The organism is Micromonospora sp. NPDC049139 (assembly GCF_055586845.1).
On the sequence record NZ_JBVJHK010000015.1, the window covers coordinates 1 to 207630 of the forward strand.

The 207630-nt window shown below is 72.5% G+C and carries 167 protein-coding genes and 2 pseudogenes; 59 read left to right on the top strand and 110 right to left on the bottom strand.

Going from position 1 to position 207630, the window contains the following annotated elements; genetic code table 11:
• From ACZ6Q9_RS23040 to rfbA, 8 genes and pseudogenes are all read right to left on the bottom strand, one after another.
• A partial coding sequence (locus ACZ6Q9_RS23040; protein WP_396829605.1) for a Clp protease N-terminal domain-containing protein occupies nucleotides 1-1541 on the bottom strand: 1541 nt, incomplete at its 3' end.
• A gap of 89 nt (nucleotides 1542-1630) precedes the next feature.
• On the bottom strand, nucleotides 1631-2833 hold the full coding sequence (locus ACZ6Q9_RS23045; protein ID WP_350687465.1) for a DUF6004 family protein: 1203 nt from the start codon (nucleotides 2831-2833) through the stop codon (nucleotides 1631-1633).
• A 366-nt stretch (nucleotides 2834-3199) separates the two neighbouring features.
• The gene (locus tag ACZ6Q9_RS23050) at nucleotides 3200-4549 is read right to left on the bottom strand and encodes a metallopeptidase TldD-related protein (protein WP_396829606.1); all 1350 of its coding nucleotides are present in this window, start codon (nucleotides 4547-4549) and stop codon (nucleotides 3200-3202) included.
• 23 nt (nucleotides 4550-4572) lie between these two features.
• Nucleotides 4573-6129: a TldD/PmbA family protein gene (locus tag ACZ6Q9_RS23055; RefSeq protein ID WP_396829529.1), complete on the bottom strand. Its 1557-nt coding sequence runs from the start codon at nucleotides 6127-6129 to the stop codon at nucleotides 4573-4575.
• Entirely contained in the window at nucleotides 6093-7361 is a 1269-nt protein-coding gene (locus tag ACZ6Q9_RS23060) for an aminotransferase class V-fold PLP-dependent enzyme (protein WP_393270371.1), read from the bottom strand. The genes ACZ6Q9_RS23055 and ACZ6Q9_RS23060 overlap by 37 nt, the downstream gene beginning before the upstream one ends.
• Nucleotides 7358-8176: a crotonobetainyl-CoA--carnitine CoA-transferase gene (locus tag ACZ6Q9_RS23065; RefSeq protein WP_393270369.1), complete on the bottom strand. Its 819-nt coding sequence runs from the start codon at nucleotides 8174-8176 to the stop codon at nucleotides 7358-7360. Before ACZ6Q9_RS23065 ends, ACZ6Q9_RS23060 begins: the two co-directional genes overlap by 4 nt.
• 83 nt (nucleotides 8177-8259) lie before the next feature.
• Nucleotides 8260-9111 (bottom strand): annotated as a pseudogene (locus tag ACZ6Q9_RS23070) (class I SAM-dependent methyltransferase); the annotation flags it as partial.
• 109 nt (nucleotides 9112-9220) lie between these two features.
• On the bottom strand, nucleotides 9221-10114 hold the full coding sequence (rfbA, locus tag ACZ6Q9_RS23075; protein WP_350712403.1) for a glucose-1-phosphate thymidylyltransferase RfbA: 894 nt from the start codon (nucleotides 10112-10114) through the stop codon (nucleotides 9221-9223).
• Nucleotides 10115-10219: 105 nt separating this feature from the next.
• Here rfbA and ACZ6Q9_RS23080 point away from each other — a divergent pair, with 105 nt between their 5' ends.
• Nucleotides 10220-10945 carry a DUF899 family protein gene (locus ACZ6Q9_RS23080; protein ID WP_396829530.1) on the top strand — a complete coding sequence of 242 codons (726 nt, stop codon included), beginning with the start codon at nucleotides 10220-10222 and terminating at the stop codon, nucleotides 10943-10945.
• A 127-nt stretch (nucleotides 10946-11072) separates the two neighbouring features.
• Here ACZ6Q9_RS23080 and ACZ6Q9_RS23085 read toward each other — a convergent pair whose 3' ends face one another.
• From ACZ6Q9_RS23085 to ACZ6Q9_RS23115, 7 genes are read right to left on the bottom strand one after another with little or no spacing between them, the layout of a single operon-like run.
• Entirely contained in the window at nucleotides 11073-11732 is a 660-nt protein-coding gene (locus ACZ6Q9_RS23085; RefSeq protein WP_396829531.1) for a hypothetical protein, read from the bottom strand.
• 56 nt (nucleotides 11733-11788) lie between these two features.
• On the bottom strand, nucleotides 11789-12925 hold the full coding sequence (locus tag ACZ6Q9_RS23090) for a trans-sulfuration enzyme family protein (RefSeq protein WP_396829532.1): 1137 nt from the start codon (nucleotides 12923-12925) through the stop codon (nucleotides 11789-11791).
• Between the two features lie 5 nt (nucleotides 12926-12930).
• The gene (locus ACZ6Q9_RS23095; protein WP_357463048.1) at nucleotides 12931-13371 is read right to left on the bottom strand and encodes an acyl-CoA thioesterase; all 441 of its coding nucleotides are present in this window, start codon (nucleotides 13369-13371) and stop codon (nucleotides 12931-12933) included.
• Nucleotides 13372-13373: 2 nt separating this feature from the next.
• Nucleotides 13374-19247, bottom strand: coding sequence for a type I polyketide synthase (locus ACZ6Q9_RS23100; RefSeq protein WP_396829607.1), 5874 nt, complete (start codon nucleotides 19245-19247; stop codon nucleotides 13374-13376).
• Nucleotides 19130-20092 carry an enediyne biosynthesis protein gene (locus tag ACZ6Q9_RS23105; RefSeq protein WP_393270359.1) on the bottom strand — a complete coding sequence of 321 codons (963 nt, stop codon included), beginning with the start codon at nucleotides 20090-20092 and terminating at the stop codon, nucleotides 19130-19132. Before ACZ6Q9_RS23105 ends, ACZ6Q9_RS23100 begins: the two co-directional genes overlap by 118 nt.
• Nucleotides 20089-22062, bottom strand: coding sequence for a CRTAC1 family protein (locus ACZ6Q9_RS23110; RefSeq protein WP_393456644.1), 1974 nt, complete (start codon nucleotides 22060-22062; stop codon nucleotides 20089-20091). Before ACZ6Q9_RS23110 ends, ACZ6Q9_RS23105 begins: the two co-directional genes overlap by 4 nt.
• A gap of 3 nt (nucleotides 22063-22065) precedes the next feature.
• Nucleotides 22066-23034, bottom strand: a complete 969-nt coding sequence (locus ACZ6Q9_RS23115) for a DUF1702 family protein (RefSeq protein ID WP_393270353.1) — start codon at nucleotides 23032-23034, stop codon at nucleotides 22066-22068.
• Nucleotides 23035-23334: 300 nt separating this feature from the next.
• Here ACZ6Q9_RS23115 and ACZ6Q9_RS23120 point away from each other — a divergent pair, with 300 nt between their 5' ends.
• The 3 genes from ACZ6Q9_RS23120 (at nucleotide 23335) to ACZ6Q9_RS23130 (ending at nucleotide 26611) form a co-directional block, all read left to right on the top strand.
• Nucleotides 23335-24177 (top strand): helix-turn-helix domain-containing protein, encoded by an 843-nt coding sequence (locus tag ACZ6Q9_RS23120; protein WP_393457049.1) that lies wholly within the window; start codon nucleotides 23335-23337, stop codon nucleotides 24175-24177.
• Between the two features lie 118 nt (nucleotides 24178-24295).
• Nucleotides 24296-25615: a nucleotide sugar dehydrogenase gene (locus ACZ6Q9_RS23125; protein ID WP_393457052.1), complete on the top strand. Its 1320-nt coding sequence runs from the start codon at nucleotides 24296-24298 to the stop codon at nucleotides 25613-25615.
• A 6-nt stretch (nucleotides 25616-25621) separates the two neighbouring features.
• Nucleotides 25622-26611: an NAD-dependent epimerase/dehydratase family protein gene (locus tag ACZ6Q9_RS23130; RefSeq protein WP_393270348.1), complete on the top strand. Its 990-nt coding sequence runs from the start codon at nucleotides 25622-25624 to the stop codon at nucleotides 26609-26611.
• Nucleotides 26612-26859: 248 nt separating this feature from the next.
• Here ACZ6Q9_RS23130 and ACZ6Q9_RS23135 read toward each other — a convergent pair whose 3' ends face one another.
• Nucleotides 26860-27597 carry a class I SAM-dependent methyltransferase gene (locus ACZ6Q9_RS23135; protein WP_396829533.1) on the bottom strand — a complete coding sequence of 246 codons (738 nt, stop codon included), beginning with the start codon at nucleotides 27595-27597 and terminating at the stop codon, nucleotides 26860-26862.
• A gap of 108 nt (nucleotides 27598-27705) precedes the next feature.
• On the opposite strand from ACZ6Q9_RS23135, the gene ACZ6Q9_RS23140 reads away from it, so the two are divergent.
• Nucleotides 27706-28098 (top strand): ArsR/SmtB family transcription factor, encoded by a 393-nt coding sequence (locus ACZ6Q9_RS23140; RefSeq protein WP_350712414.1) that lies wholly within the window; start codon nucleotides 27706-27708, stop codon nucleotides 28096-28098.
• Between the two features lie 146 nt (nucleotides 28099-28244).
• Here the strand turns inward: ACZ6Q9_RS23140 and ACZ6Q9_RS23145 are convergent, their stop codons facing one another.
• Nucleotides 28245-29432 carry a glycosyltransferase gene (locus ACZ6Q9_RS23145; protein ID WP_393456650.1) on the bottom strand — a complete coding sequence of 396 codons (1188 nt, stop codon included), beginning with the start codon at nucleotides 29430-29432 and terminating at the stop codon, nucleotides 28245-28247.
• Nucleotides 29433-29637: 205 nt separating this feature from the next.
• Here ACZ6Q9_RS23145 and ACZ6Q9_RS23150 point away from each other — a divergent pair, with 205 nt between their 5' ends.
• From ACZ6Q9_RS23150 to ACZ6Q9_RS23160, 3 genes are all read left to right on the top strand, one after another.
• Nucleotides 29638-30411 carry a class I SAM-dependent methyltransferase gene (locus ACZ6Q9_RS23150; RefSeq protein ID WP_393456653.1) on the top strand — a complete coding sequence of 258 codons (774 nt, stop codon included), beginning with the start codon at nucleotides 29638-29640 and terminating at the stop codon, nucleotides 30409-30411.
• Between the two features lie 178 nt (nucleotides 30412-30589).
• Nucleotides 30590-31135, top strand: coding sequence for an SRPBCC family protein (locus ACZ6Q9_RS23155; RefSeq protein WP_350712417.1), 546 nt, complete (start codon nucleotides 30590-30592; stop codon nucleotides 31133-31135).
• Between the two features lie 8 nt (nucleotides 31136-31143).
• Nucleotides 31144-31692, top strand: a complete 549-nt coding sequence (locus ACZ6Q9_RS23160; protein WP_357699560.1) for an SRPBCC family protein — start codon at nucleotides 31144-31146, stop codon at nucleotides 31690-31692.
• A gap of 241 nt (nucleotides 31693-31933) precedes the next feature.
• Here ACZ6Q9_RS23160 and ACZ6Q9_RS23165 read toward each other — a convergent pair whose 3' ends face one another.
• The 4 genes from ACZ6Q9_RS23165 to ACZ6Q9_RS23180 all read right to left on the bottom strand — a co-directional run bounded on the left by ACZ6Q9_RS23165 (nucleotide 31934) and on the right by ACZ6Q9_RS23180 (nucleotide 36604).
• Entirely contained in the window at nucleotides 31934-32776 is an 843-nt protein-coding gene (locus tag ACZ6Q9_RS23165; RefSeq protein WP_393456659.1) for an ABC transporter permease, read from the bottom strand.
• Complete coding sequence (locus tag ACZ6Q9_RS23170; protein ID WP_350710726.1) at nucleotides 32773-33759, bottom strand: ATP-binding cassette domain-containing protein; 987 nt, start codon at nucleotides 33757-33759, stop codon at nucleotides 32773-32775. Before ACZ6Q9_RS23170 ends, ACZ6Q9_RS23165 begins: the two co-directional genes overlap by 4 nt.
• A 116-nt stretch (nucleotides 33760-33875) precedes the next feature.
• Nucleotides 33876-35582, bottom strand: coding sequence for an ABC transporter substrate-binding protein (locus ACZ6Q9_RS23175; protein WP_393456663.1), 1707 nt, complete (start codon nucleotides 35580-35582; stop codon nucleotides 33876-33878).
• 23 nt (nucleotides 35583-35605) lie between these two features.
• On the bottom strand, nucleotides 35606-36604 hold the full coding sequence (locus ACZ6Q9_RS23180) for a methyltransferase (RefSeq protein ID WP_393456666.1): 999 nt from the start codon (nucleotides 36602-36604) through the stop codon (nucleotides 35606-35608).
• Nucleotides 36605-36802: 198 nt separating this feature from the next.
• Here ACZ6Q9_RS23180 and ACZ6Q9_RS23185 point away from each other — a divergent pair, with 198 nt between their 5' ends.
• The 3 genes from ACZ6Q9_RS23185 to ACZ6Q9_RS23195 are packed head-to-tail and all read left to right on the top strand — an operon-like array spanning nucleotide 36803 to nucleotide 41059.
• The gene (locus tag ACZ6Q9_RS23185) at nucleotides 36803-38131 is read left to right on the top strand and encodes an aminotransferase class V-fold PLP-dependent enzyme (RefSeq protein WP_466021427.1); all 1329 of its coding nucleotides are present in this window, start codon (nucleotides 36803-36805) and stop codon (nucleotides 38129-38131) included.
• Nucleotide 38132: 1 nt separating this feature from the next.
• A complete protein-coding gene (locus ACZ6Q9_RS23190; RefSeq protein ID WP_393456669.1) occupies nucleotides 38133-39815 on the top strand; it encodes an ABC transporter substrate-binding protein in 1683 nt (560 codons plus the stop codon).
• Between the two features lie 53 nt (nucleotides 39816-39868).
• Entirely contained in the window at nucleotides 39869-41059 is a 1191-nt protein-coding gene (locus ACZ6Q9_RS23195; protein ID WP_393457055.1) for a DUF885 domain-containing protein, read from the top strand.
• Nucleotides 41060-41133: 74 nt separating this feature from the next.
• On the opposite strand, the gene ACZ6Q9_RS23200 is transcribed toward ACZ6Q9_RS23195, so the two are convergent.
• Nucleotides 41134-42327, bottom strand: a complete 1194-nt coding sequence (locus ACZ6Q9_RS23200) for a macrolide family glycosyltransferase (protein WP_396829534.1) — start codon at nucleotides 42325-42327, stop codon at nucleotides 41134-41136.
• 50 nt (nucleotides 42328-42377) lie between these two features.
• Entirely contained in the window at nucleotides 42378-43370 is a 993-nt protein-coding gene (locus tag ACZ6Q9_RS23205) for an aldo/keto reductase (RefSeq protein WP_393456675.1), read from the bottom strand.
• Nucleotides 43371-43567: 197 nt separating this feature from the next.
• Between ACZ6Q9_RS23205 and ACZ6Q9_RS23210 the strand changes: the two genes are divergently transcribed.
• The 11 genes from ACZ6Q9_RS23210 to ACZ6Q9_RS23260 all read left to right on the top strand — a co-directional run bounded on the left by ACZ6Q9_RS23210 (nucleotide 43568) and on the right by ACZ6Q9_RS23260 (nucleotide 58625).
• Entirely contained in the window at nucleotides 43568-44698 is a 1131-nt protein-coding gene (locus tag ACZ6Q9_RS23210; protein ID WP_396829535.1) for a DegT/DnrJ/EryC1/StrS family aminotransferase, read from the top strand.
• Between the two features lie 34 nt (nucleotides 44699-44732).
• A complete protein-coding gene (locus ACZ6Q9_RS23215) occupies nucleotides 44733-45869 on the top strand; it encodes a nucleotide disphospho-sugar-binding domain-containing protein (protein ID WP_393456680.1) in 1137 nt (378 codons plus the stop codon).
• A gap of 72 nt (nucleotides 45870-45941) precedes the next feature.
• Nucleotides 45942-47150, top strand: coding sequence for a cytochrome P450 (locus ACZ6Q9_RS23220; RefSeq protein WP_396829536.1), 1209 nt, complete (start codon nucleotides 45942-45944; stop codon nucleotides 47148-47150).
• Nucleotides 47151-47191: 41 nt separating this feature from the next.
• A complete protein-coding gene (locus ACZ6Q9_RS23225; protein ID WP_393456686.1) occupies nucleotides 47192-48454 on the top strand; it encodes an NAD(P)/FAD-dependent oxidoreductase in 1263 nt (420 codons plus the stop codon).
• 49 nt (nucleotides 48455-48503) lie between these two features.
• On the top strand, nucleotides 48504-49538 hold the full coding sequence (locus ACZ6Q9_RS23230) for a ketoacyl-ACP synthase III family protein (RefSeq protein WP_363709261.1): 1035 nt from the start codon (nucleotides 48504-48506) through the stop codon (nucleotides 49536-49538).
• 43 nt (nucleotides 49539-49581) lie between these two features.
• Complete coding sequence (locus ACZ6Q9_RS23235; RefSeq protein WP_396829537.1) at nucleotides 49582-53400, top strand: type I polyketide synthase; 3819 nt, start codon at nucleotides 49582-49584, stop codon at nucleotides 53398-53400.
• 31 nt (nucleotides 53401-53431) lie between these two features.
• On the top strand, nucleotides 53432-54502 hold the full coding sequence (locus ACZ6Q9_RS23240; protein ID WP_396829538.1) for a methyltransferase: 1071 nt from the start codon (nucleotides 53432-53434) through the stop codon (nucleotides 54500-54502).
• A 115-nt stretch (nucleotides 54503-54617) separates the two neighbouring features.
• Nucleotides 54618-55508: a formylglycine-generating enzyme family protein gene (locus ACZ6Q9_RS23245; protein WP_396829608.1), complete on the top strand. Its 891-nt coding sequence runs from the start codon at nucleotides 54618-54620 to the stop codon at nucleotides 55506-55508.
• Nucleotides 55509-55510: 2 nt separating this feature from the next.
• Nucleotides 55511-55777: a MoaD/ThiS family protein gene (locus ACZ6Q9_RS23250; protein WP_357458789.1), complete on the top strand. Its 267-nt coding sequence runs from the start codon at nucleotides 55511-55513 to the stop codon at nucleotides 55775-55777.
• 80 nt (nucleotides 55778-55857) lie between these two features.
• Nucleotides 55858-57288, top strand: a complete 1431-nt coding sequence (locus ACZ6Q9_RS23255) for an NDP-hexose 2,3-dehydratase family protein (RefSeq protein ID WP_396829539.1) — start codon at nucleotides 55858-55860, stop codon at nucleotides 57286-57288.
• Nucleotides 57285-58625: a cytochrome P450 gene (locus ACZ6Q9_RS23260; RefSeq protein WP_396829540.1), complete on the top strand. Its 1341-nt coding sequence runs from the start codon at nucleotides 57285-57287 to the stop codon at nucleotides 58623-58625. The genes ACZ6Q9_RS23255 and ACZ6Q9_RS23260 overlap by 4 nt, the downstream gene beginning before the upstream one ends.
• Before the next feature lie 40 nt (nucleotides 58626-58665).
• Here ACZ6Q9_RS23260 and ACZ6Q9_RS23265 read toward each other — a convergent pair whose 3' ends face one another.
• The 9 genes from ACZ6Q9_RS23265 to ACZ6Q9_RS23305 all read right to left on the bottom strand — a co-directional run bounded on the left by ACZ6Q9_RS23265 (nucleotide 58666) and on the right by ACZ6Q9_RS23305 (nucleotide 68130).
• The gene (locus ACZ6Q9_RS23265; protein ID WP_393270285.1) at nucleotides 58666-59238 is read right to left on the bottom strand and encodes an SRPBCC family protein; all 573 of its coding nucleotides are present in this window, start codon (nucleotides 59236-59238) and stop codon (nucleotides 58666-58668) included.
• 151 nt (nucleotides 59239-59389) lie between these two features.
• Entirely contained in the window at nucleotides 59390-60883 is a 1494-nt protein-coding gene (locus tag ACZ6Q9_RS23270; protein ID WP_393456701.1) for an RNA-guided endonuclease InsQ/TnpB family protein, read from the bottom strand.
• Between the two features lie 72 nt (nucleotides 60884-60955).
• The gene (locus ACZ6Q9_RS23275; protein WP_393456704.1) at nucleotides 60956-61516 is read right to left on the bottom strand and encodes a copper resistance CopC family protein; all 561 of its coding nucleotides are present in this window, start codon (nucleotides 61514-61516) and stop codon (nucleotides 60956-60958) included.
• A 10-nt stretch (nucleotides 61517-61526) separates the two neighbouring features.
• Nucleotides 61527-62120: a hypothetical protein gene (locus ACZ6Q9_RS23280; protein WP_393456707.1), complete on the bottom strand. Its 594-nt coding sequence runs from the start codon at nucleotides 62118-62120 to the stop codon at nucleotides 61527-61529.
• A 347-nt stretch (nucleotides 62121-62467) separates the two neighbouring features.
• The gene (locus tag ACZ6Q9_RS23285; protein ID WP_350710685.1) at nucleotides 62468-63970 is read right to left on the bottom strand and encodes a B12-binding domain-containing radical SAM protein; all 1503 of its coding nucleotides are present in this window, start codon (nucleotides 63968-63970) and stop codon (nucleotides 62468-62470) included.
• 84 nt (nucleotides 63971-64054) lie between these two features.
• A complete protein-coding gene (locus tag ACZ6Q9_RS23290) occupies nucleotides 64055-65260 on the bottom strand; it encodes a macrolide family glycosyltransferase (protein WP_396829541.1) in 1206 nt (401 codons plus the stop codon).
• A gap of 182 nt (nucleotides 65261-65442) precedes the next feature.
• Complete coding sequence (locus ACZ6Q9_RS23295) at nucleotides 65443-66309, bottom strand: class II fructose-bisphosphate aldolase (RefSeq protein ID WP_396829542.1); 867 nt, start codon at nucleotides 66307-66309, stop codon at nucleotides 65443-65445.
• Nucleotides 66287-67234, bottom strand: coding sequence for a 1-phosphofructokinase family hexose kinase (locus ACZ6Q9_RS23300; protein ID WP_396829543.1), 948 nt, complete (start codon nucleotides 67232-67234; stop codon nucleotides 66287-66289). The genes ACZ6Q9_RS23295 and ACZ6Q9_RS23300 overlap by 23 nt, the downstream gene beginning before the upstream one ends.
• The gene (locus ACZ6Q9_RS23305; protein ID WP_396829544.1) at nucleotides 67231-68130 is read right to left on the bottom strand and encodes an SIS domain-containing protein; all 900 of its coding nucleotides are present in this window, start codon (nucleotides 68128-68130) and stop codon (nucleotides 67231-67233) included. The genes ACZ6Q9_RS23300 and ACZ6Q9_RS23305 overlap by 4 nt, the downstream gene beginning before the upstream one ends.
• Nucleotides 68131-68284: 154 nt before the next feature.
• On the opposite strand from ACZ6Q9_RS23305, the gene ACZ6Q9_RS23310 reads away from it, so the two are divergent.
• Entirely contained in the window at nucleotides 68285-69070 is a 786-nt protein-coding gene (locus ACZ6Q9_RS23310; protein WP_396829545.1) for a DeoR/GlpR family DNA-binding transcription regulator, read from the top strand.
• Nucleotides 69071-69104: 34 nt separating this feature from the next.
• Here the strand turns inward: ACZ6Q9_RS23310 and ACZ6Q9_RS23315 are convergent, their stop codons facing one another.
• A complete protein-coding gene (locus ACZ6Q9_RS23315) occupies nucleotides 69105-70097 on the bottom strand; it encodes a helix-turn-helix domain-containing protein (RefSeq protein WP_396829546.1) in 993 nt (330 codons plus the stop codon).
• A gap of 65 nt (nucleotides 70098-70162) precedes the next feature.
• Between ACZ6Q9_RS23315 and ACZ6Q9_RS23320 the strand changes: the two genes are divergently transcribed.
• Nucleotides 70163-71380, top strand: coding sequence for an MFS transporter (locus ACZ6Q9_RS23320; RefSeq protein WP_396829547.1), 1218 nt, complete (start codon nucleotides 70163-70165; stop codon nucleotides 71378-71380).
• Nucleotides 71381-71505: 125 nt separating this feature from the next.
• Nucleotides 71506-73176: a golvesin C-terminal-like domain-containing protein gene (locus ACZ6Q9_RS23325; protein WP_396829548.1), complete on the top strand. Its 1671-nt coding sequence runs from the start codon at nucleotides 71506-71508 to the stop codon at nucleotides 73174-73176.
• Nucleotides 73177-73311: 135 nt separating this feature from the next.
• On the opposite strand, the gene ACZ6Q9_RS23330 is transcribed toward ACZ6Q9_RS23325, so the two are convergent.
• The 4 genes from ACZ6Q9_RS23330 to ACZ6Q9_RS23345 form a co-directional block, all read right to left on the bottom strand.
• Nucleotides 73312-74205 carry a carbohydrate ABC transporter permease gene (locus tag ACZ6Q9_RS23330; protein WP_393263380.1) on the bottom strand — a complete coding sequence of 298 codons (894 nt, stop codon included), beginning with the start codon at nucleotides 74203-74205 and terminating at the stop codon, nucleotides 73312-73314.
• Nucleotides 74202-75329, bottom strand: coding sequence for a carbohydrate ABC transporter permease (locus tag ACZ6Q9_RS23335; RefSeq protein ID WP_393456729.1), 1128 nt, complete (start codon nucleotides 75327-75329; stop codon nucleotides 74202-74204). Before ACZ6Q9_RS23335 ends, ACZ6Q9_RS23330 begins: the two co-directional genes overlap by 4 nt.
• A gap of 67 nt (nucleotides 75330-75396) precedes the next feature.
• Nucleotides 75397-76647 carry a sugar ABC transporter substrate-binding protein gene (locus tag ACZ6Q9_RS23340; RefSeq protein WP_396829549.1) on the bottom strand — a complete coding sequence of 417 codons (1251 nt, stop codon included), beginning with the start codon at nucleotides 76645-76647 and terminating at the stop codon, nucleotides 75397-75399.
• Between the two features lie 26 nt (nucleotides 76648-76673).
• Complete coding sequence (locus ACZ6Q9_RS23345) at nucleotides 76674-77654, bottom strand: LacI family DNA-binding transcriptional regulator (RefSeq protein WP_393263385.1); 981 nt, start codon at nucleotides 77652-77654, stop codon at nucleotides 76674-76676.
• A 157-nt stretch (nucleotides 77655-77811) separates the two neighbouring features.
• On the opposite strand from ACZ6Q9_RS23345, the gene ACZ6Q9_RS23350 reads away from it, so the two are divergent.
• Nucleotides 77812-79929 (top strand): amylo-alpha-1,6-glucosidase, encoded by a 2118-nt coding sequence (locus tag ACZ6Q9_RS23350; protein ID WP_396829550.1) that lies wholly within the window; start codon nucleotides 77812-77814, stop codon nucleotides 79927-79929.
• A 599-nt stretch (nucleotides 79930-80528) separates the two neighbouring features.
• Here ACZ6Q9_RS23350 and ACZ6Q9_RS23355 read toward each other — a convergent pair.
• On the bottom strand, nucleotides 80529-81284 hold the full coding sequence (locus tag ACZ6Q9_RS23355) for a class I SAM-dependent DNA methyltransferase (protein ID WP_393263388.1): 756 nt from the start codon (nucleotides 81282-81284) through the stop codon (nucleotides 80529-80531).
• A gap of 542 nt (nucleotides 81285-81826) precedes the next feature.
• Between ACZ6Q9_RS23355 and ACZ6Q9_RS23360 the strand changes: the two genes are divergently transcribed.
• A complete protein-coding gene (locus ACZ6Q9_RS23360; protein WP_393456735.1) occupies nucleotides 81827-83221 on the top strand; it encodes a serine hydrolase domain-containing protein in 1395 nt (464 codons plus the stop codon).
• A 100-nt stretch (nucleotides 83222-83321) separates the two neighbouring features.
• Here the strand turns inward: ACZ6Q9_RS23360 and ACZ6Q9_RS23365 are convergent, their stop codons facing one another.
• The 5 genes from ACZ6Q9_RS23365 to ACZ6Q9_RS23385 all read right to left on the bottom strand — a co-directional run bounded on the left by ACZ6Q9_RS23365 (nucleotide 83322) and on the right by ACZ6Q9_RS23385 (nucleotide 89482).
• Nucleotides 83322-83777, bottom strand: a complete 456-nt coding sequence (locus tag ACZ6Q9_RS23365) for a hypothetical protein (protein ID WP_393456738.1) — start codon at nucleotides 83775-83777, stop codon at nucleotides 83322-83324.
• 305 nt (nucleotides 83778-84082) lie between these two features.
• A complete protein-coding gene (locus ACZ6Q9_RS23370) occupies nucleotides 84083-84721 on the bottom strand; it encodes a hypothetical protein (RefSeq protein ID WP_396829551.1) in 639 nt (212 codons plus the stop codon).
• A complete protein-coding gene (locus tag ACZ6Q9_RS23375; protein WP_393263395.1) occupies nucleotides 84718-87120 on the bottom strand; it encodes an FHA domain-containing protein in 2403 nt (800 codons plus the stop codon). Before ACZ6Q9_RS23375 ends, ACZ6Q9_RS23370 begins: the two co-directional genes overlap by 4 nt.
• Entirely contained in the window at nucleotides 87117-89120 is a 2004-nt protein-coding gene (locus tag ACZ6Q9_RS23380; RefSeq protein WP_396829552.1) for a serine/threonine protein kinase, read from the bottom strand. The genes ACZ6Q9_RS23375 and ACZ6Q9_RS23380 overlap by 4 nt, the downstream gene beginning before the upstream one ends.
• Nucleotides 89117-89482: a hypothetical protein gene (locus tag ACZ6Q9_RS23385; protein WP_396829553.1), complete on the bottom strand. Its 366-nt coding sequence runs from the start codon at nucleotides 89480-89482 to the stop codon at nucleotides 89117-89119. Before ACZ6Q9_RS23385 ends, ACZ6Q9_RS23380 begins: the two co-directional genes overlap by 4 nt.
• Nucleotides 89483-89602: 120 nt before the next feature.
• Here ACZ6Q9_RS23385 and ACZ6Q9_RS23390 point away from each other — a divergent pair, with 120 nt between their 5' ends.
• Nucleotides 89603-89950: a hypothetical protein gene (locus ACZ6Q9_RS23390; protein ID WP_393263401.1), complete on the top strand. Its 348-nt coding sequence runs from the start codon at nucleotides 89603-89605 to the stop codon at nucleotides 89948-89950.
• Nucleotides 89951-90112: 162 nt separating this feature from the next.
• Here the strand turns inward: ACZ6Q9_RS23390 and ACZ6Q9_RS23395 are convergent, their stop codons facing one another.
• Both ACZ6Q9_RS23395 and ACZ6Q9_RS23400 read right to left on the bottom strand, forming a co-directional pair.
• Entirely contained in the window at nucleotides 90113-91000 is an 888-nt protein-coding gene (locus ACZ6Q9_RS23395; protein ID WP_396829554.1) for a tetratricopeptide repeat protein, read from the bottom strand.
• A 32-nt stretch (nucleotides 91001-91032) separates the two neighbouring features.
• Entirely contained in the window at nucleotides 91033-91518 is a 486-nt protein-coding gene (locus tag ACZ6Q9_RS23400; protein WP_396829555.1) for a hypothetical protein, read from the bottom strand.
• A gap of 139 nt (nucleotides 91519-91657) precedes the next feature.
• Between ACZ6Q9_RS23400 and ACZ6Q9_RS23405 the strand changes: the two genes are divergently transcribed.
• Entirely contained in the window at nucleotides 91658-92452 is a 795-nt protein-coding gene (locus tag ACZ6Q9_RS23405) for a DUF2785 domain-containing protein (protein ID WP_396829556.1), read from the top strand.
• Nucleotides 92453-92696: 244 nt separating this feature from the next.
• Here ACZ6Q9_RS23405 and ACZ6Q9_RS23410 read toward each other — a convergent pair whose 3' ends face one another.
• From ACZ6Q9_RS23410 to ACZ6Q9_RS23460, 11 genes are all read right to left on the bottom strand, one after another.
• Nucleotides 92697-93641 (bottom strand): hypothetical protein, encoded by a 945-nt coding sequence (locus tag ACZ6Q9_RS23410; protein ID WP_396829557.1) that lies wholly within the window; start codon nucleotides 93639-93641, stop codon nucleotides 92697-92699.
• Nucleotides 93642-93670: 29 nt separating this feature from the next.
• Entirely contained in the window at nucleotides 93671-94474 is an 804-nt protein-coding gene (locus ACZ6Q9_RS23415; RefSeq protein WP_396829558.1) for a sugar phosphate isomerase/epimerase family protein, read from the bottom strand.
• A complete protein-coding gene (locus ACZ6Q9_RS23420) occupies nucleotides 94471-95622 on the bottom strand; it encodes a DUF993 family protein (protein WP_393263414.1) in 1152 nt (383 codons plus the stop codon). The genes ACZ6Q9_RS23415 and ACZ6Q9_RS23420 overlap by 4 nt, the downstream gene beginning before the upstream one ends.
• Nucleotides 95619-96773: a Gfo/Idh/MocA family protein gene (locus tag ACZ6Q9_RS23425; protein ID WP_393263416.1), complete on the bottom strand. Its 1155-nt coding sequence runs from the start codon at nucleotides 96771-96773 to the stop codon at nucleotides 95619-95621. Before ACZ6Q9_RS23425 ends, ACZ6Q9_RS23420 begins: the two co-directional genes overlap by 4 nt.
• Before the next feature lie 108 nt (nucleotides 96774-96881).
• Entirely contained in the window at nucleotides 96882-98969 is a 2088-nt protein-coding gene (locus ACZ6Q9_RS23430; RefSeq protein WP_396829559.1) for a PQQ-dependent sugar dehydrogenase, read from the bottom strand.
• Nucleotides 98970-99006: 37 nt separating this feature from the next.
• The gene (locus ACZ6Q9_RS23435; protein ID WP_393456768.1) at nucleotides 99007-99963 is read right to left on the bottom strand and encodes a LamG-like jellyroll fold domain-containing protein; all 957 of its coding nucleotides are present in this window, start codon (nucleotides 99961-99963) and stop codon (nucleotides 99007-99009) included.
• 103 nt (nucleotides 99964-100066) lie between these two features.
• On the bottom strand, nucleotides 100067-100816 hold the full coding sequence (locus ACZ6Q9_RS23440) for an ABC transporter ATP-binding protein (protein ID WP_350682651.1): 750 nt from the start codon (nucleotides 100814-100816) through the stop codon (nucleotides 100067-100069).
• The gene (locus ACZ6Q9_RS23445) at nucleotides 100806-101546 is read right to left on the bottom strand and encodes an ABC transporter ATP-binding protein (protein WP_396829560.1); all 741 of its coding nucleotides are present in this window, start codon (nucleotides 101544-101546) and stop codon (nucleotides 100806-100808) included. Before ACZ6Q9_RS23445 ends, ACZ6Q9_RS23440 begins: the two co-directional genes overlap by 11 nt.
• 156 nt (nucleotides 101547-101702) lie before the next feature.
• Nucleotides 101703-102866: a branched-chain amino acid ABC transporter permease gene (locus ACZ6Q9_RS23450; protein ID WP_396829561.1), complete on the bottom strand. Its 1164-nt coding sequence runs from the start codon at nucleotides 102864-102866 to the stop codon at nucleotides 101703-101705.
• A complete protein-coding gene (locus ACZ6Q9_RS23455) occupies nucleotides 102850-103737 on the bottom strand; it encodes a branched-chain amino acid ABC transporter permease (RefSeq protein WP_396829562.1) in 888 nt (295 codons plus the stop codon). The genes ACZ6Q9_RS23450 and ACZ6Q9_RS23455 overlap by 17 nt, the downstream gene beginning before the upstream one ends.
• A gap of 6 nt (nucleotides 103738-103743) precedes the next feature.
• Complete coding sequence (locus ACZ6Q9_RS23460; protein ID WP_393456780.1) at nucleotides 103744-104970, bottom strand: amino acid ABC transporter substrate-binding protein; 1227 nt, start codon at nucleotides 104968-104970, stop codon at nucleotides 103744-103746.
• A gap of 116 nt (nucleotides 104971-105086) precedes the next feature.
• Between ACZ6Q9_RS23460 and ACZ6Q9_RS23465 the strand changes: the two genes are divergently transcribed.
• From ACZ6Q9_RS23465 to ACZ6Q9_RS23490, 6 genes are all read left to right on the top strand, one after another.
• Nucleotides 105087-106193, top strand: coding sequence for a LacI family DNA-binding transcriptional regulator (locus ACZ6Q9_RS23465; RefSeq protein ID WP_393263430.1), 1107 nt, complete (start codon nucleotides 105087-105089; stop codon nucleotides 106191-106193).
• A gap of 46 nt (nucleotides 106194-106239) precedes the next feature.
• Nucleotides 106240-106743, top strand: a complete 504-nt coding sequence (locus ACZ6Q9_RS23470; RefSeq protein ID WP_393263432.1) for an O-acetyl-ADP-ribose deacetylase — start codon at nucleotides 106240-106242, stop codon at nucleotides 106741-106743.
• Between the two features lie 123 nt (nucleotides 106744-106866).
• Entirely contained in the window at nucleotides 106867-107433 is a 567-nt protein-coding gene (locus ACZ6Q9_RS23475) for an RNA polymerase sigma factor (RefSeq protein WP_393263434.1), read from the top strand.
• Nucleotides 107430-108512: a hypothetical protein gene (locus ACZ6Q9_RS23480; RefSeq protein WP_393263436.1), complete on the top strand. Its 1083-nt coding sequence runs from the start codon at nucleotides 107430-107432 to the stop codon at nucleotides 108510-108512. The genes ACZ6Q9_RS23475 and ACZ6Q9_RS23480 overlap by 4 nt, the downstream gene beginning before the upstream one ends.
• Nucleotides 108513-108718: 206 nt before the next feature.
• On the top strand, nucleotides 108719-108922 hold the full coding sequence (locus tag ACZ6Q9_RS23485) for a hypothetical protein (protein WP_393456786.1): 204 nt from the start codon (nucleotides 108719-108721) through the stop codon (nucleotides 108920-108922).
• Nucleotides 108919-109209, top strand: coding sequence for a sulfurtransferase TusA family protein (locus ACZ6Q9_RS23490; RefSeq protein ID WP_393263439.1), 291 nt, complete (start codon nucleotides 108919-108921; stop codon nucleotides 109207-109209). Before ACZ6Q9_RS23485 ends, ACZ6Q9_RS23490 begins: the two co-directional genes overlap by 4 nt.
• Before the next feature lie 126 nt (nucleotides 109210-109335).
• Here the strand turns inward: ACZ6Q9_RS23490 and ACZ6Q9_RS23495 are convergent, their stop codons facing one another.
• Both ACZ6Q9_RS23495 and ACZ6Q9_RS23500 read right to left on the bottom strand, forming a co-directional pair.
• On the bottom strand, nucleotides 109336-111675 hold the full coding sequence (locus ACZ6Q9_RS23495; RefSeq protein ID WP_396829563.1) for a heavy metal translocating P-type ATPase: 2340 nt from the start codon (nucleotides 111673-111675) through the stop codon (nucleotides 109336-109338).
• Nucleotides 111676-111950: 275 nt separating this feature from the next.
• Nucleotides 111951-112976 carry an acetylxylan esterase gene (locus ACZ6Q9_RS23500; protein WP_396829564.1) on the bottom strand — a complete coding sequence of 342 codons (1026 nt, stop codon included), beginning with the start codon at nucleotides 112974-112976 and terminating at the stop codon, nucleotides 111951-111953.
• A 391-nt stretch (nucleotides 112977-113367) separates the two neighbouring features.
• Here ACZ6Q9_RS23500 and ACZ6Q9_RS23505 point away from each other — a divergent pair, with 391 nt between their 5' ends.
• A complete protein-coding gene (locus ACZ6Q9_RS23505) occupies nucleotides 113368-115317 on the top strand; it encodes a hypothetical protein (protein ID WP_396829565.1) in 1950 nt (649 codons plus the stop codon).
• 472 nt (nucleotides 115318-115789) lie between these two features.
• Here ACZ6Q9_RS23505 and ACZ6Q9_RS23510 read toward each other — a convergent pair whose 3' ends face one another.
• From ACZ6Q9_RS23510 to ACZ6Q9_RS23525, 4 genes are all read right to left on the bottom strand, one after another.
• Complete coding sequence (locus ACZ6Q9_RS23510) at nucleotides 115790-116935, bottom strand: RNA polymerase sigma factor (protein ID WP_393263447.1); 1146 nt, start codon at nucleotides 116933-116935, stop codon at nucleotides 115790-115792.
• Nucleotides 116936-116939: 4 nt separating this feature from the next.
• Nucleotides 116940-117347: a YciI family protein gene (locus ACZ6Q9_RS23515; protein ID WP_350710608.1), complete on the bottom strand. Its 408-nt coding sequence runs from the start codon at nucleotides 117345-117347 to the stop codon at nucleotides 116940-116942.
• A gap of 63 nt (nucleotides 117348-117410) precedes the next feature.
• A complete protein-coding gene (locus tag ACZ6Q9_RS23520) occupies nucleotides 117411-117542 on the bottom strand; it encodes a hypothetical protein (protein ID WP_396829566.1) in 132 nt (43 codons plus the stop codon).
• A 22-nt stretch (nucleotides 117543-117564) separates the two neighbouring features.
• A complete protein-coding gene (locus tag ACZ6Q9_RS23525) occupies nucleotides 117565-117987 on the bottom strand; it encodes a VOC family protein (RefSeq protein WP_396829567.1) in 423 nt (140 codons plus the stop codon).
• Nucleotides 117988-118072: 85 nt separating this feature from the next.
• Here ACZ6Q9_RS23525 and ACZ6Q9_RS23530 point away from each other — a divergent pair, with 85 nt between their 5' ends.
• Both ACZ6Q9_RS23530 and ACZ6Q9_RS23535 read left to right on the top strand, forming a co-directional pair.
• Nucleotides 118073-119110 carry a hypothetical protein gene (locus ACZ6Q9_RS23530; protein ID WP_396829568.1) on the top strand — a complete coding sequence of 346 codons (1038 nt, stop codon included), beginning with the start codon at nucleotides 118073-118075 and terminating at the stop codon, nucleotides 119108-119110.
• Between the two features lie 464 nt (nucleotides 119111-119574).
• The gene (locus ACZ6Q9_RS23535; protein WP_396829569.1) at nucleotides 119575-120732 is read left to right on the top strand and encodes a serine hydrolase domain-containing protein; all 1158 of its coding nucleotides are present in this window, start codon (nucleotides 119575-119577) and stop codon (nucleotides 120730-120732) included.
• A 60-nt stretch (nucleotides 120733-120792) separates the two neighbouring features.
• On the opposite strand, the gene ACZ6Q9_RS23540 is transcribed toward ACZ6Q9_RS23535, so the two are convergent.
• The 11 genes from ACZ6Q9_RS23540 to ACZ6Q9_RS23590 form a co-directional block, all read right to left on the bottom strand.
• Nucleotides 120793-121260 carry a nucleoside deaminase gene (locus tag ACZ6Q9_RS23540; protein ID WP_396829570.1) on the bottom strand — a complete coding sequence of 156 codons (468 nt, stop codon included), beginning with the start codon at nucleotides 121258-121260 and terminating at the stop codon, nucleotides 120793-120795.
• Nucleotides 121261-121541: 281 nt separating this feature from the next.
• A complete protein-coding gene (locus tag ACZ6Q9_RS23545; protein ID WP_396829571.1) occupies nucleotides 121542-122030 on the bottom strand; it encodes a hypothetical protein in 489 nt (162 codons plus the stop codon).
• 4 nt (nucleotides 122031-122034) lie between these two features.
• Nucleotides 122035-122388 carry a hypothetical protein gene (locus ACZ6Q9_RS23550; RefSeq protein WP_396829572.1) on the bottom strand — a complete coding sequence of 118 codons (354 nt, stop codon included), beginning with the start codon at nucleotides 122386-122388 and terminating at the stop codon, nucleotides 122035-122037.
• 108 nt (nucleotides 122389-122496) lie between these two features.
• The gene (locus tag ACZ6Q9_RS23555) at nucleotides 122497-125346 is read right to left on the bottom strand and encodes a beta-N-acetylglucosaminidase domain-containing protein (RefSeq protein ID WP_396829573.1); all 2850 of its coding nucleotides are present in this window, start codon (nucleotides 125344-125346) and stop codon (nucleotides 122497-122499) included.
• 187 nt (nucleotides 125347-125533) lie between these two features.
• Nucleotides 125534-128743 (bottom strand): LamG-like jellyroll fold domain-containing protein, encoded by a 3210-nt coding sequence (locus tag ACZ6Q9_RS23560; protein WP_396829574.1) that lies wholly within the window; start codon nucleotides 128741-128743, stop codon nucleotides 125534-125536.
• A 662-nt stretch (nucleotides 128744-129405) separates the two neighbouring features.
• Nucleotides 129406-130155, bottom strand: a complete 750-nt coding sequence (locus ACZ6Q9_RS23565) for a sugar isomerase domain-containing protein (RefSeq protein WP_396829575.1) — start codon at nucleotides 130153-130155, stop codon at nucleotides 129406-129408.
• Nucleotides 130148-131302 carry a hypothetical protein gene (locus ACZ6Q9_RS23570; protein WP_393263475.1) on the bottom strand — a complete coding sequence of 385 codons (1155 nt, stop codon included), beginning with the start codon at nucleotides 131300-131302 and terminating at the stop codon, nucleotides 130148-130150. Before ACZ6Q9_RS23570 ends, ACZ6Q9_RS23565 begins: the two co-directional genes overlap by 8 nt.
• Before the next feature lie 86 nt (nucleotides 131303-131388).
• A complete protein-coding gene (locus tag ACZ6Q9_RS23575; RefSeq protein ID WP_393456834.1) occupies nucleotides 131389-132324 on the bottom strand; it encodes an N-acetylglucosamine kinase in 936 nt (311 codons plus the stop codon).
• Nucleotides 132321-133220 (bottom strand): carbohydrate ABC transporter permease, encoded by a 900-nt coding sequence (locus ACZ6Q9_RS23580; RefSeq protein ID WP_393263479.1) that lies wholly within the window; start codon nucleotides 133218-133220, stop codon nucleotides 132321-132323. The genes ACZ6Q9_RS23575 and ACZ6Q9_RS23580 overlap by 4 nt, the downstream gene beginning before the upstream one ends.
• Entirely contained in the window at nucleotides 133221-134171 is a 951-nt protein-coding gene (locus ACZ6Q9_RS23585) for a carbohydrate ABC transporter permease (RefSeq protein ID WP_393263481.1), read from the bottom strand. It lies immediately after the preceding gene.
• On the bottom strand, nucleotides 134150-135424 hold the full coding sequence (locus ACZ6Q9_RS23590; RefSeq protein ID WP_393263483.1) for an ABC transporter substrate-binding protein: 1275 nt from the start codon (nucleotides 135422-135424) through the stop codon (nucleotides 134150-134152). The genes ACZ6Q9_RS23585 and ACZ6Q9_RS23590 overlap by 22 nt, the downstream gene beginning before the upstream one ends.
• A 158-nt stretch (nucleotides 135425-135582) precedes the next feature.
• Between ACZ6Q9_RS23590 and ACZ6Q9_RS23595 the strand changes: the two genes are divergently transcribed.
• The gene (locus ACZ6Q9_RS23595) at nucleotides 135583-136356 is read left to right on the top strand and encodes a GntR family transcriptional regulator (RefSeq protein ID WP_396829576.1); all 774 of its coding nucleotides are present in this window, start codon (nucleotides 135583-135585) and stop codon (nucleotides 136354-136356) included.
• 20 nt (nucleotides 136357-136376) lie between these two features.
• Here the strand turns inward: ACZ6Q9_RS23595 and ACZ6Q9_RS23600 are convergent, their stop codons facing one another.
• The gene (locus tag ACZ6Q9_RS23600) at nucleotides 136377-139700 is read right to left on the bottom strand and encodes a beta-N-acetylglucosaminidase domain-containing protein (protein ID WP_396829609.1); all 3324 of its coding nucleotides are present in this window, start codon (nucleotides 139698-139700) and stop codon (nucleotides 136377-136379) included.
• Nucleotides 139701-140066: 366 nt separating this feature from the next.
• Here ACZ6Q9_RS23600 and ACZ6Q9_RS23605 point away from each other — a divergent pair, with 366 nt between their 5' ends.
• Nucleotides 140067-140210: a hypothetical protein gene (locus ACZ6Q9_RS23605; RefSeq protein WP_393456840.1), complete on the top strand. Its 144-nt coding sequence runs from the start codon at nucleotides 140067-140069 to the stop codon at nucleotides 140208-140210.
• Between the two features lie 276 nt (nucleotides 140211-140486).
• On the opposite strand, the gene ACZ6Q9_RS23610 is transcribed toward ACZ6Q9_RS23605, so the two are convergent.
• The 3 genes from ACZ6Q9_RS23610 to ACZ6Q9_RS23620 form a co-directional block, all read right to left on the bottom strand.
• Nucleotides 140487-141194, bottom strand: a complete 708-nt coding sequence (locus tag ACZ6Q9_RS23610; RefSeq protein ID WP_396829577.1) for a hypothetical protein — start codon at nucleotides 141192-141194, stop codon at nucleotides 140487-140489.
• 243 nt (nucleotides 141195-141437) lie between these two features.
• Complete coding sequence (locus ACZ6Q9_RS23615) at nucleotides 141438-141887, bottom strand: hemerythrin domain-containing protein (protein WP_396829578.1); 450 nt, start codon at nucleotides 141885-141887, stop codon at nucleotides 141438-141440.
• A gap of 133 nt (nucleotides 141888-142020) precedes the next feature.
• Complete coding sequence (locus ACZ6Q9_RS23620; protein ID WP_393263491.1) at nucleotides 142021-142827, bottom strand: DUF2249 domain-containing protein; 807 nt, start codon at nucleotides 142825-142827, stop codon at nucleotides 142021-142023.
• Between the two features lie 177 nt (nucleotides 142828-143004).
• On the opposite strand from ACZ6Q9_RS23620, the gene ACZ6Q9_RS23625 reads away from it, so the two are divergent.
• From ACZ6Q9_RS23625 to ACZ6Q9_RS23635, 3 genes are all read left to right on the top strand, one after another.
• Complete coding sequence (locus ACZ6Q9_RS23625; protein ID WP_393456852.1) at nucleotides 143005-144132, top strand: hypothetical protein; 1128 nt, start codon at nucleotides 143005-143007, stop codon at nucleotides 144130-144132.
• 68 nt (nucleotides 144133-144200) lie between these two features.
• A complete protein-coding gene (locus ACZ6Q9_RS23630; protein ID WP_396829579.1) occupies nucleotides 144201-145358 on the top strand; it encodes a hypothetical protein in 1158 nt (385 codons plus the stop codon).
• Nucleotides 145359-145360: 2 nt separating this feature from the next.
• The gene (locus ACZ6Q9_RS23635; RefSeq protein WP_396829580.1) at nucleotides 145361-146728 is read left to right on the top strand and encodes a multicopper oxidase domain-containing protein; all 1368 of its coding nucleotides are present in this window, start codon (nucleotides 145361-145363) and stop codon (nucleotides 146726-146728) included.
• 629 nt (nucleotides 146729-147357) lie between these two features.
• On the opposite strand, the gene ACZ6Q9_RS23640 is transcribed toward ACZ6Q9_RS23635, so the two are convergent.
• From ACZ6Q9_RS23640 to ACZ6Q9_RS23655, 4 genes are read right to left on the bottom strand one after another with little or no spacing between them, the layout of a single operon-like run.
• Nucleotides 147358-148602, bottom strand: a complete 1245-nt coding sequence (locus tag ACZ6Q9_RS23640) for an MFS transporter (protein ID WP_393263504.1) — start codon at nucleotides 148600-148602, stop codon at nucleotides 147358-147360.
• Nucleotides 148599-148820: a hypothetical protein gene (locus tag ACZ6Q9_RS23645; protein WP_393263506.1), complete on the bottom strand. Its 222-nt coding sequence runs from the start codon at nucleotides 148818-148820 to the stop codon at nucleotides 148599-148601. Before ACZ6Q9_RS23645 ends, ACZ6Q9_RS23640 begins: the two co-directional genes overlap by 4 nt.
• Entirely contained in the window at nucleotides 148817-149056 is a 240-nt protein-coding gene (locus ACZ6Q9_RS23650; protein ID WP_396829581.1) for a DUF6457 domain-containing protein, read from the bottom strand. Before ACZ6Q9_RS23650 ends, ACZ6Q9_RS23645 begins: the two co-directional genes overlap by 4 nt.
• Before the next feature lie 17 nt (nucleotides 149057-149073).
• A complete protein-coding gene (locus ACZ6Q9_RS23655) occupies nucleotides 149074-149319 on the bottom strand; it encodes a MoaD/ThiS family protein (protein ID WP_396829582.1) in 246 nt (81 codons plus the stop codon).
• Between the two features lie 512 nt (nucleotides 149320-149831).
• On the opposite strand from ACZ6Q9_RS23655, the gene ACZ6Q9_RS23660 reads away from it, so the two are divergent.
• The 8 genes and pseudogenes from ACZ6Q9_RS23660 to ACZ6Q9_RS23695 all read left to right on the top strand — a co-directional run bounded on the left by ACZ6Q9_RS23660 (nucleotide 149832) and on the right by ACZ6Q9_RS23695 (nucleotide 160759).
• Nucleotides 149832-150986, top strand: coding sequence for a TIGR04053 family radical SAM/SPASM domain-containing protein (locus ACZ6Q9_RS23660; RefSeq protein ID WP_396829583.1), 1155 nt, complete (start codon nucleotides 149832-149834; stop codon nucleotides 150984-150986).
• 151 nt (nucleotides 150987-151137) lie between these two features.
• Nucleotides 151138-151833 (top strand): annotated as a pseudogene (locus tag ACZ6Q9_RS23665) (helix-turn-helix transcriptional regulator); the annotation flags it as partial.
• A 551-nt stretch (nucleotides 151834-152384) separates the two neighbouring features.
• Nucleotides 152385-156086, top strand: a complete 3702-nt coding sequence (locus ACZ6Q9_RS23670; protein WP_396829584.1) for a nitrate reductase subunit alpha — start codon at nucleotides 152385-152387, stop codon at nucleotides 156084-156086.
• A complete protein-coding gene (narH, locus tag ACZ6Q9_RS23675; RefSeq protein WP_393456873.1) occupies nucleotides 156086-157717 on the top strand; it encodes a nitrate reductase subunit beta in 1632 nt (543 codons plus the stop codon). The genes ACZ6Q9_RS23670 and narH overlap by 1 nt, the downstream gene beginning before the upstream one ends.
• Complete coding sequence (gene narJ, locus ACZ6Q9_RS23680) at nucleotides 157714-158409, top strand: nitrate reductase molybdenum cofactor assembly chaperone (protein ID WP_393263514.1); 696 nt, start codon at nucleotides 157714-157716, stop codon at nucleotides 158407-158409. The genes narH and narJ overlap by 4 nt, the downstream gene beginning before the upstream one ends.
• Complete coding sequence (gene narI, locus ACZ6Q9_RS23685) at nucleotides 158406-159155, top strand: respiratory nitrate reductase subunit gamma (protein ID WP_393456876.1); 750 nt, start codon at nucleotides 158406-158408, stop codon at nucleotides 159153-159155. The genes narJ and narI overlap by 4 nt, the downstream gene beginning before the upstream one ends.
• Before the next feature lie 77 nt (nucleotides 159156-159232).
• Nucleotides 159233-159580, top strand: a complete 348-nt coding sequence (locus ACZ6Q9_RS23690) for a carboxymuconolactone decarboxylase family protein (RefSeq protein WP_393263518.1) — start codon at nucleotides 159233-159235, stop codon at nucleotides 159578-159580.
• A 225-nt stretch (nucleotides 159581-159805) separates the two neighbouring features.
• A complete protein-coding gene (locus tag ACZ6Q9_RS23695) occupies nucleotides 159806-160759 on the top strand; it encodes a hypothetical protein (RefSeq protein WP_396829585.1) in 954 nt (317 codons plus the stop codon).
• A gap of 268 nt (nucleotides 160760-161027) precedes the next feature.
• Here the strand turns inward: ACZ6Q9_RS23695 and ACZ6Q9_RS23700 are convergent, their stop codons facing one another.
• Nucleotides 161028-161294: a helix-turn-helix domain-containing protein gene (locus ACZ6Q9_RS23700; RefSeq protein WP_393263524.1), complete on the bottom strand. Its 267-nt coding sequence runs from the start codon at nucleotides 161292-161294 to the stop codon at nucleotides 161028-161030.
• 89 nt (nucleotides 161295-161383) lie between these two features.
• Here ACZ6Q9_RS23700 and map point away from each other — a divergent pair, with 89 nt between their 5' ends.
• Nucleotides 161384-162202: a type I methionyl aminopeptidase gene (map, locus tag ACZ6Q9_RS23705; protein ID WP_396829586.1), complete on the top strand. Its 819-nt coding sequence runs from the start codon at nucleotides 161384-161386 to the stop codon at nucleotides 162200-162202.
• A 311-nt stretch (nucleotides 162203-162513) separates the two neighbouring features.
• Nucleotides 162514-164778 (top strand): NACHT domain-containing protein, encoded by a 2265-nt coding sequence (locus tag ACZ6Q9_RS23710; RefSeq protein ID WP_396829587.1) that lies wholly within the window; start codon nucleotides 162514-162516, stop codon nucleotides 164776-164778.
• Nucleotides 164779-164922: 144 nt separating this feature from the next.
• Here the strand turns inward: ACZ6Q9_RS23710 and ACZ6Q9_RS23715 are convergent, their stop codons facing one another.
• From ACZ6Q9_RS23715 to ACZ6Q9_RS23725, 3 genes are all read right to left on the bottom strand, one after another.
• Nucleotides 164923-166467, bottom strand: coding sequence for a hypothetical protein (locus tag ACZ6Q9_RS23715; RefSeq protein WP_396829588.1), 1545 nt, complete (start codon nucleotides 166465-166467; stop codon nucleotides 164923-164925).
• A gap of 327 nt (nucleotides 166468-166794) precedes the next feature.
• The gene (locus ACZ6Q9_RS23720; protein WP_396829589.1) at nucleotides 166795-167175 is read right to left on the bottom strand and encodes a VOC family protein; all 381 of its coding nucleotides are present in this window, start codon (nucleotides 167173-167175) and stop codon (nucleotides 166795-166797) included.
• A gap of 330 nt (nucleotides 167176-167505) precedes the next feature.
• Nucleotides 167506-167865 (bottom strand): ArsR/SmtB family transcription factor, encoded by a 360-nt coding sequence (locus ACZ6Q9_RS23725; protein ID WP_396829590.1) that lies wholly within the window; start codon nucleotides 167863-167865, stop codon nucleotides 167506-167508.
• Between the two features lie 66 nt (nucleotides 167866-167931).
• Between ACZ6Q9_RS23725 and ACZ6Q9_RS23730 the strand changes: the two genes are divergently transcribed.
• A complete protein-coding gene (locus ACZ6Q9_RS23730) occupies nucleotides 167932-169038 on the top strand; it encodes a cation diffusion facilitator family transporter (protein ID WP_396829591.1) in 1107 nt (368 codons plus the stop codon).
• 230 nt (nucleotides 169039-169268) lie between these two features.
• On the opposite strand, the gene ACZ6Q9_RS23735 is transcribed toward ACZ6Q9_RS23730, so the two are convergent.
• From ACZ6Q9_RS23735 to ACZ6Q9_RS23780, 10 genes are all read right to left on the bottom strand, one after another.
• Nucleotides 169269-170792, bottom strand: coding sequence for an aldehyde dehydrogenase (NADP(+)) (locus tag ACZ6Q9_RS23735; protein ID WP_393263535.1), 1524 nt, complete (start codon nucleotides 170790-170792; stop codon nucleotides 169269-169271).
• Nucleotides 170785-172263, bottom strand: coding sequence for an NAD(P)/FAD-dependent oxidoreductase (locus tag ACZ6Q9_RS23740; protein ID WP_396829592.1), 1479 nt, complete (start codon nucleotides 172261-172263; stop codon nucleotides 170785-170787). Before ACZ6Q9_RS23740 ends, ACZ6Q9_RS23735 begins: the two co-directional genes overlap by 8 nt.
• On the bottom strand, nucleotides 172256-172555 hold the full coding sequence (locus ACZ6Q9_RS23745) for a (2Fe-2S)-binding protein (protein ID WP_393456891.1): 300 nt from the start codon (nucleotides 172553-172555) through the stop codon (nucleotides 172256-172258). The genes ACZ6Q9_RS23740 and ACZ6Q9_RS23745 overlap by 8 nt, the downstream gene beginning before the upstream one ends.
• A complete protein-coding gene (locus ACZ6Q9_RS23750) occupies nucleotides 172552-173709 on the bottom strand; it encodes an NAD(P)/FAD-dependent oxidoreductase (protein ID WP_393456894.1) in 1158 nt (385 codons plus the stop codon). Before ACZ6Q9_RS23750 ends, ACZ6Q9_RS23745 begins: the two co-directional genes overlap by 4 nt.
• A 90-nt stretch (nucleotides 173710-173799) precedes the next feature.
• Nucleotides 173800-174483 carry a GntR family transcriptional regulator gene (locus tag ACZ6Q9_RS23755; RefSeq protein ID WP_393263542.1) on the bottom strand — a complete coding sequence of 228 codons (684 nt, stop codon included), beginning with the start codon at nucleotides 174481-174483 and terminating at the stop codon, nucleotides 173800-173802.
• A complete protein-coding gene (locus tag ACZ6Q9_RS23760) occupies nucleotides 174480-175481 on the bottom strand; it encodes a proline racemase family protein (RefSeq protein ID WP_396829593.1) in 1002 nt (333 codons plus the stop codon). The genes ACZ6Q9_RS23755 and ACZ6Q9_RS23760 overlap by 4 nt, the downstream gene beginning before the upstream one ends.
• Nucleotides 175478-176383: a dihydrodipicolinate synthase family protein gene (locus tag ACZ6Q9_RS23765; RefSeq protein ID WP_393263546.1), complete on the bottom strand. Its 906-nt coding sequence runs from the start codon at nucleotides 176381-176383 to the stop codon at nucleotides 175478-175480. The genes ACZ6Q9_RS23760 and ACZ6Q9_RS23765 overlap by 4 nt, the downstream gene beginning before the upstream one ends.
• Before the next feature lie 51 nt (nucleotides 176384-176434).
• On the bottom strand, nucleotides 176435-177757 hold the full coding sequence (locus ACZ6Q9_RS23770; protein ID WP_393263548.1) for an aminopeptidase P family protein: 1323 nt from the start codon (nucleotides 177755-177757) through the stop codon (nucleotides 176435-176437).
• Nucleotides 177750-179099, bottom strand: coding sequence for an alpha/beta fold hydrolase (locus ACZ6Q9_RS23775; protein ID WP_396829594.1), 1350 nt, complete (start codon nucleotides 179097-179099; stop codon nucleotides 177750-177752). The genes ACZ6Q9_RS23770 and ACZ6Q9_RS23775 overlap by 8 nt, the downstream gene beginning before the upstream one ends.
• A 229-nt stretch (nucleotides 179100-179328) precedes the next feature.
• Complete coding sequence (locus tag ACZ6Q9_RS23780) at nucleotides 179329-179955, bottom strand: helix-turn-helix transcriptional regulator (RefSeq protein ID WP_393263552.1); 627 nt, start codon at nucleotides 179953-179955, stop codon at nucleotides 179329-179331.
• A gap of 447 nt (nucleotides 179956-180402) precedes the next feature.
• On the opposite strand from ACZ6Q9_RS23780, the gene ACZ6Q9_RS23785 reads away from it, so the two are divergent.
• Nucleotides 180403-183981 carry a BTAD domain-containing putative transcriptional regulator gene (locus tag ACZ6Q9_RS23785; RefSeq protein ID WP_396829595.1) on the top strand — a complete coding sequence of 1193 codons (3579 nt, stop codon included), beginning with the start codon at nucleotides 180403-180405 and terminating at the stop codon, nucleotides 183979-183981.
• Nucleotides 183982-184116: 135 nt separating this feature from the next.
• Here the strand turns inward: ACZ6Q9_RS23785 and ACZ6Q9_RS23790 are convergent, their stop codons facing one another.
• The 13 genes from ACZ6Q9_RS23790 to ACZ6Q9_RS23850 form a co-directional block, all read right to left on the bottom strand.
• Complete coding sequence (locus ACZ6Q9_RS23790) at nucleotides 184117-184866, bottom strand: hypothetical protein (RefSeq protein WP_396829596.1); 750 nt, start codon at nucleotides 184864-184866, stop codon at nucleotides 184117-184119.
• Between the two features lie 13 nt (nucleotides 184867-184879).
• Nucleotides 184880-186292: a hypothetical protein gene (locus ACZ6Q9_RS23795; RefSeq protein ID WP_396829597.1), complete on the bottom strand. Its 1413-nt coding sequence runs from the start codon at nucleotides 186290-186292 to the stop codon at nucleotides 184880-184882.
• Nucleotides 186293-186383: 91 nt separating this feature from the next.
• Complete coding sequence (locus tag ACZ6Q9_RS23800; protein ID WP_393456918.1) at nucleotides 186384-187466, bottom strand: zinc ribbon domain-containing protein; 1083 nt, start codon at nucleotides 187464-187466, stop codon at nucleotides 186384-186386.
• 949 nt (nucleotides 187467-188415) lie between these two features.
• Nucleotides 188416-188964 (bottom strand): phage tail protein, encoded by a 549-nt coding sequence (locus tag ACZ6Q9_RS23805; RefSeq protein ID WP_393456921.1) that lies wholly within the window; start codon nucleotides 188962-188964, stop codon nucleotides 188416-188418.
• The gene (locus ACZ6Q9_RS23810) at nucleotides 188964-190904 is read right to left on the bottom strand and encodes a putative baseplate assembly protein (RefSeq protein ID WP_393456924.1); all 1941 of its coding nucleotides are present in this window, start codon (nucleotides 190902-190904) and stop codon (nucleotides 188964-188966) included. Before ACZ6Q9_RS23810 ends, ACZ6Q9_RS23805 begins: the two co-directional genes overlap by 1 nt.
• Complete coding sequence (locus ACZ6Q9_RS23815; RefSeq protein ID WP_396829598.1) at nucleotides 190904-191332, bottom strand: GPW/gp25 family protein; 429 nt, start codon at nucleotides 191330-191332, stop codon at nucleotides 190904-190906. Before ACZ6Q9_RS23815 ends, ACZ6Q9_RS23810 begins: the two co-directional genes overlap by 1 nt.
• Before the next feature lie 8 nt (nucleotides 191333-191340).
• Complete coding sequence (locus ACZ6Q9_RS23820) at nucleotides 191341-193269, bottom strand: phage baseplate assembly protein V (RefSeq protein ID WP_396829599.1); 1929 nt, start codon at nucleotides 193267-193269, stop codon at nucleotides 191341-191343.
• On the bottom strand, nucleotides 193266-194414 hold the full coding sequence (locus ACZ6Q9_RS23825) for a phage tail protein (RefSeq protein ID WP_396829600.1): 1149 nt from the start codon (nucleotides 194412-194414) through the stop codon (nucleotides 193266-193268). The genes ACZ6Q9_RS23820 and ACZ6Q9_RS23825 overlap by 4 nt, the downstream gene beginning before the upstream one ends.
• A gap of 43 nt (nucleotides 194415-194457) precedes the next feature.
• On the bottom strand, nucleotides 194458-194943 hold the full coding sequence (locus ACZ6Q9_RS23830) for a phage tail protein (protein ID WP_393263570.1): 486 nt from the start codon (nucleotides 194941-194943) through the stop codon (nucleotides 194458-194460).
• 102 nt (nucleotides 194944-195045) lie between these two features.
• The gene (locus ACZ6Q9_RS23835; protein ID WP_396829601.1) at nucleotides 195046-198021 is read right to left on the bottom strand and encodes an eCIS core domain-containing protein; all 2976 of its coding nucleotides are present in this window, start codon (nucleotides 198019-198021) and stop codon (nucleotides 195046-195048) included.
• 51 nt (nucleotides 198022-198072) lie between these two features.
• On the bottom strand, nucleotides 198073-198489 hold the full coding sequence (locus ACZ6Q9_RS23840; protein ID WP_393456939.1) for a hypothetical protein: 417 nt from the start codon (nucleotides 198487-198489) through the stop codon (nucleotides 198073-198075).
• A complete protein-coding gene (locus ACZ6Q9_RS23845; protein WP_393263576.1) occupies nucleotides 198476-198958 on the bottom strand; it encodes a phage tail protein in 483 nt (160 codons plus the stop codon). Before ACZ6Q9_RS23845 ends, ACZ6Q9_RS23840 begins: the two co-directional genes overlap by 14 nt.
• 33 nt (nucleotides 198959-198991) lie before the next feature.
• Nucleotides 198992-200554 (bottom strand): phage tail sheath family protein, encoded by a 1563-nt coding sequence (locus tag ACZ6Q9_RS23850; protein ID WP_396829602.1) that lies wholly within the window; start codon nucleotides 200552-200554, stop codon nucleotides 198992-198994.
• A gap of 177 nt (nucleotides 200555-200731) precedes the next feature.
• On the opposite strand from ACZ6Q9_RS23850, the gene ACZ6Q9_RS23855 reads away from it, so the two are divergent.
• The 4 genes from ACZ6Q9_RS23855 to ACZ6Q9_RS23870 all read left to right on the top strand — a co-directional run bounded on the left by ACZ6Q9_RS23855 (nucleotide 200732) and on the right by ACZ6Q9_RS23870 (nucleotide 203961).
• Nucleotides 200732-201340, top strand: coding sequence for a Pvc16 family protein (locus tag ACZ6Q9_RS23855; protein WP_393263580.1), 609 nt, complete (start codon nucleotides 200732-200734; stop codon nucleotides 201338-201340).
• A gap of 150 nt (nucleotides 201341-201490) precedes the next feature.
• Nucleotides 201491-202840, top strand: a complete 1350-nt coding sequence (locus ACZ6Q9_RS23860) for a COG1470 family protein (RefSeq protein WP_393263582.1) — start codon at nucleotides 201491-201493, stop codon at nucleotides 202838-202840.
• Nucleotides 202837-203523, top strand: a complete 687-nt coding sequence (locus tag ACZ6Q9_RS23865) for a helix-turn-helix transcriptional regulator (RefSeq protein ID WP_396829603.1) — start codon at nucleotides 202837-202839, stop codon at nucleotides 203521-203523. The genes ACZ6Q9_RS23860 and ACZ6Q9_RS23865 overlap by 4 nt, the downstream gene beginning before the upstream one ends.
• 45 nt (nucleotides 203524-203568) lie before the next feature.
• Nucleotides 203569-203961, top strand: a complete 393-nt coding sequence (locus tag ACZ6Q9_RS23870; RefSeq protein ID WP_393263585.1) for a PAAR domain-containing protein — start codon at nucleotides 203569-203571, stop codon at nucleotides 203959-203961.
• Nucleotides 203962-203973: 12 nt separating this feature from the next.
• On the opposite strand, the gene ACZ6Q9_RS23875 is transcribed toward ACZ6Q9_RS23870, so the two are convergent.
• Both ACZ6Q9_RS23875 and ACZ6Q9_RS23880 read right to left on the bottom strand, forming a co-directional pair.
• Nucleotides 203974-205677, bottom strand: coding sequence for a choice-of-anchor D domain-containing protein (locus ACZ6Q9_RS23875; RefSeq protein WP_396829604.1), 1704 nt, complete (start codon nucleotides 205675-205677; stop codon nucleotides 203974-203976).
• Between the two features lie 150 nt (nucleotides 205678-205827).
• Nucleotides 205828-207078: a hypothetical protein gene (locus ACZ6Q9_RS23880; protein ID WP_393456954.1), complete on the bottom strand. Its 1251-nt coding sequence runs from the start codon at nucleotides 207076-207078 to the stop codon at nucleotides 205828-205830.
• Nucleotides 207079-207630 lie beyond the last annotated feature (552 nt).

Genomic DNA, 207630 nt, shown 5'->3' on the forward strand with positions numbered 1-207630 from the left:
CGCTTGTGCAGCTCGTCCTCCATGCGCAGCAGACGCGAGGTCTCCTCCTCGGTCAGCTTGTACACCGGGATACCGGTCCAGTTACCGAGCACCTCAGCGATCTGCTCGTCGTCAACCTCACTGACGACGTCCAGGTCACCGGCCTTCCACTCCTTCTCCCGCTGCGCCTTCTGACCCAGCAGCTGCTTCTCCTTGTCCCGCAGCTGCGCGGCCCGCTCGAAGTCCTGCGCGTCGATCGCGGACTCCTTGTCCCGACGCACCTGCGCGATGCGCTCGTCGAAGTCCCGCAGGTCCGGCGGCGCGGTCATCCGACGGATCCGCATCCGCGCACCAGCCTCGTCGATCAGGTCGATCGCCTTGTCCGGCAGGAACCGATCGGAGATGTACCGGTCGGCCAGGGTGGCGGCAGCCACCAGCGCGGCGTCCGTGATCGAGACACGGTGGTGCGCCTCGTACCGGTCCCGCAGCCCCTTGAGGATCTCGATGGTGTGCGCCAGCGAGGGCTCACCCACCTGGATCGGCTGGAAGCGGCGCTCGAGCGCGGCGTCCTTCTCCAGGTGCTTGCGGTACTCATCGAGGGTCGTGGCGCCGATGGTCTGCAGCTCGCCGCGGGCCAGCATCGGCTTGAGGATGCTCGCGGCGTCGATCGCGCCTTCGGCGGCACCCGCACCCACCAGGGTGTGGATCTCGTCGATGAACAGGATGATGTCACCCCGGGTGCGGATCTCCTTGAGGACCTTCTTCAGGCGCTCCTCGAAATCACCCCGATAGCGGGAACCGGCGACCAGGGCACCGAGGTCGAGGGTGTAGAGCTGCTTGTCCTTCAGCGTCTCCGGCACCTCACCCTTGATGATCTTCTGGGACAGCCCCTCCACCACAGCCGTCTTACCGACGCCGGGCTCACCGATCAGGACCGGGTTGTTCTTCGTCCGGCGGGACAGCACCTGCATGACCCGCTCGATTTCCTTCTCGCGCCCGATGACCGGGTCGAGCTTGCCCTCGCGGGCGGCCTGGGTCAGGTTCCGGCCGAACTGGTCCAGCACCAGGCTGGTCGACGGCGCGGCCTCACCCGGCGCCGTACCCGCCGCAGCCGGCTCCTTACCCTGATAGCCGGAGAGCAGCTGGATCACCTGCTGACGGACCCGGTTCAGATCCGCGCCCAGCTTCACCAGGACCTGAGCGGCGACGCCCTCACCCTCACGGATCAGACCCAGCAGGATGTGCTCCGTGCCGATGTAGTTGTGCCCGAGCTGCAACGCCTCACGCAGCGACAGCTCCAACACCTTCTTGGCCCGCGGCGTGAACGGAATATGCCCGCTCGGCGCCTGCTGACCCTGACCAATGATCTCCTCAACCTGCTGCCGCACGCCCTCCAGAGAGATACCGAGGCTCTCCAGGGCCTTTGCCGCGACACCCTCACCCTCATGGATCAGGCCCAGCAGGATGTGCTCCGTACCGATGTAGTTGTGGTTGAGCATCCGGGCCTCTTCCTGGGCCAGGACGACAACCCGTCGCGCTCGGTCGGTGAACCGCTCGAACATGTCTGCCACCCCTGGAGAGTGACGCCGTCCCGGGTGACAGGAGGCCACCCGGGACGACGTCTTTCGGGACTACCAACGGCGGTTGGTCGTCACGCGCTGACGTAGGCTTCCGAGCCCACCAGCGCGTCACCCAGCTTCATCGACACACCGGTCAGGCGCGCCCGGGACTCGCCGTCCTTCGTCCGCAGCGCGGCGTCGGCGTGCTCGGCGGTCAGCAGCGTGCCGGTCGGCTCGATGTCCTTGAGCTGGCCGCTCAGGTGCACCGGGGCCGCCGCGTAGAGCGTGGCAGACGGGGTCACCAGCTCGAAGTGAGCGTCGAAGTGCAGCTCACCCGGGTAGCGCAGCCGGCTCAAGCTCTCCTCGTTGCCGTCGCCGAGCTGGCCGCCCGAGACGGTGAAGAAGCTGGCCCGCAGCATGACCTTGCCGCCGAGAGCCGGGCTGTTGCCCACCAGCGCCACGCGGGCGAGCTGGGCCAGCACCCCGGAGCCCTGGTCGTGCTTCTCCGGCCCGAAGAGGAGGATCTCGGCGCCCGCGGCGAGCGGGTAGTCGCCGGCGAGCTCGATCTCCTCGGTGCGGCCGTTGACCTCGACCTTGATCTTCGCCTCGGTCGAGGCCTGGATGATGATCGACGGGTCGACCAGCATCGAGACGCACGGGCCGATGCTCGACGCGAAGAAGGCGCTCGGCGTGTTGCCGACGGCCTCGTTCTCGTCGTTCGACGGGTACCACGCGGCCGGGAGGTTGGTGCCCCGGACCACGTTGTGCGCCGGCATGACCTCACCCTGGTCGCCGTACGGGCGGCCGAGGAACGGCGAGGTGAGCGGGGTCTTGTACGGCGGAAGGCCGTCCACGATCCCCTTGACGTCGATGACACCCCGGTGGGCCAGCCGCATGGTGCTGGTCTCCAGGATGCCGAACCGCCGGATGTAGAACTCCGCGGGGAAGTTCTTGCCGGGCACGATCTGCTTGATGTGACCGGTGTTCGGCAGGTACGGGTTCGACAGGATCTGGATCCGGTCGTTCAGCGTGTAGCTGAACCCCTTGATGCCGACCTCGGGGGCGCTGATGAGCTCCAGGTTGAAGCTCGCCGTGCCGTCCTCGTCGACGGTGTGCTTGAACCCCGGCATCGGCCACTTGTTCATCTGCACGAAGCCCGACAGGTTGATCGTCTCCCGACGGCCGCCGTAGTAGTCGTCACCGAAGACGACCGTCGCCGCAGCCAGGATGTGCGGCCGCAGCGGCTTCGGCTCGATGTTGAGCGACTCGTAGGTCTCTCTCGCCGTGTCAGTCACGGCTCCACCTCCCTGTTTGCCCCGGATGCCCTGACGCCCTCTGTGACGCTCTGCTCAACCCGGGAGGACCACTGACCCGAACGCTATTGTTTTCTAAAGTGACTGTCAACGGGGCCGCAGTGATCGTTTGCGAAATAATGTCCGGTTTCACTGATGGTTCAAGGGGATCATCCAACGGGGAGGGTTGAATCCTCGTAAGCACATATCCCACCGACGCTATTTGTTCGTATACCGCTTCGGCACACGGTCGGAGCGCCCCCACAGGCTCGGGTAGGGCCGCGCCTCGTCCGCGACGGGCCGCCGGCGCCAAGTAGGGGCGTGCCGGCGGGCAGCCAATGTCAGCGGCGCGCCGGTCGGATCCGGCGGTCAGACCGCGTGGGTCGCCGCGGTGAGCCGGAAGTCCTGGACGCGCAGCATCGGCATGGCCGTACGTGCCACCGCGTCGCCCCAGTCGCGGGCCCGGGTCGGCACGGTCCGGCCCACCTCGGTGACCCGGGCCGCCATCGCCAGGGGGCTGTCATTGAAGCGGAAGTTGTTGACCGCCCCGACGACCTCGCCGTCGCGCACCAGGTAGACGCCGTCCCGGGTCAGCCCGGTGAGGGCCATGGTGGCGAGGTCCACCTCACGGATGTACCAGAGGCTCGTCACCAGCAGGCCACGCCGGGTCGTCGCGATCAGGTCGGCGGCCGACACACCACCCGGCCCCTCCAGGATGAGGTTGTCCACCGCGGGCGTGAGCGGCATGCCCAACTCGTCCGCGCTGTCGCGGGTGTGCACCAGCGACCGCAGCCGACCCTGGTCCCACCAGCGGGTCGCGCCCAGCGGAAGGCCGTTGTCGAACACCGACCTCGTCGGCGTCGACGCGGGCGCCACCAGGAACGGGGCGCAGCGCAGCCCGTCGGCCGCCGGGTCGCTGCGCAGGGTCAGCGGCACGCCGGCGAGTTGCTCCCCGATCCGGGTCCGGCCCCCCGGTCCGCTGTAGACCGTCCGCCCCTGCGCCGCCGCCCGGGCTCCCGCCGTGGTGTAGGCGTAGTTCATCAGGTCGGCGACGGCGGTCGGCGGCAGCAGGCACTCGTAGCGGCCGGGCGGCACCTCGAACCGCCGCCGGCCCCAGTGCAGGCGCCGGTCCAGCTCGTCCTGCAGCGCGGCCACCGAGACGTCGCCGAAGTCGGTGGTCACGGCGTTCGTCCAGACCGGGAAGCCGTCCCGGTCACGCGCGGTCAGCTCCAGGTGCCCGGCGGGCTCGTCGTGGCGCAGCCGCACACCCGTGGAGGTGCCGAGGAATGTGCTGCGCATCCGGTGCTCGGCGTACCCGTGCAGCACCCGGCCGCCGCGCCGCGCCCGGCCGAACCCGGCGGCCAACTGGTCGACCAGCCCGGTCAACACCGTCGGCGGCGCCGCCGGGACCGGGTCCTCCCAGTGCGGCGACCCGGTACCGGAGGCCGGCAGGGGCCGCGCGTCCGGCGCCGGCGGCGCCTGGCGGGCGGCCGCCCGCGCCGCCTCGACCAGCGCGACCACCTCGGCCCGGTCGGCCGGCCCGCACAGCGACACCGCACCCACCCGGCCGCCTGCGACGGCCACCACCGACACCCGGCGTTCGTCGCCGCTCCCGTTGCCGGTCAGCGCGTTGTCCGCCCACCGCAGGTGCACGTCGGCGCCCTGTTCCACGATCGCCACGCAGTCGTCGCCGCCCGCCGCGCCGAGGGCGATCTCCACCGTCTCCTGCGGGCTCGGGGTCCTCACGCGGGCGCCTCCGTCCGGGTGTTGGTCACGCGTACGCCTCGGAACAGCGCCGAGGGGCACCCGTGCCCGGCGGCGGCGAGTTGCAGCGGCTGCGCCTTGCCGCACTGCCCCGCACCGGACAGCAGCCAGGTCTGCGGGCCGCCCACCGCCTCCAGCGACCGCCAGAACTCCAGCGTCGTCCCCGTGTACGCGGCGTCCCGCACCTGGCCGGCCAGGCGGCCGTCCCGGATCCGGTAGAAGCGCTGCCCGGTGAACTGGAAGTTCACCCGTGCCATGTCGATCGAGAAGCTGTTGTCGCCGACGACGTACAGCCCGTCCCGCACCCGGCCGATCAACTCGCGGGTGTCCGGCCCGTCCGGCGCGGGGCGGAGCGAGACGTTCGGCATCCGCTGCACGGGCAGGTGCCGGTACGACTCGGCGTACGCGCAGCCGGTGGAGCGGTCCAGCCCGGCGGCGCCGGCGGTCTGCCGATCGTGCTGCGTGCCGACCAGCACGCCGTCGCGGACGAGCGGCCACGACCGGGCGGCCACGCCGTCGTCGTCGTAGCCGATCGTGGCGAGCCCGTGCGGGGTGGTGCGGTCGGCGACCACGTTCATCGCCGGCGAGCCGTAGCGGAGCGACCCGATGTCGTCGGGGGTGACGAACGAGGTGCCGGCGAAGGCCGCCTCCCGGCCGAGGATCCGGTCCAGCTCGGTGGCGTGCCCGACGGTCTCGTGGATCGTCAGCCAGAGGTTGGTCGGGTCGATGACGAGGTCGTACTCCCCCGGCTCGACCGACGGGGCGGCGAGCTTCTCGGCCAGCAGCCCCGGCAGGCGGGCCAGCTCGCCCGCCCAGTCCCAGCCGGTCCCGGTCAGGTACTCCCAGCCGCGGGCGGCCGGCGGCCCGAGGGTGCGCATGGTCTCGAAGGTGCCGTTGTCCGCGTCGATCCGGAACCCGACCACCATCGGGTGCAGCCACGTCCGCCGCTGCCGGATGCGCCGGCCCTCGCTGTCGTGGTACACGGTGGACTCGCGGAACACCTGCAGGTACGCCTCCGCCAGGTCGGCGCCGCCGTCGCGCAGGATCGCGCACCAGCGGGCCAGCAGGGCGGTGCGCTCGGCGGCGGGCACCGCGAAGGGGTCCACCTCGCACGGCGACTCCCACACCGCCGGCCCGTGGACCGGCTCGGGCGCCAGCCGGGGCGGTGCGCCGCGCAGCGGGCGCAGCATCCGGGCCAGCTCGCAGGCCCGGGCGGCCAGCTCGGTGACCCCCGGCGGGGAGAGGTCCACCCCCGAGGCGAAACCCCAGGTGCCGTCCACGAGGACCCGCACGCCGACCCCGGTCTCGACGCTCTCCTGGGTGCCCTCCGGCTGCGCGTCGCGGACCCGCTCGCGCAGCGCCCGCACCCGCCGCAGCCGCACGTCGGCGTACGAGGCGCCTAGCCGGCGGGCCCGTTCCAGCGCGGCCAGGGCCAGCTCCCCGGCCGGCAGCGTGTCGAATCCCGGTTCCGTGGCGACGGCCGGGGCGGGCCCGGCGGTCACCGGAACCGGATGTCGGGGTACTGGGTGGTCCACTCCCCCGCCCGCACGGTACGCAGCGCCTCGGCGACCCGGTCGACCTCGCCGCGGGTGCTGTAGACCGCGAAGGAGAGCCGCACCGTGCCGAGCAGCCCCAGGTCGTCGAGGAACGCGCTGGCGCAGTGCACGCCGGACCGCACGGCGATGCCGTGCGCGTCGAGGTGCCCGCCCACGTCGTACGGGTGCAGGCCGTCCACGGCGATGGAGACGATGCCGGCCGGGTCCGCGGCCGGGTCGCCGACGACCCGCACCCGGTCGACGTCGCGCAGGACGTCGACGGCGTACCGGACCAGGTCCGCGTCGTGTGCCCGCACCGCGTCCCGGTCGAGCCCGTCCAGCCAGGTCAACGCGGTGGCGAGACCGACCGCGGCGCCGATGTCCGGGGTGCCGGCCTCCAGCCGCGCCGGAACCGGCACGTAGGACACTGGGGCGTCGTGCGAGACCCCCTTGACCGTCCCACCGCCCACCTGGTAGGGCGGCAGGTCGGCGAGCAGTTCCCGCCGGCCGTAGAGCACCCCGGAGCCCATCGGGGCGTACACCTTGTGGCCGGAGAAGCAGTAGAAGTCAGCGCCGATCTCCCGCACGTCGACCGGCAGGTGCGCGACCGCCTGCGCGCCGTCGACGACCACGGGCACGCCCCGGTCGTGCGCCACCCGGACCAGCTCCCGCACGGGGTTGACGGTGCCGAGCACGTTGGAGACGTGGCTAACCGCGACGAGGCGGGTCCGCCGGCCCAGGACGGCGGCCAGATCCTCCGACCGGACCGGCCCGCCGGCCGGCGACGGCACGACCCGCAGCCTCGCCCCGCTCCGTTCGCAGAGCCGGCGCCACGGCAGCAGGTTGGAGTTGTGCTCCATGCCGGTGACCACGATGTCGTCGCCGGCGCCGACGATCCGCTGGGCGAAGGTGTCGGCGAGCAGGTTCACCGCGTCCGTCGTGCCCCGGGTGAAGACGATCTCGTCGGCGTGGGCGGCGTTCACGAACCGCCGGACCACCTCCCGGGCGTCCTCGTAACGGCCGGTGGCCTGGCGGCTGAGCTCGTAGAAGCCGCGCCCGACGTTGCTGTTCGCCGTGGTGTAGAAGTCGACCACCGCGTCGAGGACCGACCGGGGCTTCTGCGTCGTCGCGGCGTTGTCGAGGTAGGCCAGCGGCGGGCCGTGCCCGGCCACGTCGAGGAACGGGAACTCGGCCCGCACCGCGGACAGGGGACGGGCAGCCGTGTCGGTCATCGTGCTTCCTCCGTGAAGCTTGCGGTGAAGCGGTCGAGGAAACCCGGCGGGCAGGGGAAGAGCTTCTGCTCCGGGTAGGGCCGCTCGGACGGGGGGATCCACCCCGGCTCGCCGCGCCGGGGCCACCGCCCGGCCCGGTCCGCCAGGTGCGGGCCGTGGAAGAACCAGCAGATCTGGCTGACCTGCTCGGTGAAGACGACGGGATGCACCTCGGGCGAGTACATCGCCATGTGCCCGTACGCGGCCAGGAACTCGCCCGCCACCCCCATCGAGGCGCCGAGCATGACGTGACCGAAGACGTCGTGCACGGCCCGGAAGATGTCGTTGTGCAGCAGCGGTACGCCGCCGACCGTGACACCCGACGGGGCGCAGAGCGGATGGTCCGGCGCGGGCCCGTCGGGGCCGTGGCCGTCCCGGGTCAGGTAGACGTGCAGCACGCCGGTGCGGGCGAGGCGGTCGACCAGGTCCGCCGCGCCCCGGTACGGCTGCCCGGGGCCCCGCCACGGCTCGACGCGGATCCCCGCCCCGGCCAGCAGGGCGAAGTGGCGCAGGTTCTCCTCCGTGAACCGGCGGTAGCGGGCCGCCAGGTCCGGCCCGAGGTCCCGCCGGGGCGCCCGGTCGAAGTGCCGGGCCACCGTGCGGCAGAACTCCGGGTCGACGCGCACCCGGGTGCCGGGCAACCCACCCAGGTCCCGGCGCGGCAGCTCACCGCGGGCGGCGGCGTCGTCGACGTACGACTGGGCCAGCGCGAGCAGGCCGGGGTGGCCGGCCGACGGACGGGCCGGGCGGGGCGCGCTCGGGCAGGCCGCGGTCATCCGGCCCTCCCCGGCCCGGCCCCCGGCGGGCCGGATCCGGCCGCCTCGGCCCGGCCGGCGTCGGCCGACGCGCCGGCGGGACGGCGCGCGCGCAGGCAGAGCGCCGAGCCGGGCAGGGTGAGCACGCCGTCCGCGTCGGCGAAGGCGGCGGCGGCCTCGGCGAGCCGCTCCCAGCCCGCCCGCTCCGCGTCGGCGCCGAGCTGCCGCCGCACCGTGGCGAGCACACCGGGCGGAGTCACGTCGCGGGTGTACGCGAGGTACTCGTCGACGGACGCGAAGCGCATCGCGATCCCGACGGACTCGGTGCCGACGTCCGTGAAGCCCGCGGCGAGCAGGTCGGCGCGGGTGCGTTCGGCGTCGGACATGCTGAACGGGCCGGGACGGCCCGGCGGGGGGACCGGCAGGCCCGCGGCCAGCGTCCGGAAGCCCAGCGAGGTCATCGGGTTCGCCTCCGGCGGCCCCCAGACGGCGGCGGCCAGCACGCCGCCGGGAGCCAGGAGGCGGTGCAGGCCCGCGAGGGTGCGCTGCCGGTCCACCGCGAACATCAGCCCCCACCGGCTGAGCACCGCGTCGAAGGAGTGCGCCGGCAGGTCGAGGGCCTCCACGTCGGACTCGGCGAACTCGATCGGGTGGTTGAGGCCGGCGGCGCAGCGGCGGGCCCGGTCGACCATCTCCGGTGCGAGGTCGATGCCGAGCACCCGGCCGGTGGGGGCGACCAGCCGGCCGGCGCTGACCGACGGCTCGCCGGTGCCGCAGCCGACGTCGAGCACCCGGTGGCCGGGGCGGAGCCCGGCGGCGCGCAGCAGCCAGTCGGTCACCGGCGCCGCGGCCCGCTCGTAGCGGTCCTGCCAGAAGTCCCACCCGGCGCTGACCGCGTTCCAGGTGTCACGTTGCTCGGCCTTGAAGGCCACGGAGTCGAACCGGACGGCGGTCATGTCGCTCTCCTCGCAGGCGGACTCGGCCTCAGCTCACTATATGATTGACAAGTTGGTCGGGCAACGGCGCGCGCTTGCCATCACCTGCCCGCCGCCGACCCCCGGGCCCTCACCGGACGGCGGCCGGGCGCGCCGGACGCTCGCCGTCGAGCAGTTGCAGCAGGTAGTCGCCGTACCCGCTGGCACGCAGCGGCACCGCCAGGCGGCGCATCGCCGCGTCGTCGAGCAGCCCGGCCCGCCAGGCCGCCTCCTCGACGCAGCCGACCTTGACGCCGTGCCGTTCCTCGATCACCCGCACGTACTCGGCCGCCTTCATCAGGTCGCCGAACCGGCCGGTGTCCAGCCACGCGGTGCGTCGCCCGAGCAGCCGCACCTCCAGCCGGCCCTGGCGCAGGTACTCCCGGTTGACGTCGGTGATCTCCAACTCGCCCCGGGCGCTCGGCGTCAGCTCCGCGGCGATGGCGACGACGTCCGCGCCGTACACGTAGAGACCGGGCACGGCGTACCGGGACGGCGGGACCAAGGGCTTCTCCACGATGTCGCGCACCGCGCCGCACTCGTCGAGGTCGAGCACCCCGTACGGCCGCGGGTCCGCCACCGGGAGCCCGAACACCAGCCCACCGTCCACCCCGGTCAGCTCGGCGAGCTGCCGGTCCAGCTCGGCGGAGTGGATGATGTTGTCGCCGAGGACGAGCATGGCCGGGCCGCCGGCGAGGAAGTCCGCGGCGAGCAGGAGCGCGTGCGCGATGCCGTCCGGGCGCTCCTGCACGGCGTACCGCAGGTCGAGCCCCCACTGGCCGCCGTCGCCGAGCAGGCGCCGGAACAGCGGCTGCTCGTCGGGGCGCGTGATGATGAGGATCTCCCGCACACCGGCCGTCACGAGGGTGCTCAGCGGATAGAAGATCATTGGCTTGTCGTAGACCGGCATCAGTTGCTTGGAGACCGCCCGGGTCACCGGCCACATCCGCGAGCCGGTGCCACCAGCGAGCAAAACACCACGCATTTTTAAAGCGTAGCGCATGGCGCCTGCGCGTGGTGAAAACATCACGTCGGGTGCCGGGCGGGGTAGCCTGCCCGGGGTGACCCGACCGTCGCGGAGGGAGCGGCAATGACCGACGTCGACCAGGAGACCGCGCTGCCGAGCTGGCCCGTCGGCGCCGACGGCGCGTACGTGGCCGCGCGGCGGGCACTCGCGTCGGCCGAGCAGGACCTGCGCGACCAGCTCGAACGCGTGGCCGCGGCGCGGCGGCGGCTGCCGCCCGGCCCGTTGCTGGCGGACTACCGGCTCGCCGAGGGGCCGGCCGACCTGGCCCGGCCAGGGCCGGCCCGAAGCGTCCGGCTGCGCGACCTGTTCGAAGAGCACGAGACCCTCTTCGTCTACCACCTGATGTTCGCGCCGGACGCCGCCGAGGCCTGTCCGATGTGCTCGCTGTGGGTGGACGGCTTCCACGGGGTGCTTCCGCACCTGCGCCGGCACACCGCCGTGGCGGTGGTGGCGAAGGCGCCGCTGCCCCGGCTGCGGGCCTGGGCCCGGCGGCGGGGCTGGACCGGCCTGCGGATCCTGTCCAGCCACGGCACGTCCTTCAACGCGGACCTGCGCGCGGAGCACCCGGACGGCACGCAACGACCGATGGTCAGCGTGCTGCGCGCCGAGGGCAACCGGGTGCGGCACCTCTACTCCGCCCCCGCGAGCTTCCCCGACGGCGGCGAACGCGGCATCGACCTGCTCAGCCCGGTCTGGAACGTCCTCGACCTGCTGCCCCAGGGCCGCGGCGACTGGTACGCCGGCAACGACTACGTCCCCGGCCCGGCGACGTCCCCCGCACCGGCCTGACGGTCCGCCCTCGGACCGGCCCGGCGGCCTCCCCGGGCCGGCACGATCGCGCGTCCGGCCCGGCGGCTGGCCCGGGCCGGCACGACACCGTTCCGGCCCCGCCCGGCGGCGGATGCTCGCCGCCGGGTCACGACCCGGTGGCGAGCAGGTCGGGCAGCCGCACCGCCGCCAGCCGGCGGCCGGCGAAGTCGGCGTACCAGAGCAGCGCGCCGTCCCAGGTCAGGCCGACCGGACGGCCGGCCACCTGTGCCTGTCCGCGCAGCGTGCCGTGCCGGGCGTCGACCGCCCGCAGCATCGCCCCCTCGAAATCGGCGTAGACCACGAGGTCACCGGCCACCGTCAGCCCGGACGGCACGCCGGGCACCGGGAACTCACGCTGGACGGTCATCGTGGCGACGTCGCGGAGCTGCACCACCGACGGCCCGCGCAGCCCCATCCACATCGCCACGCCGGTGGTCTCCACCCCGCAGAGCCGGCCGCTGGGCGGGGCCACCTCCTTCTCGCCGAGTGCCTCGCCGGTGAGCGGGTCGATCAGCAGGATCCGCTTCGGACGGCCGCCGACCTGGCAGAGCGCGCCGCCGCCCACGGTGAGGTCGGCCCGCGCCCGGGGGCAGGACAGGGTCCGCACGACGGCGCCGGTGTCCGGGGCGAGGGCGTAGATCTCGCCGGCCTCCTGGTCCGAGTGCCAGAAGAACTCGCCGTCGAAGGTCAGGCCGCACAGGTAGCGCCCGGGCGCGGGCAGCGACCGGACGACCGGCAACGTCGTGTCGATCTCGCGGATGGCCATGGACGGCCCCTTTCGTGGCAGGCGGGTGGACGGCGGGACGCGGGCGGACGGCCGGCTCAGGGCCCGCCCGCCAGCGCCCGGGACAGGTCCTCGGCGAGGTCGTGCGGATCCTCGATGCCGACCGACAGGCGGATCAGCGAGTCGCCGATGCCCCGCCGCGCGCGGGCCTCGGCCGACAGCGGACGGTGCGTCATCAGGGCCGGGCACTCCACGAGGGAGTGCACGCCCCCGAGGCTGACACCGCAGGTGAAGAGCGTGAACCGGTCCAGCAGTCGCTCGGCGGGGCCGCCGAGGTAGTCGAAGGAGACGATCGCGCCGGGCGCGCTCATCTGGGCCTTGACGACCGCGTGCTGCGGGTGCTCGGGCAGCCCCGGATAGTGGACGGCGCCGACCGCGGGGCTCGCCCGCAGCCGCTCCACCAGGACGCGCGCGGTGGCGACCTGCCGGTGCACCCGCAGCGACAGGGTGTGCAACCCCCGGCGGACCAGGAAGCAGTCCAGCGCCCCCGGCACGTTCCCGGCCGTCGTCCGGTACGCCCGGACCGCGGCGTGCAGGTCCGCGTCGCGGTAGACGAGGGCGCCGCCCAGCACGTCCGCGTGGCCGGCGATGGACTTGGTGGTGCTGTACAGCGAGACGTCGGCGCCGAGCGCCAGCGGCTGCTGGAGCACCGGGCTGGCGAAGGTGTTGTCGACCACCACGCGGGCCCCCCGCTCGTGCGCCCGCCGGCTGACCTCGGCGACGTCCACCACGGTGAGCAGCGGGTTGGTCGGCGTCTCGATCCAGACCAGGGCGAGGTCCGGCTCCGCCAGGGCCGCCGTGATCCCCTCCGGGGTGGTCAGGTCGGCGTACCGCACCCGCACGCCCTGCCGCGCGGCCAGGTCGAACAGGCCGTCGGTGCCGGCGTACACGTCGTCGGTACTCACCACGCACTGCCCGGGCCGCACCAGCGACAGCAGGGTCGCGGCAGCGGCCTGGCCGGAGGAGAAGACGGTGGCGAACGGGGCCCGTTCCAGCCCGGCGAGGCACTCCTCCAGCTCCTCCCGGGTGGGGTTCTCGCCCCGGCCGTAGAAGTAGCGGGGCTCGTCCTGCGCCCGGCGCTCGTAGGTGGTGGAGACGTGGATCGGGGGGACGACGTCCCCGGTGCCCGCCGGCGGCCGGCGGCCGCCGTGCACCAGTCGGGTGTCGAAGCGCATGCCGCTCACCCCTGCCCCACCGTGGCCGCCCGGAACGGGGCGAACGCCCGGACCAGCCCGGCCGGCACCCGGACCGGCTCGGTGCGCCCGTTCGGCCCGCGCATGCACGCGATCCGCTGGCGCCCCCGGGCGACCAGCAGGTCGTCGCCGCCGAGCCGCAGGTAGTCGAAGCCCAGCTCCATCTGGGTCTGGCTGAGCTCGACCAGCCGCATCCGGACCGCGAGGCGGTCGAACGGCGCCAGTTCGGCGAAGAACTCGCACTCGGCCTTGAGGGTGAACAGTTTCAGGTCGGCGCGCAGCTCGTCGAGGATCTCCGGCGCGTGCTCGTGCAGGAACATCTCCCGGCACCGACCCTGCCAGCGCAGGTAGTTCACGTAGTACACGTTGCCGACGAGGTTCGTCTCCTCGAAGCCGACGACGTGCCGGTACTCGTAGTAGCGCGGCATGCTCACCGCCCCGCCCCGCCGAGCACGGCGACCACGGTCGGCGCCGATGCTCCCGCCACCGCGACGACCCGGGTGGCGATCCGGACGTCGCCGGCGTCCAGCACCACCCAGCCGTCGGGGAGCGCCCCGGGCAGCAGGGTGAGCCGGCCCTCGGGGCGGCCGGCCTTCTGCAGGCACTCCTCCGCGCACCAGACCCGGGTGGCGGCCACGTCCGGCGGGTCGCCGACCTCCGCGACGAGCAGCGCCGCCACGGCGCCGTGCCGACCCACCAGGTCGTGCCGCACGTCCGCCGGGCGGGCGGCCACCGGCTCGGCGTCGCAGGCGAGCGTCCCGTCCCCGGCGACGGCGAGGTCGAGCGGCGCCGAGTGCGCCACGGAGACGGTGTACGGCAGGTCGACCTCCGGCCGTCCGTCAGGCCGGTGCCGCACCACCACGGGCTGGCCCAGCGCGCGGGAGAGCAGCGCGCCGGAGTCGCGGGGCCCGCCGCCGGGCGCGGCGGCGACGGCAATGTCGCCGGGAAACACCTCGGCGAGCCGTCGTTGCAGCAGCGGCCCCAGCAGCACGGGCGGCCAGGACCCGCGTGGCGCGTGCGGACGCACGGCGCGCAGCCGCAGGCCCATCCAGTGCTCGATCACCGCGCCGGTGGCGTCCCGGACGACGACGTCGTACACGTAGGCGGTGCCGTGCTGCTCGCGTTCCCGCGCGGTCATCGTCACGGCCTCGGTGGCCGACAGCTTGGGGCCCGCCGACCAGATCCGGTCGATGCCCTCCGGCAGCAGCGTCGCGTCCGGCACGCACACCTGGATCCCGTGCATGAACGCGTCCCGGGCGCCCGGGTCGCCGAGCACCAGCCGGCCCGGCAGGAAGGCGCTGAACCAGGAGGCGGCGTCGCTGGTGACGACCTCGGCCTCGGCGACGCGCGCCGCGACCTGCCGGTAGCCCTTGATCCGGCGGAACCGACCGGCCTGGAACAACACGTCGCCGTAGAGGTCGCGGGCCGGGTCGAGCGGTACGGCCGGCAGCTCCACCGGCGCCGGCGCCGCGGTGTACGCCGGGTAGGTCTCGTCCGGCGCGAACCGGAGCCGGGCGCGGAAGTGGTCGGCCGCGAAACCGGTCGCCGCGCTGCGCAGGACGACGTCGATGACCTGCTCCGACCGGACCAGCGCGGCGATGCGTACGGTCGTGCCGGTGTCCGGGTCGACGACCACCGGGCGGTCGAACCGGACCTCCTCGATCACGGGCACCCCCGGGTGCCGGGCCAGGGCGGTGGCCACCTGGGCCATGGCCTCCAACCCGAGCACCGCCGGGAACAGCAGGTCGCCGTCGAGCCGGTGGTCCTCGAGGTACGGATCCGTGGTGCGGGCCAGGTCGACCTCGCAGACCAGCTCGATGCAGTCGTAGCGCACCAGCGGCCGTTCGGTGAAGCGCAGCAGCGGCAGCTCCGAGCGGTGGTAGCGGAGGGTCTCCACGCCGCCGGTGCGCCCGGTGACCACCACCACCGGAGGCAGCGTGTCGTCGGCGACCACCTCGCGCAGGACCCGCAGGCCGTCGTCGGGGCTGATCGGGGTGACGCCGGAGCCGCTCAACGACTCGACCACCGACAGCCGCTCCCCCATGCCGACCCCGGACCACACCGACCACTCCAGGCAGACGGCGCGGCACCCCGGCCGCGTCGCGGCCACCTCCCGGGTCAGCTCGGCCAGCGCCTCGTTCGCCGCGGCGTAGTGCGCCTCGCCGTGCAGTCCGGCCCGCCCGATGATGCTGCCGAACGTGACCAGCAGGCGCAGGTGTGCGGGGTCGACCGCGGCGAGGACCGCCCGCAGGCCGTCGACCTTGGCGGCGAACACGCCCCGCAGGGCCGCCTCGTCCAGGTCGACGAGCGCGGCCGGGGTGTTCTGCCCGGCGCCGTGCAGCACGGCGGTCACCGGGCCCCAGTCGGCGGTCACCGCGGCGACCGCGGCGGCCACCGCGTCGGCGTCGGTGACGTCGACACGCAGGTAGCGCAGGTCGGACGCGGCGTCCGCGAGCCGCATCAGATTGCCGGCCAGGGCCTCGTCGGCGGCGGGGTCGGACCGGCCGAGGACGGCCAACCGGGCGCCGCTCTCCCGGGCCAGCATCAACGCGGACTCGGCGGTGATGCCTTTGCCGCCGCCGGTCACCAGCAGCACGTCCGCCGGACCCAGCGGCAGCGCGTCCGGCTCGGCGCCGGACGCGGGCAGCGGGCGCAGCACGGGCACCCGGCGGCCGCCGCCCGGGTCGTACACCACCTCGGTGAAGTCCTCCGTGGCGGCCACGTCGGCGACCACCCGGTCGACCGCGGCCGGTTCGAGGGGGGTGGTCACGACAGTGGTCCGCAGCCGGTCGCCCTCCAGCCGGGCGGTCTTGGCCACCGCCCCCGCCCGCGCCGCCGGCTGCACCACCACGAGCCGCCCGCCGGGCGGTCGGCGCAGCGCCGCCTGGGCCCCGCGCACCGCGACGGCCAGGTGCTCCTCGTCGGGTTCGTCCGGCAGGCAGACCAGCACGCCGTCGCCGACGCCGCCCGCCTCCAGAGCCCGGCGCAACGCGTCCGCGAGCGGGTGGTCGGGGTCGGCGAACACCTGCCAGCGACCGCACGGCTCCGTCGGGTCCGTCACCGGCAGCGGCTCGTCGACCAGGTCGACGACGAAGGTACGCACCCACGGCGCGACGCCGGCGACGAGGTCCGCGCGCTCGTGCGGGGCCTCGCGCTCCCGGGCCTCCAGCGCCTCGGCCATCTCCCGGACGGTGGCGGTGGCGAAGTTGGTCGGTATCGCCACCGCGGAGAGCCCCATCGCGCGGGCGGCCTCGTTGACGAGCTGGCCGACGGTGATCGAGCTCATGTGCAGGTCGTCGAGGAACCGGCTGTCGTCCCGGAGCACCTCCACCGGTAGCTCGGCGCGCTGCGCCACGAGGTGCCGCACCAGCTCCAGCGCGCCGGTGGCGGCCGGCAGCGGGGTTTCGTCGGCCCGGGCCGGAGCCGGGACCGGTTCGACCGCGGCCGGCGCCGGCCCGGCCAGCTCGGGTGCCGCCTCGCACGGGCTCGCGAAGAAGGTGCGGGCGCGGTGCGGGTCGAACGGTCGGGTCAGCCGGTCCTCGAACAGGGCCGGGTACGCGGTCGGGCCGCCGAGCACGTACACCGCGCCGACTGCGGCGAGCAGGCCGGACAGCGACTCGGCGTCGGTGTCGACCGCCAGCGCCGGCACGTCCGGCGCCTGCTCGCGGGCCAGCCCGGTGAGCACCTTGCCGGGGCCGACCTCGAGGAACAGGTCGACCTCGGCGGCGGCGCGTGCCAGCGCGGCGGCGAAGCGCACCGGAGCCTCGATCTGCCGGTGCAGGTGCTGCGGCAGGTCGGTGTCCGACGGGAGGACGGCGCCGGTCACCGTCGAGGCCACCCGGCGCAGCAGCGGCCCGAACCGGCGGGACCGCAGGCACTCGGCGAAGGCGGTGGCCGCCGGTGTCATCAGCGGCGAGTGGAAGGCGTGCGGGACGGGCAGCCGGGTGCAGCTCACCCCCGCCGTCGCGGCCCGCCGGGCCACCTCGGCCACGACGGCGTCGCCGCCGGCGACGACCGTCTGCCGGGGCCCGTTGTAGCCCGCGATCACCGCGCTGGTGCCGGCCAGCAGGGCGACGGTCTCCTCCGGCCCGGCGGTGACGCCCAGCATCGCCCCCGGCGCGGCGTGCCTGGCCATGGCCTCGCCCCGGAGCGTGACGAGTTCCCGCAGCTCGTCCTCGTCGAGGCAGCCCGCCCAGTGCAGCGTGGTGAGCTCGCCGAGGCTGTGGCCGACGACGACGGTCGCGTCGATGTCGAGCGCGGCGAGGGCGCGCAGCCCGGCCAGCGAGCCCGTGACGATCCGGGGTTGGGCGAACGCGGTCGACCCGGCCGCCTCGTCCCTGGGCGGTTCCCCGGCCGCGCGGTAGACGTCGTCCACCTCGGTGAACCGCCGGCGCAGCGCCCCGCCGCCCCAGCCCCGGCCGGAGCCCTGGCCGGGGAACAGGAAGCCGACCCGGACCGGCCGGGTGACCCGGCCGGCGAAGACGCCCCGCGCCGGGTCGACCAGCGTCCCGGCGCCCCCGGGCGCCAGGGCCCGGGCCGCCAGTCCGAGGCCGTGGTCGGCCTCCTCCGGGGACCGGGCCACGACCGCCGCCCGGTACGCGCGGCCGCGCTGGCCCCGGTGCAGGGTCGTGGCGAGGTCGCCCAACTCGGCGAAGGCCAGCCCGGCCACGACCATCCGCAGGTCGTCCAGCCGGTCGTGCAGCTCGTCGCGGGTGTCCGCGTCGACCAGGAGCAGCTCGGCGTCCTGCACGGACCGGGCGAGCTGCTGCGTCCGCCGGTCCAGGGACCGGCGGCGGGGGCGGGTGGGGCCGTCGACGACGAGGTGGGTGTTGATGCCGCCGAAGCCCATCGCGCTGACGCCGGCCCGCTGCGCGGCGCCGGCCGGCCACGGCTCGGCCCGCCGTACGGCGCGCAGCGCGGGCCGGTCCGCGGTGAGTTCCGGGTGCGGCTCGACGCACCCGACGGTCGGCGGGACGACCTGGTGGTGCACGGCCAGCACGGCCTTGATCAGGCCGGCCACCCCGGCCGCGGCCTTGGTGTGACCGATCATCCCCTTGATGGATCCGATCGCGGCGGCGTCGGCGTCCGGATCGGCCGCCCGGCGTTCCTCGCTCAGGGCCCGCAGCTCGGTGCCGTCGCCGACGGCCGTGCCGGTGCCGTGCCCCTCGAACAGCGGCACGGTGTCCACCCCGAAACCGGCCCGCTGGTACGCGCGCCGCAGGGCCAGCCGGTAGCCGGCCGCCTCCGGCCGGGTGATGCCGCCCCGGCCGTCCGAGGAGACGCCCCACCCGGCCACCGAGGCGTAGATGCGCCGGCCCTGCGCGAGCGCGTCCCGCTCCCGCATGAGCACCACCATGCCGCAGCCCTCGCCCGGCCAGAACCCGTTGGACCGGCGGTCGTAGACGCGCATCTCGTCGCCGGCGAGCGCGCCGGTCTTGGCGAAGCCGACCATCTCGAAGGGGTCGATGGAGAGGTCCACGCCGCCGGCCACCGCCACGTCGACGTCGAGGTCGGTCAGGCTGCGGCAGGCCGTGACCACCGACAGCAGCGAGGAGGCGCAGGCCCCGTCCACCGTGTACCCGCCGCCGTGCAGGTCGAAGTGGTTGCAGATCCGCCCGGCGATGGTGTTGGACAGGCCACCCGCGAGGCTGTCCTCGGTGATCTCGGCGAACGGCGCCTTGTAGGAGCGCTCCAGGTCGGCGAGGAAGGCCGCCACCCGGTCGTCGTCCCAGCCCTGCTCGCCGAGGGCGGCGCCCACCACGCGCCGGACGTACGGCCAGCGCAGGCGCATCATGCCGGCCCGGGTGAACTCGCCGGTGAGGGTGTTGCCGACGACCACCGCCGTCCGCTCCCGCGGCAGCCCGTCGCCCTCGGGGTACCCGGCGTCGGCGAGTGCCTGCGCGGCCATGTCGAGGGCCAGCCAGTGGGTGAGGTCGGTGGACCGGTACGTGCTCCCGCTGACCTTGAACCCGACCCGGTCGAACTCGTAGCCCTCGATGACGGCCGCGTTGCCGGCGTAGTAGCGGTCGGGGGCGGCCGGGTCCGGGGACCAGTAGTCGGCGGCCCGCATCCGCTCGTCGGGCAGGCGGCGGAACGCGCGCCGCCCGGCGAGGGCGTTCTCCCACAGCTGCCCGGGGCCGGCGGCGTCCGGGAAGCGGCAGGCCAGGCCGACGACGGCGATCCTGCTCATGCCCGCACCATCTCGCGGGCCACGGGTGGCACTGTGCCGTCGACGGCCCCCGGGGCGGCGGGCGTCGTGCCCCTGCCGTCGCGGGCGGCGACGCGCACCGCGTGCAGCGACCAGAGGAAGCCGCCCCGGATCAGGCAGACGATGGCGGTGGCGAAGAAGAGGCCGTAGACGATGGACGCGCCGGTGAGGACGCCGTACACCAGGGCCACCCCGCCGCCGAAGGCGAACTGGGACAGCGGCCGCGACGGGGTCGTTCCCGGGTCGGTGATCATGTAGTTGGTGAACAGGACGAACGCCACCCCGGTCATGGTGGCCAGCGCCGACGGGATGGAGGTGTCCAGCACGAGCCCCCGCACCACCGACTGGAGCACGAAGACGCCCAGCCAGCCGGCGATCAGCCACATCCGGCCGGTGAGCTTCGCGTTGAGCATGGTGCCGAAGACGACGATGACCGCGGGGACGATCCAGTCCGCGGGGCCCTCCAGGTATTCGGTGAACTGGTACGGCGGGGAGATCGAGATCCACGGGAAGAGCAGCAGCACCACGGCGATGCCGAAGTTGGACGGGTTCATGAAGTGCCGCAGCCGGCCGTTGACCGGCACCCGCAGCAGCCACTTCCCGCTGATCGCCACGGCCACCGCGAAGATCATCACCGGCAGGCGGTCGTTGACGTACAGCAGCATGTTCACCGCGAGGGCGGTGATGTGCGCGGGGTAGAGGAACTCGACCAGGCCGCGCAGGCCGTTGCCGCGGAACCGGGGCGGGCGCTGCTCGGCCCGCGCGCCGATGATCTCCAGCCCGAGCTCGACGGTGTAGCCGGTGGCGAGCGCGATCAGCGGCCACGCCCAGGCCTGCTCGAAGCCGAGGACGGTGTAGCCGGCGATGTTGAGGATGGTGATGGAGATGGCGAACCTGCGCAGCGCGGTGATCCGCGGGTCCTTCGCCGGCTTCTGCGTCATCGCGAGACCTCCCGAGCCTGCGAACCGAGGGTGAGGGTGTGTCGACCGGCGGTGAGCGACAGCTCCTGCTCGTGCGGGACGCCGGACCGATCCCGCCAGGTGAGGTGGACCGACACCGGGCCGGTCACGTCGCCGAGACCGAGCGACACCTCGTTGCTGCGCCGGCCCGAGTGGCCGCTGCCGCCGTCGACCCGGTCGATGAGCACCCGGCCGTCCGGCGTGGTCACCCGGACCTGCGCGCCGACGACCGGCGACCCCGCCCCGGCGAGGGGGCCGGCGGCCGGCGCCTGCTCGTGCAGCAGCCGCAGGGTGAGGAAGGACCCGGTGTCCGGGCTGTCGTTGCGGTAGAAGACCGGCGCGTCCCACTGCCGGGCGACGGCGAAGTCGAGCCGGCCGTCGCCGTCGGCGTCGCCGGTCGCGATGCCCCGGCTGGGCACCCGGTCGGCCAGGCCCAGTTCATGGCTGAGGTCCTCGTAGCGGCCGTCGGCGCCCCGGACGTGGAAGGCCAGGTGCTGGCCCCCGGCGATGTCGTCGCCCTGCTCGACCCTGGGCCACCAGCGGGGGTTGGACAGCAGGTCGTCGTTGGCGGTGGCCGCCTCCTGCAACTGCGCCCAGCGGTTGACCTCGCCCTTGACGAAGCCGGCGGTCTGCACGATCGCCGGTTCGCCGCGGTTGGTGAAGTCGCCGAACTTGACGTCCCAGCTCCACCCGCTCCAGGCCAGGCCCAGCTCGGCGCTCCGGTCGTGCCACGGTGCCTCGCCGGCCCGCAACGCGGCGCGCAGCGCACCGGTGTCGGCGGCGGTGTTGACGAACGCGAAGTTGCTCTCCTGGATGCCGAACGAGGTGGTGATGTTGCCGACGTACAGGTCGAACATGCCGTCGCCGTCGATGTCACCGAAGTCCACGCCCATGCCCTTGAACGAGTCGTGGCCGAGCCGCTTGGACTTGGGGGTCAGGCCCGGCAGCCCGGGGCTCTCGACCAGCGCGAAGTCGATCCGCCCCCGCTCCGACCGGTTGTGCAGCAGCCGGTCCGGCCCGAAGTCGTTGGCCACGTACAGCTCGGGCAGCTGGTCGCCGTCGAGGTCGTTGGCGGCGACGGCCAGGGTCCAGCCCCGGGAGACCTTGGTGTCGAAGACGTCCGGGACCTCGGCGAAGGAGACGCTCGGCGTGGCGCCGGCGGTGGCGCCGGTCCACCGGAACACGTGGTCCTCGCCGCCGTTGAGGCCGTTGGACATGGACCGGTTCATCGCCACCCCGCCGTGCACGGTGTCGTCGAGGACGGCGCTGTCGGGGAAGTAGTTGCCGATGTAGACGTCGAGCTGCCCGTCGCCGTCGAAGTCGGCCAGCGTGGCGGCGTTCGTGTTCCACTTCGGCCCGTCGTACCGGCTCCCGCCGGTCGCCGCGCCCGGCACCAGCTCGACCGGGTGGTAGGCGTCCCGGGACAGCCCGGTCGCGTCGGCCCGGGCGAGGAAGACCACCGGGGTCCGGCCCCACCAGTACACGAGCAGGTCGGTGCGGCCGTCGGCGTTGAGGTCGCCGGGCAGGCAGCCCATCGGGGCGATGTACGGGTTCGTCGGCAACGGCGCCGGGTCCAGCACGAACGGCTGGTAACGCTCGGCGCCGGCGGTCGGGGCCGGGGTCACCACGACGCGGTCGACGCGCGGGTCGGTGACGCACATGTCGTTGGCCAGCCCGTCGCCGTCCAGGTCGTTCATCGCGACGCCGGCGCCGACGGAGGAGATCCACGCCGCCAGGTGCTGGTACGCGCCGTTGACCCGGCGGATCGACTGCTGCGGCAGCCCGCCCGGCATCGGCAGCGACATCGGCGTGAACCGGTACGGCTGTGCCATGGCGCGCCGCTCGTCGGCGTTCGCCTCCGGCTGCCGGACCAGCACGTACATGCCGGTGAGCAGCACCAGCGCGACCAGTCCGGCGATCTGCCGGCGGAACATAGTGATGATTGCCGACAAGGGTCAGCACCTCCCCAGCGTCACGAACTGCTTGGCGATCCGCTGCCGCCACACCAGGTAGGCCGGCTCCGGCCCGTCCCGGTCGAGGTCGGCCAGCGCGGCCTGGGTGACCGCCGCCGCCTCGGCCGGTGGCGCGCCGCAGAAGACGTCGGTGGCGACCGCGGTGTGCGCGGTGGTCAGTCCGGCGCGCTCCCGGGCCTCCGCCGCGAAGGCGCTGCCCTGGGCCATCGCCGGGGCGTACGCGCCGCTGCGCTCACGCAGCCGCCGCAGGTCCTCGGGCGGTGCCCCGCCGGCGTACGTGGCGGCCAGCGCCACCCCGCTGTACAGGTCCTCGTGCCGGTCCGGCGGGAACCCGTCGACCGTGTCGGCGATCCGGTCGGTATCGCCGCCCTCGACGAACCACAGCGCCCGGCCGATGCCCTGGTCCACGACGCGCCCGGTCCACCGCCCGATCGGGTCGCCGGGCCAGGGCAGCACCTCGTCGCGCCGGTGCGACCGCACGTACCGCCGGGTGTGGAAGTACGCCTGGTGGAATCCGTAGCCGTCCAGGGCGAGCCAGCCCAGCAGCCGGTCGGCGGGTTGGATGGCGTGCCGACGCCAGCGGGGCAGGCGGGCCATCGCCCAGCCCACCCCGACATGGACCATGTAGACGTGCCGGGCGGCCGGCCCGGCCAGGAACCGGGCGACCCGGCGGCCACCGGTCAGCCCGTCCAGGACGGCGAGGCCCATCGCCGCGCCCTCGTACGCGAACCCGCGCAGCTCCGGCTCGACGGTCTCCAGCGCCACGGCCGCCTCGTCCGGGCCGCGGGCGCCGACGGCGTGCCCGTAGCCGGTGAGGAAGTGGGCGCCGACCGACTCCAGCCGCTCACGGGTCGGCTCGTCCCGGGCGCGGAAGCCGCGGGTCGCGAAGGTGGTCTGGGCCATCCCCGGCGTCAGGACGTATTGACGAATGGTTCGCCAATTGGCGGGCATGGCGCACTCCTCCCGCAGGTGGGACGCGGTTGAATCAGACGACGGTTGACGAAATGGTTCGTCGAAATCCAGCTCCGACGGGAGCCGGCGGATCGCCGTACCGCTACGGACCCATGTTTCACGGCGTTCATCGGATCCACTTCTCCCAACTTGCTCGGCTGACCCGCCAAAGGCTCCCCAGCCGGTTGCCGAGGCGTTCAAGAAATCGTCAAGGAGGACTACGCAGACTCCTCTGCGGTGCCCGATCCACTGCCACAGGGAGCTGATGTGAAATCGACGTCTGGCGTTGCCCGGAGCACGATGGAGCAGTCCCGGGAGGCGGCTGCGGCGCGGGCGATCGACTACATGCGCCGGCATCTGTCGGAGCCGCTGCAGCTGGCCGACCTGGCCCGGGTGGTTCCCTTCAGTCCGTTCCACTTCCACCGGCTGTTCCGTGACGTGACCACGATGACCCCGGCCCGCTTCCTCGCCGCGCTGCGGATGGCGGAGGCCCGCCGGATGCTGCTGCACTCCGGCCTGACGGTGACCGCGATCAGCGGCCACGTCGGCTACACGAGCGCGGGGACGTTCACCACCCAGTTCTCCCGGCTGGTCGGCACGTCGCCGGGGCACTTCCGGCAGATGTCCCGGCTGCTGGCCGGCCGGCCCTGCCACGTCCTGGCGGGCTGGCTGCGCAACGCCGTCACGGAGGTCACCCGGCCCCGGATGGTGCTGCACGTGCCCGACAGCGAGCCGGGCGACCTGGTGCTGGTCGGCCTGCGGGCCGACGGGGAGGCCGCGGACGCGTCGACCGCCTGGGCGGTGGCGCCCGACGGCGCGCAGGTCCCGGTGGTGGCGCGCCCGGGCACGTACCAGGCCCGGGTCGTGCTGGTCCGGGGCGACAGCACGCTGACCCGGGCCCTGGTGGACGAGGAGCCCACCAGCCACCTGGTCGGCACCGCCGAGCTGGTGCTGCCCCAGGACGGCTGCGCGGCCACCCCGGTCGCCACCGCGCCGCCGCGGCCGACCGACCCGCCGGCGCTGGCCATCGGCCCGGTGTGCCGGCTCGTCGAGACGTTCACGCGGCTGTCCGGCCCGGTGGGCCGGTCGGGCCCGGCCTGGCCGGCCGGCCGCACCGCGCTGGCCGCGGCGGCCATCGCGTGACCCGGCGGCACGGGCACGCACGCGTTTCGGCGACAGGACCACGAGGTCGTGACCAGGAAGGCGGTGCCGGGCCATCATGCCGTTCCTTCCCGACCCGGGCGGACCGTCCCCGCTGAGGGTGGTCATCGCCGGTGCCGGCTACGTCGGCACCTGTCTCGCCGTCACCCTCGCCGGCCGCGGCGCCGAAGTGGTCGCCGTCGACAGCGACCCGGGCACCGTCGCGGACCTGCGGGCCGGCCGCTGCCGGCTGCCCGAACCCGGCCTGGCCGGCGCCGTCCGGGACCTCGCCGCCACCGGGCGACTGACGGCCAGCACGTCGTACGACCCGGTCGGCGCGGCGGACGTGGTGGTCGTGACTGTCGGCACGCCGACCGACGCCGGCCACGAGATGGTCACCGACCAGCTCGTGGCGGCGTGCGAGCAGATCGCCCAGCGGCTGCGCGCCGGGCAACTGGTGATCCTCAAGTCGACGGTCTCCCCCGGCACCACCCGGACCCTCGTCGCGCCCCTGCTGGAGAGCGGCGGGCTGGTGCACGAGCGCGACTTCGGGCTGGCCTTCTGCCCGGAGCGACTCGCCGAGGGGGTGGCGCTGGCGCAGGTGCGGACGCTGCCGGTGGTGGTGGGCGGGTGCGGCCCGCGCAGCGCCGCCGCGGCCGAACGGTTCTGGCGGTCCGCGCTCGGCGTGGACGTCCGGCAGGTGCCGTCGGCCGAGGCCGCCGAGGTGGTCAAGCTCGCGACCAACTGGTGGATCGACGCGAACGTGGCGATCGCCAACGAGCTCGCCCGGTACTGCGCGGTGCTGGGGGTGGACGTCCTCGACGTCATCGGCGCGGCGAACACCCTGCCCAAGGGCAGCAGCATGGTGAACCTGCTGCTGCCGGGGGTGGGTGTCGGCGGCTCCTGCCTGACGAAGGACCCGTGGATGGCGTGGCGGGACGGGCGGGACCGGGGCGTGCCCCTGCGCACGGTCGAGACCGCGCGCGCGGTCAACGACGACATGCCCCGGCACACCGCCGCCGTCATCGCCGACGAGTTGGTCAAGCTGGGGCGGGACCGGTCCGACACGACGATCGCCGTGCTCGGTGCGGCGTTCAAGAACGACACCGGGGACGTCCGCAACACTCCGGTGCGCGGGGTCGTGGCGGCGCTGCGCGACAGCGGCTTCCGGGTCCGGATCTTCGACCCGCTGGCCGACCCCGCCGAGATCGTCGCCCGGTTCGGCACCGCACCGGCGGCGAGCCTGGACGAGGCGGTGAGCGGGGCGGGCTGCCTGGCCTTCCTCGCCGGGCACCGCCAGTTCCACGAGCTCGACTTCGGCGCCCTGGCCGAGCGGGTGGACGAGCCCTGCCTGGTCTTCGACGGCCGCATGCACCTCTCGCCGGCGCGCATCCGCGAGCTGCACCGGTTCGGCTTCGCCTACCGCGGCATTGGAAGGTGAGGAACAGTGCCCAGATCCCTGGTCACCGGCGGCTTCGGCTTCGTCGGCAGTCACGTCGTCGAACGGCTGGTCCGCCGGGGTGACGAGGTCGTCGTCTTCGACCTCGCCGACCCGCCGCCCGACCTGGAGCACCCGCCGGGCGCGATCCGGCACGTTCGCGGCGACGTCCGGGACGCCGACGGGCTGGCGGCTGCCGCCACCGGGGCGGAGGAGGTCTACCACCTCGCGGCGGTCGTCGGCGTCGACCGGTACCTGAGCCGGCCGCTGGACGTGGTCGAGATCAACGTGGACGGCACCCGCAACGCGCTGCGCGCCGCGCTGCGCGCCGGCGCCCGGGTCGTGGTGTCCAGCACGAGCGAGGTGTACGGGCGCAATCCGCGGGTGCCGTGGCGGGAGGACGACGACCGGGTGCTCGGCAGCACGGCGACGGACCGGTGGTCGTACTCGACGAGCAAGGCGGCGGCCGAGCACCTGGCGTTCGCGTTCCACCGGCAGGAGGGCCTGCCGGTGACGGTCCTGCGGTACTTCAACGTCTACGGCCCGCGCCAGCGCCCGGCCTACGTCCTGAGCCGCACCGTCGCCCGCCTGCTGCGGGGCGTTCCGCCCGTGGTGTACGACGACGGCCGCCAGACGCGGTGCTTCACCTGGATCGACGAGGCGGCCGAGGCGACCCTGCTGGCCGCCGCCCACCCGCGCGCCGTCGGCGAGTGTTTCAACATCGGCAGCAGCGTGGAGACCACCGTCGCCGAGGCGATCCGGCTGGCCGGCACGGTGGCCGGGGTGCCGGTGGCGGCCCAGACCGCGGACACCGGAGCCGGGCTCGGCTCCCGCTACCAGGACATCCCCCGCCGCGTGCCGGACTGCGGCAAGGCCGCCGCGCTGCTGGACTGGCGGGCCCGCGTACCGCTGGTGACCGGCCTGCGCCGGACCGTCGAGTGGGCCCGCCGCAACCCGTGGTGGACCGCCCAGGCCGACGACGGACTGGTCGTCAGGTAGGTCGGGCCGGTGCGTCGACCCGCGCCGATCCGGCCAGGCACGAAAAGGGAACCGGGACACATTCCGACGAATCCGTGAACGGTTCACGAGATCGCCGACGACCGTCCGGTTCCAGCATTTTCCGACAAAATGACAGATAGATCGTTGTGAACGGCAGACTGCCCCGGCCGCGATGCCGCAGCTAGCGTCCTGCCTGCTATATGGAGCCCGGAAAGATCGACTGTCGTCGAGCCGCTCGACCGGGGTGGTCAGCCCTTTGACGGGGTGCCGGATCCGCCGGTGCGCGTCGCCACGAATAGGCCCCGGCCGGTCAACCAGCCCTCGACGTACGTGGACTCGCAGCCGGCCGCCGCGAACGCCGAGTCGTACTCCTCGCGGGTGAACATGGTGAGCAGGCCGACCTGGCTGAACTCCCGGATCCCGGCGGCGTCGCCGACGAGCCAGCGCTCCTCCATCCGCGTCACCCGCCCCTGCCGGGTGGACCGCGACACCCGCGCCACCGTGCGGCCCTCCTCGCGCACCAGGTCGCCGCCGACGTACCCGTCGATGAACCGCTCCGGGAACCACCACGGCTCGAGCACCAGCACGCCGGCCGGCGCCAGGTGGGCCGACATCGCCGCCACGGCGGCCCGCATCTCGGCCACCGTGCCGAGGAAGTTGACCGCGGTGAACAGGCAGGTCACCGCGTCGAACGTGACGCCGAGGTCGAACGCCCGCATGTCCCCGGCGTGCAGGCGCACCCCGGGCAGCCGGTGTCGGGCCAGCGCCAGCATCGCCGGGGCCAGTTCGAGCCCCTCCACGTGGGGAAAGCGGGCGGCGAGGGTCTCGAGGTGCGCACCCGTGCCGCAGCCGACGTCGAGCAGCCGGACGGCGTCGGGGCGGGCGGCCAGGATCCGGTCGGCCACGTCCGTCGCCTCGTCGTGCCAGCTCTTGCCGCGGCCGCGGTAGGCGGCCTCGTACACCTCGGCGTGCTCCGGTCCGAACATCTCTCCCCCTCGCGGCATGGCCGCCCGTCCGTCGGCGCCCCGGCGGTACCGGGGCCCGACCGGCCGAACCGGCGGCTTCTATAACCCCGGTCTGATATTGTCGTACCCGTGCACGCGTTCGACATCCTGGGCGATCCCGTCCGCCGGCGCATCATCGAGCTGCTGGCGGACGGTGAACTGTCGGCCGGCGAGGTCGGTGCGGTCGTGCAGCGCGAGTTCGGCATCTCCCAGCCCGGCGTCTCCCAGCACCTGCGCGTGCTGCGGGAGAACGGCTTCGCCACCGTCCGCCCACAGGGCACCCGACGGCTCTACGCGGTCGACCCCGCCCCCCTGCAGGAACTCGACCGGTGGCTGGAGCGCTACCGGCGCTTCTGGAACCAGCGCCTCGACGCCCTGGGCACCGAGATCGCGCGCGGTCGCGCCCGCCAGGGCGAGGGCCGCACCGGCGGGTCCGAGGGGCGCCGGCCGCGCCCCCGGGCGTCCGCCGACGGCCAGGACTAGGTGGTACGGGCAGTCGCCGACGGCCACGACCAGGCGCCACGGGCAACCACGGACAGCCGCGACCAGGCGTCACGGGCAGTCAGCCCCGCCCGGTGGACGGGCGCCGGCGGGGCCGACACGGGCCGGCCCCGGCGGCGTACCGCCGGTCAGCCCGCGCTGCGGGAGGCGAAGTCCGGCAGCAGTCGGACGACCTCGTCGGGGCCCGGCATGGCGGCGATCTCGGCCGCCACGGCCCGCGCCCCGGTCCGGTAGCTCTCGTCGGTCAGCAGGCGCTTCGCGGCGCCCGCCACCGAGTCGGGGCTGATGTTGTCGGGCAGGAGATGGTCGCCGGCGCCGGCCTGCGCCACCGCCTGCGCGTTGGCGAAGGAGTCCCCCGCCCACGGGAAGGACAGCTGCGGCACGCCGACGCCCAGGGCGCCGAGGGTCGTGCCGCTGCCGCCGTGGTGCACCACCAGGTCGACGTGGGGCAGCAGGGCCGCCTGCGGGACCCATGCCTCCAGCCGCACGTTGGCCGGCACCTCGCCCAGCCCGCTGACGTCGAGGGACGGGCCGCTGGCGACCAGGACGTCGGCGTCGAGGCCGGCGAGCCCGTCGATCGCCGCCCGCAGCACCTCGACGGTGCCGCCGCTGGACGTGCCCAGCGTCAGGTAGACCAGCGGGCGGGCGGTGCCGCGCGAGGACACCCAGGCCGGGAGGTCGCCCTGCTCGGCGAAGGGCACCGGGCGCAGCTCGTGGCGCCGCGGGCGGGCCCGGAACTCCGGCTCCTGCAGCGACGGCGGGAAGATGTCGATGAAGGGGTTGCCGAAGCCGTCGATGCGCCCAGGCGGCAGGTCGAGGCCGAGCCGCTGGGCCAGCCCCCGCACCTCCTCCTCGATGGACCGGGTCAGGTCGTCCGGCGTGTCCCGGCCGACCCCGTGGCAGATGGTCGGGATGCCGGCCTTGAGGGCGGCCAGCCCGGCGCCGTAGTTGCTGATCTCCTGCACCACGAGGTCGGGCCGCAGCCGCTCGATCACCGGCTGGAGCTCGTCGAGGACGCGCTGTGGGATGACCCGCCCGAACACGATCTGCGGCAGCTCGCTGAGCTGCTCGGGGGTCAGCCCCTCGGGGCTGTCGGTGTCGAAGCGGATCCGCAGCGCCGCCAGGAACCCGTCGAAGACCGGCATCCCGGTCGCGACCGGCTCGAAGCCCAGCTTCCGCAGGGTGCCCGCGAAGCCCTCGCCGGTGGCGAAGGTGACCTCGTGGCCCGCCGCACGGGCGGCCGTGGCCAGCGGCAGCAGGGGGTAGGTGTGGCCGTGGGTTCCGAGACTGGCGAACAGCACACGCACGGTGATCACTTGCCTTTCCAGGAGTTGGCAGGGCGACCCGTCTACTTGATTCATATCTAGCACACCGGCAAGTCGATCTACAGTGGCTCATCTTGCGCAAGTCCCACGCGCGGGCAACGACCTGAGGATCACGGCCGGTGCGACCGTATTGTGCCGACCCTACCCCTCCACTACGCTTGAAACTATCAAGTGATCTACGCAATGGAGGCTGCGGATGGACAGCGGCGACGGTCAGGACCTGCGTGCGTTCGTGCACGACTCACCGGAGGAGACGGAGACCACCCAGCGCCTGACGAAGCTCTTGACCAACTCCCCCATCCCGACGGAGGAACTGGTCAACAACCTCCCCCTGTTCCTGCGCCGCCACCAGATGACCGACCTGCTCTCCATGGACGCGCTCTACCGTGAGGTCCTCGACATCCCGGGCGTGATCATGGAGTTCGGCGTCCGGTTCGGCCGTCACCTCGCCACCTTCGCCGCCCTGCGCGGTGTCTACGAGCCCTACAACCCGCTGCGGCGCATCGTCGGCTTCGACACCTTCACCGGCTTCCCCGACGTCAACGACGTCGACCGCGTCGGCCCGACGGCGTACGAGGGCCGCTTCGCCGTACCCGGGGGCTATCCGGCGTACCTGAAAGAGGTGCTGGACGCGCACGAGTGCAGCGACTTCTTCGGGCACGTGACGCAGCGCAGCGTGCTCGTCGAGGGGGACGTCCGGGAGACGGTGCCGCGCTACCTCGCGGAGAACCCGCAGACCGTCATCGCGCTGGCGTACTTCGACCTCGACCTCTACGAGCCGACGAAGGCCGTGCTGGAGGCGATCCGGCCCTACCTCACCAAGGGCAGCATCGTCGCCTTCGACGAGCTCGACAATCCGAAGTGGCCCGGCGAGAACATCGCGATGCGGGAGGTGCTCGGGCTGGACCACGCCCCGCTGCGCCTGCTGCCGGGCCGCCCGGCGCCGGCGTACCTGCGGTGGGGCGACTGACCGGCGGCACCTGCCGCGGGGCCCGGGACGGCGACACCCGGCGGGAACCGCGGCGCTCGCGCGCGATTGACCGGACTACGTATAAACTATAACTTACGTTCGTGCCGACTTATGGAGGAGGATGGGCGGACCCCGTCTGACCCGCCCATCCGCCGCGCAGCGACAGTGAGGACGAGACATGACTCAGGAGAAGACCGCACCGGCCGCGAAGAGCACGACCACCAAGAGCACCGCCGCGAAGAAGCCGAAGCCCCCGAACTACGACCCGTTCGTCCGGCACAGCGTCACTGTCAAGGCCGACCGCAAGACCGCCTTCACGGTGTTCCTCGAAGGCTTCCCCGAGTGGTGGCCGAACAACTTCCGCACCACGAAGGTCGGGGCCCCACTGGGCGTCGACAAGAAGGGCGGTCGCTGGTATGAGATCGACGAGCAGGGCGAGGAGCACACCTTCGGCCTGATCCGGAAGGTCGACTCGCCGGACACGCTGGTCATCGGCTGGCGGCTCAACGGCTTCGGCCGGATCGACCCGGACAACGCGAGCGAGTTCACCGTGACCTTCGTGGCCGACGGCCAGAAAAAGACCCGGGTGGACGTCGAGCACACCCACTTCGACCGGATGGGCACCAAGCACGCCAAGCGGGTCCGCAACGGCATGGACAAGGGCTGGCCGACGATCCTCCAGTCGTTCCAGAACAAGATCGACGAAGAAGGGGCGAAGAAGTGAACGGCCCGGTGGCATCAGGTCAGGCGACGGAGCGGGCCCTCGGCCGGCGCACCATCCCGGCCGGCGAAGCCCGCAGCATCATCATCCGGCAGCGGTACGACGCGCCCGTCGACGAGGTCTGGAGCGCCTGCACCGACCCGAACCGCATCAACCGCTGGTTCATCGAGCCCAAGGGCGACCTCCGCGAGGGCGGCAACTTCGCCCTGCAGGGCAACGCCAGCGGCGACATCCTGCGCTGCGAGCCGCCGCGGCGGCTCACCATCAGCTGGGTGTACGAGGGCAAGCCGGACAGCGAGGTGGAGCTGCGACTCAGCGAGGAGGGCGACGGCACCCTGCTGGAGCTCGAGCACGCGACGACCTCGGAGCAGATGCTCGTGGAGGTCGGCATCGGCTGGGAGATGGCCCTCGACTTCCTCGGCATGTTCGTCCGGGGCGACCTGCCGGGCGGCCCGGTCCCGGAGGACGCGGCCGAGGAGTTCGAGCCGAGCCCCGAGATGATGCGGATCTCGCAGGAGCGCGGCGAGGCCTGGGCCGCGCTGGTCCACTCCGGTTCGTAGCCGGGGCGACGGCTGCTCGACCGACCACGACGCGGCCCCGGACGGACTCACGTCCGTCCGGGGCCGTCGTCCGTTCGCCGGCCGTGACGACGGCTCCCCGGACCGCACCGCCCCCACGCCGGGAGGATGCGCGCCCCGTCGGCCGGTAGGCACGTCAGCAGGACAGCACCGGGGTGCGCCGCGACGGCCCCGGGCGCCTGCCGGGGGAGGCAGGGGGCACCGGGGCCGTCGGTAAGGGGTGTCAGCGCTGCTTGCGGCTGTAGAGCCAGATCGTGGGCGGGGCGAGCAGCACGATGAGCACGGCACAGGTCAGCAGGCCGGCACCCATCTCCCCCGAGGTCACCGTGCCGTGCATCAGCCCGCGGGTGGCGGTCGCGGCATGGGTGACCGGGTTCAGCTTGACCACCGCCTCCAGCCAGCCCGGCATCGTCTGCGACGGCGCCAGGATGTTGCTGCCGAAGAGCAGCACGAACTGCAGGAGGTTGACCACGCCGGCGGCGGCGGTCGGCTGCGGGATCAGCACCGCGAACAGCATCCACAGCCAGGCGACGCTGAACGTGAACAGTTGCAGGTAGAGCAGGGCGAGCACCACCCCGGACAGGCCGCCGTCCGGCCGGAAGCCGAGCAGCAGGCCCAGCGACAGCGGCACGATCGAGGTCAGGGCGTACCGGACGGCGTCGCCGGTCATCGCCCCGACCAGCACCGCGGGCTGCCAGATGGGCGTGCTGCGGACCCGGTCGAACATGCCGGTGGCGATGTCCCGGTTGAGCGTCAGGGCGCTCATCATGCTCGACGACACCAGCGAGAGGACGATCACGCCGGGGAGGAAGAACTGCAGGTACTCCCGGGGCGAGCCGGCGATCGCGCCGCCGAGCAGGTAGGTGAAGACCAGCGTCAGGATGATCGGGAAGACCACCGCCGTGCCCAGGTGGTCCTGCACGTACCGGAGCTTGATCAGGTTTCGCCAGGCGAAGGTGCGGACGGCGAACAGCGGGCCGGGGCGGGGCGGCCGTTCCGTGCCAGCCACCGACCGGCTGAAGATCTCGGCCGGCAGCGGCCGCGCCTCGGTGCTGGGTGTCGTCATGCCCGTACCTCTGCTTCCTCTTCTTCGCTGGCGTCGAGCGTCGAGTGGCCGGTGAGGGCGAGGAACACCGTGTCGAGCGAGGGCTGGCCGAGCGTGAAGTCGTCGACGTGGATGCCGGCCCGCGCCAGCTCGCCCAGGGCCAGCGCCGCCCGGTCGGGGTCGGTCACCCGCACCGACAGCCGCGCCGGATCCGAGTCGAGGTCGGCGGCGGCGCCGACGGCCCGGGCGAGCAGGGTGCCCGCGTCGGCCCGGCGCTCGGGGTCGCGCAGCCGGACGTCGAGCACGCCGGCGGCGCGGCTCGCCTTCAGCTCCGGCGGGGTGCCCTGCGCCACGATGCGGCCGTGGTCGATGAGCGTCAGCTCGTCGGCGAGGTGGTCCGCCTCGTCGAGGTACTGCGTGGTCAGCAGGACGGTGCCCCCGTCCCGGACCAGTGCCCGGATCATCTCCCAGACCTCGCTGCGGCTGCGCGGGTCGAGGCCGGTGGTCGGCTCGTCGAGGAACAGCAGCTCGGGGGTGACCACCATGCTCGCGGCCACGTCGATGCGCCGCCGCTGCCCGCCGGAGAAGGTCTTCACCAGTCGGCTGCCGACCTCGGCGAGGTCGAACGCCTCCATCAGCTGCTCCGCCCGGGCGACCGCGGACGCGTGCCGGAGACCCTGCAGGCGGCCGGCGAGGATCAGATTCTGCATGCCGGTCATGTCCTCGTCGAGGGACATGGTCTGGCCGGTGAGGCCGATGCGGCGCCGGACCTCGGCGGCCTCGCGGACCACGTCGTGCCCGAGCACGGACGCGGTGCCGGAGGTGGGTCGCATCAGCGTGGCGAGCATCTTGATGGCCGTCGTCTTGCCGGCCCCGTTCGGGCCCAGCACCCCGTGGATCGTCCCGGCCCGCACCGCCAGGTCCAGTCCGTCGACCGCGCGCGTCTGGCCGAAGACCTTCACCAGCTCACGGGTCTCGATGGCCAAGGCCGGATTGGTTGTCATGCTCACTCCTGTCGCGTCACAGGCGAACTCGGGCAGCTGGATCACGAGATTCCGTCGGGGTCAAACTACAAGAACCGCTTATATCAGTCAAGGCTGCTATTAGCCGTGGGCCGAATTCAGTCGGGCGGGTCCAGCCAGAGGTTCGCCGCGTCGTACCAGCGGTCCACGTGCGGCAGCGGGATCGCCCCTCGCACCCGGGAGCTGGTCAGGTGCTCGATGGTCGGCTCGCAGGCCAGGATCGGCACGATCGCCACGTCCTGGAGCACCTGCCGGTCGACCCGGTGCCACAGCTCCTCCGCCTCGGCCTCCGTCCGGGCGGACAGCGCGCGGTCGATCAGGTCGTCGACGACCGGGTTGTGGTATCCGCCGTAGTTGGCCGTGCCGACGCCGGTGTTGGACTGGAACATGGGCTGGACGTACGACCGCCCGTTGTTGCCGAACCAGTCCGGCATCCAGGCGGCCGGGGTGATGTCCCACTCCCCCGCCGCCGCGCGGGCCGGGTCCTGGAGGATGCGGTAGTACTCGTCGGTCTGGTCGATCTCCACCAGCCGGACGTCGACGCCGCCCGCGCCCAGGTCCTCGGCGATCGCCTTGGCCACCTGGCCGTGCACCGCGTCGATCCGGTAGATCATGGTGAGCCGCAGCCCGTCGGGGTACCCGGCCTCGGCGAGCAACTCCCGGCAGCGGGCCCGGTCGCCCCGGTCCCCCGGCGTCGGGTACGGGTCGTACTCGCGGTGGCCGAAGTTGCCCGGCGGGATGGCCGTGTGCGCGGGGCGGGTCACCGTGCCGATGTTCATGTCGTCGAAGAACCGGACCAGCCGCGCCTTGTCCACGGCGTACGCGATCGCCAGCCGGACGCCCCGCCTGCGCAGCGCCCCCCGCTCGTGGGGGCTGTGCAGGTTGAACGCCAGGTAGGGGTTCAGCGCCCAGCCGAGGTTCCGGTCGGCCTCGGTACGCCGGCGGGGCCTGCCCACGGCGGCGCCCCAGGAGAGGTCGGCCGCCCCACTCTCGATCTCGGCGCGGACCCGCTCGTCGCTCACCCTCGCCATCCGGACCTCGATCCGGTCCACGTGGCGGCGGCGGATCGGATCGGCGTCGGCCCGCCAGGCGGGGTTGTGGTCCATGGTCAGGTGGCTGCCCCGGGCATAGCTGGTGATGCGGTACGGCCCGTTCGAGCGGACCAGCCGCGCGAAGTCCGGACCGTCCGGAACGAGGTCGTCGAACTCCCGCGGGGCGGCGGAGGCGAACGGCATCGCCAGCAGGTTGAGCATGTCGTTGGCGGGGCGCAGCAGCTCGATCACCAGGGTCCGCTCGTCCTTGGCCCACAGGCCGCGGATCTCGTGGCTGTTCTGGTAGTCGGCCAGCTCGGCGGCGGTGGGCGTACGACCGGCGAAGCGGGCGCGGTAGCCCTCGGCGAACTCCGCCATGCCGGCGATGGTGCTCGTGTAGTAGGCGATGGCGCCGGCCCCGGCGACCGGGTTGGCCATCCGCTTGAAGCCGCGCACGAAGTCCCCGGCGGTCACCGGGCGCGGCGGCGTGGTGTCCCACCGGACCCCGTCGCGCAGGCGGATCGTGCACGTGCGGCCGTCCTCGCTGAGCCCGCCGTTGTCCACCGTGGGCAGTTCGGCGGCCACGTCGGGCACCGGCACGAGCGCGGCGGCGTCCTCGGTGGTCGGGTAGCTGAACAGCTGCCGGGCGAAGAGCCGGATGACCTGGTGGGAGAAGGCGTAGTAGGCGGCGGCGGGGTCCAGGTGGTCGAGGCCACCGGGCCCGTAGTAGCGCAGCGTGCCGCCGTGGCGAGGCTGCTGGTCGTGGTCCGGCACGGGTCTGCTGCCCCTTCCCCGGGTCAGGCCGGCACGCCGACCGCGACGGACATCACCGACGAGGTGCCGACGACCCGGTCCAGGCGCAGCCCGGCCGCGGTGAACAGCGGCTCCAGCTCGGCGGCGGTGCGTTCCTGGCCGGTGCGCGCGGCGAGCATCATGAAGTCCATCTCCTTGCTCTGGTGCGCCTCGTTGCCCTCGGGGACGACCGCGTCGATCACGAGCACCCGGCCGTGCGCGGGCATGACCCGGCGGCAGTTGGTCAGGATCCGGACGCTGTCCTCGTCGCCCCAGTTGTGCAGGATGCGCTTGAGCACGTGCACGTCGGCGTGGGGCACCTCGCTGAGGAAGTCGCCCTCGACCACCTTCCAGCGCCCCGCCACGTCCGGGGCGTCCAGCCGGTGCCGGGCGACCACATCCGCGCGGTCCAGCAGCACGCCCTGCAGGCCGGGGTGCTCGCGCAGGACGGTGAGCAGGAAGCCGCCCCGGCCGCCGCCGACGTCCGCCACGGTGCCGGTGGCGGGGAAGTCGCCGGCGCGGGCGAGGATGAGGTGTTCCGCCGCGCTGACCGTCTCCATGCCCTCGTAGTAGAGCGCCTCGACCTCGGCGTCGCCGTCGAAGTAGGCGTCCAGCGAGCTGCCGAAGATGTCGGCGAAGGCGGGGCGTTCCGGCCCCAGCGCGCTCGCCACCCGGTGGCTCATCGTCCAGAACATCGTGTCGGTGAACATGAGGATGCCGGCCCGCGCGGGCACCGGCGAGTCCGATCGCAGCGCCGCGCCCTTGTCGGTGAGCGCGAACCGGCCGTCGGACTCGCGGACCACGTCGCGGACCGCCAGCAGACGCAGCACCCGCCGGAGCGCGTCCGCGTCGGTGCCCGTCGCGGCGGCCAGCTCGGCGGGCGTACGGGGCCCGTCGACCAGGTGGTCGGCGACGCCGATGGTGGCGGCGGCCCGCAGGGCTGCCGCGTAGGTGTAGCCCATCGCCTCCTCGTAGAGGGCCAGCGCCGACTGCAACCTGTCCATGTCCCCTCCGGCCCGTGATGGCGGACTCTGCCGCTGCACTGTGTCGAATGCTATACCTGAGTCAAGTGCCTGTCAGGTGCAGTGGGGGCCAGGAGCGCAACTTGCGCGATAGTCCTGACCATGTCCACTTGAGAAAGTGATTGCAGTTCCCGGCCCGGAACGCCGCCGAGCTCCGGGCCCGCCGTCGGCTACGAAGGGATCACCGTGAGCCGTACCGTGGAGTCCCCTGGCCCGGCCACCGTGTCGGCGTCACCGGCGCAGAGTCCGCTGCGCACCGCGTCCTGGGCCCGCATCCGCGAGCTGTTCGCCCTGGACCCGACGACCGTGCACCTCAACACGGGGACGGTCGGCGCGATGCCGTACGAGGTGCTGGACACCGTGGACCGGGTGACCCGGCAGTGGACCGGCGGCCTGCTCGACGTCTACCGCCCGGCGATGTTCACCGAGTACCGGGACGCCATCGCCAGGACGTTCGGCGTGGACGGGGACGAGATCGTGATCTGCCACAACGCCACCGAGGGGGTCGCCCGGGTCATCCACGGCCTCGACCTGCGCGAGGGCGACGAGGTGGTGACGACCACGCACGAGTGCTACTCCGTGCTGTCCAACTTCAACCTGCTGCGCAACCGGTTCGGGGTGGTGCTCAGGACCGTCACCCCGCCGTCCGGCCACGAGGTGCGCGCGGAGGAGATCGTCGAGCTGGTCGAGGCCGCGATCACGCCCCGGACGAAGGTGCTCTCGTTCGCCGCGATCACCCTGTTCACCGGGACGATGTTCCCGATCCGGCAGCTGTGCGAGCTGGCCCACCGGCACGGGCTGACCACCGTCATCGACGGCGCGCTGATCCCCGGCATGCTCGACATCGACCTGCGCGCGACCGGGGCGGACTTCATCACCTGCTCCGGGTCGAAGTTCCAGTGCGGCCCGCTGGGCACCGGCCTAATCTACGTCCGCAACAAGGTCGTCCCCGAGCACAACCCGCTGCCGCTGCCCACGTTCTGGCCGCTCATCTCGACCTGGTACCCGATGATGGGCAGCCCACCGCCGCGGACCAGCACCGCCGTGGAGAGCTACAACATGGGCGACTTCCTGCAGAGCGCCGGCAGCGCCAACCTGGCGCGGGGCGCCGCCCTGGCCCGGGCCTTCGAGCTGTGGGACGACATTGGCCGCGACCGCATCGAGGCGTACATCATGGACCTCGCCGAGTACGCCCGCGGCCGGCTCATCGACGCCTTCGGCGCCGAGGCGATGTACTCCCCCGGCGCCGACCCGCGGCTGCGCTCGCCGCTGCTCGCGTTCAACCCGTTCCGGCGGCCCGAGGACGCCTGGAACATCAAGAAGTTCATCGGCTTCGTCAAGCGCCTGGAGACCGAGCACCGGATCTGGACCCGCTGGACGGAGTTCGACGTGCCCGGCTCACCGCACCAGCACTACGCGGCGCGCATCACCACCCACCTGTTCAACAACCGGGAAGAGATCGACCACACCGTACGGACGATGGTCCGCCTCGCCGAGGAGATGTCCTAAAGTGACGCAGGCGCGCAGTGCACCGACGACGAACGACACCCGGCGGTGGGGCACCCTGCGGCTGCTCGGGCCGGCCGCCGTCCACCAGGCGGACCCGGCGGCCGCCTGGTCGCCGGCCGAGCGCCAGTTGCTGCGGCTGTGCACCCGGCAGCTGATCAGCTACCGCCCGGAGCCCGACCCGGGCGACTGGCGTGCCCTCGCGCCGGTCGCCGACCTGGCCGCCGACGTCCCGTCGACCTACAACGCCGGCCTCGGCGCCAGCCACCGCAGCTACGTGGTGCACCTGCGCCCCGGGGTGCTCTGGGACACGCCGACCCCCCGCCCGGTAACCGCGCACGACGTCGTACGCGGCTTCAAGCGGCTGGCCAACCCGCTCACCCGGCACCCCGCGCTGGCGTACTTCCGGGGCACCCTGCGGGGCATGGACCGGTACTGCGACGAGTACGCCGCGGCGGTCGCCGGCCGTCCGCTCACCGCCGCGCTGCTCGCCGGCTTCCAGGACGCCCACGACATCCCCGGGGTCTTCGCCGTCGACGACGAGACGGTGGTCTTCGAGCTGGACCGCCCGGCGCTGGACTTCGTCGACATGCTGGCGCTGAGCGGTGCCTCCCCGGCGCCGGCGGAGTACGACGCCCACCTGCCGGGCAGCGTCGACCTGCACGAGCACCTGGTCGCCAACGGCCCGTACCGCGTCGCGTCGTGGCGCCCGGGGGGCACGATCCGGCTGGAGCCGAACCCGGCGTGGCGCGCGGAGACGGATCCGATCCGCCGGCAGCGGTTCGACGCCGTCGAGTTCCGCGTCGCCACGGGCGGGCCACGCGAACTGACCGACCGGCTCGCCGCCGACGACGCCGACCTGCCGTGGGGCGTGCCGAGCGGCCCGGTGCCCGGTCACCGGCTCGACCCCTGCCTGGTGTTCAACCTGCGCGACCCCGCCAACCCGGCCGTCGCCGACGTCGCGGTGCGCCGGGTCGTCGCCGGGGCGGTCGACCGGGCGGCGCTGGTGCGCATCGCCCGGGCCGCCGACCCGTGGTCCGAGGTCCGCGCCGCGCACACCGTCGTGCCCCCCGGCAACGACGGACACCGGCAGCCCGACCCGCTCGCCGACCCGACCCCCGACGCCGACGCGGACCCGCGCGAGCGGCTCGCCGCCGCGGGGCACCCGGACGGGCTCACCCTGACCGCGGTGCATCCCGACACGGCCGAGGACCTGGCGCTGGCCCGCTCGTGGGCGGCCGACCTCGGCGCCGCCGGCATCGACGTACGCCTGGTCGCGCTCGACGACGCCAACCACCGGGCCCTGCTCGCCGGCACGGGCGACGCGCCCGCCCTCCGGTGGGACCTGGCGGTGGCCGTGTTCACCGCGCCGTGGGCCTACGGCAACGCCCGGGTGTTCCTGCAACCGTTGGTCGGCGAGGGGCCCGGCAATCCCGGCGGCTACCGCGACGCCCGGGTCGACGGGCTGGTCGAGCGCGCGCTGGACGCCGCCGACCCGCGCGAGGCGGTCGCGCGGTGGCAGGAGGTGGAACGGCTGCTGCTCGCCGACGCCGCGGTCGTGCCCCTGCTGTTCCGGCGGGCCACGGACGCCGCGCCGCGTGGGCCCCGGGTGCGGCGCGCGACCGCCCTGCCGGCGCTCGCCGGCCTGCCCGACCTCGCCGACGTGCGGCTCGGGGTGGACCGGTGACCGGTGCCGCCGCCGACGCGGTGGTCGCCGACTACCTCGCGCTCGGGCTGCGGATGGGCCGGCTCGTCGAGGGCTACGTCGACTGCTGGTTCGGTGACCCGGCTCTCGCCGAGCGGGTCGCCGCGGAGCCGGCGCCGGTCCCGGCGGAGCTGGCCGGGCAGGCCCGCGACCTGCTGCGCCGCCTGGGCGACGCGGACCTCGACGCGGAGCGGCGGCGGTTCCTCGCCGCGCAACTGACCGCGGTGGATTGCGCGGCCCGGCGGGCGGCGGGCGAGCAGATCGGCTTCCTGGCCGAGGTGGAGACCTACTTCGACGTCGAGGTGGGGCTGGGCGACCCGGACCGGTACGCCGCCGCCCACGACGCCATCGACGCGCTGCTGCCGGGCACCGGCCCGCTGATGGACAAGGTCGAGGCGTTCTACGCCCGCAACGTGGTGCCGCCGGAGCGGCTGGGCCACGCCGTGCGGGCCGTCGCCGACGCGCTGCGCGCCCGCGCCCGGCCGCTGCTCGGCCTGCCCGACGCCGAGCGGGTCGACATCGAGGTGGTACGCGACCGGCCGTGGAACGCGTTCAACCGGTACCACGGCGGCTTCCGCTCCACGGTGACGCTGAACGAGACGGCGGGACGGACCATCGCCGTGCTGCCGCTGATGGCCACCCACGAGGCGTACCCGGGCCACCACACCGAGCACTGCCTCAAGGAGGCCGGCCTGGTGCTCGCCCGGGGCTGGGACGAGCACCGGATCGCCCTGGTCAACACCCCGCAGTGCCTGGTGGCGGAGGGCACGGCCGAACACGCGGCGGCGGCGCTGCTCGGGCCCGGCTGGGGACGGTGGACCACCGAGGTGCTGGCCGACGAGGGGGTGCCCGTCGAGGGCGAACTCGTCGAGCGGATGGTGGGGCTCGTCAACGAGCTGATGCCGGCCCGGCAGGACGCGGCGATCCTGCTGCACGACCGGGGGGCGTCGATCGACGACGCGGTGGAGCACCTGCACCGGTGGCTGCTGCTGCCGCGCGACCGGGCCGAGCAGATCGCCACCTTCCTGACCGACCCGCTGTGGCGGGCCTACTCGGTGACGTACATCGAGGGGGCCCGGCTGGTCGGCGGGTGGCTCGCGGCCCGGCCGGCCGGCGAGCCGCTCGTCGCGCGGTACCGCACCCTGCTGACCGAGCAGCTACGTCCCGCGCAGCTCCGCGACGGCACCGTCCCCGCGGGCCCGCGTCCGGTGCCCGCCGCCGGCTGAGCGCCCGCGCCACCGACCGCCGCCCCGCCCACCGGGCGGTGCCGTGCGCGGCCGGTCGATGCGCGGGCGGGGTTTCAGCGGGCGCGGGCCAGGTGTGCCTCCACCGCGTCGGCGGCCCGGACCGCGCCGCCGGCCCGGCGGACGTGGCCCCGCATGGCCTCGACCCGGGCGATCAGCGCGGGGTCGGCCGCGACGGCCCCGACGGCGGCGAGCAGCGTGTCGCCGTCGGCCTTCTCCCCGGGCAGCACCGCGCCGAGGCCGAGCTGGTCGACGCGCCGGGCCATCGGCCGCACGTCGAAGGACTGCGGCACGACCACCAGCGGGCGCCCCCAGTACAGCGCCTCCATGAGGGTGCCCATGCCGCCGTGCGTCACGCAGACCGTCGCCTGTTCGAGCACCTTGACGTGCGGGACCCAGCGGTGCGCCTCGACGTTGGGCGGCAGGTCGCCGAGAGCCGCGGGGTCGACCTGGCCGCCCAGCGTCATCACCACGTGCCACGGCTGGCCGTCGAACGCCCGCGCGCAGTCGCGGAAGAAGTCGGGCCGGTCGTTGAAGGTGGTGCCGAGCGACACCAGCACCACCGGCAGGTCGTCGGCCGGGCGGCTCCACTCGCCGAGGAACCGCCGGTCGTCGAAGCACGGCCCGACGAAGACAAAGCGGTCGTCGAAGGTGTCGCCGGCGATCTGGAACGCCTTCGGGACGAAGACCAGGTTGAGCTCCTCCACGTGGTTCCAGCACTCCACGACCGACCGGGAGAGGCCGTGCTCGGCCAGCAGGTCCCGCAGGGTGTCGCGGAACACCGGCAGGTCGAGCGGGTCGATCGTGCCGGCCAGGGTGACCATGTCCTGGGAGAACGAGTAGTGCTCGTTCGACGCGAACGCCGCGCTGAGCCGGACGGCGGGCCGCCGCCAGCGGGCGGCCAGCAACTGCCCGGCGATGAACGGGAAGTCGTCGTAGAGGACCAGGTCCGGCACGTCGCCGTCGAGCGCCGCGGCGGTGGCCCGGAGCACCGAGACGTTCTCGCGCAGGTACATCAGGTGGGGGCGGACGCCGAGGTCGTCCGAGCCGAACACCTCGGCGGCGTCCGCGTCGATGATCTCGGACTGGTAGGGCACGACCGTCGCGCCGGCGGCGCGGACCGGCCCGGCGAACCCGCCGGCGGTGACGTAGCTGACCCGGTGCCCGCGCCGGACCAGCTCGGTGACCACGGTGAGGGTGGGCAGGATCAGGCCGTGGCTGGCGACGTTGACGATCAGGAGGTGGGCCATCGTCGACTCCGTCCGTGGTCGGGGTCCCGGGCGCGCCGGCGCGGGTCGGGTCAGGACATCCAGGCGTCCGGGGCGGCGCCGCCCCGGCCGAGCGGCGGGAACAGCTCGTCGAGCCGGGCGAGCTCGGCCGCGGACAGCGGCCGGTGCAGGGCCCGCAGGGCGCCGTCCAGGTGTTCGGGGGTACGCGGCCCGACGACCGCGGCGGTCACCGCCGGCCGGTGCAGCACCCAGGCCATGCCGACCTCCGCCGGGTCCCGGCCGGCCTCGGCGCAGAACTTCTCGTACGCGGTGAGGGTCGCGCGGTGGTGCTCGACCGCCTCGGCGGCCCGTCCCTGCGCGGACTTGACCGCGGTGCCGTCGGCCAGCTTCCGCAGCACGCCGCCGAGCAGCCCGCCGTGCAGCGGTGACCAGACGAGCACCCCGATGCCCTCGGCGGCGGCGGCCGGGAGCACCTCCAGCTCGACGTACCGGCTGACCAGGTTGTAGACGCACTGCTCGCTGGCCAGGCCGAGCAGCCGGTGCCGGCGCGCGGCCTCCTGGGCACTCACCAGGTCCCAGCCGGCGAAGTTCGAGGAGCCGACGTAGCGGACCTTGCCCTGCCGGACGAGCTGCTCCATGGCCTGCCAGATCTCGTCCCAGCCGACCTCCCGGTCGACGTGGTGCATCTGGTAGAGGTCGATGGTGTCGGTCTGGAGCCGGCGCAGCGACGCCTCGCAGGCCGCGACGACGTGTCGGGCCGACAGGCCCCGGGCGTTAGGGCCGTCCCCCATCGGGTTGCCGACCTTGGTCGCGAGGACCACCTCGTCCCGGCGGGCCGGGTCCTTGGCGAGCCAGCGCCCGATCATCTCCTCGGTCCAGCCCCGGTGCACCCGCCAGCCGTAGATGTCGGCGGTGTCGACCAGGTTGATTCCCTGCGCGACGGCGTGGTCGAGCAGCCGGTGGGCGTCGGCCTCGTCGACCCGGCCGCCGAAGTTGACGGTCCCGATCGCGACCCGGCTCACCCGCAGGCCGGTCCGCCCGAGCCGGACATGCAGCGACGACACCCCGGACCTCCCGTGCACCCGGTGCCGGACGCGGCGTCCGGCGACCCGTTGAAGATATACATTTCTCAACCCCTTCACCTCGCCGGTTGCAAGTTCCGCAATCAGGAAGAACGCCTGTCGGGCGATATCGACAGGGCTCCCTTGACGGCCCTCCGAAGGGACTTGAGAATCATGTGGCAACTAGCGAGAGGGGCGTCATGATCCCGCTGTCCAAGGTCGCCATGTCTCCGGACGTCGGCACCCGCGTCTCCGCCGTCCTGAGCAGTGGTCGGCTGGAGCACGGGCCGACCGTCGCCGAGTACGAGGCGGCCGTGGGCAGCCGCATCGGCAACCCCCGGGTGGTCTCGGTCAACTGCGGGACGGCGGGGCTCCACCTGGCCCTGAGCCTCGCCGCGCGGCCGGGGGCCGGCGAGCCGGAGCACGACGGCCCGGGCGAGGTGCTCACCACGCCGCTGACCTTCGAGGGCACGAACTGGCCCATCCTCGCCAACGGGCTGCGCATCCGGTGGGTGGACGTCGACCCGGCCACCCTCAACATGGACCTCGACGACCTGGCCGCGAAGATCTCGCCCGCCACCCGGGCCATCGTGGTGGTCCACTGGGTCGGCTACCCGGTGGACCTCAACCGGCTGCGCGCCGTCGTGGACCGGGCCACCGCGGGGTACGACCGCCGCCCGCTGGTCGTCGAGGACTGCGCGCAGGCGTGGGGCGCCACCTACCGGGGCGCGCCACTGGGCACGCACGGCAACGTCTGCGTGTACAGCACCGGGGCGATCAAGATCCTGACGACCGGCAGTGGCGGCTTCGTCGTGCTGCCCGACGACGACCTGTACGACCGGCTCCGGCTGCGCCGCTGGCTCGGCATCGAGCGGGCGTCGGACCGGATCACCGGCGACTACGACGTCGCCGAGTGGGGCTACCGGTTCATCCTCAACGAGATCGGCGGGGCGATCGGCCTGTCCAACCTGGAACGGGTCGACGAGCTGCTGCGCCGGCACCGGGAGAACGCCGCGTTCTACGACAAGGAACTGGCCGGCGTCGACGGCGTCGAGCAGACCGAGCGCGCCGACGACCGGGAGCCCGCCTTCTGGATGTACCCGCTGAAGGTCCGCGACCGTCCCGCCTTCATGCGCCGGCTGCGCGACGCCGGCATCGCCACCAGCGTCGTGTCGCGCCGCAACGACGCCCACAGCTGCGTCGCGTCGGCCCGCACCACCCTGCCCGGGCTGGACCGGGTGGCGGACCGCGTGGTCCACATCCCGGTGGGCTGGTGGCTCTCCGAGGACGACCGGTCCCACGTCGTCGAAACGATCAAGTCCGGCTGGTGACCCCCGCCGCAACCCCGAACAGAAGGGCTCCGACATGCGCGTGCTGTTCGTCTCCTCCCCCGGGATCGGCCACCTCTTCCCGCTGATCCAGCTCGCCTGGGGCTTCCGCACGGCCGGCCACGACGTGCTGATCGCGGTCGCCGAGCACGCCGACCGGGCCGCCGCCGCCGGCCTGGAGGTGGTCGACGTGGCGCCCGACTTCAGCGCGGTCAAGGTCTTCGAGCAGGTGGCGAAGGACAACCCGCGCTTCGCCGAGACCGTCGCCACGCGTCCCGCGGTCGACCTGGAGGAGTGGGGGGTGCAGATCGCGGCGGTGAACCGCCCGCTGGTCGACGGGACGATCGCCCTGACCGACGACTTCCGGCCCGACCTGGTGGTCTACGAGCAGGGCGCCACCGTCGGGCTGCTGGCCGCCGACCGCGCCGGGGTGCCGGCCGTGCAGCGCAACCAGAGCGCCTGGCGGACCCGGGGTATGCACCGCTCGATCGCCTCCTTCCTGACCGACCTCATGGACAAGCACCAGGTCAGCCTGCCGGAGCCGGTGGCGACGATCGAGTCGTTCCCGCCGAGCCTGCTGCTGGAGGCGGAGCCCGAGGGCTGGTTCATGCGCTGGGTGCCGTACGGCGGCGGCGCCGTCCTCGGCGACCGGCTGCCGCCGGTGCCCGCCCGGCCCGAGGTGGCGATCACCATGGGCACCATCGAGCTCCAGGCGTTCGGCATCGGCGCCGTGGAGCCCATCATCGCCGCCGCTGGCGAGGTGGACGCCGACTTCGTGCTCGCCCTCGGCGACCTCGACATCAGCCCGCTGGGCACGCTGCCGCGCAACGTCCGGTCGGTCGGCTGGACGCCGCTGCACACCCTGCTGCGCACGTGCACCGCGGTGGTGCACCACGGCGGCGGCGGCACGGTGATGACCGCCATCGACGCCGGCATCCCGCAGTTGCTCGCCCCGGACCCGCGCGACCAGTTCCAGCACACCGCCCGGGAGGCCGTCAGCCGGCGCGGCATCGGCCTGGTCAGCACGTCGGACAAGGTCGACGCGGACCTGCTGCGCCGGCTGATCGGGGACGAGTCGCTGCGCACCGCGGCCCGGGAGGTACGCGAGGAGATGGTCGCGCTGCCCACGCCCGCGGAGACGGTGCGGCGCATCGTCGAGCGCATCTCGGGTTGAGCCGGTCGCGCCGCCCGCCGCCGCCACCGTCGGCGGCGGGCGGCGCGAGGGAGCCACTGGAAGGGGCACCTCGTGCTGGTCGATGCCGTGACCGCGTTCGATCCCACCGACGCCGACGTCCGGCGTGACCCGTACCCGTCCTACCACTGGCTGCTGCGGCACGACCCGGTGCACCTCGGCGCCCACCGGGTCTGGTACGTCTCCCGCTTCGCCGACGTGCGCGGCGTGCTCGGCGACGAACGCTTCGCCCGGACCGGCATCCGCCGGTTCTGGACCGACCTCGTCGGGCCCGGGCTGCTCGCCGAGATCGTCGGCGACATCATCCTGTTCCAGGACGAGCCCGACCACGGCCGGCTGCGCGGGGTGGTCGGCCCGGCCTTCTCGCCGTCCGCGCTGCGCCGGCTGGAACCGGTCATCGCCGACACCGTCGACGAGCTGCTGCGGCCCGCCCTGGCCCGGGGCGCGATGGACGTGGTCGACGAGTTGGCGTACCCGCTGGCGCTGCGCGCGGTCCTCGGCCTGCTCGGCCTGCCCGCCGCCGACTGGGAGCCGGTCGGGCGGTGGTCGCGCGACGTGGGGCGGACCCTGGACCGGGGCGCCAGCGCCGAGGACATGCATCGCGGCCACGCGGCGATCGCCGAGTTCGCCGACTACGTGGGGCGGGCCCTCGCGAGGCGGCGGCGCGAGGGCGGCGAGGACCTGCTGGCGCTGATGCTCGACGCCCACGACCGCGGCCTGATGAGCCGCAACGAGATCGTCAGCACGGTGGTCACGTTCATCTTCACCGGCCACGAGACGGTGGCCAGCCAGGTGGGCAACGCCGTGCTGAGCCTGCTGGCGCACCCCGACCAGCTCGACCTGCTCCGGCGTCGGCCGGACCTGCTGGCCCAGGCCGTCGAGGAGTGCCTGCGGTACGACCCGTCGGTGCAGTCCAACACCCGGCAGCTCGACGTCGACGTGGAGCTGCACGGCCGGCGGTTGCGCCGCGACGACGTGGTGGTCGTCCTGGCCGGCGCGGCGAACCGGGACCCGCGGCGGTACGACCGGCCCGACGAGTTCGACATCCGGCGGGACCCGGTCCCGTCGCTGTCCTTCGGCGCGGGGATGCGCTACTGCCTCGGGTCCTACCTCGCCCGTACGCAGCTACGCGCCGCGGTGGCGGCGCTGGCCCGCCTGCCGGGCCTGCGGCTGGGCTGCGCCGCGGACGGGCTGACCTATCAGCCGCGCACCATGTTCCGGGGTTTGGCCAGCCTGCCGATCGCGTTCACGCCAGGCGGTTGAGCGCCGCGTCGTCCCTGTCCGAGCAGGAGGAATCGTCGACCATGAGCCATCCCGAACCCGAGTACGACGTGATCGTCGTGGGCGGCGGCCCGGCCGGATCGAGCACGGCCGGTCTGCTCGCCCAGGAGGGCCACCGGGTCCTGCTGCTGGAGCGCGAGAAGTTCCCCCGCTACCACATCGGCGAGTCCCTGATCAGCGGCGTCACCCTCACCCTGGACGCGCTCGGCGTGCGCGAGCGGATGGCGGAGCTGCGCTTCCAGATCAAACACGGCGGTAGCCTGCTGTGGGGGGCCGACCAGACCGCCCCGTGGTCGTTCCGGTTCCGGGAGATCCGCGACGCCCGGTTCGACTACTCGTGGCAGGTCCGGCGCGCCGAGTTCGACGCGATGCTGCTGGACCGGGCGCGGGAACTGGGCGTGGTGGTGGTCGAGGGAGCCACCGTCCGGGGGCCGCTGACCGACGGCGACCGGATCGCGGGCGTCAGCTACCAGTTCCGGGGCGAGGCCGACCCGGTCGACGCCCGCGCCGCGATCGTCGTCGACGCGTCAGGGCAGCAGCGCTGGCTCGGCCGGCACTTCGGGCTGGTCTCCTGGCACGACGACCTGCGCAACATGGCGACGTGGAGCTACTACGCCGGGGCGCTGCGCTACCCCGGCGACCACGAGGGCGACCTGCTCGTCGAGAGCCGTTCCCACGGCTGGCTCTGGTACGCGCCGCTGAGCCGCACCCTAACCGGGATCGGGTATGTCACCCCGTCGGACCGGTTCGTCGAGTCCGGCCTGCCCCCGGAGCAGTTGCTGGAGAAACAGATCGCGGAGTCGAACGAGGTCTCCTGGCTCACCGCCGGCGCGCGGCGGGTCGACGCCTACCGCACCGCGCGGGACTGGTCGTACGCGTGCACCCAGTTCTCCGGGCCGGGCTGGGTGCTGGTCGGTGACGCGGCCGCCTTCATCGACCCCCTGCTGTCCTCCGGCGTGACGCTGGCGATGCGCGGCGCGCTCAGCCTGTCCCGGGCGGTGCACGAGGCGCTGGCCGCGCCGGAGAAGGAGCGTCACCTCATGCAGGTGTACGAGGACCGCTACCGGGACTTCCTCGCCGCCCTGATCGACCTGATCCGGTTCTTCTACGACGGCGCGCACGGCCGCGACGAGCTGCACCTGCGCGCCCAGACCATCGTGGACCCGGACCGGCTGATGCCGCCGAAGATCTCGTTCGTCTCCCTGCTGTCGGGGCTGGCGCGGGGCGACGAGACGCTCGACATCGCCCCTCGGACGGCCATTGACCGTCCGTCGGGCGCTATATAATCTTAAAGCGAAGTGCCTCGATCACATCCAACGCCGAGGAGAGAAGCCGATGCGCACCGCCGGAACGTACATCCGTGGGATCGGGGCCTACCTTCCTGAGACCGTCACCGTCGAGGACGCCGTCGCCCAGGGCCTGTACCCGCAGGAGGACATCGAGACGCACGGGCTGGGCGGCGCCGCGATTGCCGGCGAGCTGCCCGCGCCGGACATGGCGCTGCGCGCCGCCCAGGACGCCCTCAAGGAGAGCGAGCTGGGCCGCGGCGACATCGACCTGCTGCTCTACGCGGCCACCTGGCACCAGGGCCCCGAGGGCTGGCTGCCGCACGCCTACCTCCAGCACTACCTCCTCGGCGGGGTGCCCCGGGCGACCGAGATCCGGCAGGGCTGCAACGGCATGTTCACCATGCTCGAGATCGCGGCCAGCTACCTCAAGGCCGCGCCGGAACGCAAGGCCGCGATGCTCGTCGCCGCCGACAACTACGGCACCCCGCTGCTGGACCGCTGGCGCACCAACCTCGGCTTCATCCTCGGCGACGCCGCATCGGCGGTGGTGCTGAGCACCGAGAGCGGCTTCGCCGAGCTGCTGTCGGTCTGCTCCATCACCGTGCCGGAGGCCGAGGAGGTGCACCGCGGCGGCGAGCCGATGTTCCCGCCCGGCATGACCGTCGGCCGGGAGCTCGACTTCGGCGCCCGGCTCTTCTACCACATCACCGAGCAGACCCCCGTGCTCGCCGTGCTCGGCGAGGCGCAGGAGACGATGACCACCGTCGCCGAGCAGGCGCTCGCCGAGGCCGGCATCGGCACGACCGACCTGGCCAAGGTCTCCTTCATGAACTACTCCCGGGAGGTGGTCGAGCAGCGCTGCATGGCGCCCCTGGGGCTGGGGATGGAGAAGTCCACCTTCGACTTCGGGCGCATGATCGGGCACTGCGGGGCCAGCGACCACCTGCTCGCCCTGCACCACTCGCTGCGGGCCGGCGAGGTCACCGCCGGCGACCACGTGCTCTGGCTCGCGATGGGCCCCGGCGTGGAGTTCACCGCCGCCGTCCTGCGCGTGCTGGACAACCCCTACGTCGACCGCTGACCGCCCCCGCCCGCGCCGCGACCCGACCAACGGAGGTACGACGATGACCCGGGACGATCCCGCCGACAACCCGTACCAGGTGGCCGTCATCGGCATCGGTTGCCGGCTGCCCGGCGACGTCGACACCCCGGACGCCCTCTGGGAGCTGCTGCTCAAGGGCGGCCAGACCGCCGGTGAGATCCCCGCGCAGCGCTGGCGCTCCTACCGGGAGCGCGGCCCCGAGTACGAGGCGGTGCTGCGCGACACCGTCACCGCCGGCAGCTACCTGCGCGACGTCGCGGGCTTCGACGCGGAGTTCTTCGGCCTCTCGCCCCGGGAGGCGGCCGAGATGGACCCGCAGCAGCGGATCCTGCTCGAGGTCGGCTGGGAGGCCCTGGAGCACGCCGGCCTGCCGCCCACCGGGCTGGCCGGCACCGATACGGGCGTCTTCGTCGGGGTCAGCACCACCGACTACGGCGACCGGCTGCTGGAGGACCTGCCGACGGTCGAGGCGTACACCGGTATCGGCGCGGCCACCTGCGCCCTGGCCAACCGCATCTCCTACGCGCTGGACCTGCGCGGGCCGAGCGTCGCCGTCGACACGGCCTGCTCGGCGTCGCTGGTCGCGGTGCACCTGGCCTGCCAGAGCCTGCTGCTGCGGGAGAGCACGGTGGCCCTGGCCGGCGGCGTGAACCTGGTGCTCACCCCCGGGCAGAACGCCTCCCTCCAGGCCGCCGGCACCCTCGCCCCCGACGGCGTGAGCAAGTCGTTCGACCGCGACGCCGACGGGTACGGCCGCGGCGAGGGGTGCGGCGTGCTGGTGCTCAAGCGGCTCGACGACGCCGAACGCGACGGCGACCGGATCCTCGCGGTGATCCGTGGCAGCGCGGTCAACCAGGACGGCCACACCGACGGCATCATGGCCCCGTCCGGCCCCGCGCAGCAGCACGTCGTCCGCCGCGCCTGCGACCGGGCGGGCGTCGCCCCGGCGAGCGTGGACTACGTGGAGGCGCACGGCACCGGCACCCAGCTCGGCGACCCCGTCGAGGCGACCGCGCTGGCCGCCGTCTACGCCGCCGGCCGCCCCGAGGACCGGCCCTGCCTCATCGGCTCGATCAAGTCCAACGTCGGGCACCTGGAGGGGGCCGCCGGGGTCGCCGGGCTGATGAAGGCCATCCTCGCGCTGCACCACGGCCAGATCCCGGGCACCCCGCTGCGCGGCGAGCCGATCGACGCCGTCGCCGACGGCACCGGGCTGCGCCTGGCGACCGGCACGCTGCCCTGGCCCGAGCGGGACGGTCCACGCCGCGCCGCGGTCTCCGGTTTCGGCTACGGCGGCACCATCGCCCACCTCGTCCTGGAGGAGGCGCCGCCCGTGCCCGCCGGGGCCGACGCGCCGGCCACCGACGACGCGGCCCGGCCACTGTTCCCGCTGTCGGCCCGGTCGGACGCCGCACTGCGTCAGCAGGCCGCCCGGCTCGCCGACCGGCTCCACGGCGACGACCGTCCGGACCTGGCCGACGTCGGCCACACGCTGGCGCGCCGCCGGGCCCACCTGACCCACCGGGCGGTGGTCACCGGGCAGGACCGCGACGAGGTGGTCGCCGCCCTGCGCCGGCTCGCCGCCGGGCAGCCGGACCCCGACACGGTGTCGGGGGTGGCGCCGGCCGGGCGGCCCGCCCACCCCGTCTGGGTCTTCTCGGGGCACGGTTCGCACTGGGCCGGCATGGGCCGTGACCTGCTCGTCCACGAGCCGGCGTTCGCCGCGGCCATCGACGAGATCGAACCCGTCGTCGCCGAGGAGGCCGGCTTCTCGCTGCGGCAGGCGCTCGCCGCTCCCGAACTGGCCGGGGTGGACCGGATCCAGACGCTGACCTTCGCCATGCACCTCGGCCTGGCGGCGGTCTGGCGGGCGTACGGGGTCCGCCCGGCGGCCGTCATCGGGCACTCCGTCGGCGAGGTCGCCGCCGCCGTGACCGCGGGCATCCTGACCCCGACCGACGGGGCCCGGCTGATCTGCCGCCGGTCGGCCCTGCTGCGGCGGGCCGCCGGCCTGGGCGCGATGGCCATGGTCACCCTGCCGTTCGCCGACGTCGCCGAGCGGCTCGCCGGCCGCGCCGACCTGGTCGCGGCGATCGCCTCCGCCCCCGCGTCCACCGTGGTCTCCGGCGACATCGCCGCCGTGGACGCCGTGATCGAGCAGTGGCCGGCGGAGCGGATCGCCGTCCGCCGCGTCCAGTCCGACGTGGCCTTCCACAGCCCGCACATGGACGATCTCGCCGACGAGCTGCGGGCCGCGGCGGCCGACCTGCGCACCGCGGCGGGCACCGTGCCGATGTACTCGACGGTGCTCGACGACCCGCGCGCCGCGGCCGCCTGCGACGGGGCGTACTGGGCGGCGAACCTGCGCCGGCCGGTCCGCCTGGTCGACGCGGTCGACGCGGCCCTGGCCGACGGGCACCGCACCTTCGTCGAGATCTCCGCCCACCCGGTGGTCGCCCACTCGCTGCGGGAGACCCTCGACCACGCCGGCATCGAGGACGGGTACGTCGGCACGACGCTGCGCCGCCACGTCCCCGGGCACCGCACCGCCCTCGCCGCCGTCGCCGAGGCGCACTGCCACGGCGTCGAGGTCGACTGGGCGCGGCTGCGGCCCGACGGCGGGCTCACCGACCTGCCCCGGTACGCCTGGCGGCACCAGGAGCTGTGGCGCGAACCCACTCCCCCGGTGGCCGCCGGCGGGCACGACATCGGCTCGCACACCCTGCTCGGCACGGCGACCACCGTCGCCGGCACCGAGCTGCGGCTGTGGCACACGGTGCTCAGCGACGCGAGCCGTCCGTACCCGGGCAGCCACACCGTGCAGGGCGCGGAACTCGTGCCGGCCGCGGTGCTCGCCGCCACCTTCCTCGCCGCCGGCGCCCGCGACGGCGCGGCGGTGACCCTGCACGACCTGTCGATGCGGGTGCCGCTGGCCACGGCCGGACGCCAGGAGGTCCAGGTGGTGGACGACGGCGGAACGCTGCTGCTCGCCTCCCGCCCGGCCGGCGCGGACGCCGCGCCGTGGCTGACCCACGCCACCGCGCGCGTCACGCCGGACGACACCGCGGCGCCGCCGGCGCCGGCCGCCGGCACCCGGGGCCCCGGCGGCGTGGTCGCCGACCCGGGGCTCGTGCGGGACCGGCTGGCCCGGGTGGGCGTTCCCGAGACGGCATTCCCCTGGACGGTCGACCGCCTCACCACCGGCAACGGCGGGCTGCGGGCCCGGGTCCGCTTCCCCGAGCCGGCCGAGGACTGGGCGGCCGTCATCGACGCCGCGGTGTCCATCGCGCCGGCCGCGTTCCCCGGCGAGCCCCGGCTGCGCCTGGTCGACGCGATCGAGCGGATCTGGACGAACGGCACGGCGCCGGCAGTCGCCATCGTCGACGTCGTCCCGGACGACGCGCGGGAGGACACCGTCGACGTCACGGTCTCCGGGTCGGACGGCACGGTGGCCGCCCGGCTCAGCGGCCTGCACTACCCGGTGGTCCCCGACGCCCCGGCCGCCGACACCGACGGAACCGGACCGGACCGGCAGTCCCTGGCCGACCTCGACCCGGACGAGCTGCGCGAGCGCCTGATCGAGGAGGTGCGCGCGGCGGTCGCCGCCGAGATGAAGCTGGCCGTCGAGGCGCTCGACCCGCGCCTGCCACTGGTGCAGCAGGGCATGGACTCGGTCATGACGGTCATCGTGCGCCGGCGGCTGGAGAAGACCTACCGCCGCGTGCTGCCGGCCTCGCTGTTCTGGCAGCAGCCCACCGTCACGGCGATCGCGGTGCACCTGGCCGAGCTGATCGCCGCGCCGTCGCCGGACGGGGCCGTCGCCGACGCCGTGGCCCGCTGACCCACCCGGCCGCGCCGAACCGGAGGAGCCCATGGAACTCACCACGACCGACGCCCGGCCCGGGCTGCGGCACCGGATGCAACAGCTGATCTACGGGTTCTTCACGGCGCAGACGCTGCACGTGGCGGTCCGGCTGCGGATACCGGACCTGCTCGCCGACGGCGCGCGGGACGTCGTCGACCTCGCGGCGGCCACCGGCGCGGACGCCCCGTCGCTGCGCCGGCTGCTGCGGGCGCTGGTCTTCCTGGAGGTGCTCGACGAGCCCGCGCCGGGCACCTTCGCCCTGACCGAGCAGGGCGAGGTGCTGCGGGCGGACGTGACCGGGTCGATGCGGGAGCTGGTGCTGCTGCTGTCCGGGCCGGAGAGCTGGGCCGCGTGGGGACACCTCGAGCACAGCGTACGCACCGGTGAGGTGGCGTGGGACCACGTGCACGGCCAGAGCTGCTTCGACCACCTGATGGCGGACCCGCAGCGGCAGGCGGCGTTCAACGCGGCCATGGCCGAGGGCTCGCGGGCGTTCGTGCCCACGCTGCTGTCGGCGTACGACTTCGGCGACCTGCGCACGGTGGTGGACGTGGGCGGCGGCAGCGGCGCCCTGCTCGCCGGGGTGCTCACGGCGCACCCGCACCTGCGCGGCACGGTCTTCGACACTCCCGACGGCGTGGCCGACGCGGCGCGCACCGTCGCCGAGCAGGGCGTGGCCGACCGGTGCCGGGTGGAGGCCGGTGACTTCTTCGTCTCGGTGCCGCCGGGCGCGGACGCCTACGTGCTCAAGAGCGTGCTGCACGACTGGGACGACGAGCAGTGCGTCGAGGTGCTGCGGACCGTCCGCCGGGCGGTACGACCCGACAGCCGGGTGGTGCTCATCGAGTCGCTGATGCCGACGACCGTCACGACGGCGCCGAGCGTCGCGCAGGTGGTCATGAACGACCTGAACATGATGGTCTGTCACGGCGGCCGCGAGCGCACCATCGCGGAGTTCCGCGAGCTGCTGCGGGCGGCCGGCTTCCGGCTGGAGTCCGTCACGCCCTGCCCGGCGCCGAGCGTCATCGGCATCCTGGAGGCGGCGCCGACCCCCGCCGGCGGGCCGGGCGGGAGCTGAGGCGATGGCGCGCATCGGCGACGGCCTGGCCGACCTGGACGGCGTCCGGCGGCCGACCGACCCCCGCCTCGGCCCCGACGCCGCCCGGCCCGCGCCGGAGGCGACCCCCGAGGACATGGTCCGGATCCCCGGCGGGACCTTCCTCCAGGGCTCGCCCGAGCGGACGCTGGACTGGCTGGAGAGCGAGGGCCAGGCGTTCCCCCGGGACTGGTTCACCGACGAGACACCGCAGGTGCCGGTCACCCTGCCCGACTACCTCATCGACCGGCACCAGGTGACCGTCGCCCAGTTCGCCGCCTTCGTCTCCCGCACCGGCTACGTCACGTCCGCCGAACGGGCCGGCGGCAGCATGGTCTACGGCGATCAGTACTGGGAGATCCGCGAGGGCGCCTGCTGGCACCGCCCGGCCGGGTACGGCAGCGGCGTCCGCAACCGCGACGACCACCCCGTGGTGCACATCTCCTTCGCCGACGCCGAGGCGTACGCGCGCTGGGTGGGCCGGCGGTTGCCCACCGAGCCGGAGTGGGAGCGGGCCGCCACCGGCCCGTCGTACCGGCTCTGGCCCTGGGGCGACACCTGGGACAGCCGGAACGCCAACACCGCCGAGCACACGGCCGGGGCGCTCGGCGACCTGGACGCCTGGCGGACCTGGTGGAGGGCCATCCACGCCGCGCAGGGGCCGATGCCGCAGACCACGCCGGTCGGCGCGTTCTCCCCGCGCGGCGACAGCGTCGACGGGTGCGCCGACATGACCGGCAACGTCTACGAGTGGACGTCCACGGTGGCGCACCTCTACTCGCCCACCACCCGGTGCGACCCGACGATCCACCTGGTGATGGGGCGTTTCCGGGTGGTCCGGGGCGGCTCCTGGATGAACTTCCGCTACCAGGTGCGGTGCGCGGAACGGTTGTACGGGGACCCGACCGGATGGTCCAACTTCGCTCTCGGCTTCCGTTGTGCGCGTGACGTCACGGCGGTCCCCGACGTCGACGACAACGGGAGGTAGCGATGGTCACGGTGTTGCTGTCGGCCGGCTGGGCCCACCGGGGGCAGAAGAGTTTCGAGTGCCGCGAGGGCACCGTGCGGGACGTCATCAGGGAGTTCGTCGAGACGTACCCCGTCTACCGCCGCCGGCTGCTCGACGACACGGGCGAGCCGCTGACCTACTACAACGTCTACCTCGACGGGGACCTCGTCGAGAAGGCGGACCGGTCCCGGGTGACCGCCCGGTCCGACAGCACGGTCGCCATCGTCCCGCCGCTGGCCGGGGGCTGACCCACCGGTCGGACGCCCGGTCCCGACCCGGCGTCCGGCCACCGGCGTCCCGCCGAGCGCGTCCCCGTCAGGGAGGAAGCATGCTCCTGCCGCACACCGACGCCCGACCCGGCCCCCGGGCCGACCGTGACGACCTCGCTCGCCGGCTGGCCCGGTCGGCCCGGCACCGCCCCCGCCCGGCCGGCCGGCTGGCGGCCTGGCTCGCGCAGCGACAGCGGGCGAACCCGTTCGAGGTCACCGAGGTGCCGTTCGCCGACCTGACCGGCTGGCACTTCGCGCCCGACTCCGGCGACCTGGTGCACGAGAGCGGCCGGTTCTTCAGCGTCGAGGGCCTGCACGTGCGGACCGACCGCGGGCCGGTCGGCGAGTGGTGGCAGCCGATCATCCACCAGCCCGACCGGGCTATCCTCGGCATCCTGGCCCGGGAGATCGACGGGGTGCTGCACTTCCTCATGCAGGCCAAGATGGAGCCGGGCAACGTCAACGGCGTCCAGTTCTCCCCCACCGTGCAGTCCACCCCGAGCAACTACCAGCGCACGCACCGCGGCGCCCGGTCCCGCTACGTGGAGTACTTCCTGGAACCGGGGCGCGGCCGGGTCCTCGTGGACGTGCTCCAGTCGGAGCAGGGCTCCTGGTTCCGGGGCAAGCGCAACCGGAACATCATCGTCGAGGTCACCGACGGGGTGGCACCGCACGAGGACTTCGTGTGGCTGACCCTCGGCCAGATCCACGACCTGCTGCACCGGCCGAACCTGGTCAACATGGACGCCCGTACCGTGCTGTCCTGCCTGCCGGGACACGCCGTCGCCCGCGACGACGCCGCCGACGCCGGGACGATCGGCGCCGCGGTGGCGGAGTCCTCGCTGACCGACGGCGCGTGGCAACCGCTGCTCGAGGTCCGCAACTGGCTGACCGCCAACAAGGCCGGTCCCACCCTGACGACCCGGCAGGTCCCGCTGCGCGAGGTGCGGGACTGGTACCGCACCGACGACGAGATCCGCCACCGCTCCGGCCGGTTCTTCCGCATCGTCGGCCGACGGGTGCGGGCCAGCAACCGGGAGGTGGCGCAGTGGTGCCAGCCGTTGCTGGCGCCGTGCGGGACGGGTCTGGTGGCGTTCGTCGTCCGACGCATCGACGGCGTGCTGCACGCGCTCACCCACGCCGATCTGCGGCCCGGCTACCGGGACACCGTCGAGCTGGGGCCGACCGTGCAGTGCACCCCGGACAACTTCACCGGCCCGGCCTGGGACGGCCGCCCGGAGTACCTCGACCTGGTCCTCTCCGACGAGGTACGCGTGCACTACGACGTGCTGCAGTCGGAGGAGGGCGGGCGGTTCCACCACGCGGTGACCCGGCACATGGTGGTGGAGGTCGGCCCGGACTTCCCCACCGCGACACCGCCGGACTACACCTGGCTGACCCTGCGCCAGCTGACCGCCGTGGCGGCCTTCAGCTACCAGGTCAACATCGAGGCGCGCAGCCTCCTGCTCTGCCTGCGGGCGCTGCGATGACCGGGCGCGACGACCGGCCCGACGGCGGCCGGCCGGTCCCACCCGGGCCGGCGGTCACGCCCGGACCGCCGGTCACGCCCGAGCCGGCGGCGCCCGAGCCGGCTGTGGCCGCCGGGCCGGCCGGGAACGCGGCCGGGATCGATGCGTTTCCGCTGCCTCGCCGGTGCCCGTTCGGCCCGCCGGCCGAGTACGCCCGGCTGCGGACCGAACAGCCGGTCGCCCGGCTGCCCATGCTCGGCGGCAACACGGCCTGGGTGGTGTCCCGGTACGCCGACGTCAAGCAGGTGCTCGGCGACCCACGGATGAGCGCGGACCGGCGCCGGGCCGGTTTCCCGCGGTTCGCGCCGACCACGGAGAGCCAGCGGCAGGCCTCGTTCGAGAACTTCCGCCCCCCGCTGAACTGGATGGACCCGCCGGAGCACACCGCGGCCCGCCGCCAGATCGTCGACGAGTTCGCCGCGCGGCGGGTGCGCCAGCTGCGGCCGCTGGTCGAGCGGGTGGTGGACGAGCACCTCGACGCCATGACGGCCGGGCGGTCGAGCGCCGACCTGGTGCCGTCGTTCAGCTATCCGGTGCCGTCGCGGGTGATCTGCGAGATGCTCGGCGTGCCGTACGGCGAACACGCGTTCTTCGAACGCCGGTCCACCCGGATGCTGAGTCGCGGCGCGCCCGCGGACGAGCGGGCCCGGTGCGCCCGCGAGATCCGCGACCTCCTCGACGGCGTGGTGACCGACAAGGAGCGGCACCCCGGTGACGACGTGCTCAGCCGGCTGCTCGCCGCGCAGCGCGCGGCCGGCGAGCTAGACCACGAGGCCGTGGTGAGCATGGCCTTCGTGCTGCTCGTCGCCGGGCACGTCACGACGTCGAACATGATCTCACTGAGCGTGCTGGCCCTGTTGACCCATCCGGAGCGGCTCGCCCGCCTGCGCGCCGAGCCGGGCCGGTTCCCCGCCGCCGTCGAGGAGTTGCTGCGGTACTTCACCGTCGTCGAGGCGGCGACCGCGCGCACCGCCACCGCCGACGTGACGATCGGTGGGGTGACCATCCGGGCCGGGGACGGGGTGGTGGCGCTGGGCCAGGCCGCGAACCGGGACCCGGCAGCGTTCGACCGCCCGGACGAGTTCGACCCGGACCGCGACGCCCGCCACCACCTCGCCTTCGGCTACGGACGCCACATCTGCCCCGGCCAGCACCTGGCCCGGCTGGAACTGGACGTCGCGCTGCGCCGGCTGGTCCGGCGGCTGCCCGGGCTGCGGCTGACCGTGGACGTGGATGACCTGCCGCTCAAGGAGGACGGCAACATCTTCGGCTTGTACGCGCTGCCGGTCGCCTGGTGAGTCGACGCACCCGCGGCCCGGGGTGGGACCGCGCCCGGGGTCAGCGTCGCTGGGCGATCACCGTCGTCCACGCCTGGCTGATCCGCTCGGCCGACTCGGACGCGGCCGCCATGTCCTCGGGGCCCGCCGTGGCGATCCAGTCGACCGCGCGGCCCTCGGGCAGCGTGCCGGCGAGGTAGTCGTCCAGCGCGACCAGGCTCATCTCCCAGCCGGCGCCGATGCCCCACGCCCCCGGCGCCGCGTTGGGGATGATCTCGGCCGGCACCGGCGCGTGCTCCAACTCCAGGACGGTGGCGTCCCCCGCCGGCGTGAGCCGCAGCTCGACCTCGCTGCTGCCGTCACTCGACTCCCAGGTCAGGCCGATCGTGTTCGGCCGCTCGCACCGCAGGATCTCGCCGCTGGCGTTGCCCTCCAGTTGGAAGCGCCCGCCGACCCGCAGGTCGCCGGAGATCGGCAGGAACCAGCGCACCAGGCGCTCGGGATCGGTGATGGCGTCCCACAGCTCCTCCGGTGAGGCGTCGTAGCTGCGCCGGACCACCAGGGCGTTCATGCCGCTGGGGTGATCGCGCAACTCGCGCTCGGTGTCCCTGACGACGTCGGACGTCTTGTTCATGCCACATGGCCTTCCTGCTGGTGCGTGGTGCCAACGGAGCCGGTCCGGCCCGCACGTCGAGGACTTTAGCAGCCATGACTTACCTAACGTCCGATTTGTGCCCGCCGCGCGTCCGCACCACACGAGCGGGTGACTTGACATCCTCCCCCGCCTAAAAGCGGGGGATTCCCACCCTCACGAGTTGGGGTTCCTGGTTCACCGCAGACCGCACGAAAGGAGGTTCCCCCTCGTGTCTGACGTCCGCTCCGCAGGCGTTTTGTGTCTCGACCAGCCCGGCCGCGACAGCGATGTTCTTGGCGGCGTTGACGTCCCGGTCATGCCGGGTGCCGCAACCCGGACACGACCAATGCCGTGTGCCGAGGGAAAGCTGGGCGAGCAGGTGCCCGCACGCCGAACACGTCTTCGACGACGGAAACCAGCGATCCACCACGGCGAGGGTACGGCCGTCGCGGTGCGCCTTGTAGGCGAGCAGGGTACGGAACTCGGCCCAGCCGGTACGCGAGATCGCTTTGGCCAGGCAGCGGTTGCGGACCATGTTCGCCACCGCCAGATCCTCCACCGCGATGGCCGCGAACCGGCGCACCAGGGCGGTGGACTGCTGGTGGAGGAAGTCCCGGCGCGCGTCACGTACCCGCGAATGCGCCCGCGCGACTTTCCGCTTGGCCTTTGCGCGGTTGGCCGAGCCCCTCTGCCGGCGGGCCAGCATCCGCTGGTAGCGCTTCAACCGACGCTCCCGACGCTCCATGTGCCTCGGGTGGGGGATGCGCTCGCCGGTGGACAACACCGCGAAGTCGGTCAGACCGAGGTCCACGCCCACCACCTCGCCGGGGGGTTCGGGTGCGGCGGGTGCCTCAATGTCGACGGCGAAGGTCACGAACCAACGGCCGTCCGCCTCACGCGACACCGTCACCATCGTCGGACCCAACCCCGCCACGTCCAGGTCCGGCCAGGACCACACGAACCGCAGCACACCCGGCGTCTTCCCCAACGACAGGTTCCCGCCACGCAATCGGAACGCCGACCTGGTGAAACTGGCGGACTGGCGGCCGTGCCGCGACTTGTACCGCGGATACCGGGCCCGCTTGGCGAAAAACGCCATCATGGCGGTGTGCTGGTGCCGCAGGGTCTGCTGCAACGGCACCGACGACACCTCACCCAGAAACGCCAGATCGGGCTGCTTCTTCATCTCCGTCAACGCCCGATCCGTCTCCGCGTAGGAAGTGGATCTCCGCTCGGTGTGCCAACGAGCATGACGGGCAGCGAGAGTGCGATTCCAGACCACGCGCACACACCCGAACGTGCGGTTCAACACCGCCGCCTGCTCCGGCGTCGGGTAAGCCCGACACCTGTACGCCGTCCGGCACAGGGACCAGTCATACCAGAAGGGACAGTCATGGCTGACACTGCGTCCGCCATTCCTCCCCGCCCTGAAGGACGGGGCATCCTGGCGGTGATCCGGTGAAGGCGGCGCGACGGGGCGGTGATCGACGATGCGCTGCCCCCGAACGGCGAGCGACCGCCAGGGCCGGCCCGGGCGGCGGCCCGGGCGGCGGGGGCCTCGGGAAGGACGACGCCACGCGAACCGGACGCGCGGTGGGCGGGCGCGGCCGGGCGGGCCCTGGAAGTGGTCCGAGACGGGTGCCACCGGGCGGGACCCGGAGAGTTGACCGGCGCGGGCAGGCCACCCGGGCGGGCGGGCCGCGACGGGGTCGCGGGATCAGGCGATGTCGCGGTCGACGCGGGAGCGGCGCCGGGCGAGCAGCACGAGCACGGCGAGGAGCGCGAGACCGTCGACGGCGAGCAGGGCGGCGCCGACCGGGTCGATCCCGTGGGCGTGGGCCGGCGCCGGGGGCTCCGGCTGCGGGGCAGCCGCCCCGCCCGCCGCGCCCACCGTGAACCGGGCGATGCCGGAGGCGTCCCGACCGTCGCCGGTGACCACGTGGTACGCGACGGCGATCTCACCGGACCCGGTGACCCGCACCGCCTGGGTCAGGCCGTCGCGGCCGACGGCCGTCAGCGCCCCCTGGTTGAGCAGGGACCGGTCCGCGTCGTAGACGGAGATGTGGGATCCGGCGAGGTCCGGCCGGCCGTCGACCCGGATCCGTACCGCGGTCGGCGCGCCCGACAGGACGGCGCCGTCGGCCGGCTCGACCGAGACCACCTCGACCTTCGACGCGGCGGTGGACGGCGAGTCGATCCGGCCGGCGAGGGCGAGGACGGCCACCAGCGCCGCCACGGTGAGGGCGGCGCCGGCGTAGATCCGTCTCGTGCTCGACATGACGGCGGGGTCAGTCGGTGGCGGCCACGGGCTGGCGCCACGTCGGCGCACCGGCCCGGTGCACGCAGGAGCACGTCGCGGCGGCCCGCTCCGCGGCGTTCGGACGCAGGTGCAGGTACATGGCGATCAGCATCGGGAGGAAGACCACCGAGTTGTAGAACAGATGCAGCTCCACCCGAGGCACGATCAGCTGGAGCAGGCTGGTCGGCTCGGCCGCGCCCGGCAGCCGGAAGGTGCTGTGGGCCTGCACGAGCAGCAGCGCGTGCTCGATGTGGTGCCAGAACTGCAGGGCCAGGGCCACCATCCACCAGGCCCGGGAGCGGCCGGTGAACCCGGACCGCAGCATGAACAGGCCGATCAGCATCACGATGGCGTAGCCGTAGTGCATCCACTCGGAACTGACCAGCCAGGGGAACGGCATCCCCAGCACGCCGCGCGCCTCCGGCCGCGGCCAACCGAGCACCCAGATCTGGTACGCCTGCACCAGGTGCTCCGCCCAGTGCGCGACGACCACCGCCATGTACAGGGTGAGCGCCGTGCGGTGGAACCTGCCGTTGAGTGACGCCATCAGGCCGGGTGACGCGTTGCTCGTAGCGGTTGCCATGGATCCTCCAGACTCCACACCGGAAGGTGTCCCCTCAACGCTAGAGGCGTGACGACCGCAGCGTGACTCTGAGCTTGCGCTGAGTACGCCGGCAGAGGTGAGGGCGTCGTGGAATCGGGCCGGGACCCGGCGGGGCGGACCGTGAGCGCAGCCGCGCGGTCACCGCGGCGAGCCGGCGTTCCTGCTCCGACGCCAGGTAGAAGTGGCTACCGGGAAAGGTCTCCAGCGTGAAGCCACCGGTGGTCAGCTCGGCCCAGGCGTTCACCGTCGCGGTGGCGCAGGTCGGGTCGTCGGTGCCCAGGTAGCCGGTGATCGGAAGGCTCAGGAGGAGTGGACGGTACGGGCGGTCAGCTGACCGTCGCCGCCCACGCCTTCTTGGCGTTCTTCCAGGTCGGAGAGTTGACCTCGTCCCAGGCGCGGTGGCGCAACTCCTCCAGGACCTCCGCCGGCACCAGGGTGCCCGTCATGTTGGCCCGGTAGATGTTCATCGTGTCCGGGTCGAAGTCGGGGCTGATGTGGCCGCCCGCGATCGCCATGTCGAACAACGGCGCGCCGGGCAGCGGTACGACGAGGAAGAAGTTCGCGGCGTCCAGCCCGTAGGAGACGTGTTCCTTGGCGAGCTGGATGGTCGTCTCGATCTCCTCCAGCGTCTCGTCCGGGTAGCCCATCATGTAGTTGCCGTAGATCTGGAAGCCGTACTCCTTCATGGCGACGATCAGCCCGGGCAGGTCGGCCTTCTCGATGTTGAGCTTGTTGCTCGCGTACTTGCGGATGATCCGCAGGTTGCCCGACTCGAAGGGCATGTTGATCTGCGTGAAGCCCGCGTCGGCCATCGCCTCCAGGACCTCGTGGTCGGGCTTCCAGCGCTTGAGCAGGTGGATGAGGTTAATGCCGTTGAGGTCGCAGATCGTCACGCCCGCGCCCTGGATCTTCTTGAGCAGCCGGAGGCCACGCCGCTTGTCGCCCAGGAGCGAGTCGTCCTCGATGAACACGTTGTCGACGCCCAGGTTCTTCAGCGTCTCGATCTCCGCCAGCACCCGGTCGTCCGACTTGACGCGGAACTTGCCGATCGGGCCGCTGGGACTCCCCTCCTGCTCACCGGCGATGTGACAGTACGCGCAGTGGAACGGGCAGCCGAGCGAGGTCATCATGGTCGCGTACCGCAGCTCGGCGCCGGGCTCGAAGAGGCCGGAGTGCGGCCGGGCGATGGTCCAGTACCGCTCGTTGGGCAGCAGGTCCCAGGCCGGCATGGGCAGGGTGTCCAGGTCCCACACGACGTCCTGCGCCCGCGCGGGGTTCATCCGGATCCGCCCGTCGTCGAGGAAGGCGACGCCGTGGATGTCGGCGAAGCTCGGGTGCGCCGACCGTCGTACGGCCTCGACGATGTCGATGATCGTGTGCTCGGCCTCGGACAGGCAGACCACGTCGAAGCCCGCCCCGAAGAACTGCGGCAGCCGCGACCGCGCGTTGACCCCGCCGGTGACGAGGAGCTTCTCCGGGTAGGCCGCCCGGATGAGCCGCGCGCAGTGCAGGACCATCGTCTCCTGGTCGGTGAAGATCGAGGTGATGCCGACGATGTCGTGGTCCTTCACCACCTCGAGGATCCGCTCGTCGCTGACGCCGGTGCGGAGGAACCCGCTGGGCAGCGGCGTGGGGTTGGCGAAGATCTCGTCGAGCGGGTCGGCGCCCTCGCCGACGCAGGCGTCGAAGACGCGGACGTGCACGCCGTGCTCCCGCAGGGCTCCGCCCAGGTTCGGGTACGCGAGCGATCCGTTCGGCTTGCACACCGTGCCGGGGGCGGTCTGGTTCGGCGGGTACAGCAGCAGCACGCTGACGTCACGAAGACCCATGGCGAAATACTACCTAGTTTTGAAGTGGAAACAAGGACCACGACGACGGAGACTGAAATCGGCATCGATATGTCAAGTGGATGGTCAGGGCGCGACCCGCTCCAGGTACGCCTCGACCTCGTCCGCCGCCCGGGCCGGCCCACCGGCCGAGAGGATGTCGCGCTGCATCTCGCGGACGCGCTCCCGGACCGCGGAGTCGGCCGCGAGCCGTTCCACGGCCTCGCGGATGCTGGCCGGCTCGAGTTGGTCCGGCCGCAGCACGGAGCCCAGGCCCAACTCGATGACGCGCTCCGCGGACGGGGCGGCCTCGGTCGCGAAGTGCGGCACGAGCACCAGGGGGACGCCCGCGGCGAAGGCCTCCAGCACGGCTCCGGTGGTGCCGTGCGTCAGGCACGCCGTCGCGTGCGCGAGCACGGAGTGGAACGGGATCCACTGGTGCGCCTCGACGTTGGGCGGCAGGGGGCCCAGCACCGCCGGGTCGAGGAAGCCGCCGATCGCCATGACCACGTGCCAGGGGGTGTCGGCGAACGCCTGCGCGCAGGCGCGGAAGAACTCCGGGTGCTCGTTGAACTGGTTGCCGAGCGAGACGAGCAGCACCGGCGCGTCCGGCCGCGGCGGCTGCCAGCCGGGCTGGCCGTCACGGCCGGTGAGGGTGGGCCCGACGAACGCGAACCGCTCGTCGAAGGTCTCGGCGAAGGGCTGGAACGACTTCGGCAGGAAGACGATGGTGAGGCCCTCGATCTCGTCCCAGTACTCCTTGACCGGGGTGTCGACGCCGTACTGCCCGAGCAGGTCGACCAGCACCGAGTGCACGGCCTCCACGTCGGCCGGGTGGCGTTGGCCGTTGCTCTTCCACAGCTCCTTGAACAGCGAGTAGTGCTCGTTCGCGGCGAAGCCGCCGGTGAGGCGTACGGCCGGCCGGTTCCACCGGGTGGCCAGGAGCCGCCCCGCGATGAACGGGAACACGTCGTAGACGACGAGGTCGGGCGGGTTGTCCCCCATCGCCTCCTCGGCGGCCCGCAGGATGGCCACGTTCTCCCGGACGTAAACCAGGTGCAGTTGCGTCTCGGCGTCCTCCTGCTTGACGACCTCGGGCACGTGGAAGGTGTCGAACTCGGACTTGTACAGCGCGACCTCGGCGCCGGCGGCCTTGACCTCGTCGGCGAACAACGGGGTCGTCACGTACGTGATGCGGTGCCCCCGCCGGGCCAGCTCGCTGACGAGGCCGAGCGACGGGTAGACGTGACCGTGACCCTGGACGTTGGCGAAGAGGATGTGACGCTGGCGCATGGGCTCACTCCCGGCTGGTCGTCTCGGCGTTGGCAACGCGGCGGTTGCGCGCGGAGCGCTGGCTCCACTGTGGCCTGGCCGCGCCCGCCGACAAGGGCGACGACGACACGACGAGGGGCCAAGGCTTTAAACATATATAGCACAATGGATCGAGGAGCCGCTATGTCGGAAGATCCGGTGGTTCAGCCGAGGGCGGGCGCCCCGGACGGCTCCGGAAGCACGGCGAGCAGCTCCGCGACGGCGGCGGTCATGGCCTCCCGGCCGGCGCTCAGGTAGCGCCGGGGGTCGACCGAGCCGTCCGTGGCGAGCGCGGCCCGGACCGCGCCGGTGAACGCCACGTTGAGGGCCGTCCCGACGTTGACCTTGACGATGCCGTTGCCGACCCCGGCCCGCAGCTCCCCGAAGGGCACGCCGGACGACCCGTGCAGGACCAGCGGCACCGGGACGGCCTCGCGCAGCGCCACGATCAGCTCCTGGTCCAGCGTCGCCGTCCGGGTGGTCATCGTGTGCGAGCTGCCGACGGCGACGGCGAGCGCGTCGACGCCCGTCTCCGCCACGTAGCGGGCCGCTTCCTCCGGGTCGGTGCGGACTCCGGCGAGGTGGGCGCTGGCCGGCGCTCCCGGCTTGCCGCCGACGTGGCCCAGCTCCGCCTCCAGCCACAGGCCCTGCTCGCGGGCCCAGGTCGCCGCGGCGCTGGTGGCCGCGACGTTGTGGTCGTACGGCAGCGCGCCGGCGTCGAACATCACCGAGCTGAATCCGGCGTCCGCCGCCTGGCGCAGCAGCGTGACGTCCTCCACGTGGTCGAGGTGCAGGCCGAGCGGGACCGGGCAGAGGCGCGCGACCTCGGCCGCCGCGGCGGCGATCGGCAGCACGCCGGCGTGGTAGCGCACCGCGTTCTGGCTGATCTGGAGGATCGCCGGGCGGTCGGCGGCGGCGGCACCGGCGGCGATCGCCTGGGCGTGTTCGAGCGTGATGACGTTGAAGGCCAGCACGCCGGTGCCGGCGGCGCGGGCGGCGGCGACCAGTTCAGCGGTGGCGGCGAGCGGCATCGGTGACCTCCTCGACGGTGACGTGGGTGAGCAGCCGGTCCGCCGTGGGGGCGTCGAAGTCCCCGGCGTACGGCGAGACGACGGCCGCGGCCGAGATCGCGGCGGCCCGGGCGAGGGTCCGCGGCCACGGCTGCCCGGTGGCGAGTCCCTGGGCGAGGACGGCGGCCAGGGCGTCGCCCGCGCCGGTGGGGTTGCCGAGCACGGTCTCCGGCGCGCGCACCTCGTACGCGGTCCCGCCGGCGACGGCGACGAAGCCCCGGGCACCGCGGGAGACCACCGAGGCCCCGGCTCCCAGGTCGCCCAGCCGGTACGCGGCGGAGACCGCCTCCGCCCGGGTGCGGGGCGCGGCCCCGACGATGTCGGCGATCTCGTCCGCGTTGGGCTTGACCACGTCGGGGCGTGCGGTGAGCGCGTGGTGCAGCGTGGCCCCCGCCGCGTCGACCAGCACGACCGCCCCCGCCGAGTGGGCCGCGACGGTGAGGTCGCGGTACGCGGTGACCGGCACGCCGGGCGGGCAGCTGCCCGAGAGCACCACGACCGCCGCGGACGCGACGGCGTCGTCGAAGCGTTCGGTGAAGGCGCCCCACTCGGCCGCCGTGACGACGGGGCCCGGTTCGTTCAGGACGGTCGCCGCTTTCGGGGACACCACGGTGACCGTGCGCCGGGACTCGCCGCCGACGGTGGTGAGGTCGGCCGGGATGCCGGCGTCGCGCAGCTCCTCCCGGATGGTCTCGCCGGTCGTGCCGCCGGCCAGGCCCAGCAGTCGGGTCGGGGCGCCGAGCAGGGACAGCACGCGCGCCACGTTCACCCCCTTGCCCCCGGCCCGGCACCGCGTCGTGGTGACCCGGTGCGAGGTGCCGGGAACGAGCTCGGGCACCGTGTAGGTGACGTCGATCGCCGGGTTGGGACACACCGCGAGGATCACGGTCGGCTCGCGGTCACCGGCAGCACGACGGACCGGGTGAGGTGGCGCGGCCGGTCCGGGTCGAGGCCCTTGCGGTTGGCGACCGCGACGGCGAGCCGCTGCGCGGCGACCAGCTGCGCCATCGGGTCCGCCGGGGACTGGACCACCATGGCTCCGGTGGCGGCGACGTCCTCCCGCAGGCCGTCCGGCGTCGGCCCGAGGATCCACACCGCCGACTGGGCGTCGGCGACGCTGATGGGGCCGTGCCGGTACTCCATCGCGGGGTACGACTCCGCCCACGCCTGCGCGGCCTCGCGCAGCTTCAGGGCCGCCTCGTGCGCCAGCCCGACCGACCAGCCGGTGCCGAGGAAGGTGAACTGCCGGCGGTGGAGCAGCGCCGGGTCGACGGGGGCGGCCAGGACCGCGCGGGCGTCGTCGACCGCGGTGCCCAGTCCGGCACCGACGGCGCAGCGCCACAGCGCGAGCGCCGTCGTGGCGAACCGGGTCTGCACGACCGACCGCTCGTCGGCGAAGTCCAGCACCACGGACCGGTCGGCGAGCCGCGTGGCCGCCTCGTCGGGGACGGCGGTGACGACGGTGGACCGCTGGCCGGCGGGGAGGTCGGCGAGCAGGCGGAGCACCTCGGTGGTGGTCCCGGACCGGGTCAGGGCGACGATCCGGTCGTAGCGGCGGTGGTGCGGGAACTGCGAAGCCGCGAAGGCGTCGGTCTCGCTGCCGGCGGACTCCCGCAGCGCGGCGAAGCACTGCGCCATGAACAGCGACGTGCCGCACCCGACGACGGCGACCCGCTCACCGGGTGCGGGCAGCGCCGCGGTCACGGCCGACGACCGGGCCAGGCTCTCGGCTCGCGACCACGACTCCGGCTGCGACGTGATCTCCTCGGTGATGTACGCCATCGACTGCCACCTCATGCAATAAAAGTGCCGAAATTTTGCAACTTGTTGCAGGACGCTACGACGACGAGTGGCACCGGTCAAGGTGGGCCGGGCACGGCGGGCGAGCCGATAGGGTTACCCGCCGGATGCGTCCAGGGACCGGAGTGCGCGACAGATGAACCGCTACGAACGGTGGAACAGGCTGCTCGAGATGCTGGCCGAGCAGGGCCAGCTGGACATCGAGACGACCGCCGCAGCGCTGCGGGTCAGCGGCGCGACGGTGCGCCGCGACTTCGATGAGCTCGCCGCCCAGCAGCTGGTCACGCGGACCAGGGGTGGCGCCGCCGCGAGCAACGTCACCTACGACCTGCCGCTGCGCTACAAGGCGGGCCGGCACGCGCCGGAGAAGCAGCGCATCGGCGAGGCCGCCGCCGCGCTGATCGCCCCGCACTCCACCGTCGGCATCAACGGCGGCACCACCGCGACCGAGGTCGCCCGTGCCCTGGCCCTGCGCGCCGACCTGGCCACCGACGGCCGCACACCGGCGCTGACGGTGGTCACCAACGCGCTCAACATCGCCAACGAGCTCATCGTCCGCCCGCACATCCGGGTGGTCCTCACGGGAGGGACGGCCCGGCCCCACTCGTACGAGCTGGTCGGTCCCATCGCCGCGACGATGCTCGACGGGGTGGCGTTGGACGTCGCGGTGATCGGGGTGGACGCGATCGACCACCGGCACGGGGCGAGCGCGCACCACGACGGCGAGGCGGCCGTCAACCACACCATGCTGGCCACCGCGGCCCGCGCGATCGTGGTGGCGGACGGCTCGAAGCTGGGCCGTCGCGCGTTCGCGCGCATCTGCACCCTCGGCGAGATCGACACGCTGGTCACCGACACCGGCGCGGACGACGAGCAGGCGGCGCTCCTGACCCAGGCCGGGGTGACCGTGGTGCGGGCCTGACCGGCCGCGTCAACGGAGGTGCGCCGAACCCTGTTCACCCCCGCCCGGCGAGCGCCTCACCCAGCGGGGTGCGCCGGTAGAGCACCGTGCGGCCGGTGCGGGCACGGGCGACCAGCCCGGCGTCGCGCAGCACCGCCAGATGGCCGCCCACCCCGCCCAGGCTGGCCCCGAGCTGGGCGGCGAGCTGGCTGGTGGTGGCGGGCGCGGCCAGCGCCCGCAGCACCGCCGCCCGCCCCTGTCCGACCAGCCGGTCCAGCGCGTCCTCCGGCCGGGCCGGGTCGGGCGGCCCCAGCAGTTCCGCCACCCCCGAGGCTCGGTAGACGACGGCGAACGGCCACGGCGGGTCGACGTAGGTGATCATGGTGCCGAAGACCGTGGGGACGAAGAGCAGGCCCCGGCCGCCCAGTCGGCGGACGCCCGGGTCGCCGTCGGCGACCTCGATCGCCCCGACGGCCCCGCCGGGCGCCCACCGCAACCGGGGGTCCAGGTCGGCGACGGCGGCCCCCCAGCCGTACGCGAGGAGCCGGCCGGCCCGGTGCAGCAGGTCCCGTTCGAGGACTGCGCGCAGGCGGGGCCAGTCCGGCTCGACCAGGGTCGCCCAGGCGGCCTCGATCGCGTCCGCGAGCAGGTCCACCACGTGGGGCGAGTCGTAGATCCGGCGCGCGTACGCCGGTGGGGTGCCGCGTGGACCGGCGAGGTTGCGGGCCAGTTCGCCGCGGGCCTGCGCGAGCGGGGTCGCCCGTACCACGGCCAGTTCGTCGGCGAAGTCCCGCCCGGTGCCGTCCGGTGGTGGCTGGATGAAGTCCGCGTTGTAGCCGCCGCGGCGCAGCAACGCCAGCAGCGCGCCCACCGCCGGCAACTCCCGCCGCAGCCGCTGGTATCCCGGTCGCGCCCGGGCCACCCACGGCGCCAGCACGGAGGCCGGGTTCTGCCCGGCGCAGAGCCGCAGCGCGGCCACCGCCTCGCCCAGCGGGGAGATGGCGTAGCGGCTCGCCGCCACGTCGGCCAGGGTCACCTCGATCCGCACACCGCACCTTTCGTCCGACAGCGAAAGGATAGGCCGGCCACCGGAACGGCCCGCACGATGCCCGGGTGACCACCACCTCCACCAGAGCCGGCGCCGGGCGACCCGCCGCCTACCGGGACGCCTTCGCCGTCGCCGAGTTCCGGGTGCTCCTCGGCAGCTTCGGCGTGTTCATGATCGGCGAGACGGTGAAGATGCTCGCCCTGTCCGTGCTCGTCTACGAGCGCACCGGCTCGGGGCTGCTCGCCGCCCTGGCGTACGTGACCGGGTTCCTGCCCCACGCGCTGGGTGGGCTGTTCATGCTCGCGCTCGCCGACCGGTGGCCTCCGCGCGCGGTGATCGTCGGGTACGACCTGCTCCGGCTCGCCCTGGTGGTGGTCCTCGCCCTCGGCGCGCTCTCCCCGGCAGTCATGCTGGTCCTGGCCGCGGCCGTCGGCCTGCTGGCCCCGGTCGGCAGCGCCGCGCGCTCGGCGCTGCTGCCGGAGGTGCTGCCGGGCGACACGTACGTGCTCGGACGGTCCCTGCTCACCGTCGCGGCGGGCGGCACCCAGGTGGCCGGGTTCGCCCTCGGCGGGCTCCTGCTCGGCTGGATCGGCCCGTACGGCGCGTTGTGGGTGGCCGCCGCGACGTGTGCCGTCTCGGCCCTGCTCGTCCGCGCCGGGCTCGCGGCGCGACCGCCCCGGGCGGGGCGGGACGGTTCCGGGGCGGTCCGGGAGACCTGGCGGGTCAACCGGGCGCTGCTCGCCGACCGGCGGATCCGCGGGCTGCTGCTGGCCCAGTGGCTGCCCGGCTCGCTGCTGGTCGGGGCGGAGGGCGTCGCCGTGCCGTACGCCGCCGGTCTCGGGCCGGACGCCAGCGCGGGCGTGCTGTTGATGGCCGCCGCATCCGGGATGCTCGTCGGGAACCTGCTGGTCGGGCGGTTCGTCGCCCCCGCCCGCCGGGAGGCGTGGACACCCTGGCTCGCGCTGCTGCTCGGCGTACCCGTGCTGGTCTTCGCGGCCCGGCCGGGCCTGTGGCCGGCGGCGGCCCTCTTCGCGGTGGCCACCGCGGGCTTCGCCTACCAGCTCGGTCTGGCCCAGCGGTTCCTCGACGCCGTTCCGGAGGCCCGTCGCGGTCAGGCCTTCGGGCTGCTCGGCGCCGGCCTGATGGCGGCCCAGGGCCTGGCCGCCGCGGCCGGCGGCGCCCTGAGCGACGTCCTCCTTCCGGGCGCGGTGATGGCGCTGGCCGGTGGCGCGTCGCTCGCGGCGACGCTGGCGCTGTGGCGGGTCCTCTCCCCGCCACGTTGAAGGTCAAGCATCGAGACAGGTCTCTGGCTATACCCGCCCGCGACTGGTAGAAATTTTGCAAGGCCGTTCACCTGCCGGCAAAATTCTTCCCCCACAGTGAGGCTTCGATGACGATAAGAAGGATCATGGCGAGCCTCACGGTCGCCATCGTCGGTTCGGTGGGGGCGGTGACCCCGACCTGGGCGGCCCCCACCGAGGACCGGACCGTCAGCTACCGCGGCTACCAGGTGGCGGTGCCCGCCGGCTGGCAGGTCGTCGACCTGGCCGAGGACCCCCACGCCTGCGTCCGGTTCGACCGGCCCACCGTCTACCTGGGCCACCCCGGCGACGAGCCCTGGTGCCCCTCCGGCCTGGTCGGGCGCACGGCGGGACTCGTCATCGAACCGATCGACGCCGTCACCGCCGACCGCCTCACGGCGGACACCGCCGTCACGACGAGCGGCCGGGCGACCGTGGACGCCCCACTGTCGCGCGACGGCACCATCCAGGTCGCGGTACGCGACGCCGGCGTCCTCGTCACGGCCGCCCACACGCCGGACACCGAGGCGTCGGTCCGCCGCATCCTGGCCTCCGCCAGCCTCGGTCGGGGCGCCACGCCGGTGCCCCTGGACCCCGCGCGCACGACCGCCGGGCCGACCCCGGTGGCACCGCTGGCGGCGGCCGGTCCGCAGCCGGGCACCTACACCGGCAAGGGCTTCGACACGTGCACCGCCCCGGCCCAGTCGACCATGGACGCGTGGCGCAACAGCTCGCCGTACCGTGCGGTCGGCATCTACATCAGCGGCGCCAGCCGGTCCTGCACCCAGGCCAACCTGACGGCGACCTGGGTGACCAACCAGACCAACAAGGGCTGGCACCTGATCCCCATCGAGCTGGACTACCAGGCCCCGTGCGGCACCCGCACGCCGAAGATGTCGTACGACCCGGCCACCGCCCGGTCGCAGGGCGCCACCCGGGCGGCCAGCGCCGTGAACGCGGCCGGCGCGCTGGGCATCCCCGCCGGAAGCGTGATCTACAACGACATCGAGCACTACCCGACGAGCGAGTCGTGCAAGGCGGCGGTGCTCTCGTACCTGTCCGGCTGGACCGAACGGCTCCACGCGCTCGGCTACCTCTCGGGCATGTACTCCAGCGGCTCCTCCGGTGTCCGAGACCTGTGCGCCGCCTACGACGACCCCCGGTACACCCGCGTCGACCACCTCTTCTTCGGCTGGTGGAACGGCGTGGCGGACACCGACGCGGGCAGCTACTGCCCGGACGGGCACTACGCCAACCGTCAGCGGATCCACCAGTACACCGGGGACAGCTACGAGACCTGGGGCGGGGTGCGGATCTACATCGACCGCGACTACCTCGACGTCTCGGCCGGGACCACGCCGCCGCAGGAGTTCAGCGTCACGGTCGACAACACCACCGCGGGTCGGTTCACGGCGAGCGCGAACTGGGGGACCTCGACCTACTCCAGCCAGCGGATGGGTCCCGACTACCGGTTCGCCGACCCGGTCTCCGCCAGCGACGTGGCCTGGTACAAGGCGAACCTGCCCGAGACCGGCGCGTACGAGGTCTCGGTCTGGTACCCCGCCGCCTCCGGCTACAACGACTCGACCCCGTACATCGTGGCCACCACCGGCGGCAACCAGTCGGTGCGGGTCAACCAGCGCCTCAACGGCGGCCGGTGGGTGTCGCTCGGCGTGTTCACGCTGGCCGCCGGCGACGGCGACAAGGTCGGCGTGAGCCGGTGGACCAGCGGCACGGGCTACGTCGTCGCCGACGCGGTCCGCATCACCCGCGCCTGAGGCAGGTCGCGGCGACCCGTCGGTCCGCCGACCTGTGTCGGTGGACCGGCGGGGCGCCCAGGGGGCGGGCCGTCGGTCCGTGGGCGAGGTCGCCTGCGCCGACCTCGCCCACGGACGCGCGTGGCCACGCCCGCGTCAGACCTTGTCGGCCCCCTCGTTGGCGTCGCGCACGAAGTAGCGCTGGAAGACGACGAAGATGATCGCCACCGGGATGGTGGCCAGCAGCGCCGCGCCCAGCTTGAGCGGGTACTGGGTGCCCTTGCCGAGCGAGCCGCTGACCAGGTCGGCCAGGCCTCGCGGCAGGGTGAACAGGCCGGGATCCTGCACCGCGACCAGGCTGTGCGGGAACTCGTTCCAGGAGCCCTGGAAGGACAGGATCGTCACCGTGATCAGTGCCGGCTTCGCCATCGGCAGCACCACGGACCAGAAGGTCCGGAAGATGCTCGCGCCGTCGATGCGGGCCGCCTCCTCCACGCTGACGGGGACGGACTCGAAGAACTGCTTCATGATGAACACGCCGGCCGCGTCGGCGAGCAACGGCACGATCAGCCCGGCGTAGCTGTTGTACATGCCCAGTTGGTTGAGCACCAGGAACTTCGGGATCAGCAGGACGACGGGGGGCACCGCCATCACGGCGATGATCGCGACGAAGAGGCCGCGACGGCCGCGGAAGCGCAGCCGGGCCAGCGCGTAGCCGGCGAGCGAGGCGAAGAAGACCCGGCCGAGGGTGACCAGCACGGTGACGAGCAGCGAGTTGCCGAGCCAGAGCGGAAAGTTGGTGCCGGCGAAGATCCGCTCGAAGCCGGCCAGCGTCAGCGGGTCCGGGATCGGCGAGAGCGGGTTGGCCGCCGCGTCGGGCTCGGTCTTGAGCGAGTTGCCGATCTGGATTACGAACGGGTAGAGGAAGACCAGTCCGAAGAAGACCAGAACGGCGTACCCCAGGAAGCGGGTGGCCAGGGTGCGGGCGGCGGGGCCGCCGCGGCGGGCGGGCGCCGCCGCGACCGGCGGCCGGTCGGTCAGCGCGGTCATCTGCCGCCCCCTTCCGGTACGCGGCGACGCCGCCAGCCGCGCCGACGGCCCTCGACGTCCCGGTCGGCCATCACCCGGCGCTGGACCAGGGTGAGCACGATGATGATCAGGAACAGTACGAACGAGATCGCGGCACCGGAGCCGTATTCGAAGTCCCGGAACGCGGTCCGGTACGACAGGTAGGCCGGGGTGAGCGTGGTCTTCGCCGGCTCGCCCTGGCTCATCACGTACACCTGGTCGAAGACCTGCCAGGAGCCGATCAGGCCGAGGGTGAGCACCAGGAACGTGGTGGGCTTGATCAGCGGCAGGGTGACGTGCCGGAACCGCTGCCAGCGGGTCGCGCCGTCGAGGGTGCTCGCCTCGTCGAGCGCCACCGGGACGCCCTGCAGCGCGGCGAGGAACATCAGCATGAAGGTCCCGGAGGTCGTCCAGACCACCAGCGCGATGATCGACATCATCGCGACGCTCGGCCCGGAGAGCCACTCCCACCAGCTCAACCCGAGGGGGCCGCCGCCGGTCAGGGCGGCGGGCGCGGCGTCCACGCCGACCGCGCCGAGGAGCAGGTGCAGCACCCCGCGCGAGTCGGCGAACCACTGCGGCCCGTTGACGCCGAAGACGCCCAGCAGGTTGTTGACCGCGCCGGAGTTGGCGAACAGGAACAGGAAGACCACGCTGATCGCGACCGAACTGGTCACCGACGGGAAGTAGAACGCGGTCCGGAAGAACGCCTTCCCCTTCAGCATCCGGTTGTTGACCACGAGCGCGAGCCCGAGGGCGAGCAGCGTCTGCGCCGGCACGACGATCGCCACGTAGTAGATGTTGTTCCGCATGCTGGTCATCAGGTCCCGGCGGGCGAGCCCGTCCTCGGCGAACAGCCGGGTGTAGTTCTCCGTGCCGACGAACGGGACGTCGGCGGTGAACGGGCTGCCCTGGCCGTTCCAGTCGGTCAGGCTCACCCAGAACGCCATCAGGATCGGCAGCAGCATGAACAGCCCGAGGATGACGATGACCGGCGCCACGAAGAGCCAGCCGGCGAGATTCTCCCCGCTCCGGACGCCGCGGCCCGGACGACGGGGCGGGCCCGCGGTCGCGGCGGCGGGCGCCGCCAGTGCTTCGGTTGCCATCTCCCCTCCTTCGACTCGTGGGTGACCGCGGGGGCGCCGCCGGCCGGCGGCGCTCCCGCGGTGCACCTCAGTTGCCGCCGAGCGCCGCCTTGGCGTTCTTGTCGAAGTTGGCCAGCACGGCCTTCGGGTCCCCGGCGGCCAGGCCCTGGAGGCCGGCTTCGAGGTCGCTGAGGACGCTGTCCATCTTGGGGGCGTTCACCGGTCCCTGGGCGTACGCGGCGCCGTCGATGAAGGGCTTGTCCGCCGGGAAGGTGCTGGTGTACTGGTCGCGCACGGACTGGCGGGACGGCATGACGCCGAACGCCTTGGCGAAGGACATCTGCTGCTCGCCGGAGGTCATCGCCTCGACGAACCTGATCGCCTGCTCCTTGTGCTTGCTCTTGGCGGCGACGCCCCAGCACTGGGTGAAGGAGAGCGTCCCCTTGCCCTTCGGGCCGGCCGGCAGCTCGACGACCTTGTACTTCACGTTCGGGAAGTCGTTCTGCAGGGCGCCCTTGATCCAGTTGCCCTCGATGGTCATGACGGCCTTGCCCTTGCCGAACGCCTCGCCTGACCAGCCGGCGTCGAGCTGCTTCGGGTAGCGGGCGAGGCCGTCGGTGAGCATCTTCTTGACGTACTGGAGGGCGGCCACGTTCTCCGGGGTGTCGGCGGTGGCCTGCTTGCCGTCCTTGCTCATCAGCCAGCCGCCGCTCTGCACCATGAACGCGCCGATGCGGTCCCGCGTGTCGCCGAGGGCGAGCGGGACGAGGCCCTTGGCCTTGATCTTCTGGGCGGTGGCGGTGAGCTGGTCCCAGGTGGTGGGCACGTCCGCGTCGGTGAGGCCGGCCCTGGCCCACAGGTCGGTGTTGATCTGGAGGGCGAGGGTGGAGAAGTCCTTCGGCGCGCAGTAGAGCTTGCCGTCGTAGGTGAAGGTGGTGCGCAGGCTTTCGTGGAAGTCGTCCGGGTTGCTGATCTTGTCGCCGTACGGCTCCAGCGCCCCGACGCTGGCGTAGTCGGCGAACCGGGCGGCGTCGACGTAGAAGACGTCCGGCGGGGTGCCGCCGGCGAGGGCCTGGCCGAGTTGCTGGGTGAGGTCCTGGGCCGGGGTGACCGTGGCCTGGTTGCCCGACGACGACGCCCACTTCGCCGCGGCCTCCTGGACGGCCTTGGTCTCGGCATCGCCCGAGGACCCGATCAGGATCTGCAGGTTGGCCGGGCCGCTGGACTGTGGGGTGTCGCCGGAGGAGTCGTCGAAGCCGCTGCCACAGGCGGCGGAGGCGAGCAGGGTGACGGCGGCGATGCCGGCCACAGCCGTCCGGGTGAGGGATCGAGGTGCCATCTGGTTCTCCTGGTGGGGGACGGGGGTCAGGCGGTGTGTCGCAGGACCAGTGAGGGCTGGAGCAACACGTGGTCGGGGGCCCGGTGGGGCCCGTCGAGGACGGCGGTGAGCAGGTCCACGCAGCGGGCCGCGGCCTCGCCGAGGGGTTGGCTGACGCTGCTCAGCCCGATCGCGGCGGCGACCGGGGTGTCGTCGAAGCCGATCACCGGCACGGCCGGATCGGCGGCCCGGACTGCCTGAAGGGCACCCAGGGCGAGGGAGTCGCTGGCACAGACCAGGGCGGTCGGGGGCGCGGCGCCGCCGAGCAGCTCCCGGGCGACCTGCCCGCCCTCGGCGATGCCGTCCACGGTCTCCCGGTCCAGCCCGCTCGGGTCGACCCCCGCGGCGGCCAGGGTCGCGTGCCAACCGGCGCGGCGGTCGTCGCCCACGCCGGAACCGGTCGGCCAGCCGACGAAGGCGATCCGCCGGTGACCGGCCGCCAGCAGGTAGGCGGTGGCCTGTGCGGTGCCGGCGGCGCCGTCGACGTCGACCCAGGGGTGCGCGTCGGGAGCGTCCCAGGGCCGGCCGAAGGTCACGAAGGGCACGCCACGTCGGGCGAGCCAGGCCGTCCGCGGGTCGCCGTGGTCGGTGCCGGTCAGCACGAAGGCGTCGAGGTCGTACGCGCCGAGCAGGTCGTCGTAGGCGACGATCTCGCGGTCGACGTCGGTGGCGGTGTAGAGCATGATCCGGTAGCCGGCGGTCTCGGCGGTCTCGGTGAGGCCGTGCAGGAACCGGTCGAGCACGGAGCCGTTGATCCCGTCCCGGGTGGGTTCGATGCGGACCGCGATCAGCCGGGACCGGCCGGTGCGCATCTGCCGGGCTGCCTGGTTGGCCCGGTAGCCCAGGGCGGCGATCGCCTCCTGCACGCGCAGTCGGGTTTCCTCGCGCACGATGTGCGGGGCGTTGAGCACGTTGGACACGGTCTGCCGGCTGACCCGGGCGCGCCGGGCCACGGTCGCGATGGTCACTTTTTCGGCCATTTCATGCCTCTCGCCGTCTTGAACGATCCAAGCCCCGTACGGCAAGATTGGATCGTTCAAGTTCCAGGAATGTTTCGCACTTTGCACCGCCCGAGGACCGCCTGTCAAGACATCGGTCCGTCCGAGAAGGATCTGGAGTCGAGTCGTGATCGAACGCCACCTGCAACCCCTGCTGCACGATCTGGTAGGGGTGGTCCTCGCTCCCACCAGCGCGCTGGGGGACGCGGCCGGGCAGATCCGCCCGGCCGGCGTCCAGGGTGTCTTCCACGCCGACGCCCGGGTGCTCTCCCGGGCCGAGCTGCGGGTCGACGACCGCGAGCCGGAGGCGGTGGCCCGCGGCGCGGTCGAGCCGCACGGCGTCCGCTTCGTCGGCCTGGCCCGCTGGCTCGGCGACCCCACCCCCGACCCGACCGTCCGGCTCGACCGGACACGGCGGCTCGACCCGCGCGGGCTCGTCGAGGAGGTGCGCGTCGTCTCGACCGCCACGGTCGCGGTCAAGGCCGTCGTCAGCATCGACCTCGGCTGCGACCTCGCCCCGATCGAGCTGGTCAAGTCCGGCGAGACGACGCAGCCGCTGGCAGCCCGGACCGGGCGGCCCGGCGAGCTGACGTGGGCGGCGGACGGCATCGTGGTGACGGTCGTCGGCGAGGGCGCCGACGTCGTCGCCGACCGGGCCACCGCGCCACGGCTGTCCTGGCCGGTCGAACTGGCTCCCGGCGACACCGTCACGCTGCGCTGGCGACTGACCGTCGAGGACCCGCGCGCGGTGGTGGTCTGCCCGCCCGGCAAACCCAACTGGTCCGAGCCCGACGTCCACGCCGACGACCGCCGACTGACCCGGCTCCTGCGCCGCAGCCTGGACGATCTGCGCGGGCTGCGGCTCGCCGACCCGGGCGCGCCACAGGACGTCTTCCTCGGCGCCGGGGTGCCCTGGTTCCTCACCCTCTTCGGGCGGGACAGCCTCTGGGCCGCCCGGATGATGCTGCCGCTCGGCACCGACCTGGCCGCCGGCACGCTGCGGGTGCTCGCCCGTCGGCAGGGCACCCGGGTCGACCCGGACACCGGCGAGGCCCCCGGCAAGATCCTGCACGAGCTGCGCCGGCACGAGTTCGCCCTGCCCGACCACCGGCTGCGGCTGCCGCCGGCGTACTACGGCACCGTCGACGCCACCCTGCTGTGGGTCAACCTGCTGCACGACGCCTGGCGCTGGGGCCTGGCAGACGACCAGATCGAGCCGCTGCTGCCGCACCTGGAGGCCGCCCTGGGCTGGCTCGGCGAGCACGCCGACGCCGACGGCGACGGCCTGGTCGAATACGTGGACAGCACCGGTCACGGGCTGTCCAACCAGGGCTGGAAGGACTCCGGCGACGCGGTCAGGTTCCGTGACGGCCGGCTGGCGACGGCACCCATCGTGCTGGCCGAGGTGCAGGGGTACGCGCACGAGGCGGCGGTCAACGGGGCGGCCCTGCTGGATGCCTTCGGCCGCCCGGGGGCGGACCGCTGGCGGGGCCACGCGCAGCGGCTGGCCGAACGCTTCCGCGCCGCCTTCTGGGTCGACGGCGGCCCGCAGGGCCCCCGACCGGCGCTGGCGCTGGACCGGGACAAGCGCCCCGTCGACTCGCTGACCAGCAACATCGGCCACCTGCTCGGCACCGGCCTGCTCGACGCCGCCGAGGAGGCGCAGGTCGCCCGCCTGCTCACCGGCAACGCGATGGCCGGCGGGTTCGGGCTGCGCACCATGTCCACCGACGACGCCGGGTTCAGCCCGCTGTCGTACCACTGCGGGTCCGTCTGGTCCCACGACACGGCGATCGTGCTCGCGGGGCTGGCCCGGGCCGGCTTCGCGGAAGCCGCGCGCGGCCTCGCCGAAGGGCTGCTCGGGGCCGCCGAGGCGTTCGACTACCGGCTACCGGAGCTGTACGGCGGGGACGACCGGTCGGTGCTCGGCCGCCCGGTCCCCTACCCCGCCGCCTGCCACCCGCAGGCATGGTCGGCGGCGAGCGCGGTGCTGCTGCTCCAGGCGGCCCTGGGCCTCTATCCGGACGTCCCGGCCGGCACGGTCCGACTAGCCCCGCTGGCCGGGCCCGAACTCGGCGCACTGTCGGTCACCGGTCTCCGCCTCGCCAACCACGCGGTCACCGTCGCCGTCGACGGCACCGGACGGGCGACCGCCGACCTCCCCCGTTCCCTCACCGTGATCCCCGCCCGCGTCCCGCAGCCTCGCCCGTCCGACGACTCGTGGACCGGTGCGGCTTACCGCTGACCCGCTTCCGCCTACCTCCGGCCTCCGAAGCGAGCGGCGGGCTTGCTGGCCCGCTGGTGGCCCCGCCGGCTTCCCGGCATCGCCGCCGGCGCCACCCACGGCGTGGTCCGGGTCGGCCATGCCGTCCGTGCCCTGCTCGGCGCGCAGACCGCACCACGGCTACGCCAACCCCGTCATGCTCGTACACGCGGCGACCGCTCCCCACGCGGTCCTGCGGTCCCTGCCCGCCCTGCCACCGGCGCTGTGGAGGCCGAGCCTGGCAGCTGCGTGGGCGGCGGCAGCCGCCGTCACCGCCGCGTACTCCCCCGCCGCGGCACGCCCTCCGGAGGCGACGCCGGCGACGCAGGCTGCCGAGCTGATGTCCCTGGCCGCCGGTACCGGCGACGCCCACGCGATCAAGTTCGCCGACACGGCCATCGACACGCACGGCCACACCGGCAACCCCCGCGACGATCGGCCTGGCGATCCACTCCGGCCGCCAGATCGCCGCCGACTGAGAACTACCGGCGCACGTGCCGCCGCGACCTGGCTCCGGCGCCCGCGCCTGGGCCACTGGATTCGATACGCTCCCGCCTCGCGGAAGTCGCCGATGGGCTCGACTAGCCCTCATCAAGGGCGTCGAGTGGCTTGCGCCAGACCGACACGTGGCTCTCGCTGTCGGACGTGAAGGGAGCCCGGTTCCAGTCCGCCACCCGCTGCTCCAGCGTCAAGCCGGCCAGCCGCGCCATGAGGTCGCACTCGGCAGGCCAGATGTAGCGGAAGTTGCTGCAGCCGTAGCGCGTGCTCCCGTCGTCCAGCCGCCAGTAGTGGTGCGAGGTCCCCTGCTGCGTGACCATGTCGTAGGTGTCGATGCCGACATGCCGGTCGGTCACCTCGAACGGCACCGCCGCCTGCCCTGGCGGGAACCGCCGGATGCCCGGCACCCACAGCTCGACGACGAAGCGACCACCCGGCGACAGGTGCCGGGCAGCGTTGCGGAAGCACTGCACCTGCTCGTCCTGGGTACGCAGGTTGCCGATGCTGTTCCACACCACGTACACGAGCGAGAACCGGCCGGGGACGGTCGTCGTGGCCATGTCACCGACGACGACCGGCAACTCCTCCGCGGGCACCTTGCGCCGCAGCTGGTCGGCCATCGGCTGCGACAGCTCGATCCCGGCCACCGAGAGGCCTCGGGCGGCGAGCGGGATCGCCACCCGACCCGTGCCGATCGCGAACTCGAGCGCGGGGCCGGAACCCGCCAACCGGGCGAGGAAGTCCACAGCGGGGTCGAGCACCTCGGGGGCGAACATCTCGGCCGAGCTGTCGTCGTACCGCTCCGCGGTGTCCTCGTCCCACAGGTCGCTGCTCGTCACGGGCACGAGCCTGCCCGCCTTCCTGTGATCATGCCAGCCATTTTCGAAGAGGCCACGACCGTGACCGCCTCCCGGCGGCCGAAGCCGGCCACCACACCTCATCCCCGACCGACCCCCGGCGCCGCATCGTCCACTGTGCGCTGTCTCGTGTTCCGACGGTCGTCTCAGACCGCTTCCCTCGCTGATGCTGTTCGGATTCCCTGACCCGGTCCTCGCGATCGCGCGGTCTGTCGCACAACGAATGAGGGCGGTGAGAGCGCCGTGCCGGCGGCCTGGTTGCCGTCCGGCGCGGGCCCAGTCCCTGACGAAAGTCAGGGGTGGTTGCTGTCGATCGGACCCTGTGACGGCAGGGCGCGGATTCGTAGCGTGGCCGGCGTCAATCGAGATGATCGGAGCACGCCGTGAGGGCGGATAGTTTCTGCTGGTGGCGGGGGATCGTTCTGGCGGCGGCCACGGGCTTGGCAGTTTCTGTGGGCTCCGGCCCCGCACTGGCCGCTGATGCGGGCGACGACGCCGTGGATGCCGGAGCGGTGGAGCGGGTCGTGGAGGACTTCGCGAGCAGGGCCGGGTATCCGGGGATCGCCGTGGCGATCACCAGGGGAGATCGGGTGCTGCATGTCGGCGGTCATGGTCACGACGCGTCCGGCGCGGCGGTGACCGCGGCGACGCCGATGCCGGTCGCGTCCGTCAGCAAGTCGTTCACGGCCCTGGCGGTAATGCAGCTCGTGGAGGCGGGGAAGGTGGAGCTGGACGCGCCGGTTCGCCGTTATCTACCGGACTTCCAGATCGACGACGCCCGCGGGGCGCGAGTCACGGTGCGGGAGTTGCTGAATCAGACCTCCGGAATCACCGACCGCACGCTGCGGGAGAAGAGCCTGCGGCAGCCGGACTCGCTTGCGGCCGCGCAGCAGCGGGCGCGCGCGGCCACCCTGGCGGCCGATCCCGGCACCAGGTACGCGTACACGAACACGAACTATCACCTCGCGGCGCGGCTGGTCGAGGTGGTCTCCGGGGAGCCGTTCGCGGACTACCTGCGTGATCGGGTGTTCGAGCCGGTGGGTATGCGGTCCACCGTCAGCATCGATCAGACCCCGGGCGATCTGCCGGAGCAGGTGCGTGAGGGTTACGTGTATGCGTACGGGGCGACGGTCCCGGCGGCCGAGCCGAAGCGGTTCGTGGCGGGCTCTGACGGGGTGATCGCCACCGCGGCGGACATGGCTCAGTGGCTGATCATGCAGAACAGCGGCGGTGTCGCGGCCAGCGGTGCGCGCGTGGTTTCCGCATCGAGCATCACCGCCATGCACACGTCGTCCGGCTCGGGCTCGACCTACAGCCTGGGCTGGGATCGTGACGACAACGGCTGGGTCCGCCACAACGGCGTGTGGTTCACCTTCACCGCCAGCCAGCTGCTCCTGCCGTCTGGCCACGGCATCGCGGTGCTGGGCAACAGCGGTATCGGCCTGGGCAACGAGGGCACCGATCAGCTGGCGGACGCCATCGCGGAGCTGGTGAGCGGCGACAGCCCGCAGGCGCCTGCGGCCCTGCGGCTGATCATCGACCTTGTGCTGGCCGGCTTCACGTTGGTCAGCTTGGCGTTGGGCGTGCGCAACCTTCGCCACAGCGGCGAGTGGGCACGCCGGTTCGCCGTCAGGCCGCTCTGGCAGCCGGTCTTGCGGCTGGTGCCGCGGCTGGTGCCGGTGGCGTTGCTGGTGATGCTGCCCGACCTGCTCGGTCAGGTTGTGGGCGGCGGACGGGACGTCACCTTCGTGCAGTTGGCGTACTACACGCTGCCGCTGGTCGTCTGGACGGCGGTCGCTGCGATCACCAATGTGAGCGTCATGATGACTCGGATCTGGGCTCTGGTTCGGGCACGCCACGCTGCCAGCGGCCATGCCGCGTCCGCTGCGGTCGCCCCGGCCGAGATGCTCGCCGGGTAACGCCGATGCTCGCGACGAGCACGATGGGCGGGTGGCCGCGTCGGTCACCCGCCCCGCCGTGGGCGTTGCCCGATGCGGCTGTCCGCCCCGTCCCGTGACTTCAGGCGACCGGGTGCTCGATCTGGGATCGTGCCCGCACGAACATGTCGTCCGGATCGCCTGTCTGCGGAAAGCCGATAAAGGCCACCATGCCGATGCTGTGGTCGTCCGCCCAGGCGCAGGTGTCGACCCAGACGCCCTGATCCTCTCCCTTGCCGCAGCGCGCTTCACCGCCCATCGGGCCGGGTCGCGTGGGTTCGACCTCGGACAACCTTGGCAGTGTCGCGAAGATGCGGTCGAGTGCCGCAGTCGGGTCTGGCACCTTGCCGGACACTCCGCTGACAACAACCGTGTACTTGTCATCCGCAGTGGTGTAAGCAGTTGCGACCGCGCTGGTGGCATCGCCGTCAAGGAGCGTCTTCAAGGCGCCCACGCTCTGCTGCGCCGCATTCCGCCACTTTCGGTTCTTCGACTCCGGCCAGCCACTCAGGAGCTTCTCGGGCTTGTCGAGACGCATGGCTACAGCCTGTGCGGGGGAGGGTTGGGCGTTCCCCGTCCGCTGCGCTGTGTCCGCAGGCCGCGCCAACACGCCCACGATCAGCAGACCCCCGACAACCAACGCACCCATCACCATCGCGCGCCGGCGTTTGGCTGCCACATTCGTTCCCGACATCCGTCACATCCTCGAAGCTCTCGTCGTGCCGACATCGCCGGCGCCTTCCTGCAACACGCTGCGCCGGTTGATGCTCGGAATCTCCCTGATCGGAACGGGCGATGACGTTCACCAGCCATGCGACATCGAACCACGGTGCCAGTGGGTGACTAGTCAGGCACGACCTCGCCGGTGATGGCGCGGGAACGTTGCGCGACGGCTGCGCTTATCGGTGCGAGGGCCGGAAGGTGCATGCCCTGCGGGCCGAAGATCAGCCATGCGATCGCGACCGCGTACCATGGCGCCGCCGGGCCATGCAGCATCAGCGGATTGCCCTCCTGGTAGCGGAGGATGAACGACCACTGGGTCAGGTCGGCGGAAAGTTCCATTACGCCGTTGTGCCAGAAGCTCAACATGTTGCCCTGCCAGTTCCCGAGCAGCCGCTGGTTGGTGAGGATCATCCGCACCTGCGCCTGGTCCCGCCACTGGGCCGCCGCCATGGCCTGGGCGCGGCTGCGGGCACTGGCGTTGCTGATGGCGTCACCGGCCATGCCGGCGAGCACGAAGCCCGTCGAGCCGAACCAGAAGTGGCTGCTCTCCCGATACTGCACGGCGGTGCCGTAGAAGCGTGCGTAACCCAGCACCGTGTCGCCGAAGATCGTTTCGTTCTGGCTCACCCGCAGTCCGCTGGGCGGCAGCGCGACCAACTGGCCACCGCGCGCCAGGTGCTCGTACAGCCGGCACGCACTGCTCCAACCGTCGCGCAGAACGGCTTCGAGCGCGGCGGCAGAATCCTTACGGCGGCTCACGTGCGGTTCCTCCGGCTCTCCAGTACGGGCTCGTGGCGGCGCAGCGCCCACCGCACCGCCGCGGTCAGCAGTACGGTCTGGCCCGCCAGAACGGCCATCGCCCAGCTCCACGCGCCGGTGGTGTGCGCCCAGAGTGCGTCCGGCGCGGGCTTCAGCATTATCGCGCGCAGGTCCACCGTGGCGGCTGCGGCGGCGTAGCCCCAGCGGGCCGGGGCAAGCCAGGAGAGCTGTTCGATGCCGGCGCGTTCGACCACGGCGAACAGCCCGCCGCAGAGCACGAGCTGCGCCATCACAAGCCCGACCAGCACCGGCATCGTCTGCTCGCTGGTGGACACGTAGACACTGACCAGCAGCCCGAGCACGGTGGCCGCCAGCGTGGTCAGCCAGACCACCGCGATCAGCTCGACCAGCGGCACGCCCAGCACGAGCGCCTCGGGTGGCGCCGGCCGGCCCACCATGCCGAGCAGGACGAACAGCGCCGCCTGGAACGCGTTCAATACGGCGAACACGGCCAGCTTCGCGCTCAGGTAGGCGCCGGGCGCCATGCCCACCGCTCGTTCCCGGCGGTAGATGGCACCCTCCCCGACGAACTCCCGGATGCCCCCGGCCAGTCCGATGAAGACCGCACCGATGGTCAGGATGACCAGCAGTTGGGCGGCCTCGGTGCTGCGCCCGGGCGGCTGTGCGGGCAGCCCGAGGCCGTCGGAGCCGGGGACCACGTGCAGCAGGGCGGCGAGGCCCACCGGCAGGCCGAGGGAGAGCGCCGCGTACAGCCGGTCGGCGAGGGTGACGGCGACCGTGCGGCGGGCGAGGATCGCCGTCTGCCGCCACCATCCCTGGCGCGGCGGTGACGCGGTGGCCGCCGTCCGCTCGGTCGGCGGTGCGGCCTTGGCCGGCGGGCGGGTGGCCGCGAACTTGGCGGCCCAGACTTCCGGGTCGGCGGCGACCGCGGTGAACACGTCGGCGTACTCGGCCGCCCCGAAGAAGTCGAGCAGTTCGTCCGGCGGGCCGAAGTAGGCGACCTTGCCGCCGCGGGCGAGTACCAGCACCCGGTCGCACACGTTCAGGTGCAGCGGACTGTGCGTCACCACCACGACGGTTCGGCCGCGATCGGCCAGCTCGCGCAGGCCGTGCATCACGTCGCGGTCCAGCGCCGGGTCGAGCCCGGAGGTCGGCTCGTCGAGGAAGAGCAGCGAGGGCTCGGTGAGCAGCTCCAGGGCCACCGAGGTGCGCTTGCGCTGTCCGCCTGAGAGCGTGTCGATGCGTTGGTCGGCGTGTGCGGTGAGGGCGAGCTGGGCGAGTACCTCGTCGATGCGCTGGTCCCGCTCCGCAGGCGTCACGTCGGCGCCGAAGCGCAGCCCGGCCGCGTAGCGCAACGCGCGGCGTACGGTCAACTGACGGTGCAGGATGTCGTCCTGCGGCACCAGGCCGATGCGGTGCCGCAGGTCGGCATACTCGGCGTAGAGGTCGCGGTCCTGGTAGCGGACCGTGCCGGCCTGCGCCGGGCGGTTGCCGGTCAGCGCCCCCAGCAGCGTCGACTTGCCGGCACCGCTCGGGCCGACCACCGCGAGCAGGCTGCACTCGTCCAGCTCGAACGAGACCTCTGAGAGCAGGTTCCGCGTGCCGACCGTGACACCGAGCCCCTCGGCGCGCAGCGACACCCGGCCGGCGTCGACGTAGTCGTGCAGTGCGGTGCCGTCGAACACCATCTGGTGGTGCCCGAACGAGAGGAGGTCCCCGGCGTTCAGCACCGCCTGCTCGACCTGCCGCCCGTTGACGTACGTGCCGTTGCGCGTACCCAGGTCGATCACGCGGAATCCGGCGCCGTCCCGGACAAGGTCGGCGTGGTAGCGGGAGACCAGCAGGTCGTCGAGGACGATGTCGTTCTCCGGCGCCCGCCCGATCAGGATCCGATCCGCGGCCGGGTAGCTGGCCGAGGGGGTCCGGCCCAGCGCGAATCGTGCACCAGGTGGTGGCTCGGCCGCGGATACGGGCCCGCTCGGGCGTACCTCGGTGGACAGGCCCGGCTGCGCGGAATCGGTCACCGGCGGCGGAGCAGCGGGAGGCCCTTCCGGGCGGAAGGTGAGCACCGGACCGTCGACGGCGTTGCCGAGCCGCACCGCGCAGGCGACCCCTATCTCCAGCTCGTGCACCTGACGGCCGTCGAGGAACGTGCCGTTCCGGCTGGCGAGGTCACGCAGGTGCCACCGTCCGGCCCGGTAGGTGATTTCCAGGTGCTCGCGGGAGGCCCGCGAGTCGTCCAGGACGATCGGACAGAGGGGATCACGGCCGATCCGCAGCGGCCCGCCGGCCGCGGTGACCCGTCGCTCCCCGTCCTCACCGGGTACGCCGACCAGCAACGTGGCGCTCGCGCCGCCACCTCCCTCGGGGGCGGTCATCGGTTCGCTCTGGGTTTCGGCAGCCGCTTGGCCATCGACGTCGCCATTTTGATCAGGTCGCTCTGGTGACTGCCACCTTCGTAGTCGTTCTGGATCGCGACCTGGAAGAGCACCTGGCCCGAGCGGACGAAGATCATCGCGTAGACGCCGTTGGAGCCGCTGACGGTGATCCCGAACGACTCCTCACCCAACTTCGGCACCGTGAACGGCCGCCATCCGCACCGCTCGGCCGCCGTGCGGGTGGCATCGAGGAACGGGTCGGCCGCGTTGCCGTAGAAGCCGGCGACCGCTGAGCCGAGGTACGGGTACTGGCCGCTGGACACCCAGTAGCTGTTGCTGCTGTGCGCCCCGATCGCATCACCGCGAACGTTGCCGTCCGAGCAGAGCGCAAGCTTGGCCAGGCCATTGTGCAGCGCGTCGCTGGAGGAGCTCGTGTTGACCAGGTCCCGGTCTCCGAGCTTCATCGCGGACACGACGTCGGCCACCGACAGCAACACCAGCTCCAGTGCGGTCACCGCCGGCGGCGGGGAGGCACGGTCGACGCTGGGGGTCGGACTCGCACCGAGGCCGCCGGGCAGGCTGCCTTGGCTGAGGCTCCACACCGACGGTACGCAGCAGGCGGCCAAGAGGACCGTTGCCACGATTCCGATGATCATCGGGGCTTTGGACTTCTTCCGAGGCTGGCCGGGCGCCCCGGGAAAGCCGGACGGCCCCGGGCCAGGCGGCAGCGGGTAGTCCGCCGGCCCCGGAGCCGGCCGCGGGCCGGGCGGCAACGGGTAGCCCGCCGGCCCCGGAGCCGGCCGCGGGCCGGGCGGCAACGGGTAGCCCGGCGACCCCGGAGCCGGCCGTGGGCCGGGCGGCAGCGGGTAGCCCGGCGACGCAGGGTTGCCCGACGACGGGAAGCCGGGCGGCCCGGAGGTGGGCGGCAACGGAGAGCCCGGCGACCCGGAGGTGGGCGGCAACGGAGAGCCCGGCGGCCCCGAGGTGGGCGGCAACGGAGAGCCCGGCGGCCCCGAGGTGGGCGGCAACGGGTAGCTCGACGGCCCAGAGGTCGGCGGCAACGGAGAGTTCGACGGCCCAGGGGTGGGCGGCGACGACGGCTGCGGTGCCCCGCCGATCGCGGTCTCCGGCGGTGCGGCGTGCAGCGCGTTGACCCAGGCCGCCGCGGCGGCCGGCCGGCGCTCGGCGGTCACCGCGACCATCGACAGGATCCCGCGGATCACCCGGTCCTGCCCTGGACCGAGTGCCGCGGTGAGCCGCTGGGTCATGCCGTCGATGTCGCCGGGCACCGGCATCTCGCTGGTCACCGCGTAGTAGACGGTCGCGCCGAGGGCGTAGCGGTCCGTGGCCGGGGTGTACTCCCCCCGGGCCAGGGACTCCGGTGCCATGAACGGTGCCGTGCCGTACAACCGGGCGGTGCCGCTGGTGCTACGCAGCCGGACCAGGCCGAAGTCGACCAGATAGGCCCGCCCGCTGCCGGAGACCAGGATGTTGGCCGGTTTGATGTCCCGATGCAGGACCGGTATGCCGTCGGTGTCCTGGCCGCTGTGCAGGTAGTCGACGGCCTCGGCGATCGGCCCAAGCGGCTTGAGGATGTCCAACCCGCGCACCCCGCCGCTTTCCAGCATTTCCTGGAGGCTGCGGCCTTCGATCCACTTCATCACGAAGTACAGCCGTGGTGAGCTGTCCGTGGTGGACTCGCCGGCCGGGTGCGGCGACGGGCCGACGAAGACCTCTTTGACCTTCACCAGCGCCGGGTGTTCGAGTTGGGTCGCCAGCGCCGCCTGCAGCCGAAGGCCCTCCAGGCCGCGGTCGGTCTGGTCCTCCGCCGGCACCCGGAGGATCTTCACCGCGTACGAGAACGCCACGTCTCCGTGGTGCTCGCGAGCTCGCCAGACCTCCCCCTCGCCACCAGCGGCACGCCGCTCGATCAGCTCATACCGGTCCGGCGCGTCCGGCGGTCCCACGTAGCTGTGCTGCGCAACCGACACGACGGTCATCGTGCCAAACGGTACTGACGAATCAAAATTCGTGCTCTTATCGCAACCCTCACCCTTGCGCCGCCGAGAAAGCCCATCGCGGCACCCAGCACAGCCGGCGGAGCCGACCGCAAACCGAGATGCCGACGGTACTTGCGCGCGTCTCGTTCGCCCGTCGAGCCGGGGCAGATGGTGGCTCGCCGCGAGTCTCGCTTCGGCTGACCGCCGGAAGCGCTGCGCCGCAAGCTATCGGGTACCGCGTACAGGGCGGTTCCGACCATGGCATGCAGCGCGGCGGGCAGGTCGCCGCGATCGAGCGCGGCGCGCACCTCGACCGGTGTCGACGGCGGCGGGTTACGGAAGATGTGACGCTCATGGAGCATGTCACATCCTTACTCACCCGCGAGGCGGCAAGTGGCCTGAGTCGTCGCTCTGTCGCCGGTCCAGGCGGATGCCGGCACGACCCCGATCCGCCCGTGCGTGTGCGGCATGATGGGTGCCTCATGGACATCGTCGATCCGTATGTGACCGTCACGGAACCGACATTCGTGGCACGGTTCCTCCTCGATCTCGGCTCGGACACCGAGGAGTCGGTAGCCAACGTGGATGTCTTCGTCGATCTTCCTGACGGCTCCAGTTGGGTGCTGACGATCTTCACCGTCGATGAGGTCCGCCGCCTGCTTGAGGAATGGAAAAAGACCGGTGAAGCCGCGAACGGCAGTTACTTCTGGGCCGTTGATCAGCTGATCGTGCCAGAACCGGGAGTGTCGGCCATGACCACAGCTATCCGAGAACTCGTTCGCAGCGGGGAGATAGAAAGCGTCGGCGTGCGATGCGAGAATCCAGACTGAAGCCGCCGGTGCGCCCCGCGAGAGGTGATGGCTCCCACGGGCGTCGCACGGGTGGCGGAAATTGAGGATGTCCAGGTCGAGCAGTAGAGGCAGGCAGGCACGCCACCCCATCAACTGCTCCGACCGCGGCAACCGCGCTATTCAGCAGGGCCCCGCCGCACGTCATCCCAGCGTCCCTGGAAGGTGTCGCACCACCCGGGTGCTGCCCTTGCAGTCGGCTGGACAGTTCTCGTGGTAGTTCGCGGACTGCTGGGCGCCGGCGAGGAGATACGACAGCCCTACCAGGTTGTCGTCCTTGAGCAGCAGTGCCTCGGCCTCGATTTCCTCGAAGCGCCGCTGCTCGGTCAACAGCCAGCCGAGCTGCCGGTAGGAAGGGTTGTGGCCCGGCTCGGCCAGCTTGTCCCGGACGAGCTGAGTCGCCTCCTCCAGGCGGCCTTGTGCCGCCAGCAGCCGCACGCGAACGTGCTCCTCGCCCGCGTCAACGGCGGCCTGGTAGGCGGCTACCGCCTCGTCGGCGCGGCCCAGCTTCTCCAACAGCGCACCCAGCGGCCATCGAGAAACACCCTTTCCGCCGATCGCTGACCGATAGGCGCGGACCGCCTCGTCCAGCTGGCCCGCCCGGGCATACACCTTGGCCAGCCGGACGCCCGCCGCCGCGTCACCAGCCGCGATCGCCATCTGGTACTCGCCGATGGCCTCGTCCATCCGGCCGGCCTTGGCGAGCAACGCGGCGAGACGGACCCGGGCTTCTGGCTCACCCGCCTCCACCGCCGCCCGCCACCCGGCGATTGCCTCGTCGGTCCGGCCCGCATCCGCCAGCATGTTCGCGAGGCCGCCGTACGCCCGAGGCAGACCGGCCTCGATGGCCGCCCGCCAATGCGCCTCCGCCTCCTCGACGCGGCCGTCCTCCATCAGCAGGTCGGTCAGGCGTTCCACATCCAGCCAGTCCCCGCCGACCCGGGCTTCGAGAATCGTGATCGCCTCGTCCACCCGCCCCTGCTCGACCAGCCACTCGGGGCGATCGTCTGGATCAATCGGCTCATCGAGCATGCCGACACGATACGGATGTGGTGCTCTGCGAATCAGTCGATTTCCTCGGCGTCGCTCAGGTCTTCCAGCCGTACCGGCCGGTGCTGAGCAAATACCACAGCCAGGCCGTAGGGGTCGCAGACGGCAAAGCCTCCCTCCTGGAAGTGCAGCATCCATTCGCTGTCGGCGTAGAAGTTGAGCTGGGGGTTGTCCAGCGGAAGCTCCTCGGCAGGGACTTCCCGGTAGGGATCAAGCTCGTCCTCGGTCAAGCCGAACCAGGCCGGATCGGTCAGCATCGTGGCGCGCACGAAGCGAAGCCCGGTCACCAGGTAGTGATCGATGTCGTCGAGCACGTGGGCGATCATTGGCAGATCGACGTGGTCGAGGTCTTCGACGCCGTTGAGCAGGATGTTGACCGCGATCGGCAGGCGGTAGGCCGAGCTCGTGACCGGCTGCTGGAGTCTCCATGTGGACAGATCACCGGGCCCGCGTTCGAGAGCCAGTAGGCCGATGCCAGGACGAGACACGGTCGTGGTCATGTCGACATCCTCCACCTGCCTACCAACGCCTGACCAGACTGGGCATGCGCGGCCTGGGCGGCGGCAATCCCGACCGTGTCGATCAGCCGGCGCCGTATCGGCTGGCGGGTCTCGATCAGCGCACGGTAGCTTGCCGCCCGTGACCGACTGGATCAAGATTTTCGACGACGACTGTCGCCTTCCAGCAGGGCGTGAGCTGAACGAACTGACCGCGGAACTGGCGCAGTGCCTACGCGATCCGGACCCGGGCATTCGCGACGGCCATCCGTACGTCGTGCTGCGCACCTGGATCGAACGCGACGTCATCGCCGGTGATCGCCGTGTGCAACTCGCCGACGAGATGGCCGACCGGTTCACCGACCCGCACACCGAGGCCCGTACCTTCGCGCCCCTGGTCCTGGACATGATCGTCAGTCGGGGAGACTTCCGTCCGCGCTGGCTCGACGCCTTCGGTCGCTGGTATCCGGCAGAGACGGACCTGCGGGGATACCATCCGCGGCTGGGCTGGCTGCACGCGGTGGCGCACGGTGCCGACCTGCTCGGCACCTTCGGCCGCCACCGTGACGTCGATCCCGCCGCCATGCTCGACCTGGCGGGCGCCCGGCTGCTCGCCCGCACCGACCACCTCTGGGCCGAGCGTGAGGACGACCGCCTCGCCCGCGCCGTCGCCCTGACTCTGACCCGCCCGGAGCTCACCGCCGCGGCGGCGACGACCTGGCTCGACCCGATCACCGCCGACTTCCGTGCCGTGTCCGCCTCGACCACACCCACGTACGTTTCCAACACGCTGCGCACACTGCGGGCACTCTACGTACTCGTCGATTGCGGGATACGGGTCCGACCAGACAGCCCCCGGCAGCAGATCACCCACCGCCACGAGGTCAAGCAGCGGCTGGTCGACGTTCTGGAAAACGACGCCAAGGCCATCGGCTGAACGCGTAGCGGACCAGGCGCACGTGATGAGCTGCGGGCTGCGAGCTGGGGGCTGGGGGCTGGGGGGTCATGGTCCTCGGCACCAGTCATCAGGTGCCACTCGCCGTCACCCATGCGCCAGCCGATGCTGAACCGCTCGATCTGCGGGTACGCCCGCCACGGCGGCAGGACCGCCCATGAGCATCAAGCTGTTCCCGTACGGCGGCGTCGAGAACACACGTCCGGTCGTCCACCGTTGACGCTCCTCAGCCCAGGTTGATGACGGGCCGGGTCAGGATCTCGTGGGCGTACCGGTCGCCGGAGGCGAGCCACTGGCCGAAATCCCTGTCGCGGTAGGCGGTCGCGAGGGTGAGCCAGCCCAGGAAAAAGCCGCTGCCGCCACACGTGGCGCCGCCGCCATCGCCGCCGCACACGATGGTTCGCTCGGTGGTCGCCTCGTGTTTGTAGGGATCCTGCCCGATCGCCAACCCCCACAGGTTCGCCTCGCGGTGCGCGCCAGTCTTGCAGTCGAACGGGTAGCCGTCGTTGGGGCAGTCGTCGCCCCAGCGGAACAGGGTCGTCGCACCGGCTCCACACGCCCACTCCCACTCATCCGCAGTGGTCGTCCGCAAGCCGATGCTCGCGAGCCCGGCCACAGCCTCGTCGTAGGAGACCTCCCGGGTCGCCCGGGCCCGCGCCACCTGCCCGGTCTGGTCGAACTCGACCGTCAGCCCACCACCAGATCGGAACACCTTCACCACGCCGCGCCGATCCCCGGTCGACGCGACGAGTTCGAGTACCCGAGGGTCGTCCGGCGCCAGCGGAATCTCGCAGGGGTCGAACGCTTCCACCGCGACCAGCATCGCCGGCATCTCGGCGCCGCGTACCGGCGAGGTCATCGCGTCGACGTACTCGGCCAGCGGTGGAAGACCGTACTCGCCGGCGCTGTCGGCGTAGCTGGCCGCCTGCTCCGGAAAGGGCCGGAATCGGGCCGCGTCGTAGCCGAGAGTGGGCCGGCCGCCGGGTACGAGCGCGAATCGCATGCCGTTACGGTCGAACAGCGCCATCCGGTGCGACCGCCCCGCGTACGCCGTGTCTTTCAGGCCCACCACAGTCAGGTCGTGTCGGTCGGCGATGTCCTGGGCCATCCGGCGGGCAGCGCCGTCAGACAGGTCGTTCCACTGCGCGAAACTGAGGTCGGCGTACGGCACCGCGCAAGGATAGAGCCGAAGGCGCCGATTCAGGCAACGTGCGTGAGGTAGCCGGCGACGGCCTCGTCGAGCACCTCCCGGCCGGGCCGTGCCCACACCTCCTCGGCGAAGACCTCCACCTCCACCGGTCCGTCGTAGCCGGCCGCGTCCACGGCTTCCCGGAAGCGGCGCAGCTCGACGCAGCCCGTGCCGGGCAGCCCCCGGCCGAGCAGCACCCCCGCCGGCAGCGGCGTCAGCCAGTCGGCGATCTGGAAGCAGGCGATACGTCCCTCCCGGCCGGCCCGCGCGATCTGCGCCCACACCTGGTCGTCCCACCAGAGGTGGTACGTGTCGACGACGACGCCCACCGTCTCCGCCGGATACGGCGCGACGAGGTCCAGGGCCTGACCGAGGCTGGCAACGACGCACCGGTCGGAGCAGAACATCGGGTGCAGCGGCTCCACGGCGAGCCGGACCCCTGCCGCCCGGGCGTACGGCACCAACTCGCCGATCGCGTCCCGCACGTCCGCCCGGGCACCGTCGATGTCCCGGCTGCCGTCGGGCAGGCCGCCGGAGACCAGCACCAGCACCGGCGCGCTTATTGCCGCCGCCTCGTCGATGGCACGCCGGTTCTCGTCGAGCCAGCCGGGAGCGCTGAAGAACCCGCCGCGGCACAGCGATGTGACGGTCAGGCCCGCGTCCCGCACCAGCGCCGCGGCCGGCTCGACCCCGTACGCGGCCAGATCCTCCCGCCACAGCCCCACCCCGGACACCCCGGCGTCGACGCAGCCGGCGACGAGCTCCGGCAGCGGCCACCGCTTCGTCGTCGCCGAGTTGAGTGCGAACCGCTTCACTGCGCCACCCCCGCCGTGGTCATGAACGCCCGCGCGCGGTGCGCGGCCAGCTCGGCGTCGGGCAGCAGCCCGGCCGCGTCGGCCAGCCGCAGCAGCCGGCCCAGGTGCACCGGTGACCGCCCCGACTGGAGACCACCGACCATCGTGAAGTGGTCCTGGTGACCGGCGAGCCAGGCCAGGAACACGATGCCGGTCTTGTAGTAGAAGGTCGGGGCGCCGAACAGGTGCCGGGCGAGCGGCAGCGTCGACGCCAGGATCCGGTCGTACGTCGCCAGGTCGCCGCCGTCCAGTGCGCGCAGCGCGGCGGCGGCCGGCGGCGCGATCGCGGCGAGGACGCCGAGCAGGGCGTCGGAGTGGCCCTCGCCGTCGCCCCGGATCAGGGCCGGGTAGTTGAAGTCGTCGCCGGTGTAGAGCCGTACCCCCGCGGGCAGGCGCCGGCGCAGCGCGACCTCGAAGTCCTCGTCGAGCAGCGACAGCTTGACGCCGTCGACCCTGCCGGTGTGCGCACCGATCAGCGCGACCACGGTGTCCGCGGCCCGCGCGGGATCGACGTCGCCCCAGTAGCCGGCGAGGGCCGGGTCGAACGCCGGGCCGAGCCAGTGCAGCACCACCGGGCCGTCGGCGTCGGCCAGCAGCCGGCCGTAGACGTCGAGGTAGTCGTCGGCGGACCGGGCCGCGGCGGCCAGGTGGCGGCTGCACATGAGGACCGGCCGGGCGCCGGCGTCCTGCACGTCGGCGAGCTGCTCGGCGTACGCCTTGCGGATCTCGTCGAGCGTGGCCGGGCCGGCCGGCAGCTGGTCGGTGGCGACGCCCGCGCAGATCGCGCCGCCCTCGGCCCGGGCGGCCGCCGCCGAGCGCCGCACCAGCTCGCGCGCGGCCGGGTAGTCCATGCCCATGCCACGCTGGGCGGTGTCCATCGCCTCGGCGACGCCGAACCCGTACGACCACAGGTGCCGGCGGAACGCCAGGGTCGCGTCCCAGTCGACGGCGGCGGGCGTGCCCGGCACGTTCTCCGCGCGGGGGTCGGCGACGACGTGCGCGGCGGCGTACGCGACCCGGCTGGTGAAGCGGGCGCCGGGCGTGACGTGCTCGCGCCCGGCACCGGAGAGGGTGAGCGGCCCGTCGGGCAGGTTGACGGTCCGGGTCACGGCCGCAGCTCCGTGACCTCGACGCGCCGGCCCTCCCGCGCCGACTGCAGGCCCAGCTCGGCCAGCTGCACACCCCGCGCGCCGGCCCACAGGTCCCAGGTGTACGGGGCGTCCTCGGCGACGTGCCGCAGGAACATCTCCCACTGTGCCTTGAATCCGTTGTCGAACGCCTCGTTGTCCGGCACCTCCTGCCACTGCGCGCGGAAGTCGTCGGTGGACGGCAGGTCCGGGTTCCAGACCGGCTTCGGGGTGGCGGCCCGGTGCTGGACGCGGCAGCGACGCAGGCCGGCGACCGCGCTGCCCTCGGTGCCGTCGACCTGGAACTCGACCAGCTCGTCCCGGTTCACCCGGACGGCCCAGGAGGAGTTGACCTGCGCGACGATGCCGCCGTCCAGCTCGAAGATCGCGTACGCGGCGTCGTCGGCGGTCGCGTCGTAGGGCTGACCGTCCTCGGCCCACCGGCGCGGGATGTGGGTGGTGACGTGCGCGGTGACCGCCCGGACCGGCGCGAGGATCTGCTCCAGGACGTAGTGCCAGTGCGGGAACATGTCGACGACGATGCCGCCACCGTCGGCGGCCCGGTAGTTCCAGCTCGGCCGCTGGGCCTCCTGCCAGTCGCCCTCGAAGACCCAGTAGCCGAACTCGCCGCGCACCGACAGGATCCGGCCGAAGAACCCGCCCTTCACGAGCCGGTCGAGCTTGCGCAGGCCGGGCAGGAAGAGCTTGTCCTGCACGACGCCGTGCCGTACGCCGGCCGCGTCGGCGACGCGCGCCAGCTCGACCGCGCCGTGCAGGGTGGTGGCGACGGGCTTCTCCGTGTAGATGTGCTTGCCCGCCGCGACGGCGAGCCCGATCGCCTTCTCCCGTTCGCTGGTGACCTGGGCGTCGAAGTAGATCGAGACGTCCGGTCGCGCCAGCGCGGCGTCCAGGTCGGTCGTCCAGTCGGTCAACCCGTGTCGGGCCGCGACGTCGCGTAGTTTGGCCTCGTTCCGCCCGACCAGAACGGGTTCCGGCCAGAGCCGGCTCCCGTCACGCAGCGGTACGCCGCCCTGCTCGCGGATGGCCAGCAGCGACCGGACCAGGTGCTGCCGGTAGCCCATCCGCCCGGTCACGCCGTTCATCACGATGCCGATCGGGACACGTGCCGTCATCGTCCCACTCTCCTCAGGGGTCATCTCCGCACCCGGGCCGGCCGGGTGCCGCACACTGCCCGTCTCCGGCGGGGACGGCGGCCCTGCCGTCGTCCCCGCCGGAGGGGTTCAGGCCGGGGTTCCGGTCACCGTCAGGTGACGCAGCCGGCCGATGTTGTCGAACGAGCCGAAGCCGACCCGTCCGGAGCCGAACGTGGTGTCCTTCGCGGTCATCAGCGGGTCCTTCTTCCCGTCCACGTAGACCGCGATCTCGCCGGTGGCCGGCAGGTGCACGACGCGCACCTTGTGCCAGTCGGCGTCGACGATCGCCGGGTTCGCGCCGCGCGACCGACCGTTCCACTGGTAGTCGATGCGCTGCCGGTCGGCGTTGTTGACCTTGAAGATGCCGTTGTGCGGCAGGATCGTGTTGTCCGTCGACAGGTGGGCGTAGTAGAACTCGGTGTCCGAGCGCCAGCCGAAGACGATGATCACGTCCCGGTTGCTCACCTCGACCGGCGTGTCGAGCCGGACGTCGGCCTGGATCTCCACGGACGACCACTGCGGCCCGTCGGTCACCACCGCGTACTCGAAGGGGCGGCGCGGGCCGGGCCGGCTCACGCCCGCCTCGGCGAGGATCACCTCGTCACGGTCGAACTGCCACTTCGACGGGGTCACCGGCGCCCAGCCGTCCGGGCCCGAGGGCTTGTGCAGCTTGGTGCCGCCGACGTCGCCGCCCGCGAACTCCCGGGTTCCGGTCACCTTCCAGATCTTCCCGTTGGCCTTGGCGAGGAGGTAGAGCCCGCCGGCGGCGTCGGTACCGAAACGCAGGTCTACCCGCTCCGGGTTGCCCGGGGCGCCGGGGCCGGAGAGGTCCTGCATGCGCACCGGCTCACCGGCGGCGGTGAAGAGCGCGAGGCGGTGGATCGTGGCCATCTCGTGGCCCTGCCGCATCTCGTGCGCCTCGGTGTAGAGGACCTGCCCGTCGACCAGATCGCCGAAGACGTACTTGCCCTTCAGCGCGGGCAGCTCGTTGCCGCGGTAGACGAACCCGCCGGCCACCGCGACACCGACGTCGGAGGTGCAGTTCCAGCCGGGCGCCGGGTTGTGGTCGTACGCCGCGACCGGGTACGTGTAGCCGAAGTCGGCGTCGTCCGGCGGCAGCGGCAGGAGCTTGTCGCAGGCGCGCCCCGCCTTGTTGAAGACGAACGCGCCCTCGCGCTCGCTCCAGCCGAAGTTGTCACCGGCGCGCACCTCGTAGATCGCCTCGATGGCGTGCTCGCCGATGTGACCGAGGAACATCCGGCCGGTGGCCGGGTCCCAGCTGAACCGGTGCGGGTCGCGGAACCCGACCGCGTAGACCTCACCCAGGGCGTCGGCCCGGCCGACGAACGGGTTGTCCGCCGGGATGCCGTACTGCCCGTTGGCCGAGTCGGTGCCCTGCGGGTCGATGCGCAGCAGCTTGCCGTGCACCATGCCCAGGTTCTGCGGCTCGGTGTTGCGTACGCCGGTGCCGCCGTCGCCGACGGCCAGGTACAGCAGCCCGTAGTCGCGCTGGCCGGGCCGCGCCGTGGGGTTGAAGTTGATCTCCTGGATGCCGTGGACCTGGCCGGCGAAGCCGATCCGCAGCAGCTCGCGCCGGCTGCCGGAGAACGTGTCGGCGGCCGGGTCGGTCGCCGTCCACTCGGTGATCACGCCGTGGAAGATGCTGTTGGCCTGGGCGTGGTCCGGTGCCCTGGTGGCCAGCGACGCCTGTTCGGTGTGGATGGTGTAGAAGCGGCCGTTGGTGCCGAACTCGGGGTGGAACGCGACGTAGCCGAAGCCCTGGCCGAGCCCGCGGCCGGAGAAGAACTGCGGCGCGAAGGTGTCGGCGACGTCCAGGTAGACGTGCGGCACGCCGTCCCTGACCAGGTAGAGGTGGCCGTTGAGGTCCGGCACGGCACGCCGGCCGGAGCCGTCGGGCAGCTCCATGATGGTGTTGATGCGGGCGGTACGCATCAGCCGCTGGTCGGTCGGTGCCGGGATGGGGAACGACTGAGGGAAGCTGGCGTACTCGGTCAGGACCAGTCCGAGCCTGGACTGGCTGGGCATCTCGACGACCGGGTCGTAGACGGGGTCGGCGGCCCGGACAGGGCCGACCACCAGGGTGGACAGGACGAGGGTGGCGGCGGTCAGCCCGGCCGTCAGCGCGGATCTGCGGGTCTTGCGGACACTGCGCACGCGGGTCTCCTTCCCGGTGAGGCGGTGCGGAGGGTGGTCAGCGGGCCATGTAGCGGTACTGCTTCTCGACGTCGGACGCCGAGACGACGGTGTCGAGGAACATCAGGGCGTCCATACGGCAGTCGCACGGGTTGCGCTCCAGCGTGTCCTGCGGGAAGCTCCCGCCGATCTTGATGCCGCGCGGGTCCGAGGCGGTGGTGACGTGCGGGCCGGGGCCGGACACGAGCCACGGGTCGTCGGTGCGGGTGTAGAAGCCGTCCACCGGCTGGCCGTTGCGGTAGAGCGCCAGCGCGCCGGTGTTGAAGTCGAAGGTGGCCGCGAGGTGGACCCACTCCCCCTTCGGCAGCAGCGTCCGCCAGTCCTCCCCCGCCGCGAAGGTCTGCGAGTTGCCCCCGTCGAGGCGCCGGCCGAGCGCGACCAGCCGCAGTTCGCCGTTGACGTCGATGAGCTCCAGCAGCGCCCGGACGCCGTGGCCGTCCGAGTCGCCCGTCAGCACACCGGCCAGCCCGATCGCGTTGAACCGGTCGGCCGGGTTGGCGGTGGTGGAGTTGGGCGCCGAGGCCTCCATCTCCATCTTGAACCAGCCCATCACGGTGGTGCCCTGGGTGCCGGCGAAGGGGCGCAGGGTGCGTACGCCGCTGGCCGACCAGATGCCCGCCTTCCAGTCGTCGTTGCCGGCCTGGGCGGGGTTCACCTGCCGGGTCTGCAACGCGTTGCCGCTGCCCGGGTAGGCGTGCTCGGCCACGCGCATGTCGGCGCCGCCGTTGACGAGTTCGATCTCGGTGCCGGAGCGGCCCAGGTCCCGCTCGAGCGCCGCGTCACCCTCCGCCGGGTGGTCGAAGTCGTAGAAGGCGACCAGGCTCGATCGCAGGTGGGGATGGACGTCGCGCGGGTTGCTCCGGTCCGCCTGGGCCGGTGGCACCCCGGCGCCCGCCAGCACGCCGGTCGCCAGTACGGCGGCGGTGGCGACGGCGAGCCGTCTCGTTCTGGTCATCGCGATACGCCTCGTTTCAGCTCTGGCGGAGCACGCAACCGCTTCCGGAAGCGCTTCCGTGCTCACGCTCCAACTCTGTGTGCCGCTGTCACGTCGGGGTCTGTTACCGCTTCGGCGGTGCCGTCGGCTCGGCGGGCCGTCCGCCGAGGTACAGCTCGCCGAGCTGCGGGTCGGCCAACAGTTGCGGCGCCGGCCCGGAGATGTGCACGCGCCCGAGGTCGAGCACGCAGCCGAGGTCGGCCGTCTCCAGCGCCCGCCGGGCGTTCTGCTCCACGAGCAGCACCGCCGTACCGGCGTCGCGCATTCGCACGACCTGTTCGAACACGGTGGTCGTCGCCTTCGGGTCCAGACCCATGGACGGCTCGTCGAGGAGCACGACCTTGGGGTTGACCATGAGCGACCGGGCGAACTCCACCTGCTTCTGCTGCCCGCCGGAGAGCAGTCCGGCCAGCGAGTTCCAGCGCTGCGCGACGACCGGGAAGACCTCCTTGACGAAGGCCGTCCGTTCGGCGATCAACGCCTTGTCCTTCAACGTGTAGCCGCCCAGCAGGACGTTCTCCGCCACGGTCATCTCGCGGAAGACGCTGTGCCCCTGCAGGACGTGCGCGACGCCGGAGGCGAGCATCCGCTGCGGCCCCTGGCCGGTCACGTCCACGCCGCCGACGAGGATCCTCCCGGAACGGGGCCTGAGCAGCCCGCTGGCGACCTTCAGGACGGTGGACTTCCCGGCGCCGTTGGGGCCGACCAGGCAGACGATCTGGCCCGCGGGCACCGAGACGGTCAGGCCGCGCAGCACCGGCGCGGCGCGCCCGTAGCCGGCCTGGATGTCGACGAGTTCGATTTCAGACGCCAAGGTAGGCCCCCAGGACGCGTTCGTCGGAGCGGATGAGCGACGGCGGACCTTCGGCGATCGGGCGGCCGCGGTCGAACACCACGATGTGGTCGCTGACGCTCATCACGAGGTCCATGTTGTGCTCGACGATCACGAACGTGCGCCCCTCGGCGTTGAGTTCGCGGACCAGGGTGCCGATCCGGTCCAGCAGCGCCGGGTTGACGCCGCCGGCCGGCTCGTCGAGCAGGACGGTTTCCGGGTCGCTCATCAGCACACCGGCGAGTTCCAGCAGCTTCTGCTGGCCCCAGGACATGTTGCGCGCCTCCACGTCGGCCAGGTGCTCGATGCCGAGGCGGGTGAGCCAGCCCCGGGCACGTTCGACCTCCGCGTGGCCGCGGGCGCCACGCAGCAGGCCGGTCAGGCCGGCCGGGCGTACGGCCGCGAGGACGTTGTCCAGCGCCGTCATCCGGGGAAAGACGCGGCACAGCTGGAACGTACGGCCGACGCCGGCGTGGACGATGCGGTGCGGGGCCGCGCCGGTGATGTGCCGCCCGCGGTAGGTGACCTGCCCGCCGTCCGGCCTGATCATCCCGGTGACGCAGTTGAAGAAGGTCGTCTTGCCCGACCCGTTCGGCCCGATCAGCGCGTTGACCTTGCCGTGCTGGAACTCGACGGTCGCGCCGTCGAGCGCCACCACGCCACCGAACGCCTTGGTGAGCCCGGCGGTGGCCAACCCTCGTACCTCGCTCATGCCGGCACTCCGCTTCGCTCCGTGCCGTCATGAGGCACCACCGCCCTGAGCCGAACGATTCGCTCACTTCGCTCGCTCATGCCGGCACTCCGCTTCGCTCCGTGCCGTCATGAGGCACCACCGCCCTGAGCCAAACGATTCGCTCACTTCGCTCGCTCATGCCCGCTCCTCCGTCGACTGGGCCCGCGTGCCGGCGGTGCCGGCGGCGGCGTCCACCGGTTCCCGGGCGGCCGGCGCGCCGGCGGCCGTGGCACGCTGCTGGCGCAGCTGCGCGGCCGTGATCTCGCGGATCGAGTTCTGCGCCGGCCGCATCCGGCCGAGCAGGGAACCGATCGCCGGCAGCACGCCGTCGGGCATGAAGAGCACGACCAGCGCGAGCAGCAGGCCCGTCGCGACCAGGTGCAGCTGGGTGTCGCCGAACTCCACCTTGAAGTACTCCAGCCCGATGCCGACCACCAGCGCGCCGATCAGCGGGCCGAACAGGTTCCGGACCCCGCCGAGCAGCGCCATCAGCACCAGGTACGAGCCGGTGAGGATGGAGAACTGGAACACCGGGTCGAGGTCGCCGAACCAGAGCGCGTAGAGCCCGCCGCCCAGGGCGGTGAACCCCGCCGAGACCACGAACACCACCAGCTTGTACGCGAAGGTCGGGGTGCCCAGCGCCTCCGCCTTGTCCTCGTCCTCCCGGATGGCCTTCAGCCCGAGGCCGAACCGGGAACGGTCGACGACCCACCAGGCCAGCAGGGCCAGCGCGAGCAGGCCGGTGAACAGGTAGTAGAACACCCGGTGGTGCTCCGGACGGAGCAGGTCCGGGAACGGGCGCGGCACCACCAGGCCGCGTGACCCGCCGGTGAGCGACGCCCAACTCTGGAAGACCAGCAGCAGGATCAGCACCAGCGCGATCGAGACGATGACGAACGACGCGCCGCGGACCCGCAGCGCGGCGAAGCCGATCGGTACGGCGAGGGCGGCCACCAGCAGGGCCGCCACCACGAGGGCCACGAAGCTCGGCAGGCCGGCCTTCGTGACCAGCAGGGCGGTCCCGTAGCCGCCGAGCCCGGCGAGGGCGCCGTGGCCGAGGGAGATGTACCCGGTGAACCCGCCGACGAAGTTCCATGACGTCGAGAGCACCGCGTAGTTGAGCACCACGACGCCCGCCGAGAGGATGTACGGGTTGGGTGCCAGGGACGGGAAGGCCAGCACCGCCGCGGCGAGCAGCACGATCGCCGCCACCTGGAGGACCCGGTCGAGGCCGCGCCGCGCGGTCACCGCCCCGGCCGGCGGGACGGCCACCGTCGTCGGGTCAGAAGCGCTGGGCAAGGCGACCTCCGAAGAAACCTTGTGGCCGGAACGCAAGCGTCGCGAACAGGGCCAGGTAGAAGATGGTCTGCGCCCAGGTCGTGCCGAGCGGGATCTGCAGCAGGCTCTGCAGCATGCCGAGCACCATCGCGGCCATCGCGGCACCGGGTACGCTGCCCAGCCCGCCCACCACGATGATGGCCATCAGCGGGCCGATCCAGTGCCAGTGCAGCGACGGGTAGATGGTGGTGTCGAGGGCCAGGGCCGTGCCGCCGACGGCCGCGGTGGCGAGGCCGAGGCCGAAGCCGTACCCGGCCACCCGCTCGGTCTCGATGCCCACCAGCCGTGCCGCGTCGCGGTGCTGGATGGTCGCCCGCAGGGCCCAGCCGAAGGTGGTCTTCTTCATCAGCAGGTAGAGGGTGGCCAGGGCGACGGCGGCGAGGCCGAACGCGATCAGCTTGACCACCGCGACCCGGGCACCGAAGATCCCGAAGCTCGCCGAGCCGTAGCCGAGCTGGACCCGCCGCTGGGTGCCGTCGAACACGTAGCCGAGCAGACCCTCGATGACGAGCGCGATCGCGAAGGTCAGCAGCACCGACATCATGGTCAGCGTGGCCGGGCGCAGCCGGGCCAGGAGCAGCCGCTGCAACAGGACGCCGCAGGCGAAGAAGAGCGGCACGGTGGCGATCATCGACAGCAGCGGATCGACGCCCAGCCGGGTGTGGGACCACCAGGCGAGGTACGCGGCGAGGATGAGGAACGCCGAGTGGGCGATCATCACGACCCGCATGATTCCGAAGTAGAGGGTGAGTCCCGCTGCCAGGAGGGCGTAGAGCCCTCCCAGCAGCAGACCCAGGATGACGCTCTGGAAGAGCAGGGCACCGGAGGGCATGTCGTCCTACCAGGCCGGCTTCGGGTAGACGAGGTCGGTCTCCTTGGCGTCGGCCGGCAGCACGATCTGGATCTTGCCGCCCGCCCACTGCTGGATCATGTGGGCGCCCTTGGGCTTGCCCGTCGCGTCCCAGGAGAGCGGGCCGACCACCGTCTCCACGGTGTTGCCGCGGACCCACTCGACCAACTTCTTCTGGCACTCACCCTGCTCGGCGCAGCCCACCGCGGTGATCGCCGCCGCGACGACCTGACCGGTCGTGTACGCGTTGGCCTCGTCCTCCTCCGGCGGCGAGCCGAACTGCGCGGTGTACTTCTCGACGAACTCCTTGTTGCTCGGGTACGGCGCGTCCTGCGTGTACCCGGTCGGCGAGAGGATCCCCTCGGTCTTGTTGCCGATCGCCGCGGCGAACTCGGGGTTCGTCGGGGCGGTGGAGAAGGCGGCCAGCTTCGGCTGGTACCTGAGCTGCTGGAGGGCGACGATCAGGTTCACGCCGTCCTGGTACTGGGAGCCGCCCACCACGAGGTCGGCCTTCGACGACGCGATCTTCGCGGCGATGCTGCCGAAGTCGGTGGTGTTCGGCGGGTAGACCTCGTCGACGACGGTGCGGACGCCGCCCGCTTCGAGCTTCTCCTTCAGCCCGTACGCCGTGCCCTGCGCGAACGGGTCGTCCATGGCCGCGTACGCCGCGGTCTTCGGCCGCTGGTCGGGCGGCAGTGCCAGGATGTACTCGGCCAGGTGGTTGTAGTGGTCGTTCGCCACCGCCGGGGCGGCATAGAACAGGTTCTTGAAGCCCTGCTCGAAGACCTCCTTCGCCGCGCCCGCCGGCTCGACGAAGAGCATGCCGTACTCCTCGGCGACCCGGGCCGCGGGCACGACGAGACGGGTCGAGAACGGGCCCACCACGAGGTCCACGTTGTCCTTGCCGATCAACTGCTCGTAGTCGGCGACCACCCGGTCCGCGTTGGACTGGTCGTCGAGGATCTTCAGCTCGACCTTGCGGCCCAGGAGGCCGCCCTTGTCGTTGGTGATCTTGGCCCAGGCCTCGTAGCCGCGCTGGACACCCTTCCCCGGTTCGGAAAAGTCCCCGGTCAGGGGAAGGGAGATCCCCACGACGATCGGATCGTCGGCGTCGGAGGAGCCCCCGCCACCGCCGCCACCACAGGCCGCGAGCGCGAGGGTGAGGCTCGCGCCGAGTGCTGTCATCCACTGGATTCGCTTCAAACGGGTTGTCATCCCGAGACGCTCCTTTGCCGGGACGGAAGCGCTTGCGAAAGCGCTTGCGTAGACTAGGCTGTGGTTTGCGTCACTGGCAATAGTCAGATGACATCGATGTTTCCAGGGAGTTGCCGATGCCCAGGCCTGGCCCGAGACTGCGGCTGATCGACGTCGCCGAGCGCGCGGGTGTCTCGCTGGCGACCGCGTCCCGCGCCCTCGCCGGCCGGGAGGGGGTCAGCGAGGAGGTCGCGGGGCGCGTCCGGCAGGTCGCCCAGGAGCTGGGATACGTCGCCAACCCGTACGCCCGCACCCTCGCCGGCGGCACGAGTTCGACGGTCGGGCTGGTCGTGCACCAGGTCGACGACCCCTACTTCTCCGAGATCGCCGGCGGGGTCATCCAGGTGGCCGCCGAGGAGGGGCTGCTGGTGCAGATCTGCCACTCCGGCCGGGACCCGGACGCGGAGCTACGGCAGCTGCGCCATCTCATCGCGCAGCGGGTCGGGATCATCCTGGTCGCCGGATCGGGCTACGACGACGCCCGGATCGAGGCCGAGGCCCGCGCCGAGCTCGCGGAGTTCCAGAGCCAGGGCGGCCGGGTCGCCGTCATCGGCCGGCACGCCCTCGGCGTCGACGCGGTCCTGCCCGACAACGAGGCCGGCGGCCGCGCCCTCGCCGAGCACCTGCTGGACCTCGGGCACCGCCACATCGCCGTCGCAGCCGGCACGGCCGGGCTCACCACCGTCGCCGACCGGCTCTCCGGCGTGGCGGCCGCCCTGCGGCAGCGCGGCCTCTCCCTCGACGACCTTCCCGTCGTGCACTCCGACTTCACCCGCGACGGCGGCCGGGTCGCCGCCGAACGGATCCTGCGCGACCACCCCCGGACCACCGCGATCATCGCGCTCAACGACGCGATGGCCATCGGCGTGCTGTCGACGCTGCGGGCGCACCGCATCCCCGTGCCCGAACGGATGTCGGTCGTCGGGTTCGACGACGTCTCCGTCGCCGCCGACCTCGCCCCCAGCCTCACCACCATCCGGCTGCCCATGACCGACATGGGGCGGATGGCGCTGTCGCTCGCGCTCAAGCCCCGGTCGACCCGTCCCCGCCGCCGGTCCACCGGCCACCTCCTGGTGGTCCGCGACTCGACCGGGCCCGCCCCCACGGTGCTGCCCGCGAGCCGCGCCGACGGCCACCGCACCGGGGCCGGCGACCTGAGCGGAGCCGTCGGGCCCGTCGGCTGAACCCTCCCCGAGGTCGCGGGCCCTGCACCGGTGGCAGGATCAGGCCATGCCTTTGATCGAGGTCGTACTGGGTGACATCACGGACGAGGACGTCGACGCGATCGTCACCGCGGCGAACGAGTCGCTGCTCGGTGGCGGCGGCGTCGACGGGGCGATCCACCGCGCGGCCGGGCCACGGCTCGCCCGGGCGGGCGCCGCGCTGGCGCCGTGCGAGCCGGGCGACGCGGTGGCCACTCCGGCGTTCGACCTGGACCCACCGGTACGACACGTCATCCACACGGTCGGCCCGGTGTGGGAGGGCGGCGGCCACGGGGAGACCGACGTCCTGGCGTCGTGCTACCGGCGCTGTCTCGAGGTCGCCGACGTCATCGGCGCGCGCAGCGTCGCGTTCCCGGCCATCGCCACCGGCGTCTACGGGTTCCCGGCCGACCGGGCGGCGGCGATCGCCGTGACCACGATCCAGGCCACCCCCACCGAGGTCGGGCAGGTACGCCTCGTCGCCTTCGACGAGGCCACGTACGACCTGCTGACCGCGGCGCTGCACACCTGACCGCCTCGTACGCGCCATCCCCGTGCCGCATCGGCGGGACCCGAATCGAGGTCGGCCCGGCGAGCGCCGCGATTCCCGGGTCGGGTCTGTCACGATGGGCGCTCCCACGGACATGGAGTAGACGTGGGTTCGGGGACTGAGCACGAGGACCGCTTCCGACGCGTCTACGCGGCGAACTTCGAGCCGCTGCTGGCGTACGCCATGCGGCGCGTCGAGCAGCCCGAAGACGCGGCGGACGTGGTCGCCGAGACGTTTCTCGTCGCCTGGCGGCGCAGCCGTGACATGCCGCCGGAGGCTGAGGTTCGGCTGTGGCTGTACGGCGTGGCCCGACGGGTGCTGGCCAACCACCACCGCGGCGGAGTGCGCCGGGAACGGCTCGGTGAACGGTTGCGGCAACGACTCAGGGTCGCCGTCGCCGGCGACCCGGGCAGCGAGGTGCCCGAACGGCTCACGGTCCGGGCCGCGCTGGCCCGGCTGGGCGAGTTGGATCGCGAGGTGTTGATGCTGACCTTCTGGGAGGGCCTGGAGCCGCGCGAGGCCGCCGCGGTCCTGCACGTGAGCCCGGCTGTTGTCCGTACCCGGCTGTCACGTGCCCGGGCCCGGTTGCGAGATCTCGTCGGTGACGACCTCGGCCCGCCCGGACATGTACTCGACGTCATGGCAGCACGCACCTCGGAGGAGGGCAGATGACCGACGAGCACCTCGGCCGGATGGTCCGAGACGCCGACCCGTACCGACCCGATGTCATCAGGCACCTCGACGGGGCCGCGCAGAACCTCTTGGAGGAGATCATGTCCGTGCCGACCCTCGGACCCGTCGCCGAGCCGCCCGGCAAACGCCCCCGGGCGCGCCGCGGCATGATGAGCGGGCTCGTCGGCGCAAGCGTCGCGGCCACCCTTCTCGCCGGCGTCCTGGCCGTCTCGATCATGAACGGTGACCAGCCGGAAGGGCGCCCGGCGACCCCGCCGATCGCCTCCGAAGCGACGGGCCCGGCCGCGTATTCGGCGATGGTGCTCAAGGCGGCCGAGGAGAACCCGCGGCTGCTGATCGACCAGCCTGGCTGGAAGGCGACCACCGTCTACGGGTTCGCCGAGAAAGCGGGCACCATCGCGTTCAGCAACGGCGGACAGCAACTGGAGATGAACTGGTACCCGGCCGCCCAGTACGACGGCTACCACAAGGATCGGCTCCGGGTCAGCGAGCCGGAACCGGTGAAGGTCGACGGCTGGCCGGCCGACCTGTTCCGGTACAGCGCGAGCGACTTCGCCGTCATGCTCCGTCCCCGCGACGGTTCCTTCGTCGAACTGCGTACCGGGAGCGCCTGGACGCGGAGCGAGTTCGATCGCGTTGTCGCCGACGTGGTCCGCGTCGACGCCCGCACCTGGCTGGCCGCACTTCCGGCCGAGATCGTCACACCCGAGCGGGTGCAGGAGCAGGCGGCCAAGGTGCTCGCCGACGTGCCGCTCCCGCCAGGCTTCGACATCGCCGCACTGAACGGTCTCGGCACCAACGACCCCTACCAGTTCGGCGCCAAGGTGACCAGCCGGATCGGCTGCGGATGGATCGCCGAATGGCTGCGGGCGAAAGAGGCCGGCGACGACGCCGCCCTCCGGCGGGCCGCGGACGCGTTGCGCGGTAGCCACAAGTGGAAGGTGCTACACCAGATGAACGACGAGGGTGACTGGCCGGAGGTGTTCTGGGAGACCGCCGACAAGGTGGCCGCCGGAAGCCCGCCCGTCGGGTACAAGGAGGCCCTGGGCTGCGAGTAGCCGTCCCGGACCGCCGAGCAGTCTCGGGCTGGGCGCTGAGGATCCCCGGATCCTCAGCGCCCGACGCCTGCTCTGCGTCTCATCGCGCCCGGGCGCGGCGCGCCGATGACGGTCCTGACGGCCTTGCCGCCCTGGGCAGCCTGCTCGCCATCGCCACAGCCCTACTCCGATCGGGCTGGAACTCGGCCTGATCGCCGGCACCGCAGATGGTCACCGACGCGGTGCCCCTGGCCAACCGGGCCAGGACCCAGGGCATGATGGACGTGTCCATCGCTGTCGCCGGCGCCACCGGCGGCCTTTCCTCCGGCCTGGTCGTCTCCGCCGCCGGTTCTCCGGTCCTGGCGCTCGTCGGCGGCCTCGTGTCCCTCACCATGCTGCCCGCCATCACCGCCACCACGAGGATCCGATGAACCCGCCCACCGACCCTGCCGTCCGCACCGTCGACGGCAGTGGCCTTCTCTGCGTCACCCTCCTGCTCCGCCTGCGGAAGGAAATCGACGGCGTCCCGCCGGGCACCGTCGTGCACGTCATCGCCACCGACCCCGTCGCGCCCATCGACCTACCCGCCTGGTGCCACCTGACCGGCCACACGTGGCTCGGCCGCCAACCATCCGCGGCCGGCACGGTCTACGCGATCCGCGTCACCGCAGCGGCCACACCGGTCGACCAGCAGCGACCCTGGATCACCCACCGCTGACCGGCCTGCGGGGCGTTCACCCACTTCACCGTGCCGAGCCTGAGCCGCTCCGATTCGGCGATCCCAGCCCGGTCGGGGTCAGCATCGGCTGCGACGGCGTCTGCGCTCCCCGAAGGACTCGAACCCCTAACCTTCTGGCGCATAGGTCGGGTTGAGGGAGAAGTAGTCCTCCTCTTCCTGGGCCAGGTGCAGCCGGAGCACGGCGTCCAGGCCGTACAGGGCGGCCAGCAGGTCGGGCACCTCCTCGCGGCGCAGCCGGCCGTCCGGGTGTTGGGCCAGGTGGCCGCCGATCCGGTTCATAAGCCGGTGGATCTCCACGTGTGCGCGGCTCATCGTCGAGGTCGCGTCGGCGCTGCCGAGCGGGCCCGCCAACGCCGGGTAGAGGTGGCGTTCCTCGGCCGCCTCGTGCGGCAGCACCTCGTCGACCAGGCGGCGGTGCACGTCGCGCAACGCCGGCACGCACTCCGGCGCGTCGGGGCGGGTCGCCACCAGGTCGGCGGTGTCGCGCAGCCGGGTCAGCACGTCCCGCACCCCGCCGTGCTCGCCGGCGTACCGGTCGAGCAGTTTCCGGGTTTCCGGCGGGACGTCGCGGCGGCGCAGGCCGCCCCCGAGGGCGCGCAGCGCGTTGAGGATCACCAGCACGTCGATGCCCTCCTGGAGGAACGCGCCGGCGACCGGGGGCAGCCCGCCGGCCGCAGCGATGATCATCGCGACGACGGCCAGGCCCATCCCGACGGTGGCGCTCTGCACCGCGATGCGGCGCGCGTACCGGGCGATGTCGACGGCGTCGGCGAGCCGGTCCAGCCGGTCCACGGTGAGCACCGCGTCGGCGACGTCGGCGGACGCCGTCGCCCCGGTGGCGCCCATTGCCACCCCCACGTGCGCCGCAGCCAGGGCCGGGGCGTCGTTGACGCCGTCGCCGACCATCACCGTGATCGTCCGGCCGGACTCCTCCCGGACCCGGGCCACTTTCTCCTGCGGCGAGCACTGGGCGATCACGTCGTCCACGCCGACGGCCTGCGCCACTTGCCGAGCGGTCTCCGACCGGTCGCCGGTGACCATGATCAGCCGGCGGAAGCCGGCCTCCCGGAGCCGCCGCACGGTACGCCGGGCGTCGGGACGTACCGGATCCTCCAGCAGGATCGCGCCGAGCGGGACGCGGTCGTCGCTGACCCAGACGGTGGAGCGGCCGGCCATTTCGGCGCGCTCGTGTACCCGGCGCGCCCACTCGGGTGGTTCACCGGTGAGCTGGCCGACTCGGACCAGGCGGCCGTCCACCCGGCCGGTGACCCCGCGCCCCGGTTCCTCGGTGACGTCGGCCGGCTCGGCCAGCGGCAGCCCCTGCTCGCGGGCCTGCCGGACCAGGGCGGCGGCAAGCACGTGCGGGGAGAGCTGCTCGACGGAGGCGGCAAGCCGCAGCACCTCGTCCCGGTCGCCGCCGGGGGCGACCACCGTCTCGGCGGCACGGGGGCGGCCGGTGGTGAGCGTGCCGGTCTTGTCCATCAGCAGGGTGCGGGCCCGGCCCAGCAGCTCCAGCGACCCGCCGTCGCGGACCAGTACGCCGCGCCGGGCCACCCGGGACAGCCCGGAGACGATCGCGATGGGGGTGGCCAGCAGCAGCGGGCAGGGGGTGGCCACCACCAGCACCGCCACCGCCCGCAGGAACTGGCCGCTGAGCAGCCAGGCGAGCCCCGCCAGCAGCAGGGTGAACGGCACGAACGCGGCGGCGTACCGGTCGGCGAGCCGAACCATCGGGGCCTTGTGCGCGGTGGCCTCCTCCGCGAGCCGGACGATGCCCGCGTACGTGCTCTCTGCCGCGCTCTTGCCGGCCCGCAGCCCGAACCCGGCGCCGGCGTTGACCACACCGCTGACGACCTGCTCACCGGCGGAGCGGGTGACCAGCTGCGATTCGCCGGTGACCGTCGACTCGTCCAGGGTCGCGGCCTCCTCGACGGTCCCGTCCACCGGCACCACGTCGCCGGGGCCGACGACGAGCCGATCTCCCACCGCCACCTGGTCCAGGGGCACAACCTCGATCCCGCCGTCCGGGGTGCGTCGCCGCGCCTGCCGGGGTGCCCGTTCCAGCAGCGCGCGCAGGTCACGGCTGGCCCGGCGCTGCGCGTAGTCCTCCAGCGCCTGCCCGGTGGCGACCATCACGGCGATCACCGCGCCGGCCAGGTACTCGCGGACCAGCAGCGTGCCGACCAGAGCCAGGACGGCGATCACGTCCACCCCGAACTGCCGGCGCCACACCTGCCGCAGCGTCGACCAGGTGGCCGGCAGCAGTGCCACCAGGGTCACCGCCGCCCAGACCAGTTGGGCCGCCTCCGGCAGCCCGGCGAGCCACAACCCGGCGCCGGCCAGCACGGCCAGGGTGAGCAGGGTCAGCGGCGCCCACTGCCGCCAGTCCACCCGGCGCCGCCCCACCGGCCGCTCCGGTACGCACTCGCGCGGTTCCGCCCTCACCTACGGATCGTCCCAGCGGCGCGGCCGGCCGGACCGGGCAACCGAGGTAATCCGGCGCGGGCCGGGCGAGCGCCAGCGCGCTCACCGAGGCCGCCACGACGGCCGGTCGCGCCCCCCTCCGTGGACAACACCCCACCCTGGCGCTGGGCAGCCCTCCCGACGCGCTGGCACTACGGAGGGTGCGGGCCCCGCCTCGCCGCCACCGACCCGAGGGTTCGGGTAAGATCCCCCGCCAGCGGAACATCCCTGGCTAATGCCATCAGCTATCCGAGGGCTCACGCCGAGCTACTCTCCGCCGCCCCGTTCTCCCCGCCACCCCGGTTTCCTCCAGCGGCCAGCACCTCGGCGAAGAACCGCAACCGGACCTCGTCCTGCACCGACTCACCGCCTTCGTGTCCGTTGAACGGGTACACCTCGATCCGGCGCGGGCCGGCATAGTGGTGGTAGGCGCCGAACACCGTCGACGGCGGGCAGCTGGCGTCCATCAACGCCACGCTGAACAGTGCCGGGCAGCGCCCCCGGATGGCGAAGTTGACCCCGTCGACATAGCTCAACGTGTCGAAGACCCGCTCCACGTTGCCCCGGTGGACCTTCAGGTAGTTGACGATCTCCTGGTAGGGGCCGGCGGTGGCCCGCTCGGCGCCACGCCGGAAGTCACAGAGGAAGGGCACGTCGGGCGCGACCGCGCGCAGCCGGGGGTCGAGGGCCGCGACCGCCAGCGACAGCCCGCCACCCTGGCTGATTCCGGTGGCCACCACCTGGTCCGGATCGACCAGCGGATGCGCCCGGGCCGCCTGTACGGCACGCACCGCGTCGGTGACCACCCGCCGGTAGTAGAGGGTTCGGGGGTCGAGCACGCCCCGGGTGACAAAGCCGGGATGCTGCGGGTTGCCGCCGGCCGGCTCGTGGTCGGGGGTCGCTCCGGCACTCCACCCGCTGCCCTGGCCCCGTACGTCCATGAACAGGTGGGCATAGCCCGCGGCGGCGTAGAGCAGGTTCTCGTGCGGCAGGCCCCGGCCGCCGCCGTAACCGGGAAACTCCACCACGCACGGCAGCGGCTTTTCGGCACCGGTCGGGACGGCGAGCCACGCCTTGACCCGGTCGCCGCCGAAGCCACTGAACGTCACGTCGTGGACGGTGATCACGCGCAGCGGCGAGTCGACCGGCTCGAAGGTGGCGTCCAGACCGCGCCGGGCCGCCTCGGCCAGGGTGTCGGCCCAGAACTCGTCGAAATCGGCGGGCTCGCGGCGCACCGGCCGGTATCCGGCGAGTTCGGCCAACGGCAGGTCGGTCATCGGCATGGCGTACCCCATTTCCTCTGGTCGCGTCGGCCGACCCGAACCAGCCATGGTCACGCTGAGTGATGACTGGTGTCCAGTATGGACGGGCGGGTGAACGGCCGGATGCCATCCTTGGCTGCGGCGAGCGGCCGGGTCAAGAGCCCCGTCGCCTGACTAGACGACCGGGAAGTGCGCTACTAATCCGTATTAGCTTCTTGACTCGACGGATCGCCCGGGACCACACTCAGCACTCGGATCAGCCTGACACCTACCGCGCCCTTCGTCACTATTGGTGTCGGGTTGGCCATGCCCCGACGCCGCCCTCGCCGCGACCGCCGGCCAGTCTCCCGTGCCTCGTCCGAGTCGCCGATTCCGCTCCGACCCGCCTGCCCGTCCCGACAGGAGGACCATCATGGCCAACGACCCGACCCCGACCAGGTTCAGACGCCGAGCGTTGCTGGCCGCCGCAGCAGGCGGAGCAGCGCTGCTCGCCGTACCGATCCGGGCGCTCGCCGAGACGTCGGAGACCGCTGGGACGTCGGCGACCACCGCGTCGGGCCTGCCGCTGCTGGCCCCACTGCCGCCCGGAGCACCGGACCGGGCCCTGTTCGCCCCGCTGGAACAGCGGTTCGCCGGCTACCTGGCGATCCTTCCGGGGATGACCAACGACATCGACGACACGACCAACCACGGGTTCATGGGCGGCGGCTGGTGGCGCTCCCCGAACGCGCCGTACAACGCCAGGGTGCAGGAGCACGTCTACACGTTGAGCTGGTTCCACGCCAACCAGCGGCCGTGGAATCCGTACGCCGGAAACGCGGCGCTGGCCGGGCGGCTCGACGCGGCGCTCGGGCACTACCTCGGGCTCCAGCACGACGACGGATCCTGGCCGGAGTACAGCCGCAACGAGCACTCGCTGCCCGCCACCGGCTTCGGCCTCGGTTACCTGGCCAAGACCCTGGCCAACCTGCGGCAGTCAGGCGCGCTGCCGCAGCGGCGGACAGAGATCGAACGGGCCCTGCACGCCGGGATGGGCTGGCTGCTGAATCCGGCCAACGGCATCTGGCGTACCCCGGTCCAGTGGACCAACCAGGTCGCCGGCGGCCTCGCCGGCGCGACCCTGGCGCTGCGGCTCCAACCGGACGCCGCGCTGGCCGCCCGGCTCACCGAGCGGATCGACTTCCTGGCCGAGCACGGACAGAGCCCGGCCGGCTTCTTCTACGACCCGACCGGCATGGACATCAACTACAACTTCGAGGTGATGCTGCCGGAGCTGGCGGAGATCTACCTGCTCACCGGCAACCGGGCCGTGCTGGGAATGGCCCGCCGGTTCACCGAGTGGTTCGGCTACAACCTGCTCCGCGAGCCGGACGGCTCGGGCTGGCTCACCTACTACGCCATGTCCGCCCGGACCAGCGTCGCCTACTACGACAACGTGATCCCCGACCCGGACCGCACCAACCTCAACTCGGCCTTCGTCCACGACCTGCCACAACTCGGCGCGTTCCTCACGTCCAGGGAGGACCGGGCCGCCGCCCGCGCCGCCTGGGCCGCCCAGCCGAGCCCCGCTCCCGGGCCGGCCAAGCAGGACACCTCGCCCCGGATCATCGCGCACGCACCGTACGAGGAGACGCTGCCGAGCAACGCCGAGAAGGAGCGGGCCATCGCGGCGCTGCCCTACCTGCGGCAGCCGGAGTTCGCCCAGGTGCGCCGGGACACCGCGGTCAAGCAGGACTACCTCTACGTCAGGCGGCCGGGGCTCTATTTCGGAGCGTTCTTCGGCACCCGGCCGACCAGCACGGTCCGCAGCGGACCGGGCTTCCTCTGGCACCCGGCGGCCGGCACCATCGTGCACGCCCAGCAGAGCGACACCGGTTGCTGGTCGACGCTGCTGCCCAACGGCAACCCGGACGGCCGGAGCAACCTGGTCGCCGAATACCAGGTCGGTGACCGGGAGTGGAACGGGAAGTTCCTCTCCCCCGGCGACGCGCCGGTGCGGGTGCGCTACCGTCTGCCGGACTCGCGGATCACCACCGAGCTGACCGTCACCCGGGACAGCGTGATTCGCTCGGTGCGGGTCACCTCGACGGCGACCGAGCAGATCCCACTGGTGCTGCAACCGCAGGACGTCGTGACGTTCGCCGACGGCACCCCGGTCGCCTACGGCGCCGACGCGGCTGCCCGCACCGACGGCCTGACCATCCGTCGCGGCGGCACCGTCGTCACGATCAGTTGGGACAGCGTACGGCCGGCCACCGTGACCAGCACGTCCCGGACCTACCTGCGCGACGCCCGGCGCCGGGTGCACACGCTGCGGGTGCCGCACGACGGCCGGATCGAGGTACGCATCACCCTCTCCTGACCGTACGGTCTGATACCGACCAACTGCCGGACAGCACCACCCTTCCGGCGACCGAGGCGGCCGCCGGCGTGGACACCACGCCGGCGGCAGTCCTCCCAGCAGATGAAATCCGTCCGTGTCCCGCGGCTCGAACAAGGACTGTTCCGCGCCAGCCTGCCCGTCCCACTCGGCTGACCGCCATCGCTTGACCAGTAGCCGTGGCCCGGCCCGCCCGATCTCTTGACACCGCGTAACGGCATTCCCGGCCGCCGGTCAGGTACGCTACGACGCGGTGCGGTTCCGGCCCGTCACCGACGATGGCTACGGCGTCATCAGCGACGTCGCCGCGCTGTCCGGCGGGAGGCTGGCGCTGCGGCCCGGCGCACTCGCCCGGCGCACCGACGAGGGACTGGTCGAGCCGGACCGGGAGGAGAGGGACGACTACGCCGCTACCGCCGGCTCACCGGCGTGGGCAGGATCCGAGCGCGACCCGTCAGCGACTCCGGCGGGCGTTGAGCCGCGCGGCCTGACGCGTCAGGTGGTCTCGCTCAGCGAGGTTGGGGGCCTTGTGGGCCGCCTCGGCGTACAGCCGTGCCGCCGTGGCCAGGTCGCCGTCGCGCTCGTGGAGGTACGCCGCCACCGCGGCGTGGCGCGGCAGCGAGTCGTCCAGCGCCGCGAGCGCCGCCAGCCCGGCGCGCGCTCCGTCGGCCTCGCCGACGGCCACGGCGCGGTTGAGCCGGACGACCGGGCTGTCGGTCAGGCGCGCGAGTTCGTCGTACCACTCGACGATCTGCACCCAGTCCGTCTCCTCGGCGGTGCGTGCGTCAGCGTGCAGTGCCGCGATGGCGGCCTGGGCCTGGAACTCGCCCAGCCGGTCACGGGCGAGTGCGGCCTGCAGGATCTCGACGCCCTCGGCGATCGACGCGGTGTCCCACCGGCCGCGGTCCTGGTCGGCCAGTGGCATCAGGCTGCCGTCGGGCGCGGTCCGGGTGGCGCGCCGGGCGTGGTGCAGCAGCATGAGGGCGAGCAGCCCCGCCACCTCGGGGTGGTCGATCGCGGTCGCGAGCTGCCGGGTGAGCCGGATGGCCTCGGCGGCGAGGTCCACGTCGCCGGAGTAGCCCTCGTTGAAGACCAGGTAGAGCACGCGCAGCACGGTGGCGACGTCGCCGGGCTGGTTGAACCGCACGCCGGAGACGGTGCGCTTGGCCCGGCTGATGCGTTGCGCCATGGTCGCCTCGGGCACCAGGTAGGCCTGGGCGATCTGGCGGGTGGTCAGCCCGCCGACGGCGCGCAGCGTGAGGGCGACCGCGGACGACGGCGTCAGTGACGGGTGGGCGCACAGGAAGTAGAGCTGGAGCGTGTCGTCGACCGCGGGCGCGGGCCCGGGCGCCGGCTCCTCGTCGATGAGGTCCTCACGCCGGCGGCGGGCGGCGTCCGCCCGGGTCGCGTCGAGGAACCGGCGCCAGGCCACGGTGACCAGCCAGCCCTTCGGGTCCCGCGGCGGGTCGGCCGGCCAGACGCGGACCGCCTCGACCAGCGCGTCCTGCACGGCGTCCTCGGCCGCCGCGAAGTCGGCTCCGCGGCGGACGAGGATCCCGAGCACGCTCGGCGTGAGGCTCCGGAGCAGGGCCTCGTCCATCAGATCACTCCGTGATGGTGGGCGGCTCGGCCAGGAACGGACGTACCTCGAGCCACTCGTGGATCGGCTTCCCGCCCGCCCCCGGGGCGGCCGACAGCTCCCCAGCCAGCTCGATGGCGCGCTCGTAACTGTCGACGTCGATCACCATCCACCCGGCGATGAGGTCCTTGGTCTCGGCGAACGGGCCGTCGGTGACCGGCGGGCGACCCTCCCCGTCGTACCGGACGAACGTCCCCTCCGGGGCGAGCGCCTGGCCGTCGACGAACTCGCCGGTCCCCTCGAGCCGGGCCGCGAAGTCGCGCATGTACTGCACGTGCGCCGAGATTTCCTCCGGCGTCCACTGGTCCATGGGCACGTCGTTGACCGCAGCCGGAGCGCCGCGGTAGTGCTTGAGCAGCAAGTACTTGGCCATCGTATTTCTCCTCGGTGCTGGTGCGACCCATTCTGGTCACGGCCAGCCCGGGGACGGAGCCAGTCACGGGTTCTCGACATCGCCGTCCGAGATTTTTTGGCTCTCCGCCGCGGTCGCCTCGGCCCCGGGACAGGTCTTCCACAGCAGCCCGTCGATCTCGACGACGGGCTGCTCAGCCTCCGCCGAGGGGGCCACCGACCGACCTGGGGTATCTGTCCTAGAGCCCCTGGACAGGACGTGACAGCAGGCAGAACTCGTTGCCCTCAGGATCAGCGAGCACGACCCAGCTCACGTCGGAGGACTGTCCCACGTCGACGCGTCGCGCACCGAGGGCGAGCAACCGGTCAAGCTCCTCCGCGGTGGACACGCCGTCGGCACGCAGGTCGAAATGCAACCGGTTCTTGATCACCTTGCCCTCCGGCACGGCCGCCACGTCGATCATCGGCCAGGAACGGTCGGAGGCCGCAATGGTGATCACCTCACCATCCTCATCGACAACCTGCCAGCCGAGAACCGAGCACCAGAAGTCGGCGATCAGTTGTGGCCGGACGGCGTCGATGGCGATGGCGGCAAGACGGCTCGGCATGCCGTCATTCTCACCCACGAACAGGCTGAGCCGTGTTCTGGCCGTCCGCTCCACCGCGCCACTATTCAATCGACGATTCTCCATATATTGTGCAGGCCGGAAGCGCCATCGCCGTTCACTGTGGAGCGTGGAGGAGCGGATGGGACTCATCTCGTGGCAGGACAGGCGACGCGGCCGGTCGGCGCCGGCGGCCCTGGGCATCCTGGTGCTGGCGGCCGGACTGGCGGTTGCCGGTCCACCCACCGCCGCACAGGCATCCGACTGCACGCGCACCCACACCGGCCGCACGCCGTTGCCGGACCTGCGTACCGGTACGTACCTCGGTGCGCAGGGCGGGCTCTACCCGGGTGGCGTCAACGTCCGCCCGGCCGCACACGACTCGGCGGGGCGGTCCCTGGCGGCCACCCAGGTCGTCCCGCGCAACGCGGCGGGCGCCGCCGACCCGACCAACGGCCGGATCGTGTTCGCCTCGATCGGCATGTCGAACACCACCCAGGAGTTCCAGGCGTTCATGCAGGCGACGGCAGGTGACACCACCATCAACCCCCGGTTGGTGATGGTCGACGGAGCCCAGGGCGGGCGCGCTGCGACCGACTGGGCCGACCCGAACAGCACCACCTGGCAGATCCTCAACGATCGGCTGAGACAGGCCGGGGTCACCCCAGCCCAGGTGCAGACAGTCTGGCTGAAGCAGCAGTTCGCCGGGGACGGGCTGGGCGCGTTCCCCAGCGGGGCGCAGAAGCTACGGGACTCCCTACGCAGCATCGTCACCATCGCCCGGAGCAAGTACCCGAACCTGCGAATCGTCCACCTGTCCAGCCGCACCTACGGTGACTACTCCACCGCGACCCGCGGCACCGGCGCCTACGAGCAGGCGTTTGCCGTCAAGTGGCTGATCGAGGACCAGATCGCCGGAGATCCTCGACTGGCGTACGCCGGCAGCGGCGCCCCGGCTCCATGGCTGGCCTGGGGCCCTTATCTGTGGGCGGACGGGCTCGGCGCGGACGACGTGGTGGGCGGCGTGCCGGGGCGCAGCGACGGGCTGGAGTGGTCCTGCGCTGACTACCAGAGCGACGGCGTGCACCCCAGCACCTCCGGCCGGAAAAAGGTCGCCCAGGCGCTGATCAGCTTCTACAAGAACGACACCACCGCCACCCCCTGGTTCCGTCGCAGTTGACCGCAGCCAGCCCGCGACAGCCGGGATCGTCATCAGCACTCCCACTCTGGTCGTTTGCACCGCGCTCACCGCGCGACCGCACCTCGGCTGTGGGATTGCTCGCGCCCACGCCGGACACACCCACAGCCCGGGCTCCTCCACGACCACCGACATCAAGACGTGGGCGCTGCCGCACCTGGCGGAGGCGGCACTGCTGAGCGGGCGACAGGCGGGGCTGTGCGCGGTCATGATGGATTCGGTCGCGTAGAACTGCCATGATGCCGCGCATGTCACTGCACCGCCGCACCGTGCTCGGCGCCGGTCTCGCGGCAGCCGCCGCCACCCTCGCCGGCTGTCGCGAGGTGGTCCGTTCGGCCACTTCCGGCCCGACCGCCGGCCCCAGCCCGTCGGCCGCGTCGCCGCGACCGGCAGCGCGACGGGATACGGCTCCGAGGGCCGCGACGTCAGCCACCACCGGCACCCCCGTGACGTCCGCCGACCGCAGGCTGCTCCGCGAACTCGACCGCCACCTCGTTCCGACCAGCGCCAACCCCAAGCATCCGGCGTACGCGGGCGCGGTCGCGCTCTGCCAGGTGAACGGCACCACCACGGCGCGGGCGCGGGTCGGCAAGGCGCTGCGCTACGGCGCGGGCCCGGTGTTGCTGCCCGAGTCGAAGCAGGTCGCGATGCGGCCCGACTCGATCTTCGACCTGGCCTCGATCACCAAGGTCTACACCGCGATCCTCGCGCTGCAACAGGTCGACAAGGGGCGGCTCGATCTCCACGCGCCCGTGGCCGCATACCTGCCGGCCTTCACGGGCACGGGCAAGAACAGAGTCACCGTCGCCATGCTGCTGGCGCACACCAGCGGACTACCCGTCGGAGCCAACGTCGCCGGCCTGCCCGACGACGCGGCCCGCCGGGCGGCGGTCCTCGCCACTCCCCTGGTCAGCGGCGCAACCCCCGGCACGGTCTTCCGCTACTCCAGCGTCGGCCTGATGGTCCTCGCATTCCTGGTCGAAAAGGTCACCGGACAACGGCTCGACCAGGCCCTCACAACCGGGTTGACCGGGCCACTCGGCCTGAAGGACACCGGATTCAACCCCAAGACCTGGCTCAGCGCCTCAGATCAGGCGAGCCGACTCGTCGCCACAGACGCGCGGTCCTCCCGAGGGCTGCTCCGCGGCGTGGTGCACGACGACGTCGCCAACCACATGGGGGGAATCGCCGGCCACGCCGGCATCTTCAGCACCGCCGCCGAGGTAGCCGTCATCGGTCAGCTGCTACTCAACGACGGCATCCACAACGGCACCCGGATCCTCTCCGAAGAGATCACCCGACAGATGCTCACCAACGTGAACACCGGCCTGCCCGCCGTCGACCCGGAACGACCCAACCGCACCTCCGCGCACGGCCTCGGCGTCGTGCTCGACCAGCCCTGGTTCATGGGCCGGCTCAGCAGCCCCCGCACCTTCGGGCACACCGGCTTCACCGGCACCTCCCTGGTGGTCCACCCGGACCGCCGGATGGTCCTGGTCCTCCTGACAAACCGCGCCCACCCGAACTGGAGCTGGGCGAACCCCGACCCGGTCCGCGTGGCCGTCGCCAACACCGTCTCCGCCACCGCGACGCCGCGCCAGTAATCCAGCCGCACCTGTTGGAGTCGGAGTCTTCGCTGGTGGCATCGGGTGGAGACGCGCGCCTCAGCGTGCGCCGTAGTAGCGGCGATGCAGGTCGTGCACCTGCGCGGCGAGGTCAGGCACGGGCCCTTCCACCACGACGTTGGGAGCAATGTCCCGGATCGGCAGAGACCGCACGGGTGGCGGGGGCACGTTCATCTCGGTCAGCCAGCCCGCCAACTGCTCGGAAGAAGCCACGTACACGATCCGGCCGAGACCCACCCAGCCGTGCGCCGCAGCACACATGGGGCAGTGCTCGCCGGAGGTGAAGACGGTCGCCCGCGCTCGTTGTTCAGGGGACATGTTCGCCGCGGCCCAGCGGGCCAGCTCGAACTCCGGGTGACGGGTCCGGTCGCCGCCCGCCACCCGGTTGCGGTCCTCGGCGAGGGCGGTCCCGTCGGCGTCGACCAGCACCGAGCCGAACGGCTCGTCGCCCTCTTCCAGAGCCTCGACGGCCAGCTCGATACAGCGGCGCAGATGCCGCAGTTCCATGTCGCTAACCATGGGTCTCCCGGGAGTCAACCTCCGCTGCCAGGGCACTGATTCACGTGGCTTCGCGGCGGGCAATGGAGGTCAGCCGGTCGGCTGCTGCGACAGGATAGCGACGATTGCGGTGTTGCCGCAGCCGCCGCGCGTCGTGTCGCACCGCTTCGATGCCGTCCTTGTCCGATCCGGTGGACATCCGCGTCGGCGGCCACGAGGATCTCCGCGAGCGCCGACCGGCGCGCGGCCGACCGACTCAGGTGGCCGCCCGGCCGGCCCTGCGTGCGCGGTCAGGGGTGCACGACGCCCCAGGTGCGATCACCGGGGCCGACCAGGGCGGTCAGGTAGACCGGAGGAGTCTGCTTCGCAGCCTGCCTGCAGACGTGTTTCGTGCATCGGTGCGTGACCTCGAACGCCTCGGCTCCGGGCGGAACGATGCGCAGGTCCAGCCGGTACACGATGTCATCGCCACCGTGCTCCTCCTCCGCTGAGAGGATCTCGGCGCGCGCTCTGACCCCGGAGGCCTGCAGTTTCTCGGTGGCCTCGGCGGCCAGGCCCGCAGCGAACCACGCGCTGAGCCCGATCACCGACAGGATCAAGCCGGTCACGACCAGGAGCAGCGTCTGCCACCACGCATCGCTGTTCACGACGAAGATGCCGATCCCGATGACCGTGCCGCCGAGCGCCGAGGTGGTGACGATCCTCTCCGCGAGAGCCGAGCGTCGAGTAGTCAGGTGCACCTGTGTCCACGGGACCGGCTCACGGTCCGATTCGCTCACCACGTCATTGATCGAACGTGAGCCGATCCCATTCGAGGCCGCCGCGCCAGTCGGACCGGCCGGCCGCCCAACCGGTGATGACCGACTGGAGCACGTCCAGCTCGTCGACGTACGCCCGGAAGTGGCGGTCCGGCCCGCCGTCGCGGTACTCGACGACCAGCCGCCACCTCCCGTCGTCGTCCCTGACCTCGGCGCACTGGATGTAGGTCTGCCCGTCGGGGGCGCCGGTGCGGTGGACAACCAGGAACTCCTCGCCCGTCGAGTGGACCCGCTCGGCGAGATCCAGCAGCAGTTCCTCGGCCGGGTCGTCGTATCTGGCGCCCGACTCGACTTCGGCCCGGATGGTGGGTCTTGTCATGCGGCGAGTGTGCCAGCCCGGCTCAACCCGCGCGTAGCGTCACGGCAGCGTGGCCAGCCGGTGCCGCACCACCACACGGGAGGCCGATGGCCAACTGGGGCGGCCCCGTCAGCGAAGGAAGATGGTTCCTCCCCATCCTGGGCCGTGTGCTGCCGCCGTCGGGAACATCAATCCACTCGTGAAGCGACCCGCATTGATGTTCGTGAGGAGCCGGCCCTCACCGTTGATCGAGATCAGGTCGGCGCGGCCGTCCCCGCTCAGGTCGGTCGGGTAGGGCAGCATGTTGGCGTTCCAACCCTGGCCCACCGAAGCTCGGGGTCCGAAGCTGACCAGCCCGTTCGTCACACCCTGGTTGCGGAAGGCGGCAAGCGTCCCGTCCGCTAGCACGCCGAGCACATCCGCGGGTCCGTCACCATCGAGGTCGACGACGTGCATGGCCAGGTAACCGGTCCAGCCCGCACCGACCCGCTGACCGGCGGCGAACATACCTCCGCTGAAGCTGCCGGTGTTGAGGTAGTGCCACAGCGACCCATCCGGCTTGATGGACATCAGGTCGGCTCTTCCGTCACCCGTGAGGTCACCGACGAAGGGAAGCTCGGCGGTGCTCCAGCCCTGGCCCACCGGGACGGCCGGACCCCAGGTGACCGCACCGTTGTTCATGCCGGTGTTGCGGAATGCCTTGAGCGTGCCGTCCGGGAACACCCCCAGCAGGTCGGCGCGCCCGTCGTCATCGAGGTCGGCCAGGTGCACCGCCAACGTCCCCTGCCAGCCACCGCCGACCTGGACGCCTGCGGCGAACATGCCACCCGTGACGGACCCGGTGTTCCTGAACTGCACCAAGGCTCCGGTGCTGGTCACCGTGAGCAGGTCCGCGAGCCGGTCACCGTCAAGGTCACCGATGATGGGCAGTTGCGAGGCCGACCATCCCTGCCCGACCGTCTGGGTAGCGCCCAGCTCCGGCCAGTTCACCGTGGTGCGCAGGTTCTCGTACGCGTTCAGCGTGCCGTTTCCCGTCACGGCCAGGACATCGGAGCGCCCGTCGCCGCTCAGGTCCACCCGGTCGATGCCCCGACGCAGCGCGAAGGTCACCAGGGGGTGGAGCACACCGTGTGCCACCGACTCGGGATGGGCGGCGATGGCGGGAAGGAGGTTACGGATCTCCTGGCGAAGGTTGTTCGCGACGGTGGTCTGTCCGGCGCGCTCGGCGGTCAGGAGATCCACGGCGCGGGTCGCCGCGTCCACGAGGCGCACCGCCTGCTGTAGCCATGGCGTCGCCTGGGTTGTCAGGCTGGTTTGCATGGCCTGCAGGTCCATGCTGGCCGTCTTGAGATCAGAGAGCCTCTGTTTGAGTGCGACGGCGGCGCCGTCCACCCCGTTTCCGGTGCGGAGGGCGTCGCGGAAGGTTCTAATGGCGGCCGCCAGCGCCACCGAGTCGGTGTGGTCGATGACGGACGAGCGGTTGATCTCCGCGAAGGTTCGGAGCTGGCCGGCCTTCGACCCACCGAGGGTGTTGATGGCGCGTAACCAGGAGCTCTCTGGCTGGTACTGTGCCGGATTCCAGGCGAAGTCGGCGGCGGTGAGCAGGGGGAGCTGAGAGGGGCCCTGCTGGGTCATCTCGTTGAACAGGATTCCTGGAGCAGCCGAGAGCGCGGGCTCTCGCCCGGCCAGCGGGCCCATCTGGAGCCGGTCCCAGACCTGGTCGTTGACGGGGAAGTTGTCCCAGATGGCGAGGCGGTGCCGGGGGAACGCCAACTGTGCGTCGTCGAGATTCTTCTTGGTGATACGCGGAGACAGCACCTCGGGTCCGGTCCAGTACACGCCCACGTCGGTGCCGAGCCGGGTGTCGAACTCGGTGCGGTAGCTGCTGGCCGCCGTCCCGGCGTACTCGCTGCTGACGGTGTACAGCTGGCCCATGTCGGCGTGGGTGCTGATGAACTGTGTCTGGACGAAGTTCGTGACGTCGGCCTGCGCCCGGGCCCACGCCGTGACCCCGGTTCCGTATGTGCCGGTGTCGGTGGAGCAGGAGAACGGCCGTGTCGGGAAGACGTCGTCCCAGGCGATGACGAAGTGCCTGACTCCGATCTGGCGCAGCTGGTCGAGCCGGGAGAGCAGCGTGCTGCGCTCCGTGGCGGACGAGTGGCAGATGCCGTTGGCCTGGTCGAGTGGCATCTCGGGTGAGATCCGGTATACGAACGCGACGTGCAGGCTGTTGGCCTTGGTGACGACTTCCTGAAGGTCGCCAAGTTCGGCGTCCGTGTACGGGGTCCGCCAGTTGTTGCTGCCGCTGCCGCCCGTGCGCGGGTCCGCCGCGGGCCCGTAGAAGAAGCGGTTCATCTTGTTGCGGGCGAGGACCTCCACCTGTTCCAGCCGGTCAGCTTTCGTCCACCGGGCCACCCCTGGTGGTGGGGGGTTGGCCGAGTCCATACCGCCGCGGAACGAGAAGGCCGGCCAGTCCTTGATCGTGACCCGCGCGATTTCCGCGCCGGAGGAATCCGACGCCAGGAGCTGTCTCAGGGTCTGCGCGGCGTAGAAGGTGCCCACCTTGTCGCCGCCGGCGAGCACGACCCGCTGCCTGCCGCCGGAGTCCGTCCCGGTGGCCAGCAGATAACCCTGGTCCGGCAGGGTGCTCGGGGTGGTGACACCGAGTGCGTTCAGGGCCGCCGCGCTGGCGGGGGTCTCCCGCGCTCCCCCGACGTAGACGGTTGTTCCGGCGCCGGGATCGGTGTTGGTGAGGGTGACCCTGGTGCGGTGTGCGGTGAGAGCGGCCACCACGGCGTCAACGGCCGGCTGGTCCGCAGCCGCGCCACGGACGACTGTCACAGCGACCGGCAGGTCAAGCGGGGTCCCGGTGACGGACAGCTCCCGTGGCTGTGGATTGAGGGGCGGGGTGGCCGCGGCGCCGCTGGCCGTGGACGGTGAGCCCAACAGCCCGACCGCGCCGAACAGCGAGGCGAGCACACAGCCGGCCACTGTGCGTGGGAAGCGCCAGCGTCCCCGAGGGTAGCCGTTTCGCATGGACGCACTCCTAGGAACTTGAGGATCGTGACTGGAGGCCGTAGCGCGCGGTAGGTACGCACCGGCTATGAAATACTGGACTAGACCATCGAGATTCGTCAATGGCTACAGGCCGGCTGATCAACAGGCTTCACCGCCCCACGACCGTCACACCCTTGACGTAGTGGGCCTTCACCATGTCCGGGGTGAGCGCGCGATCGTAGACGGCGACCTCGGACATCCATCCGCCGAAGCGGTTCGCCGCGTCATCCCCTCGTGCCCCGATCTTCAGCGAAGCAGCCCCATCGGTCGGCACCCGGCTGATCGGCACGGATGCGCGCTCGGTGCCGTCGAGATAGACCTTGAGCGTCGAGCCGTCGAAGACGGACACCAGGTGGTGCCAGCCCCACTGCAGCACGGGGGCACCGACCGGACCGGTGGTGGACAGGGAGTCCGAGAGGTTCATCGCCGCCGGCCGGTTCTTCGCACCCAGGCGCAGGAGGTACCCGTTACGGGCGGGCGAGTCGTACTTCTCCAGCACACCCTGGTCGCCGCCCTCCCGGACGTAGACCCATGCCTCCAGGGCATAGGGGCCGGTCAGGCTCAGGCTTGCCGAGTCGGGTACCTCGATGTAGCCGCCCTCAAGGCTCATCGACCGGCTGTTCCCAGCGGCCAGCGGCCCCGGCTGGCCCTGGACCACGGATCCCCGGACGACCCCGTTGTTGCCGTGCCCGGACCTGTCGAGCACTGTCGCCCCGCTGTCGTCGAGCCGCCAGTAACCGACGGCGCCGTCGGCCCGCACCAGGTCGGCGTAGGTCCCGGGAGCCGGCCTGGCCACCGTCACGGTCGTGGTGAACGCCCTCGGCTCCCCGCCATCCGGGCGGGCGGTCATGACGATCCGGTAGTCACCCGGCGCCGCATTCTCCGGGACCGAGACGCGCGTACGGACCTGCTGCCAAGCGAGCCCGTTCCTGGCGTTGCGGGTGAACAGGATCTGCTCGGACGATGGCGTCCATCCGTTCGGAAGGTCCACCGAGATCCGGCCCTGGACGACTGCGGTCCCGGACATCTCGACGAGCATCCCGAGATCAGTCGTCGCCCCCGGGGCGACCATGGTCGCCAGTTCGGTCGCAACGACCTGCGCCCGGGACAGTTGGCCCACCTTGACGCGCGACACCGTAGCTCGAACGGTCGTCGTCCCTGTGCCCGGCACCGTCACGGCGTCGCCCTCGATGGCGACTGCCGCGCCGTTGGCGGTCGCGGCCTCCAGCCGGTAGCCGGCCGGCAGTCGTAGGTGCAGCTTGACCTGCTGGAGCCCGGGGCGACCCGCCGCGGCGGGCGGGGGCGTCACCGTGGCTTCGATCGTGCCCCGGGCAACGGCCGAGGTGATGGAGTAGGTCACCGGGCCGAACAGGGTCGGCAGTTTGGTGACCCCGACCGTCTGGCCGTCGGACAGCCACGGCTTGGGCGTTGCCGGCGCGAGGTCGAGCTCGGTCGGCACACCCGCGGCGTCGAGGGTCTCGTTGACGAGCATCCCCCGCAGCGCCTTGAGGTACGTGGCGTTGTTCGGTGACAGGGGTGCCCGGAACTGGGAGCGGTAGTACTCCATCGGGCACGGCGCGACGGTTTCGCCCTCGCCCCCGATGAAGGTGTTGCGGGTGAAGCCCTGGGCGAGCATGCCGTAGAACGTCAGCCCGATCCGGTCGGCATCACCGATCTGGTCGAGATACTTGAGGTAGGACCAGCCGTACTGCTGGTCGACGCCGCTCGAGCGGTAACCGTCCGCTGCGGGCCACGGGCCGGCAGGGCGGGTCTGGCACGCCTCGACCGGCTCACCGCTGAGATTGAACCGGGTGAGCCCGAGGAACGTGGCGCCGTGCTTGTTGAGGAAGGTCGTCAGCCCCTGCCCGACCGGGCTGTTGAGATCGATCAAGCCGCTGCCCAGGGCGTACGGCATGATGAGGTTCCAGTAGCTGCCCTGCGGTGAGTTCGTGATCATCCCGGCCGGGTCGAAGTCGTTCGGCTCGAGCAGCGCAACGGGCACGAAGACCGAGCCGTCGGGCAACTGGGTCTTGCTCCGGTCGATCGCGGCGAGGGTCGCGGCGCGTAGCCCTTCTGCCTGTGCGGTGAAGGCGGCCGCGTCGTCGGGGCGGCCGATGAGACGCAGGACGACACCCATGTCGCGCAGGCCACGCCACACGTCTGCCTGGTGGTGGATGCCGTGAGCCCGTGCGCTGTTGTCGGAATAGAGGCTCGTCTTGGCGAGCAGCCCGTTGGGGTCGTTGCTCCGCTGGGCCGCGATGTCGTTGAGCCACGCCTTGAAGGTGGCCAGGTGGGCCGTGATGAGTCCGGAGTCCCCGGTCTGGAGGTGGTACCTCGCGGCCGCCTGGAGCTTGATGCCCCGCTCCCAGGTCGTGAACCCGTCAAGGTACTGCCCCCGGACGAGGAACTCGTCCATCGTCTGCCGGGTGCGCGGCGCGTAGCCGAAGTCGCCGAGCGATCCGACCGTGGCCACCACCTCGGGGATCCAGGCGAACTTCGGGTCGTCGGGCAGCTCGTAGCCGTTGCCGATCGTGAGGTTGTAGCCCATGACGAGGTTGGTCAGCAGCATGGACCGCATGGCGTCGGCGGCGTACTTCTCCGGAATCTGCACCCCGCTCCCGGTGTCGAGCTGGCCCTTCCAGTAGGCGATCATCTGTGCCCGCCTGGCGTCGTATCCGCTGCTGTCCATGACGACCGTCCCGAGCGCCTGGGGCTGGTTCATCATGAGCAGGTGGACCTCCGCCGGGCCCTTGCTGAGGTCGAGGGTGTAGGTCAGATCCGGTGCGCTCCACGCGGCCTGGCCGCTGTAGGCGAGCGCGAGCTTGTCGCCCACCTTGAGGTTGTTCTCGGCAGCCACGGCCCCGGCGACGTACATGCCGTTCAGGTTGACGCGGAGCGTGGCCGACGTATGGCCGGAGTTCCCCGGCCGGACGATGAAGCGGATCATGCTCATGAGCCGAGCGGAGCCGGAGAACCGGGTGACGTAGGACTCCCGTTCATAGGTCCGTCCCTGGCGGTCGGTGTAGCGGTTCTGCAGCACCGGCTGGTAGCCATCGGCGAGCGTCGGCTCGTCAAGCCTGGTCTCGGCCGAGCCGTAGAGTTCGGTCCCGTCGCCGACGTAGAACTTGACCCACTGCCGAGTCCGCCCGTCGGCGAAGTCCGAGTTGATCTGGCTGCCGTCGGTGAAGTGGAAGCTGAAGTCCCGCTGCGCGCTGAAGTTCTGGAGGTCCGGCATCGGGTATGTCAATGGAAGGTTGTTCCACCGGGTGTCGTGCCAGAAGTCGTCGCCGTGGTTGGCCGGTACGAGAAGGTCCCGCATGTTTGCCATCGTCGGGCCGTCAGGCAGCGCCATGAGCTGCTCGCCCCACGTGTCGGTCCCTTGCCGCAGGGCCGCCTGCACGCGCTGGACGTATCCGTCGGGGAACGCCGGCTGTTCTGGACGACCGATTGGCCCGTCAGGCATGGCGTCCCCAGCTGACGGCCCGGACGCAGCCCGGGGTGAGGCCGGCGCCGCTGCGGTAACCGGCGCCAGGACGACTCCCCCGGCCGCGAGACAAGCCACCAGGAGCGCAGCCATGCATGCCCATCGGTTCGTACTTTGTCTAGCAGCCATCAGCCCTGCTCCTCATCGATTCGGTAACCGCGACGCGGGCTGGCGGGCGTGCACTCGGCGCCCAGGGCCACCCGCGCGTTCGGGCAGATGCGGCAGACGCTAATACTGGTATAGACCGGAGTCAAGATGCGTCGTCTGCGCGCCTCTCCGCAGCACCCACCCCGGTCTGGTAGCCGGCCGAAGCCGGACAACGCCTGACGGCAGCAACCGTGGAGAACCCGTTGCGCGGAGACCCGCACGGCGGGTTCGGCGAGCGGCCTGGAGAAACGGACCAGCGGCAACGCAGGCACCGCGCTCCAGGCCGACCCAACCAGGACTTCCCCGATGAACGTCTCCCCCGACGCCTGGAAGCCTTCGTCCGTGGCGGATCAGGGTTCGATCGGCCGGACCTGATCCCGGTACCGCTCATAGAGGCCGCGATTGTGCGCGTCGCCCTGAGCGAGGTTCGCGGATACGTGGACGGGCGGGTCGATGTCGCGGGCCAACAGCCGGCGGCAGACCAGCTCGGTGAGGAGCTGCGCGATGAGGACTCCGGTGAACGACGAAATCGCCCCGGTCCGAACTCCTGGGGTGATCTCCAGTGCCGCGTCTCCTGCGGGCGCGTGGTTGTCGATCACCACATCCGCCAGGTCAGCGAGATGCGGTCCCTCGGTGGAACGTGCACCGGCCGAGCGCGTGTGGGCCAGTGAGGTGACCGCCACGATCGGATGGGAACGCTCGCGGGCCAGCGTCGCCATCTCGATGACGGCGGCGTTGATGCCGGAGTTGGAGACGATGAGGAAGGCGTCGTGCTCGGAGGGTGCGGCGAGGTGGTAGATCCGCTCGGCGAGACCGGACTCGCGCTCGTACGTCGGGTCGAGGATCGGCCCCGGGTCGGCACCGCCGAACATCACGAGATCCTTGACCGCCAGCATGCTGACGGCGGCGAGCCCGCCGGCACGCCCGGCGAGTTCGAGGGTGACGATCCGCGAGTGACCGGTCCCGAACGCCTGTAGGACGCCGTCGGCGGCGATGGCGTCGGCGACGAGCCCGGCTGCGGCCTCGATGGCGTCGAGCTCCGTGGCCAGAACCCGTTCGAGCGCGTTCCGGGCGATGGTGGCGTAGGCCGGCTCAGGCACTGATCCTCCTGGAATGTTCACGGTCGCCGACGGCTTCGATGGCGGCTTCGACGGCAGCCTCGACGACGATCTCGCCGCTGCCCGAGGTGACCGGACTGACATAGGTTTCGTAGCAGGGTTGCGTGTCGCGGGCGGGTAGGTAGCCGAGGTAGCCGTTCGCATAGCCGAGGACCACGATGGCCCCCACCTGGTCGGACGCTGCCGAACGGATCGTTTCGCCCAGCTCGAGGAACAGCTCGCCGGGAACGGCCACGATCGTGACCCCGTCGAGGTCCACCGCCTCCACGTCGACGACGTACGGTTCGGTGCGGCGGCGCGCCGCCTGCTCCTCCGCGATCCGCCTCCCCTGTTGCAGGACCCAGCGGATGCGTTCGTCCTTGCCCACCGGCAGCGGCGCTTGCCGCAGGGCCACGTCGAGCTCCGCGGGCTGCTTGGGGGCGAGTGTGACGGTTCGCGAGACCGGCGGCCGTACCGGCGTCCGGGTGCCCCCGCCGACGTGCGGCGGCACCGGTAGTACCCGGTCGGCCAGCCAGGCCCCGAGCCGATCCACCTCGTCAAGCCCCCGCCCCTGACGGGTCTGCCGGGTACTGATGTCGCCGGCGGCACCGGTGGCGACGACCACCCACCTGCCTGGTGCGGACAGCGCCCGGCGGATGCCGCCGTTCAGGTCCGCGCTCACATGGTTGTTGTCGGCGGGGAGGATGGTCGGGTGGACCGGAGAGATCACGACCAGTCCCACCACGTCGGCGCCCGCGGTGACCGTGAGGGTGTCGACGGGAATGTCCAGCGGGCCCGCGTCGGCGACGTTGCGGCGACCGGCCAGCTTGGGAACCAGTGTGCGGACCCAGCCGAGTCCGGCGGTGCGCTCGGACGCCATGGCGGACCGCACGGCTTCGAGGGATGCGGCTTCGAGCCGGTCGGCGAGGTGGCGTGGCGTGGCCTCGCCGCCGGGGCTGCAGCCCGCCTCGGGACTCGCGTGGGTGTGGGTGGCGGCGACCCAGCAGGACTGCACGCCGACGTCCCGCATGGCGCTCCGGATCCGCTCGACGACGTCGACGTTGACGCAGATCAGATCCGCGACCACCAGCGCGAACCGGTGGCCGTCGTCGGCGAACGTGACGGCATGGACCTCCAGCGGGTCGAGCACGTTCTGGACGCCGTCGGAGCGGTCGGCGTAGCCACCCATGGGTTCTCCGGGCACGACCTCGAGCCGCACCACCCCGTGTCCGACCCTCATGCGTCGCCACCGGTTCCGTGGCCCGCCAGCAGGCGTGCGTAGGGGTCGGCACCGCTCAGCAGCGCCGGACCGCCATCGAGCGGCTCCGCTCTGGGTGTGACCAGGGACAGTCCCCTGGCCTCGAGTTCAGCCGCCAGCGACTGGTGGAGCGCGTTCCCCGGGGCCAGCAGCCGTCCGCTGAAGGACACCCGCCGGGCTGCCCCGCTGAGGCCGAGCCGGACGGCTGCCACCTGCGCCGCAGCGGCGAGATCGGCCGCGGCCCGGGCGCAGATCCGCCCCGCCACCGGGTCGGCCCGCGCGGCCGCGTCGAGCACGTCGCGGGCGAAGGCCGCGGTACGGGCGACAATGGCGGGGTCGCGGTAGTAGCGCTGTAGCGACGCCAGGTCGATGCCGCCGAGCGCGGTGACGAGACGGTCGGCCAGTACCGTTGCCGGCCCGACCTGGTCGTGCGACGCGGTCGCGGCGCGCATGCCGGCCAGTCCGATGGCGTACGCGCTGCCCCGGTCACCGAGGTGGGGGCCCCATCCGTCGAGCCGGGCATGGTCGCCGCCGGCGTCCACCGCGAGCACGGTCGTCCCGGTCCCGACACACAGCAGTACGCCGGGGCCGCCGAGAGCGCCGGCGTGCGCGAGGATGCTGTCCTCCACGACCACGGCCCGGCCGCCGAACTGCCGCTCGAGGGCGAGTGCGAGACGCCGGCGTCCAGCGCGCTCCCCCGGTACGCCGGTCAGGCCGGCCACCACGCCGGCCACCTGTGCGGGGAGGGAGATCGTCGCCGCGGCGCCACGAACGGCGGCCAGGATCCGTTCGACGCCGTCCTCGTGGGGCTGGTAGGAGAAGCCCGGGCCGACGCCGAGCTGGCGGCCCTCCGGGGTACGCAGCAGCAGCCGAAGTTCCGACTTGCCGCCGTCGATGGTGATCGTCGTGGTCATCGCGACATCCCTGCGGTCAGCCCTGCGACAATCTGCTTGGTCGCGAGTGCGAACACCACGGCCAGCGGTACCAGGGCGATCACGAGTCCGGCGAACAGGGTGCCGCGGTCGGCGGCGAACTCGCCGAAGAACCGGGTCAGCCCGACCGGAATGGTGTACTTGTCGCCGCTGCGCAGCAGGACCAACGGGTAGAAGAAGTCGTTCCAGGTCGGTGCGAACTGGAAGACGGTTGCCACCGCGAGCGCCGGCCGCATCAGGGGCAGGACGACCGACACGAACAGTCGGCCCTCGTTCGCCCCGTCGATCCGCGCGGCCTCCTCCAGCTCACCGGGCAGTCCCCGCATGAAGCCCATGATCACGAAGACCGAGAACGGGATTCCGCTCGCCGCGTAGAGCAGCACCAGCCCGATCCGACTGTCGATCAGACCCATCGACTGGAACATGTAGAACACCGGCAGCAGGCCGAGTTTCGCGGGAATCATCAACCCGGACAGGAAGAACGCCGCCAGCAGGGCGCGGCCCCGGAACTTCCACCTGGCCAGGGCGTAGGCGGCCATCGCCGACACGCTGACGCACAATGCCACCGAAGCGCAGGTGACTGTGAGGGAGTTGACGAAGTACGTCGAGATCGACGCGGTCTGCCACGCGCGGGTGTAGTTGCTCAGGTCGAACGAACTGGGCAGGCCGACCGGCGCGCGGAGGATCTCCGCGTTGGGCCGGAGCGAGCCGATCAGCACCAGCAGCAGCGGGCCGAAGGCGATCGCGGCGTACGTCCACAGGAGGAGCTGGCTGCCCGCGCCGTGCAGCAGCGAACGCTGGCGGGTGCCGCGCGAACGTACGGTCTCGGCTCCGACCTTCGATGCCCGGCGGGGTGCGACGCGAAGGGTGGTACCCATCTAGTGGACCTCCCGACGGCGCAGCGCCCGCTCCAGGGCCAGGGAGACGCCGAAGATGAGCACGAAGATCAGCATGGCCAACGCCGACGACTCTCCGATCGCGTTGCTGCCGCCCTGGAAGGCGGTCCGGTAGTAGAGAAGGCCCAGCACGTCCATGGCGCCGCCGGGCCCGCCGTCGGAACCGCCGAGCGCGTAGACGAGGTCGAAGATGTTGAAGCATCCGATGAACGTCAACACGGTGATCACGCCGACCGCCGGCATCAGAAGTGGGAACCGGATGCTCCAGAACGCCCGGGTCGCCGACGCGCCGTCCATCGCGGCCGCCTCCTCCAGCTCCTTGGGGATACCGGCCAGGGCGGCGCCGAAGATGAGCATCGGTCCACCGATCCACTGCCAGGCGTTGACCAGGATCAGTACCGGCAGGGCGAGGTCCGGCTCGCCGAGCCACGGGCGCGCCCAGGCGTCCAGGCCGACCGCACTGAGCGCGAAGTTGATCGGGCCGAAGGTGGGGCTCAGCAACAACGACCAGATGTACCCGACGATAAGCGGGCTGATCAGGTACGGGAGCGAGAAGAGCGTCTGGAACAGCCGCTTGCCCCAGGGGTTGCGGTGCAGGAGCACCGCCAGGCCGAGCCCGATGGTGTTCTGGATCGCCATGGTGCCGACGAAGAAGAGCACGTTGTGTCCGAGCGCGGCGGGGATCTCGTCGCTCAGCGGGTAGCGGGTGAGGATCTCCCGGTAGTTGCCGATCCCGACGAACTCCCCCTGGCGGGTGCCGTCCCAGCGGAACAGCCCGTAGTAGAAGGCGGTGACGAGCGGCACCACGAGGAACAGCCCGTAGAGCGCGAACGCCGGCAGGCAGAACGACGTGATCCACCCTGCCGAGACCCGTCCTGCCCGGCGGCGTGACCGCCGGGCAGGACGGACCGTCAGTTCTTGGGCCGGAACCACTGATCGACCCCTCGTTGGATGTGTGCGGCCACGTCGGCGGCGGTGCTTCGGCCCAGGACGTAGTCGGAGAACGCCTCGGAGGCGAGGTCCCAGGCGGTGGGTGTGCCGCCGGAGAAGTACGCGTAGGTGACGTACGGGCTGGGGTTCGCCTGGTAACCCTTGAGTGCCTGCGCCAGGAGTTCGTCCTGCGGCTCGGCGCCCGGTACCGGGGAGATCTGCTGAAGCTCGTTGGACAGCGCCTTGCCGAACTCCTCCGTCGCCATCCACCGCACGAGGTCCAGCGCCGCGTCCCGGTGGCGGGATTTCGCCGAGACGCCGAACGACCCGTCGACGTAGCCGGGCACCAGCGTCTTGTCGACCGCCGCGCCGGGCGCCGGCGGCACGTTGAAGATGCCCATGTCGAGCTGGGGGTTGGCCTTCTTGAACCCGGCGAGCTCCCAGACGCCACCAGGGAACATGGCGGCCCGGCCGGAGGTGAAGAGGGCCTGCGCGTCGCTGTAGTTCACCCCGGCCGCCTGCGCCGGCCAGTACTTCTGGGTGCTCTGCCAGGTCTCGAGCGACTTCACCCAGGGCGCGTCGGTGAACTTCGCCGAGCCGTTGAGCATCTTGGTGAGGTAGTCGGGGCCGCCGTACGTGGTGGCTCCGAAGATCTCCTGCTCGATCGGCAGCATCCACTTGTCGGTGACGGTGTTCGCCAGCGGGGTGACGCCGGCCTTGCTGAGCTTGTCGAAGCCCGCGATCATGTCCGCCCAGGTGGTGGGGGCGGCGATGCCGTTGTCGGCGAAGATCTTCTTGTTGTAGATGACGTGCAGCGTCTGGATCGCGAACGGAACGCCGTAGACGCGCCCGTCCTTCTCGCCCTTCGCGCCGTCGAGGATCGGCTTCGGGAATCCGCTCAGCTTGTCGACCTGGTCGTCGAGGGGCACCAGGCTGCCGGAGCCGACCAGCGGCTGGAGCAGCCCGTAGGAGCGCAGCTGCGCGACGTCGGGGCCGTTGGCATCGGTGAGCCCGGTCTTGAGGATCGTGTCGTACTCGGTGTTCTTGTAGGGGACGTACTCCACGGTCACGCCCGGGTGGGCCTTCTCGTAGATCTGGAAGATCTTCTTGTACGCCGCGACGTCCTCCTGCCGCCAGCCCCAGACCTTCAGGTTGACGGCGTCGCCACCACCGTCCCCGCTGTCGCCCGGCGCGCAGGCGGCGAGGGTGACGGCGAGTGTCGCGACCACCCCTATCACACCGAATCTTCTGGGCATCTCGTCTCCGATCGTCGTGGCCGCCACCCTCCAGACCTGGCGGACGCGCCGAGCGTAATACTGGTATAGACCGGAGGTCAACGGGTTGCAGCGAGTCAACGGCGGGCCGGAAACTGCCCGTAGGATGGCTCCAACTGCGGGGAAAGGGGATCGGGTCCGTGCCAAGGAGGCGACACGAGCCGAGCGACGGGGCGCTTGAATCGTTGCTGGCGGAGCACAACCGCGGCAAGGGCGAGCACATCAGAGACGTGCTCACCGCTATGGTCCTGAGCTCGCGGGACGGCGCGCTGCTTCCCTCGGAGCGGGTCCTCGCCGAACGGTTCGGCGTCGCCCGGATGACCGTCCGGGGCTCCATCGACGCGCTGGAGTCGAAGAGAATGGTCCGGCGGGTGCCCGGGCGCGGGACCTTCGTGCAGCACCCCACGCTGACCCACTCGGAGATCTTCCGCTCGTTCAGCGAGGACATGCGGATGCGCGGCATGGCACCGGGCGCCAAGTCGTACCGCGCCCGCACCCGCCCGGCCACTCGCGCCGTCGCCGCCAGCCTCGACATCGCCCCGGGCGAGCCGACCCATTACATCGAGCGGATCCGCACCGCGGACGGCATCCCGATGGCGCTGGAGCGGACCAACCTCGCCGCGACGCGGTTCCCCAACCTGCTGGCGGTGATGGGGCGCGACGACTCGCTGTACGAGGTGCTGGGCCGCGCCTTCGGGGTGCGGCTGGAATCGGCGCGGCAGACGGTCACCATCGCCCGGCTGACCGACGCCGAGGCGAAGCGGCTCGAAGTCGCGAAGGACAGCCCGGCGTTCCTGATCGAGCGCATCTCGGTGGACAACATGGGAAAGGTCGTGGAGTTCGGCCGGTCGCTCTACCGCGGGGATCGTTACGCCATCCAGATGCACGTCAGCCCCCCGTCGCCGGAGGGCTGACGCACATCGGGGGAGGCCGGTCAGCCGAGGCCGGTGAGGTGGTGCGCCTCGAGTTCGGCCGCGGTCAGGGCCCGGTCGTAGATCGCCGCCTCGTCGAGGTCGCCCTGGAGCCGCTGGTTCGCGTCGTCTCCGCGGCCACCGAGCTTGACGCCCGCCGTACCGCTGCCTGGCGACACCGACGTCGCGACGCTGTTGTCCGCCACCCCGTCGAGGTACACGGTCAGTCGTGACCCGTCGAAGACGGCGGCGACGTGGTGCCACGTGTTCGGTGACAGCCGGGTACGGCCGGTCACCAGGCCGTACCCCTTTCCGGCAGCGCCCAGCGACCACGCCTGCAGGACGCCGTCTGTCACCCTCAGCGCATACCCGTTGACCGCCGGCCCGCTGTAACTCTCGATGATCGCCTGCCCCGGCGCCGGGGCGAGCGTGTCGAGCTTCACCCACGCCTCCAGGGTGAACGCGCCCCGGAGGTCGGTTCGCGGGCTTCGTGGCGCCTCGACGTACCCGGCGGAGAGGTCTGCCGCCCGGTCACCGGTGATCGCACCCTCGGCCCCCGGGTGGGCACCGGCCAGGTAGGTGCCGTTCCGCTGGCTGGCGGAGCCGTCCACGGCGGTGCTGGAGCCGGTCGCGTCGCCGAGCCGCCAGTAGCCGGCCGGGTTCGCCCCGGTCACGAGGTTCGGGTAGCTCTGCTCCCCGACCAGGATCGGGAGCGACACGTTCACCGGTGGCACGCCGTCCTCGGCGAAGGACACCGTCACCTGGTGGCGTCCCGGCTCGGCGTCGGCCGGGACGGTCACCTCCACCGGTACGCTCGCGACGATGGTCCGCCCACCCGGCTGGGCACGGAACACCTGCTTCGCCGGGTCGATGGTCCAGCCGGCCGGGCCGGTGGCGCTCACCTGGCCACTGATCCCGTGATCCGCTAACACCTCGAAGGTGACCTGGAATCGCTTCGTCTTACCGGGCGCGATCAGCGATCCCGGCGGATCGACCGAGACGGTGCCGCTGAACACGTCGGAGTAGTGCGGGACGATCTCGTAGATGTGCGGGGCCGCGCTGCCCGATGTCCACCGGATCCGTACCGCGCCGGCCGCGAGGTCCGCGGCCGGCACCTTGGTGAACCCGTCAGCGAGCGGTCCGAGATCCACCCAGGCGCCGTCGACCAGCGCCTGGATCATGCCGTCGGCGGGAGCGGTCGCGTCCTGCACCACGGTCACCGCCGACAGCCGGTGCGGCTTGGTGATCGGAACCGTGATCACGTCGCCGTCCTGCGGCTTGCCGGCGGCGACGTACGCCGTGTCGTCGCGCCGGTCGGTCAGGTTGCCCAGCGCCGACCCCTGGGTGGCAGCCGGTAGGCCCGTCGGAGCCCCGAGGTCGCCGTACCAGCGGTCACCGATGTAGCCGTCGCTCTGCGAGGCCGCGAAGCTGAGCAGGTCGTCGACCGGACCGGGGCTGATCTGGTGCCACGTCCTGTCGAGGATGCCACGGGCACGCGCCTGGTCCCGTCGTGCCAGCCAGGCCGCTTCGCCGTCCCCCCGGTCCTGGGCCCGGAGGATGGCCACGGCCGCCCGGCCTGCCTGGCCGGTCACTCCGACGCGGTCCAGCCAGGGCCCGATCTGCTTGAGCAGCGCGGGGTTGTCGAGCTGCGCCCGGAGCGCGGCGGGCAGTTCCGCCAGGCGGCGCATCTCACGATCGAGCTGCTCGAGTTCGTCGCCCACCGGCCGGCCCGCCGAGTACTCGGCGATGAGCCGGTTGACGAGCGCGGCGAACTGCGGCCGTGCGGTGTTGTCGAGGACGCTGGCCCGGTTGTTCTCCGCGAACAGCCGCAGCTCCTGGTAGGCGTCGCCGCCGACGATCTGCAGCGTGCGCGTCCATGAGCGCTCCGGGTCGTAGGCCCCGGGGTTCCAGGCGTAGTCGGCCTGCGTGCCGAGTGAGATCAGCGAGGCCTCCTGGTGCTGGACGAGTTCGTTGAACGAGATGCCGATGACGTCGTCCGCCATGCTGGCGTCGCGGTTCACCAGTGGGCCCAACAGCAGCCGGTTGGGGCTGTAGTCGTTGACCGGGTAGTTGTCCCAGAGCATGATCCGGTGCCGCGGCCAGGCGGCCTGCGCCGCCCGGAGGTCGTCCCTGGTGATGCTCGGCGAGACCACTTCCGGCCCGGTCCAGTAGAGGTCGACGTCGGCGCTCACCAACTCGTCGAACCGGTTCTTGTACGGCGTACGGGTCATGCCCCAGTACTCGGTCGGCACGGTCACCAGACGGGTGGCGCCGGGGTGCTTCTCGATGAACTCGCGTTGGACCAGGTTGGTGACCCCGGCCTGGGCGGCGGCGAGCGGCGATGAATCGCCCTGGTAGGCGTCCCGGTCCTCCTGGCACGCGAAGTTACCGGACACGTCGTCCCAGGCGATGACGTAACTGCGGACCCCGATCTCCCACAACTGCGCGAAGCGGGCCAGCAGCTTGGCCCGATCGGACTCGCGCACGTGGCACATCCCCTGACCGGGCGCCAAGGGCGCCTCCGGCGAGACCCGGTACACGAAATCGACATGACGCGACCGCGCCAGGTCCACGATCTCCTTCAGCCGGCCCAGTTCCGCCTCGTCGTACAGGGAGTCCCACTTCGAGCCGGTACGCAGGTCGTCCGCAGGCCCGTAGAAGAACTGGTTCATCTTGTGCCGAGCCAGGAACTCGATCTGCGAGCGCCGGTCCTCCTGCGACCACACCGGTCCGTAGAACGACTCCATGCCGCCACGAATTCGGTAACCCGGCCAGTCGCGCACCGCTACACCGTCAACCGTTACCCGGGAGCCTTCCGACACGAGCAGCTGACGCAGTGACTGAACGGCGTAGAAGGTGCCGGCGCCGTCCAGACCCGCGAGGACGATCCGCGGTCGCCCGAGACGATCGTGGCCGGCCGCCAGGACGTACCCCTCACCGGGCAGCCCCGCTGGCCCCTCGACCCCGAGGGCACTCAGCACCGTGGTGCTCGCCGACGTCTCGCCCGGTCCGCCGAGGAGGATCAACGGGCGCGACGTCGACATGTCCGCGGTTCGGACGACCCTGGCCGTGACACCGTGCGCCCCGAGCAGATCCACGAGCGATTCCTGGGCCGCCGAATCCACGGCCGCGCCCGCGACGACATCGACATCGCCGGGCAGGACGACGGACCCCGGACGCGGCGCTACCTGCTGCGGCACCGGAAGAATACGGGCCATATCCACCCGATCAGGAGCCTGGGCCTCGCCCCGAGCAGGAGGAGGGTTCACCAGCCCAATGGCGAGCCCGACCAATCCGGCGAATATTCCGGCGCGGCGACAGCCACGAAACGAACGCGACAGAAACATCACACCTCCACTCCTTCAATAGTCGCGGCGCCGACCGGCACCCGATCCCTGCGCCGCGTCGTCCACTCCCAACCGAGATCAGCTAGCCAGACCGGTCTATACCAGTAACAAGAATCCATGCCGCGCCTGGCCACGTCAACCCTGCCGCGAACCGCAGATGCGGGCGGCCGAGCATCAACGGTCGTGCGCAGACTCGGGGGGGCCATGGCCCGGCACGACGCCGAACCACTTCGATCGGCACGACAGCACGTAGGCAGAACGAGGCGCACGCACAACCGGACGGCTGTACGTGCGCCTCGTGACCGAGAAAGACGCCGACCGGGCGGACGCCCTGTTCCATGCGCTCGCTGACAGCGGAAGGAGCAGTTGGCCGGCGGCGACGTGACGGTGGTGCGGTCGGCGGCATCCATGCTCACCGAACTCGAACAGGTCTGGCGCAGGTGGTCGACCACGACCTCAAGCCCGGCGGTCCCGCCGGCCGACCCGGTGGCCCGGCTGCGCGAGCGGTGACCTACTCGCGCCCTCGCCTACGAACCGCTGGCCGACGACGAGACGTTCACCCGCGTCCAGGCACTGCTCGCCAGCGTAGGGAGACGTCCCGACGGAGCCATGAAGCCGCGCGCCAGCAAGTGCATGCGTGCTGTCCGGGCTGCTACACCGCGGCATCTGCCAGCGACGCATGATCGGCAGCTTCGACAACGGCCGCAACAACGGCGGCCTCGGCACACCCTCCGCCAGCCAACGACGTCGACGATGCTGGCGAGCAGATCGAAGGTGACCGTGAAGTCAGCGACGAGGTCGTCGGTGAACAGCCGGAAAGCCCGACTGCCAGGGCACGTTCGCGGAATCGCCGGGCAGCGAATCGGTCCAGGGCGAACCGCCGACCATCACCGGCTCCGGCTCGTCGGCCCTACCCGGCTTCGTCGGATCCTCAGCCTGCTTCGTCGACCCGAGCCCGTCCGCGCCGAGCGGGCGGAGTCCGTCCGCGCCGAGCGGGCGGTCCCGTTCCGACGCCAGCGGCATGATCTTGTCGGGGACGACGGCCGCCGACTCATCGGCGTCCGGCTGCGGCCAGCGCCGCCACCTCTGGACACTGGCGACCCCGACCAGGAGCAGCGAGCCCAGCAGCAGCGTCGTCCCGGTCCGTACCGGGGTGAGCAGGTCGATCTGGTAACCCACCACGCTCAGCTTGTGACCGAGTAGATCCAGCAGCCGTGCCGGGCTGAACAACAGGCCCACGTAGCTGACCGTGTACGCCAGCCCGGTCAGCACCGAGCCGAGCGGGGAAATCCGTACGGTGGCGACGAGCCCGAGCAGAAGGCCAGCAGCCGCGAGCACCAGCAACGGCTCGAGCAGAGCGTCAGCGTCGAGGGCACCACCGCTTTCCTGCGCATCCCCGAACACCCGCAGGGACCGGCCTTGTCCAGCGGCGAGCAGGACCCAGGCCAGCGGACCCACGACGAGCGCGGCGATTACGGTCTTGATGTGTCGCATCCGGGCAAGGTACCGAGCTTCCGTCGTTGACCGGCAACGCGATAAGCAAAACTTAACCCGCCATCACGCTACGCCGTCCGGCGTAGCTGAGGGTGTCGAAGGTGGGCTGTCAGCATGCGTGGAAATCGATGAGTTCCGCGCCAAGATCGCGACAAGGATCGCGCGGCGGCGCCGACCGGCACCTCTGCTGCCTGACGGGTCGAGCGTCCGAAGGGTCGGGGCGGGCTCACGGCGTACCCGTACCTACGACGTCGCCGGATCGGCCTCCGCCATGCCGGTGATCCGGTCCCACGCCGGAATGGGCAGGGCGATCACGGCGGCCGGGAAGAGCCCGTGCTCCTCGTTGTCGATGTGCCGGTGCAGCCGGTCCAGGGCGGCGAGCACGGCGGGCCAGTCCGGGGTCGTCCGATCCACCGCACCGAGCACGCCGTGGATGTCGTCGTGTTCGGCGCAGAGCTTGTCGACGGCCTCGGCCAGGCTGCCCTCTTCGCGCAGTTCGACGAAGAGGCCGGTCTCCTCGGTCGCGGTGTGCGGCAGCAGCAGGGAGAGCAGGGCGTCCAGGGCGGCCAGCCGGTCGTCGGTCCCGGCGAGAATGGCCCGGCGGAGCTCGCCGGCCGCGTTGGCGATCTCGTCGTGCTCGGCCGACAGCCGGCCGATCAGCGGGAAGTCGCGGCAGCCGCAGTAGTTGCACATGTCCTTCTCCCTATCTCCTCCAGGCGCGGTTCGATCGTCCACCCGGCGCGGCACGGCCAGCCAGGCCGAAAGACCCGCCGGCGCCGGGACGGTGGTCACACCGCCCGGCGTCCCGCAATCGTCGTCGTGCCGGTCAGCGGGGTGCGAGCGTCCGGCTCAGCCGGATCTGCCACACCTGCGGGCCCTCCTGCAGCCACTCGGTCGTCACTGCGCCGCCGTAGCGTTGGTCGATCTCGGCGAGCAGCGGCCGGGGCGCGTGCGGCGCGACCAGGACCAGCGCGTCACCCGCCCGCAGCCGGTCCAGGGCGGCGAGCGCGGTGGCGTGCCGCTGTCCGTGCGGCAGGTCCCGGACGTCCAGCCGGGGGTCGATGCTCAGCACCGGCGCCGCGCCTGCGCCGGCCGGGGCGTCCCCGCCGCAGCCACAGGAGCCGCCGCCGCACCCGCCCCCGGCGGCCGGCGTCGCCTCGCCCAGCAGGTCGTGCATGCCGGCGAGCAACCCCGCGAGCGAGACGTCCGCGGCTCCGACCAGTAGCGGTACGACCAGGTGGTTCTCCTTGTCGAGGTGCACCGCGAACAGCGCGGCGAGGGCGCTGGCGGCCGCTGCCGCGGGTACCGCGCGGGTGAGGCCGGCCAGCTCGGAAACGAGCCCGACGATGGCCTTGTGCTCACCGAGCATGCCGTCGACGAGCAGCTTCCCCTCGGCGAGTGCCGCCGCGGCGGGGTACAGGGCGGCCTCCTCTGCGTGCGCGTGCGGCAGCAGCTCGGCGTGCAGCCACCGGACGAGTTCGTCGCGAGCACGCATCGCCTCCGCGTCGTCGCCGCGGCCGGCTGCCTCCACCAGGTGGTTGGTCAGCGTGTCGAGTGTGGTGGCGAGTGCGGCGTGGTGCCGTACGACCGCCTCGGCCGCCTGGCGGTCCGCGGTCGCTTCCGACTGTGACATGGCGCCCTCCCGGGTTTTGATGCCGTTTGACGTTGTAACGTTAACCATCGTGAAAACCCGTGGAGAAGGGCCGGTTGGGGAGACGATCGGCACTCCCCGCCGTCGGGCCCTCGGCACCCAGAGCCAGGGGTGGCGATCCGCAACCTGGTGCGGCTCTCCCTGCCATCGGCTCCGGTCATGACCACGCCCCGGCCGATACCCGTCGCCTGGCGGTTGCCAGCCCTCGCCGCTGGCGGGGTCGCCCTGCTCACCGGCCTGTACGCGGCCCTGTTGCTGCTCGGCACCCGGGTGCCCGCGCCCCCGGGACAGCTGGCAGAGGTGCACGGGCCGCTGATGGTCCTCGGCTTCGTCGGGACCCTGATCGCCCTGGAGCGGGCGGTGGCACTGGGCGACCGCTGGGCCCTGCTCGCGCCGGCCTGCTCCGGCGGCGGCGCCCTGCTGCTGGTGCTCACCGGGCCGAGCCTCACCGCCCGCCTGTTGCTGATGGTCGCCTCGGTCCTCCTGCTCGGCGTCTACCGGCAGATCTGGCGGCGTCAGCCGGGCGTCGCGCTGTTCGCCCAGGCTGCCGGCGCGCTGGCCTGGTACGCCGCCACACTGCTCTGGCTCGCCGGACTCACCGTGGCCGAGATCGTGCCGTGGCTGGCCACGTTCGTGGTGGCCACGATCGCGGGGGAACGCTTCGAACTGGCGCGTGTGGCGCTGCCCCCACGCGCCGGTCGGTGGTTCCTCGGCGCCCTGTCGGCACTGATGGCCGGCGTGACCGCCACCGCCGTCTGGCCCGGCATCGGCCCGTACCTGTTCGGCGCGGGACTGCTCGCCGTGGTGGCCTGGCTCGCCGCCTTCGACGTCGCCCGCCGCACCGTCCGGAGCCGGGGTCTGCCCCGGTACGTGGCGCTGGGCCTGCTCGCCGGCTACGCCTGGCTGGGACTGGCCGGCCTGCTCTGGGCCGGGGCGGGCGCCAGCGCTGACGGCCCCCGCTACGACGCCACCCTGCACGCCGTCTTCCTGGGGTTCACCATGTCGATGATCTTCGTGCACGCCCCGGTGATCCTGCCGGCCGTGCTGCGCCGGCCCCTGCCGTACCAGCGCCTGCTGTACGCGCCGTTGGCGCTGCTGCACGCCTCCCTCCTGGTGCGGGTCGTCATCGGTGACGCCCTGCGGGTGCAGCCGGTGTGGCGTGGGGCCGGCGTGGCCAACGTCCTCGCGGTCCTCGCCTTCGTCGGCCTCGCGGTGGTGTCTTCGCTGCGACCGCCCCGAAACCGGGACGCGTCGCCGACCCGACCCGTTCCGATGGCGGTGAGGTGATGGCCCTGACGGACCGGGCGGCCACGCCTGGGGCGACGGGGACCGGTCGGGCCGGCTGGCACCGGCGCGTGACCGCGCTACCGATGGCGTACCTGGCCGGGCTGGTCGTCCTCGCCTTCAGTCACCCGTTCCTGCCCTCCTGGCGTTGGCTGGCGATCCACCTTCTCCTGCTCGGGGCGGTGACCAACGCGATCGTGGTGTGGGGCGCCCACTTCACCGTCGCCGTGCTGCGCGCCCCGGCACCGCCGAACCGCCGCGGGGAGACGGCCCGTCTCGCCGTACTCAATGTCGGCGTGCTGGCGGTGCTGTTCGGCGCCCTGGTTGGCCGGCCGTGGGCCGGAGTCGCCGGCGCGGCCCTCGTCTTCACCGCGATCGCCGCCCACGCCCACTGGCTGGCCGGCCGCCTGCGCGCCGCACTGCCCGGCCGGTTCACGGTCACCGTCCACTACTACCTCGCGGCGACCCTCGCCATCGGCGTCGGTATCCCGGTCGGAGCCTGGATACTGGTGGTGGACGACGCGACCCGTCCCCGGCTGACGCTCTTCCACGCCCACGTCAACCTGCTCGGCTGGGTCACCCTCACCGTCCTCGGCACGCTGCTGACGCTCTGGCCGACGGTGTTGCGCGCCCGGATGGCCGCCGGCGCCGCCCGCGCCGCCACGCTCGCCCTGCCCCTGCTGACCACCGGGCTCGTCCTGCTCGGCGTCGGGCTACTCGCCTGGTGGCGTACGGTCATCGGGGCCGGCCTGGTGCTCTTCGTCCTCGGCGCGCTGACCGCGCTGCGCCCCGCCATCACCGCCGCCCGCGCCCGGCCGCCCGCCTCCTTCGCCACCTGGTCGATCGCGGCGGCCGCCGGCTGGCTGCTCGTCGCGCTCGCCGTCGACACCGCGACCCTGCTCGCCAGCACCGGGCCGGAGGCGGCGGCGGGGCGCTTCGGGATCGTGCTCGTCCCGTTGCTGGCCGGCTTCGTCGCGCAGGTCCTCATCGGGTCGTTGAGCTACCTGCTGCCGGTGGTCCTCGGTGGCGGACCGGGGCCGGCGCGGCGCCGCATCGCCATCCTCGACCGCAACTGGCCGCAACGGGTGGCGATGGCGAACGCGGCCCTCGTGGTGTTCGCGCTGCCGAGTCCCCCGTTCGTTCGCATCACCACCTCACTGTTGGTCCTCGCCGCGCTGGTGCAGTTCCTCGTGCCGGCCGTGCGGGTCCTACTCGCCGCGCGGAGGTAACCGTGTCCGGGCCCGACCCCACCACGCCGACCCGCCCCCTCGGTGGCGTCGCCGTAGGCCTCACCCTCGTCCTGATCGCCGTCCTGGTCGGCGTCGCCGGCCAGCGGCTCTCCACCGCACCGTCCGGTGCCGGCACGGCCGCGAACGGATCCGTGCCGGCCTCCGGGCGCACCACCACCGTCTCCGTGGTCGCGCAGGGGATGCGGTTCCAGCCGGACCGGATCACCGTTCCACGCGGCGACCGCCTGGTCATCGAGGTGACCAACCGTGACGACCGCCGCCACGACCTCGTCCTGGCCACCGGCCAACGGACCGCCGCCATCGGCCGTGGGGCGACCGCGCGGCTGGACGCCGGCGTGATCGGCGGACCGGTGGCGGGTTGGTGCTCCCTGCCCGGGCACCGCCAGGCCGGCATGACGCTGACGATCACGACCACCGACGCGCCGGCCGGCACCGGCCACGAGAGCGGGCACACCACGCCCGGCGCGGAGGTGCCGCGCGTCGACGCCATGGCCGCCCCCGCGGCGACCTTCACCGCCCGGGACGCCGCCGCGCCGGCCACGCCGCCCGGTCGCCTGCACAAGCGGGAACTGCGGGTGCGCGAGGTGGAGCGCGAGGTCGCCCCCGGCGTACGGCAGAAGCTCTGGACGTTCGACGGCACGGTCCCCGGGCCGGTGCTGCGCGGCAAGGTCGGCGACACCTTCGAGATCACCCTGATCAATGACGGCACGGTCGACCACGGGATCGACTTCCACGCCGGTGCGGTCGCCCCGGACGAGGTGATGCGCCCGATCGACCCCGGGCAGCGGTTGACCTACCGGTTCACCGCCACCCGGGCCGGCATCTGGATGTACCACTGCTCGACCATGCCGATGCTGCACCACATCGGCAACGGCATGTACGGCGCGGTGATCATCGACCCGCCCGACCTGCCCAAGGTCGACCGGGAATACGTCCTCGTCCAGTCCGAGCTGTACCTCGGCGGCGACGGCGAGCCCGGCGACCTGGCGAAGATGCAGGCGGAGCGGCCCGATGCCGTCGTCTTCAACGGCTACGTCGCCCAGTACGCCCACCGGCCGCTACCCGCGCGGGCCGGCGAGCGCGTCCGCGTCTGGCTGCTCGACGCCGGCCCCAACCGGGACAGCTCCTTCCACGTCGTCGGCGCCCAGTTCGACACCGTCTATCGAGAGGGGCGCTGGGAGAGCCGGCCGGCCGACCCCGGCGGGGCTCAGGTGCTTTCGTTGACTCCGGCCGCCGGCGGCTTCGTCGAGATGGTCTTCCCCGAGCCCGGGCACTACCCGTTCGTCAGCCACGCCATGGTCGACGCGGAACGCGGTGCCCGGGGCGTCTTCGAGGTGACGCCCTCCTGACAGACCGCCGACGACTACCACGCCCTGGCCGTACTCATTTCGGCCGGTGGTGGAACCCATGCGGCGGAGCACGACGCCACCGACCCCTTCGGCGGCACCGCCCTCTCCTGCGTCCGGATCTCAACCGCAGCCAACAGCATGGTCCTGATCTCGATCGACCACGCCGACGGCATACTCCAGATTTCCGGCGCCCCCGCCCCGCTGGCCATCTTCGCGTCGAACCTCGAATCAATGGCAGCTGACGAGCACGGCGGCATGCCAACGCGGTAGCTCAACAGGCTTGACGAAACAGGAGCGTCCACTTCGCCAGCGACCAGTCATCGCCGGTGGCCGGCTGTCCGACTTCGGTTGATGCGTAGAACGCGGGTAAGAGGTACCCGAACCCCAGCCCCCTGGGTGGCGGAGGGGGCTGGACCGTGTGCGTCAGGTGGTGGCCGTGGCGACGGGATCTCGACCAGGCCCGGTCGGTTCTGGCCCGAACGCCACCGCCACCGCTGCCGAGCTGGGGTTGCCTGCGCCGGTGCTCACCACCGACACCCCCACCGGACGGCAGCGGCCAGGTATAGGACTGACGGGCGCGGCGGGGGGAGCCCGCCGCGCCCGTCAGGCAGCCGCTCGACCGCGGGACCTCACGCCGCCACCGGTTGCCGACCGGGCCTGCGGGCGAAGCCGCCCATCCGTACCGCGGTGAACACCGCTGCGGCCAGCGCCACGTCCGACAGCAGCATCAACCCGATCGAGTACGAGCCCTGTGCGCCGTACACCCAGCCCATGACGAGGGGCGGCACGAAGCCACCGAGGCCGCCCGCCGCGCCGACCAGCCCGGTGACCGCGCCGACCTGCTCGGCCGGGGCGACCTTGCCGACCAGCGCGAAGACGGCTCCGCTGGCGGCACCGAGCAGGATCGCCATGCCGAGGAGGGCCACCGTGGCAACCGGCATCAGCGGCGGTTCGAAGGCCTGGACGACGGCCAGGGCGGCCACCAGGGCGAAGCACCACACCAGCACCGGCACGGGGTGCAGACGGTCGGACAGCCAGCCGCCGACGGGGCGGGCGGCCACGGCCAGCACCACGAAGCCGGCGGTGCGCAGCGCCCCGTCGGCGGCGCTCAGTTCGTACGTGGTGCCCAGGTAGGCGGGTAGGTAGACGCTGAAGGCGACGAAGCCGCCGAAGCCGACCGCGTACAGGAAGCACAGTTGCCAGGTCACGGTGAGCCGCCCGACGTCGGCCAGTCGCCGCCAGGGGGAACCGGTGGGCCGGGTGCGGCCGGGGGCGTCCCGCAGCAGCAGGAACGCCAGCACCGCGTACCCGGCGAGGATCGCGGCGACGAGCAGGAACGGAGCCCGTTCGCCGTAGGCGTCGGCCAGCCGGACGGTGGTGAAGTTCGCGATCGCCGTGCCACCCATGCCCACGCCGAACACGCCGATGGCGAAGCCCCGCCGCGCCGGCGGGTACCAGCCGGAGACGTGCGGGACGCCGACGGCGAACGCGGTGCCGCCGATGCCGAGGAAGAAGCCGGTCAGGATCAGCGCCGCGTAGGAGTTGACCACGGTGAGCGTCAGCACCGGGACGATCGTCGCCACGGTAACCAGGGGAAACACCAGGCGCGCGCCGTACCGGTCGGTGAGTGCCCCGACCGGGATGCGGCCGAGCGAACCGACGACCACCGGCACGGCGACGAGCAGCGACTGGGCGGCGAAGCTCAGGCCGAGCCGCTCCTTGATTCCCGGGCCCAGCGGCCCGAGCAGCGCCCACGCCCAGAAGTTGACCAGAAATCCGAGGGTGGCGACGGCGAGTTGAAGGGGCGCGCCGCTGGTTCTGGCCGGCTGCGTCCGGTTGCCCGCCGCCGGGTGTCTTTCTCCGGTCATGGTCATCGCTTTTCTCCGTCGAGATTGTCGAGGTGTGCCCCAAGCCAAAGCGGATCAGCATGATCCGCTTCCTGGTTCTGAGCCTGTTGCAGCCGAACGGGACGAGTCAGGGTCGGAAGTCCCAACTCCGCGGCGCCCGGTGTCGGGAGCGCGTGCGCCAGCGGGCGCGCCGCCGCCCAGTCGGTCGGCCGGGAGGTGTGCGGATGCCCCGCAACGATGGTCACGTGGCCTCCTCAGATACGAGGGCGGTCAGGGCGACACGTGCCACGTCGAGGTCGGCACGCCGCCCGACGGCCACCCCGACGAGATACGCCGCGAGCGGGCCTGCCGGACGGCAGACACCGTGTGCCACCGTCCGCACCAGGTCGAGCAGTGCGCGGGTGTCGTCGCTCGACGGCGTCGGCAGGTCGAGCGCCGCCGCGGCGCCGGGGAGCCAGTCGTCCAGCCGTGGGTCGGCCATGATGTCTCCTTCGTGGTTCAGCCGCCGGCGAACGGCGGCAGCACGTCGACCGTGGCGGCCGGAGGTAGGAGCTGGTGTTCGTCGCGCCACTGGGTGCCGTCGACCAGGAAGCTGCACGCCCGCAGGGCGTTCCGTAGCTCCGGTCCGTGCCGGTCGCCGATCCGGTCGAGCAGTTCGGCCAGCGTGCCGGCCTGCTGGTCCTCCTCGGGCACTCCGGCGGCGGCCCGGGTGCCGCCGAAGTACCGGACCCGTACGGTGGTCATCGGCCCGTCCGGGCCCGGCCCCGGTGCCGTGGCCGAGATGGTCCGTCCCAGCCGGTCCGGGTGGGCGTGCGGCCACCCACGGCCAGCAGTGCCCGCTCCGCCTCCTCGGTCGCTCGCGACATACGCCTCATGCCTCCGATCGGTCGCTGTGGCGTCCACGGTCGGACCGGTCACGGCACACGAACCGGAGGGACGTCCCGGCAATCCTGCCGACCCGATATCTCGCCGGACCGGGGCCGAAGGTCCCGAGATCACCGGGCAGTTACGCCCGTGGTCGAGACGACCGGGCTACGCGGCGGCCGCAGGTGGGAATGGGGCGGTTCGGCGGCTGAGGACGAGCGTCCTCGGCCGTGCCGTCACGGCCGAGGCGTCCGTGGAATTCCCGGGTCGAGCGGCCCATCGGCGGGGTCTCCGGTCCCTGGTGTGCGCCGTTTCCGCCGGGCACCGTGCACGCCGTGACAGGGGTTACCACATCGGCATCAGGCGGCGGGCCGCACCGGGCGGGAGCGTCGGTGCGGACACCACGACATGACGTACGGGAGCGCCCGTTCATCGTCATCTGGGAGGCCACCCAGGCCTGCCCGCTGGCCTGCCGGCACTGCCGCGCGTCGGCCCGGCCGCTGCGCGACCCGGCCGAGCTCGACACCGACGAGGCGACGACGCTCATGGCCCAGGTCGCGGCCTTCGGCCGCCCCGCGCCGCTGTTCGTGATCACCGGTGGGGACCCGTTCCAGCGGCCGGACCTGGAGACGCTGGTCCGCCGTGGGGAGGAGCTGGGCCTGCCGGTGTCGGTGTCGCCGTCGGGCACCCCGACGCTCACCCGGGACGCCCTGGCCGGCATCCGGAACGCCGGCGCCCGGGCCATCTCGCTGAGCCTGGACGCGGCCACCGCCGCCGGACACGACGGGTTCCGGGGCGTGCCGGGAGTCTGGGAGCTCACCGGCCGGGCCTGGCAGGAGGCGCGGGACCTGGGACTCAAGGTCCAGATCAACACGACGGTCACCCGGGACACGGTGCGCGACCTGCCGGCGATCGCGGCCCAGGTGCACGATCGGGGCGTCTCGCTGTGGAGCGTCTTCTTCCTCGTGCCGACCGGTCGCGGACGGGCGCTGGCGAGCCTGGACGCGGCGGAGACCGAGGACGTGCTGCACGTGCTCTACGACCTCGGGGAAACCGTGCCGGTGAAGACCACCGAGGCGCACCACTTCCGCCGGGTCTGCCTGCAACGCGACGCGCTGGCGCGCCGCGGGGAGGACCCGGTGACGGCGTTCGGGTTGGGGCCGCTGTACCGGGAGCTGCGCGCGCGCCTGGACGAGCACGGCCTGACCGGTCGCGCCGATCGGGTGCGACGGGCGCCACTACGGGTCAGCGCGGGCAATGGCTTCGTCTTCGTCTCGCACCGCGGGGACGTCCACCCGAGCGGGTTCCTGCCGCTGCCCGCGGGCAACGTTCGGCGGCTGTCGCTGGTAGACATCTACCGCGACTCCGAGCTGTTCACCGGCCTGCGGGATCCGGGGCGGCTGCGGGGACGCTGCGGCGCCTGCGAGTTCCGCGCGGTGTGCGGGGGATCTCGGGCCCGGGCGTACGCGGTCACCGGGGACCTGTGGGCACCGGACCCGTCCTGCGGCTACCGGCCCGGCTCGTTTCCCTGGCCAGCGGAGAAGTGACCCGTTGTCGTCCCTCCCCCGCGGATCCATCTGTATCGGCCTCGTCAGACCCGTCCCGCCGGGACCAGGGTCCCGGTCGTTGTCGGGAATGTGAGCGGCAGAACGTGACTCCCGGGTTTTTACGGCTGGCGACGTTGTAACGTTATCCAGCGTGGAAACCACGCGGACAGGGCCGATCGGGGAAGTGATCGACACGGGCCGGCACCGGGCGCTGGGCACCGCGAGCCGGGCCTCGATCCTGGAGATCATCAAGGCGTCCGGGGGCGGCATGACCATCGCGGAGGTGGGAGAGCGGACCGGGCTGCACCCGTCGACCGCCCGCGCCCACCTCGACCGGCTGGTCGACGCGGGCCTGCTGGTCAAGGCCCGGGCCAGCGGCGGTCAGCCGGGCAGGCCGGCCTGGCGCTACCGGACCGTCGCAGCCGAGGCTCCTGCGCCCGCGCCGTACCGGGCCCTGGCCGTCGCTCTGCTCGACCATCTGTCTCGGCGTAACCGGGGCGACGTGCGGGCCGAAGCCGCCCGGGCCGGGCAGGACTGGGGCCGGCAACTGGCCGCCGTCACCCCGCCCGGTGACGACCCGACCGACGTTCTCCTCGCCGTGCTGCGCGGCCTCGGCTTCAGCCCCCGCCTGCACCACACCGGCGACGGACGGACGGAGATCCACCTGCACACCTGCCCCTTCCTGGAGCTGGTCAACCGCAACCCGGACGCGATCTGCAACCTCCACGTCGGCGTGGTGCAGGGTGCCCTGGAGCAGGCCGGGGCCCCGTCCGCCAGCGCCGCCCTCGAGCCGTTCGGCGCGCCGGACGCCTGCGTGGTGCGCCTGGTCGTGCCCACGGCCGACACCGCCGGCCGGCGCCGGTCGGCGACCCGACGAGCGCCAGCTCCACCCAGCCGTGCTGGCGGACCCCGGCCCTCGCCGCCGGCGGCTGCGCCCTGCTGACCGGCCGGTAGGGCGAGGCGGAGCCTGCCCCGCTCGCCCGCTCGTGAGCGGGCTCTTCCCGAGTCACCGCCAGCCCGTGCCGTGACCACGGCCTCGCGGCAGTTCGGCCGCCGTCACCCTGCCACCTCATGACTGTCTCCGTGGACGTGCTGGACGACCTGCGTGCCGACGTGACCCCGCTCCGCAGGGTTCGCGATCCGGCACCGGATCGCTGGCCGATGAGCCCCAGACTGCTCCCATGACGTGCTCGTACGGCGTGGGATCGCGCAAAAGGGCAGCTACCGGGCGTTGCCACCGCCGTTCCCGCGACATCAGGACTTTGGTCCTTCCGGCTCAGGACCGCTGCCTCCCGATCCGAAGGTATTCGCACTGGAGGCTGGGCTGGTGCGGCGCGGCAGCGCGGCACCGACGCGCCACGGGCCGTCGCCTCACTCGACGCCGAAGGAGTGACCACCGTGTCACCACACCGCTCGCCGGACGCCGCCCAGCCTCCCGCGACGGACCAGGTTCCCGGCGTGGCGCCGTTGCTGGCCGCTCGCCGCTTCCTGACCGGGACGACGACCGGCGACCATGGTCGGACCCTGCACCAGGTCGAGGAGAACGGCTGGGAGTCGTTCTACCGCGACCGCTGGCGCTACGACCGCGTCGTCCGCTCCACCCACGGCGTCAACTGCACCGGCTCGTGCTCCTGGAACGTCTTCGTCAAGGACGGACTGATCACCTGGGAGCACCAGGCCACCGACTACCCGACGACGGGTGCGGACTCGCCGGACTACGAGCCGCGCGGCTGCCCCCGGGGCGCCTCCTTCTCCTGGTACGAGTACTCCCCGTCGCGGGTACGCCACCCGTATGTGCGCGGGGTCCTTGCCGAGATGTTCCGCGAGGCGTACCAGCGCCTCGGCGACCCCGTGTCAGCCTGGGCCGAGATCGTGGAGAACCCGCTGAAGGCACGGGCCTACAAGAGCCAGCGCGGGCGCGGCGGCTTCGTCCGTGCCACCTGGGACGAGGCGATCACCATGATGGCCGCCGCGCACGTCTACACCACCAAGACGTACGGGCCGGACCGGGTCGTGGGTTTCTCGCCGATTCCGGCGATGTCGATGGCGTCGTTCGCCGCCGGCACCCGCTACCACGCGCTGCTCGGCGGCACGCTGCTCAGCTTCTACGACTGGTACGCCGACCTGCCGGTCGCCTCGCCCCAGATCTGGGGTGACCAGACCGACGTGCCGGAGGCGGGCGACTGGTGGAACGCCACGTACCTGATGATGTGGGGCTCCAACATCCCGGTGACCCGCACCCCGGACGCGCACTTCCTGGCCGAGGCCCGCTACAAGGGAACCAAGGTGGTCGCGGTCAGCCCGGACTACGCCGACAACGTCAAGTTCGCCGACGACTGGCTCGCCCCGCACCCCGGCACCGACGGCGCCCTCGCCATGGCGATGGGCCACGTCGTCCTCGCCGAGTTCTTCCGCGACCGGCAGGTGCCGTACTTCACCGACTACGTGCGCAGGTACACCGACCTGCCGTTCCTGGTCACGCTCCGGCAGCGCGCGGGCGGCGGGTGGACGCCCGACCGGTTCCTCACCGCGGCCGACCTCGGCGACGACGGTGGCGAGCACAAGACGGTGCTGATCGACGAGCGTACGGGCGAACCGGTTGTGCCGAACGGCTCGCTCGGCTTCCGCTACGGCGCCCACGACGCCGGCCGGTGGAACCTGGACCTCGGCGATGTCGTGCCCGCCCTCGGCCTGCTCGGCCGTACCGACGACGCCGTGGAGGTCGACCTGGCCCGCTTCGACGTCGGCGACACCGAAGGCGGCACCACGATGCGCCGCGGCGTGCCGGTGACCCGGGTGGGCGACCACCTCGTCACCACCGTGTTCGACCTGCTGATGGCCGAGTACGGGGTGCGCCGCGGCGACCTGCCGGGTGACTGGCCGACCGGGTACGACGACGTGGACTCCCCGAACACCCCGGCCTGGCAGGAGCAGATCACCGGCGTGCCGGCTGCGCTCGCCGCCCGGATCGCCCGCGAGTTCGCCCGCAACGCCGAGCGCAGCCGGGGCCGATCGATGATCGTCATCGGCGCCGGCGCGAACCAGTGGTTCCACTCCGACATGACGTACCGGGCCTTCATCTCGCTGGTCACGCTGACCGGCTGCCAGGGCGTCAACGGGGGTGGCTGGGCGCACTACGTCGGCCAGGAGAAGGCCAGGCCGCTGACCGGCCAGCAGCACATGTCGTTCGCCTTCGACTGGCAGCGCCCGATGCGCCACCAGGCCGCCACCCCGTTCTGGTACCTGCACACCGACCAGTGGCGCTACGAGCGGGTGCCCGCCGACGAGCTGTCGTCACCGCTGGGTACCGGCCGGTTCGCCGGGATGTCGTTCGCGGACACGGTCGCGGCCGCCCAGCGGATGGGCTGGAGCCCCGGCCACCCGGCCTTCAACCGCAACCCGCTGGACCTCACCGACGAGGCGGCCGCCACGGGCCGCACCGTGCAGCAGTACGTGGTGGACGAACTGAGGGCCGGCCGGCTCAAGGCGGTGGCCGAGGACCCCGACGACCCGACGAACTTCCCCCGGTGCCTGACCCTGTGGCGGGCCAACCTGCTGGGCTCCTCAGGCAAGGGCAACGAGTACTTCATGCGGCACCTGCTCGGCGTGGACTCCCTCGCGAGCGCGGAGGAGTGCGCCCCCGGCCAGCGGCCCCGCGACGTGCTCTGGCGCGACGAGGCGCCGACCGGGAAGCTGGACCTGCTCACGGCGATCGACTTCCGGATGACCAACACCGGCCTGCACGCCGACATGGTCCTGCCGGCCGCCACCTGGTACGAGAAGCACGACATCTCGACCACCGACATGCACCCGTTCGTGCACGCGTTCAGCCCGGCCGTCGAGCCGCCGGCGGACGCGCACACCGACTACGACACCTTCCTCGCCCTCGCCGACCGGTTCAGCGAACTCGCCAGCGTTCACCTGGGTGTGCGCCGGGACGTCCTCGCGGTGCCCTTGCAGCACGACACCCCGGACGAGCTGGCCACCCCCGGCGGCCGGGTACGCGACTGGAAGGCGGGCGACTGCGAGCCCGTACCCGGTGTCACGATGCCGAAGCTGGTCGAGATCGAACGCGACTACTCGCTGATCGGCGCCAAGATGCGCGCCGTGGGACCGCTGCTGGACACCCTCGGCACCACCACCAAGGCGATCACGGTCGACGTCACCGCGGAGATCGAATACCTGCGGCACCAGAACGGCGTGGTCCCGGACGGCCCCTTCGCCGGGCGCCCGTCGTTGGCCACCGCCGACCGGATGTGCGAGGCGATCCTCGCGTTGTCCGGCACCACCAACGGCCGGGTCGCCGCGGCCGGCTTCGCCGCCCTGGAGGAGCGTACCGGGCAGCCCTTCGTCGACCTGGTCGCCGGCCACGAGCAGGACCGGATCTCGTACCCGGACACCCAGGACGCGCCGCAGCCGGTCTTCACCAGCCCGGAGTGGTCGGGGTCGGAGAAGGGCGGCCGCCGGTACTCGCCGTTCACCCTCAACGTCGAACGGTCGAAGCCGTGGCACACCCTCACCGGCCGGCAGCACTTCTTCGTCGAGCACGACTGGATCGCCGAGCTCGGTGAGCAGCTACCGGCCTTCCGCCCGCCGCTGAACATGGCGCGCCACTTCGGCAGGCCCGGCGAGCTGGTGGACGGCGGCGTGACGGTGCGGTTCCTGACCCCGCACGCCAAGTGGTCGATCCACTCCATGTACCACGACAACGAGCTGATGCTCGCGCTGTCGCGGGGCGGGCCGGTGATCTGGATGAGCGTCGAGGACGCCGCGAAGATCGGCGTCAGGGACAACGAGTGGGTGGAGGCGCACAACCGCAACGGCATCGTCGTCGCCCGGGCGGTGGTCAGCCACCGCATGCCCGAGGGCACGGTGTTCCAGTACCACTCGCCGGAGCGCACCGTGAACGTGCCGAAGGCCGAGAAGAAGGGCCGCCGCGGCGGCTACCACAACTCGATGACCCGGCTGCTGATCAAGCCCACCCACCTCGCCGGGGGGCACGCCCAGCTCACCTACGCCTTCAACTACTACGGCCCGATCGGCAGCCAGCGCGACGAGATCACCGTGATCCGCCGTCGCAACCAGGAGGTGGAGTACTGATGCGGATTCGTGCGCAGGTCGCCATGGTGATGAACCTCGACAAGTGCATCGGCTGCCACACCTGCTCGGTGACGTGCAAGCAGACCTGGACCAACCGTGAGGGCACCGAGTACGTGTGGTTCAACAACGTCGAGACCAAGCCGGGCATCGGATACCCCAAGCACTACGAGGACCAGGACCGCTGGCACGGCGGGTGGAAGCTCGACGGCAAGGGGCGGCTGACCCTGCGCTCCGGCGGGCGGGTCAAGCGGCTGACGCGGATCTTCGCCAACCCGGACCTGCCGTCGCTCGACGACTACTACGAGCCGGCGACCTTCGACAAGGACATCCTCGTCAGCGCGCCCGCCGGCCTCACCGACACGCCGGTCAAGCGGCCGTACTCCGCCCTGACCGGCGAGCCCATGTCGGTGCAGTGGGGCGCGAACTGGGAGGACAGTCTCGGCGGCGCCCACGAGCGCGCCGACGCCGACCCGAACATCGCGCGTATGCCCGCCGACGCCGCGGCGAAGGTCAGGTTCGAGTTCGAGAAGACCTTCATGTTCCACCTGCCGCGGATCTGCGAGCACTGCCTCAACCCGGCGTGCGTGTCGGCCTGCCCTTCCGGCGCGATGTACAAGCGGGAAGAGGACGGCATCGTGCTGGTCGACCAGGACAAGTGCCGGGGCTGGCGGATGTGCGTGTCGGCGTGCCCGTACAAGAAGGTGTACGTCAACCACGCCACCGGCAAGGCCGAGAAGTGCACGCTGTGCTTTCCGCGCATCGAGGCCGGGCAGCCCACCATCTGCTCCGAGACGTGCGTGGGGCGGCTGCGCTACCTCGGCATCGTCTTCTACGACGAGGACGGCGTGCTCGCCGCCGCATCGGTACCGGACGAGCGCGACCTGCTCGATGCCCAGCGCGACGTCTTCCTGGATCCGCACGACCCGGCGGTGCAACAGGCGGCCCGCGACGCTGGCATGCCCGACGAGTGGATCGAGGCGGCGAAGCTGTCGCCGGTGTGGCGGCTGATCAGTGAGTACCGCATCGCGCTGCCGCTGCACCCCGAGTACCGCACGCTGCCGATGGTCTGGTACGTGCCCCCGCTGTCGCCGGTGCTCGACGCGGCCGGCGCGGCCGGCCGGGACGACACGGACGCCGACGAGGTGTTCCACACCATCCGGGACCTACGTATCCCGGTGGAGTACCTGGCGGAGCTGTTCACCGCCGGCGACGCCGACGCCACCGCCGGCGTGCTGATGAAGCTGGCCGCCATGCGCTCGTACATGCGCGCCCGCACCCTCGACGGCACCGTCGCCGAGGATCTGTTGGACCGCATCGGGATGACCGCCGGCCAGGTCGAGTCGATGTACCGGCTGCTGGCGATCGCCAAGTACGACGAGCGGTACGTCATCCCGACCGCCTACCGCGCCGACGCCGCCGCCCTCGAGGCGCAGGCCGCGCAGACCGGCTGCTCACTCGACTGCGAGGGCGGACCCGGTATGGGGGGCGAGGCGACGGCCGCAGCGGCCGTGGAGCGCTTCCACCTCGTCGACGGCAAGGACGACGTGCACGTCGGCCGGCGCGGGCTCGTGTCCCGTCGCCGCGACGGGCGGGCCGGGCTGTCCATCAACCCGCTGCGGGGCCAGTCATGACCGCCTCCGCCATCGACACCGTCCGGGTGGCCGCAGCCGATCGGACCCGGCTGTTCCAGCTCACCTCCGTGCTGCTCAACTACCCCGACGCCGAGCTGCTCGCCGCCGGGGACGAGCTGCGCGGCGCGGCCGAGCGGATCGAGCACCCGCGGCTGCGCGGCCAGGTCGAGGAGTTCCTCACCTGGCTGCTGGGCACCGCGCCCATCGACGTGCAGCGGCACTACGTTCAGACCTTCGACCTGCGCCGCCGCTCCGGCCTGTACCTGACGTACTACCTGCACGGCGACACCCGCAAGCGGGGAATGGCGCTGCTCATCCTCCAGCAGCGCTACCGCGCCCACGGGCTGCGGCTGACCGGCGGCGAGCTGCCCGACCTGCTGCCGGTCGTGCTCGAGTTCGCCGCGACCGTCGGCCCGGGTGCGGGGGAAGCCCCGCTGCGCCAGCACCGGCGCGGTATCGAACTGCTACGCGCCGCGCTGGCCGAGCTCCGCACGCCTTACCACCTCCTCCTCGACGCGATCACCAGCGCCCTGCCCGCGCTGACCGACGCCGACCGGGACGCCATCGCGGCGCTCGCCCTCGACGGCCCGCCCGTCGAGTCCGTCGGCCTGGACGCCCTCGGCCCCGACGAGCTCACCGGCGTCGGCCTCGCCCCCTACCCCACCTGCCGCCCGTCGGAGGCGCCGCGATGAACACCGTCATCTGGATCGTCCTGCCCTACCTGTGCCTGTCGGTGTTCGTCGCCGGCCACGTGTGGCGGTGGCGACACGACCAGTTCGGGTGGACCACCCACACCAGCCAGCTGCTGGAGAACCGGATCCTGCGCCTGGGATCGCCGCTGTTCCACCTCGGCGCGTTCGGCGTCATCGGCGGGCACGCCATGGGGCTGCTGGTGCCGGCCTCCGTCACCGAGGCCCTCGGCATCCCCGAGCACGCCTACCACCTGACCGCCGTCTGGGGCGGCACCATCACCGGCCTCATGCTCGTTGCCGGACTGGCCCTGCTCATGGCCCGTCGCTTCGTCAACGGGCGGGTCCGGCGTAAGACCACCGTCATGGACAAGGTGCTCTATGCCGCGCTGGCGGCCATGGTCGCGCTCGGCATGACCGCCACGGTCGCCACCAACCTGCTCGGGAGCGGGTACGACTACCGGGAGACGATCGCTGTCTGGTTCCGCAGCGTCTTCTGGTTCGCGCCGCGCAGCGACCTCATGGTCGGCGCGCCGCTGGTCTACCAGCTGCACGCCATCGGCGGCTTCCTGTTCCTGGCGCTGTGGCCGTTCACCCGGCTCGTGCACGTCTGGTCTGCGCCGCTGGCCTACCTGTGGCGCCCGTACGTCGTCTACCGCGGGCGCCGCGGCCCCGTCCCGGCCGCCCCCGCCTCGCCGGCCGCGGTGCGCGAGGCCACCGCCCGCCGGCCCGGGTCACCGGTTCGGTGAGGGACAGGAACGAACGTCACCCCCGGGTTACAACTAGGGTGGGGACTGACGAGGTCACGGAGACCGGCGGAGGAGACGTGGTCGACTACCTGCCCACCATCTACAAGCAGTTCCTCGGACGCTTCCCCGAGGTCGCCGAGGCGCAGGGGGTGCTCGCTCGCCTCGTCCGTGAGCGCAGCCCCTTCGACGAGCGGACCGACCGGCTGATCCGACTTGCCATGGCGATCGGAGCCGAGGCCGAGGGGGCGGTGCGCTCCAACGTTCGCAAAGCCGTCGAGCACGGAGCAACGCTCGACGAGGTGCGCGCCGTCGCCCTCGGCGCCATCACCACGTGCGGCTTTCCCACCGCGATCGCCGCCCTCGGCTGGATCGAGGAAGTGGCGGTGGCCGAGAACTTCCCCGACGGCGGCGCAGCCGCCTCGTAGGCCCGGCAACCGGAGTCGGCGGCGAAGCCGCCGTCGCGGCCTCGACCAGCCGCCGGCCGATCCCCTGGTGCCGCCAAGGCGGATCCACTGCGGTATCCAGGAGGACCGAGGGCCGCCCCGCTCCGTCCAGCGTGTCGACCCTGGACGTCCCGGGCCGCGGGACCATCCGGCCGGCATCGATCAGATACGATACGTCGGCCGGTCGGTCATGAGGGGGAGTGACGTATGGGTCGTCGACGGAGGATCACCTGGCGGTATCTCGCCGCCGCGCTGCTGGCGCTGACCATGGGAGCGGTCGTCCTGCCGGCGCCCGCACAGGCGGTGGACTACCCCGGCGGGCGGCGCATCTACAGCGTCGCGCTCGGGGCCATCCCCGCCGCCGGCGCGCCCGCCACCGCTCCGGTCTGGGTCCGGCTGGCGACCTACTACTTCTTCGGCAACGGCACGGTGACCGAGAGCTTCTGGTACTGGAACCGGTCCACCGTCGTCGGGGCCGCCGGCACGGGCGTCCGGACGACCGGCTGCACCGGCCACGACTGCGAGGTGCGGACGGCCGCCGGGTTCCAGCCCGGTGGCGTCGTGAAGTCCCTGAGCGGCACGTACACCAACTCCGGTGACAGCGTCACCATCACCTGGAGCGGGGGCGTCCAGGAAACCTGGACGGTCAGCCAGCCCGCCAGCGACCTGGCCCGGCTCGACTTCGTCAGCTCCAACTACGGGGTCACCGCCGGCTGGGGCTTCGGCAGTTCCGCCTCGAACGACGCGTACACGCCGGTCAGCAACATCCCGCTGGCCCAGTACACCGGCCGGTACGCCGGCTACAGCGGAAGCACCGGCGCCGCCGGCCCCAGCGGGATGGACCTCCGGTCGTTCGCCCGATGCAACGGGAACTGCCTGAGCTGGCTCAGCCCCCCGACCACCACCTGTTCGTCCTGCCCGAACGGCGCGACCTCCGCCCCGATCCGCTACTACCTCGCGGGAGCGGGCCGGCGGAACTTCTACGAGCACTGGTGCACCTGCCTGACGTCGAGCACCTGCTACACCGGTGGTTCGCACCGCAAGCCGCAGCTCCAGGTGATCGGCGACAACGGGACGTTCCACGGGTGGGTCGGCGTGGAGGCATCCAACTCCACGGCGAACACCGGCTACTTCGCGGTGCACTACCACGTGAACGTCTGACCGGCCGGGGGCACCGCCGGCTCAGGCCAGGGTGCCCAGGTCCAGGGTCCGCCAGGCGGTCACCGTACGCCCGCCCGCCGGTGGACCCGGACCACCAGAGCACGTCGCCCCGGCAAGACGGTGACGACTTCCAGGAAACGCGTTCCCGCGAGAACCAAGAAGTTCGCGACGCCACCTCGCCACACTGTCGAACATGTGTACGATCACCGCGTGGATGAGGAGGTCCCCTGAAAGAGATCTCCTGGTGGAGCATCTGGGCGGCTGGCCTCTAGGACGCCTGGCGGATGGGCATGTCGGCCAGCCAGACGTCGGCCAGGCCGCTGAGGGGGACGTCGAGGGCCTGACTGAGGCAGACCACGGTGCCGAATGCCGGCGCGGGAAGACGGCCCGCCTCGATCTTGCGCAGCGTCTCGGGGGAGATGCCGGCTGCCAGGGCCACCTCGACGAGGCTGCGGCCGGCACGGGCGGCCCGAAGGGCGGCTCCGAGGCGCTGGCCCGCTGCGATCTGTTCGGCGGTGAGTGGTTGGCGAACCATGCCAGCAGGATATCCCTCCGGAGCACCCCGACCTGACGTGGTATAAAAATGCCGGTATAAAAATACCGCATCCGGAGAGGGAGGCTGTCGTGATCGAACTCAAGTCCGCCGAGGAGATCGGCCGGATGGCGGTGACCGGCCAGTTCGTCGGCGAGCTGCTCGCCGAGCTGAGCGATGTCGCCGCAGTCGGCGTCAACCTGTTAGACCTCGAACACCACGCCCGCCGCCGGATCAAGGAACGCGGCGCCGAATCCTGCTACTGGGACTACGCCCCTTCGTTCGGCCGCGGCCCGTTCCGCAACGTGCTGTGCCTGTCGGTCAACGACGCGGTGCTGCACGGCCTGCCGCACGACTATGTTCTGCGGGACGGTGACCTGCTCAGCATCGACATGGCAGCCGGCATCGACGGCTGGGTCGCCGACTCCGCGCTCTCCGTCATCGTCGGCACCCCCGACCCGGCCGATGAGAAGCTGATCGAGGCCACCGAGGTCGCACTGGAGGCCGGCATCACCGCCGCCCAGCCCGGCGGTCGCCTCGGCGACATCTCCGCCGCGATCGGCGAGGTCGCCCGCTCCTACGGCTACGCCGTCAACGCCGAGTTCGGCGGCCACGGCATCGGCCGCACCATGCACGAGGCCCCGCACGTCTCCAACAACGGCCGCGCCCGTCGCGGCATGAGGCTCGACCCCGGTCTCACCATCGCCATCGAGCCCTGGTTCTGCCGCTCCACCGACAAAATCAAGTTCGACAACGACGGCTGGACGATCCGCTCCGCCGACGGCTCCCGCACCGCCCACTCCGAGCACACGGTCGCCATCACGGCTTCCGGCCCCCAGGTCCTGACCCGCCGCCCCACTCACTGCCCCACCTCGGCCGACCCCACCAAAAAGCCCGCCACAGCCTCCTGACCACTGCCCGCCCCGGGGCGTGACTCAGCGGTTCCGGGCATGGGGCCAGCCACAACTTCCTGAGCAACTCGCAACCGCCAGCAGCTCACCCTTCCGCCAGCCTGCACCAGCGTGGCCAACAGTCGGTCCCGGCCGCAACCACGCACGAGGTCGTCAGGCAGGCGCCATCACACTGATCACCGAACTGGCCCTTGGTTGACGGGCCTCTACTCTGGACAGGAGGAACGACCAACCAAGGGATCGTGCCCACATGGAGCCAGGGGTCGGCACCGAACCGCTGAAGAGCCAAGTCAGGACTGCGGGAGATCTACATGCGGCGTTTCCTTCTACCTCTGGCCGTGGTGCTGTCCGCCGTACTCGGCCTCGCGGTCAACCTGGCTTCTGAGACGATCCCCCTACCGCCGTGGCTCGGCTGGGCCCCCTGGGTCGCGATCGTCCTGCTGCTGGTGGCCATCGTGGTGGTGGAGGGGCGGCGCGGTCGTGAGGAGCCGCAGTTGTCGGCACCGGAACAGGTCACGGAGGCGGCGAACATGCTGGCCCAGGCCACCGTGTCGCAGTGGTCAGCGCAAGCCGATGCCCGGGGCATCGGTACGAACGCCGACCCGGTGCGGGTCACCTGGCACCGGGACCATCAGCGGTCACTGCCGATGCACGAGGTGTTCGGCGCTCCCGGGGGTAACGTTCGGCGGGTTCCGCGCCGTCGAAACGCCAGCCGCCGAGCCCCGGCCGGGGACCATCCGGGCGAACAAGGCGTGGTCACCCGCCTGTATGTCGACCTGTATCGGCGGATCCAGCGCCAGCAACTGGTCCTGCTCGGCCCGGCCGGTAGCGGGAAGACCGCAACGATGCTGATCCTGCTGATCGAGGCAGCGAAGGAGTGCGTCAGACCGGCCTCGGCACCGGAGCGCGCCGACACGCCGGTGCCGGTCTGGGTCACCCTGGGCGGGTGGAACCCGGACGAGAGGTCGCTGCTCGACCACGTGGTCGAGGAGATGGAGACGAACTTCCCGGCGCTGCGGCACCCGCGCTACGGCGCGAAGGTCGCACGCCGCCTGGTCGAGCACAAGCGGGTGGCGCTCTTCCTCGACGGCCTCGACGAGATGCCCGCGGCGGGGCAGCGGGCCGCGCTCACCAGGATCGCGCGCGAGGCCGCCGGGCTGCGGATCGTGCTCACCTCCCGGATCGAGGGGTACGACCAGGCGCGTGCCGGCGGACGGTTGCCGCGTCCGGTCGTCCTCCAGCTCGACAAGGTCGAGTCGGAGACTGCCGTCGAGTACCTGCGCCGTGGTCACGACAGTGACCGGCAACGCCGGTTTTGGCACCGGCTCACCGAACATCTGCTCAGCCGACCCGACTCACCGGTCGCGGAAGCGTTCGCCACCCCGCTGATCCTGAGTCTGGCCCGCGACGCGTTCGACGGGCCGGACGGTGACGTACCCGACCCTGCGGAGCTGATCGGGCTCACCTCGGTGGCAGCGGTGAAGGCCCGCGTGATCGGCCAGTTCCTGGAGCGGGCCTACCCGTCCGGTTCCGGCCGGCGCGGCGGGCGCGACCAGCGTCACCTGTTCTACCTGTCCTGGCTCGCTCACCACCTGCGGGGGCGCCGCGACCTGCGCTGGTGGGAGATCCCGACCTGGATTCCGATCAGGGATCTATCGATTGCGATCTGCACCGGGTTCGGACTGCCGACGGCAGTGCTGGCCGGGGCGTACGTGGCGTTGACCGGCGGGGCTCGGTCCGACGTGTTGTTGACTTCCCTGGGCGCGTTTCTCGTGGCTGCCGCCGCGGTCGGGTTCGTCCTGACGTCCTCTCCTTCCGCCTCGGTGCCGACCCCGACCGAACCGATCGGTATGGACCTGCGGTGGCCGACTCGGGCGGAGCTGCGGACGCTGTGGCTGGCCGGATCGGGACCGCCGCTGGTTGTCGGGGTGGGCGTCGGACTCGTCCTCGGCCCGTTCGCCGGCGTGATCTCCGGGTTGGCTCTCATGGGCCTCCTGATCGTCGGTTCGTCGATCGTCCGGGCCAACGTCACGTTCGGCCTGCTCGGCATCTGGCTGACGCCGCTGGCCGACTCACCAGCGAGCACCCCGGACGGTACGTTTCGGGCCGACCGCCGCCGCACCGTGGTCACGTTCAGTTCTGCGGTGATCCTCGGTGGCGTCATGTTCGCGCTGTTCAACGTCGCGGATCCGCCTCGGCCCGGGACGTGGTCGGTCGGACCGGAGTCCGGCATCGTGATCGGGGCGGCGTATGGCGTCATCACCGGCCTCGGCCCGGCAGTGCTGACGGGCTTCGGCCAGGTCGCGTTGCTGCTGCACGGGCGTCCGCCGGTGCGGTTCCCGGTGCTGTTCCGGGAGGCGCTGCGGCGGCAGGTGCTGCGGCAGGCTGGTGTGGTGTACCAGTTCCGGCACGCCGAACTCCAGGACCACCTGGCCGCCGTCTACCAGCGACGGCAGGATGCGGGCCCGGCCCGCCGGCCGCTGGCGCCGGAGTCCGACGGTGAGACCGTGGCGACCGCCCGGTGGTCGGGCGGTCAGCGGAACCGGCCGGGGCGGCTCGACCTCGGCTCGATCTGACCCTACCTCCGCCTGCCTCGCCCGGACGCTCGCAGCCACACCCATCCGATTCTGGCGGCTGCAACCCCACCCGCAGCAAGATCAAACCGAGCTACGTGGCATTGGTCCTGACATCGCGGCGGCGAGTGGACCGATCATCGACCACTACCGCTCCTTGAGGCGGCGGTCGACCTCCTCGGCGACCCGCCGGTGCAGCTCGGCCAACCGCTCGTCGGTGTACTTGGTCAGGTCGCCCGGGTCCGTACCGCCGTTCGCCGCCTGCTCCTGTTGCTTCTGCTGCTCCCGGCGTTGCAGCTCCTGCTCCTCAGGCGAGCCGGGGGCGGCGTACGCGCATCGGACGAGGGTGCCGTCGGCGTTCTTCAGGCAGGTTGCCTCCCGGCCGTTGATCTGGCCCCGGCCCTCCACCCGGTACCGGATGCTCTGCTCACTGCCGAGTGTGGCGGTCCACGTGCTGCCGCCGGTCGGCACCACCTCGAACACCTGGTCGTCGTTCCAGCAGCAGACGTCCCGGTACTCCGCCTTGATCAGGGCGACGATCGCCTGGGGCGACGACCAGGTCGGGTTGAGCCGGTACACGGTCAGCGGGGCGAGACCGCTGCCGGCGTGCCGGGTCGGCACGGTCGACACCGCCACCACCGAACTGGCCTCGCCCTGCGGGGTGAGCGGGGTGACGTACGCGCTGCGTCCGCTGCCGTCGCGGTAGCGGAGGGTGAACTCCGACTCGTTGCCCTCGTTGGCGCCGTCCTCGGAGGCATCCCAGCCGCTGCGCTCGAACCACCAGTCGGCGAAACCGCCGACGGCGGTGGTGCCCTCCCGCTGCCGGGCGGCCAGGCTGATCGGGTAGGACGGTCCGGGCACCGTCGTCGTGTCGTCGGTGATGGTGACCTCTCCGGTTCGGCCGTCGTACCGCGCCACACCGGCCGGCCGTTCGGTCACCACCAGGATTCCGGTCTGCTTCTTCAGCGGCACCACCACGATCGGGTTGTCGCCCTGGCAGTAGACGTACGCGTCGTCGGCGGAGAACCGGGCCCAACGCCGTTCGGCGGAGATCTTCCGGCCCAGGTTGTGGCTGAACCAGCCGCCGATCCGCGCGTCGGCGGCTGACACGTCGAACTGGCACCGCTGCTGCGCCCGGCTCTTGCCGCCGAGCGGCACCTCCTGCATCAGACCGACCTCGTAACCGGCCAACCAGCCGCGCCGCTCGACCAGGACGGCGAAGCGGTCGGAGTCGGGCAGGTAGCTGACGTCGGTGATCTCGCCGGTGACGTCGCCCAGGTTGGGCGCGGCCTGTGCCTTGCCGACCAGGTACGGCGCGCGGGCGGCCAGCTCCGGGACCGGATCGCTCACCACCGTCATGGTGGTCCCGTACGCCCGGTCCTGGAGGTATTCGCCGTAGACCAGCCAGCAGCCCCCCAGGGCCAGTCCGACGGCGGCGCCCAGCCAACCGAGGACGACGGTCCCGCCGGTCGACCTGGGCGTGGCCTTGCGCCCGCGGAGCCGGTGGGTGAGCAGCCGCACCAGGGCCGGCGCCCCGGCGAGCAGGGCCAGCAGGGCCGGCGCTACCAGCCAGGGCACGAGTTTGCGCAGCTCCCACACGAGGACGGTGGTGGCGTACGAGGCGTACCAGCCGACCGCGCCGAGCAGGATGAGCAGAAAGATCGGCGTACCCATCCGCAGCGCCCGATGCATCGACACCCTCCTTTGGCAGGACGAGCCCCGATCCTATTCGGACGTCAAGACGCCTTGGTGCCGTCAGAGCAGCGCGACGCCGATCAGCGGATGCGTCGAGGATCGCTCACCTGCGGGTACCGGCGGCGGGCGACCACCAGGTGGCTGTTGGATGCCCGGGTCGTTGATCTTGGGCGACTGTCGCCATGACGCGCGTTCCGGCCGGCCGTAGGTGCCGGCTAGCGACGAGGCCATTGGACATGTGCTGGCCGGGCGCCGAACCGGACGCCCGTCCGGAACCTCCGGGTCGCGCTGCACACCGCCCGGTCACGCGGGTCGCGTCCGGGATCAACCTTTGCGGGGCTGGCTCACGCCGAGAATGTTGCCTTCGCTGTCCTTGAACCATGCGCCGCGCATCGTCGGGAACTCTGCGACGCCGTTGACTGTCTTGAGGCCAGGGAGATCGTATTCTTCGAACGTCACGCCGCGCCTCCGGAGGTCCGCCATCTCGGCGTCGAGGTCGGCGACCAGCCAGGCTGCCAACGTGTGGGGCGCCTGCCCGGCGTTGGATGTGGGATAGATGAAGAACCGCGTTCCGCCGGACTCGAAATGGACTGCGTCCTCGGCTTCCTGCGACATGGTCAGGCCCAGGGTGTCGCGATAGAAGCGCTTGGCCCGTTCCATGTCGTTCGCGGGAATGGCCGCCTGCATCGGTGCGTCTGTCAACATGATGGCTCACCTCGTGTGACAGCGTAGTCGGCACCAGGCCGACAGGCTTCCGCTTTGTCCCACTTTGCCATCGCCGGGGGCCGCTCTGGAACTCGCCGGCCCGGGTAGTGCCCGCCGGCAGAACACCTGGTAGCGCACCTCGGCGAACTCGCCGCGCTGCCGCGACGACGGCGGCGTTCGCCATGCTCGCCGGCGCGGGCCCCGCTTCCCGCGTCCTCCGGCAAGACCATCCGCTACCGACTCAACCGCTCAGGAGACCGCCAGCTCCATCGACGCCTCGAAAGCACACCCCAACCACTTGGCGCGCCATAGGAGCGTTTCCCCGGGCGGTCAGTCGTGCTCGGGAATACCGGCCACCCGGTGCGACGCGGCGTGCATGACCTCGGTCACCAGTCGACGCACATGACCTCCCAGGGCGCTGTACAACGCCCGCCGGCCGTCGCGCCGCACCGTGACCAGTCCCGCCAGCCGTAGCTTGCCCAGGTGCTGCGACACCGCCGGCCGCGCCACTCCCAGCGCCGCCACGAGCGCGGTCACATCATGCTCCCCGTCGACGAGCAGCCACATCAACCGCAGCCGAGTGCCGTCCGCAAGCATCCGCAACATCTCCGTTGCTGCCTCGACGTGGCTGTCGACAGGGAGGCGTTGTTGCAGGTCACTGGCACCTGCACCGTTGTCGCGTGCGTACATGAGCACATATTATCGCCGTCGTCGGGGGTACCAACCCCCTGCCGTAAAGGGATGGTGGGAGACGCGGTGAACGACCACGACCACGACCAGGGCCACGACCATCCGGGCGGGCACGAGCACGGTCACGGGCAGGGCCATGACCACCCGCACGATCACGGCCATCACCACGGGGGCCGGCTCGCCGCCTGGTGGCACCGGCTGACCCACGCGGTCGTCCCCCACTCACACGACTCCCGCGCGAAGATCGACCCGGCGTTGGAGTCCTCCCGCGAGGGACTACGCGCCCTGTGGATCTCGCTCGTCGGCCTCGGGACCACCGCCGTCGCCCAAACGGTCATCGTCGTGCTGTCCGGCTCGGTCGCCCTGCTCGGCGACACCCTGCACAACGTCGCCGACGCCCTCACGGCCGTGCCCCTCGCGATCGCCTTCCTTCTCGGCCGGCGTGCCGCCACCCGCGCCTACACCTACGGCTACGGCCGGGCCGAAGACATCGCCGGCATCATCATCGTCGCGGTCATCGCCGCCTCCGCCGTCGCCGCCGCCTGGACCGCTGTCGCCCGACTGCTGCACCCCGCCGAGGTGGCCCACCTGCCCTGGGTGGCCGCCGCCGGCCTCGTCGGCTTCATCGGCAACGAACTGGTCGCCCGCTACCGCATCCGCGTCGGCCGCCGCATCGGCTCCGCCGCCCTGGTCGCCGACGGCCTGCACGCCCGCACCGACGGCTACACCTCCCTCGCCGTACTCGCCGCCGCCGGCGGGGCCGCCCTCGGCTGGCACTGGGCCGACCCGGTCGTCGGTCTCGCCATCGCCGTCGCCATCACCTTCGTCCTCAAGGACGCCGCCCGCGAGGTCTACCGACGCCTCATGGACGCCGTCGACCCCGAGCTGGTCGACCAGGCCGAAACCACACTGCGCGCCGTCGACGGCGTCCGCGACGTCACCGCCGTCCGGCTCCGCTGGATCGGCCACCGCCTCCACGCCGAAGCCGAACTCGTCGTGGACACCCACCTCAGCCTCGTCGCCGCCCACGAGATCGCCGCCGACGCCGAACACCAACTCACCCACGCCGTACCCCGACTCACCAGCGCCACCGTCCACACCGATCCCGACTGCCACCCCGGCGCCCACCACCACACCGACCTGTCACACAAGCGCCGGCAGATGACCCGCTGACGACCCGAGCGCGCGTGCACGACATAACGGCTGACCGACACGCTCCGGCGGCGGAGAGCGCCTGACGCGATCCGTGTGGGGTTCGGCCAACCACGCGCAGGGCGGACGACGGGGCGACGTGGACCACGGGTCCGTGGTTTCGCCGTCGGGACGGCATGGCCCACGTTCCACGATCAGGGCGCGGCCCTCTCCGGCCACCGGCCGGGGCACCACCCGCGCCCCGACCCGGTTCAGGTCGTACTGACGCCGTCGACCGTGCGGGGGACGCGGAGCGGGTTGGCCTCGCGCAGCACCGGCGGAAGCAACGGATCCGGGACGTTCTGGTAGCAGACCGGGCGCAGCCAGCGCTCGATCGAGGTGCTTCCCACCGAGGTCGAGCCGCTCGTGGAGGCGGGGTACGGTCCCCCGTGGTGCATGGCGGGGGCGACCGTCACCCCGGTGGGCCAGCCGTCCACCACGACCCGTCCCGCGATCTCGCTCAACCCGGCGACCAGGTCCGCCGCCGCGTCGTCCCGCTCGTCGGCGGCCAGGTGCACCGTCGCCGTGAGGTTGCCCGGCAAGGCGTTGAGCACCGCGTCCCGTTCGGCCGTCGAGCCGTAGCGGACCAGCACGGTGACCGGCCCGAAGCACTCCTCGAGCAACTCCCGGTACGCCCCTGCGTCGAGCCGCGACGCCGCGACGGTCAGTACGCCCGGCCGTACGGCCAGCGGCACCGCGTCATCGCCGGCCTCGCCCGCCCCGAGCGGTTCCGCCACCCCTGGTAGCGCCGCGCGGGCGCGTACCCCGGCGAGGAACGCCTCCCGCATGCGGGGGTCGAGCAGTGGCCCGGACGGGACCGCCGCCGCGACGACCGCCTGGACGACGGCGTCACCCGCTGGTCCCTCGGGCAGCAGGACGAGGCCCGGCTTGACGCAGAACTGGCCCATGCCCTGCGTGTACGAGGCCGCCAGCCCCGCACCGATCTCCTCCGCCCTGGTCTCGGCTGCGCGTTCGGTCACCACCACCGGGTTGAGGCTGCCCAGCTCACCGTGGAACGGGATCGGTCGCGGCCGGGAGGATGCGATGTCGAACAAGGCGCGGCCGCCGCGCACCGAGCCGGTGAACCCCACGGCCGCGGTGAGTGGATGGCGTACGAGTTCCGGGCCGGCGTCGAAACCGTGGACCAGGCGGAGGACGTCCTCGGGCAGTCCGACCTCGGCCGCCGCCGACCGGAGGATCCGGGCGCAGAGGACGGAGGTGGCGGGGTGGTCCGGGTGTGCCTTGACCACGACGGGGCACCCCGCGGCCAGAGCGCTCGCGGTGTCGCCGCCTGGCACGCTGAACGCCAGGGGGAAGTTGCTCGCCGCGAAGACGCCGACCACGCCCAGCGGCACCTTGTAGCGACGCAGGTCGGGGCGAGGTGCGGGCTGCGCCGACGGGTCGGCGTGGTCGATGATCACGCCCAGGTAGGTGCCGGCCGAGACCACGTCCGCGAACAGGCGCAGCTGGTAGCACGTGCGGGCGAGTTCGCCGCCGAGCCGCACCCGGCCGAGCGCCGACTCCGCGTCGGCGGTCGCGATGATCTCCTCGCCGTTCGTCTCCAGGAGCGCGGCGGCTGCGCGAAGCAGCTCCGTACGCGCGGCGCGGTCCTGCAGTGCCGCACCGGCGGCTGCGGCCGTGCGCACCGCCTGGTCCACATCGTGCGCCGTCGACTCGGCCGCCACGCGCTCGCGTGGTCTGCCGGTACGCGGGTCGACGCTCAACACGTCATTCACCGTATCGTCCTCTTTCTTCCTTCTCGGCGGGCGTCGTGTCCTCGGCCAGGGCAGCGAGCTCCCCCAGGGGCACCGGCACGGCGAGGCTGCGGGTGGCCAGCGGGCGCAGGTCGTCCGTCGTGGTCTCACGCCCGGTCAGCCAGGCCGCGATCCCGGCGGTGGCGAGGCCGCACACCCGTCCCTGACACCAGCCCATCCCAGGCCGGGCCAGCATCTTCAGCGTCCGCGCGTCCTCCGCGCCGAGGTGCTCGTGCGCCCGGCGCAGGTCGCCGTATGAGACCTCCTCGCAGCGGCAGACCAGCGTCGTCTCCGACAGCCACTCGGGCCATGCACCTGGCACCGGATAGGTGCGGTGCATGGCGGCGGCGAACCCGCGGCCCCGCCGGACGGCCCGTCGCAGCCGCCTCATCAGCGCCCGGTCGGTCGGGCGGCCGCGCGCGGCAGCGAGGGCGAGCGCGGCCAGCCGCCCCTCGTGGACGGCCAGCGCCGCGCCGCCCACACCGGTCGCCTCACCAGCGACGTACAGTCCTTCGACGCTGCTGCGCTGACGGTCGTCGACGACCACGACGAGCGATCCGTCGGTGTCCTTCGCCGTTTCGGCATCGAGCATGAGCGGCAGTTCGAGCGAGGGGGTGAAGCCCCAACCGAGTGCGACGAGGTCGGCGGCGATCTCCTCGTCCGGCCCGGTCGGGCGGCCGTCGCGGTCCACCCGGGCGACCCGGACCGCCTCCGCCCGGTCCTTCCCGAGCACCTCACGGATCACGGTCCTCGTCCGGTACGGGATGCGGTGCCGGGCCATCAGCATCGCGTACCGCAGGGCCTCGACGCCCTTGGCCGGCGCGGACATCGCGCCGAGCGGATCGCGTAGCCAGCCCAGCGTCGCGTTGGCCTCGATGACGGCTGCGACGGTCACTCCGGCGCGCGCGAGGCCGGTGGCCACGGGGAGCAGGAACGGGCCGGTGCCGGCGATGACCGCATGCCGCCCCGCCGCCGTGCGATGCCCCTTGAGCAGGGCCTGCGCTCCCCCCACGGTCATCACGCCGGGCAGGTCCCAGCCGGGCACGGGTAGTTGCCGGTCGTATCCTCCTGGGCACAGGATCAGCGTTGGCGCGACGAGCGTGAGGTCCGCGCCATCCAGCGGGGTGACGGTGGACGTGGCGGCCGTCATCCGGAGCGTGAAGGTCCCGCCAGTGTCGCGGGTGATGAGCCAGACCTGGTGGCCGGGGAGGTAGCGGACCTGGCCCGCTGTGCGGAGGGCGTTCAGGCGGTCCCGCAGCCGGGTGAAGGCCGGCCAGCCGTGATGGCCGACGCGATCGTCGGGACGGGCGTGGGCCTCGTCGTAGTGCCGCCAGTACTGCCCGCCGGGTTGCGCGGCGGTGTCGATGAGGGTGACCCCGAGCCCGGCCTCGGCGGCTTCGACGGCGGCGGCGAGGCCGGCTGGTCCCGCGCCGACCACGGCGACGTCAGGCACGTGTGGCCTCGCTGTCTCCCCGGTCGCCGGCGTCTGGTGTGTCCGGCCCGGCGTCGTCGCCGAGGCGCATGCCGTCGGCGGCGGTGACGAGACAGGCGCGCTGGTCGGGAACGCCGTCGACCGTGATGAGACAGTCGAAGCAGCTGCCGATGCCGCAGAACAGTCCTCGCGGCGTGCCGCCCCTGCGGGTGGTGCGCCAGCTCGTGATTCCGGCGGAGACCAGCGCGGCGGCGACGCTCTGGCCGGGCTCGGCCGGCACGACGGCACCGCGGAATGTCATCTGGTGCGTCATCGAAACGCCTCCTCGTCCTGCGCGAAGCGGTCCGGTGCGAACGGCGTGAGACTCAGGTCCGTCCGCTCCCCCACGAGCGCCTGGGCGATCAACTTGCCGGTGCCGACGGACAGACCGATGCCTGCGCCCTCGTGGCCGCAGGCGTGCCAGAGGCCGGGTGCCCGGGTGTCCGGACCGATGACGGGCAGATGGTCTGGGCAGTAGGGACGGAAACCGAGGTAGGTGCGCATCACCCGGATCTGCCGGAGCATCGGGAACAACGCGATGGCCTTGGCCGCGAGCGTGCCGACAGCGGTAACGGACATGGTCCGGTCGAGTCCGACGCGCTCACGCGACGCGCCGATGAGGATCGTGCCGCCGACGGTCCCCTCGACCACGGGCGAGGTTTGCAGTGCCGCGTCGGAGCTGCCCACGTCACCGACGTACTCGGCGGCGTACACCTTGTGACGGATCGTCCGGGGTGGCATCGGCTGGGTGACCAGGACGAAGCCCCGTCGGGGTAGCACGGGGACACGCACTCCGGCGCGGCCGGCGAGGTCGCCGGCCCACGTGCCGGCGGCGTTGAGCACCGCGCTGGCCGGGATGTCTCCTCCCGAGGTGCGTACGCCCGTCACCCGCGGGCCGTCGCGGAGGAACCCCGTCACCTCGGTGTGCGTACGCACCCGCGTGCCGCGCTCGCGGGCCAGCCGGAGCAGGTGGGCCGCCACCAGCATCGGCTGGACCTGAGCATCCTGTGGGTAGTAGGCGCCACCGGCGAGCCGCGGCGACAGATGCGGCTCGTAGTCGCGCAACTCGGCTCGCGGGACGTCGCGGACCTCGACGCCGCAGCGGCGCTGGTGGACGGTGAGCTCGCGCAGTGCGGCACGGCTCTGCTCCGATGCCGCTACGACCAGCCCGCCCTTGGCCTCGAACTCCCACAGATCGCCGTGCTCGGCGAGATCCTCGCGCCAGACCCGCTGCGAGTACAGTGCCAGGTCCAGCTCGGGACCGGCCTGTTTGTCGGACACCAGCACGTTCCCCTCGCCGGCGCTGGAGGTACCGCCGGCGATCGCACCGCGCTCGACGACGACCACCCGCAGGCCCGCCAGTGCCGCGAAGTACGCGCTGGCAGCGCCCACCACGCCTGCCCCGACGACCACCAGGTCCGCGCTCACGCCGTCGCTTCCCCACGGTGGGCGGCAGCGTGGGGCTCGACCGCGCCGTGGATCCGCTCGCTGCGCTCGGTCATGCCGCCCCGCTTCGCCTCATGGGGCGTCCTTGACGCTGTCTGCCCACAGACCGCGAACGTGGCCGATGTGGCGGTGCATCAGCAGTTCGGCCCCGGACGGGTCGCGGGCTTCGATGAAGTCCAGAAGCTCGTGGTGCTCCGCCGCCGAGCGGCCCAGTCTGCCGCTCTCCAACAGTGGGGTCAGGCCGAGCAGCCGGGTCCGCGAGCGCAGGTCGGACACGACATCCACCAGGAAGCGGTTGCGGCTGTAGCCGAGCAGGGTCAGGTGGAAGACGTGGTCGGCCTCGATGTAGCCGACCAGGTCGCCGCGCTCCGCCGCGTCGACGATGGCCTGCGCGAGTGCCCTCAGCTCGGGGAAGTCCGCCTTCGGGATCACCGCCACGACATTGCGCACGGTCGGCGGCTCGATGAGCAGCCGCACGGCGGCCAGGTTGTCGAGGTCCTCCTCGGAGACCTCCGTGATGCGGAAGCCCTTGTTCGGATGAGGTACGGCCAGGCCACTCTTCACCAGGTCGAGCATGGCCTCCCGCACCGGTGTGGGCGATACGCCGAGCTGCGCGCCGAGCGCCGGAGCCGAGTACACCACGCCGGGCTCCAGCTTGCCGGAGATGATCGCCGCACGCAGGGCCTCCCTGATCCGGTCGCGGAGGTTCTCTCTGCGACCGATGTCAGGAAGGTCCGGGACCGGCACCGGGCTCACAGCAGGAATCCCGCGGGGAACGGGTCGGTGGGGTCGAGGTGGAACTGTGCCGTCGCGGTGACCCATGCCCTGCCCGTGATCGACGGCAGCACGGCGGGGAGCGACCCGACCGTGGTCTCGCCGAGCAGCCGCCCGGTGAAGCGGGTGCCGATGAACGACTCGTTGACGAAGTCCTCGCCGATGCCCAGCTCGCCCCGCGCCCACAACTGCGCCATCCGGGCGCTCGTGCCGGTGCCGCACGGGGACCGGTCGAACCAGCCGGGGTGGATGGCCATGGCGTGCCGCGACAGCTTGGCGGTGGAGCCCGGGGCCCTCAGGTAGACGTGGTGGCAGCCGTTGATGTCGTCACGCTCGGGGTGCACCGGCCGGTCCTGCTCGTTCACCGCATCCATGATCGCCAGACCCGCGGCGAGCAGGTCGCCGGCGCGGGCGCGGTCGAAGGGCAGCCCGAGGTCCGCCAGGTCGACGATCGCGTAGAAGTTTCCGCCGAACGCCATGTCGTACTCGACCGCGCCGATGCCCGGTACCTCGATCTTCCGGTCGATCGCGTACGCGAAAGACGGGACGTTCTGGATGGTGACCGACTCCGCCGCACGGTCGCGCACCGTCACGGAGGCGACGACCAGGCCGGCGGGAGTGTCGAGCCTGATCGTGGTCACCGGCTCGACGAGGGGCACCATCCCGGTCTCGACGAGGACCGTCGCGACGCCGATCGTGCCGTGGCCGCACATCGGCAGCAGCCCGGAGACCTCGATGAAGAGCACGCCGTAGTCGGCGTCGGGACGGGTCGGCGGCTGCAGGATCGCGCCGCTCATCGCGGCGTGGCCGCGTGGTTCGTACATCAGCAACGTGCGGACGTCATCGCTGTTCTCCATGAACCACAGCCGGCGCTCGGCCATGGTCGCCCCGGGGATGGTGCCCATGCCACCGACGACGACCCGGGTGGGCATCCCCTCGGTGTGCGAGTCGACGACGTGGAACGTGCGGCGGGACCTCATCGGTAGCCCTTGGCGAGCACCGCTTCGGTGTCGGCGGTGATCCTGGCTGCCAGTTCCGACGGCAGCGGCAGGCGTGGCGGACGGCAGGCACCGCCCTTGCGCCCGGCGACGTCCATCGACAGCTTGATCGACTGGACGAACTCGGTCCTGGAGTCCCAGCGCAGCAGCGCGTGCAGGTCCCGGTAGATCGGCAGGGCCTTGGCGATGTCGGCGGGGTCGCCTGAGGTGACCAGCCGGTAGAGCTCCACGGTGCTCTCCGGGATCGCGTTCGGGTAGCCGGCGATCCAGCCGACGGCTCCGGCGATACCCAGTTCGAGCAGCACGTCGTCGGCGCCGACCAGAATGTCCAGGTCGGGGGCCAGTTCGTTGATCTCGTACGCCCTGCGCACGTCGCCGGTGAACTCCTTCACCCCGACGATCAAGCCCTCCTGGAACAGTTCGGCAAGCAGCGCAGGCGCCAGGTCGACCTTGGTGTCGATGGGGTTGTTGTAGGCGACGACAGGCAGTCCGGCGCGCGCGACCTCGCGGTAGTGCTCGACCACTGCCCGGCGGTCGGCGCGGTAGGCGTTGGGCGGCAGCAGCAGGACGGAGGTGGCTCCGGCTTCGGCGGCCTGTTCGGCCCAGCGGCGGGCCTCGAGCGCGCCGTAGGCGGCGACGCCGGGCATGACGCCGAATCCGGCGGGGGCGGCCTGTACGGCGGTCTCGACGACGCGCTCCCGCTCCTGCGGGGTCAGCGTCTGGTACTCACCGAGGGAGCCGTTGGGCGTCACGCCGTCACAGCCTCCAGCGGCGAGGAACCCGACGTGCTCGGCGAACGCGTCGTAGTCGATGGAGAGGTCGTCGTGGAGGGGCAGCGCCGTCGCGACGTGCACGCCGCGCCAGGGCCGTGCGGGGGTGGTCACTGCTGGCTCCTCATCGATCGTACGGGGAAAAATACACAGTGCAATGTCACATCATCCATGCACGGCCATCCACTTCTCCAGGCCCTCGGCCTCCAGCGGCAGCGCGCTGGACAACACCTCCGGACCGTCGGGCGTGACCAGCAGGTCGTCCTCGATACGCACACCGATCCCACGCAGCTCCGGAGGCACGGTCAGGTCGTGCGGGTGGAAGTACAGTCCGGGCTCGACCGTCAGCACCATGCCGGGCGCCACAGCCGCACCCTGATAGGCCTCCTCCGCGGCTCGGCCGCAGTCGTGCACGTCCAACCCCAGGTGGTGGCCAATTCCGCACACCAGATAGCGCCGGTGGTGTTGCCCGGTGTCGGACAGCGCCTCGTCCACGGAGACCGGCAACAGCCCCCAGTCCGCCAGGCCCCGCGCGATCACCTCCATCGCCGCGTGGTGGAACTCGGTGAACCGGCGGCCCGGGCCCACCGCCGCCAACCCGGCCCTGTGGGCCTGTTCCACCAGGTCGTGCACCTGCCGCTGCGCCGGCGAGAACCGCCCGGAGGCGGGAAACGTCCGGGTGACATCGGCGGTGTAGTAGCTGTTGACCTCGACCCCCATGTCGAGCAGGAGCACCTCGTCCGGCAGCACCGGGCCGTCGCAGCGCACCCAGTGCAGGGTGGGCGCGTGCCGGCCGCTACCGACGATCGTGGTGTAGCCGGGGCCGTTGCCGTACGCCCGGGCGTACCGGTCGAAGGTGCCCTGCAGCCACCGCTCCCCGGGCCCCGCAATCGCGGTGGGGATCTCCCGGACGACCGCGGCGAAGCCCTCGACGGTGCGGTCCACCGCCTCCCGGAGCTGCCCGATCTCCCACTCGTCCTTGTACATGCGCAACTCGGCGAGGGTCCGCGCGACCTCCTCGTCCCGAGTCACGTCCTCGGTGAGTTCTGCGCGCGGCCGAACCTCGACGTTCAGCGCCCTCGCCCAGTCGGCCAGCCCCGGCGCCGGGCCCACCCACAACTCGCCGTAGCGGGCGTCGGCGAAGAAGCCAGGGTCACCGGGCTGGGCCGGCGGCGGCAGGTAGAGAGTGGCGTCGCCGCCGCGCAACACCACGACGGCGTTCTCGACCGAGCAGCCGGTCGTCCAGAAGAAGTCACTGTCCGGACGGAAGTCGTAGCTCGTGTCGTTGCTGCGTACGGGCGCCTCCCCGGCCGCCAACACGACAGTCCGGCCCGGGAGGGCCTCGGCCAGGCGGGCCCGGTGGGCGGCAGCCGCCTCGGCGGTGCCGGGCACGACCGACGGGGTGCGGTCGGGCACGTCCCAGCCCGTCGTCATGTACTCCGTGAACGCCGCGACCTCGGACAGCTTCGGCGGCCTGCCATCACGCAACGGAAATTCCCTCCTGCCGTGGAGCGGACGAGCTCGGGTCGGATCCGTCGATGTCGCGGACTCCTTCGCCCACCTCGTTGATCATCTCGGTCAGCCGGGCGAAGACCCGGTCGTCCTCGCGTAGGCCGTCGTGTTCGTACTCGTTGGTGATCCAGGTCCGGACGTTGCCCACCCGGGACGCCGTGTCCAGTTGCAGACCCGCGTCCACGTACATGTCGTCGTGGTAGACGGCGGCCACCACCGGGATCTCGTTGCCGGCCAGCCGGTCGAGGTCGTAGAGCGGTGGCCACTCGTCCCGGACCGCCAGCGCTTCCACGGCGTCGCGAAACGGACGCAGCTCGGCGATCTCCTGGAACATCCAGGGGTAGACCATCTCACCGGTGAACAGCAGCGGCCTGGTCTCCTCGGCGAACTGCGGATGCCTCTCCCGCTCCGCCTGGGCCGCCCAGCCGGTGGCAGCGGCGCCATGTCCGTAGATGCTCTCGTGCAGGGCCGCGAAGAGCGGGTTGTCACTGTACGCCGTCCTGGCCAGCACCTGGTGCAGGAACGTCGCCGACAGCTCGTCCCCGGAGAACGCCTCGTCGAGCAGCCAGTGCATGCGCTCGTATCCGGGCTTCATGCCGAGGTCGATGCCGAGCGACTGCAACCGGCGGACCGTCAGCACATCGCCGTCGGGCAGCAACACGTCGCCTTCGGCCAGCCGATCGGCGATCCGACCCACCTGCGCGACCTGGTGCGGGTACCGCCGGTAGAACTCCCTGTTCTTCGCCTCCACTCGCGGGTAGGTACGCCGGTAGACCTCCGCCGCCGACGGGTCGAGACCGGGCAGGCCACCGGTGACGTAGCAGGCGCTCAAGCCCTCCGGAGCCTTCGACAGGTACGTCAGCGTGACGAAGCCGCCGTACGACTGCCCGAGGGTGGACCAGCGCCCGCCGCCGAAGACGGACTTCCGCAGGTGCTCGTGGTCGGCCACGATCGAGTCAGCCCGGAAGCACGCGAGGAAGCGGGCAGCCTCCTCCGCCGTCGCGAACGCGCTCATCCGGCGGCCGTCGACGCGGGTGCTGCGGCCAGTGCCACGCTGGTCGACCAGGACCACGCGGTGATCGCGCAGGGCCAGGCCGAGCCAGCCGGACCGGGTGAGCGGACGGGGCCCCTTCCCGCCCGGTCCGCCCTGCAGGTAGACCAGGCACGGCAGGTCCTCCCCGGCCCGGGTGGGATCGACGATCTCACGGGCGAAGACCTGGATGTCGCCGCGCGTCGGGTCAGACCAATCCAGCGGCACCTCGCTGACGTGGTCCCGGATGCGCATGCCAGGGATCGTGTAGGTCGCGGTGACGGTCATCGGCACCCTCCTCTCGCCGCCGCGGCCGGCTGAGCCGCTGTCGCCCCCGCGGCACCGAACACGATCACCACCTGCTGCAGGCACGCACGCCTGGACCCATCAGTAAGGTGTGCCATTGCACTGATCGTAGGTGGAGATCCGGTATCTGCCAAGCCGGACGCCCGTACGGCCCCCACCAACCGGCACCGCCGGAGACGCTCCCTCGGAACCAACGGCGCCATGCGCACAGTCAGATCAGGCCCTCGCGCACCGCGTACGCCACCGCGTGGGTGCGGTTGCGCAGCTGGAACCGCGTGGTGATGTCGTGCAGCACGTTCTTGACGGTCCGCTCGGAGTAGCTGAGCCGGGTGGCCACCTCCCGGGTGTCCATCCCGTCGGCGACCAGCCGCAGCACCTGACTCTCCCGGTGGGACAGCCCGTTGACGTCGATGCCGCGCGGGGCGAGCACCGTCTGCTGCAACCGGGTGACCTGCTTGACCAGCCGGCCGAGCACCTCCGGCGGCATCGCGGCACCCCCGGAGGCGGTGCTGACGACGAGCTGCGCCAGCCGGTGACTGGTCGCCTCGGCCCGTGAGGCGAGGGCGCGTACCCCCAGCTCCACGGCGGGGATCAGGGCCGTGTCCGACTCGACGGCGGCGACCAGCACGAAACGCCGGCAGCCCAGCCGGCGGACCGCCCGGATCAGGTCCAGTGCCTCCTGGTCGAGCGTGTCGGCGGCGACCACGCCGACGGTCTCGGCGGTGATCCGATCCTCGGGGACGACCTCGATCTCCATCCGCCCGCGCAGGGCCGCGGTGATGCCGGCCGTGGAGATCGGGTCGGGGGTACGAATGTGTGCCTGCGCACGTCCGGTCATGACGGTTCCTTAGCCTGTGGGGTCGAACGAGCATCGGGGGTACGCGACACGGTCGCCGTGTTGCGGGCCGGCCGTCGGGTCGCGGAGTGGCGGTGTCTCGGGTGACGGGCGGGACCAGCCGGCGGTGGTGATCCGACCCGGCCTAAACGGTAGAGAACCCGGTGGCCCGGGGACTGGCGGCGCACTGGACGCGACCGGACGGCGGTCCTGTCCATCGCCTCCCTGTCGAGCTGCGGAGTTGCCCGTCCGGGCAACGACGGGCTGGACGGGCACCGGCAGAAACCGGCAGAACGGTTACCCGGGCGGATGGTCCACGCTCCGTGCTCGGTCCGTCTACGCTCCACTGTGGTTACTGGCCGGTTTCGCTGGATCACCTGACCCCGAACCGCCAGGATCACGTGTCGGTGGTGGCCGGCCGAGCCGCGGGGGCGAACAGGGGACCGGAAGATGGCGGAGAACGGCGCCGAGCTGAGGCTCCGGCGGTTGCGCGCCGGGCTGACCCAGGAGGAGTTGGCCCGTCGGGCGGGGATCAGCGTCCGGGCGGTACGGGACATCGAACAGGGTCGGGTACGCACTCCCCGCCCGGAGTCACTGCGCCGCATCGCCGAGGCCGTCGGCCCGCCCGACCCGGAGCCACCCGGCCCGGAGCCGCCCGGCGGGACGGGGTCGCTACGCATCGGCGTGCTCGGTCCGTTGACCCTGCGGGTGGGCGCGGAGCCGGTCGCGCTGGGCTCGGGACGGCAGCGGATGCTGCTCGGTCTGCTCGCCCTGCATCCGGAGACGACCGTCTCCCGGCAGGAGATCGTCGACGTCCTCTGGGGCCACGATCCGCCGGACAGCTGCCTGAACCTGGTGCACACCTACGTGGCCCGGCTCCGCCGGGCGCTCGCCCACCCCGGCGGCGGGACGAGCGGCGGCAGGGCGAACGGCATTGCCGGGGCGGGCGGGAGCGGTGGGGCGACCAGCGGCGGCGGCACGACGATCGTGCACGCCGGTGGCGGCTACCAGCTGCGCGTCGGCCCCCGGCAGCTCGACCTGACCCGGTTCACCGCCCTGATCGGTCGGGCCGAGGGCAGTGTGGCCGGTGACCTGCCGAGCCTGGACCGCCTGGCCGAGGCGCTGGCCCTGTGGCGGGGACCGGTCCTGACCGACCTCGGGCCCGGCCTGGCCCAGCATCCGACCGCCGCCGCCCTGAACCGCCGCCGGATCGCCACCGCCGTCACGTACGCCACGCTCGCCGTGGAGCTGGGCCTGCCGGACCGGGCGGTCCGCGAGCTCAGCGCGGTGGCCAGCCACGAGCCGCTGCACGAGCAGGTGCACGCCCGACTGATGCTCGCCCTCGCCGCCTGCGGCCAGCAGGCCCGGGCGCTGACCCTGCATCGGAAACTACGGGACCGCCTCGCCGACCAGCTCGGGGTGGAGCCCGGCCCGGAACTGCGCGAGGCGCAGCTACGCATCCTCCGGCAGGACCTGCCGGTGATCGTGCCTCGGGCCGGGACGGCCGCCTCGGCTCCGCCCCGGCCGGTCGAGCCGGCACCGCCCCGGATGCCCGGCCACCGGCCGCCGGCCCAACTGCCGGCCGACGTCGCGCACTTCACCGGCCGGAGCAGCCAGATGGCCGCACTCGACACCCTGCTGGCCGCGTCGACCGGCGCCAGCGGGCCGGTCGTCGTCGCCACGATCACGGGCATGGCCGGGGTGGGCAAGACCGCTCTGGCGGTGCACTGGGCCCACCGGGTGCGGCAGCACTTCCCGGACGGGCAGCTCTACGTCAACCTGCGGGGCTACTCGACGGCCAACCCGGTCCGCGAGGGCGAGGCGCTCGCCGGGTTCCTGCACGCGCTGGGCGTGCCGGCCGAGCAGATCCCGGTCGACCCGGGCCAGGCCGCCGCGCTGCTGCGTACCCTGCTCGACGGCCGCCGGATGCTCCTGGTGCTCGACAACGCGGCGAGCGCCGACCAGGTCCGACCGCTGCTGCCCGGCACCCCCGGCTGCCTGGCACTGGTCACCAGCCGGGACCGGCTCAGTGGGCTGGTCGCGATCGACGGCGCGCGCCGCATCGCCCTCGACGTGCTCACCGGGGCCGAGGCCAGCGCCCTGCTGACCCGGATCATCCCTGCCGACCAGGTGGCCGCCGCCCCGGCCGAGATCGCCGAGCTGGCGGAGGTGTGCGCCCGGTTGCCGCTGGCACTGCGGATCGCCGCCGCCGACCTCATCGATCATCCGGGTCGGCCGATCAGCGCGCACACCGCCCGGCTCAGCGCCGGCAACCAGCTCGCCGGGCTGCGGGTCGAGGGGGACGACCAGGCCGCCGTCCGGGCGGCCTTCGACCTGTCGTACGCGGCGCTGCCCCCCTCGACCCGCCGGCTCTTCCGGTTGCTCGGGCCGGCTCCCGGGGCGGACGTGACCGCGCCGGCGGCCGCCGCCGTCGCCGCGGTCGACGAGGCCACGGCCGCGCGGGAGCTGGACCGGCTCGCCGCCGCACACCTGGTGCAGCAGCCCCGCACCGGCCGGTACACCTTCCACGACCTGCTGCGGATCTACGCGGTGGAGCGGGCCACCGCCGAGGACCCGGCACCGAAGCTGCGCGCGGCGAACCGGCGGCTCTACGCCTGGTGCCAGCGACGCACCGAGGCCGCCGCGGCAGCGATCTACCCGCAGATGGTGCGCCTGCCGTCGAGCAGGGACCTCGGCACCGACGACGCGGCGGGGTTCGCCTCGGCCGGCGAGGCGATGGCCTGGCTGGAGGCGGAGCGCACCAACCTGGTCCGGGTCGTCGCGCACGCCGCCGAGCACGCGGACCCGGCCGCCTGGCGCGTCCCCGACGCGCTGCGCGGGTACTACCAGTTCCGCCCACACAGCGACGGCTTCCTGGCGGCGACCCACGCGCTGCGCGCCGCGCAGACCGCCGGCGACGAGGCGGGCGAGGCCGCGAGCCGGCTGGGACTGGCCAGCCTGCACCTACGCCGCAGCGAGTACCGGGTGGGCCTGGAACACGCCACCGCGATGATCGACGCGGCCATCCGGGCGGACTGGCCCGAAGGGCTGGCGGCGGCGTACGGCACCTGCGGGTTGATGCACCTGCGGGCCGGGCGGCTGGCCGACGCGGCGGAGCTGACCCGACGGGCGGTGGAGATCCACGAACGGCTCGGCGGAGCCGAGCGGTTGAGCACCAGTCTCGGCAACCTCGGGGTCATCTACCGCGACATGGGTCGGCTACGCGAATCCGAGGAGGTCTTCCGGCAGGGGCTGGCGCTGACCCGGCGTACCGGCATGCGGATGAACACGGGAATCAGCCTGAGCAACCTCGGGGACGTCGAGTACGCCCTCGGCCGGTACGACGATGCCCTGGCCCACCTCGGCGAGGCCCTGGAGGTGAGCCGGGAGACCGGTTACCGGCCGACGGAGGTGGAGAGCCTGCGGCGACTGGCCGCGCTGCACGTGCACGCGGACGACCTGGCTCGGGCGGCCGAACTGGCCGAGGCCGCACTGGCCCTGGCCGAGCTGGTCGGCGACCCGCCCCAGCAGGCCGCCGCCCGCAACGTGCTGGGCATGGTGCACCTGCGGCGGGGAGACGGCGACGCCGCGGTGACGGAGCACCGGCGGGCGCTGGCGCTGGCCCGGGCCAGCGGTGCCCACGGTGAACAGGCGGAATCGCTGATCGGACTGGCCGAGGTGCACCGACGGACCGATCCGACGGAGGCGCTCGCTGTGGCGGGGCAGGCGTGGGAGGTGGCCCGGGCCGCCGGGTACCGGGTCTGGGTGGGCCACGCCCTGGTCACCAGGGCCGAGGCGCTGAGCGGCCGGGACCCGGTGGCGGCGGTACGGACGGCCCGCGACGCGCTGGCGACGCACCGGGAGACCGGCCATCTCCTCGGCCGGTTGCGCAGCCTGCGGCTGCTCGCCGGGATCGGCCCGGTCGCCGGCCTCACCGCCGCCGAGCAGACGGCGTACCGGCGGGAGGCCGACCGGCTCGACGGCCTCGGCCGGTGGCGGCCCGCCGGCCGGCCGCCCGGCGTCGGGTGACGCGGGACGGCCGGCGCGGTGCCGAGCCGGTGGGGCTGGCCGGCGCGGAATCGGCGGGGCCGGTCCGCGCGGGCCGGTGGGATCAGCCGACGCGGGGTCGGTGGAACCGGTCGGCGGTCCACCCGGAGCGCCCCCTCAGACCAGGTCGAACTCGCGGGCCAGGTACTGGAACCTCTCGACGGTGAGCACGGTGGCCAGGATCAGTTCGTCCTCGGCCGAGAGGTCGTCCACCTCGTCGTCGAGCACCTTGGCGAGGACCTGCCGGGCGGCGTCCGGGTCGACGTGGGTCAGCGGCTCCTGCCGCGTGAGGTCCGGCTGGTCGGCGGTTCCGGCCTCCGGGTCGAACACGGCGGTCGGGTCGTACTCCGCCGCCGGGTGGTGGCCGCCGGACGGGTCGAGCCCGGTGTCGTGATCCTGGGGCGTCCACTGCTCCCGCCCGGTGGTCCACTGGTCGTGCTCGACCCACTGGTCCTGCCCGGTCCACTGGTCCTGCTCCGACCACTGGTCCTGTTCGTCGTCGGACTGTTCGTCGGCCTCCGGGTCCTGGTAGGCGGCGAGGGTCCAGGTCTGCACCACCCTGTCGATCACGCGCGCCATGTCCGCCGCCGGTTCGCCCAGCTCGTCCACGGCGAAGATCTCGACCGGGGGCACGGAGCTGGCGTACTGGTAGACGGTGTCGTAGAAGTCGGCCAGCCACTCGTTGTGCTGGTACCAGTCCAGGTCGCCCCAGTTCTCGCCGAGCAGGCCGGGCAGCAGCTCCCAGCTCGTCTCCGGCTGCCCGGCGAGGATCCGGCCGACGCTCACCGCCGTCCAGTTCAGGTAGAGGTACGCGTCCTCCAGGCTCGCCGGCCCGGTGGGGTCGAAGGTCTCCGGGTAGTTGGTCATCTCGACTCCCCTGTCAGGCCGTCACGGTGAAGTACTTGTTGCTGTCCTCGTCGAGCAGGCGCAGCACCGGATTGCCGGACTGGTCGACGCCGAGCCGGAAGTTGCCGGTGTCGTCGTGGGACTGGGACTTGCCGACCGAACCCGCGTGCTGGGCCCGCCAGGTGATCTTCACCTGGGCCCCGACCTGACCGTTGACCTCCTCGACCCGTGCGCCGAACCGCAGGGTCGACGTCTCGTGGAAGCGGTTCTTGATCGCCTTGATGTCGTACTTGGTCCCGTCCTCGCCGACCACGAGTGGATCCCCCGCCACGGTGTCCAGCACGGTGAGCGACACATCCTGGAAGCTGGCGTACCGGACCCCGTTCTGCTGGACGACCTGGCGATGGCCGGCCTGGTCCGGATCGGTGAAGTAGTGGACCAGGGTGTAGCGGAGCAGCAGCAGCACCCTGATCTTGGTGCGGACCTGGCTGCCCAGCACGGCACCGTTGCGGATGTACTCCAGCCGCATCGCCCCCTGGCGGCCGTTCTGGCCCGCCCGGGCCACCACCCCGTTGGCGGCGGCGCTGTCGACGGTGAGCGTGTCCGGGCCGCTGAGCTGGTCGAATCCGATCACCCGCAGGCTGTCGTGCTCGTGCGCGGCGAGCGCGTGCGCGGCCTGCCAGGCGCTCCGGGTGATCCGGGTGGCGGCGAGCAGGGACACCCGGCCGGCCGGGGCGTTGGCCGCGCCGATCAGGCTCGGCCGGTTGTGCACCCGTCCGCTGAGCGGCGTGATGCGGAAGTGCTTCTCGGTACGCCCCTCACCGGGGGCGATCTCCAGCAGACCGTTGCTGTGCACCAGGAACGCGCCGACGTCGTTGTGGTTCAGCGCGAGCGTGGCCCCCATGACGGTCTTGGCCTGGTGCTGGACCCGGTAGTTGATCCGGAAGTGCGGCAGCCCGCTGGTGATCGGCGTGGTGTCGAAGACGAGGCTGCCGACCTCGTTGAACTTGTTGAACGGGTTCCGGCCCCGGCCGGTGGCCATCAGCGAGATGCTCAGTCCCGAGATGCCCCACATCGGATAGTCGGCGAGCGCGTCCAGGTGGCGGGTCTTCAGGTGCTGGCCGGCCTTCGGCACGTAGTCGAAGGTGGTGAACCGCACCAGCAGTTCCACGCAGACCCGTTTCCGGTCGGTCACGCCGACCTTGCCCCGGCGCAGGTAGCGCAGCCAGTACACGTGGTCCACGGACTGGCTGCCCCGCACCATGACGACCTGTTTGTCCCCGAGTGGGTTCGGTGAGGCCAGCATGTCCAGCGGCATCTCCTTCTCGAAGCGGGCGTCGTTGAAGCCGGTGACCTGGAACAGACCTTCGGTCAGTCCCCGTGCCTGGCCGGTGACGAACGCGGTCAGGCCGGCGGTGGTGTTCAGTACGATGGCTGCCTCTGCCACGGACGTACCTCCGTCTCAGGTGGACCGCCGGACGGGTGACCGACGGGGGTGGTCGGGGTGGTGGCGCGGTGGACCGCGCCGCCGGGGAGCGTCACTCCCGGGCGAAGAACTCGAGTTCGCTGACGGCCACGTCGGTGCCCTTCTCCGCCCGGTACACGTCGGTGACCTGGATCTGCACGCTGGTGACTCCCTTGGCGGCGGTCAGCGTGAGGGTCTGCGGCTCGCCGGTGTCCTGCACGGTCAGCGTGTCCGAGCGGTTGGTGGACCAGACCAGGTGCAACTTTGCCGGCCGGTGCGAGGCGGTGTAGTCCTCCGCCGTCCCGGCGGTGACGATGAGCCGTTCCAGGTCGACCTCGGCGCCGAAGCGCAGGGTCACCGTGGGCGGCTGTTCGGCGTCCCAGCGGACCTGCCAGTGCGTGTTGCGGTACTGGTCGACGGTGAGGTCCGGGCCGTGCTCGGCGACCGACGCGCTGCCGGTCACCTCCACCGGCCGGGCCGCCACGAACCGGGGGTTGAGCTTCCGGTCGACCCAGGCGCGGGCGTCGCGCACCGGCGGCACCACGACCGCGTTCACCCGTTCCCGCAGCGGCGGATAGATCAGGTACGCGACACCGAGCGCGAAGAGCAGCACCGCGGCGACCGCGTTCGCCCGCTGGTAGACGCGATGGAGCACACCGACGACGCCACCGCCCGAGCCACCACCCGAGCCACCACCCGGGGCGCCGGGACGGGTGCCCGCCGCTGCGACCTTCGGGCCACGCCGGGGCAGTAGCCGTTGCCACCACCGGCGGCGGACCACCTCGGCGGTACGCAGCGAGTCGCCGCAGCGGCTGCAGAACCGGCGGGTCGGCGGGTTGCCCTCGCCGCACTCGCCGCAGATCAGGTCACCCGGTTCCAGCCGGCGGGTGGAAGCGCGTCGGCCGGTCGTGGCCGTCCGGGGCCGGACCGGCTGGGGCGTCACCTCCTCCGGTTCGGAGCCGACCAAACCCCCGGCACGGGGCCGCCCGGACGTCCGGCCGGTGGTCGTCCGCCCGGCCTGGCTGGCCGGGTCCTCCTCGGTCGCCACCAGTGGGCTGGTGTGCGGCGCGGCAAGCGCGCGCCGGGGACGCGGCGCCGGGACGGGCTCCTCGTCCGGATCGTCGGCCCGGTCCGCCCCGTCAGCCGGTTCTGGCACGGCCGACGCGACGGCGGCCACCTCGACCGCGTCGACCGGTTCGTGTTCCGGGTCCGATCCGGCCGGCCGGGACAGCCCGGCACGCCCGGCAGCGGTCCCGGACCCTCCAGCGCTCCCGGATTCGCCGGAGGCAGGCCGCGCCGGGCCGGACGGTGGTCCGTCGGGCACGCCGGGCCGGGTGCCGGCGGGGCGCTCGACCGGTCGGGGCAACCGTGCGTTGGCCACCCCCGGTGGCGGTGGGGGCAGGCGGCGCGGCGGCCCACCCGTACCCGGCGGCCTCGCGCCCACGCCCGGCGGGCCAGCCGGTGCGGAACGAAGCCCCGGGACCACACCACCACCGGCACCGGACGGGCCCGGACGAACACCCGGAACGCCCGCGCCGCCGGTCCCCGGCGGACCGGGACGGACAGCCGGGGTCGCTGGGCCACCGGTTCCCGGTGCCGGGATCCCCGACGGCACCGCCCTCGGGCCGACGGTGCCGGGTCCGGGGCGACGTGAAACCGCCGGGCCGGTGCCGGGCGGGCCGGGACGCACGCCCGGGGGCGTTCCGGGGCCGCCCCCTCCCGGCGGACCAGGACGGGACACCCCGGGCGGGCCGGGACGGAGACCGGGCGGCGCACCCGGGCGGCCGGTGCCGGGTGGGCCCGGTCGGGTCCCGCCGGCTCCACCGGGCAACCCCGGGGGACCGCCCAGCCCGGGACGGGCCCCCGGTCCCCGGGCGGAGCCGTCCGAGACCCGGACCACGCCCTGGTCGACCGGGGAACCGCCCGGGGCCGGCGCGATCACGCCGGCGATGCGTTGCAGCAGGGTCGGACGCAGGCGCTGCTCCGGCTCCGGCTCGGGATCGGGCTCCACGGTGACCTTCGGCGTGGTCTTCTCGCCGGTCCACTCGAGGAAGCTCCCACAGGAACCGCAGAAGGTGTCCGCGTCACCGTTGTGGTTGCCGCACTCACGACAGACGATCACGGCCGAGCACCTCCAGGGTCGTCGCGACGTGGGCCGGCACGGCCGCGCGGATCAGCTCCTCCAGGGCGTACCGGGCGACCCGGTCGGGTTCGGCCGCCCGGACGCGGACGTGCAGCCGGGCCGGCGGGACCGGCCCGGTGTGCGATCGCGGGTGGGCCGACCAGGAGACCTCGGCCGAGTCCACGACCTCCACCTCGCCGTCGGTGGCCAGCTCCAGCAGCATTCGGAGCCCGCGCGCGGTGCCCCGTAGCCGGTGCGCCGCGGCCGCGTTGGCGACCATTGCGCGCTGCCGTTCGACCGGCCAGTTCTCGTCCAGGTGCGCACCGACCCACTCGCCGAGCCAGAGCAGGAAGTCCGGCGGCGTCAGCCACGGATCGAGGTACGCGTCGAGGCAGTCCAGGGTGGAGACCACCGGGGCGACCACCTGGTCCAGGGCCGCTGTCCAGCGGACCAGCAGGTCGTCCTCCTGCAACAGGGCGGGTAGGAACCCGGCGACCGGGTACGGCATCCGCACGTCGACCAGGCCGCGCATCAGTGCTCCTCCACTCGGAGCTGGTGGTCGAAGGAGAAGACGAGGCTGTCCGGCTCCAGGTCGACCCGGCCCGCCTCGGCACCCCGTTCCCCGGTCACCGGGTTGGCGGTGAACAGCCTCAGGTCCTCCACCAGCTCCACGCCCCGGACCCGTTGCAGCACGGCGAAGAGTTCCCCGGCCTGCACCGGGCGGCCGAAGGGCCAGCCCAGCCCGTCCGGGCCGCCGCCGGCCAGCGGGCTGAGGAAGCCGTACAGGGCGGCCAGGCCGTCCTCGCGGACCCGGTCGACGCGGACCCGGGGCCGGGCGACCACCCGGGCCACCACGGTCACCCCCCGGTAGCGGGGCGGCTCGACGACCGCCCGGGTACCGATCAGCCGGGTGGCGTCCAGCCGCTCGGCCACCCGGGTCAGACTGGCCTCGGCCGGGATCAGGTCCTCCAGCCGCAGCCGGCCCCGGTCGGTCGGGGCCGCCGGCACCACCAGGATCCGGGCCACCGGCGGGCCGTCGCCGTCGCTCGGTACGCAGCGCACCCGGGCCAGTTCGGGGGCCGCCTCGCGGGCGAGCACCTCGTGGTCCTCGGCGGTGACCGCGCGGTCCCGGCTGCGCAGCGTCAGCGGGCCCCGGCGGCGGGCCTCGTCCAGGGTCTCGCCGTCCACGCCGCCGCTGGCCGGGTGGCGGTTGTCCACTCCGGCGACGTACGGGACGCTGGTGCGTAGCGCGCGGACCGCGCTGGCGGCGACGTTGCCCCGGCTGCCACCGCCGACCGCGTAGCGGCGCAGCCGCAGCCGACTGCCCCGGGGCGGCACGGCACCGTGGCGGCGCAGCGTGCCGTCGGGCTGCCGGACCGCCGGGCCGAGCACGACCTCCCCGGCCACCCCGTCGAGCAGGAAGTGCCGGTCGTCCGGGCCGCTGGCGGCGAAGTGGCGGACCGGGGTCCATGGCTGCCAGCCGTCGTCGGAGCTGACCTCGAGCACCGGGTCGCCGAGGTTGGTCAGCACCGGTCGGCGGGACAGCGGGAAGCGTTGGCCGGGCACCCCCTCCGAGTCGCCGAGTTCCTCGTCGTCGACCAGGTCGGCGTGCACCGCCTCGGTGGTGCCGCCCACGGTGTTGGCGGCCAGGCCGAGGATCACCGGGGTGGCGCGGTAGGCCGGCTGGCCCTCCTCGGGCTCCACCACCCGGGCGCGCAGCCAGCCGGCGAGGACGCCGTCGACCAGGGTGGCCTGGTGTCCCTCGGGTACGTGCAGCAGGAGCGCCCCGGGCCGGTTGAGCGCGCCGGTCTCGTCCAGGCTGACCTCGCACTCCCGCCAGCCGTCGGCGACCCACGCCTCCCAGCGCAGCGGCGGATGCTGCGGGTTGACCCCGACGCCGTCCACCCGGCCCTCGAACTCCAGCCGCACCGCGCAGCCACCGACCGGCCGGTCCAGGCCGACCAGCAGTTCGTCGCCCGGCCGGGGTACGGCGGAGAACGCGGCCACCGGGCCGCCGAGTTCCAGGGCGGCGGTCTGGTCGGTGGTCCCGTCGGCGGTGCGGACGCGTAACCGGGTCAGGGCGCAGGGCGGCACGGTGAGGTCGGCCAGGGTGGTGAAGACCAGCGGGTCGTCGCCGTCGGCGACGGTGACCGCCCGGGTGCCCGCCGGGACGACCTGGATGGCCCGGGCCGGCGTGGAGAGCCAGAACGTCAACGACGTCCGGGCTGCGGTGGGCGGCACCAGGCGCACCCCGATCAGCTCCAGGAACTTCACGTAGAGCCGGTCGGGCACCCGGTTGAGCCGGTAGATGAGCTGGTCGGTCAGGGACGCGAAGGTCTCGATCAGGGTCACGCCGGGGTCGGCCGGGTGCAGGTCGGTCCACTCCGGGCAGCGGTCGGCGATCAGCCGACGCGCGTCGGCGACCAGGTCCTCGTAGGTACGGTCGTCGAGGGCGGGGGCGGGCAGCGCCATCAGTTCGGCACCTCCGCCCCGGCCGGGGCCTCGCCACCGGGCAACGTCCGCAGGTCGAGCTGGAGGCTGTGCGGATCCTCGGTGCCGCGGGCCCGGTAGCGGATGTCGATGTGCAGCAGCCCGTCGCCGCCGGCTGGGTCGTCGGTGACGGCGACCTCGTCGATCTCGGCCCGGGGTTCCCACCGTTCCAGCGCGGTACGGATCTCCACCGCGACCGCGCGGCGGGTCGCGGCGGTGGCCGGCTCGAAGACGAAGTCGCGCAGCCGGGAGCCGAACTCCGGCCGCATCGGGCGTTCGCCCGGGTAGGTCGCCAGGATCACGTGCATCGCCTGCTCGAGCAGGGCGGTCCCGCTGACCGTGGCGAGCCCGCCGTGGGGCTGGACGCGCAGGGGAAAGGCACACCCGGTGCCGATGACGTCGGCCTGCATGGCACTCCTCAGTTGAGCTGGATGGGTTTGCCCTTGATGGCGGTCGCCGCGGTGCCGCTGATGTTGATCTGCGTACCGTCGATGTCGACCGTCTTGGCCTTGAGCTTCAGGCTGGTGCCGCCGTCGAGGGTCATGCTGCCGCCGGGCCCGGCCTTGATCTCCACCGCGGTCTGCCCGGTGCACTCGATGACCAGCTTCCCGGGCCGCTCGGGGGCGCAGCGCAGGGTCACCTCCCCGGTCACCTGGTCCATGGCGAGGGCGAGCTTGTCGCCCTTGGTGCCGAGGACCACGTTCGCGGCGGTGGGCTGGCCCTTGCCGCCGGGCGGTACCTCGTCGTGGAAGACCAGTCGGTTGCCGGACGGCGAGAGCAGCCCGCGCCGGATCACCGAGCCGGCCTGGCCGACCGACTTGACGCCGCTGGTACCCGGTTTCGTCGACGAGGTCTGTGCGCCGTCCAGGCCGTACCCGGTGTGCCGGCTGGGCAGGCTGCCCAGCACGTACGGGCGGCGTACGTCGCCGAACTCGAAGGCCACCAGCACCTGGTCGCCCGGCTCGGGAACGAAGAACGCTCCGGCGACCGGACCGGCGAAGAGCTGCCCGACCGGCGCCCAGTCGGTCTCGTGCTCCGGCGACAGCCAGGGCAGGGCGAGTTTCACCCGGCCCAGGTTCCGCGGGTCCCGGACGTTGCTGACCACCCCGCAGACCACCCCGTCGATCCGACCCGACCCGGTTCCGCCGCCGGTGTCGTCGGTGCCGGTGAGGCCGAGCAGCGACCGGTCCTGGGTGCCGCCGACGGTGAACTCGGTCCGGTACCCGTCGGCGGCCTCGTCGAAGACGTGCCGGGCGGCGCTGAGCGTCCAGGTGCCGGCGAACGGCGCCGGTACCCCGTCCACCCGGATCGCCCGGCCGGCGACCAGCCGGGCCTCGCCGAGCGCCTCCCCCTCGGCCTCGGCGAACGAGCCACCGAGGCCGGCCGCCAGGCTCGCCGCCACCTGCCGGACCGCGCCGTCGGCCCGGTCCGGGACGGGCAGGCCCCGGCCGACCAGGACGTGCGCCCGGGGGCCCGGGGGCGGCCCGACGTCACCGACAGCGCTGTTGCCGGTACGCGGGGCCGGGGCGGCGCGGGGCACGAAGGCGTCGGCGGCAGCGGCCGGGGTCCGGCCCGCGCCCAGGTTCACCCCGTCGGCGGTGGTCGCGGTACGGCTGGCGACCACCGTCGCCGCGACCGGGTCCCAGGCCCGCACCTCGACCTCGGGGGCGAGGTTGCCGGCGGTGACCCGGGGCAGGAAGCGGCGCAGGTTGCCCCGGAAGGTCAGCGGCAGCGGGGTGTCGGCCCGGCTGGCGGTGGTGGCCCGCCGGAAGTGGAACCGGTCGCCGTCGGCGCCGACCTCGTAGCCGAGTTCCCGGGCCCGGCCGGTGAGGAACTCCCAGTCGGTCTGGTCGACCTGGGCGAGATGGGCCAGCGTGCCGCCGGTGGCGTCGATGGTCCCGACGGTGAACTTGGCGGCGGTGGCGACCTGGCGGGCGATGTCGGAGTCGGACTGGTTGAGGAAGGTACGGGTCCGGCGGACCCGGTGCAACCGGTGGTCGTGGGTGTAGCCGCGCACCACCACGTACGCGGTGAGGTCGACGAAGCGGCCTTCCAGGGCGGTCACCTCGCCGCTGATCAGCCGGTGCTCGGCCGAGCCGTCCTGGGTGGGGCCGAAGACCTGCACCGCCGTGCCGAGCTGGAGACCGGCCCGGGTGAGCACGTCACCGTCCAGGTCGGCGAAGGTCAACTCGAACATGTCCGGCAACCAGAGCTGGGTGTCCACCACCACCCGGACGAGACCGGCGGCGACCGGTGCCGGCAGGTTCCGACCGGCCGCGCCGGTGGTGACCCGGGGGCGCAGGGCGGTCGTACCCCAGAGCAGGTGGTGCCGGTCGACGGCGCTCATCGCCGCGCCCCCGGCGTCGGCACTCCCCCGGCACCGCCACGGGTCTGGGCCCGGGTAGGGTCGTCGATGCCGCTCGCCGCGGCCCGTTGCCGCCACTGCGCCGGGTCGGTCCACACCGAGCGGGGCGGTGCCGGGGCACCGGACTGCCTGGGGAAGATCTCCCCCTCGAACACGACCAGGTCCAGGGTGGCCTGGGCCCGGATCGGCTGCCCGTCCCCGTCGAACCGGGTGAGGTTGACGTTCAGCGTGCTCAGCTTGACCGTCATGGAGAGCTTGCCCCAGGTGAAGGTGAGATCGGGCAGCGCGGCCTCGCTGGCGGTGCGGTTCTGGTCCTCGGTGGTGGGCGTTCCGGAGAAGGCGATCAGCTTCTGCACGTCCTGCGCGACGCCGGGCCCGACCAGGAGCACCTCCCCCGCCGACACCCGCAGCGCGGTGTCCGAGGCGATCACCAGGCCCTTGCCCTGCCCGACGAGCTGGCTGGCCCGGGAGGATCGGGTGATGTTCATCTTGGTCGGGTTGTAGGCAAAGGTGACCGTGCCGATCGTCGGCGACGACAGCGACGCCGTCGCCGCCCGGACCTGGAGGTCGGGGAAGAAGCCCTCGTGTACCAGTTCCAGGCGCTCCACCGCCACCTGGTTGGTGTCGGCGGAGAGGTCCGGTCCGGACCACGAGGACGGGCGTACGCCGTAGAGCAGCCAACTGTCGACCGGTTCGCCGTCGGCGTCGAGCAGGGTGACCCGGGCGGTGGTCCGGGTGTCGTCGCCGGTGCCGTCCCGCCAGGAGCCCAGGACGTCGACCAGCCAGCGCTGCAACCGCGCGGAGTGCTCCCGGTGGACGGCCCGTTCCAGCACAATCGGCGGGTAGCTGACCTCGCCCGGCAGGTGGTACTGGCCGACGTGGTCCCCGCTCACCCGGACCACCTCCGGCTTGAAGTCGGCCCGCAGGCCCCGGCAGGAGCGCCAGAGGCCGAGTTGGACGCCGCCGATGGTCACCTGGAACCGCATGGCGAGGCCGAGCTTGTCGGTCCGCCGGACCCCGGGTCCGCTGCGGAACAACTGCGCCAGGCCGCCGGAGGCCAGCCCCTGCGCGGTCTGGTTCGGGTCGCCCAGCATCCCGCCGAGCTGCCCCGCGGAGATCGTCGCCATCACTGCTCCGTTCTTGGTCTGGCTGCGGTGGTGGAGGGCCGGGTCAGAGCGAGAACGAGACGTCGTCGTCGAGGAAGCCGGTGTGGGCCAGCTCCAGGGTCTCCACGGCGACCCCGGCCCGACTCGGGTCGAGTTCGGACACCGACCAGCCGACCGGGAAGAAGTGCTTCAACTCCCAGCCGACGATCTTGATGCCGAGGCTGTCGACGAGCTGGATGCTGCCGCTGAGCGGCTGGTACCGCCGGGCCTGCTGGCAGAGCCACTCCTGCACCACCTGGGAGTCGAAGCAGACCGCCCGGCTGAGCCGGATCCGGCTGTAGGTCGGCGCGCCCACGAAGGTGTGGACGTCGTTGCTGTCCCCGGCGCGGTACTCGCAGACCTGCCAGGTCACGCCGAGGCCGGAGACCCGGGACCAGGAGCCGAGGTTGTAGCGCTCGTCGTCGATGACCACCAGGTACCGGTGGTTGACCCCGGTGACCTCGAAGAAGCCGCCCATGAACCGGGCCGCGGTGGAGAGACCGCCCGCCATCGTTCCGTACCTCCTCGTCGTCTGCGTCGTCGTGCTGGTGGGTCGCGCGTTTCCGGTCCGGGTGCTCCTGTGTCGGGTGTTCCTCGGTCGGGCGTCGTCGGGTCAGGGAAACCGGGCCAGTCGTCCGCCGCGTTCCCGGTCGACCAGCAGTTCCTGTCGGAGCCGGCCGCGCAGCCGTCCGTAGAGGCGTCCGGCCAGTTCCTCCAGGTCGTCCGCGTTGTCCAGGTCCACCGTCCGCCCCGGCAGCCGGTCACCGAGCCAGGACCGCAGGAACGTGGTGTCCCGGTCGAGGCGAGCCGTGGCGGCCTCCTCCCGCTCCGTCGCGGTACGCAGCTCCTCGCGGAGTCGCTCCACCGCGTCGCGGACCTCGGCGAGGCGGCCGGCACTCCGGTCGAACGCGGGCGGGGCGGTCGCGGCGGCCACCTCGGCCCGTAGCGCCGCCAGGGTCGTCTCCGGCATGGGCTCGGACGACCCGACCTGCTCGGCTCCCTCCTGTCGGTTCACCTCGGCCCGCACCAGGTCGCGCAGGTCGGCCAGGGCGTCGGCTGAGCCCCCCACGGGTGCCCGCTGGACCGGGTGACCCGTCGGGGCCGGGCCGACGGGACCGGCCCGCCAGCTCAGCCCGCCGTCCGGCGTTACCCCCCAGGCGCCCCCAGCGGACGTCGAGGTCGGTCCGGCGGGGACGGCCGCACCACCGGCCACCAGGGGCACCGTCGGGGACAGCGGGCCCACCCCGTTCGGCGTGGACGCGTCGCCGAAGGCGTACTCGGCGGCCAGGGCACGTGCCTCCAGGTCACGTCCGGCGGCCGTCGACTCCGCCGGGGTCGCCCCGCCGAGCACGCGTTGCTGCACGACGTGGGCCAGCTCGTGGGCGAGCAGGGCCCGGGCGGGCGGCGCGTCGAGCGGGCCGGCCTCCGCCGGCAACAGGACCTCACCGTTCCGGGTGGCGGCACGGGCACCGGCCTGCCGTACCTCGGCGGTGGCCTCGGGACCACGCCGGACCGGCACGCCCGAGACGTCGACGCCGTACCGGCGGCGGAACCCGTCCACCAGTTCGGCGGGCATCGGCTCGCCGGGAAGCCCCTCAGCCGGTGTGGCCGGGAGTACCCGGGACGACGGGTCCGGGTAGCGCGGCGGCACGGCCGGTGGGTGCCCCGGCCGGGCGGGCGGCGCGTTGTCCGGCGGACCACCACCGGTCAGGTCGTTTCGCGATCTGCGCTCCGGCGTCGCCGGCTCCCCATCGATCCCGGTCACCGGAGACGACCGACGCAACGGACCGCCCGCAGTGGACGGCACGGCTGTTCCGGAGGTGATCCGGTCGTCCGTGGCCGGTGCCGGTCCGGTGCCGGGTGCCGGTGCCGGCGCCGGACGCGGGTCCGCGACCACCGGCGTACCGATGGCGGGGCCGGTCGGGGACGCCGGGCGCCACGCGGGCGGGGTGGGCGTGCCCGGGGTGGACGCGCCCGATGTCGGCTCCGTCCCGGTGGGACGCGGATCGGCGTACCCCGCGACGCTGGGTGGGATCGGCAGCTGTGGGGCACCGGCGGTCGGCTCCCCCGCGTCGCCGGGCACCGCGCCGCTGGTGGGCACCGGACGGCTGACCAGCGGTGCGTCGCCGCGGTCCTGCTCAGGGGTCGCCGGATCAGGGCCGGTGACCGACACCGCACCGCCGACCGGCGGTGGACCGGGTGGTTGGGCCGGGAGTTCCGTGCGGACGACCGATGCCGGCACCCCGGTCGTGACGGGTGGCACCGGCGCCGGCCGTTCCCCGGTGCCGACTGACGAGGTGTCCGTACGCCGGGTCAGGAACCGGGCCGGCGACAGCGCAGCTTGGTCACCCGCCGGACGTACGGCGGCCCCACCCCGCGTCGCGGCGACCGGGCCACCTCCCGACGGGTCGTCCGGTCCGGCGGTCGACCCGCTTCGCTCCACCCGCCGCGTGACCGGTGCGGTCGGCCGGTCGGGGCGGTGCGGGGCCGGCCCGACCGGCTCGTCGCGGCGGTGCGGGGCCGGGCTGGCCGGGGCGGCGGGGCTGTGTGCGGACAGTCCGGTCGGGTCGTCGGAGCGGTGCGCGGGCGGGTCGGTCGGCGACACGGGCGGCGGGTCGTCAGCCGGGTGCGGGGCGGTGTTCGTCGCGGGCACTGCTGCCGGGCGGTCCACCGGGGCGCTCGCCGCGCCCACCGGCCTTACCTCCGGCGTGGGGGTGACCGGCGTGTCCTCCCCCGCCCGAGCCGGGCGGGGCGGTGTGCGCCGGGCGGACCGGGCACGGGAGACCACCTCGACCGGGCGGACCACCCGGCCGTCCGCCGGTGCCGAGCCGGCACCGAGCTGCTCGCTGTCGGGGGGCGGATCGGTGGCACGCGGTGCGGTCTCGCCCCGCTGTCGCACGGCCCCCGGCGTGCCGGCCGTGCGGGCCGCCTCCGCCGCCCGGGTGGCCTCCGCCGCGAGGTGGACGTCCTCGAAACCGGGGGGTGGCCAGACGGGCGCGATCGGCAGTCCGGCAGCGGCGAACCGGGCGGCGGTCCGGGTTGCCGCCTCGTCCCGCCCGGCCGGGCCACCGTCGCGCGCCGGCCCGGTGGCCGGGCCCAGGTCGGGCTTCGAGCCGCTGGCCGGGTCCAGCTGGTGCCCCAGGCCGGTGCCGGGGTCCAGGTCGTCGTTTCCGGTCAGCGGGGTCCCGTGGGTGGCTGCCGGGACGACCGGCACCAGCGTGCGGGACGCGTCCACCCGGCGGTCGGTGGACCCGGTGAGCAGCGGTGCGACGACGGGCCCGGCGGACCGGAGGACGGCGGTGGCGCCGGCGGCCCCGGCGGAGAAGGCCGGCCCGGACGACGGAACACCCGCCACCACCGGGGGCGGGGTGAGCGTGACCATGGCCGGGACGGGTGCCACGGTCAGCAGCGGCGCGGCGGCTCCGGCCCACTCCCGTACGGGGTACGCCGACGCAGTCAGCGGCCCGGGCACCCGCGCCAGCGGGGCGGCCGCCAGCGACGACCGTCCCCCGGCGGGCGGCACCGACGCCGGGACGGACGCCTCGGCGGCCGGCTGGAACAACCGGCGGGGCCGGAGGGACCAGGCCATCCCCCACCTCCTCAGTCAGATCAGGGCCGGTTCGTGGTCGGGACGGCTGGGTCAGGCTCCCGCCGGCAAGGCGCCGGCCAGGTCCACCGCGAACTCGTCCCCGCAGTGCGGGCAGGTGACCTCCGCGCCGGTGTGCCCCTGCTGGTTGACCCGCCGGTAGAGGTCCTGCAGGAAGGCCAGGTCGGAGGCGAAGAGCCGCTCGATCACCGTGGTGTCGACCGGCTGCACCGCACCGATCCGGGTCACCGTCCGGGCCAGCAGCAACACGGTGAGGTACGCCGGGTTCTGCCGTACCCGGGGATCGCCCTGGGGATGGATCTCGTCGCGGGCCGTGGCGAGCCGCAGGACGCCCTGCCGGTGCACCGCGCCCCGGTCGTCGACCAGCCCACGGGGCAGCACGAACGGGAACTCGGTCCGCAGGCCCGCCGCCGGTCCGGCGGCGGGCTCGGCGAGGTCAGATCCGCGCATTGAAGTCGAACAGGTCGTCGCACATCAGCGTGACCGTCTGGTAGACGATGTCGGTCGAGCCGGCCTTGACCCCGCTGACCTCCACCTTCGCCGGCCAGGCGTTGGTCATCATGTAGGTCAGCCGGGCGTCGCCGTTGAGGTCGTCACCGGGCCCGTAGAGCTTCAGTGCGCAGTCCCGGTACGCGTCGTACATCAGGTTGCGCACCTTCTGGTGCCAGAGCCAGAGGTCACCGTTGAGGTCGAGTCCCCGCTTGAGGGTCACCGTCGGCGGCTTGGTCCGGCCGAAGTGCCGGGAGAAGATCGGCCCGGTGGGACCGGCGGCCATGTACTCGGCGTTCTCCACCTCGCTGCTGATGCCGACCAGCTCGGCGAAGTTGACCGCGTTCATGCCCGGCACCTCCAGCCGGAACACGGCGGCACTGATGATCTCGGTGTTCTGGCGCGGGTCCTGGGTACCCTGACCTGCCATGGTCGTCCTTCCTGGTTACGTCGTCGCTCGGGGTCAGTCGTCGCCCGCGCCGTGCGAGAGCTGGGAGAGGCGGAACACCACGAACTCGGCCGGCTTGACCGGTGCGATGCCGATGTCGACGGTGAGGATCCCGGCGTCGAGGTTCTCCGGCGGGTTGTTCTCCGCGTCGCACTTGACGAAGAACGCCTCGGACCAGGTGTCGCCCATCAGGGCACCGCTGCGCCACACCCGGCGGAGGAACATCGTGATGACCCGGCGCACCGCGTCCCAGAGCCGGGGATCGTTGGGCTCGAAGACCACCCAGTTGGTGCCGAGCAGGATGGACTTCTCGATCCAGTTGAACAGCCGCCGGACGTTGAGGTAGCGCCACTCGGCGTCGCTGGAGAGCGTACGGGCGCCCCAGATCCGGATGCCCTGGCCGGGGAAGGACCGGATGCAGTTGACCCCGATCGGGTTGAGCTGGTCGTGCTCGCCCTTGGTCAGGCCGCTCTCCAGGGCGAGCGCGCCCCGGATGATCTCGTTGGCCGGTGCCTTGTGCACGCCCCGGGTGTCGTCGTTGCGGGCCCACACACCGGCGACGTGGCCGCTCGGCGGCATGAACACTGCCCGCCCCTGCGCCGGGTCCATGACCTTGATCCAGGGCCAGTAGAGGGTCGCGTACTTGGAGTCGTAGCCGGCGACGTCCTGCCGCCACTCTTTGAGGCGCTGCGGGTGCAGCCCGGGCGGCGGGTCGAGGATGGCCACCCGGTCGCCCATCAGCTCGCAGTGCGCGATCATCGCGAGCTGGACGGCCCTGAACGCCTCGTCGTCGATGACCCCGCGCTGGTGGGCGGCGGCCAGATCCGGCACGCTGAGCATGGTGACGTCCTCGATCGCCTCCAGGCCGGCGAAGCCGGTCCGGTCGCTGACGTCCCCGACGTAGTCCTCGGCGCGCACCCGCAGGTCGCCGTCGACGGTGGTGGTGTCCGGCAGTGCCGCAGCGGCGAGGGCGACCTCGGCACCGCGTCGAGGCGGGGCGAGCGTCGTGCCCTTGGCCTCCTCGATCTGGATCAGCTTCGACTGCTGGCGGACGACGGTGACCACGTTGCCGGCACCCCGGCGGGTGGTCAGGTTGTCCAGCGTCTCGACCGGCTTGCCGGCCCGCTTCACCACGAGCTTGAAGGTGTCGTCGCCGCCGTCGGAGGCGTCGGTGACCTCGACCGAGAGGTCCTGCCCGGCCGGGCCGGGCAGGGCGGCGCGAACGGTGAAGGAGAGCTTCCCGTTGTCCCCGCCGGCCGGCACCGCCGCGGTGGCGTACGCCCCGTCGCCGCCCGCCGCCCCGGTGTCGCCGTCGGAGCCACCCACCCGGACGACGTACGCGGAACCGCCGCCGTTGAGGAAGTATCCGTAGACCGACAGGGGCAGGAACGCCCCGGCAACGAAGCCGCCGAAGGTGCGGGTGTACTGCGACCAGTTGGTGATCAGGGTGGGCTCGTTGACCGGCCCCCTCTCGGCGAAGCCGACGAACGCGGCGACGGCGGTCCCGACCGCCTCGATCGGCCTCGACCCGGAGGACACCTCCTCCACGTAGACGCCCGGCGACAGATACGTCGGCATCGAACCTCCTGTACGACGGTGTGTTGCGGCGAGCATGCCAACGGCGCCGGGCCGGATCCGTTGCCCGCCGGACCGCCACGGGGGTAGGCCGCACTGCCCCGAAGGGCAACGGATCCGCCCCATCGGCCTGCCCGGCCGCCGAGCGCGGGCCCACCCCGCCGACGGCAGGGTGGGTGGGTGATCTGGGATGTCGACCTGTCGGTCCGGGCCTGGCTGGGCAGCTACCTGCCGCCGGGGGTGCCCGTGGTCTTCGACCCGCCGGACCGCTGCGCGCAGCTGGACGGCGAGCGGGTCTCGGCCTTCCTGCTCGACGTGGAGGAGGACTCCAGTGGCGTCTCCGCCAGCTGGGACGACCTGCGCGACGCCACCGGCCAGGTGACCGGGCGTCGCCCGCCGGGGCGGCGCTACCGGTTCAGCTACCTGCTCACCGCCTGGGGACCGGACACCGAGCGGGAACACCGTCTCCTCGGCGACCTGCTGGTCGGCTGCGCGGGTTGCACCGCGCTGCCCGTCCGTTTCCTCGTCGGGGCGCTGGCGCGGGCGAACCAGTCCGTGGTGGTGCGCAGCGCCCCCCGCCGCGAGGGGGACGCCGGGTCGGCGTGGCTGCCGCACGGCGGCGCCGCCCGCACCGGCCTGCACCTGCAACTGCTCGTCCCGTACGTGCCGGAGGCGACGACCGACCTGGCGCCGGCACCGCGCGAGGTGAGCGTCAGCGCCGGACGGCACGACGACACCCCCGGGGCCCGCGCCGCCCGCCGCCCCGGACGGATCAGCGAACCCGGCTGAGCGTCGAGCGGATCAGGGTGGGCCCGGTCCGCACCGGGCACCCGACACGGGCCGGGCCAGCGGGTTGCCCGATCAGGTAGCCACGGCTGCCCGTTGGTGTACCTCGATCGCGGTACTGCCGGCGCCCGCCGCGCGGCGAGACTGCGCGGCATGAGCGCCGCTGTGGGACTTGCCGAGACCGAGCTGACCGTCGCGCCCGGCGACGAGGTCGGCTGCACCGTACGGGTGCGCAACACCGCCTCCGTCGTCGACCACTTCACCCTCGACGTGGTCGGCGACGCCGGCTCCTGGGCCCAGGTCGAGCCACCGACGATGAACCTGCTGCCCGGCACCGAGGAGGAGGCCCGGGTCACCTTCCGGCCGCCCCGCTCCGCCACTGTTCCGGCCGGCGACCTCGACTTCGGGGTACGGGTCCGGGGCCGGGAGGACCCGGACGGCTCGGTGGTCGAGGAGGGCCGGGTCACCGTCCTGCCCTTCGTGGAGCTCGCCGCCGAGCTGGTGCCCCGGACCTCCCGGGCCCGTCGGACCGGGGCCCACCAGCTCGTCGTGGACAACACCGGCAACACCGAGACCACCGTCGAGGTGCTGCCCACCGACCCGGACCTGCTGCTCGGCTTCCGGGCCCGGCCCGCCGCGCCGGTGCTGCGTCCGGGCACCGCCACCTTCGTCAAGCTGCGGGTACGCCCGAAGAAGCGGTTCCTGCTCGGCCCCGACCGCAGCCTGCCCTTCCAGGTGGCCGTCACCCGGCCCGAGACCGAGCCGATCACCTGCGACGGGCTGCTGGTGCAACGGGCGGTGCTGCCCGCCTGGTCGCCCCGGGTGGCGCTGGTCGCCGTCGCGGTGGTCGTGGCGGTGACGGCGCTCTGGTTCGCGGTGCTCAAACCCACCGTGCAGTCCACCGCGAAGGAGGCCGCGCAGGTACGGACCCAACAGCTCAACCAGGAGTTGAGCGAGGAGGTCGCCGAGGTCAGGACGCAGGCCAGCGAGGCGGCGAAGACCGCCGAGAAGGCCGAGCAGGCGGTGACCGGGGGGGCCGCCTCGCCGAAGCCGAGCGCGCCGGCGAGCCCGACGGCCGGCCCGGGGGGCGGTCCGGCCGGAACACTGGAGAACGCCGACCCGGAAACCGCCGCCGACTTCCGGGTGGCCACCAACGCCTCCCCGACCTCGAACGAGTTCGCCCTGTCGACGTACCGGCCGGCGGCGAGGAAGGTGCTCTGGGTGACCGACGTCGTGCTGCAGAACCCGCACGGCGACGCGGGCGTGCTCCAGGTGCGGCGGGGTGACACCGTGCTGCTGGAGACCGGCCTGAACAACTTCCGCGACCTGGACTACCACTTCGTACAGCCGTTGAAGTTCTCCGCCGACCAGCCGGTCACGGTGGCCGTCCGGTGCACCAACCCGGGCGACACACCGTGCACCCCGGCGGCGTACTTCGCCGGCCAACTGGTGCCGGTCGCGCCGGCGACCAGCCCGTCCGCCAGCCCCGGCGCCGCCCGATGAGCGCCCGGCCGAAGTCCGGCGGGGCCACCGACGTCACTCCCGTACGCACCGCGGTCCGCGCCCGCGACCCGATCTCCCAGGCCGGGGTGGTCGCCCAGCTCGGCGCCGATCTTGGCGGCGGGGACCCGGCCGGGGTCCGCCCCGTGATGGTGACCGGGGACGACGCGACGGCGGACGTGCTGGTGCTCGTCGGGGACACCGTGGACGACTGGCTGCTGGCCCAGCTCGACGCGCTGGCCGCCGCGCCCGGACCGGCACCCCGCCCGGTGCTGGTGGTGGGACAGCTCGACGACACGGCGGGGCTCCAGGCCATCGAGGCAGGCGGGCTGAGCATGGTACGACGCGCGGAGAGCACCGCGCCGCTGCTCCGCGAGGTGGTGCGGGCCGCCGCCCGAGGTGAGGCGCGGCTCCCCACCGACCTGCTCAGCTCCCTGCTGACCCGGGTGGGACGCGCCCAGCGCCAGGTGCTGGCCCCCCGGGGTCTGACCATCCTGCCCCTGTCGCCACGGCAGCTCGCCGTGCTGCGGATGATCGCCGCCGGGGCGGACACCGCGACGATCGCCCGGGACCTGTCCTACTCGGAACGCAGCATCAAGAACATCGTGCACGAGATCACCGTCCAGCTCGGCGTCCGCAACCGGACCCAGGCGGTCGCGCACGCCATCCGCGAGGGTCTGATCTGACCGTCCGACCGTTCCCGGTCCCGGAAGTAAGGAAGGAGCGGCGACGTGGGCGTACCCGCGGCGAAGCTCGGCGACAAGGTGGTCGGCACCGACACGCACATCGTCATGCTCCCCTCGCCGGTGGGGCCGGTGCCGACCCCGACCCCGATGCCCTTCACCGGCACGATCACCACCGGGTGCAGCACCGACGTACTGATCGAGGGGAAACCGGCCGCCGTGGTGGGCAGCGGGGCGGTGAACGCGCCCCCGCACGTGCCCACCGGCGGGCCGTTCCAGGTCCCGCCGACCAACCAGGGCACCGTCCTCGCCGGCAGCCCGCTGGTGCTGGTCAACGGCAAGCCCGTCGCCCGGCACGGCGACAAGGTCAACACCTGCAACGATCCCGCGCCCGCGCCGAACGGCACCGTCGTCGCCACCGGTCAGGTGCTCGTCGGCTGATCGCGCCGGGGGTCAGCGACGCCGGGTGAAGACGCCCGGCTGCGCCGTCGGGGACTGCACGAGGAACGTCCCGCTGGTCACTGTCCCGACCGTCGGCACCGCCGCGACCGCCGTGCGGGGACCGGCCGGCCCGTCGGCGAAGACCACCATCGGTACGGCGAACCGGCCGGAGGCGTCCGCCGCCACGGTCACCGCCCCGGTGCTGTCAGCCCAGGCCAGCGAGACCGTCGCGCCCGGCGGGAAGTCCCGGCCGATGCCGGTCACCACCTGACCGGGCCGGCCGACCCCCGGGTTGAACGTCAGGATCGGGCTGCGGCCGAAGACGCGCAGGGTCAGTGACTGCGCCGCCCGTCCCCCGGTGTCGGTGGAACTGGCCAGGGTGAGCACCGTGCTGGCCGCCCCGATGACGCGCGGGGTCGCCGCGACGTCCAGCGCGCAGGAACCGCCGACGGCGAGCACCGGGCCGCACCCGTTCCCGCTGACCGTGAAGGCCGCCGGGTACGGCTGCGGGCCGAGCGTGGCGGTGACGCTGAGCGGGTAGTCCCCGGCGTTGCTCAGGAGCACCCGGCGGGTCGGGGCGGCCACCCCGAGGGACGCCTCACCGAGGTCGAGCAGGGTCGTGTCGGAGTGCAGCACCGGCACGTCGGGGGCGGCCCCGGTCACGGTCACCGCCAGCCGCTCCGCCGTGCCGTGGACGATCCCGTCCACGGTGACCGTGAACCGGCAGGCGTACTCGCCGTTGCGGGCCTTCGGGTCGACCCGGACCGTGAGCGTGACGTCGACGCTGCCGCCGCTGTCGACGGTCCGCTCGCCGGGCGTGACGTCGGCGCTGAGCTGCGGGTCGCAGTCGGAGACGCGGGCGGCGACGGTGGCCGGGATCGCCCGGATGCCGGCAAGGATCGCGGTGGAGACCTCACCGGCGGAGGCCGCCCTGAGCAACACCCCGTCGGTGCGAGCGGTGATCTCGGTGAACTGCCCGGTCTGGTCGAGGCTGGAGAACGGGGACGCGGTGACGTCGACCGCCACCACCCGGATGCCCCGGGCGGTGAGCGCGGTGACCGTCCCGGCGAGGTCGTGGCCGAGGCTCGGATCGTGCGACGGCGCGTCACCGAAGATCACCAGGATCGGGCTGCTGTCGGTGCGGAGGGCGACCGCGCCGGTGGCGACCCGGGACAACGCGTGCAGGTTCGCCTCCGGGATGTCCCCGCCACCGGCCGCGGTCCAGGTGTTCACCGCCTCCTGCACGGCGGTGGGGTCGGCGGTCAGGTCCTGGTTGACCCGGAAGGCGTACTCGTCGCCGCCGTCGCGGTACTCGGCGACGGCGAACCGGGCGTCCGGCTGTACGGCGCTGATGTCCGCGACGATCCGGCGGGCGTTGGTCTTGACGTCCTCCAGCGCCCCGCCCATGCTGCCGGTGGTGTCGGCGAGCAGCACCACGTCGGGGCGGGGCGGCACGGTGGCCGTGGTGACTGTGCGGGTGAGCGTCGCCGACCCGCCGGGGCTCAACCCGATCGTCGGGTCGGTCAGGCCACCGTCGGGCGGGCCGGCGGCCGGTGCGGCGGCGTCCGCGACGCTGATCCGGAACTCCGCTCCGCCGCCCGTGGTCGGTGTCGCGAGGAACGCGGCGTGCCCGGCCGGCGGAGCGCTGGCCACCAGGATTGCCATGACGGCCAGCGCCGACGCGGCGCGCAGTGAGCGGGAGGCGAATGCGGCCATGCCGGGCATTGAAGCCGGCCGGGCCGGCGTCGCGCAGCGGGTGGGCGGACAGACCTGGGTGCAGACCTTCCTACACCTACGGGCAACGCCGGCCGCACCCGCGTCCCTCGGACCGGCCGGCGCACCCGGTTGCCGGCCGGTCGCGTCGGGTCAGGACAGGACCTTGACCGTCATGCCGTCCGAGCAGCGCCGGACCACCGCGACCAGGCTGGCCTGGTGGCTCGCCTTGACCGGGGTGACGGTGAAGTACGCCTTGCGGCCCTTGCCGTGCCGCACCACGTAGCTCTCCGCGTCGCCGCCGACCCACAGGTCGCCGAACGTCTTCAGCACGTTGTAGATCGGCGTGTACATGTCGTTCTCGTCGACGTAGAACATCACCAGGTCCTTGAACTGGACGTAGTGCGTGTACGCCCCGTCGCTGTCTAGGGTGGCGATGATCCCGGTGTTGTGGGCGTTGAGCGCCGAGTCGATGGTCACCGTCACGTCCACGCTCTCGCCGATGACCGAGACCACCATCCGCTCGTCCCGGTACATTCGCGCGAAGCGGTTGCCCATGGCCTGCTCGATCCGCTCGACGAGTTCGTCGAGGTCGACCCCCCAACGGCCGAGGTGAACCTGCGCCTCGTCCCAGCTGAACGTCTCGGGCAGGTGGGAGTTGGCCTCGGGGTTCAGGGTGAAGGCCACCCCGAGCCGGAAGGGGTAGGACAACCAGGGATACCGCCTCGCCGCGACCTCGGCGGGCTCGCTGAACGACACACCCGGCTTCCGGACGACGGTGACCGTCCCCTCGTCGCCGCGGACGTGCCCCGTGTCGTCGCTCTCCTCGTGGCCGTGCTGGCCCTGGTCGTGGCTCGGGATGTGGAGCGGGTCGTCGACTCGCTCCTTGCCCTTCTCCAGGGCCTCCACCGCCTGGTGCTCCTTCGCCTCGTCGGCGAGCAGCGCGCAGTCGTCGAGGAAGGCGTCCATCACCCCGCCGTCGCGCAGCAGCGCGACGGCGGCCTGCTGGATCTCCTCCCGCCACAGCCGAAACGTGTCGACGTCGGTCGAGAGCGCGTCGGCGAGCACCATGGCGTCGTGGTCGTCGCGTACCTGCGTGGGCACGTACGGGAACCGGGCGGCGGTCCGCTCCAGGGCGGTGAGCATCGCCGGATCGTCCCACGGGCGGGGTAGGCGTCGGTGGAGGATCTCCATCGTCTCCGCGACGTCCTCGGCGTAGGCGTTGGTGACCAGCAGGTACTCCACGGCGCGGACCAGCTCGTGCGAGTACGGGTAGCGTTCCTCGACCCATCGGCCGAACATCCGCGTGCCGTAGTCACCATCCAGGACGGTGGCGAACTCCACGGCAGCGAAGTACGCGGGGTCGGAGGCAGCGTCGTGCCAGTAGGTCTCTCGCCAGGTCATGACCGCTCTTCTCGCTCGGCGACAGTCGACGCGGTCACCATGGCGCAGCGGTGGCCTCACCGACACGCGCAGTCGGCGGTCTTTGGGGCAGTCCGTACTGCCTCACCAGGCACCGCGGGCCGCGGCTGCGGACGTCGGTCAGGCCGGCATCGGCCCCTGGCCGGCGTGCGGTGGCCGGTACCAGATCGGGAGACCTCATCACAGCCGAGAAGCCCGTTGGGGTCGTGCCGCGCACCCTTCGGACGTGACCGAAAGGTGTTGCCCGTCCCGGAACGGGACCCGGACGATCGGATACGAGGAACGACCCCGCACGTCCACTCAGCACGAGGGGTCGTCCGAGGAGTAACCGCTGAACAAGAGCACAACTGCGTTCTCTGCGATCCGTGGCCACCCGGAGATGTCTCACCGTTGACGGACCCGGAGGACCGGTCCCGGCCATTTCCGATGAGCGCGGTTAGCTTGATCTTTAACCTGTTGGGCTTGGGCGTGGTTTGCGGGTCGTCTTCGGTTTCGTTTTCGCCTTGCCTGTCGAGGGGCTGGTCGCGCCGGAAG

Coding starts and splice junctions, on each gene's coding strand:
- ACZ6Q9_RS23060 (WP_393270371.1), bottom strand. CDS start 7,361: ATGACCGACACGGCTGCCCGTCCCCTGTCCGCGGTGCGGGCCGAGTTC.
- narI (WP_393456876.1), top strand. CDS start 158,406: ATGAACACCGTCATCTGGATCGTCCTGCCCTACCTGTGCCTGTCGGTG.
- ACZ6Q9_RS23135 (WP_396829533.1), bottom strand. CDS start 27,597: ATGTTCGGACCGGAGCACGCCGAGGTGTACGAGGCCGCCTACCGCGGC.
- narH (WP_393456873.1), top strand. CDS start 156,086: ATGCGGATTCGTGCGCAGGTCGCCATGGTGATGAACCTCGACAAGTGC.
- ACZ6Q9_RS23065 (WP_393270369.1), bottom strand. CDS start 8,176: ATGACCGCGGCCTGCCCGAGCGCGCCCCGCCCGGCCCGTCCGTCGGCC.
- ACZ6Q9_RS23105 (WP_393270359.1), bottom strand. CDS start 20,092: ATGACGCAGAAGCCGGCGAAGGACCCGCGGATCACCGCGCTGCGCAGG.
- ACZ6Q9_RS23845 (WP_393263576.1), bottom strand. CDS start 198,958: ATGGCAGGTCAGGGTACCCAGGACCCGCGCCAGAACACCGAGATCATC.
- ACZ6Q9_RS23095 (WP_357463048.1), bottom strand. CDS start 13,371: ATGCCGCGCTACTACGAGTACCGGCACGTCGTCGGCTTCGAGGAGACG.
- ACZ6Q9_RS23610 (WP_396829577.1), bottom strand. CDS start 141,194: ATGCGACACATCAAGACCGTAATCGCCGCGCTCGTCGTGGGTCCGCTG.
- ACZ6Q9_RS23865 (WP_396829603.1), top strand. CDS start 202,837: ATGAGCGCCCGGCCGAAGTCCGGCGGGGCCACCGACGTCACTCCCGTA.
- ACZ6Q9_RS23720 (WP_396829589.1), bottom strand. CDS start 167,175: ATGTTGACAGACGCACCGATGCAGGCGGCCATTCCCGCGAACGACATG.
- ACZ6Q9_RS23325 (WP_396829548.1), top strand. CDS start 71,506: ATGGCGAGCCTCACGGTCGCCATCGTCGGTTCGGTGGGGGCGGTGACC.
- ACZ6Q9_RS23490 (WP_393263439.1), top strand. CDS start 108,919: ATGAACCCGCCCACCGACCCTGCCGTCCGCACCGTCGACGGCAGTGGC.
- ACZ6Q9_RS23715 (WP_396829588.1), bottom strand. CDS start 166,467: ATGCATCGGGCGCTGCGGATGGGTACGCCGATCTTTCTGCTCATCCTG.
- ACZ6Q9_RS23810 (WP_393456924.1), bottom strand. CDS start 190,904: ATGGCGCTGCCCGCCCCCGCCCTCGACGACCGTACCTACGAGGACCTG.
- ACZ6Q9_RS23170 (WP_350710726.1), bottom strand. CDS start 33,759: ATGACAACCAATCCGGCCTTGGCCATCGAGACCCGTGAGCTGGTGAAG.
- ACZ6Q9_RS23255 (WP_396829539.1), top strand. CDS start 55,858: ATGCTCCTGCCGCACACCGACGCCCGACCCGGCCCCCGGGCCGACCGT.
- ACZ6Q9_RS23330 (WP_393263380.1), bottom strand. CDS start 74,205: ATGACCGCGCTGACCGACCGGCCGCCGGTCGCGGCGGCGCCCGCCCGC.
- ACZ6Q9_RS23805 (WP_393456921.1), bottom strand. CDS start 188,964: ATGCGCGGCCTGGTCGACGTGCGGATGCCGTACCCGGTCGCCGGGTTC.
- ACZ6Q9_RS23625 (WP_393456852.1), top strand. CDS start 143,005: ATGACCACGCCCCGGCCGATACCCGTCGCCTGGCGGTTGCCAGCCCTC.
- ACZ6Q9_RS23875 (WP_396829604.1), bottom strand. CDS start 205,677: ATGGCCGCATTCGCCTCCCGCTCACTGCGCGCCGCGTCGGCGCTGGCC.
- ACZ6Q9_RS23260 (WP_396829540.1), top strand. CDS start 57,285: ATGACCGGGCGCGACGACCGGCCCGACGGCGGCCGGCCGGTCCCACCC.
- ACZ6Q9_RS23575 (WP_393456834.1), bottom strand. CDS start 132,324: ATGACCACGACGATCACCATCGACGGCGGCAAGTCGGAACTTCGGCTG.
- ACZ6Q9_RS23615 (WP_396829578.1), bottom strand. CDS start 141,887: ATGTGCAACTACTGCGGCTGCCGCGACTTCCCGCTGATCGGCCGGCTG.
- ACZ6Q9_RS23385 (WP_396829553.1), bottom strand. CDS start 89,482: ATGCTCCATGAGCGTCACATCTTCCGTAACCCGCCGCCGTCGACACCG.
- ACZ6Q9_RS23880 (WP_393456954.1), bottom strand. CDS start 207,078: ATGACCTGGCGAGAGACCTACTGGCACGACGCTGCCTCCGACCCCGCG.
- ACZ6Q9_RS23640 (WP_393263504.1), bottom strand. CDS start 148,602: ATGACCATGACCGGAGAAAGACACCCGGCGGCGGGCAACCGGACGCAG.
- ACZ6Q9_RS23200 (WP_396829534.1), bottom strand. CDS start 42,327: ATGGCCCACCTCCTGATCGTCAACGTCGCCAGCCACGGCCTGATCCTG.
- ACZ6Q9_RS23530 (WP_396829568.1), top strand. CDS start 118,073: ATGGGACTCATCTCGTGGCAGGACAGGCGACGCGGCCGGTCGGCGCCG.
- ACZ6Q9_RS23395 (WP_396829554.1), bottom strand. CDS start 91,000: ATGCTCGATGAGCCGATTGATCCAGACGATCGCCCCGAGTGGCTGGTC.
- ACZ6Q9_RS23215 (WP_393456680.1), top strand. CDS start 44,733: ATGCGCGTGCTGTTCGTCTCCTCCCCCGGGATCGGCCACCTCTTCCCG.
- ACZ6Q9_RS23275 (WP_393456704.1), bottom strand. CDS start 61,516: ATGTCGAGCACGAGACGGATCTACGCCGGCGCCGCCCTCACCGTGGCG.
- narJ (WP_393263514.1), top strand. CDS start 157,714: ATGACCGCCTCCGCCATCGACACCGTCCGGGTGGCCGCAGCCGATCGG.
- ACZ6Q9_RS23225 (WP_393456686.1), top strand. CDS start 47,192: ATGAGCCATCCCGAACCCGAGTACGACGTGATCGTCGTGGGCGGCGGC.
- ACZ6Q9_RS23335 (WP_393456729.1), bottom strand. CDS start 75,329: ATGGCAACCGAAGCACTGGCGGCGCCCGCCGCCGCGACCGCGGGCCCG.
- ACZ6Q9_RS23725 (WP_396829590.1), bottom strand. CDS start 167,865: ATGTACGCACGCGACAACGGTGCAGGTGCCAGTGACCTGCAACAACGC.
- ACZ6Q9_RS23700 (WP_393263524.1), bottom strand. CDS start 161,294: ATGGTTCGCCAACCACTCACCGCCGAACAGATCGCAGCGGGCCAGCGC.
- ACZ6Q9_RS23790 (WP_396829596.1), bottom strand. CDS start 184,866: ATGACCAACTACCCGGAGACCTTCGACCCCACCGGGCCGGCGAGCCTG.
- ACZ6Q9_RS23375 (WP_393263395.1), bottom strand. CDS start 87,120: ATGACCGCCCCCGAGGGAGGTGGCGGCGCGAGCGCCACGTTGCTGGTC.
- ACZ6Q9_RS23485 (WP_393456786.1), top strand. CDS start 108,719: ATGGTCACCGACGCGGTGCCCCTGGCCAACCGGGCCAGGACCCAGGGC.
- ACZ6Q9_RS23265 (WP_393270285.1), bottom strand. CDS start 59,238: ATGAACAAGACGTCCGACGTCGTCAGGGACACCGAGCGCGAGTTGCGC.
- ACZ6Q9_RS23590 (WP_393263483.1), bottom strand. CDS start 135,424: ATGCCCAGAAGATTCGGTGTGATAGGGGTGGTCGCGACACTCGCCGTC.
- ACZ6Q9_RS23780 (WP_393263552.1), bottom strand. CDS start 179,955: ATGACCGGACGTGCGCAGGCACACATTCGTACCCCCGACCCGATCTCC.
- ACZ6Q9_RS23580 (WP_393263479.1), bottom strand. CDS start 133,220: ATGGGTACCACCCTTCGCGTCGCACCCCGCCGGGCATCGAAGGTCGGA.
- ACZ6Q9_RS23080 (WP_396829530.1), top strand. CDS start 10,220: ATGACCGACGTCGACCAGGAGACCGCGCTGCCGAGCTGGCCCGTCGGC.
- ACZ6Q9_RS23305 (WP_396829544.1), bottom strand. CDS start 68,130: ATGGCGTACATCACCGAGGAGATCACGTCGCAGCCGGAGTCGTGGTCG.
- ACZ6Q9_RS23650 (WP_396829581.1), bottom strand. CDS start 149,056: ATGGCCGACCCACGGCTGGACGACTGGCTCCCCGGCGCCGCGGCGGCG.
- ACZ6Q9_RS23515 (WP_350710608.1), bottom strand. CDS start 117,347: ATGGCCAAGTACTTGCTGCTCAAGCACTACCGCGGCGCTCCGGCTGCG.
- ACZ6Q9_RS23510 (WP_393263447.1), bottom strand. CDS start 116,935: ATGGACGAGGCCCTGCTCCGGAGCCTCACGCCGAGCGTGCTCGGGATC.
- ACZ6Q9_RS23365 (WP_393456738.1), bottom strand. CDS start 83,777: ATGCGTCTCGACAAGCCCGAGAAGCTCCTGAGTGGCTGGCCGGAGTCG.
- ACZ6Q9_RS23480 (WP_393263436.1), top strand. CDS start 107,430: ATGACCGACGAGCACCTCGGCCGGATGGTCCGAGACGCCGACCCGTAC.
- ACZ6Q9_RS23235 (WP_396829537.1), top strand. CDS start 49,582: ATGACCCGGGACGATCCCGCCGACAACCCGTACCAGGTGGCCGTCATC.
- ACZ6Q9_RS23600 (WP_396829609.1), bottom strand. CDS start 139,700: ATGTTTCTGTCGCGTTCGTTTCGTGGCTGTCGCCGCGCCGGAATATTC.
- ACZ6Q9_RS23745 (WP_393456891.1), bottom strand. CDS start 172,555: ATGACGCACCAGATGACATTCCGCGGTGCCGTCGTGCCGGCCGAGCCC.
- ACZ6Q9_RS23460 (WP_393456780.1), bottom strand. CDS start 104,970: ATGACAACCCGTTTGAAGCGAATCCAGTGGATGACAGCACTCGGCGCG.
- ACZ6Q9_RS23115 (WP_393270353.1), bottom strand. CDS start 23,034: ATGCCCGCCAATTGGCGAACCATTCGTCAATACGTCCTGACGCCGGGG.
- ACZ6Q9_RS23445 (WP_396829560.1), bottom strand. CDS start 101,546: ATGAGCGAGGTACGAGGGTTGGCCACCGCCGGGCTCACCAAGGCGTTC.
- ACZ6Q9_RS23465 (WP_393263430.1), top strand. CDS start 105,087: ATGCCCAGGCCTGGCCCGAGACTGCGGCTGATCGACGTCGCCGAGCGC.
- ACZ6Q9_RS23090 (WP_396829532.1), bottom strand. CDS start 12,925: ATGCGCTTCGACACCCGACTGGTGCACGGCGGCCGCCGGCCGCCGGCG.
- ACZ6Q9_RS23835 (WP_396829601.1), bottom strand. CDS start 198,021: ATGGCCTGGTCCCTCCGGCCCCGCCGGTTGTTCCAGCCGGCCGCCGAG.
- ACZ6Q9_RS23840 (WP_393456939.1), bottom strand. CDS start 198,489: ATGCGCGGATCTGACCTCGCCGAGCCCGCCGCCGGACCGGCGGCGGGC.
- ACZ6Q9_RS23815 (WP_396829598.1), bottom strand. CDS start 191,332: ATGCAGGCCGACGTCATCGGCACCGGGTGTGCCTTTCCCCTGCGCGTC.
- ACZ6Q9_RS23455 (WP_396829562.1), bottom strand. CDS start 103,737: ATGCCCTCCGGTGCCCTGCTCTTCCAGAGCGTCATCCTGGGTCTGCTG.
- ACZ6Q9_RS23340 (WP_396829549.1), bottom strand. CDS start 76,647: ATGGCACCTCGATCCCTCACCCGGACGGCTGTGGCCGGCATCGCCGCC.
- rfbA (WP_350712403.1), bottom strand. CDS start 10,114: ATGCGTGGTGTTTTGCTCGCTGGTGGCACCGGCTCGCGGATGTGGCCG.
- ACZ6Q9_RS23245 (WP_396829608.1), top strand. CDS start 54,618: ATGGTCCGGATCCCCGGCGGGACCTTCCTCCAGGGCTCGCCCGAGCGG.
- ACZ6Q9_RS23250 (WP_357458789.1), top strand. CDS start 55,511: ATGGTCACGGTGTTGCTGTCGGCCGGCTGGGCCCACCGGGGGCAGAAG.
- ACZ6Q9_RS23655 (WP_396829582.1), bottom strand. CDS start 149,319: ATGACCACCGTACGGGTCCGGTACTTCGGCGGCACCCGGGCCGCCGCC.
- ACZ6Q9_RS23150 (WP_393456653.1), top strand. CDS start 29,638: ATGGACAGCGGCGACGGTCAGGACCTGCGTGCGTTCGTGCACGACTCA.
- ACZ6Q9_RS23560 (WP_396829574.1), bottom strand. CDS start 128,743: ATGCGGGACCTTCTCGTACCGGCCAACCACGGCGACGACTTCTGGCAC.
- ACZ6Q9_RS23210 (WP_396829535.1), top strand. CDS start 43,568: ATGATCCCGCTGTCCAAGGTCGCCATGTCTCCGGACGTCGGCACCCGC.
- ACZ6Q9_RS23380 (WP_396829552.1), bottom strand. CDS start 89,120: ATGACCGTCGTGTCGGTTGCGCAGCACAGCTACGTGGGACCGCCGGAC.
- ACZ6Q9_RS23860 (WP_393263582.1), top strand. CDS start 201,491: ATGAGCGCCGCTGTGGGACTTGCCGAGACCGAGCTGACCGTCGCGCCC.
- ACZ6Q9_RS23180 (WP_393456666.1), bottom strand. CDS start 36,604: ATGGACAGGTTGCAGTCGGCGCTGGCCCTCTACGAGGAGGCGATGGGC.
- ACZ6Q9_RS23540 (WP_396829570.1), bottom strand. CDS start 121,260: ATGGAACTGCGGCATCTGCGCCGCTGTATCGAGCTGGCCGTCGAGGCT.
- ACZ6Q9_RS23310 (WP_396829545.1), top strand. CDS start 68,285: ATGAACCGCTACGAACGGTGGAACAGGCTGCTCGAGATGCTGGCCGAG.
- ACZ6Q9_RS23400 (WP_396829555.1), bottom strand. CDS start 91,518: ATGACCACGACCGTGTCTCGTCCTGGCATCGGCCTACTGGCTCTCGAA.
- ACZ6Q9_RS23285 (WP_350710685.1), bottom strand. CDS start 63,970: ATGGGTCTTCGTGACGTCAGCGTGCTGCTGCTGTACCCGCCGAACCAG.
- ACZ6Q9_RS23850 (WP_396829602.1), bottom strand. CDS start 200,554: ATGCCGACGTATCTGTCGCCGGGCGTCTACGTGGAGGAGGTGTCCTCC.
- ACZ6Q9_RS23620 (WP_393263491.1), bottom strand. CDS start 142,827: ATGTCACAGTCGGAAGCGACCGCGGACCGCCAGGCGGCCGAGGCGGTC.
- ACZ6Q9_RS23230 (WP_363709261.1), top strand. CDS start 48,504: ATGCGCACCGCCGGAACGTACATCCGTGGGATCGGGGCCTACCTTCCT.
- ACZ6Q9_RS23290 (WP_396829541.1), bottom strand. CDS start 65,260: ATGCGCCAGCGTCACATCCTCTTCGCCAACGTCCAGGGTCACGGTCAC.
- ACZ6Q9_RS23155 (WP_350712417.1), top strand. CDS start 30,590: ATGACTCAGGAGAAGACCGCACCGGCCGCGAAGAGCACGACCACCAAG.
- ACZ6Q9_RS23470 (WP_393263432.1), top strand. CDS start 106,240: ATGCCTTTGATCGAGGTCGTACTGGGTGACATCACGGACGAGGACGTC.
- ACZ6Q9_RS23785 (WP_396829595.1), top strand. CDS start 180,403: ATGGCGGAGAACGGCGCCGAGCTGAGGCTCCGGCGGTTGCGCGCCGGG.
- ACZ6Q9_RS23505 (WP_396829565.1), top strand. CDS start 113,368: ATGGCCAACGACCCGACCCCGACCAGGTTCAGACGCCGAGCGTTGCTG.
- ACZ6Q9_RS23165 (WP_393456659.1), bottom strand. CDS start 32,776: ATGACGACACCCAGCACCGAGGCGCGGCCGCTGCCGGCCGAGATCTTC.
- ACZ6Q9_RS23120 (WP_393457049.1), top strand. CDS start 23,335: ATGGAGCAGTCCCGGGAGGCGGCTGCGGCGCGGGCGATCGACTACATG.
- ACZ6Q9_RS23390 (WP_393263401.1), top strand. CDS start 89,603: ATGGACATCGTCGATCCGTATGTGACCGTCACGGAACCGACATTCGTG.
- ACZ6Q9_RS23085 (WP_396829531.1), bottom strand. CDS start 11,732: ATGGCCATCCGCGAGATCGACACGACGTTGCCGGTCGTCCGGTCGCTG.
- ACZ6Q9_RS23435 (WP_393456768.1), bottom strand. CDS start 99,963: ATGACCAGAACGAGACGGCTCGCCGTCGCCACCGCCGCCGTACTGGCG.
- ACZ6Q9_RS23550 (WP_396829572.1), bottom strand. CDS start 122,388: ATGACAAGACCCACCATCCGGGCCGAAGTCGAGTCGGGCGCCAGATAC.
- ACZ6Q9_RS23820 (WP_396829599.1), bottom strand. CDS start 193,269: ATGAGCGCCGTCGACCGGCACCACCTGCTCTGGGGTACGACCGCCCTG.
- ACZ6Q9_RS23830 (WP_393263570.1), bottom strand. CDS start 194,943: ATGGCGGGCGGTCTCTCCACCGCGGCCCGGTTCATGGGCGGCTTCTTC.
- ACZ6Q9_RS23760 (WP_396829593.1), bottom strand. CDS start 175,481: ATGAGGTCCCGCCGCACGTTCCACGTCGTCGACTCGCACACCGAGGGG.
- ACZ6Q9_RS23280 (WP_393456707.1), bottom strand. CDS start 62,120: ATGGCAACCGCTACGAGCAACGCGTCACCCGGCCTGATGGCGTCACTC.
- ACZ6Q9_RS23240 (WP_396829538.1), top strand. CDS start 53,432: ATGGAACTCACCACGACCGACGCCCGGCCCGGGCTGCGGCACCGGATG.
- ACZ6Q9_RS23775 (WP_396829594.1), bottom strand. CDS start 179,099: ATGACCGTCACCGCGACCTACACGATCCCTGGCATGCGCATCCGGGAC.
- ACZ6Q9_RS23500 (WP_396829564.1), bottom strand. CDS start 112,976: ATGCCGATGACCGACCTGCCGTTGGCCGAACTCGCCGGATACCGGCCG.
- ACZ6Q9_RS23825 (WP_396829600.1), bottom strand. CDS start 194,414: ATGGCGACGATCTCCGCGGGGCAGCTCGGCGGGATGCTGGGCGACCCG.
- ACZ6Q9_RS23695 (WP_396829585.1), top strand. CDS start 159,806: ATGGGTCGTCGACGGAGGATCACCTGGCGGTATCTCGCCGCCGCGCTG.
- ACZ6Q9_RS23195 (WP_393457055.1), top strand. CDS start 39,869: ATGGGCCGGCTCGTCGAGGGCTACGTCGACTGCTGGTTCGGTGACCCG.
- ACZ6Q9_RS23295 (WP_396829542.1), bottom strand. CDS start 66,309: ATGCCGCTCGCCGCCACCGCTGAACTGGTCGCCGCCGCCCGCGCCGCC.
- ACZ6Q9_RS23710 (WP_396829587.1), top strand. CDS start 162,514: ATGCGGCGTTTCCTTCTACCTCTGGCCGTGGTGCTGTCCGCCGTACTC.
- ACZ6Q9_RS23425 (WP_393263416.1), bottom strand. CDS start 96,773: ATGACGGCACGTGTCCCGATCGGCATCGTGATGAACGGCGTGACCGGG.